207 protein-coding genes, 1 tRNA gene and 1 riboswitch (2 of these 209 cut by a window edge) are annotated in these 230686 nt (G+C 67.3%); of the genes, 80 read left to right on the top strand and 128 right to left on the bottom strand.

Annotated features, from left to right (window positions below; genetic code table 11):
* A protein-coding gene (locus OG976_RS26715) for an MFS transporter (RefSeq protein ID WP_328356091.1) crosses the window boundary here: on the top strand, positions 1 to 430 show its 3' portion. It extends 1040 nt beyond the left edge of the window; the window shows 430 of its 1470 coding nt (coding positions 1041-1470); its start codon lies off the left edge, out of view; it ends in the stop codon at positions 428 to 430.
* Here OG976_RS26715 and OG976_RS26710 read toward each other — a convergent pair.
* Positions 427 to 1296, bottom strand: a complete 870-nt coding sequence (locus tag OG976_RS26710) for an EamA family transporter (protein WP_328356088.1) — start codon at positions 1294 to 1296, stop codon at positions 427 to 429. The genes OG976_RS26715 and OG976_RS26710 overlap by 4 nt on opposite strands.
* Before the next feature lie 54 nt (positions 1297 to 1350).
* On the opposite strand from OG976_RS26710, the gene OG976_RS26705 reads away from it, so the two are divergent.
* Positions 1351 to 1818, top strand: coding sequence for a MarR family winged helix-turn-helix transcriptional regulator (locus tag OG976_RS26705; RefSeq protein WP_328356085.1), 468 nt, complete (start codon positions 1351 to 1353; stop codon positions 1816 to 1818).
* 4 nt (positions 1819 to 1822) lie between these two features.
* Here the strand turns inward: OG976_RS26705 and OG976_RS26700 are convergent, their stop codons facing one another.
* On the bottom strand, positions 1823 to 2845 hold the full coding sequence (locus OG976_RS26700) for a TIGR03617 family F420-dependent LLM class oxidoreductase (RefSeq protein WP_328356082.1): 1023 nt from the start codon (positions 2843 to 2845) through the stop codon (positions 1823 to 1825).
* A gap of 58 nt (positions 2846 to 2903) precedes the next feature.
* Here OG976_RS26700 and OG976_RS26695 point away from each other — a divergent pair, with 58 nt between their 5' ends.
* Positions 2904 to 4058, top strand: coding sequence for a sulfotransferase family protein (locus tag OG976_RS26695; RefSeq protein WP_328356079.1), 1155 nt, complete (start codon positions 2904 to 2906; stop codon positions 4056 to 4058).
* The gene (locus tag OG976_RS26690) at positions 4048 to 5358 is read left to right on the top strand and encodes a DUF1214 domain-containing protein (RefSeq protein ID WP_328356076.1); all 1311 of its coding nucleotides are present in this window, start codon (positions 4048 to 4050) and stop codon (positions 5356 to 5358) included. The genes OG976_RS26695 and OG976_RS26690 overlap by 11 nt, the downstream gene beginning before the upstream one ends.
* A 1-nt stretch (position 5359) precedes the next feature.
* Here OG976_RS26690 and lhgO read toward each other — a convergent pair whose 3' ends face one another.
* From lhgO to OG976_RS26675, 3 genes are read right to left on the bottom strand one after another with little or no spacing between them, the layout of a single operon-like run.
* Entirely contained in the window at positions 5360 to 6562 is a 1203-nt protein-coding gene (lhgO, locus tag OG976_RS26685) for an L-2-hydroxyglutarate oxidase (RefSeq protein WP_328356073.1), read from the bottom strand.
* A gap of 8 nt (positions 6563 to 6570) precedes the next feature.
* Complete coding sequence (locus OG976_RS26680) at positions 6571 to 7986, bottom strand: mechanosensitive ion channel family protein (RefSeq protein WP_328356070.1); 1416 nt, start codon at positions 7984 to 7986, stop codon at positions 6571 to 6573.
* Positions 7986 to 10193: an adenylate/guanylate cyclase domain-containing protein gene (locus tag OG976_RS26675; protein ID WP_328356068.1), complete on the bottom strand. Its 2208-nt coding sequence runs from the start codon at positions 10191 to 10193 to the stop codon at positions 7986 to 7988. The genes OG976_RS26680 and OG976_RS26675 overlap by 1 nt, the downstream gene beginning before the upstream one ends.
* 171 nt (positions 10194 to 10364) lie before the next feature.
* Here OG976_RS26675 and OG976_RS26670 point away from each other — a divergent pair, with 171 nt between their 5' ends.
* A complete protein-coding gene (locus OG976_RS26670; RefSeq protein WP_442930398.1) occupies positions 10365 to 11219 on the top strand; it encodes an alpha/beta fold hydrolase in 855 nt (284 codons plus the stop codon).
* On the opposite strand, the gene OG976_RS26665 is transcribed toward OG976_RS26670, so the two are convergent.
* On the bottom strand, positions 11216 to 12832 hold the full coding sequence (locus OG976_RS26665; protein ID WP_328356066.1) for a flavin-containing monooxygenase: 1617 nt from the start codon (positions 12830 to 12832) through the stop codon (positions 11216 to 11218). The genes OG976_RS26670 and OG976_RS26665 overlap by 4 nt on opposite strands.
* A gap of 139 nt (positions 12833 to 12971) precedes the next feature.
* Here OG976_RS26665 and OG976_RS26660 point away from each other — a divergent pair, with 139 nt between their 5' ends.
* From OG976_RS26660 to OG976_RS26650, 3 genes are read left to right on the top strand one after another with little or no spacing between them, the layout of a single operon-like run.
* Positions 12972 to 14153 carry an acyl-CoA dehydrogenase family protein gene (locus tag OG976_RS26660; RefSeq protein ID WP_328356064.1) on the top strand — a complete coding sequence of 394 codons (1182 nt, stop codon included), beginning with the start codon at positions 12972 to 12974 and terminating at the stop codon, positions 14151 to 14153.
* Between the two features lie 11 nt (positions 14154 to 14164).
* A complete protein-coding gene (gene bphC / locus OG976_RS26655; protein ID WP_328356061.1) occupies positions 14165 to 15073 on the top strand; it encodes a biphenyl-2,3-diol 1,2-dioxygenase in 909 nt (302 codons plus the stop codon).
* A 6-nt stretch (positions 15074 to 15079) separates the two neighbouring features.
* A complete protein-coding gene (locus OG976_RS26650) occupies positions 15080 to 16630 on the top strand; it encodes an FAD-binding protein (RefSeq protein ID WP_328356058.1) in 1551 nt (516 codons plus the stop codon).
* On the opposite strand, the gene OG976_RS26645 is transcribed toward OG976_RS26650, so the two are convergent.
* The 9 genes from OG976_RS26645 to OG976_RS26605 are packed head-to-tail and all read right to left on the bottom strand — an operon-like array spanning position 16617 to position 26458.
* The gene (locus tag OG976_RS26645; protein WP_328356055.1) at positions 16617 to 17132 is read right to left on the bottom strand and encodes a hypothetical protein; all 516 of its coding nucleotides are present in this window, start codon (positions 17130 to 17132) and stop codon (positions 16617 to 16619) included. The genes OG976_RS26650 and OG976_RS26645 overlap by 14 nt on opposite strands.
* 14 nt (positions 17133 to 17146) lie before the next feature.
* Positions 17147 to 18727: an MlaD family protein gene (locus OG976_RS26640; RefSeq protein ID WP_328356052.1), complete on the bottom strand. Its 1581-nt coding sequence runs from the start codon at positions 18725 to 18727 to the stop codon at positions 17147 to 17149.
* Positions 18728 to 18729: 2 nt separating this feature from the next.
* Complete coding sequence (locus tag OG976_RS26635) at positions 18730 to 19998, bottom strand: MCE family protein (protein WP_328356049.1); 1269 nt, start codon at positions 19996 to 19998, stop codon at positions 18730 to 18732.
* A complete protein-coding gene (locus tag OG976_RS26630) occupies positions 19995 to 21473 on the bottom strand; it encodes an MCE family protein (RefSeq protein WP_328356047.1) in 1479 nt (492 codons plus the stop codon). The genes OG976_RS26635 and OG976_RS26630 overlap by 4 nt, the downstream gene beginning before the upstream one ends.
* Entirely contained in the window at positions 21470 to 22567 is a 1098-nt protein-coding gene (locus OG976_RS26625) for an MCE family protein (RefSeq protein ID WP_328356044.1), read from the bottom strand. The genes OG976_RS26630 and OG976_RS26625 overlap by 4 nt, the downstream gene beginning before the upstream one ends.
* A complete protein-coding gene (locus OG976_RS26620) occupies positions 22567 to 23592 on the bottom strand; it encodes an MCE family protein (protein ID WP_328356041.1) in 1026 nt (341 codons plus the stop codon). The genes OG976_RS26625 and OG976_RS26620 overlap by 1 nt, the downstream gene beginning before the upstream one ends.
* Positions 23589 to 24776, bottom strand: a complete 1188-nt coding sequence (locus OG976_RS26615) for an MCE family protein (protein ID WP_328356038.1) — start codon at positions 24774 to 24776, stop codon at positions 23589 to 23591. Before OG976_RS26615 ends, OG976_RS26620 begins: the two co-directional genes overlap by 4 nt.
* A 12-nt stretch (positions 24777 to 24788) precedes the next feature.
* Positions 24789 to 25634, bottom strand: a complete 846-nt coding sequence (locus tag OG976_RS26610; protein WP_328356035.1) for an MlaE family ABC transporter permease — start codon at positions 25632 to 25634, stop codon at positions 24789 to 24791.
* A 14-nt stretch (positions 25635 to 25648) separates the two neighbouring features.
* Positions 25649 to 26458, bottom strand: a complete 810-nt coding sequence (locus tag OG976_RS26605) for an MlaE family ABC transporter permease (protein ID WP_328356032.1) — start codon at positions 26456 to 26458, stop codon at positions 25649 to 25651.
* Between the two features lie 318 nt (positions 26459 to 26776).
* Between OG976_RS26605 and OG976_RS26600 the strand changes: the two genes are divergently transcribed.
* The gene (locus OG976_RS26600) at positions 26777 to 27583 is read left to right on the top strand and encodes an SDR family NAD(P)-dependent oxidoreductase (RefSeq protein ID WP_328356029.1); all 807 of its coding nucleotides are present in this window, start codon (positions 26777 to 26779) and stop codon (positions 27581 to 27583) included.
* 1 nt (position 27584) lies between these two features.
* On the opposite strand, the gene OG976_RS26595 is transcribed toward OG976_RS26600, so the two are convergent.
* Complete coding sequence (locus OG976_RS26595) at positions 27585 to 28166, bottom strand: TetR/AcrR family transcriptional regulator (protein WP_328356026.1); 582 nt, start codon at positions 28164 to 28166, stop codon at positions 27585 to 27587.
* Between the two features lie 62 nt (positions 28167 to 28228).
* On the opposite strand from OG976_RS26595, the gene OG976_RS26590 reads away from it, so the two are divergent.
* From OG976_RS26590 to OG976_RS26560, 7 genes are all read left to right on the top strand, one after another.
* On the top strand, positions 28229 to 29383 hold the full coding sequence (locus OG976_RS26590; RefSeq protein WP_328356023.1) for an acyl-CoA dehydrogenase family protein: 1155 nt from the start codon (positions 28229 to 28231) through the stop codon (positions 29381 to 29383).
* Positions 29384 to 29670: 287 nt separating this feature from the next.
* Positions 29671 to 30792 (top strand): ABC transporter ATP-binding protein, encoded by a 1122-nt coding sequence (locus OG976_RS26585; RefSeq protein WP_328356020.1) that lies wholly within the window; start codon positions 29671 to 29673, stop codon positions 30790 to 30792.
* Between the two features lie 70 nt (positions 30793 to 30862).
* On the top strand, positions 30863 to 32050 hold the full coding sequence (locus OG976_RS26580) for a polyamine ABC transporter substrate-binding protein (RefSeq protein WP_328356017.1): 1188 nt from the start codon (positions 30863 to 30865) through the stop codon (positions 32048 to 32050).
* A gap of 4 nt (positions 32051 to 32054) precedes the next feature.
* Positions 32055 to 32930, top strand: coding sequence for an ABC transporter permease (locus tag OG976_RS26575; RefSeq protein WP_328356014.1), 876 nt, complete (start codon positions 32055 to 32057; stop codon positions 32928 to 32930).
* The gene (locus OG976_RS26570) at positions 32927 to 33787 is read left to right on the top strand and encodes an ABC transporter permease (RefSeq protein ID WP_328356011.1); all 861 of its coding nucleotides are present in this window, start codon (positions 32927 to 32929) and stop codon (positions 33785 to 33787) included. The genes OG976_RS26575 and OG976_RS26570 overlap by 4 nt, the downstream gene beginning before the upstream one ends.
* Before the next feature lie 25 nt (positions 33788 to 33812).
* Positions 33813 to 34469 (top strand): DedA family protein, encoded by a 657-nt coding sequence (locus tag OG976_RS26565; protein ID WP_328356010.1) that lies wholly within the window; start codon positions 33813 to 33815, stop codon positions 34467 to 34469.
* A 59-nt stretch (positions 34470 to 34528) separates the two neighbouring features.
* Positions 34529 to 35347, top strand: a complete 819-nt coding sequence (locus OG976_RS26560; RefSeq protein WP_328356008.1) for a DUF1206 domain-containing protein — start codon at positions 34529 to 34531, stop codon at positions 35345 to 35347.
* Positions 35348 to 35358: 11 nt separating this feature from the next.
* Here OG976_RS26560 and OG976_RS26555 read toward each other — a convergent pair whose 3' ends face one another.
* Together OG976_RS26555 and OG976_RS26550 are read right to left on the bottom strand one after the other, a co-directional pair.
* Positions 35359 to 36147, bottom strand: a complete 789-nt coding sequence (locus tag OG976_RS26555) for a ketosteroid isomerase family protein (RefSeq protein WP_328356006.1) — start codon at positions 36145 to 36147, stop codon at positions 35359 to 35361.
* The gene (locus OG976_RS26550; RefSeq protein WP_328356004.1) at positions 36147 to 36704 is read right to left on the bottom strand and encodes an isochorismatase family protein; all 558 of its coding nucleotides are present in this window, start codon (positions 36702 to 36704) and stop codon (positions 36147 to 36149) included. The genes OG976_RS26555 and OG976_RS26550 overlap by 1 nt, the downstream gene beginning before the upstream one ends.
* Before the next feature lie 85 nt (positions 36705 to 36789).
* Between OG976_RS26550 and OG976_RS26545 the strand changes: the two genes are divergently transcribed.
* Positions 36790 to 39720, top strand: coding sequence for an aminotransferase (locus OG976_RS26545; protein ID WP_328356001.1), 2931 nt, complete (start codon positions 36790 to 36792; stop codon positions 39718 to 39720).
* A gap of 3 nt (positions 39721 to 39723) precedes the next feature.
* Here OG976_RS26545 and OG976_RS26540 read toward each other — a convergent pair whose 3' ends face one another.
* Positions 39724 to 41013, bottom strand: coding sequence for an Ig-like domain-containing protein (locus OG976_RS26540; RefSeq protein WP_328355998.1), 1290 nt, complete (start codon positions 41011 to 41013; stop codon positions 39724 to 39726).
* Between the two features lie 146 nt (positions 41014 to 41159).
* Between OG976_RS26540 and OG976_RS26535 the strand changes: the two genes are divergently transcribed.
* Positions 41160 to 41873 carry a FadR/GntR family transcriptional regulator gene (locus OG976_RS26535; protein ID WP_328355996.1) on the top strand — a complete coding sequence of 238 codons (714 nt, stop codon included), beginning with the start codon at positions 41160 to 41162 and terminating at the stop codon, positions 41871 to 41873.
* Here the strand turns inward: OG976_RS26535 and OG976_RS26530 are convergent.
* The gene (locus tag OG976_RS26530) at positions 41842 to 42573 is read right to left on the bottom strand and encodes an MBL fold metallo-hydrolase (protein ID WP_328355994.1); all 732 of its coding nucleotides are present in this window, start codon (positions 42571 to 42573) and stop codon (positions 41842 to 41844) included. The genes OG976_RS26535 and OG976_RS26530 overlap by 32 nt on opposite strands.
* Before the next feature lie 189 nt (positions 42574 to 42762).
* On the opposite strand from OG976_RS26530, the gene OG976_RS26525 reads away from it, so the two are divergent.
* The 3 genes from OG976_RS26525 to OG976_RS26515 are packed head-to-tail and all read left to right on the top strand — an operon-like array spanning position 42763 to position 45822.
* A complete protein-coding gene (locus OG976_RS26525) occupies positions 42763 to 44037 on the top strand; it encodes a glycosyltransferase family 4 protein (protein ID WP_328364042.1) in 1275 nt (424 codons plus the stop codon).
* Complete coding sequence (locus OG976_RS26520; RefSeq protein WP_328355991.1) at positions 44031 to 44762, top strand: class I SAM-dependent methyltransferase; 732 nt, start codon at positions 44031 to 44033, stop codon at positions 44760 to 44762. The genes OG976_RS26525 and OG976_RS26520 overlap by 7 nt, the downstream gene beginning before the upstream one ends.
* Positions 44746 to 45822 (top strand): prenyltransferase, encoded by a 1077-nt coding sequence (locus tag OG976_RS26515; protein ID WP_328355988.1) that lies wholly within the window; start codon positions 44746 to 44748, stop codon positions 45820 to 45822. The genes OG976_RS26520 and OG976_RS26515 overlap by 17 nt, the downstream gene beginning before the upstream one ends.
* Here OG976_RS26515 and OG976_RS26510 read toward each other — a convergent pair.
* The gene (locus OG976_RS26510) at positions 45812 to 46492 is read right to left on the bottom strand and encodes a class I SAM-dependent methyltransferase (protein ID WP_328355985.1); all 681 of its coding nucleotides are present in this window, start codon (positions 46490 to 46492) and stop codon (positions 45812 to 45814) included. The genes OG976_RS26515 and OG976_RS26510 overlap by 11 nt on opposite strands.
* Before the next feature lie 82 nt (positions 46493 to 46574).
* Here OG976_RS26510 and OG976_RS26505 point away from each other — a divergent pair, with 82 nt between their 5' ends.
* The 3 genes from OG976_RS26505 (at position 46575) to OG976_RS26495 (ending at position 48676) form a co-directional block, all read left to right on the top strand.
* Positions 46575 to 47147, top strand: coding sequence for a TetR/AcrR family transcriptional regulator (locus tag OG976_RS26505; RefSeq protein ID WP_328355982.1), 573 nt, complete (start codon positions 46575 to 46577; stop codon positions 47145 to 47147).
* A gap of 101 nt (positions 47148 to 47248) precedes the next feature.
* Complete coding sequence (locus OG976_RS26500; RefSeq protein ID WP_328355979.1) at positions 47249 to 48055, top strand: DoxX family protein; 807 nt, start codon at positions 47249 to 47251, stop codon at positions 48053 to 48055.
* 90 nt (positions 48056 to 48145) lie between these two features.
* A complete protein-coding gene (locus tag OG976_RS26495) occupies positions 48146 to 48676 on the top strand; it encodes an RDD family protein (protein ID WP_328355976.1) in 531 nt (176 codons plus the stop codon).
* A 21-nt stretch (positions 48677 to 48697) separates the two neighbouring features.
* Here OG976_RS26495 and OG976_RS26490 read toward each other — a convergent pair whose 3' ends face one another.
* Positions 48698 to 50029 (bottom strand): NAD(P)/FAD-dependent oxidoreductase, encoded by a 1332-nt coding sequence (locus OG976_RS26490; protein WP_328355973.1) that lies wholly within the window; start codon positions 50027 to 50029, stop codon positions 48698 to 48700.
* 190 nt (positions 50030 to 50219) lie between these two features.
* On the opposite strand from OG976_RS26490, the gene OG976_RS26485 reads away from it, so the two are divergent.
* The gene (locus OG976_RS26485; RefSeq protein ID WP_328355971.1) at positions 50220 to 50729 is read left to right on the top strand and encodes a hypothetical protein; all 510 of its coding nucleotides are present in this window, start codon (positions 50220 to 50222) and stop codon (positions 50727 to 50729) included.
* Between the two features lie 13 nt (positions 50730 to 50742).
* Here the strand turns inward: OG976_RS26485 and OG976_RS26480 are convergent, their stop codons facing one another.
* Genes OG976_RS26480 through OG976_RS26470 form a run of 3 tightly spaced genes read right to left on the bottom strand, consistent with a single transcriptional unit; the run spans position 50743 to position 53838 of the window.
* Positions 50743 to 51861, bottom strand: a complete 1119-nt coding sequence (locus tag OG976_RS26480) for a LuxR C-terminal-related transcriptional regulator (protein ID WP_328355968.1) — start codon at positions 51859 to 51861, stop codon at positions 50743 to 50745.
* 43 nt (positions 51862 to 51904) lie between these two features.
* Complete coding sequence (locus OG976_RS26475) at positions 51905 to 53341, bottom strand: GntP family permease (protein WP_328355966.1); 1437 nt, start codon at positions 53339 to 53341, stop codon at positions 51905 to 51907.
* Positions 53338 to 53838, bottom strand: coding sequence for a gluconokinase (locus OG976_RS26470; protein WP_328355963.1), 501 nt, complete (start codon positions 53836 to 53838; stop codon positions 53338 to 53340). The genes OG976_RS26475 and OG976_RS26470 overlap by 4 nt, the downstream gene beginning before the upstream one ends.
* Before the next feature lie 125 nt (positions 53839 to 53963).
* Here OG976_RS26470 and OG976_RS26465 point away from each other — a divergent pair, with 125 nt between their 5' ends.
* Positions 53964 to 54683 (top strand): FadR/GntR family transcriptional regulator, encoded by a 720-nt coding sequence (locus OG976_RS26465; protein WP_328355961.1) that lies wholly within the window; start codon positions 53964 to 53966, stop codon positions 54681 to 54683.
* An 11-nt stretch (positions 54684 to 54694) separates the two neighbouring features.
* Here OG976_RS26465 and OG976_RS26460 read toward each other — a convergent pair whose 3' ends face one another.
* On the bottom strand, positions 54695 to 55435 hold the full coding sequence (locus tag OG976_RS26460; RefSeq protein ID WP_328355959.1) for a DUF4333 domain-containing protein: 741 nt from the start codon (positions 55433 to 55435) through the stop codon (positions 54695 to 54697).
* A 135-nt stretch (positions 55436 to 55570) separates the two neighbouring features.
* On the opposite strand from OG976_RS26460, the gene OG976_RS26455 reads away from it, so the two are divergent.
* Positions 55571 to 56458 (top strand): SCO6745 family protein, encoded by an 888-nt coding sequence (locus OG976_RS26455; RefSeq protein ID WP_328355957.1) that lies wholly within the window; start codon positions 55571 to 55573, stop codon positions 56456 to 56458.
* A gap of 1 nt (position 56459) precedes the next feature.
* Here the strand turns inward: OG976_RS26455 and OG976_RS26450 are convergent, their stop codons facing one another.
* Entirely contained in the window at positions 56460 to 58445 is a 1986-nt protein-coding gene (locus tag OG976_RS26450; protein WP_328355955.1) for a DUF7064 domain-containing protein, read from the bottom strand.
* A 70-nt stretch (positions 58446 to 58515) separates the two neighbouring features.
* The gene (locus tag OG976_RS26445) at positions 58516 to 60036 is read right to left on the bottom strand and encodes a carboxylesterase/lipase family protein (protein WP_328355952.1); all 1521 of its coding nucleotides are present in this window, start codon (positions 60034 to 60036) and stop codon (positions 58516 to 58518) included.
* A gap of 74 nt (positions 60037 to 60110) precedes the next feature.
* On the opposite strand from OG976_RS26445, the gene OG976_RS26440 reads away from it, so the two are divergent.
* A complete protein-coding gene (locus OG976_RS26440; protein WP_328355949.1) occupies positions 60111 to 60788 on the top strand; it encodes a hypothetical protein in 678 nt (225 codons plus the stop codon).
* 14 nt (positions 60789 to 60802) lie between these two features.
* Here the strand turns inward: OG976_RS26440 and OG976_RS26435 are convergent, their stop codons facing one another.
* Positions 60803 to 61138 carry a hypothetical protein gene (locus tag OG976_RS26435; protein ID WP_328355946.1) on the bottom strand — a complete coding sequence of 112 codons (336 nt, stop codon included), beginning with the start codon at positions 61136 to 61138 and terminating at the stop codon, positions 60803 to 60805.
* 157 nt (positions 61139 to 61295) lie between these two features.
* Here OG976_RS26435 and OG976_RS26430 point away from each other — a divergent pair, with 157 nt between their 5' ends.
* Genes OG976_RS26430 through OG976_RS26415 form a run of 4 tightly spaced genes read left to right on the top strand, consistent with a single transcriptional unit; the run spans position 61296 to position 63737 of the window.
* Positions 61296 to 61748, top strand: coding sequence for a Zn-ribbon domain-containing OB-fold protein (locus OG976_RS26430; protein WP_328355943.1), 453 nt, complete (start codon positions 61296 to 61298; stop codon positions 61746 to 61748).
* Complete coding sequence (locus OG976_RS26425) at positions 61745 to 62944, top strand: lipid-transfer protein (RefSeq protein ID WP_328355940.1); 1200 nt, start codon at positions 61745 to 61747, stop codon at positions 62942 to 62944. The genes OG976_RS26430 and OG976_RS26425 overlap by 4 nt, the downstream gene beginning before the upstream one ends.
* A 9-nt stretch (positions 62945 to 62953) precedes the next feature.
* Positions 62954 to 63181: a DUF167 domain-containing protein gene (locus OG976_RS26420; RefSeq protein WP_328355937.1), complete on the top strand. Its 228-nt coding sequence runs from the start codon at positions 62954 to 62956 to the stop codon at positions 63179 to 63181.
* Positions 63182 to 63194: 13 nt separating this feature from the next.
* Entirely contained in the window at positions 63195 to 63737 is a 543-nt protein-coding gene (locus tag OG976_RS26415; RefSeq protein WP_328355934.1) for a nuclear transport factor 2 family protein, read from the top strand.
* Here the strand turns inward: OG976_RS26415 and OG976_RS26410 are convergent.
* The 6 genes from OG976_RS26410 to OG976_RS26385 all read right to left on the bottom strand — a co-directional run bounded on the left by OG976_RS26410 (position 63734) and on the right by OG976_RS26385 (position 69687).
* Positions 63734 to 64474 carry an ABC transporter ATP-binding protein gene (locus tag OG976_RS26410; RefSeq protein ID WP_328355931.1) on the bottom strand — a complete coding sequence of 247 codons (741 nt, stop codon included), beginning with the start codon at positions 64472 to 64474 and terminating at the stop codon, positions 63734 to 63736. The genes OG976_RS26415 and OG976_RS26410 overlap by 4 nt on opposite strands.
* Complete coding sequence (locus tag OG976_RS26405; RefSeq protein WP_328355928.1) at positions 64461 to 65297, bottom strand: ABC transporter ATP-binding protein; 837 nt, start codon at positions 65295 to 65297, stop codon at positions 64461 to 64463. Before OG976_RS26405 ends, OG976_RS26410 begins: the two co-directional genes overlap by 14 nt.
* On the bottom strand, positions 65294 to 66499 hold the full coding sequence (locus tag OG976_RS26400; protein ID WP_328355925.1) for a branched-chain amino acid ABC transporter permease: 1206 nt from the start codon (positions 66497 to 66499) through the stop codon (positions 65294 to 65296). Before OG976_RS26400 ends, OG976_RS26405 begins: the two co-directional genes overlap by 4 nt.
* Complete coding sequence (locus OG976_RS26395; RefSeq protein WP_328355922.1) at positions 66496 to 67533, bottom strand: branched-chain amino acid ABC transporter permease; 1038 nt, start codon at positions 67531 to 67533, stop codon at positions 66496 to 66498. Before OG976_RS26395 ends, OG976_RS26400 begins: the two co-directional genes overlap by 4 nt.
* A gap of 80 nt (positions 67534 to 67613) precedes the next feature.
* Positions 67614 to 68825: a branched-chain amino acid ABC transporter substrate-binding protein gene (locus tag OG976_RS26390; RefSeq protein ID WP_328355919.1), complete on the bottom strand. Its 1212-nt coding sequence runs from the start codon at positions 68823 to 68825 to the stop codon at positions 67614 to 67616.
* A gap of 232 nt (positions 68826 to 69057) precedes the next feature.
* Positions 69058 to 69687, bottom strand: a complete 630-nt coding sequence (locus tag OG976_RS26385; protein WP_328355916.1) for an ANTAR domain-containing response regulator — start codon at positions 69685 to 69687, stop codon at positions 69058 to 69060.
* Between the two features lie 114 nt (positions 69688 to 69801).
* Between OG976_RS26385 and OG976_RS26380 the strand changes: the two genes are divergently transcribed.
* Both OG976_RS26380 and OG976_RS26375 read left to right on the top strand, forming a co-directional pair.
* A tRNA-Leu gene (locus OG976_RS26380) sits at positions 69802 to 69878 on the top strand.
* A gap of 136 nt (positions 69879 to 70014) precedes the next feature.
* Positions 70015 to 70143 (top strand): hypothetical protein, encoded by a 129-nt coding sequence (locus tag OG976_RS26375; protein ID WP_328355913.1) that lies wholly within the window; start codon positions 70015 to 70017, stop codon positions 70141 to 70143.
* A gap of 163 nt (positions 70144 to 70306) precedes the next feature.
* Here the strand turns inward: OG976_RS26375 and OG976_RS26370 are convergent, their stop codons facing one another.
* Positions 70307 to 71104, bottom strand: coding sequence for a nitrilase-related carbon-nitrogen hydrolase (locus tag OG976_RS26370; RefSeq protein ID WP_328355910.1), 798 nt, complete (start codon positions 71102 to 71104; stop codon positions 70307 to 70309).
* 45 nt (positions 71105 to 71149) lie between these two features.
* Between OG976_RS26370 and speB the strand changes: the two genes are divergently transcribed.
* Both speB and OG976_RS26360 read left to right on the top strand, forming a co-directional pair.
* Positions 71150 to 72091: an agmatinase gene (gene speB / locus OG976_RS26365; RefSeq protein WP_328355907.1), complete on the top strand. Its 942-nt coding sequence runs from the start codon at positions 71150 to 71152 to the stop codon at positions 72089 to 72091.
* Positions 72092 to 72100: 9 nt separating this feature from the next.
* Entirely contained in the window at positions 72101 to 73450 is a 1350-nt protein-coding gene (locus tag OG976_RS26360; protein WP_442930397.1) for an adenylate/guanylate cyclase domain-containing protein, read from the top strand.
* Here OG976_RS26360 and OG976_RS26355 read toward each other — a convergent pair.
* From OG976_RS26355 to OG976_RS26330, 6 genes are read right to left on the bottom strand one after another with little or no spacing between them, the layout of a single operon-like run.
* Entirely contained in the window at positions 73447 to 75273 is a 1827-nt protein-coding gene (locus OG976_RS26355; protein WP_328355901.1) for a DUF2339 domain-containing protein, read from the bottom strand. The genes OG976_RS26360 and OG976_RS26355 overlap by 4 nt on opposite strands.
* 51 nt (positions 75274 to 75324) lie before the next feature.
* Positions 75325 to 76023 (bottom strand): response regulator transcription factor, encoded by a 699-nt coding sequence (locus OG976_RS26350; protein ID WP_328355898.1) that lies wholly within the window; start codon positions 76021 to 76023, stop codon positions 75325 to 75327.
* Positions 75974 to 77104, bottom strand: a complete 1131-nt coding sequence (gene macS / locus OG976_RS26345) for a MacS family sensor histidine kinase (protein ID WP_328355895.1) — start codon at positions 77102 to 77104, stop codon at positions 75974 to 75976. The genes OG976_RS26350 and macS overlap by 50 nt, the downstream gene beginning before the upstream one ends.
* 8 nt (positions 77105 to 77112) lie before the next feature.
* Entirely contained in the window at positions 77113 to 77877 is a 765-nt protein-coding gene (locus tag OG976_RS26340; RefSeq protein ID WP_328355892.1) for an amino acid ABC transporter ATP-binding protein, read from the bottom strand.
* Complete coding sequence (locus tag OG976_RS26335; RefSeq protein ID WP_328355889.1) at positions 77874 to 78797, bottom strand: amino acid ABC transporter permease; 924 nt, start codon at positions 78795 to 78797, stop codon at positions 77874 to 77876. Before OG976_RS26335 ends, OG976_RS26340 begins: the two co-directional genes overlap by 4 nt.
* 5 nt (positions 78798 to 78802) lie before the next feature.
* On the bottom strand, positions 78803 to 79672 hold the full coding sequence (locus OG976_RS26330; protein WP_442930396.1) for an ABC transporter substrate-binding protein: 870 nt from the start codon (positions 79670 to 79672) through the stop codon (positions 78803 to 78805).
* 308 nt (positions 79673 to 79980) lie between these two features.
* On the opposite strand from OG976_RS26330, the gene OG976_RS26325 reads away from it, so the two are divergent.
* The 6 genes from OG976_RS26325 to OG976_RS26300 all read left to right on the top strand — a co-directional run bounded on the left by OG976_RS26325 (position 79981) and on the right by OG976_RS26300 (position 87042).
* A complete protein-coding gene (locus OG976_RS26325) occupies positions 79981 to 80589 on the top strand; it encodes an HdeD family acid-resistance protein (protein ID WP_328364039.1) in 609 nt (202 codons plus the stop codon).
* Between the two features lie 124 nt (positions 80590 to 80713).
* Positions 80714 to 82162 carry a cytochrome ubiquinol oxidase subunit I gene (locus OG976_RS26320; RefSeq protein WP_328355884.1) on the top strand — a complete coding sequence of 483 codons (1449 nt, stop codon included), beginning with the start codon at positions 80714 to 80716 and terminating at the stop codon, positions 82160 to 82162.
* Between the two features lie 10 nt (positions 82163 to 82172).
* A complete protein-coding gene (gene cydB, locus OG976_RS26315) occupies positions 82173 to 83216 on the top strand; it encodes a cytochrome d ubiquinol oxidase subunit II (protein WP_328355881.1) in 1044 nt (347 codons plus the stop codon).
* Positions 83217 to 83278: 62 nt separating this feature from the next.
* Positions 83279 to 84883 (top strand): thiol reductant ABC exporter subunit CydD, encoded by a 1605-nt coding sequence (cydD, locus tag OG976_RS26310; protein ID WP_328355877.1) that lies wholly within the window; start codon positions 83279 to 83281, stop codon positions 84881 to 84883.
* Positions 84870 to 86513, top strand: a complete 1644-nt coding sequence (gene cydC, locus OG976_RS26305; RefSeq protein ID WP_328355874.1) for a thiol reductant ABC exporter subunit CydC — start codon at positions 84870 to 84872, stop codon at positions 86511 to 86513. Before cydD ends, cydC begins: the two co-directional genes overlap by 14 nt.
* A 10-nt stretch (positions 86514 to 86523) precedes the next feature.
* Positions 86524 to 87042 (top strand): DUF4190 domain-containing protein, encoded by a 519-nt coding sequence (locus OG976_RS26300; protein WP_328355871.1) that lies wholly within the window; start codon positions 86524 to 86526, stop codon positions 87040 to 87042.
* Here OG976_RS26300 and OG976_RS26295 read toward each other — a convergent pair.
* The 14 genes from OG976_RS26295 to OG976_RS26230 form a co-directional block, all read right to left on the bottom strand.
* Entirely contained in the window at positions 87014 to 88444 is a 1431-nt protein-coding gene (locus tag OG976_RS26295; RefSeq protein ID WP_328355869.1) for a bifunctional lysylphosphatidylglycerol flippase/synthetase MprF, read from the bottom strand. The two genes, OG976_RS26300 and OG976_RS26295, sit on opposite strands and share 29 nt — an antisense overlap.
* 57 nt (positions 88445 to 88501) lie before the next feature.
* Entirely contained in the window at positions 88502 to 89371 is an 870-nt protein-coding gene (locus OG976_RS26290; RefSeq protein WP_328355866.1) for an acyl-CoA thioesterase II, read from the bottom strand.
* Between the two features lie 14 nt (positions 89372 to 89385).
* Positions 89386 to 90804: a pyruvate kinase gene (pyk, locus tag OG976_RS26285; RefSeq protein WP_328355863.1), complete on the bottom strand. Its 1419-nt coding sequence runs from the start codon at positions 90802 to 90804 to the stop codon at positions 89386 to 89388.
* A 68-nt stretch (positions 90805 to 90872) separates the two neighbouring features.
* Positions 90873 to 92372, bottom strand: coding sequence for a glutamate synthase subunit beta (locus OG976_RS26280; RefSeq protein WP_328355860.1), 1500 nt, complete (start codon positions 92370 to 92372; stop codon positions 90873 to 90875).
* Positions 92365 to 96921 (bottom strand): glutamate synthase large subunit, encoded by a 4557-nt coding sequence (gene gltB / locus OG976_RS26275; protein ID WP_328355857.1) that lies wholly within the window; start codon positions 96919 to 96921, stop codon positions 92365 to 92367. Before gltB ends, OG976_RS26280 begins: the two co-directional genes overlap by 8 nt.
* 176 nt (positions 96922 to 97097) lie before the next feature.
* Positions 97098 to 97511: a DUF2752 domain-containing protein gene (locus OG976_RS26270; RefSeq protein ID WP_328364036.1), complete on the bottom strand. Its 414-nt coding sequence runs from the start codon at positions 97509 to 97511 to the stop codon at positions 97098 to 97100.
* Complete coding sequence (locus OG976_RS26265) at positions 97501 to 97890, bottom strand: NINE protein (protein ID WP_328355854.1); 390 nt, start codon at positions 97888 to 97890, stop codon at positions 97501 to 97503. The genes OG976_RS26270 and OG976_RS26265 overlap by 11 nt, the downstream gene beginning before the upstream one ends.
* 44 nt (positions 97891 to 97934) lie before the next feature.
* Positions 97935 to 99398 (bottom strand): HNH endonuclease signature motif containing protein, encoded by a 1464-nt coding sequence (locus OG976_RS26260; protein WP_328355851.1) that lies wholly within the window; start codon positions 99396 to 99398, stop codon positions 97935 to 97937.
* Positions 99399 to 99462: 64 nt separating this feature from the next.
* On the bottom strand, positions 99463 to 101034 hold the full coding sequence (gene lgt / locus OG976_RS26255; RefSeq protein ID WP_328355848.1) for a prolipoprotein diacylglyceryl transferase: 1572 nt from the start codon (positions 101032 to 101034) through the stop codon (positions 99463 to 99465).
* Positions 101031 to 101843, bottom strand: a complete 813-nt coding sequence (gene trpA, locus OG976_RS26250; protein WP_328355845.1) for a tryptophan synthase subunit alpha — start codon at positions 101841 to 101843, stop codon at positions 101031 to 101033. The genes lgt and trpA overlap by 4 nt, the downstream gene beginning before the upstream one ends.
* On the bottom strand, positions 101840 to 103111 hold the full coding sequence (gene trpB, locus OG976_RS26245; protein WP_328355842.1) for a tryptophan synthase subunit beta: 1272 nt from the start codon (positions 103109 to 103111) through the stop codon (positions 101840 to 101842). Before trpB ends, trpA begins: the two co-directional genes overlap by 4 nt.
* A 3-nt stretch (positions 103112 to 103114) precedes the next feature.
* The gene (gene trpC, locus OG976_RS26240) at positions 103115 to 103933 is read right to left on the bottom strand and encodes an indole-3-glycerol phosphate synthase TrpC (RefSeq protein WP_328355839.1); all 819 of its coding nucleotides are present in this window, start codon (positions 103931 to 103933) and stop codon (positions 103115 to 103117) included.
* Between the two features lie 80 nt (positions 103934 to 104013).
* The gene (locus tag OG976_RS26235; protein WP_328355836.1) at positions 104014 to 104607 is read right to left on the bottom strand and encodes a TIGR02234 family membrane protein; all 594 of its coding nucleotides are present in this window, start codon (positions 104605 to 104607) and stop codon (positions 104014 to 104016) included.
* Entirely contained in the window at positions 104604 to 106124 is a 1521-nt protein-coding gene (locus tag OG976_RS26230; protein ID WP_328355833.1) for an anthranilate synthase component I, read from the bottom strand. Before OG976_RS26230 ends, OG976_RS26235 begins: the two co-directional genes overlap by 4 nt.
* Before the next feature lie 55 nt (positions 106125 to 106179).
* Between OG976_RS26230 and OG976_RS26225 the strand changes: the two genes are divergently transcribed.
* Positions 106180 to 106650 (top strand): peroxiredoxin, encoded by a 471-nt coding sequence (locus tag OG976_RS26225; RefSeq protein WP_328355830.1) that lies wholly within the window; start codon positions 106180 to 106182, stop codon positions 106648 to 106650.
* On the opposite strand, the gene hisI is transcribed toward OG976_RS26225, so the two are convergent.
* From hisI to hisD, 8 genes are read right to left on the bottom strand one after another with little or no spacing between them, the layout of a single operon-like run.
* Complete coding sequence (gene hisI, locus OG976_RS26220) at positions 106651 to 106995, bottom strand: phosphoribosyl-AMP cyclohydrolase (protein WP_328355825.1); 345 nt, start codon at positions 106993 to 106995, stop codon at positions 106651 to 106653.
* On the bottom strand, positions 106992 to 107765 hold the full coding sequence (gene hisF, locus OG976_RS26215; RefSeq protein ID WP_328355822.1) for an imidazole glycerol phosphate synthase subunit HisF: 774 nt from the start codon (positions 107763 to 107765) through the stop codon (positions 106992 to 106994). Before hisF ends, hisI begins: the two co-directional genes overlap by 4 nt.
* Positions 107765 to 108583 (bottom strand): inositol monophosphatase family protein, encoded by an 819-nt coding sequence (locus tag OG976_RS26210; protein WP_328355819.1) that lies wholly within the window; start codon positions 108581 to 108583, stop codon positions 107765 to 107767. The genes hisF and OG976_RS26210 overlap by 1 nt, the downstream gene beginning before the upstream one ends.
* 5 nt (positions 108584 to 108588) lie before the next feature.
* Positions 108589 to 109323 carry a bifunctional 1-(5-phosphoribosyl)-5-((5-phosphoribosylamino)methylideneamino)imidazole-4-carboxamide isomerase/phosphoribosylanthranilate isomerase PriA gene (gene priA, locus OG976_RS26205; protein ID WP_328355816.1) on the bottom strand — a complete coding sequence of 245 codons (735 nt, stop codon included), beginning with the start codon at positions 109321 to 109323 and terminating at the stop codon, positions 108589 to 108591.
* A 2-nt stretch (positions 109324 to 109325) separates the two neighbouring features.
* Positions 109326 to 109946 (bottom strand): imidazole glycerol phosphate synthase subunit HisH, encoded by a 621-nt coding sequence (hisH, locus tag OG976_RS26200; protein ID WP_328355813.1) that lies wholly within the window; start codon positions 109944 to 109946, stop codon positions 109326 to 109328.
* Positions 109943 to 110581: an imidazoleglycerol-phosphate dehydratase HisB gene (gene hisB / locus OG976_RS26195; RefSeq protein ID WP_328355810.1), complete on the bottom strand. Its 639-nt coding sequence runs from the start codon at positions 110579 to 110581 to the stop codon at positions 109943 to 109945. The genes hisH and hisB overlap by 4 nt, the downstream gene beginning before the upstream one ends.
* Entirely contained in the window at positions 110578 to 111708 is a 1131-nt protein-coding gene (locus OG976_RS26190; RefSeq protein WP_328355807.1) for a histidinol-phosphate transaminase, read from the bottom strand. Before OG976_RS26190 ends, hisB begins: the two co-directional genes overlap by 4 nt.
* On the bottom strand, positions 111705 to 113033 hold the full coding sequence (gene hisD, locus OG976_RS26185; RefSeq protein WP_328355804.1) for a histidinol dehydrogenase: 1329 nt from the start codon (positions 113031 to 113033) through the stop codon (positions 111705 to 111707). The genes OG976_RS26190 and hisD overlap by 4 nt, the downstream gene beginning before the upstream one ends.
* A 78-nt stretch (positions 113034 to 113111) precedes the next feature.
* On the opposite strand from hisD, the gene OG976_RS26180 reads away from it, so the two are divergent.
* Both OG976_RS26180 and OG976_RS26175 read left to right on the top strand, forming a co-directional pair.
* The gene (locus OG976_RS26180) at positions 113112 to 113747 is read left to right on the top strand and encodes a LysE family transporter (RefSeq protein WP_328355801.1); all 636 of its coding nucleotides are present in this window, start codon (positions 113112 to 113114) and stop codon (positions 113745 to 113747) included.
* Between the two features lie 25 nt (positions 113748 to 113772).
* Entirely contained in the window at positions 113773 to 114189 is a 417-nt protein-coding gene (locus OG976_RS26175) for a nitroreductase family deazaflavin-dependent oxidoreductase (RefSeq protein ID WP_328355798.1), read from the top strand.
* Position 114190: 1 nt separating this feature from the next.
* On the opposite strand, the gene nadC is transcribed toward OG976_RS26175, so the two are convergent.
* Genes nadC through nadA form a run of 3 tightly spaced genes read right to left on the bottom strand, consistent with a single transcriptional unit; the run spans position 114191 to position 117656 of the window.
* Positions 114191 to 115048 (bottom strand): carboxylating nicotinate-nucleotide diphosphorylase, encoded by an 858-nt coding sequence (nadC, locus tag OG976_RS26170; protein WP_328355795.1) that lies wholly within the window; start codon positions 115046 to 115048, stop codon positions 114191 to 114193.
* On the bottom strand, positions 115045 to 116610 hold the full coding sequence (locus tag OG976_RS26165; protein WP_328355792.1) for an L-aspartate oxidase: 1566 nt from the start codon (positions 116608 to 116610) through the stop codon (positions 115045 to 115047). Before OG976_RS26165 ends, nadC begins: the two co-directional genes overlap by 4 nt.
* On the bottom strand, positions 116607 to 117656 hold the full coding sequence (nadA, locus tag OG976_RS26160) for a quinolinate synthase NadA (RefSeq protein ID WP_328355789.1): 1050 nt from the start codon (positions 117654 to 117656) through the stop codon (positions 116607 to 116609). The genes OG976_RS26165 and nadA overlap by 4 nt, the downstream gene beginning before the upstream one ends.
* A gap of 48 nt (positions 117657 to 117704) precedes the next feature.
* Between nadA and OG976_RS26155 the strand changes: the two genes are divergently transcribed.
* Positions 117705 to 118397 (top strand): NUDIX hydrolase, encoded by a 693-nt coding sequence (locus tag OG976_RS26155; RefSeq protein WP_328355786.1) that lies wholly within the window; start codon positions 117705 to 117707, stop codon positions 118395 to 118397.
* Between the two features lie 44 nt (positions 118398 to 118441).
* Positions 118442 to 119773, top strand: a complete 1332-nt coding sequence (locus OG976_RS26150; protein ID WP_328355783.1) for a lipase family protein — start codon at positions 118442 to 118444, stop codon at positions 119771 to 119773.
* A 15-nt stretch (positions 119774 to 119788) separates the two neighbouring features.
* Here OG976_RS26150 and OG976_RS26145 read toward each other — a convergent pair whose 3' ends face one another.
* Genes OG976_RS26145 through bioB form a run of 3 tightly spaced genes read right to left on the bottom strand, consistent with a single transcriptional unit; the run spans position 119789 to position 121646 of the window.
* Entirely contained in the window at positions 119789 to 120409 is a 621-nt protein-coding gene (locus tag OG976_RS26145) for a DUF2567 domain-containing protein (protein WP_328355780.1), read from the bottom strand.
* Complete coding sequence (gene bsaP, locus OG976_RS26140; RefSeq protein WP_328355777.1) at positions 120406 to 120633, bottom strand: biotin synthase auxiliary protein BsaP; 228 nt, start codon at positions 120631 to 120633, stop codon at positions 120406 to 120408. The genes OG976_RS26145 and bsaP overlap by 4 nt, the downstream gene beginning before the upstream one ends.
* A 5-nt stretch (positions 120634 to 120638) precedes the next feature.
* Positions 120639 to 121646, bottom strand: coding sequence for a biotin synthase BioB (bioB, locus tag OG976_RS26135; RefSeq protein WP_328355774.1), 1008 nt, complete (start codon positions 121644 to 121646; stop codon positions 120639 to 120641).
* Positions 121647 to 121705: 59 nt separating this feature from the next.
* Here bioB and OG976_RS26130 point away from each other — a divergent pair, with 59 nt between their 5' ends.
* Positions 121706 to 122296 carry a TetR/AcrR family transcriptional regulator C-terminal domain-containing protein gene (locus OG976_RS26130; protein WP_328355771.1) on the top strand — a complete coding sequence of 197 codons (591 nt, stop codon included), beginning with the start codon at positions 121706 to 121708 and terminating at the stop codon, positions 122294 to 122296.
* Here the strand turns inward: OG976_RS26130 and OG976_RS26125 are convergent.
* Genes OG976_RS26125 through OG976_RS26110 form a run of 4 tightly spaced genes read right to left on the bottom strand, consistent with a single transcriptional unit; the run spans position 122293 to position 125968 of the window.
* Positions 122293 to 122817 (bottom strand): 2'-5' RNA ligase family protein, encoded by a 525-nt coding sequence (locus tag OG976_RS26125; protein WP_328355768.1) that lies wholly within the window; start codon positions 122815 to 122817, stop codon positions 122293 to 122295. The two genes, OG976_RS26130 and OG976_RS26125, sit on opposite strands and share 4 nt — an antisense overlap.
* Positions 122818 to 122823: 6 nt before the next feature.
* Positions 122824 to 123498: a dethiobiotin synthase gene (bioD, locus tag OG976_RS26120; RefSeq protein ID WP_328355765.1), complete on the bottom strand. Its 675-nt coding sequence runs from the start codon at positions 123496 to 123498 to the stop codon at positions 122824 to 122826.
* A complete protein-coding gene (locus tag OG976_RS26115; protein WP_328355762.1) occupies positions 123495 to 124643 on the bottom strand; it encodes an 8-amino-7-oxononanoate synthase in 1149 nt (382 codons plus the stop codon). The genes bioD and OG976_RS26115 overlap by 4 nt, the downstream gene beginning before the upstream one ends.
* Before the next feature lie 32 nt (positions 124644 to 124675).
* Complete coding sequence (locus tag OG976_RS26110; RefSeq protein WP_328355759.1) at positions 124676 to 125968, bottom strand: adenosylmethionine--8-amino-7-oxononanoate transaminase; 1293 nt, start codon at positions 125966 to 125968, stop codon at positions 124676 to 124678.
* A 138-nt stretch (positions 125969 to 126106) separates the two neighbouring features.
* Here OG976_RS26110 and OG976_RS26105 point away from each other — a divergent pair, with 138 nt between their 5' ends.
* The 7 genes from OG976_RS26105 to OG976_RS26075 are packed head-to-tail and all read left to right on the top strand — an operon-like array spanning position 126107 to position 135653.
* Entirely contained in the window at positions 126107 to 128251 is a 2145-nt protein-coding gene (locus tag OG976_RS26105) for an acyltransferase family protein (protein ID WP_328355756.1), read from the top strand.
* A gap of 41 nt (positions 128252 to 128292) precedes the next feature.
* On the top strand, positions 128293 to 130461 hold the full coding sequence (glgX, locus tag OG976_RS26100) for a glycogen debranching protein GlgX (protein WP_328355753.1): 2169 nt from the start codon (positions 128293 to 128295) through the stop codon (positions 130459 to 130461).
* A 17-nt stretch (positions 130462 to 130478) separates the two neighbouring features.
* Positions 130479 to 132764 carry a malto-oligosyltrehalose synthase gene (gene treY / locus OG976_RS26095; RefSeq protein WP_328355750.1) on the top strand — a complete coding sequence of 762 codons (2286 nt, stop codon included), beginning with the start codon at positions 130479 to 130481 and terminating at the stop codon, positions 132762 to 132764.
* Entirely contained in the window at positions 132757 to 134481 is a 1725-nt protein-coding gene (treZ, locus tag OG976_RS26090) for a malto-oligosyltrehalose trehalohydrolase (RefSeq protein ID WP_328355747.1), read from the top strand. The genes treY and treZ overlap by 8 nt, the downstream gene beginning before the upstream one ends.
* Positions 134482 to 134538: 57 nt before the next feature.
* Entirely contained in the window at positions 134539 to 134955 is a 417-nt protein-coding gene (locus tag OG976_RS26085; RefSeq protein ID WP_328355745.1) for a hypothetical protein, read from the top strand.
* Between the two features lie 33 nt (positions 134956 to 134988).
* The gene (locus OG976_RS26080; RefSeq protein WP_328355742.1) at positions 134989 to 135255 is read left to right on the top strand and encodes a type II toxin-antitoxin system Phd/YefM family antitoxin; all 267 of its coding nucleotides are present in this window, start codon (positions 134989 to 134991) and stop codon (positions 135253 to 135255) included.
* Complete coding sequence (locus OG976_RS26075; protein ID WP_328355739.1) at positions 135255 to 135653, top strand: type II toxin-antitoxin system VapC family toxin; 399 nt, start codon at positions 135255 to 135257, stop codon at positions 135651 to 135653. The genes OG976_RS26080 and OG976_RS26075 overlap by 1 nt, the downstream gene beginning before the upstream one ends.
* Positions 135654 to 135656: 3 nt before the next feature.
* Here the strand turns inward: OG976_RS26075 and ilvA are convergent, their stop codons facing one another.
* The 9 genes from ilvA to OG976_RS26030 form a co-directional block, all read right to left on the bottom strand.
* Positions 135657 to 136949, bottom strand: a complete 1293-nt coding sequence (ilvA, locus tag OG976_RS26070; protein WP_328355736.1) for a threonine ammonia-lyase IlvA — start codon at positions 136947 to 136949, stop codon at positions 135657 to 135659.
* 29 nt (positions 136950 to 136978) lie between these two features.
* Positions 136979 to 137416, bottom strand: coding sequence for a nitroreductase family deazaflavin-dependent oxidoreductase (locus OG976_RS26065; protein ID WP_328355733.1), 438 nt, complete (start codon positions 137414 to 137416; stop codon positions 136979 to 136981).
* Positions 137407 to 138084 (bottom strand): sirohydrochlorin chelatase, encoded by a 678-nt coding sequence (locus tag OG976_RS26060; protein WP_328355731.1) that lies wholly within the window; start codon positions 138082 to 138084, stop codon positions 137407 to 137409. The genes OG976_RS26065 and OG976_RS26060 overlap by 10 nt, the downstream gene beginning before the upstream one ends.
* Positions 138081 to 139226, bottom strand: a complete 1146-nt coding sequence (locus OG976_RS26055) for a uroporphyrinogen-III synthase (protein ID WP_328355729.1) — start codon at positions 139224 to 139226, stop codon at positions 138081 to 138083. The genes OG976_RS26060 and OG976_RS26055 overlap by 4 nt, the downstream gene beginning before the upstream one ends.
* Positions 139198 to 139563: a nitrite reductase small subunit NirD gene (nirD, locus tag OG976_RS26050; protein WP_328355726.1), complete on the bottom strand. Its 366-nt coding sequence runs from the start codon at positions 139561 to 139563 to the stop codon at positions 139198 to 139200. Before nirD ends, OG976_RS26055 begins: the two co-directional genes overlap by 29 nt.
* A 48-nt stretch (positions 139564 to 139611) precedes the next feature.
* Positions 139612 to 142134, bottom strand: coding sequence for a nitrite reductase large subunit NirB (gene nirB / locus OG976_RS26045; RefSeq protein WP_328355724.1), 2523 nt, complete (start codon positions 142132 to 142134; stop codon positions 139612 to 139614).
* The gene (locus tag OG976_RS26040) at positions 142131 to 143585 is read right to left on the bottom strand and encodes a nitrate/nitrite transporter (RefSeq protein WP_328355721.1); all 1455 of its coding nucleotides are present in this window, start codon (positions 143583 to 143585) and stop codon (positions 142131 to 142133) included. Before OG976_RS26040 ends, nirB begins: the two co-directional genes overlap by 4 nt.
* A gap of 94 nt (positions 143586 to 143679) precedes the next feature.
* Positions 143680 to 147609, bottom strand: a complete 3930-nt coding sequence (locus OG976_RS26035) for a bifunctional nitrate reductase/sulfite reductase flavoprotein subunit alpha (protein ID WP_328355719.1) — start codon at positions 147607 to 147609, stop codon at positions 143680 to 143682.
* Between the two features lie 95 nt (positions 147610 to 147704).
* Complete coding sequence (locus OG976_RS26030) at positions 147705 to 148382, bottom strand: energy-coupling factor ABC transporter permease (protein WP_328355717.1); 678 nt, start codon at positions 148380 to 148382, stop codon at positions 147705 to 147707.
* Positions 148383 to 148449: 67 nt separating this feature from the next.
* A riboswitch (cobalamin riboswitch) is annotated at positions 148450 to 148647 on the bottom strand.
* An 86-nt stretch (positions 148648 to 148733) separates the two neighbouring features.
* Here OG976_RS26030 and OG976_RS26025 point away from each other — a divergent pair.
* From OG976_RS26025 to OG976_RS26010, 4 genes are all read left to right on the top strand, one after another.
* Positions 148734 to 149345: a TetR/AcrR family transcriptional regulator gene (locus tag OG976_RS26025; RefSeq protein WP_328355715.1), complete on the top strand. Its 612-nt coding sequence runs from the start codon at positions 148734 to 148736 to the stop codon at positions 149343 to 149345.
* 77 nt (positions 149346 to 149422) lie between these two features.
* Positions 149423 to 150988, top strand: coding sequence for an MFS transporter (locus OG976_RS26020; protein ID WP_328355712.1), 1566 nt, complete (start codon positions 149423 to 149425; stop codon positions 150986 to 150988).
* Positions 150985 to 151785, top strand: coding sequence for an SDR family NAD(P)-dependent oxidoreductase (locus tag OG976_RS26015; protein WP_328355709.1), 801 nt, complete (start codon positions 150985 to 150987; stop codon positions 151783 to 151785). The genes OG976_RS26020 and OG976_RS26015 overlap by 4 nt, the downstream gene beginning before the upstream one ends.
* A 23-nt stretch (positions 151786 to 151808) precedes the next feature.
* Positions 151809 to 152039: a hypothetical protein gene (locus OG976_RS26010; protein ID WP_328355706.1), complete on the top strand. Its 231-nt coding sequence runs from the start codon at positions 151809 to 151811 to the stop codon at positions 152037 to 152039.
* Here the strand turns inward: OG976_RS26010 and OG976_RS26005 are convergent.
* Positions 152024 to 152449 carry an SRPBCC family protein gene (locus OG976_RS26005; RefSeq protein ID WP_328355703.1) on the bottom strand — a complete coding sequence of 142 codons (426 nt, stop codon included), beginning with the start codon at positions 152447 to 152449 and terminating at the stop codon, positions 152024 to 152026. The two genes, OG976_RS26010 and OG976_RS26005, sit on opposite strands and share 16 nt — an antisense overlap.
* Before the next feature lie 56 nt (positions 152450 to 152505).
* Between OG976_RS26005 and OG976_RS26000 the strand changes: the two genes are divergently transcribed.
* Complete coding sequence (locus OG976_RS26000) at positions 152506 to 153783, top strand: MFS transporter (RefSeq protein WP_442930395.1); 1278 nt, start codon at positions 152506 to 152508, stop codon at positions 153781 to 153783.
* Between the two features lie 6 nt (positions 153784 to 153789).
* Here OG976_RS26000 and dnaE read toward each other — a convergent pair whose 3' ends face one another.
* The 5 genes from dnaE to lspA all read right to left on the bottom strand — a co-directional run bounded on the left by dnaE (position 153790) and on the right by lspA (position 160417).
* A complete protein-coding gene (gene dnaE, locus OG976_RS25995; RefSeq protein ID WP_328355697.1) occupies positions 153790 to 157338 on the bottom strand; it encodes a DNA polymerase III subunit alpha in 3549 nt (1182 codons plus the stop codon).
* Positions 157339 to 157421: 83 nt separating this feature from the next.
* Complete coding sequence (locus OG976_RS25990) at positions 157422 to 158009, bottom strand: SecDF P1 head subdomain-containing protein (protein WP_328355694.1); 588 nt, start codon at positions 158007 to 158009, stop codon at positions 157422 to 157424.
* The gene (rarD, locus tag OG976_RS25985) at positions 158002 to 158910 is read right to left on the bottom strand and encodes an EamA family transporter RarD (protein ID WP_328355692.1); all 909 of its coding nucleotides are present in this window, start codon (positions 158908 to 158910) and stop codon (positions 158002 to 158004) included. The genes OG976_RS25990 and rarD overlap by 8 nt, the downstream gene beginning before the upstream one ends.
* Entirely contained in the window at positions 158907 to 159833 is a 927-nt protein-coding gene (locus OG976_RS25980; protein ID WP_328355690.1) for an RluA family pseudouridine synthase, read from the bottom strand. The genes rarD and OG976_RS25980 overlap by 4 nt, the downstream gene beginning before the upstream one ends.
* Positions 159830 to 160417 (bottom strand): signal peptidase II, encoded by a 588-nt coding sequence (lspA, locus tag OG976_RS25975; RefSeq protein WP_328355688.1) that lies wholly within the window; start codon positions 160415 to 160417, stop codon positions 159830 to 159832. The genes OG976_RS25980 and lspA overlap by 4 nt, the downstream gene beginning before the upstream one ends.
* A 64-nt stretch (positions 160418 to 160481) precedes the next feature.
* Here lspA and OG976_RS25970 point away from each other — a divergent pair, with 64 nt between their 5' ends.
* Positions 160482 to 161399, top strand: a complete 918-nt coding sequence (locus OG976_RS25970) for an asparaginase (RefSeq protein ID WP_328355685.1) — start codon at positions 160482 to 160484, stop codon at positions 161397 to 161399.
* Here OG976_RS25970 and OG976_RS25965 read toward each other — a convergent pair.
* The 3 genes from OG976_RS25965 to OG976_RS25955 form a co-directional block, all read right to left on the bottom strand.
* Positions 161364 to 162710 (bottom strand): DNA polymerase IV, encoded by a 1347-nt coding sequence (locus tag OG976_RS25965; RefSeq protein WP_442930571.1) that lies wholly within the window; start codon positions 162708 to 162710, stop codon positions 161364 to 161366. The genes OG976_RS25970 and OG976_RS25965 overlap by 36 nt on opposite strands.
* Positions 162711 to 162767: 57 nt before the next feature.
* Entirely contained in the window at positions 162768 to 165884 is a 3117-nt protein-coding gene (gene ileS / locus OG976_RS25960) for an isoleucine--tRNA ligase (RefSeq protein WP_328364034.1), read from the bottom strand.
* 224 nt (positions 165885 to 166108) lie between these two features.
* Positions 166109 to 166702 carry a hypothetical protein gene (locus OG976_RS25955; RefSeq protein ID WP_328355681.1) on the bottom strand — a complete coding sequence of 198 codons (594 nt, stop codon included), beginning with the start codon at positions 166700 to 166702 and terminating at the stop codon, positions 166109 to 166111.
* Between the two features lie 134 nt (positions 166703 to 166836).
* On the opposite strand from OG976_RS25955, the gene OG976_RS25950 reads away from it, so the two are divergent.
* The 4 genes from OG976_RS25950 (at position 166837) to OG976_RS25935 (ending at position 170055) form a co-directional block, all read left to right on the top strand.
* Entirely contained in the window at positions 166837 to 167193 is a 357-nt protein-coding gene (locus OG976_RS25950; protein WP_328355678.1) for an XRE family transcriptional regulator, read from the top strand.
* 38 nt (positions 167194 to 167231) lie between these two features.
* A complete protein-coding gene (locus OG976_RS25945) occupies positions 167232 to 167966 on the top strand; it encodes a hypothetical protein (protein WP_328355675.1) in 735 nt (244 codons plus the stop codon).
* Between the two features lie 85 nt (positions 167967 to 168051).
* Positions 168052 to 169293 (top strand): glycosyltransferase, encoded by a 1242-nt coding sequence (locus OG976_RS25940; protein ID WP_328355672.1) that lies wholly within the window; start codon positions 168052 to 168054, stop codon positions 169291 to 169293.
* A gap of 45 nt (positions 169294 to 169338) precedes the next feature.
* On the top strand, positions 169339 to 170055 hold the full coding sequence (locus OG976_RS25935) for a GAP family protein (RefSeq protein ID WP_328355669.1): 717 nt from the start codon (positions 169339 to 169341) through the stop codon (positions 170053 to 170055).
* A gap of 1 nt (position 170056) precedes the next feature.
* Here OG976_RS25935 and OG976_RS25930 read toward each other — a convergent pair whose 3' ends face one another.
* The 8 genes from OG976_RS25930 to mutA all read right to left on the bottom strand — a co-directional run bounded on the left by OG976_RS25930 (position 170057) and on the right by mutA (position 188048).
* Entirely contained in the window at positions 170057 to 171466 is a 1410-nt protein-coding gene (locus tag OG976_RS25930; RefSeq protein WP_328355666.1) for a wax ester/triacylglycerol synthase domain-containing protein, read from the bottom strand.
* A 9-nt stretch (positions 171467 to 171475) separates the two neighbouring features.
* The gene (locus OG976_RS25925; protein WP_328355663.1) at positions 171476 to 172828 is read right to left on the bottom strand and encodes a hypothetical protein; all 1353 of its coding nucleotides are present in this window, start codon (positions 172826 to 172828) and stop codon (positions 171476 to 171478) included.
* A 5-nt stretch (positions 172829 to 172833) separates the two neighbouring features.
* Positions 172834 to 174270 carry a condensation domain-containing protein gene (locus tag OG976_RS25920; RefSeq protein WP_328355660.1) on the bottom strand — a complete coding sequence of 479 codons (1437 nt, stop codon included), beginning with the start codon at positions 174268 to 174270 and terminating at the stop codon, positions 172834 to 172836.
* Between the two features lie 25 nt (positions 174271 to 174295).
* Positions 174296 to 180577, bottom strand: a complete 6282-nt coding sequence (gene pks2, locus OG976_RS25915; protein ID WP_328355657.1) for a sulfolipid-1 biosynthesis phthioceranic/hydroxyphthioceranic acid synthase — start codon at positions 180575 to 180577, stop codon at positions 174296 to 174298.
* 1005 nt (positions 180578 to 181582) lie between these two features.
* Positions 181583 to 182851, bottom strand: a complete 1269-nt coding sequence (locus tag OG976_RS25910) for a serine hydrolase domain-containing protein (RefSeq protein ID WP_328355654.1) — start codon at positions 182849 to 182851, stop codon at positions 181583 to 181585.
* 72 nt (positions 182852 to 182923) lie between these two features.
* Positions 182924 to 183907 carry a methylmalonyl Co-A mutase-associated GTPase MeaB gene (gene meaB / locus OG976_RS25905; protein ID WP_328355651.1) on the bottom strand — a complete coding sequence of 328 codons (984 nt, stop codon included), beginning with the start codon at positions 183905 to 183907 and terminating at the stop codon, positions 182924 to 182926.
* Complete coding sequence (scpA, locus tag OG976_RS25900; protein ID WP_442930394.1) at positions 183907 to 186183, bottom strand: methylmalonyl-CoA mutase; 2277 nt, start codon at positions 186181 to 186183, stop codon at positions 183907 to 183909. Before scpA ends, meaB begins: the two co-directional genes overlap by 1 nt.
* Before the next feature lie 5 nt (positions 186184 to 186188).
* Positions 186189 to 188048 (bottom strand): methylmalonyl-CoA mutase small subunit, encoded by a 1860-nt coding sequence (mutA, locus tag OG976_RS25895; protein WP_328364032.1) that lies wholly within the window; start codon positions 188046 to 188048, stop codon positions 186189 to 186191.
* A gap of 143 nt (positions 188049 to 188191) precedes the next feature.
* On the opposite strand from mutA, the gene OG976_RS25890 reads away from it, so the two are divergent.
* The gene (locus tag OG976_RS25890) at positions 188192 to 188947 is read left to right on the top strand and encodes a TVP38/TMEM64 family protein (protein ID WP_328355645.1); all 756 of its coding nucleotides are present in this window, start codon (positions 188192 to 188194) and stop codon (positions 188945 to 188947) included.
* Here OG976_RS25890 and OG976_RS25885 read toward each other — a convergent pair.
* Both OG976_RS25885 and OG976_RS25880 read right to left on the bottom strand, forming a co-directional pair.
* Positions 188944 to 190161: an SPFH domain-containing protein gene (locus OG976_RS25885; RefSeq protein WP_328355642.1), complete on the bottom strand. Its 1218-nt coding sequence runs from the start codon at positions 190159 to 190161 to the stop codon at positions 188944 to 188946. The genes OG976_RS25890 and OG976_RS25885 overlap by 4 nt on opposite strands.
* Before the next feature lie 35 nt (positions 190162 to 190196).
* A complete protein-coding gene (locus OG976_RS25880) occupies positions 190197 to 190631 on the bottom strand; it encodes an NfeD family protein (protein WP_328355639.1) in 435 nt (144 codons plus the stop codon).
* 78 nt (positions 190632 to 190709) lie between these two features.
* Here OG976_RS25880 and OG976_RS25875 point away from each other — a divergent pair, with 78 nt between their 5' ends.
* Positions 190710 to 191579: a hypothetical protein gene (locus tag OG976_RS25875; RefSeq protein WP_328355636.1), complete on the top strand. Its 870-nt coding sequence runs from the start codon at positions 190710 to 190712 to the stop codon at positions 191577 to 191579.
* On the opposite strand, the gene OG976_RS25870 is transcribed toward OG976_RS25875, so the two are convergent.
* From OG976_RS25870 to OG976_RS25830, 9 genes are all read right to left on the bottom strand, one after another.
* A complete protein-coding gene (locus OG976_RS25870; protein ID WP_328355633.1) occupies positions 191548 to 192639 on the bottom strand; it encodes a ferrochelatase in 1092 nt (363 codons plus the stop codon). The two genes, OG976_RS25875 and OG976_RS25870, sit on opposite strands and share 32 nt — an antisense overlap.
* Positions 192640 to 192642: 3 nt before the next feature.
* The gene (gene inhA, locus OG976_RS25865) at positions 192643 to 193452 is read right to left on the bottom strand and encodes an NADH-dependent enoyl-ACP reductase InhA (RefSeq protein WP_328355630.1); all 810 of its coding nucleotides are present in this window, start codon (positions 193450 to 193452) and stop codon (positions 192643 to 192645) included.
* Positions 193453 to 193499: 47 nt separating this feature from the next.
* Positions 193500 to 194240 carry a 3-oxoacyl-ACP reductase FabG1 gene (fabG1, locus tag OG976_RS25860; RefSeq protein ID WP_328355627.1) on the bottom strand — a complete coding sequence of 247 codons (741 nt, stop codon included), beginning with the start codon at positions 194238 to 194240 and terminating at the stop codon, positions 193500 to 193502.
* 100 nt (positions 194241 to 194340) lie between these two features.
* On the bottom strand, positions 194341 to 195348 hold the full coding sequence (locus OG976_RS25855; RefSeq protein ID WP_328355624.1) for a VWA domain-containing protein: 1008 nt from the start codon (positions 195346 to 195348) through the stop codon (positions 194341 to 194343).
* A complete protein-coding gene (locus OG976_RS25850) occupies positions 195345 to 196289 on the bottom strand; it encodes a DUF58 domain-containing protein (protein WP_328355621.1) in 945 nt (314 codons plus the stop codon). Before OG976_RS25850 ends, OG976_RS25855 begins: the two co-directional genes overlap by 4 nt.
* Positions 196286 to 197410, bottom strand: coding sequence for a chaperone MoxR1 (gene moxR1, locus OG976_RS25845; protein ID WP_328355618.1), 1125 nt, complete (start codon positions 197408 to 197410; stop codon positions 196286 to 196288). The genes OG976_RS25850 and moxR1 overlap by 4 nt, the downstream gene beginning before the upstream one ends.
* A gap of 139 nt (positions 197411 to 197549) precedes the next feature.
* Positions 197550 to 198245, bottom strand: coding sequence for an NlpC/P60 family peptidoglycan endopeptidase RipB (gene ripB / locus OG976_RS25840; RefSeq protein WP_328355615.1), 696 nt, complete (start codon positions 198243 to 198245; stop codon positions 197550 to 197552).
* 15 nt (positions 198246 to 198260) lie between these two features.
* Entirely contained in the window at positions 198261 to 199724 is a 1464-nt protein-coding gene (gene ripA, locus OG976_RS25835) for an NlpC/P60 family peptidoglycan endopeptidase RipA (protein WP_328355612.1), read from the bottom strand.
* Between the two features lie 192 nt (positions 199725 to 199916).
* Positions 199917 to 200480: an Rv1476 family membrane protein gene (locus OG976_RS25830; RefSeq protein ID WP_328355610.1), complete on the bottom strand. Its 564-nt coding sequence runs from the start codon at positions 200478 to 200480 to the stop codon at positions 199917 to 199919.
* Positions 200481 to 200667: 187 nt separating this feature from the next.
* Between OG976_RS25830 and OG976_RS25825 the strand changes: the two genes are divergently transcribed.
* Complete coding sequence (locus tag OG976_RS25825; protein ID WP_328355608.1) at positions 200668 to 203514, top strand: aconitate hydratase; 2847 nt, start codon at positions 200668 to 200670, stop codon at positions 203512 to 203514.
* Between the two features lie 24 nt (positions 203515 to 203538).
* On the top strand, positions 203539 to 204108 hold the full coding sequence (locus OG976_RS25820) for a TetR/AcrR family transcriptional regulator (RefSeq protein WP_328355606.1): 570 nt from the start codon (positions 203539 to 203541) through the stop codon (positions 204106 to 204108).
* Here OG976_RS25820 and OG976_RS25815 read toward each other — a convergent pair.
* From OG976_RS25815 to OG976_RS25745, 15 genes are all read right to left on the bottom strand, one after another.
* Positions 204105 to 204296: a helix-turn-helix domain-containing protein gene (locus OG976_RS25815; protein ID WP_328355604.1), complete on the bottom strand. Its 192-nt coding sequence runs from the start codon at positions 204294 to 204296 to the stop codon at positions 204105 to 204107. The two genes, OG976_RS25820 and OG976_RS25815, sit on opposite strands and share 4 nt — an antisense overlap.
* A 96-nt stretch (positions 204297 to 204392) precedes the next feature.
* Positions 204393 to 206021 carry an ABC-F family ATP-binding cassette domain-containing protein gene (locus OG976_RS25810; RefSeq protein ID WP_328355601.1) on the bottom strand — a complete coding sequence of 543 codons (1629 nt, stop codon included), beginning with the start codon at positions 206019 to 206021 and terminating at the stop codon, positions 204393 to 204395.
* 54 nt (positions 206022 to 206075) lie between these two features.
* On the bottom strand, positions 206076 to 206897 hold the full coding sequence (locus OG976_RS25805) for an enoyl-CoA hydratase (protein ID WP_328355598.1): 822 nt from the start codon (positions 206895 to 206897) through the stop codon (positions 206076 to 206078).
* A 33-nt stretch (positions 206898 to 206930) separates the two neighbouring features.
* Complete coding sequence (gene trxA / locus OG976_RS25800) at positions 206931 to 207293, bottom strand: thioredoxin (RefSeq protein WP_328355595.1); 363 nt, start codon at positions 207291 to 207293, stop codon at positions 206931 to 206933.
* A gap of 44 nt (positions 207294 to 207337) precedes the next feature.
* The gene (locus tag OG976_RS25795; RefSeq protein ID WP_328355592.1) at positions 207338 to 208456 is read right to left on the bottom strand and encodes an NADH:flavin oxidoreductase; all 1119 of its coding nucleotides are present in this window, start codon (positions 208454 to 208456) and stop codon (positions 207338 to 207340) included.
* Positions 208457 to 208504: 48 nt separating this feature from the next.
* Positions 208505 to 208741, bottom strand: coding sequence for an anti-sigma factor family protein (locus tag OG976_RS25790; RefSeq protein WP_328355589.1), 237 nt, complete (start codon positions 208739 to 208741; stop codon positions 208505 to 208507).
* Positions 208738 to 209370, bottom strand: a complete 633-nt coding sequence (locus OG976_RS25785; RefSeq protein ID WP_328355586.1) for an RNA polymerase sigma factor — start codon at positions 209368 to 209370, stop codon at positions 208738 to 208740. Before OG976_RS25785 ends, OG976_RS25790 begins: the two co-directional genes overlap by 4 nt.
* 20 nt (positions 209371 to 209390) lie before the next feature.
* The gene (locus tag OG976_RS25780; protein ID WP_328355583.1) at positions 209391 to 210038 is read right to left on the bottom strand and encodes a hypothetical protein; all 648 of its coding nucleotides are present in this window, start codon (positions 210036 to 210038) and stop codon (positions 209391 to 209393) included.
* Between the two features lie 8 nt (positions 210039 to 210046).
* A complete protein-coding gene (locus OG976_RS25775; protein ID WP_328355580.1) occupies positions 210047 to 210400 on the bottom strand; it encodes a metal-sulfur cluster assembly factor in 354 nt (117 codons plus the stop codon).
* Positions 210397 to 210861, bottom strand: coding sequence for a Fe-S cluster assembly sulfur transfer protein SufU (sufU, locus tag OG976_RS25770; protein ID WP_328355577.1), 465 nt, complete (start codon positions 210859 to 210861; stop codon positions 210397 to 210399). The genes OG976_RS25775 and sufU overlap by 4 nt, the downstream gene beginning before the upstream one ends.
* A gap of 2 nt (positions 210862 to 210863) precedes the next feature.
* Positions 210864 to 212120, bottom strand: a complete 1257-nt coding sequence (locus tag OG976_RS25765; RefSeq protein WP_328355574.1) for a cysteine desulfurase — start codon at positions 212118 to 212120, stop codon at positions 210864 to 210866.
* Position 212121: 1 nt separating this feature from the next.
* A complete protein-coding gene (gene sufC / locus OG976_RS25760) occupies positions 212122 to 212895 on the bottom strand; it encodes a Fe-S cluster assembly ATPase SufC (RefSeq protein WP_328355571.1) in 774 nt (257 codons plus the stop codon).
* The gene (gene sufD, locus OG976_RS25755) at positions 212892 to 214103 is read right to left on the bottom strand and encodes a Fe-S cluster assembly protein SufD (RefSeq protein ID WP_328355568.1); all 1212 of its coding nucleotides are present in this window, start codon (positions 214101 to 214103) and stop codon (positions 212892 to 212894) included. Before sufD ends, sufC begins: the two co-directional genes overlap by 4 nt.
* On the bottom strand, positions 214103 to 215545 hold the full coding sequence (gene sufB, locus OG976_RS25750; protein ID WP_328355565.1) for a Fe-S cluster assembly protein SufB: 1443 nt from the start codon (positions 215543 to 215545) through the stop codon (positions 214103 to 214105). The genes sufD and sufB overlap by 1 nt, the downstream gene beginning before the upstream one ends.
* A 61-nt stretch (positions 215546 to 215606) precedes the next feature.
* The gene (locus tag OG976_RS25745) at positions 215607 to 216317 is read right to left on the bottom strand and encodes a helix-turn-helix transcriptional regulator (RefSeq protein ID WP_328355562.1); all 711 of its coding nucleotides are present in this window, start codon (positions 216315 to 216317) and stop codon (positions 215607 to 215609) included.
* A gap of 75 nt (positions 216318 to 216392) precedes the next feature.
* Between OG976_RS25745 and mptB the strand changes: the two genes are divergently transcribed.
* From mptB to OG976_RS25725, 4 genes are read left to right on the top strand one after another with little or no spacing between them, the layout of a single operon-like run.
* Positions 216393 to 218102: a polyprenol phosphomannose-dependent alpha 1,6 mannosyltransferase MptB gene (gene mptB, locus OG976_RS25740; RefSeq protein WP_328355559.1), complete on the top strand. Its 1710-nt coding sequence runs from the start codon at positions 216393 to 216395 to the stop codon at positions 218100 to 218102.
* Complete coding sequence (locus tag OG976_RS25735; protein WP_328355557.1) at positions 218099 to 219031, top strand: ABC transporter ATP-binding protein; 933 nt, start codon at positions 218099 to 218101, stop codon at positions 219029 to 219031. The genes mptB and OG976_RS25735 overlap by 4 nt, the downstream gene beginning before the upstream one ends.
* On the top strand, positions 219028 to 219801 hold the full coding sequence (locus OG976_RS25730; protein ID WP_328355555.1) for an ABC transporter permease: 774 nt from the start codon (positions 219028 to 219030) through the stop codon (positions 219799 to 219801). Before OG976_RS25735 ends, OG976_RS25730 begins: the two co-directional genes overlap by 4 nt.
* 60 nt (positions 219802 to 219861) lie before the next feature.
* Positions 219862 to 220809, top strand: coding sequence for a COX15/CtaA family protein (locus tag OG976_RS25725; RefSeq protein WP_442930393.1), 948 nt, complete (start codon positions 219862 to 219864; stop codon positions 220807 to 220809).
* Here OG976_RS25725 and OG976_RS25720 read toward each other — a convergent pair.
* Positions 220759 to 221697 carry an ATP-grasp domain-containing protein gene (locus tag OG976_RS25720; protein ID WP_328364026.1) on the bottom strand — a complete coding sequence of 313 codons (939 nt, stop codon included), beginning with the start codon at positions 221695 to 221697 and terminating at the stop codon, positions 220759 to 220761. The two genes, OG976_RS25725 and OG976_RS25720, sit on opposite strands and share 51 nt — an antisense overlap.
* Before the next feature lie 30 nt (positions 221698 to 221727).
* On the opposite strand from OG976_RS25720, the gene OG976_RS25715 reads away from it, so the two are divergent.
* The gene (locus OG976_RS25715) at positions 221728 to 222702 is read left to right on the top strand and encodes a quinone oxidoreductase family protein (protein WP_328355552.1); all 975 of its coding nucleotides are present in this window, start codon (positions 221728 to 221730) and stop codon (positions 222700 to 222702) included.
* 71 nt (positions 222703 to 222773) lie between these two features.
* On the opposite strand, the gene OG976_RS25710 is transcribed toward OG976_RS25715, so the two are convergent.
* Complete coding sequence (locus OG976_RS25710) at positions 222774 to 223703, bottom strand: heme o synthase (protein WP_328355549.1); 930 nt, start codon at positions 223701 to 223703, stop codon at positions 222774 to 222776.
* A 249-nt stretch (positions 223704 to 223952) separates the two neighbouring features.
* On the opposite strand from OG976_RS25710, the gene tkt reads away from it, so the two are divergent.
* The 6 genes from tkt to OG976_RS25680 form a co-directional block, all read left to right on the top strand.
* Positions 223953 to 226046, top strand: a complete 2094-nt coding sequence (gene tkt / locus OG976_RS25705) for a transketolase (RefSeq protein ID WP_328355547.1) — start codon at positions 223953 to 223955, stop codon at positions 226044 to 226046.
* Positions 226047 to 226073: 27 nt separating this feature from the next.
* Positions 226074 to 227189, top strand: coding sequence for a transaldolase (gene tal, locus OG976_RS25700; protein WP_328355545.1), 1116 nt, complete (start codon positions 226074 to 226076; stop codon positions 227187 to 227189).
* Positions 227186 to 228757, top strand: coding sequence for a glucose-6-phosphate dehydrogenase (gene zwf, locus OG976_RS25695; protein WP_328355543.1), 1572 nt, complete (start codon positions 227186 to 227188; stop codon positions 228755 to 228757). The genes tal and zwf overlap by 4 nt, the downstream gene beginning before the upstream one ends.
* Before the next feature lie 136 nt (positions 228758 to 228893).
* Positions 228894 to 229805 (top strand): glucose-6-phosphate dehydrogenase assembly protein OpcA, encoded by a 912-nt coding sequence (gene opcA / locus OG976_RS25690; RefSeq protein WP_328355540.1) that lies wholly within the window; start codon positions 228894 to 228896, stop codon positions 229803 to 229805.
* A gap of 16 nt (positions 229806 to 229821) precedes the next feature.
* Positions 229822 to 230565: a 6-phosphogluconolactonase gene (gene pgl / locus OG976_RS25685; RefSeq protein ID WP_328355537.1), complete on the top strand. Its 744-nt coding sequence runs from the start codon at positions 229822 to 229824 to the stop codon at positions 230563 to 230565.
* A 5-nt stretch (positions 230566 to 230570) separates the two neighbouring features.
* On the top strand, positions 230571 to 230686 hold the start of the coding sequence (locus tag OG976_RS25680; protein ID WP_328355534.1) for an ATPase. The gene runs 271 nt beyond the window's last position; 116 of the gene's 387 nt are visible here — the first part of the coding sequence; the start codon lies at positions 230571 to 230573; the stop codon falls past the right edge of the window.

The following is a 230686-nucleotide window of genomic DNA, read 5'->3' as shown; positions in this document are numbered from 1 at the left end:
CATCGTCCTGGTGGTCGGCGCGATGGCCGGGGTGGTCGGCTTCACCCTGCTGGCGGTGCTGCACGACCAGCCGTGGCAGGTCATCGCCGCCACCGTGCTGGCCAACGCCTACATCAGCCTGGCGTACGGGGCGCTGCCCGCGTTGGTCGTACAAGAGGTCGACGCCGGGGAAACCGGCGTCGCGACGAGCATGAACGCGATCGCGCGCACCATCGGCAGTTCGGTGGCCGCTGCGATCGTGGCCGTCCTGCTGAGCCGCTCGCAGCACGGCTTTCCCGCGGAGAGCAGCTTCATCGCCATCTTCGTGCTGGGCGCGGTCACCGCACTCGGGGCGCTCGTGCTCATCGCCACGACGCGGCCGCGGCTGCGGCGTCTGGAATCCCTCGACGACATCACCGATTCGCGCGCGATGAACCACGAGTGGGGCTAGCGCGCCGCGGTCTCCTGGCCGGGCTGCGGCCTAGTGCCACCGCGGGCCGCGCCGATCCCGGCGGCCACCACGAAGCCGATGCCGACGATCGCCAGCACCGTCGGAACCTGTTGCAGCACAAGGAATCCGATCACCAGCGCCAGCGCCGGCTCCAGGCTCATCAGGGTGCCGAACGCTGCGGTGTTCAGGCGGCGCAACGCCAGCAACTCCAGCACGAACGGAGCCATCGGGAGTAGCAGTGCCAACCCGAACCCGACGAGGATCAACTCCGGCGTCAATCTGGGCAGCACGGCGTGACCGACCGCTGCGGTGGCGACCAGCGCCGCCACCGGCATCGACACCCCCAGGCCGGCCAGCCCGTCGACGCTGTCGCCGACGCGCTGGGTGAGCAGGATGTAGGCCGCCCAGCACAGCGCCGCACCCAAGGCGAGCCAGACGCCGGTCGTGTCGATGGTGCCGCGCCACGGCTCGGTGAGCAGCAGGACGCCGCCGCCGGCCAGTGCCGGCCACACCAGCCGGCCCCGCCCGCGGCCGCTGACCACCGCCACACCCAGCGGTCCGAGAAACTCCAGGGCGCTGGCCGTCGCCAACGGAATCCGCGCGAGCGCGGCCATGAACACCAGCGTGGTCAGCGCCGTCACGGCACCCAGTGCGACGCACGTCGCGAAGGTGGTCCTGGTGAACGACGACGGACGGGGACGCACCAACACCAAGAACAGCAGCCCGGCCCACGTCAGCCGCAGCCAGACCGCACCGTCGGTCCCGATTCGGCCGATCAGCCCGACGGCGACCGCCAGACCGAGTTGGACGCACACCATGGCCCCGACCGCGAGGGCCGCGCCGGTCCTCGCAGAGTGAGCGGGCATGGTTGGCATGATTGCAGAGGACACTCAGGCCACCCACGCCGGAACGGACGCTCAGTGAGTTCTTCACCGAAGGACGAGTCGCTCGACTCGATCAGCCACACGCTGGCCCAGGTGATGCGGCTCAGCGGCAGCCGGTCAATGTTCGCCCGTCAGGCTGCGGCGGCGGGCGTCGCCCTGACCCAGCCGTCCTACGTGTTGCTGCGCGTCCTGATCGACGAGGGCCCGCAGTCGATGGGTGCGCTGGCCCGCGCCGCGCACATGGACGTCGGCATGGCGACCCGGCAGGTGGGCAGCCTCGTCGACGCGAAATTGGCGACGCGGCAGCCGGATTCGGCCGATGCCCGGGTGACGCTGATCGCGGTCACCAGGACCGGGCGGCGCGTCGCCGGTTCCCTGCAGGAGGTCCGGCGCCGTCATCTGCAGCGCGCGTTGTCGGGCTGGACGGGAGCCGAACTCGACGAGTTCGACCGGCTGCTGACCCGGTTCTTCGACGATTCGGTGGGCACCCCGATCGACGACTGAGTGCTCAGCCGTCCTGCAGGGCGGCGACGCACGCCCGCAGGGCGTCGTCCTCGCCGGGATCGGCGATCTGCGGCAGCTGGACGCCGTCGGCCAACCCGCCGTAGCGCGCCCGCAGGATCGCCGGAAGTTCGTCGTAGCGCCCCGATACCAGCAGGGTGTCGAGCACCTCGTCGGTGAGCACGGTGGGCAGGTCGTCCCAGCGGTTGTCCTTGACCACCGCGCGTAGCCGGTCGGCGAGATCGGTCAGGCCCAGGCGCTGAAGTGCGGGCGTATAAGCCGGTGTGGAGTACAGGAAGGCGAGCAGTTCGCGTTGCCGCTCCCGCGCACGGGCCACCGCCGCCTCGTCCGTGCCGGTCGCCATCGCACAAGAGGCGATGATCGCCGGTGCCGCAGCGCGATGTGCACCGGCCGCACCCCGGTCGAGGGCCGGCCGGACGACGTCGCGCAGGTAGGCCGGGTCGGAATTGGTGGAGTGGGTCACCACGCCGTGGGCCAATTCGCCGGCCAGCTCACACATTCCGGCATTGACCGCGCCCAGCCACACCGGTGGCGCGGCGACATCGTCGTCGGGGCCGGGGTTGAAGTACGGCTGCAGGCGGGTCAGCTGGTAGTTCTGCCCCCGGAAGTCCACCGGACCGCCGGTGCGAAACGCCGTGAACAACGCCTCCAGCGCACCGAGGTAGTCACGCATCCGGGATCGCGGCTCACTCCACGGCATGCCGTAGCGGTCACGGATGTTCTGCTTGATCTGGCTGCCCAGCCCGAGTTCGAAACGGCCGCCGGAGAGGACCGCCAGATCCCACGCGGTGTAGGCCACCAGTGTGGGGCTGCGCACGAAGGCCAGGGTGATCGAGGTGCGGACCGTGATGGTGGTGGTGTGCTCCAGCGCGAGCAACGCCACCGCCAGCGAATCGTGAATGGTTTCGGCCACGTGCAGGCCGTCGAATCCCAGCTGTTCGACACGGCGCGCATAACCGGCGACGTCGCGCAGCGGCAGCCGGGGATCCATTCCCGCGTAGACCTTCATCGCGCCCCACCTTAACATTTGCTTGACATTGTCAATTTTATGGTCTTAGCCTTCGGCGATGACCGCAGCACGGTTCTACTTCGACTGGGGCAATTACGTCACCATGCTCAAGCTGCTGCGGGCCGAACCGGACGCGGCGCGCCGGCGCAGGCTGCAGGCGTTGTTCGTGGTGGGCATTCCGCTGATGGCTGCCATCCACACCGTGTGTTTCGCCCTGGACCCGATCCTGTTCCCCGCGTTGCGCCGCACCGACGTTCGCGAGCCCGTCTTCTGCGTGGGCCACGCCCGCAGTGGGACGACCTACCTGCACCGGCTGATGGCCAGAGACGACCGGTTCAGCGTGGTGATGCTCTACGAGATGCTGTTCCCGTCGCTGCTCGAGAAGCGCCTGCTCCGTTTGCTGTTCCGGGCTGACGAGGTGTTGTTCGCACGGCGTCTGCGGCGCAGGATCGAGGACGCTGAGGACCGCGCCTTCGCCGAGACCAACGACATGCACCGCACCGGGTTCTTCTCACCGGAGGAGGACGACTTCCTGCTGACCTGCTCGATGGCCTCCGGTGCCTGGATCGCCCTGTTCCCCTATATGGGCCGGTTCGACTTCTACCACCTCGACCGGTGGAGCCCCGCGCGGCGCCGCAGGGTGATGGAGTTCTACAAGCAGTGTGTGCGCCGCCAACTGGTGCTCAACAAACGCAGCGTCCACTTGAGTAAGAACCCGACCTTCTGCGGTCGCATCGATACCCTCATCGAGGTGTTCCCCGACGCGAAATTCGTTGTGCTGATGCGTAATCCCTACGAGACCATCCCCAGCCTGCTCAAGATGCTGCAAACCAGCTGGCGGCTGCGCGGCCACGACGAGCAGCTGATCACCGAGTCGCTGACGCTGCTGGCCGACCAGTCCTATCACTCCTACCGTCATCCGAACGACGTGCTGGCCCGGCACCCCGAAATCCGGTCCTGCGTGGTGGACTACCGCGCGCTGGTCGCCGAGCCGGGTGAGACGATGCGTCACGTCTACGACTCGCTGGATCTCGACCTGCCCGCCGCCCTGGCCGCCTCCTTCGACGCGTCCCGGGGCAAGGGCCACGAAACCCTGCACCGCTACAGCCTCGAGGAGTTCGGGCTCGACCCCCGCGACATCCACACCGAGCTTGCCGACCTGTTCGAGCAGTACAGCTGGGACACCGAAGGAGAACACGCAGATGCCACCTGACCACGGCTCGGCCGAACTCCGGGCGGCCTTCGACGACCTGATCGCGAGCCTGCAGCGGGCCCGCGGCGCCATCGAGTCCCCCGATCTGCACGCACCCCCGCCGAACGAGCGGGGCCTGGCCGAGGGCTATCGCTACCTGCTCGGCTACACCTTCTCGGCGATCGAACGCGCCTTCTTCGAGGATCCGGGGTTCCCGTACTTCCGCCGGGCCATCCAGCCCGCGGACAAGGCGACCATCGACAACGCCGACGCGCTGTACCTGTCGGCGGCGATCGACGGCGAGCAGACCTACCGGATCACCGGCCGGTTCCCCGGCACGGCGCCGCAGTACGTGATCTTCGAGACCCACGCGTCCTACGCGGGCGACTCGGGCAGCCTGGCCGAACTGAGCCCCGTCACCCGGATGATCACCGGCTCGCTGGACAGCACCGAGCTTCAGGTCGACGCCGACGGCGGCTTCGAGATCCTGGTGGCCCCCGACCGGCCCGCGGGCTACACCGGAAACCACCTGCCCAGTCGCAAGGTCACCGATGCCGCCGCCGGTGTCGCGCGCTACATCATCGTGCGAACGCTGTTCCACGACTGGGCGGTTGAGGTCGCACCCGAACTGCACATCAGCCAGGCGGGCAACGAGGGTGCGCATCCCGCACCCCTCGACACCGCAGCGGCGGCAGCCGGCATGCGGCGGGCGGGCTCGATCGTCGAAGGCCAGATGACGTTCTGGAACGATTTCTACGACATCGTGCTGGAGACCCACGGCGACCGTAACGGCGACGGTAAACAGTTCATGCCGACCAACGACCTCAACGCGCCGGCCCGGGCCAACATCGCCGCCGGCGGCGGCCAGAACACCAACGTCTACGCCGGCGGCGTGTTCGACCTGGGTCCCGACGACGCACTGCTCATCGAGATCACCGTGCCCGTCGAGCCCGCCTACAGTGGCTTCCATCTGGCCAATCTGTGGGGCGAGTCGCTGGATTACGCCAACCACCAGTCCAGCCTCAATGGATTCCAGGCTGAACCGGACGCCGACGGCGTGATCCGCTACGTCGTCGCCCACCGCGACCCGGGCGTACCGAATTGGCTTGACACGACCGGTGTTCCGCGCGGCTTCCTGAGCCTGCGCTGGACGTATTCCGAGGATCCGGCGACCCTGCCCGAGCACACCGTCCGCATGGTGTCCCTCGTCGAACTGCGCGCGCAGCTGCCGGCCGACACCCGGACCGTCTCCCCCGACGAGCGCGCTGCCCAGATTGCCATCAGGCAGGCGCACGTGCAGCGCCGCTACCGGCAGTACTGACCTATCCGGCGGTAACCCGGTCGACGAGTTCGCGGGCCAGCGCGAAGGCAGAGGTGGCCGCCGGCGACGGGGCGTTGCGCACGTGGGACACCGCGCCGACGCGGGAGATCACGAAGTCGTCGACCAGGGTGCCGTCGCGGCCGACAGCCTGGGCCCGGACCCCGGCGTGCGAGCTCCCGTCGAGGTCGGCCACCGACAGCCCCGGCATATAGCGCGCTGCGGCGCGCACGAACGCGCGCCGGCTCGCTGCCATCCGGATCTCGTCTGCCCCGACCCGCCAATATCGTTGCGCCACATGCCAGGTGCCCGGCCAGCTCACCGTCTCCCAGGAGTCGCGCCAGTTCCAGCGGCGCAGCGAGTAGCCGTCGCGGGCGGGCACCATAATGGCGGTCGGACCCAGCGTCACCGCACCGCCGATGTGCTTGGTGATGTGCACCCCCAGGAACGGCAGTTCGGGGTTGGGCACCGGATAGATCATCCCGTTCAGGCGCGGTTGCGCGGTGGGTGTGAGCCCCAGATAGGCACCGCGGAACGGGACGATCTGCGGGTCACGCGGAGCGCCCGCACGCCGGGCCAGCCGGTCCGACCACAATCCCGCACAGGCAATCACCGTCGTGGCCCGGATCGGGCCGTCGCCGGTGTGCACCACCGGCGACTGCGCACCGTCGATGCGGTGGACCTCGGTGCCGAACCGGATCGCCGCACCGGCCGCCGTCAGTTGCTCGACCAACGCCCGCGCCACCGCGGGATAGTCCACGATGCCGGTGTTGGGCGCGTGAAGTGCTTGCACACCAACGGCATTGGGTTCGATCTCGGCGATCTCGGCTGAGCCGACCCGGCGCAGACCCGGTACGGCGTTGGCCCGGCCCCTGGCCTCCAGGTCGTCCAGCCGCGGCAGTTCGTCGGCGGAGGTCGCCACGATCAGCTTGCCGCAGCGCTCATGTGCGATGTCGTGCTGCTCGCAGAACTCATACATCTGCCGCGCACCCTCGACGCACAGCCGGGCCTTGAGCGAACCGGGCTGATAGTAGATGCCGCCGTGGATGACTCCCGAGTTGTGCCCGGTCTGGTGCTGCGCCGGGCCGGCCTCACGTTCGAGCACCACCACCGAGTCGGCCGGGCGCCGGACCAGCCATTCCCGCGCGACAGCCAACCCCACAATGCCTGCGCCGACCACGACTAGGTCGAAATCGTTGCCGGCCATGCTGCAGCTCAGTCGATATCGACGTCTGCGGGCTGTTCCATCGCCCGCCGGACGTGCGCGCGGCGCTCCTCGATGGTCCGCCCCAGCTCCTGCAGCAGGTTGGGATTCTGATGCACGAGGTCTGCCATCTTGTCCCGCGGCACGTGCAGCGTGGTCACCTCACCGACCGCGTACGCCGACCCCAGTACCTCCTGCCGGGTCAGCGCCGACTGTCCGAGGAAGCTGCCTTCGGCCTGCGACCAGATGACGGTCTCCGAGCCGTCTTCGAGCCGGGCTGTCATCTGCACCTCGCCGTCGAGTACGAAGGCCATTCCGTCGGGTACTTCACCGGCACGCTGGATCAGTTCACCGCCGGCGAAGCGTTCGAGGCGGGCATGGTCGATCAGCATCTGCTGCTCGTCACGACTGAGCCGGAACATCGGCCCCACCACCGTGGCGACGGCCTCCGCGATGCGCTCCTCGGTCGAGAAGTCGTCTTCGACCCCGTCGAGATGCAGCCCCTCGCGCCGCGAGGCGTACCAGATCCACCGCAGGAACGTCGCTTTGGCCTTCCCATCCTCGGCCGGGGACTTCAACGGGATCTTGGTGCGGTACTCCGTGGCGCCGCCCGTGACCGCCGACGGTTTGCGGTCGGGATCGCACTGCGGCAGTTCGGAGGCGACCCGCCTGAGCATCGCGCAGACCTTGTCGGGTGGATCGGTGAGCGAGAACACGCTGGTGACCGTCAAGGAATGCTGCCCGGCCGGCCGGCTGAGGTTAGCGAAGGACGCCGCGGCCAGAACCGAGTTCGGCGTGATCTGCAGGCCTGTTCCAGTCTCGAGATGAATTGCCCGCCAATTGACTTCGACGACCTTGCCCTTGGCTTGCGCCGTCTCGATCCAATCCCCCAACCGGAAGGGCTGCTCGAAGAGCATCAGCAAGCCGGAGATGATCTGGCCTACCGAGTTCTGCAGGGTCAGGCCGACCACGATCGACGTGACGCCGAGTGCGGTGAACAAACCCTTGACGTTGGCGCCCCAGATGTAGGCGAAGATCATCGCGACGCCGACCGCGATCAGCACGAACCTCAGAACGTCGAGGAAGATCGACGGGATTCGCTTGCGCCAGGAGCCGTCCGGGGCGCTCTGGAACAGAGCGGCCTTGATGCCCGAGAGCAACAGCACCAGTACGACGAAGGCGACCAGTGTGCCGACGACGCGCACCGACGTCGCCTCCGGCGGAAGCTGGCGAGCCTCCAGCATCAGCAACAGCAGTGCGCCCAGTGGCAGCAGGTAGTTGCGCATGATCGACACCGGCCGCAGCAGGAAGCTCTGCTTGCGTTGCAGCGCGTGCTGCCATTCGGTGAGGCCCACCAGCCCCAGCGGCAATCCGATGGCGATACCGATCGCCCAGTAGAACCAGGCTGACGAGAAGAGGTCGGTCATCACTGACGCTCCACGAGCCGCCATACCGGTTCGGTTTCACCGTCGACGGTCACCGATCCGGCCGAGGCGAACCGCATGATCTCGTTCAGCGAGTCGTACACCCTCGATGTGACGTAGATGCCGGGCTGCGGCGAGCCGTTCTTGATCTGGCGGGCCAAGTTGACCGCGGAGCCCCACATGTCGTAGACGACCGACGGCTTACCGAACAGTCCGCTGCTGACCGCACCGGTGTCGATACCGACGCGCAGACTGAGGTTGTTGTCGGTCTCGGCGTTGAACCGTGCCAGGATCTGCTGACATTCCAGCGCGAAGTCGACGGATCGACGGACGTTGTCCAGCCGCGGAATCGTCAGCCCACAACTTGCGAGATAGCCATTTCGCACCGTGTGGACCCGCTCGACGCCGAGACTCTCTGCGGCGGCGTCGATCTGACGGATCAGCTCGTTGACAAGTGCCAGCGATTCTTCGGGAAGCAGATCTAGCTGCAGCTGGTCGAGGCCGATGAAGTCGGCGAAGATCACCGAGACGTTCTGGTGCTCGACGGCGATGGTCTCCTCGCCCTGGCGGAAGCGTTCGGCGATCGACTCCGGCATCAGCGAGCGCAGCAGTTCGTCAGTCTCCTTGCGCTGCTGGTTGATCAGGTCTTCCTTGACCGTCAGACTTCGGCCCATCTCGTTGAACGCCTGGGTCAGGTCACCGATCTCGTCGCGGGTGTCCACCGGGATCGACACGTCGTAGTCGCCGGCGCTGATGCGCTGCGCCCCGGCCTCCAGCCTTCTGATGGGGCGCACGAAAATCTGAGCCAGCGCGATCGCCAGCAGGCAGACTACGAAGATCATTCCCACGGTGGCCTGGACCATCGTCCTGGTGAATGTCGCTTCACGCCGGAACGCTTCGGCGGTGTCGACCTTGGCGACGATCGTCCAGTGCAGTTCGGAATCTTTGATCACCAGTGGCGCATAGGCCTGCAACGTTTCCTGGCCGAGGTAATCGGTGGCGACGAGGGTTCCTGACTCACCCCGTTGCGCGTTCTTCGTCGCCTCGGAGCCCACGGGTTGCACCAGGGTCGTTCCGCCCTGCCGAATGGACATGTCGGCGACATCGGGCGGTGTACCGGCCTGCACCACGTCCTGTTTGAACTGCTGCGGATTCTCCAGGAACAGCCGTGAATCCGATCGCATCAGGTCGTCGGGCCCGGCCAGATACGTCTCGCCGGTCTCGCCGAGGCCGGCCTGGCGCCACTGCTTGTCGAAGGTCATCAGCCGATTGATCTTCTCAATCGGGAACTGAAGCGCCAGAACGCCTTCGGTGCGACCATCACGCCGGATGGGGGCGACCATCCATGCGGTCGGCGACATCTCAGCCGGCTGGTAGAACTCGAAGTCGGTGAATCCGACATAGTCCACCGCGTTGGACGCCATCGCCTTGACGTAGGCCTCCTGGAGTTTAGAACCCGCGTAGGGACCGTTGACGATGTTGGTGCCCAGGTCGACGTCTTTGTAAGCGCTGTAGACCACGTTTCCGCGGGCGTCGAGGAGCAGGGCGTCCTCGAACTCGAAACGGGTGACGATCTGGCGGAAGAAGTCCTGGTACCTGTTGTTGGCCGCGGACCACGCGCTGCCGTCGCGGGCGTCCCGCATGGTGATGGCGTTGTCATCGTCGCGCCGCAGCGCGGTGTAGTTGGCCTGCAGATAGCGTTCGGCCGGTGAGCTCGGCAGCAGGGCCGCCGGGTCGAGTTTGGTCCCGCTGTACTGCTCGGTCTGCTTGACGAAGGTGTTGTTGTAATAGTCGACGACGCTCTGCCACTGTGCGCCGTTGATCGGGGCATTGGCCAGTTGGTCGAATCCGGCGGTGAAGTCCTCCAGCGCCCCTACGGTCACCGACCCGTGGGTATAGATGATGAGCGAGTTCTTCAGATCGGAGACCTCGGTCTCCAGAGAACGCGTCTGCGACTGGCGCTGCTCGGTCAGCCTGTTGAACACCGCCTCCCGCAACGACGACCGCCCCGCGTGATAGGCGATGCCACCCACGACGGCGGCTGCCAGAACGGTGCACAGCACCATCATCAGGATGAGCTTGGACTGAATGCTGACATGGCTCAGCGGGCGCCTGCGGCGTAGCCGGTCCAGCCGGGTAGGTGCATGTGACTCCGCGACGGCCGGTTCAGCTGGTACTTCGGCAGCGTCTGGGTCAGACACTTGGGTCATCGCCACCCCTTCGCCCCGGCACGACCCGACATGGCACGGATCACCCAGCAGGGTACCAGCACAAATGGGGCTAATGAGGCTGATGTGACGTCGGGCAGGAGGCGATGTCACCTGCTCACTGACCGGAACCCGCCGTTGAGCAACACGGCTGCGAATGATCGGATATCAGACGTGGACACCAGTTACGAAGGCACGCTGCGGGAAGTCGGCACCGAAAAGGGCGTTCTGCGCTATCACGAGGCGGGCGAGGGCCCCACGCTGCTACTCCTGCACGGCTCCGGCCCCGGCGTCACCGGCTGGCGCAACTACCGCGGCAACCTGGCGTTCTTCGCCGAACATTTCCGGTGCCTGGTCCTGGAGTTCCCGGGCTTCGGGGTCAGCGACGATTTCGGCGGTCACCCGATGCTCGACGCCCAGGCGGCCGTGCCGGTGTTCATCGACGCGCTGGGACTCGACCGCGTCGACGTGATCGGCAACTCGATGGGCGGTGGCGTCGGCATCAACTTCGCGATCAATCACCCCGACCGGATCGGCAAGTTGATCACCATCGGCGGGATCGGCACCAACATCTACAGCCCCGGCCCCAGTGAGGGAATCCGGCTGCTGCAGGAGTTCACCGAGGATCCCACCCGGCAGCGCCTCGTCGACTGGCTCAACTCGATGGTCTACGACCAGGACCTGGTCACCGAGACGCTGATCAACGAGCGCTGGGAGCTGGCCACCGATCCCGAGACGTTGGCCAGTGCGCGCCGGATGTACGGCAAGGCCGCATTCGCGGCGATGACGAAGATGATGCGCAACGCCGATTTCCCGCTGCCCTGGGCGATCATGCACAAGGTCAAGGCACCCACCCTGTTGACCTGGGGACGCGATGACCGGGTCAGCCCGCTGGACATGTCACTGATCCCGATGCGGACCATCCCCAATGCCGAAATGCATGTGTTCCCCAACTGCGGGCACTGGGTGATGATCGAGCAGAAGCAGGCGTTCGAAGCCACCGCGCTGAGCTTCCTGCAGCGCGCCTAGCGTTTCGGCGCTAGCAGGTCGAACCCCTGATAGCCGCCGGCGGCCACGTCGGCGCAGATGTCGTTGTAGACGCCGAACCCGCCGCAGAACAGCATGAACACCCGCGGCTTGCCCGGCACGTTAGCGCCCAGGTACCAGGAGTCGGCCTTGGTGAACAGCGTGGTCTCCGCGCGCCGGGACAGTTCTGACAGCCAGCTCTGCACCGCCTCAGGCGTGGCTTCCAGTGCGGCGTAGCCGTTGTCGTCGAGATAGCCGATGGCCTCGGCGATCCAGTTAACGTGCGCCTCCGCGCCGAGCACCATGTTGGCTAACACCGCCGGGCTGCCCGGGCCGGTGATCAGGAACAGATTCGGGAACCCGTCGCAGCCCAGCCCCAGATAGGTCCGCGGCCCGTCGGCCCAATCGTCGGATAACGCCTGTCCCCCACGGCCGATGATGCTGATCTTGCCCAGCGCGCCGGTCAGCGCGTCAAAGCCGGTGGCGAACACGATCGCGTCGACGTCGTAATGGGCTGCCGCGGTGTTGATCCCGGTGGCGTCGACGGACTCGATCGGGGTTCGGCGCACGCTGACCAGCTCGACGTTGGGCCGGTTGAATGTCTGGAAGTACTGCGAATCGGTGCAGATGCGTTTGGCCCCGATCGGATGGTCGTCGGGGATCAGCAGTTCGGCGACGGCTGGGTTGTCGATGACCGCGCGGACCTTCTCCTCCCAGAACGTCCTGGCCTCGTCGTTGGCGGCGAGGTCGAGCATCTGGTCGGGGAACGTTTTGGAGAACAGCACACCACCGAGCTGCCAACGCTTTTCGAATGCCGCGCGGCGCTGCGGGGCCGGCACCTGCAAGGTGGGCGTGGTCGTCCCCACGTAGGGCGAGCCACCGCCGCTGCGAAACGACATCTGCCGACGCTGCGCATAGTTCGCCTTGACGTCGGCCAGTTCCTCGGCGGTCAGCGGCCGGTTGCCGGCCGGGACGCTGTAGTTGGGTGTGCGCTGGAAGACATAGAGCTGGGCGGCCTGCTCGGCGATGAGCGGAATCGACTGAATGCCCGAGGATCCCGTGCCGATGACCGCGACCCGCCTGCCGGTGAAGTCGACGCCCTCATGTGGCCAGTGCGCGGTGTGGAAGACATCGCCGGTGAAGGTGTCCAGCCCGGCGAAGTCGGGAGTGATCGCCGCCGACAGAGCACCAGTGGCCATGATGACGAACCGTGCGTTGACCACCTCACCGGAGTCGGTGCTCACCGTCCACCGCAGGGTGTCCTCGTCGAGGACCGTCGACGTCACCCGGGTACCGAAGGTGATGTCACGACGCAGGTCGAGTCTGTCGGTCACCCAGTTCAGGTACTCGAGGATCTCTGACTGGGTGGCGTAGCGCTCAGTCCAGTTCCACTCCTGCTGCACGTCCTCGGAGAACGAGTAGCTGTAGTCGACGCTCTCCACATCGCAGCGCGCGCCCGGGTAGCGGTTGAAATACCAGGTGCCGCCCACCCCAGGGGCCGCCTCGAACACCCGGACGCTCAGCCCCTGTGAACGCAATCGGTGCAGGGCGTACAGCCCGGCGAATCCGGCGCCGACGACGACGGCGTCGACGTGGGCGGGCCGGCTGTGCTGCATGCTCGTCAGATTGACAAATCAGAGAAGATTTGTAAACACCGGCGATACGTGTGGTCCGCTCATCGGGACAACGCGTCGCGCCAGTTGCCGGCGCGGGTCCACTATGGAGACACCAGACCCGACGAATGAGGGAAAACGCATGACAACCCGGGTTATCGACAAAGTCATGGACGCCGCGGATCAGTTGCGGGATCACGCCGTCGAGGCCGAGAAGATCGGCCAACTCACCGAGCAGACGGTGAAGATCATGAAGTCGGCGGGCAATATCCGCCTACTGCAACCCAAAGAGCACGGCGGCCTCGAGGTGCATCCGCGCGAGTTCGCCGAGACCGTCATGGCCACCGCGGCACTCGATCCGGCGGCCGGCTGGATCAACGGGGTCGTGGGCGTCCACCCCTATCAGTTGGCCTACGCCGATCCGCGGGTGGCCGCCGAGATCTGGGCCGACGACGTCGACACCTGGGTGGCCTCGCCCTACGCACCGCAGGGTGTGGCGGTGCCCGTCGACGGCGGTTACATCTTCAACGGACGCTGGCAGTTCAGCTCCGGCACCGACCACTGCGACTGGATCTTCCTCGGCGCGCTGCTCGGCAACGCCGAGGGCAGGCCCGTCATGCCGCCGCAGATGCTGCACATGATCCTGCCCCGCAAGGACTACGAGATCGTCGAGGACTCGTGGGATGTCGTCGGGTTGCGCGGCACCGGGTCCAAGGACGTGATCGTGCGCAACGCGTTCGTCCCCGACTACCGCACCATGGACGCGTTCAAGGTGATGGACGGCACCGCCCAGCGGGAAGCCGGCATGACCGACACCCTCTACCTGATGCCCTGGTCGACGATGTTCCCGCTCGGCATCTCCTCGGCCACCATCGGCATCTGCGAAGGTGCACTGGCCGCTCACCTCGACTATCAACGCGAGCGGGTCAGTGCCGCAGGGACTGCCATCAAGGACGACCCGTACGTGATGTACGCGATCGGTGAGGCCGCCGCCGACATCAACGCCGCGCGCCAGGAGATCCTGGCCAACGTGGACCGGATCTACGACATGGTCGACTCCGGCAAGGAGGTCTCGTTCGCCGACCGGGCCGCCGGCCGCCGAACCCAGGTTCGTGCGGTGTGGCGCGCGGTGATGGCCGTCGACCAGATCTTCTCCCGCTCCGGTGGCAACGGCATGCGCATGGACAAGCCGCTGCAGCGGTACTGGCGCGACGCGCACACCGGCATGGCACACGCCATCCACGTTCCGGGCACTGTCTTCCATGCGTCAGCTCTCAGCTCCTTCGGCGTCGAACCCGAGGGACCGCTGCGGGCGATGATCTGACGGGAGCCGCGATGAGTGTGTTCTCCAGCCTCGGCTACGTCACGATCCAGACCGCCGATATCGAGCGGTGGCGCCAATTCGCTTTCGGGCTGCTCGGTTTCGCCGAGGGTAAGGGTCCCGACCCCGATTCGCTGTATCTGCGGATGGACGAGCGGGCAGCGCGGATCATCGTCACTCCCGGTGACGGCGACCGAATCGTGGCCGCCGGCTGGGAAGTTCGCGACCGGATCGGACTCGAACGGGTCAGGCAGACCCTCGACGCGGCAGGCGTGCCGTACAAGCAGCTCTCCCAGGCCGAGGCCGACGACCGCCGGGTGGAGGAGGTCATCACCTTCGATGATCCGGCGGGCAACACGCTGGAGGTGTTCCACGGCGCAGTCCTCGACCACAGCCCGGTCGTGACACCTTTCGGCGCCCGGTTCGTCACCGGTGACCAGGGCCTGGGCCACGTGGTACTGCCCGCCCTTGATGCCCCCGCCCTGTTCGAGTTCTACACCGAGACATTGGGTTTCCTGTCCCGCGGCGCGTTCCGGGTGCCGCTGCCGAAGGAGTTCGGACCGATCCGGATCCGCTTCCTCGGGGTCAACGAACGCCACCACAGCCTGGCGATCGCACCGGCGACGACATTGCGCGACCCGGGCCTGATCCACATGATGGTCGAAGTCGACAGCCTCGACGCCGTCGGTGCGGCCCTCGACCGGGTCAGCAAGGAGGGGTTCCAGCTGTCCTCGACCCTGGGCAGGCACACCAACGACAAGATGGTGTCGTTCTATGTGCGCGCGCCCGGCGACTGGGACCTCGAATTCGGCACCGGTGGTCTGCGCGTCGACGAAAGTCACTACACCGCAGAGGAGATCACCGCCGACAGCTACTGGGGACATCAGTGGGTAAGCGATCTACCCGCTGCCATGCGGCCCTGAACTGACATGCCCGATTTCGATGAAACAGTCGATGTCGTCGTCGCCGGATCCGGTGGCGGCATCACTGGGGCCTATACCGCCGCCCGAGAGGGCCTTTCGGTCGTTCTCGTGGAAGCGACCGACAAGTTCGGCGGAACGACGGCGTACTCGGGTGGCGGTGGTATGTGGTTTCCGTGCAATCCGGTGCTCCGGCGCGCGGGAAGCGATGACACGATCGAACGGGCGCTGAACTACTTCCATGCCGTTGTCGGGGACCGCACTCCGCAGGACCTGCAGGACGCCTATGTCCGCGGTGGTAGCGCACTCATCGAATACCTGGAGGCCGACGAGAACTTCTCGTTCACCGTGCTTCCCTGGCCGGACTACTTCGGCAACGCCCCCGACGCCCGCACCGACGGGTTGCGCCACATCGTCGCCGTCCCGGTCCGCGACGAGAAGCTCGGGCCGTACGCAGGTTCGGTTGGCGGCCCCCTGGACACCGAACGCCTCGGCGCCCCGGCACCGGGCAAACTGTTCGGTGGCCGGGCCCTCATCGGCCGATTCCTGGCCGCGCTCAGCGGTTTTCAGAACGCCACACTGCACCGCAACACCGAACTGGTGGACCTGATCACCGACGAAGGCCGGGTGGTCGGCGCGGTGGTCCGTCGCGATGGCGAGCGGGTGCGGATCGGCGCACGCCGCGGCGTACTGCTGGCGGCCGGCGGATTCGAGCACAACCCCGAGCTGCGTCAGGCCTACGGGGTGCCCGGTGACCCGATGGACTCGATGGGCTGCCCGGGCAACACCGGCGCGGCCCTGCAGGCGGCGATTCGGGCCGGCGCGAGCCTCGACCTGATGGACCAGGCGTGGTGGTCCCCCGGCCTCACGCATCCCGACGGACGGTCCGCATTCGCGTTGTGGTTCACCGGCGGGATCTTCGTCAACGACGCCGGGCAGCGCTTCGTCAACGAATCGGCCGCCTATGACCGCATCGGCCGGGAGATCATCGGCGAGATGCAGGCGGGCGGGCTGAGTATGCCGCTGTGGATGATCTACGACGGCCGCGAGGGTGAGGTTCCCCCGGTCAAGGCCACCAATGTCTCGATGGTGGAGACCGAACGCTACAAGGACGCCGGATTGTGGCGCACCGCAGCGACTCTGGCTGAGCTGGCCGACGTGATCGGCGTACCCGCCGAGGCACTCGAGCAGACGGTCGCACGCTTCAACGAGATGGTCGCCAACGGCGCCGACACCGACTTCGGACGCGGTGACGAGGCCTACGACAGGGCATTCTCGGAGGGACGCTCACCGCTGGTGCCCATCGTGGAGCCACCGTTTCATGCGGCGGCCTTCGGGCTGTCCGACCTGGGCACCAAGGGCGGTTTGCGGACAGATGCCCATGCCCGGGTGCTCGACCACGACGGCGTGCCGATCGCCGGGCTCTATGCCGCCGGCAACACCATGGCAGCGGTCAGCGGCACCACCTATCCCGGCGGCGGGAACCCGATCGGAGCATCGATGTTGTTCAGCCACGTGGCCGCGCTGGACATGGCCGGCGTGCCGGTCAGCTCTGCTTGACTAACTTGAACGGCATGCTGATGTAGAGGTTGCCGCCACGCCCGCAAGCGCCGGCGACACCGGTAGTGCCGTCCTCCCCCGCCCAGATGCCCGAGCTGGCATCGGAGGTCGTGCCGTCCGCGGAGATCCCGTGGAACCGGTAGATCTGCTGGCCCGGCGCGGTCGAGCCGTCGTAGCAGGGCATCCAGTCCGGGATGATCCGCTTGACGTACCACTCGCCGCCGGTCTGGTAGATCGGCGCCGTCCAGCCCCAGTCGCTGGACACCGTCCCGGTGCACTCGGTCGGATAGCTGCACTGCGACGAGATGGTCCAGATACTGCGGACGCTCTTCTCGTTGTGGAACACGTCGTTGTTGGTGGCCCATTCACCATTGGACGTCGCGACGAACGTCCCGTTGAGCGCCCAGCGGTCCGAGGCGGAGGCCGAGGCCGGGTTCAGCACACTGCCCACCACCGCGGCGGTCAGCACCGCTGCGGCTATCAGCGTCGGTGACGTACGCATGCTCACGTCTCCTCTCATGTGGTGGGCAACAGGTCTTTCCACGACCGCTCCGCGCCCGGCGTGACCAGATCCGACTGCCGGAAGACGTTGCCGTCCGGGGTGGCGTACTGGCCGGTGGCCGGGTCGTAGGTGGCGATCGCGACGGACGGGCCGGAGGCCCCGCCGGTGTACGCACTCGGCGCCACCCCACCACCGGTGTCGATCGGCGCCGGATCGGGAATCCCCGGCGCGGGAGCCGGAGCCTGTGCCGGAGCGGGCGGTGGTGGAGCCGCCGGAGCAGCTCCTGCCGGGCGCGGGGTGCCCTGCAGCGGACCGTAGATGTTGTCGTTCAACGTCACCCGGTCGTCCGGCGGAATACCCTGCGACACCAGGTTCGGGTCGAAGGGGTACGGACCGGTCGCATGCTGACGCATGGCCAGCGGCTCGAACGGCTTGTCGCTCTCGCACAACTCGGCTGTCGGTGCCCGCTTACCCGGCTCCGCCTGGCACGGGTAGTTGCGCGCACCGCGGACGGCGATCGGCGAATCCTGCGGCAGCTTGCAGTACAGCCCGTCCGGGGTGTCGATATCGGACAGGTCGGCCGGGGAGCGCCACGAGGACGGCGGCAGGAAGCCGACGGTGCACGCCGGCGGGTCGCTGATGCCGACGGTGAAGTCGCCCTTGGCCATTCCCGTCGGGTTGTTCAACGGGCCGATGGACTGCAGGGAGGCGATATAGGGCGGCAGCAGCACGAGCAGCTGCTCGAGTGACGAATGGTAGGTCACGGCCACCTGCCCCACGGTGGTCAGATTGGCCAGCAACACCGGCAGAGTGGGCTTGACCTGATTCAGCAGCGCTGAGGCCTCATCGAACGCAGGAGGTCCGTTCTGCAGGATGGCACGCCATTGCGGATCGTCGGTCACCAACTGACCGCTGATCCCGGCCAGGCTGCGGGCCCAGGTCCGGATCGAGTCCGTGGAGGCCAGCTGGCCGTCGAGCAGCGGACGGCTGTCCTCGATCAGAGTCCGGGTCTGATCGCCGGATGTGTTGAAGTCGGCGGCGAGCCGGGAGGCCGAATCGGCCAAGGTACTCAGGTTGTCCGCGGTGCCGTTGAGGGCCTTGAACGACTCCTGCAGCAGGGCCGGAATCCGGTCCTTGGGAATGCTGTTGAGCAGTGAGCTCACCTGATCGAGCATCGGCCCGACCGCTTGCGGGACGGTGGTGTTCTTGACGGCGATCACCGAGCCGTTCTCCAGATACGGCCCGGAGTCGGTACGCGGCACCAGGTCGACGTACTGCTCGCCGACCGCCGAGACGCTAAGCACCCTGGCCTGCAGATCGGCAGGCACCTTCGGGGAGGTGTCCAGCGACAGAGTGGCCTCCGCACCGGTCTTGGTGGGCCGCACTTCGGTGACCTTGCCGAGCTGAACGCCACGATAGGTGACATTCGAGAACTGGTAGAGCCCGCCGGTTGTGGGCAGCTCGAGCTTGACGGTCATCCTGCCGATACCGAGCAGTGTCGGTGCCTGCATGTAGGTCATCACCATGACCCCGATCCCCACGATCGAGGCGATCGTGAAGATGATCAGCTGGTTGCGAACGAAGCGCGTCAGCATGGTTAGTTGCCACCTCCGTCCTGCGGCACCGGATCCGGAGCCGGTCCGGGCAGCGGGCCGGCTACCGTGCCGTGCGCCGCAGGCACGTCGACGCTCAGCGCCGACTGCGACACCGGTGCCGGGTCGACCAATGGCGGGATGTCGGCAACCTGCGCAGGTGTCGGCGTCAGCGGCGCCTGCAGGGGGTCGTAGGTGTAGGTCGCGTACCACGGGTCACCAGGGGCGGGAACCAGTTTCGCGTTCTCGTCACCCCATCGCGTGCCCAGGAACAGGCCGCGCTTGAGCCGGGGCACGGTGAAGTCGAAGATGATGAACTGGTTCATGTAGTCGCCGCGGATCGCGCGGTCCACGAAGCTCTGCGTGTACGGGAACGTCGGGAAGTAGGCCAGGGCGGTATCGAGCTTGGGCCCCACATCGGCAAGCGCCTTCAACGTCGGCTCCAGGTTCTGCAGGTTTCGCACCAGATCTGCACCGGCGTCGTTGACCAAACCCGTTGCCAGGTTGGAGAAGTCGCGCAACTTCTCGAGCGCGGTGGTGATCCGCGGCCGCTCGTTGACCAGAACGTCGAGCGCAGGCGGAATCCTGTTCAGCGCGTTGGTGAGCACCTCACGCTGACCCGCGAACGTACCGGCCAGGTTGTTCAACGAGGTGACAGCCGCATTGATGTTGTCGCGCTGTTCGGAGAGCAGGCCGACGAAATCGTTCAGCTGGGTCAGCAGATCCCTGATCTTGTCCTCGCGGCCGCCGAGCGCAGCGCTGAACTCCCGGACGATGTCACCGATCTGGCCGAGGCCGCCGCCGTTGACCACCACGGACAGCGCCGACAACGTCTGCTCGGTCGACGGGTATGTCGAGGACTGGTTCAGACCCAGGGTGGCACCGGGCGCCAGCACCCCGCTGGGTGCCTGACCCAGCGGCGGATTGAGGGCCAGATGCATCGAGCCCAGCAGGCTGGTCTGACCCACCGTCGCCACGGCGTTCGCCGGGATCACGATCCCCGGCTTCACCGAGACCTCGACATCGGCGTGCCAGTCGGACACCGTCATCTTTCCGACGCTGCCCACCACCACGTCACCGACCAGGACAGGCGAATTCGACTCGAGCTGGCCGATATTGGCGAGCTCGACGTGGTAGGTCTTGGACCCGTCACTGTGGCCGACCGTTCCGGGCAGTGGCAGTGAATTGAGGCCGCCGAACGCGCAGCCGCTGGTGCTGATCGCGATACAGGAGGCGATCACCGCCACCCGGCGCACCGAGTCACGACGGGTCATGATGGCGGTGTCCCTTCGACGGGCTGCGCTGCCGGGGGTGCAGATTCGGCAGGCAGCAGCATGCCTTCGACGCTCGACGGCGGCGGCGCGGCAGGGCCGGTGACCGCGGCCGGGACCCCCGGCGGAACCGGAGCACCCGGGTACAGCGCCGGCGACGGGTCGGCGGGCAGACCATTGGGGGCATAGGCGCCGCTGAAGTTGGGATCCGCGGGGGGAACGCCCCAGCCGGCCGGGCCGGGCACGTCGCCGTTGTAGCCGGTGTATGCCGACACCGTCGGCGGGATCTCCGCCGGTGGGGCATACCGCGACCCACCCGGTGCGATCGCCGGATCCGTGTAGATCAGGTTCTCCGGGCTCGGCGACTTGCCGAGGTAGCTGTTGAACGGCAGTGGCAGGTAGTTGAAGTTGAGCAACCGAAGCGCCGGGCCCAGGTACTGGGCACACACCTTCGAGGTCTCGGCCGCCGTGGCGTTCTGAATCGCCGCGATCGCCGTGCAGACCACGCTGACCGGGTTGGAGAAGTTCGCCAACGCGAAACCGCCCAGCGCGCTCTGGGTGTCGGGGTTGTAGATGTTGTAGGCGTTGCCGATCGCGTTCGGCGCCACGTGCAGCAGGTTCTTCAGCACCAACTGGTTGTCGGCGAGGTTCTGCGTCACGCTGGACAGCCGCTGGATCTGCTCGGTGGTCTGGTTGCGGCTGCCCGCGATGAAGCGCCGGACGTCGACCACGGCGCTGGACAGATTGGTCAGCGCGGCATCCAGGTCGGACCTGCTGCCGTCGACGACGCTGGTCAGACTTGCCAGCCGGTCCTGGAACTGGACGATCTGGACATTGCTGTCGCGCAGGGCGGTCACGAAGGTCTGCAGGTTCTTGATGGTGTCGACGATGTTGCCGCTGCCGTCGGCGAGCACCCGGCTGACACCGGACAACTCGGCGATGGTGTCGTGCAGCTTCTGGCCATTGCCGTCGAGCGCATTGGCCGCGCTGTCGATGAAGCGGCTGACCGCGGTGGTCGACTCGGCATCCTTCGGGCCCAAATCGGTTGCCAGGCGCGTCAACTGGGCTTTGACCTCATCCCACTCGACCGGCACCGCAGTGCGGTCGAGACCGATCACCGCACCGTTGGACAGCTTCGGACCGCTGTCCTCATACGGCGGTGTGAGCTGTACGTAGCGCGCCCCGACCAGGTTCTGCGAGACGATGACGGCCTCGGCGTTGGCCGGGATCGGCACGTTGCGGTCGACGGCCAGCGTCATCTTGGCCTTGGTGCCCTGGGCCTGGATGTCCTTGATGGTGCCGACCTTCACGCCGGCCACCCGGACCTCGTCGCCGGGGTAGATCGCGGTGGCACTGGTGAAGTACGCCGTGATGGTCGTCGGCTTGAAGAACGCCTGCCGAACCAGCAGGCCGACGCCGCCGGCCACCAGCAGGGCCAGGATCACGGCGGCGATGGCGGTGAGCCGCTTGCGGGTCATGGCTGCCCCCATCGCTCATTGGGCTGCGGAATCCCGTTGTACGGGAACGGAATCTCGGCGCGCGGGCCGGCGTTGTCCGGCGGCTGGCCGGCGTCGATGCCGCGGCGGAACCCGAGCGCATAGTCGAAGAACGGCTGCAACGTCTGCGCTGGGCTGAGGTTGGCGACGAACGCGTTGTAGAGGAACCCGCTGTTGACCGCCTCGGCCTGAGTGATCTGGTATTTGGCCAGACCCTTCATCGCGGCGGTGATGTTGTCGTTGTTCTTCTCCAACATCGCGGTCACCGAGTTCAGCTTCTCCAAGGCGGGCGCCAGCTCCTTCTCGTTGTCGGCGACGATGCCGGTGAGTTGCTTCGACAGAGCCGAGGTGTTGGCCAGCAGATTCACGACCGCGTAGCGGCGTTCCTGCAGAACGCCGACGAGGTCATTGGCGTTGAGCAGCAACGTGTTCACCTGCTGGCTGCGCTCCCCCAGGATGCCGGTGACGTTCGCCGCGCTCTTGAGCAGGTTGGCGAGGGATTCGTCGCGCTCGTTGATCATTCGGGACAACCTGCTCAGCCCGTCGAACGTCGGCCCGATCTGGGGCGACACCCGGTCAAGGGTGTCCGACAGTGTGTTCAGCGACTGGTTGAGCGCGGCGGTGTCGGTGTCGGCGGTGTTCGCGGTGAATTCCGACAGCGAATCGGACAGCGAGTACGGCGCCCCGGTGCGCGATACCGGGATCACGTCCGAGGACTTCAACGCGCCCTTGCCGTCGGACTCCAGCGTCAGGATCCGCTGGCCGAGCAGAGTGCCGGTGCGGATGTGGGCGGTGGTGTCCGAACCCAGCCGGACGCTGCCCTTCACCATGAAGGTCACCAGCGCCTTGCCGCGCTGGAGCGCGACGTCGGAGACGGTGCCCACCTTGACACCGGACACCTTGACGTCGTTGCCGGACTGCAGGCCGCCGGCTTCGGTGAACACGGCTTGATGCTTGACCGATGTCGCCCACGTCAGGATGCGTTCGGGTGCCAGACCGACGCTGATGACGAGCACGATCAGCATCAGGCCGATGAAGCCCGATCTGATGAGAGAGGAACCGCGGTATTTGAGCATCAGGGCTCCCCACACCTTCCGCTGTGTTGCATGATCCAGGGGAAGTACGCGGTGCGGCCCTGCAGGTCACTGACCCGGAACGACAGCCCGCACAGGTACTGGTTGAGGAAGCTGCCGTAGGCGCCGAGCCGCACCAGTTTGCGGTAGTTCTTGGGCGCCTTCTGGATTGAGATGTCCAGCAGCTCCTTGTCCTGGTCCAGCAGCGGCGCGAGCCGGCCGAGCTGGTCGATGGTCCCGGCGAGCGGTGCGCGCGACTGTCCGAGTAGGTCGGTCAGCGACGCGGTGCCGTTGTCCAGTGCGGTGACCGCCTCACCGATCGGGTCCTTGTCGGCGGCCAGCCCGGTGACCAGCTTCTCCAGTTTGTCGACAGCACCGGAGAACTTGTCGCCGTCCTTGGAGATCGTGGCGACCACGGTGTTCAGGTTGTCGATCAGCTGCTGCACCGTCTGGCCGTTGTCGGCCAGCGCGGTGGAGAACGACGAGGTCTTGGAGAACAGCGACTCGATGTTGCCCTCCTGGCCCTGCAGGACCTGGATCAACGAATTCGTCAACGCATTGACGTCCTGCGGGTTGAGGCCCTGGACAACGGGTTTGAGCCCACCGAGCAACAGGTCGAGATCCAGGGCGGGCTCGGTGCGGTCCATCGGGATCCGCGAGCCGGCGGGCTGGATCTTGCCCGAGCCGGGGCTGTCGACCAATTCCAGATAGCGGTCACCGACCAGGTTCAGATACCGCACGACGGCTTTGGTTCCCGCGGTCAGCACGATCTTCTGGTCGGCGTCGAAATCGACGATGACGTTGTTGTCCGGCTGCAGGGCGACGTCTGTGACAGTGCCGACGCGAACGCCTGCGACGCGCACCGAATCCCCGGACTTGAGGCTGGACGCATCGGCGAACTCCGCCGAGTAGCTGTTGTCCGAGCCCGACCGGTACTGGCCGAAGATCGCGAACAGGGCTCCGGTCAGCAGCAACATCACCACCCCGAAGATGCCGACCTTGACGACGGTCTTCCACAGCGCGGTCATCCGGGCTGTCCAATCTGTGCGGTGTTGCGGGGCGGCCCGTCGATCGGTCCGAACAGAGCCTGCTTGAGCGCGTCCGAGTTCAGCAGGATGCCCTGGTTGCCGTACTGCGCCTGGTTGGTTCCGATGTCGGCGACCACGAACGGGGCGCTCGTCTCATACGGAACCTTGGGCAGGTCGGTGCACTGCGGCCCGCCCTTGGCGGCGACCTTCGGCAGGTCCTGCGGATAGCGGTAGCGCTCACGGCCGAGGAAGAACGACTGCAGCAGCGTGACGCCGGGCAGGGGCGTGCCCGGGCCGGTGGCCAGCGGAACCAAACCGGCGATGCCGCAGTTGAGCGCCGCGTGGTACTGGTTGAGCAGGTCGGTGGTCGGTACCAGCAGGTGCAGCACGTCGGTGAGCGGCTGCCGGTTCGTCGACAGCACCTCGGTGCCGACGTCAGCCAGGCCGATGGCGCTGACCAGCAGGGCGTCGAGGTTGTCGGCCTGGTCGACGATGGTGTCGCTGATCTTGCTGGCGTTGTCCACTGTCGTGACCAGATCAGACGATGCCGCGGCGTAGGCGTCGAACACCGGTGGCGCGATCGCGATCTCGTGGTTGAGGGTGTCCAGGCTCGGGTTCAGCTTGGCCAGCGCGGAGTCGAGGTCGACGAGGGACTGACCGAACTTCTGTCCGCGGCCGTTGAAGCCCTTGGCCAGTGCGCCGAGGGTCTGGTTGAGCTTGGCCGGCTCGATCTCGGAGAGCACCGAGACCAGTTGCTGGAACACGGTGTTGATCTCGACGGTGACGTGATTGCCCTGGATCACCTGATCGGCGCGCAGGGAGTGCGCCGAGGGATCGGCCGGCGCGACCAGTTCGACGAACTTCGACCCGAACACCGTCGAGGAGGTGATGTCGGCGCCGACGTTGGCCGGGATGACGTCGACCATCTTGGGGTCGATCGCCAGGTGCAGGGCGGCCCGACCGTCCGGCAGAGAGTCGATGGAGGCGACCTTGCCGACCTGGGCGCCGTTGATCTTAACCTTGGCCTCGGGATTCATCACCAGCCCGGCACGATCCGAGATCACCGTCACCGGAACGGTTTTGGTGAAGCTGTCGTTGAACAGCCCGACCGCGACGGCGACGATCACGGCGAGGGCGATCACCGTCGCCAAGCCCGCCAGCGGGCGCGCGATACCTGATTTCATCGGGTTCCTCGCCTATCCGGACAGGTTGAAGTTGCCGTTGGATCCGTAGATGGCCAGCGAGACCAGCAGGGTCACCGAGACCACGACGATCAGCGAGGTCCGCACCGCATCACCGACGGCCACTCCCACCCCGGACGGTCCGCCGGTGGCGAAATAGCCGAAATAGGTGTGGATCAACAGGATTGTGATCGCCATCAACACCGCCTGCAGGAACGACCACAACAAGTCGATCGGATTGAGGAACGTGGTGAAGTAGTGCTCATAGAGTCCACTGGACTGACCGAACAACACCACTGTGGTGAACTGCGAGGCCAGAAAGCTCAAGATCACCGCGATCGAGTACAGCGGCGTGATCGCGATCATCCCGGCCACGATGCGTGTGGAGACCAGATACTCCACCGGCCGAATGCCCATCGACTCCAGCGCGTCGATCTCCTCGTTGATCCGCATCGCCCCGAGCTGAGCCGTGACGCCCGCGCCGAAGGTGGCCGCCAAGCCGATCCCGGCCACCACCGGCGCCGAGATCCGGACATTGATGAACGCCGCCAAAAAGCCGGTCAGCGCCTCGATCCCGATGTTGCCCAACGACGAATAGCCCTGCACCGCCAGCGTCCCGCCGGCCGCCAACGTCAAGAACCCGACGATGACCACTGTGCCGCCGATCATCGCCAGCGTCCCGGCACCCATCGAGATCTCGGCGATCAACCGAATGATCTCCTTGCGGAAGTGCACTGTGGCGAACGGCATGCCCGCCAATGCCCTTGCGTAGAACAAAGTTTGGTCGCCGATACGGCCCAGAACGCCGATGGGGCGCTTGAGTTGACGGGTCACGCGCGGATAGACCGCCGGGAATGCCATGGTTGCGCGTTCCTCTACCGGCTGGTCATTCGGATACCGATGGCCGTGACGACCACGTTGACCACGAACAACGCCATGAACGCGTACACCACCGTCTCATTGACCGCATTACCCACCGCCTTGGCACCCCCACCGGAAATCGTCAACCCCCGATAACAAGCCACCAACCCCGCGATCAACCCGAACAACGCCGCCTTGACACACGAGATGATCACCTCCGGCACCCCGGTCAACAACGTGATCCCCGCCGCGAACGCCCCCGGATTCACATCCTGAACGAACACCGAAAACACATAGCCACCCAAGATCCCGATGATCACCACCAACGAGTTGAGCAACAACGCCACCAACCCCGACGCCAACATCCGCGGCGTGACCAGACGCTGCACCGGGTTGATCCCCAGCACCTCCATCGCGTCGATCTCCTCACGAATCGTGCGCGACCCCAAATCCGCACACATCGCCGTCGCGCCAGCACCGGCCACGATCAACACCGTCACCAACGGACCCACCTGCGTCACCGCACCAAAGGCCGCACCAGCCCCCGACAGATCCGCCGCGCCCAACTCCCGCAACAAGATATTGAGCGTGAAACTCACCAACACCGTGAACGGAATCGCCACCAACAACGTCGGCGCCAACGACACCCGCGCCACAAACCACGCCTGCTCCAAAAACTCCCGCCACTGAAACGGCTTCCGGAAAATAAACCGCACCGCATCAGCCGACATCGCAAACAACCCACCAATAGCCTGCATCGGCCCAGACACACCACTACGAATAGCGATCCCCGGCGACCACCGATCTGCTGTGCGGTTAGTCATTGCGTGTTCAGAGCCTCCATCGTCATGCCGGAAGAACTACGGCAATGCTCGTGTGCGTCAATAAAACTGGAACGTGTTGCAGTGGCGTGTTGGCAGAGTAGTGCACTTATCGCTCGTCTGGAAGCAGTTCCCGCGAATCGAGATCATGGGCGGGTCGCGATGCCGGATGGGTTGCCACGGTGGGCCAGTGGACCCCAGAAACAGGGTCCGATGACAGTGCGCTCCCACCCAGTGGGATCGCCCTCACCTGGGCCCGAAGCTGTCCCACAATGATCGAGCGCCTTCGCCTATCGACCCGGAAAATAGGAGCAGTTCGCCATGGCCAGCAGTCAGCGTTACACCGACCGCCGTGTTCTCGTCACCGGTGGCGGGTCGGGCATCGGCCAGGCGGTCGTCCTGCGCATCCTCGACGAGGGCGGCCGGGTGATGGCCGCCGATATCAGCGAGTCCGGCCTCAAGGACACCACCGCCAAGGCCGGCGACCTCGCCGCCCGGCTGTCCACAGTCGTGATCGATGTGGGCAGTGAGGACTCGGTCCGATCCGGCGTCGGCGACGCGATCGCCACACTCGGCGGCCTGGACACCCTGGTCAACGTGGCCGGCATCCTGCGATCGGCCCACTTCGAGCAGACCTCGCTGGCCGATTTCGAGCAGGTGCTGCGGGTCAATCTGGTCGGCACTTTCCTGGTCACCCGGGAGGCGCTGCCGGCACTGCGGGCCGGCGTCGCACCGGCGGTGGTCAACTTCAGCTCGACCTCGGCAGCCTTCGCCCACCCCTATATGTCGGCCTATGCCGCGTCGAAGGGTGGCGTCCAGGCGATGACCCATGCGCTCGCCGCCGAATTCGCCAAAGACGGCATCCGGTTCAACTCGGTGCAGCCGGGCTCGATCTCGTCCGGGATGACCGACGGCACCGGCGAGTCCAAGCAGAGCGTCGGCCCGGGCCTGCCGGACGACGTCAACTACAAGTTGTTCGCCAGGGTGGCCCCGCTGCTTCCGTTGCCGGACGGCGCGATCTTCGCCAATCCTGATGCGGTGGCCGCGGTGGTCGCGATGCTCGGCAGCCCGGACGCCTTCTTCGTCTCGGGCACCGAGGTGCGCGTCGACGGCGGCGCCCATATGTGAGTCAGGCGCTGATGATGCCTGCAGTCAGGATGGCGGCTAATTCCCGGTAGGCCGCCGCGTCGTCCAGACCGGTTGCCGCACGCACCGTCCCCTGCTGAATCCGCACCATCGCAGCTGTGGCCAGATCGGCGGCAAAGGCGGCGTGCACGTCCCGGAAGTCCCCCGCGGCGACGCCGTCGCCGATGAGCTCGCCCACCCGGCGAGCGGCGATCGCGGTGTTCTGCTCGTACACCGCACGGGCCGGTCCGAACGCGTCCAGGTCGGCCATGAACCGATCCGAGGCCTCCGCCAGGGCTGCCCCCACCGCGGTCAGATAGGCGGTGATCCGGTCGCGTGCACCCGCCACCCCGGCAACCCGCTTCTCCACATCATCGGTGGCCCGGCGGAAGAAGTGCACGGTCACCGCATGCACCAGTTGTTCCTTACTCCCGGCGAGGGTGTACAGCGTGCCCTTCGAGCAGTGCAGGCGTGCAGCGATGTCGTCGAGGGTCAGGTGGGCGAACCCCTCGGTGAGAAACAGCCCCAACAGAGCGTCGAACAGCTCGCTGCGGCGCTTGGTGCCGAAGTCCGGGCGGGTGGCCATCACCGTATAGTACTGAAAGTCATAACAAAGTACTATTTCTGGTACTAACAGAGAGGCCGCACATGCCCGTCGACCGACTCCTGCCGACTCAGGACGCCGCCGATCTCATCGCGCTCACCCGCGACATTGCCGACAAAGTCCTCAGCCCGATCGTCGACGAGCACGAGCGCTCGGAGACCTATCCGGACGGCGTGTTCGCCCAACTCGGGGCCGCTGGCCTGTTGAGCCTCACCCAGCCCGAGGAGTGGGGCGGCGGCGGGCAGCCCTACGAGGTGTATCTGCAGGTGCTCGAGGAACTCGCGGCGCGCTGGGCGGCCGTGGCCGTCGCGGTCAGCGTGCACAGCCTGTCCTGCAATCCGCTGCTGGCATTCGGTACCGAGGAGCAGAAACAACGCTGGCTGCCCGCAATGCTGTCCGGCGATCAGATCGGTGCGTACAGCCTGTCCGAACCGCAGGCCGGTTCCGACGCGGCCGCACTGCGGTGTGCGGCGGTGCCCGTCGGCGCCGAGCCGACGACCGGCTACGTCATCAACGGATCGAAGGCGTGGATCACCCACGGCGGACGCGCCGACTTCTACAACCTGTTCGCCCGCACCGGAGAGGGCTCGAAAGGGATCTCCTGCTTCCTGGTCCCCGCCGACCAGCAGGGTCTGAGCTTCGGCAAGCCCGAGGAGAAGATGGGGCTGGCCGCGGTGCCCACCACCTCGGCGTTCTATGACAACGCCGAGATCGGGGCGGACCGCAGGATCGGCGCCGAGGGCCAGGGTCTGCAGATCGCGTTCAGCGCGCTGGATGCCGGCCGGCTCGGTATCGCCGCCGTCGCGGTCGGTATAGCGCAGGCCGCCCTCGACGAAGCCTGCGCCTACGCCAACGACCGAACGACGTTCGGCCGCAAGATCATCGACCATCAGGGCCTCGGCTTCCTGCTGGCCGACATGGCCGCCGCCGTGGCCAGTGCCCGGGCCACCTATCTCGACGCCGCCCGGCGCCGCGACGCCGGCCAGCCCTACTCGCAAGCGGCGAGCATCGCCAAGCTGGTCGCCACCGACGCCGCCATGAAGGTCACCACCGATGCGGTCCAGGTCCTCGGGGGCGTCGGCTACACCCGCGACTACCGGGTGGAGCGCTATATGCGGGAAGCCAAGATCACCCAGATCTTCGAGGGGACCAACCAGATCCAGCGACTGGTTATCGCACGCGGGCTCGCAGCGGTCTGAACCGGGCTAGGATCCGTCCATCGACACCGTCGGATAGGTGCCGTTCCGCGGAAAGCCGCGCCGACACCGGGGTGCTGACGAGGGATTCCATCGAGAAAATCGAACTTCGTTGCGGAATCGGTTGCGCGCAGCCCGTAAATCCGCGATCGTTTAGCCCGGGAGCCGACGCATCATGATGTCTGTCGGCCGACGGGATTGAAGGAGGACGGGCCCTGACCGATACCGGCGCCACCGCCACCGAACAGACCACCGGAGCACCCGGATCCAAGCGAGCCGACGGCAGACCCGTGATCGAGATCGATCACGTCGTCAAACGGTTCGACGACTATGTCGCCGTGGACGACGCTGATTTCTCCATCGGGGCTGGCGAGTTCTTCTCGATGCTGGGCCCGTCGGGCTGTGGCAAGACCACCACGTTGCGGATGATCGCGGGCTTTGAGACCCCGACCGAGGGCGCGATCCGCCTGGAAGGCGTCGACGTCTCGCGGACGCCACCGAACAAGCGCAACGTCAACACCGTTTTCCAGCACTATGCGTTGTTCCCGCACATGAGCGTGTGGGACAACGTCGCCTACGGGCCGCGCAGCCAGAAGAAGGACAAGGCCACCGTCAAGAAGAGCGTCGATGAGTTGCTCGAGGTGGTGCGGCTGACCGACTTCGCCCAGCGCAAACCGTCGCAGCTCTCCGGTGGCCAGCAGCAGCGGGTCGCACTGGCCAGGGCGCTGGTGAACTATCCGAGCGCGTTGCTGCTCGACGAGCCCCTCGGCGCGCTGGACCTCAAACTGCGCCACGTCATGCAGTTCGAACTCAAGCGCATCCAGCGCGAGGTCGGCATCACGTTCGTCTACGTGACGCACGACCAAGAGGAAGCGCTCACCATGAGCGACCGCATCGCGGTCATGAACCAGGGCAAGGTCGAACAGATCGGCACCCCCACCGAGATCTACGACCGGCCCGCCACGGTGTTCGTCGCCGGATTCATCGGTCAGGCCAACCTGTGGCACGGCCGCCAGACCGGCCGCGCCAACCGCGACTACGTCGAGATCGATGTGCTGGGCAGCACGCTTCGCGCCAGGCCCGGCGACACCCACATCGAGCCGGGTGGCCAGGCCACCCTGATGGTTCGCCCCGAACGCGTGCGGGTGGCCATGGAACAGCTGACCGGTGATGTCGCCGCGGTGCCCGCCAAGGTGGTCGACCTGACCTTCCAGGGGCCGGTCCTGCGCCTGTCACTTGCTGCCGACGACGGCTCCCCCATCGTCGCCCACGTCGGGCCCGAGCAGAACCTGCCGATGTTGCGGCCCGGGGACGACGTCTACGTCTGCTGGTCACCCGATGCCTCGCTGGTGCTACCGGCGGCCGACATCCCGACCACCGAAGACCTCGAAGAGATGCTCGACAACACGTAAACCCTTTCAACAGACCCGATCCCGCGCGCTTCGTCCCTCGACCAGCTCCCCACGAAAGGCATTACGGCACATGGCCACAGAGATTGACCCCCGGCTCATCGCCCAGCTCGCATCTCGCCGCCGGTTCATCGGCGGTGGCGCCGCCGCGGCGGCAGCTCTGGTCTTGGGCCCGTCCTTCCTCGCCGCGTGTAGCAAGTCGGACAACTCCTCGGGTGCGGCCAGCGGTCCCGCGGCGCCGTCGGACGACGGCTCGCCCGCCACCGGCAAGCTGCGGATTTCGAACTGGCCGCTGTATATGGCCGACGGGTTTGTCGCCGCGTTCCAGACCGCAACCGGTCTGACCGTCGACTACAAAGAGGACTTCAACGACAACGAGGAGTGGTTCGCCAAGAACAAGGAGCCGCTGTCGCGCAAGCAGGACATCGGCGCCGACCTGGTGGTGCCGACGCAGTTCATGGCCTCCCGGCTCAACGGCCTTGGCTGGCTCAACCCGATCAGCGAGAGCCGCTGGACCAACAAGAAGAACCTGCGCCCCGACCTCCTGGACGCCAAGGCCGACCCAGGCCGCAAGTTCAGTGCGCCGTACATGTCCGGTATGACGGCGCTGGCCTACAACCGCGCCGCCACCGGTCGCGACATCACCAAGATCGACGACCTGTGGGATCCGGCGTTCAAGGGCAAGATCAGCCTGCTGTCGGACATGCAGGACGGCCTCGGCATGATCATCATCTCCCAAGGCGGATCGCTCGAAGATCCCACGATGGAAGGCGTGCAGAAAGCCGTCGACCTGATCAAGGAACAGAAAGACAAGGGCCAGATCCGCCGGTTCACCGGCAACGATTACGCCGACGACCTCGCCGCGGGCAATGTCGTGATCGCCCAAGCCTATTCGGGTGACGTGGTCCAGCTGCAGAAGGACAACCCGGACCTGAAGTTCATCGTTCCGGAGTCGGGCGGCACCACGTTCGTCGACACACAGGTGATCCCCTATACGACGCAGAACCAGAAGGCCGCCGAGGAGTGGATCAACTACGTCTACGACCGGGCGAACTACGCCAAGCTGATCGCCCACACGCAGTACGTGCCGGTGCTCTCGGACATGACCGATGAATTGAACAAGATCGATCCGGGCCTGGCCAGCAACCCGTTGATCAACCCGCCGAAGGACGTTTTGGACAGGCTCAAGTCGTGGACGGCGCTCACCGACGAGCAGACCGCGGAGTTCAACAAGGCTTACGCCGAAGTCACCGGCGGCTGACGGCATGGCCGGTGTAGCCAGCAGCAACCGGCAGCGGAGCAAGCTCGCTCCGTACTTGATGATCCTGCCCGCGCTCGTGTATCTCGGGATCTTCTATGTGGTGCCGTTCATCTCGTTGTTCCGCACCTCGCTGTCCACCATGGGCGGCTCGGTGTACATGCCGAAGCTCACCTTCGGCTGGAACTTCAGCAACTATGGCCACGCGCTGAGCACCTACCAGGAGCAGATCCTGCGCTCCTTCGGTTACGCGCTGGCCGCCACGGTGCTGTGCATTCTGCTGGCCTTCCCGCTGGCCTACGTGATCGCCTTCAAGGCGGGCCGCTACAAGAACCTGCTGCTGGGCCTGGTGATCCTGCCGTTCTTCGTGACGTTCCTGATCCGCACCCTGGCCTGGAAAACCATCCTGGCCGACGACGGCTGGGTGGTCAGCGGGCTCAACGCGATCGGGCTGCTGCCGCCCGATGGCCGACTGCTCTCGACGAGTTGGGCGGTGATCGGCGGCCTGACCTACAACTGGGTCATCTTCATGATCCTGCCGCTCTACGTCAGCCTGGAAAAGATCGACCCCCGGTTGCTGGAGGCCTCCCGCGACCTGTACGGCACCAACCGCCGGATGTTCGGCAAAGTGATACTGCCGCTGGCGATGCCGGGCGTGCTGGCGGGCAGCATGCTGGTGTTCATCCCGTCGGTCGGTGACTTCATCAACGCCGACTACCTGGGCAGCACCCAGACGAAGATGATCGGCAACGTCATCCAACGCCAGTTCCTGGTGGTCAAGGACTATCCAGCCGCGGCCGCGCTGAGCTTCGTGCTGATGGCGCTGATCCTGGTCGGCGTGCTGCTCTACACGCGGGCCCTGGGTACGGAGGATCTCGTATGACCGAGGCTGGGGTGGCCATCGCCCAGACGATCGACCACGGTGGCCTGGCCAAGCCGGGCCGCAACTTCCGCGGCACGTTCAAGCTGGGCGATCTGGCGCTGCGCATCGTCGCCGGGCTGGTGTTGCTCTACCTGTTCCTGCCGATCCTGGTGATCATCGTCTTCTCGTTCAACAAGCCGGCAGGCAAGTTCAACTACACCTGGCAGGGCTTCACCTGGGACAACTGGGCCAATCCCTTCAAGTACCCGGCACTGACCGAGGCCCTCAAACTCAGCATCAACGTGGCCGCGGTGTCGACCCTGATCGCCTTGGTGTTCGGCACGCTGGTCGCCGTTGCCCTTGTGCGCCAACGGTTCCGGGGCAGCAAGGCGGTGGACACCTTCCTGGTGCTGCCGCTGACCTCACCCGAGGTGGTGATGGGCGCCTCGCTGCTGACGCTATTCCTCGACATCGGCTGGGCCACCGGTTACACCACGATCGTCATCGCCCACATCGCCTTTCAGATCAGCTTCATCGCGATGACGGTGCGGGCCCGTATCCGCGGGTTCGACTGGACGCTCGAGGACGCATCGCTGGACCTGGGCGCCAACGCGACGCGGACGTTCTTCAAGATCACCTTGCCGCTGATCGTGCCCGGCATCGTCGCGGCCGCGATGTTGTCGTTCGCGCTGTCGCTCGACGACTTCATCATCACCTACTTCGTCAGCGGCTCCACGGTGACCTACCCGCTGTACGTCAACGCGGCGGTGAAAGCGGCTGTGCCGCCTCAGATCAACGTCCTGGCCACCGCCATCCTGGTGATCAGCCTGTTCCTGCTGGGCATCGGCACGCTGTACCGGCGTAAACGCGGAGCCTGAGCCCCGGCACCCTTATCCTTGGCGGGTGAACGTCGAGTCGATTCTGGAGTCCATCCCGCCGCTCGCGGTGTACCTGGTGGTGGGTCTCATCATCGGCATCGAGAGCCTGGGCATCCCGCTGCCCGGTGAGATCGCACTGGTCAGCGCGGCTCTGCTGGCCTCACGGCACACACTGGATATCTCGCCGGTGTGGGTGGCGGCGGCCGCCACGATCGGCGCCATCATCGGTGACACGATCGGCTACACCATCGGCCGGCGCTTCGGCATGCCGTTGTTCGAGCGGCTCGCCAAGCGATTCCCGAAACACTTCGGGCCCGGCCACGTCGCACTGGCCAAACAACTCTTCAGCCGCTGGGGTGTGTGGGCGGTGTTCTTCGGCCGCTTCATCGCACTGCTGCGGATCCTGGCCGGCCCGCTGGCCGGGGCGCTTCGGATGCGCTACCCACACTTTTTGGCCGCCAACGCCACCGGCGCGATCTGCTGGGCGGGCGGTACCACCGCAGTGGTGTACTTCCTCGGGCTAGCCGCCGAGAAGTGGTTGTCCCGCTTCTCCTGGGTGGCGCTGGTGATCGCGATCATCATCGGCGTCGGGATGACCATGCTGCTCAAGGAGCGCACCCGAGCGCTGATCGACCAACTCGAGTCCGAGCACGACTGGGAGACACTGCGCCACGCGAAGTGAGGTGACGCGTGGGCGTCGGCACGGTTTGCGGGCCGGGCTTGCGGGGAAGCCCAATTGCCATGGCCGACAATACGGTGCAGGGCACTGTGGACCGGGTGACCGACAATAGTGCGTTCGAGACCACCGCCCGGGTCGGTTACGCCGTCAGCGGAGTGCTCCACCTGCTCATCGCCTACATCGTGGTGCGACTGGCGTTCGGTTCGGCGGGCAACGCCGACCAGTCCGGTGCGCTGGCCACCCTGGCCGCCCAGCGCGGCGGCGCAGTGGCGTTGTGGGTGGTGGCCGTCGGGCTGGTGGGCTTGGCGTGCTGGCGCCTCGCCGAGAGCGTGGTGGGATCGCATCCCAACGAACCCGGTGACCGCGATGAGGGCGCCAAGAAGCTCGTCAAACGTGGGAAGTCGATCGCGCTGGCGGTCGTCTACGCCGGAATCGCGCTCACCGCAGTGCGTTTCGCGACCGGCGGCGGCAAGTCCAACAGCGCCGACAATGCGAGCTTGACGGCCCGGCTGCTCCAGTCCGGCTGGGGCAAGGCCGTGCTGCTGGTCGCGGCGATCGCGATCATCGCCGTCGGCGGCTACCACGTCTACAAAGGGGTGTCGCAGAAGTTCGAGGACGACCTCAAGGTGTCCGGGCGAACTGCGGTGACGGTTCTCGGCACCGCAGGGTATGCCGCCAAGGGTCTGGTTCTCGGCGGTGCCGGCGTTCTGCTCGTCGTGGCGACCCTGACCTCGGATCCCGCCAAGGGCGCCGGCCTGGATGCCGCAGTCAAGAGCCTGGGCCAGGCTCCGTTTGGCAGGGTTCTGCTTGTCGCGGCAGCGCTGGGGTTGGCCGCCTACGGCGGTTACTGTTTCGTGTTGGCGCGCTTCGCGCGGATGTAGGCCCGGGTGAGTCACTCGGTGAAATAGCTGAGCCGGCTGATCGCGCGGCCACTGCGGTCCAGTTCCGCGACCACCACCGCGGGCGACGGCCCCGACATCGACACGGCCACCGACGACCCGGCAACGAGGATCTTCGTCGGCCGGCGGTGCTGGAGTTCGTCGCGAAACGCGCCGAACTTCAACGCGGTGTCACTGCGGGTGATGGTCGCACCGGAGGTCAGCGCCCGCCTGGCCCGCAACTCGTCACCCACGGCGATGGCGTCGAGGAAGGCGCGCACCGTCTTCTTACCCCGCAACCGGGGTCCGCGAAATCCCGTCGCGAAGCCCACCGCACCCCGCAGCCCCTGATTGGCCAGCAGGGCGCGGCCCAGTGCCACACTCTGCGGACCGGCGGCCAGACCGTTGCCGATGAACTGCAGCACCATCGCAGGCAGCTCCCAATAGGCCCGCAGCCTTTCGAACTTCCACTCGCCGGCGACCGGCCGCATGTCGTAGCGCAAGACCGCCGGGATGCGCATCGTCACCGCCGGCCCCATCCCGACTTCGAGCACCACGTCCCTGATCACGGCCGAACCGCAGACGATGTCGGCGTCGTGCTCGAAGACGATGGTGCGAGGCGCGATGAACGTGTCGTAGAACCGCCCGATCTGCAGCGGCCCGATGTGCGGCTTGGACCCGACCGGATCCTCGACGCGGCCGTCGTCGGTGAACAGCCCCACCCATCCGGCGCGGTCGTGCGCAGCAGCCGCCTGCGGCGAACGATTAACCGCGGCAACAAGTTCCGAGCGAGACTCTGACATCAGGCAGTGTGCACCAGTTCGACTCCGTGGCTGCGCATCACGTCGAGTGCTGCATCCGTGGTAGCCGGGGCGACTCCGGCGGTCAGGTCGAGCAGAACCCGGGTGGTGAAGCCGGCATCGGCGGCATCGTCAGCGGTGTCGCGGACGCAGTAGTCGGTGGCGATGCCGACGATGTCGACCTCGTCCACACCGCGGCGGCGCAACCAGTCCTCGAGAGCGGTGTCGTCGGCCGCACCCTCGAACCCGCTGTAGGCGGCGGTGTAGGTGCCCTTGTGGAACACCGCCTCGATCTGGCTGGTGTCGAGTTCCGGGTGGAATTCGGCGCCCGAAGTTCCGGCGACGCAGTGCGGCGGCCACGTGTCGACGTAATCGGGTTCGTCGGCGAAATGACCGCCTGGGTCGACGTGGAAGTCCTTGGTCGCCACCACGTGGGCGTAGCCGTGGTCGCCGGCCAGCAGGGCGTTGATCGCCCGCACCACGGTCGCACTTCCGGCCACCGCCAGTGACCCACCCTCGCAAAAGTCGTTCTGTACATCGACGACGATCAGCGCCCGCATGCTGCCACCGTATCGGCGAATCGACCGCGGGTCACCGCAGTACAGTGAGACCGCCGAACCGCCAGACGAGGATGCCCGAGTAGCGATGACACTTTTCGACTTCTTCCAAGCCGAGGAACTGCCGGTACCGGCCATCACCGACGCGCAGGCCCGCGACATCGCCAAGCAGCATTTCGGCGTCGACGCCGAGGTCACCGCGCTGGGCAGCCAGCAGGATGCCAACTTCCTGCTCACCGGCGCCGGCGGTGAGCAGATCGGCGTGCTCAAGATCGCCAACCCGGCCTTCTCCCGCATCGAGCTGGAGGCGCAGGACGCGGCCGCGGCCTACATCAGCGACACCGAACCCGGTGTGCGGGCCGCCACCAACATCGAGCTGCCCGGCCACCCGCCGATCGCCGAGCTGCGCTCCGGGGACGGCTCAGCGCTCTTCGGCCGGATCATCGCCCACCTGTCCGGCGGCACCTTGAGCGGCGACGGCTACGTCAGGCCGGAACAAGCCGCCGCGTTGGGCACGCTGGCCGGCCGCACGTGCCGCGCCCTGGCGGGCTTCGAGCATCCCGGCGTCGACCGCATCCTGCAGTGGGATCTGCGCTACGCCCAGCGCACCGTCGAGTTCCTGGCCGGCCACGTCACCGACAGCCACCGCCGCGAGACGATCGAGGCCGCCGCCGCGGCGGCCTGGCACGTGGTCGCCGATCTCGCCGAGGACCTCCCGGTCCAGGTGATCCACGGCGACGTCACCGACGACAACGTCGTGTGCACCCCGCACGGGGGCGCCCGGATGCCCGACGGCATCATCGATCTCGGCGACCTCACCCGGTCATGGACGGTGGCCGAACTGGCCATCGCGGTGTCCTCGCTGCTGCGCCACGAGGGCGGCGAACCGGTGGCCACGCTGCCCGCCGTCGCGGCGTTCCACGCGGTGCGCCCCCTGTCGGCAGCCGAGATCGAGGCGCTGTGGCCGCTGGTCGTGCTGCGCGCTGCCGTGCTGGTGGTCAGCGGCATCCACCAGGCGAGCATCGACACCGACAACGAGTACGCCACAAGCGCACTGGACTTCGAGTGGCGGATCTTCGAACGCGCCACCGAGGTGCCGATCGAGGTGATGACGGCCCTGATCCGCGATCGCCTCGGCGCTGCGCACCCGGCCGATCCGGTGACCCCGGAAACGGCGTTGGTGGGCGGTCTCGACTCCGACTCGGTGGTTCGGCTGGACCTGTCGCTCGAGTCCGATGCCGTGGACGCCGGCGCCTGGCTGGATCCGGAGTGTGAGGCCACTGTCGCGGCCGAGGCACTGGCCGGCGGCGCCCAGGCGGTGGTTACCTCCTTCGGCGAGCCTCGGGTGAGCCGGTCGGTGACGTTGAGTGCGGAGTCGCCGTCGACCGTGGCCACCGGGGTGGACCTGTGGCCGGGCACGCCGCTGACGCTGACCGCGCCGTGGTCCGGCGTAGTCGAGACCGCGACCGCCGATACCGTCGTCGTGACCGGGACGGCTGGCTCTGTCGAAGTGCGTGGTGCGGTGCGTGTTGACGGCGGACTGCGGGCCGGCCAGACCATTGCCGCCGGGGCGCCGCTGGGCGTCATCGAGGGACGCGTCTGGATTCAGGGCCGCCGCCAGCCCGACGCCGTGGTGCCCGACTTCGTCCGCCCGGAGTACTCGGCGGGCTGGCTGAGCCTGGTGTTCGATCCTTCTCCCCTGCTCGGGTTGACGCCGTCGGCGGCGTCAGCCGGCGACAGCGAGGCCCTGTGGCGCCGGCGGGCCGATTCGTTCGCCAGCGTGCAGGAGCACTACTACCTCAACCCGCCCCAGATCGAGCGGGGCTGGCGCGAGCACATGCTGGCCACCGACGGTCGCAGCTATCTGGACATGGTCAACAACGTGGCGATCCTGGGCCACGGGCATCCGGTGCTGGCCGACGCGGTGTCGCGCCAATGGCGCCGCCTCAACACCAACTCGCGGTTCAACTACGGCGCCGTGGTCGAACTCTCCGAGCGGCTGGCCGCCACCCTTCCCGACCCGCTGGACACGGTGTTCCTGGTGAACTCCGGTTCCGAGGCCGGTGATCTGGCGCTGCGGCTGGCGATGGCCACCACCGGCCGCCACGACATCGTCGCGGTGGCCGAGGCCTACCACGGTTGGACCTACGCCACCGATGCGGTGTCGACGTCGGTGGCCGACAACCCGAACGCGCTGGAGACCCGCCCGTCGTGGGTGCACACCGTGCCGTCGCCGAACGCCTACCGCGGCGATTACCGCGGCCGGGACGCCGCCAAGTACGCGCCCGAGGCCGTCGCGATCATCGAAAGCCTTGCAGCTCAAGGACATCCACCGGCAGCGTTCATCTGCGAGCCGTTCTACGGCAATGCCGGCGGGATGGCGCTGCCAGACGGGTACCTGCGCGCGGTGTACGCGGCGGTCCGCGCCGCCGGTGGTCTGGCGATCGCCGACGAGGTGCAGGTCGGCTACGGCCGCACCGGCCGCTGGTTCTGGGCCTTCCAGCAGCAGGACGTGATTCCCGACGTCGTCACCGTCGCCAAGGCGATGGGCAACGGCCAGCCGCTGGGGGCGGTGATCACCACCCGTGAGATCGCCGAGAAGTACCGCACCCAGGGCTACTTCTTCTCCTCGGCGGGCGGCAGCCCGGTGTCCTGCGTGGTCGGGTTGACCGTCCTCGACATGATCGAGAAGGAGGGTCTGCAGGAGAACGCGCTGACCATCGGCGACCACCTGCGCTCCCGCATCGACGCCCTGGCCACCCGGCATGAGCTGATCGGCACCGTGCACGGTAGCGGGCTCTATATGGGCATCGAACTGGTGCGGGATCGCACCACGCTGGAGCCCGCCGCCGAGGAGACCTCCGCGATCTGCGAGCGGATGCGCGAACTCGGGGTCATCGTGCAACCCACCGGCGACCGGCAGAACGTGCTGAAGGTCAAGCCGCCGATGTGCATCACCCGCGAGTCGGCGGACTTCTTCGTCGACACCCTGGATCGGGTGCTGTCGACCGGCTGGTGACCGCTAGACGGTCACCGGCGGGAGCAGGTAGGCGTTCGGAGCATCCCGCCCGACATTGCAGGGCTGTGAACTCAGGGAGCAAGACATGAAGTTGGCGGTGCCGGTGCCTTCGTACTGGTAGTCCACGGTCCATAGGTACTGGCTATTGCTGGTGGCGCGCCACGACATCACCACGTCGTAGGCGTCGCCGGAGAAGATGTTCCACTCCGTCTCGTACACGGCGTAGTCACCGGGCTGCAGGACGAAGTTGTCCGGCGGGCCGGACACGATGCCGTTGTAGGTGCCCTGATAGCGGGGACCGTAGTAGGCGTTGATCAGCGCGAGGCCCGTGTCGTTCCTGATGTACTTGGTGATCGTCCCGATTCCCTGGACGGGCGCATTCGGGTCGGTGCCGACTCGCACGGTGACCTCTCGGCGACCCGCGGTGGGGTCGAAGATGTTGAACCCGCCGTCATCGACAGTGACCTTGAAGGAGTCGTAGACGAAATCCGTTCCCGGGGTGTAGGTCCAGGTTCCGTCGGAGTTGACTGTGGCGACGCCGTTCGTGGGTTCCCCGGTCAGCTTGTAGGTCACCGTGGCGCCCTCGGGATCGACCACATTGAAGGCGCCCACCAAGCCACCGTCGGACCGGAGCGCGTATTCGTACGATTTCGCGGTCGGGGTCTGATCGAAGAGGTTCCGGCGCACCAGCAGCAAAGCTCCCTGCAACAGATCGGTGATCGGGTTCTTGCCCAGTCCTGTGAGGAATCCCTGAACCGAATCCAGCCAGCCGTTGACGGCGACGTTAGCCGCCTGCGGCGAGAACAACGATCCCCACGACGAGGCCGTGACGGCGGCCGTTGCCGAATGAGATTGGGTCACAACGACTGCGTTGTTGTCGACAGAAGCAGACTGGCCGGTGGTGGCCTCAGCGGAGTTCGCCGTTGCCGCACTGGTGACAATCGACCTGGCCGAACGACCGTGGGTGGAACTCGTGACCTGCAGCGCGTCGGCGGACTCATCGGCAGCACCGGACGTGGTCGCTGCAGCGGCGGCGGCATGCCTGCTTCCGGCAGATGTAACTCCCGAGGCCGGCCGCACCCCTGCGGCGCTCAGCGCCGACGAAGCCTTGTGGCGCGGCCGCGCCGACCCGGCCGACGACCGCTGTGATCCCGCGGTGGCATGGCTGACAGCCGAGGAATCCGAGTCCCCCGTGTCGGCCGCGGCCACTCCCATTGCCTGCGGACCGACGATCGACAAGCCGAGCACGAAGGCTGCGCTCCCGACTCCAGCACCAATCCGCGACATCGACATGTGTTCCCCCGTGGGCAGTAGGACCGCGCAGGACCGCGCAGCAAATTACGCCGGAGAAAATAACACGAAATTCGCAACTGGTTCAACCAGTGCGGAAAATGGTCGGCCGGGGTTCTGCCACGCCCGCGAGGTGAGAAGGTGAATGGGTGGAACTGCCCCCCATTCCTGCCCGTGCGACCGTGTCCGGCAACGTGTTCACCCGTCTGGTCGAGGAGATCCTCAGCGGCCGGTGGCCCGCTGACCAGCCCGCCCCCTCCGAACGCGAACTCGCCCTGACCCTGCAGGTGAACCGGCATTCGGTGCGCGAAGCACTCAAGCGGCTGCAGCAAGCGGGACTGGTGCGGATCGGCCAAGGCGGAAAGACCATCGTCTTGGACTGGCGCAGCCACGCCGGGCTGGACATGTTGGCCGCCCTGACTGCGGCCGGAGTGGTACCGCTGGGCTCAGCCGTACTCGACACAGCAATCATGCGCCGTACGGTCGGAACACATGCGGCCCGGCTGTGCGCACTGCGGGCCGACGAACAGCAACTGGCTGCGGTGTCCGCCGCCGCGGCGGACTATCCGACCTCAGGGGATATGAACATCTTCCGTGACGCGGACCTGATCTTGTGGACCGCGATCATCGTCGGCTCCGGCAACATCACTTATCGGCTTGCCCTCAACACCCTCGTCCGATCGATCGACGAATTGGGGCGCGAGTTCTACGTCAATCTCGACGCCGCAGCGTTCATGGACCGGCAAATACATCTGGACCTTGCCGCGGCAATCACCGAGCGCGACGCCGAATTGTCCGCCGCTATCGCCTACAGGTCGCTGTCACCGCTGATCAATCTGTTGGCCCCGGACGGGCAGGAATAGCGCGGGCTGCCAGCCAGTCTCGCTGGCGCTGCACGAACGTGGCGTCGACGGCCGCGCCATGTCCAGGGATGTACACCGCGTCCGGACCGCCGAGTGCGAGAACACGATCCAGGGTGCCCAGCCAGGCCCGCGCGTCGGACTCCGCGTTGATCGCCGGGTCGGCGGATTCCTCGACCAGGTCACCGCAGAAGACCACGGTGGGCTCCTGGGCACCGACCGGGGCGACGACCACGACCAGGTCGTGGTCGGTGTGGCCGCGGCCGGGGTGTTCGACGTGGATGGTTCGGTCACCGAGATCGAGGTCGGCCTCGGTGATGATGTGGTCGGGCGGCCGAGCCGCGGCGATCGCCCGGTCGAGCTCACCCACGTCCGCCCCGTACTGCAGGGCATGGGCGCGAACCTCACCGATCCCGGTGGTCAGGGCCCGCGCGACGGCCGGTGGCGCGTAGCTGAGGGCCGCTGGGAAACCCGGCGCTCCCAGTATGTGGTCAAAGTGATGATGGGTCATCACGATGTGGGTGACCGCCGCACCGGTGATGTCGGCGATGTCGCTGCTGAGCTGAGCTGCTTCTAAAAGCGTTGTCCCGCAGTCGATCAGGACAACCTTGTCGCGGCCTTGAACCAGACCGACGGTGACGTCGAGGAACGGCAACCGACATCGGTACACACCCTGGGCCGGCCATTCCCACTCGTAGTACATAGGGCTGAAAATAGTCGCTGGCCGAGCTGTTCGCCCAGTACTTACGTTGCAACATGTAGCTAATCGAATTATAGTCCAGACACATGTCCAGACAGCTCGCCGCCGATGTCCGGATACCTCAACCATGACACATGCGAGCCTGACGGGTAACCCGGCCGCGTCGATCACGGACAGTTCAGGAGCATGACCATGCGAATTGCGTTGCTGTCCTATCGCAGCAAGACACACTGCGGTGGGCAGGGCGTTTACGTCCGTCACCTGAGCCGGGGACTGGTCGAATTGGGCCACCAGGTGGAGGTCTTCTCCGGTCAGCCCTACCCCGAGATCCTCGATCCACGAGTCCGGCTGACCGAAGTTCCGAGCCTGGACCTCTACCGCGAGCCGGATCCCTTCCGGGTTCCCCGGCCCAGCGAGATCCGCGACGGGATCGACCTGCTGGAACTGGCCACCATGTGGACATCGGGCTTCCCCGAGCCGCGCACCTTCAGCCTGCGCGCCGCCCGGCTGCTGGCGCAGCGCCGCGGCGAGTTCGACATCGTGCACGACAACCAGTGCCTGGGCACCGGGCTGCTCAAGATCGCCGCGAGCGGACTGCCTGTGGTGGCCACCGTGCACCATCCGATAACCCGCGACCGGGTACTGGACCTCGCCGCCGCGAAGTGGTGGCGAAAGCCCTTGGTGCACAGGTGGTATGGCTTCGCCCAGATGCAGAAGAGGGTTGCCCGCAACATTCCCGATCTGTTGACCGTCTCGTCGTCGTCGGCCACCGACATCGCCGACGACTTCGGCGTGAGCCCGCAGCAGCTGCGGGTTGTCCCCCTGGGTGTGGACACCGAACTGTTCAAACCGCACGACCTGCCGCGGGTACCGGGGCGCATCATCGCGATCTCGAGCGCTGACCGGCCACTGAAGGGCATCGGTCACCTGTTGCAGGCAGTCGCCCGGCTGCGCGCTGAGCACGACAACCTACAGCTGCAGCTGGTCGCCAAGCTGGAGCCCAACGGTCCCACCGAGAAGCTGATCGCCGAGCTCGGCATCTCCGACATCGTGCACATCTCCAGCGCACTGAGCGACGCCGAGCTCGCCGAGCTGTTCGCCTCCGCGGAGATCGCCTGCATCCCGTCGCTCTACGAGGGCTTCTCGCTTCCGGCGGTGGAGGCGATGGCCAGCGGGACGCCGATCGTGGCCAGCCGGGCCGGGGCGCTGCCCGAGGTGCTCGGAGCCGACGGCGAGTGCGCCGACCTGGTCAAGCCCGGCGACGTCGGTGAACTCACCTTCGCCCTGGACCGCCTGCTCAGCTCTCCGGAGCGCAGGCAATGGCTCGGCACCGCCGGCCGGCGCCGCGCGCTCGACGTGTTCAGCTGGGAGTCGGTAGCCGCGCAGACAGTACGGGTATACGAACACGCGATCGCCCGCACCGGGCGGGTCCACTCCGACATCGAGGTGGTCGACGAACCATGCTGACGGTGAACTACGACCGGCTGCACGTGGGGCCGGGAAGCAACGTCATCGACGTCGGATGCGGCGCCGGGCGGCACAGCTTCGAGGCCTACCGCCGCGGCGCCAACGTGATCGCCTTCGACCAGGACGCCGAGGAACTGGCCAATGTTGACACCATGCTGCAGGCGATGGGAGAGGCCGGCGAGGCACCCGAGTCCGCCAAGGCCCAGGTCGTCGTCGGCGACGCGCTGGCCCTGCCCTACCCCGACGGCAGCTTCGACTGCGTGATCGCCTCGGAGATCCTAGAGCACATCCCCGATGACGACGCCGCGATCACCGAACTGATCCGCGTGCTCAAACCAGGCGGTTCCCTGGCGGTGACCGTGCCCCGGTGGCTTCCGGAGAAGGTCTGCTGGCTGCTCTCCGACGAGTATCACGCCAACGAGGGCGGTCACATCCGCATCTACAAGGCCGACGAACTGCGCGCCAAACTGACCAGGGGCGGCCTGACGTTCACCCACTCCCATCATGCCCACGCGTTGCATTCACCGTTCTGGTGGCTCAAATGTGCTGTCGGCGTGGAGAAGCCGGAACATCCGGCGGTCAAGGCGTATCACAAGCTGCTGGTCTGGGACATGATGTCGAGGCCCGCGCTGACCAGGGTGGCCGAGTCCGCACTCAACCCCGTGGTGGGCAAGAGTGTCGCGCTCTACTTCGAGAAGCCGGTGACCGATGGCACGGCAACCTGATCTCGACGGCGTGCCCGGCATCGCCGGGATCCTCACTCCGCAACAGTGCCGCCAGACCGCGGAATCCATTGCCGCGGTGCAGCAATCGTCGGGTGAGATCCCGTGGTCGGAGACCGGGCATACCGATGTCTGGGACCACGTCGAGTGCGCCATGGCCTTGAGCGCGGCCGGGTTGACCGAGCCCGCACGCGCCGCCTATGACTGGTGCCGGCGCGAGCAGCGTGCCGACGGATCATGGCCCATCCAGTACCGCCGCGGGGTCATCGAGGACGCCAACAGCGACAGCAACTTCTGCGCCTACATCGCCACCGGGATTTGGCACCACGTGCTGGTGACCGGTGACCGCCAGTTCGGCGAGCAGATGTGGCCGACTGTCCGCGCGGCCATCGACTTCGTCTTGGAACTCCAAGCCGGCACAGGCGAAATCTATTGGGCCCAAGGCCCTTCCGGGCCGCTGCCCGAGGCGCTACTCACCGGATGCGCCAGCGTCTACCACAGCATCCGGTGCGCACTCGCACTGGCCGACTTCGTCGACGACCCGCAGCCCGAGTGGGAGGTGGCGCTCGGCCGGCTGGGCCACGCGATCAGCGAGCACCCGGATTCCTTCACCGAGAAACCGCACCACTCGATGGACTGGTACTACCCCATTCTCGGTGGCGCCGTTCGCGGCTCACACGCCAGTTCGCGCATCGCCGACCGCTGGGACGAGTTCGTCGTCGACGGTCTGGGTATCCGGTGCGTCGACGACCGGCCCTGGGTCACCGGTGCGGAGACCTGCGAATTCGTCATGGCGCTGGACGCCATGGGTGAACGCCGCCGCGCACTGACTCAGTTCGGTGCCATGCAGCACCTCCGGGAAGCCGACGGCTCGTACTGGACCGGGCTGGTCTTCTCCGACGGCAAACGCTGGCCGGTGGAGCGGACCACCTGGACCGGCGCGGCGGTGATCCTGGCCGCCGACGCGCTGTCGGTCACCACCGGCGGCAGTGGGATCTTCCGTGCAGCCGAGCTGCCCCGCGGACTCGAGGGCGACTACGACTGTGAGTGCGTCAGGCGCTGACGGGTTCCTCGCCAGCCGATCCGGAGGTGCGCTCGAGGACCCGCAACGAACCGAACGCGCTCACCTCGGTGAAATGACCGGATTCCAGTGCGCGGCAATAGATGTTGTAGGGCGGCCGGCCACCGTCACGCGGGTCGGGGAAGACGTCGTGGATGACCAGCGTGCCGCCGGGCGAGACCCACTTGGCCCAACCGTCGAAGTCCTGCTGGGCGGCGGTCTCGCTGTGACCGCCGTCGATGAACAACATCTGCAGCGGAGTACGCCACCCGCGCGCGACCACCGGCGACTTACCGACCACGGCCACGATGGTGTCGTCGAGCCCGGCGGCATCCAGCGTGCGACGGAAGGTGGGCAGCGTGTCGAAGCGGCCACTGACCGGGTCGACCATCGAGGTGTCGTGGAACTCCCACCCGGGCTGGTGCTCTTCGGACCCGTGGTGGTGGTCGATCGTGTAGAGCACGCTGCCGCTCGCGGCGGCTGCCGCGCCGAGCAGGACAGTGGACTTGCCGCAGTAGGTACCGATCTCCACCGCAACCCCGTGATCGAGGTAGCGCGTCGCCGCGTCGAACAGCGCGCGGCCTTCGTCGGCGGGCATGAACCCGATCACTTCGTCGGCCAGATCAAACAGTCGGGAAGTTTGCGCGGCAAGCGCAGTCTCGGTACGGCTCATGCTCTGAACCTATCGTGTCGCCATGCCGGATGGCCAGCGCGCATCTTGTCGACCGGTATGCGTTGTAGTAGCGTCCGGACATGTGTCTGAACCGGTAGCTCGCGAAGCGACACGGCGCCGGTTGACAGCCAAGCAGGCGGCCACCGTGGAACGCCTCGGCCGTGCTGCGGTGGAGGTGTTGAGCCGAGAAGGTTTCGCCGGACTGACAATTCGGATGGTCGCCGCCGAGGCCGGTGTGGGCGCGGCCACGGCATACACCTATTTCTCGTCCAAAGAGCATTTGGTCGCCGAGGTGTTCTGGCGCCGGATGGCGTCGACGCCCGCTCCCCCGTTCGACTCCGCCGATCCGGTGGATCGTGTGGTGGTGGTGTTGCGCAACATCGCCCTGCTGGTCGCCGACGAACCTGAACTGGCCGGTGCGGTGACCACCGCGCTGCTGGGCAAGGATCCCGACGTCGAGCACCTGCGCTTTCGCATCGGCAGGGAGATTCACCACCGGTTGTGCACAGCCCTTGGCGCACAGCCAGATTCAGAGATCGTCGAATCTCTCGAGCAGCTGTACGCGGGCGCCCTGGTGCGCGCCGGAATGGGCTATGCCTCCTATACCGAGATCTCCTCGAAGCTCGAACGTTCCGCGCGAATGCTGCTGAGCTGAGAAGCCGTCGAACTCGTCTCGGCAGGGCCCGGCACCGGACCCAACACTGAAGCTGGGCCTCGACGGGTTTGGCCAGCGGCGCGGCCGGGAACACCGGCGCCATGTTGATTCGCAGAGTGGCCCGTCCCATGCTGGCGGCCGTGTTCATCGGCCAGGGTATCGATGCGTTGCGCAGTCCGAAGCTGGCAGCCGACGCCGCCCGTCCGACGCTGGAGGGACTGCAGAGACTTCCCGACCCGATCGGCGGTGGCGTTCCCGATGATGCGGAGACGTTCGCGAAGGTGACGGCCGCGGTGCAGATCGGCGGCGGGCTGCTGCTGGCCACCGGCCGGCTCCCGCGGCTGGCCTCGGCGGCCCTGGCGGCCACGGTGATTCCGGCCAACCTCGGCGCGCACATGTTCTGGAACGAGAACGACCAGCAGCGCAAGGCGCAGAAGCGCCGGGAGTTCATGACCGACATCAGCCTGCTCGGTGGTCTGATCATCGCCTCCGCCGATACCGCGGGTAAGCCGTCGCTGGGCTGGCGTGGCCGCCGGGCGGCACACAAGGTCAGCGAGGCGGTCGCTGCGACGCTGCCCGGCTCGAACACGGCACTGCTGGACGGCGAATTCGCCGACAAGGTCGGCCACGGGCTGCAGGCCGGCGCCGAACGCGGCCGCGAGCTCGCCCTGGTCGCGGGTGAACGGACCGCCCCCTTCCTGGAGGCGGCACGCAAGCGCGGTGTCGAGCTGGCCGAGGTCGCCCGCGAACGCGGCGCCGAATTCGCCGAGGTGGCGCGCGACCGCGGTGCTGACCTGGCCGACGTGGCGCGCGAACGCAGCGCGGAGATCGCCGATGCGGCGCGTGAGCAGGGCGGCGAGCTGGCCGGTACCACCCGGTCGCGAGCCAGGCGGCTGGCCAAGCGCTGAGGTTGTGATCGCGGCGCGGCGAAGGCTCAGATCTCGGCCGGTCTGCGGGGTAGATTGGGTGCCCCATGACATCGGCACCGAGGAGATCTGATGACGACGGGTGACTACGACCCCAACGCCTACGGGCAGCCGCAGGGCTTTCCGCCTCCTCCGCCGGGTCAGTACGGCCAGCCGGGCGGTTATCCGCCGCCTAGCCCCTACGGCCAGCCGGGCGGCCTCGGTGTGCGGTTCGCGGCCCGCCTGATCGACGGAATCTTCGTCAACATCGTCGCCTTCGTATTGGCGCTGATCTTCCACGCGACGAGCAATATCCTTGTCACCGGCCTGTTTTCGGGCCTGCTGACGTTCGCCTACTTCGTGATCTTCGAGGTCACGCAGGGCTGGACGCCGGCCAAGAAGCTTCTCGGGCTGTCGGTCCACGGCCCCGGTGGGGCACCCAAACCGAACGTTCAGCAGTCGGCGATCCGCAACTCGTTCACCCTGCTGTCGGTGATCCCCTACATCGGCGGCCTTTTCGCGTTCATCGCCTACATCGTCATCGCGGTGACGATCAACAACAGCCCGACCAAGCAGGGCAAGCACGATGAACTCGCCGGCGGCACCCAGGTGGTCAAGGGCTGACGTCGCCCTGACCTCGGCGGCTCACGAGCCGACCCGATTCATGGCGGCGACGGCTCGGCGCTGCAGCAGGAGGATCTTGGCCGAGCCGGTCAGGTAGCGCGACGGCGTGCAGTGGTGCCCCAGATACAGTCGGCTGCGCCGCAGCCAGACCGGTATGTGGCGGTTGCAGTTGATCATGTTCTGCGCAGTGGTGACCAGCTGAGCGGATATGTCCTCCTTGAGCTGCGGGTGCGGGACAGGGGTGCAGATCCGGTTGCGGCGCTCGTCACTGCCCTTGAGTAACTCCAGGTGAGCGATCAACGCCGCGCTGAAGGTCTGCTGGCACATGAAGATCGGCTGCAATGTGACGCGGCCGGGCGAAAATAGCGGCTGCGGAGCAACTTTGGCCAACCCGTCGGCCGAACAGTCGACGAAGAGGCTGTCGGCGAGGACGTCGACGCTTCCTCGGTCGAGCAGGATCTCACCGCTGCCGACGCGTTGCACACGGCCCATCCGCACGATGGTGTCGATGCGGCGCAACTTGCCCAATTCCGGTGCGTCCACCGTTGCGCAGCGCCACTTGGTCGGCAGTGTGTGGGTATCGAGCCGAAAGATCAGGCCTTGGCGCTCCAGCCGCAGGAAGATGTCATCGGCACTCGCCGCGTCGACCAAGCTCTGCATCATCGACACGACCGTGTCGAGCACGATTCCCGGTTGCATCGCCGCACGGTTGAGAAGCCACGCGTCCTGCGACATGATCCATTGGATCCGCTCCGGGGCAACCCCGTTGTCCAGCAGGAACAAGATCGAATCCATCCCGGTCTTTCCGGCCCCGATGACCACGTAGCGTTGCGGCGGTCGACCGATCCGGGCCAGGCCATTGGGCGGTATGAGGTTCACGCCGGGGTCGACGGAGTAGCGCGGCGGGCACACCGAGGGCACGGTCACATTCATGAACGTGGCGTCGACGATGCGTCGCCTGGCCGTGACGGTGGTGACCCGATCACCATCGACCGTGGACACGACCCTGCCGTCGCCCTGATGCTCGCTCATCGGCAGGAACGTGACCCGGCCGGTCGCCAGGAATGCGTCCATGGCCCTACGGAAGTAGGCGACGATCTCCGGGCCTGAGCTCAGGTCGGCTCCGCCCTGGCCCAGAGCCGTGGAATTCAGGCCGTAGAACTCCGCGGGCTGATGCAGCCGTACGAACGGGTAGGCATCGTTCCAATGGCCTCCCGGGTTGGCGCGCCGGTCGACGATGACGATGCGCGCCGCGGGATCCTCGTTGAGGATCACGTCGGCGAACGCCATGCCCATGGCGCCGGCACCCAGGATCAGGTAATCGGTATCGAGATGCTGCGCTACTGAATTCATCGAATCGGCCTCTCGCTCACGAGCTTGCCCCACAACGTAGATCGGGCCGCAGACCGGTTTCTTCGCCATAAGTGGTACACGTTGTAGCCATTCGGAGTGAAAGGGCTTTGTTCAGCGTGCATACGAAGATCGGATCGGCACCATGGAGCCCGGCACGCAGCGCCCCGGTCCCGACAAGCCAAGGACAGCGATGACACAACAACCCTCCGCCATCCGAAATACTCAGCGCCTGTTGATCGGTCATGGTGCCTTGCTGATCTTCCTGGGCGGGGTCGCCGGGTTCGGTTTTCTGTTCGTTCTCCTGGGCCGCATCGATGTGTGGCCGTTCCCGGTGTTCGACGTCAAACTGCCGGGAAGCGAGAAGGCCTGGCGGATGTCGCATTTGGAAGCCATCATCAACGGTCTGATCCTGTGGATCCTGGCACTGCTGTTGCCACTGCTGCCCTTCGGCGGCAAGGGTCTACGGCGGGTCTCGATCGGGATGATCGGCGTGGGGTGGATGTTCTCTGTCGCCTCGTTGTTCGACGCGTTGTTCCCCAACAGCCGCGGACTCTACTTCGGCGGTCCACTGACGAACCGCATCCCGTTCTTTCTCTTCTACGTCGGCATCGTCATTGTGATGGTCGTGTTGGCCATGATCGCGTGGCGCTCCCTGGTCAGGAAAGCTCCCGCGGCCGTCGATGCGCAACTTGGCGATTAGAGGAGGCAGCCGGTCACGGTTGCTGCGCTTTGAGCCAGATGGTCGCTGCCTCGACACGGTTGGCAGCGCCGAGTTTTCGCAGAATCCGCTTCACGTGTGACTTCGCGGTGTCCTCGGCAATCACCAGCCGCGCGGCGATGTGAGCGTTGGATGCCCCGGTGCCCAACAGGGCGAGAACTTCGAGCTCGCGTTTGGACAGTTGCCCGGTGATCGCAGTGTCGATCGGCGGCAGGATCGCGGTGGTCGCGCTCGAGGCGCTCGCGCCCGCTGAATCGCCGCGCACGAGTTCTACTTCCGCATCCAGGTACTCGGCCACGACGGCATCCGTGCGTTGCAGCAACCGCCGGAGTTCGTCGCCCTGGGCGCGCAGGCGATCGGCGAGTTGGGCCCGCTCGACCACGTGCCCGAAGCCCTCGGCGAATGCCCACAGACTGTCACGATCGAAGTCGTCGACCCGGCGCGGCTTGAGTCGATGATCGGCGTGCAGGAAGCCGATGACCCTGCCCTCCGGCATGATCGGCGCCGCGACATAGGAATGGGTGTCGTAGGCTTCGACCAACTCGGTCACCGCCCGCGGATTGCCGAGGGCATCCTGGATCGCCATCGGCTTGCGACCCCGGATCATCTCGGATTCGAGGACCCTGGCGGTGAGTTCGGCGGGATGCTCGCGGCTGAACGCGAGCAACCGCGCGGCTGCGGTCGGATCACCGGCGATCCAGAATGATTCGGCCAGCAGCTCTTTGCCGCGCAACCGATAGAGCACGGCACGATCGAAGCCGCATGCTTCGCAGGCCTGCCGCGGGGCGGCGGCGATGATCGCCTCGGCGCTGGGCATTCGGCGCAGGTACGACAGTGCCTTCTGCACCCGGTCCAAGACGTCGAGCCGGTCCCGGAGCTGGGCGTCTGCCACCTGGTCACGACGTTCGTGCACGTCGGCCAGTGCGCGCACCGCCGCCGTCAACTCGGGTGCGGCAGTTGCGGTGAGACGGCCGAGAAGCTCCTCCAGGTCCGCCAGCTCGTCGTCGAGGGCGGCACGTTGTTGCGCCCGTGGACTGGCCGGTGGATTGTCCGGCCACACCGGTAGTGAACCCGCCAGCGCATCGATCTGCGGTTCGCTGCCTACGCGGTTCACATTGGGACGCTAACAGCTGCCCGGGACCGCGATCAGAGAAGCGCTAGATCACCAGACCGAGCAGCAGTACCACCACCAGGCCGCTCACGGACAGCACCGTTTCCATGATCGACCAGGTCTTGATGGTCTGACCGACGCTGAGCCGGAAGTACTGGTTGACCAACCAGAAGCCGGCGTCGTTGACGTGGGAGAAGAACAGCGACCCAGCGCCGACGGCGAGCACGACCAGCGACACCTGCGGGCTACTGAGACCCTCGACGAGTCCGAGCATCAGCGACGACGCGGTGATGGTCGCCACCGTCGCCGAGCCGGTCGCCAGCCTGATCAGCACCGCCAGCAGCCAGGCCAGCAGGATCACCGAGATGTTGACGTCCTTGGCCCAGTCGGCGAGCAGCGTGCCGATCCCACTGTCGACCAGCACCTGCTTGAAGCCGCCGCCGGCCGCCACGATCAGGATGATGCCGGCCACCGGAGGCAGACCGGACTCGATGCAGGTCGTCAACTGACTACGCGTCATCCCGGCCCCGACTCCGAGGGTGAACATGCCGACGATCACCGCGATCAGCAAGGCCACCAACGGCGTGCCCAGGACATCGAAAGTCACTCGGAACCATTGGCTTTCGTCGTCGATGAAGATGTCCACCAACGCCTTGCCCAGCATCAGGACGACGGGCAGCAGAACACTGAACATGGTCATGGCGAACGACGGGCGGCGCAGCTGCCGGTCTTCGTCGGTGGCGAGCGCGGCGCCGGGACCCTCACGCCGCGCGGCGAACTCGTCGGGCGCGAAGGTGTCGGGAGCATCGACGACGACCCAGCGTCCGGCGAGCTTTCCGAACAGCGGCCCGGCCACGATGATCGTCGGGATCGCCACTGCGACACCGAGTGCGAGGGTCAGCCCGAGGTCGGCACCGAGCAGGTTGATGGCCGTGAGCGGGCCGGGGTGCGGCGGCACGAAACCGTGCATCGCCGAAAGCCCTGCCAGGGCGGGTATTCCGACGGTGATCAGGGACAACTGGGAACGCCGCGAGACGAGGTAGATCACCGGCATCAACAGCACCAGACCGATTTCGAAGAACATCGGCAACCCGATGATGGCCCCCACCAACGCCATCGCCCAGGGCAGCGCCCGCGGCGATGCATGCCCGACGATGGTGTCGACGATCTGGTCGGCTCCGCCGGAATCCGCCAGGAGTTTGGCGAACATCGCGCCGAGCGCGATCAGGATGCCGACCCCGGCCGCGGTCGTGCCGAAGCCGTCGGCGAACGACTTGAGGACCTTCTCGAGGTTTTCCCCGGCGACGATTCCGACGGTCAGGGCACCGAAGATCAGGGCCAGGAAGGGATGCAGCTTGGCGACGGTGATGAGCACGACGATGACTGCGATTCCGGCCAGGAAGGCCAGGATGAGCTGCCATCCGGAGGCCACCGGCTGCGCGAGCTTCGGCGCTTCGGCCAGAAGAATGCCGGACTGATTCATGCGTTCTCTCCTGTCGTGCGGGACATGTAGCTCTCGACGATCGAGTCGATGCTCTGGTCGACGTCGACGGCGATGCCGCGTTCGTCGTCGTCAAGGGGTTCGAGGGTGGCGAATTGGGATGCCAGCAGAGAGGCGGGCATGAAGTGGCCCGGTCTGCTCGCCTGGCGACGGGCGATGACGTCGGGTGATCCGCTCAGATGCAGAAACCTGACGTCTGAGCAGTGCTGGCGCAACTGGTCGCGGTAGGTGCGCTTGAGTGCCGAACAACTCATCACGCCGCCGTCGGGATGATCGGCCAACCACTGGCCGATGGCTTCCAGCCACGGGTAGCGGTCCTCGTCGTCGAGGGCCTGACCTGCCGTCATCTTGGCGATATTGGCCGGCGGGTGGAAGTCATCGGCATCTGCGAAGGGCACGCGCAGCCGCTGGGCCAGGGCGGCGCCGACGGTGGACTTCCCCGAACCGGACACCCCCATGACCACGATCGGTGAGGTCATGCCTGCGTTTACCCTGCTGTGCGGCATGTCACACAGCATGCCATCAATAATCATACTTAATCAAGACAAAATCGTTATGAGTCTGTTTTAAAGGTCTGATGTACCCCGTATGACAACATGTATCGGTGACCTCGGAGCCAATAGTCGGAGAGCTGCACGGCAGTGTCCTGACGGCGTTGGGCCGGGACATCGTCTCCGGGCACTATCAGCCGGGCCAGGTGCTCAACCTCGAGGGTGTCAGCGCCACGCACGGAGTGTCCCGGTCGGTCGCCCGGGAGGCCATCCGGGTCCTCGAGTCGATGGGAATGGTCGCACCCCGCCGCCGGGTCGGTATCACGATTCAGCCCTCGACCAAGTGGAATGTCTTCGACCCCAGGGTCATCCGCTGGCGACTCGACGTGGGAGATCGTGCGGCCCAGCTGCTTTCGCTGGCCGAACTGCGACGCGGCTTCGAACCGGCCGCCGCGGCGCTGGCCGCCCGGCGGGCCGACCCGCATCAGTGCCGCATCATGGCAGCCGCCGTGTCCGACATGGTGGTACACGGCCGGTCGGGTGATCTGGACGCATACCTGTTGGCCGACAAGGTTTTCCACCGCGCCTTGCTGGAAGCCAGCGGCAACGAGATGTTCCGCGCGCTCTACGACGTGGTGGCCGAGGTGCTGGCCGGGCGAACCCACCACGGGATGATGCCCCCGACGCCCAACCCCGCGGCCATCGAGTTACACGACCAGGTGGCCCGAGCGATAAGGCTGCGCGACGAGCACGCCGCCGAGCACGCGATGCGCGCCATCATCGACGAGTCGGCGGCTGCGGTCGCCGCCAATGCCGGCGAGCAGCCCCGCTAGCCGCCGCGCGCTCAGGCCTTGGGCGCGAAGCTGTAGTTGACGGTGTCGCCCTCGACGGTCGTTACGGTCAGGGTGAAGTCCTGGTTCTCCTCACCGGCCACCACCGCGCAATCGACCGTGGTTCCCGGCTTGCCCTCGAGGTCGTCACTGCAGTCCGCCGAATCCGGTCGCTGGCCGAGCTGGGCCGCGAGCTGATCCAGCAGGGAGTTCTCCACCTGCACCTTGGGCAGAACCGGGATGACCGTGAAGTTCATCAGCAGACCGTCGACCTTGGTGACGTCGACGGTGCGCCTCACGGTGACACCGTCCGCCGTCACGTCGCAGTGCGCCTCGGCCCCCTTCTTGCCTTCCAGGCCCGACTCGCAACTCACCGAGTCGACCTTCGCACCCGAGGACTCCGACAGCAGGTTGGAGACCACCTTCTGCAGCTGCTCCTTGTTGACCGCGGGCGTCATGTCATAGCTGACGGTCGAGCCCTCCACCTTGGTGACAGTGACGATGGGCTCGAAACTATTGGTGGCGCTGAGCACTACCTCGCAGCGGGTCGACTTGCCGACCTCGCCGTCCAGGTTGTCCTTGCACGTCACCGACTCCGGCTTCTGGCCGGCCTTATCCAGCCGGTCGGCGATGTCCTTCTGCAGATCAGCTTTGTCCACCACCGGCTTTCCGGTCGAGGCGCTGAACGAACAGCCCGACAGCGCAGTCCCACCGAGCACCAGCGCCGCCAACACAGCACCTGTCCGTCGCATCATGGTCTCCCAGCGTTTGCCGATGCCACGCCCGGCGCGCGCATCCGCGAGCAAGATACCAAGCGCACGGCCAGCCCAGGGCTTAACCACCCGAAGGTCCGCGCTCGGCTCGGCGGCGCGGATGGTTGACTGCTGAGGGTGAGCAGAACCCCACAGCTGGCCAGGCGCTTCTTCGACCGCTTCGAACCCGTCCACGCCGTCACCTACTTCGCCCCCGAAGTCCAAACCGGATTGGGCGACATGGGATTCACCGGATTCTGGCGCGGGTATTTCGCCGCGCGCTCAGCACCGCTGGGACCGGTCGCACCCGAGGTGCTCACGGCCATCTTCTACAACTTCTCCGCCGATCGGGTGCGCCGGACGGTGCCCGCGGTCTGGGACGTCGCGGCACCGGCCGAGGTATTGCGGGTGCGTCAGGACACCGCGGTTGCGGCGCTGCGCCGATACGGCCTCACCGACGACACCCCGGGCATCGCCGAAACAGCCGAGCTGGCGGCCGGCGCCGCCCGCGGAGCGCCACTGGACGGCAGGCCGCTGTTCGCGGCGAATCTGGCCCTGCCGTGGCCACACACCCCGGTGGCGACGCTGTGGCACGCGGCCACGCTGTTGCGGGAGCAACGCGGCGACGGCCACGTGGCCGCGCTGGTGGCAGAAGGCGTGAGCGGACGCGAGGCCAACGTGCTGCACGCCGCCGGTGGTGCGGTGCCGCCGGCCTTCCTCAAACGCAGCCGTGACTACACCGACGAGGAGTGGCAGTCCTGCCTGGAGAGCCTGTCCGCACGCGGGTTGGTCACTGCCACAGGCGAACTCACCGACGCGGGCCGTGCGCTCAAACGGCGGGTGGAGGATCGTACCGACACCCTGGCGCTGACCGGGCTCGCGGCTCTCACCGACTCCGAGGTGGAGCGCTTGTTCGCCGGGCTGACCCCGGTGACCAGGCAGGTGATCGCGGGCGGCGACATCCCCGCCGCCACCCCGATGGGCCTGAACCGCGACGAACTCGACGACGGCTCGGCACACCTGTGACTCAGAGGTTGCGGTTCCACTCCGCCCAGCCGACGCCGCTACGGCCGTCGCTGGTTTCGACTTCCACCCAGGCCCGCGGGAACTGGCTGATCCGGCCGTCGGGACCGACCAGTCGGACCGGCGCGTGGCCCAGTACCCGGATGGTCGTGTCCACCGGACCGGGTTCGTAGACGATCCTGGTCTGCGCCGGTAGGTCGTTGTCCTCGAACGTCGCATCGGCGGTGACCGCCGTCGTCTCGACGACGGCCTCCCCTTGCCGCTGGATGTAGCCGACGCTCACCGGATCAAGTCCGGGTATCCGCAGATCGACACCATGCAGATGGGTTCCGTCGTCGAGGTGCAGCGCGCTCCAGACCCAGTCCATGCTCCACCAGTCGCGCACGCCGTAGGAATGGTCGCGCTGACCCGCCACCGCCTCAATGTGATGGGTGTGCCCGTCGATGGTGACGGTTCCCGTTATGGTGCAAGGGATTTCGTAGCGGCTCGTGATCCGGTATGCATACGGCGTGCCCACCGACGTCCACGTCAGATCCATCGCGAGTTCGGCAGGGCGGCCCGCCTCGCCGCGCAGAATCGCCGACGGATCGTCGTATGCCTGTGCCGCACCACGCACCTCGACGCGGTAGGACTGCAGCGGAACCGTCGCACCGTGGCGCAGCTCGACTCCGTCGCCGACGACGGTTGCCGGATCCGAGGGCACCGGCGCCTCGAAATCGAGAAGCGCGACAGTAGGCATGCCGGGCCCGCACACCAGTGCGTTGATCCAGGCCACCTTCTGGTTGGGCACCAGTCCCAGCCGGATCCAACCGCCGATCCCCTGCTGCGGGTCGGCGAAGTCCCAGTACCAGCTCTCGTTCCACAGCGGCTCGTCGCCCGGCTCGTGGCGACCCTCGTCGACGGCGTCGGGCACCAGCGCCGGCTCCGAACCGGCGGGCAGAATGTCGAGGGCGTCGGTGTCCAGAACGTGCTGGCTGTGGCGCTCCAGCATGGTCAGGAACATCTCGTCGCCCCGATCGGTGCGCTCGACGAGCATCGAGGACACCACGGTCATCATCACCCCCGCGAAGCTCTGGTGGCGCACCCCGTCGCGGACCTGGTCCAAGGTCACCGGCGTGTCCGGTCCCAGACCGTCGCGATACGCCCGCAGCAGGTCCTCGTAGTGCGCCCGCCGCTCCTCGACAGTGAGCGCACAACCGATGAAGTACGCCGCATCGGTCATGGCCGGCCCCCAGCCGACGGTCTGCCAGTCCACGACCGTCAGGTCCCGCCGCGACCCGGGGCGGCCGAACAGCATGTTGTCCAGCCGGTAGTCGCCGTGCACAAGGCCCTTGATGCGCTCCGGCGCTGCCTCGCCGGCGAGATAGGCGTCGAAGGTGTCGACCAGACGCTGACAGACCAGACGCTGCTCGGGTGTGATGGCATCGCCGTAGCGCTCGACGAATCCGGCCCACAACTGGGCGATGAGCGCCTGATTCAGCGGGGCCTCACGGTTGAGCCAGTCCGCGTGGGCAAACGTCTCGCTACCGATCGCCGGAGCGTGCAGCCTGCCGAGTTCGGTCAGTGCCAGGACTGCGTCCTGCTGTGTGGCGCCACGAATTTCGTCGCCGACGACCGCCGGCGCCGCATCGTCGATCAGGAGGGTGAAGATGCCGCTCTGCGGGTCGTAGTAGGAATGGAAGCACTCCGCGATCGGGCCGCCGAGCCGCGGCGCCACCTCGGTGTAGAACCTGACTTCGCGTTCGTAGAGGCCCAGCGCGAGTCCGGTCTGGCGACTCACCGGGTCGGTGGCGGCAACCTTGAGGATGACCGTCGACGGACCGTCGTGGCCCCCGGCATAGGTCAGGCCGATGCGGTAGCACTCGCTCATCTGGCCCGTGCCGATGCGATCGACGGTGAAATCGGTGACAGTCCCGGCGCCGACGGCCGCCGTCAGCCAGTCGGCAGTGAGGTCACTGGGGCGTTCGACGACGATGTCATTGGTCTGCACCCGACCAACCTAGGACACCCGGGGCGCCCGGCGAAAGCTTTTCCGACAACTTTTTGACGCGTGTCAAAACCTACCGGCCGGCCAGCGAGAAACCCGCCCAGGCCTCGCGACGATGGGCGTGCGGGTCGTTCTCGATATGGGTCTTCCGGTCGAAGACGAGGACCGGGCGCTCCGGGTGGGAGTAGGCCGGCCAGCCGTCACCGGGCACGCCGGAGCGGCTGAAACTGCGCCACCGGCCCTGCACCTCGCGGCTCACCTTGATCGCCGATGGCCGATCGATTCCCACCGTCAGCGCCCCGCCCAGGCGGGTTCGGTAGATGTCGAACACAGCCAGAAGCTCCATCGCGTGCGTGGCGCCCAGCCCGGACCAGTGCAGTGTGCGCGGCGCGTAGTCGTAGCGATACACATAGGTCGGGGCGTGGGCACCGTGCGCCTCGGCGATCTGCCAGGCGGCGGTGCCGAAGGCGAAGTCGCCGCCGAGTTGGACGCACGCCTCCGGTCGCGGGTAGCCGGGATAGGCCGCGGTGATGCGATCGCGGGTCTCGGGTTCGGCGAAGGCGAGCAGCTTCTCGATGGCGTGCTCGGTGGTGGGCAACAGCTTCATGAATCGGGTGAACAGCTTGCCTTCGTCGGCATTGGTTCCCACGATCAGCGGAACCTTATGCGCTACACCGGTTCTCATCGCCTCGATCGGGTCGAGCGGCAGAATGTCGTCACCGTGCGTAGGGCCGACGGCGAACGCACCGTCCATCTCGTGCAGGCTGCGCTCGAGCAGCAGGTCGAGGGTGGTGACCAGATCGGCGGGCCGGGCCCGCATCAACGCCGCGGCGGCGTCGGGCCCGTGGGCGCCGAGTGCGTCGGCGAACTTGGCGGCGATGGCCGCAGCGGTCTCCCCCGTGCTGACCAGACCCGAGGCCGGGCTCTCCGAAATCGCCTGCCGGAAAAGGCCTTCGGCTTCAGGAACCGCGATCAGCGTCGCGACGGCATGTGCGCCCGCACTCTCACCGAAGATGGTGACGTTGTCCGCGTCACCGCCGAAGGCGCCGATGTTGTCGCGCACCCAGCGCAGCGCCAGGACCAGATCGCGCAGAAACAGATTGCTGTCGATCGGAACGTCGGCGGTCGACAACGAGGACAGATCGACACAGCCCAACGCCCCGAGACGGTAGTTCACCGAGACGTAGACGCAGCCGCGGCGGGCCAGCGCGGCACCGTCGTAGAGCGGGGTGGCCGAGCTACCCATGATGTAGCCGCCGCCGTGAATGAAGAACATCACCGGCAGCGGCTCGCCGTCGGGTGCCGGTCCCGGCCACTGCGGGGTGACCACGTTCAGCGTCAGGCAGTCCTCGCTCATCGGCTGGTATCTGCCTACCCCGAGCATGGTGTAGCGCCGCTGCTGCGGCGCGCAGCTGGCATAGCTGTGGCAGTACCGGACACCGCGCCACGGCTGTGGCGGCTGGGGCGCACGAAAGCGCAGGGCGCCCACCGGCGGGCGGGCGTAAGGAATTGACCGCCAGCGGTTGACCCCGTCACGGGCGAATCCTTCGACGACGCCCGCGGTGGTCGTCGACCGGACGGTGTGTTCGTGCATCACTCGACGGTATCGAACAACCGGCCCCGACGCGCCTGACGTCCCGGTCGGGCCGAGGCGGCTAGCCTGGCGTGATGCGAATCGCCGTGTTGCTCGCCGCATCGCTGCTGGTCGCCGGATGTTCCGGGTCGACGGGCGGTGATGCGCGCCCGACGGCACTCACGCCGATCACACCGTCCCCCAAGACGGCGTCGACGTCACCCACGACGACCACGACGTCCTCTGCAGCACCGCAGGCCGGAGTGCCGATCGCCGGGGTCATCACCTGGATCGAGGGGGGCGCCCCGGTCGACGCGGCCGAGTACCGCATCGCGTTGCGCGGCGGGGTCAGCACCGATCTGGGCGACGACGTCGCGTTCACCACGCCGGCCGGGACAACCTGTATGACCGATGGCCGCCACGGCGCACCGGGATTGGCGTGCTTGGTGAACCTGACCGACCCGCCCCCGCAGCCGCCGGATGCGTACGGCCAGTGGAAGGGCGGCTGGGTCGACTTCGACGGCGCGACCGTGCTGGTCGGCTCGGCGCACGGCGACCCGGGCCGGTTCGCCAGCGGCCAGGGACCTTCGTTGCCGGTCGACATGTCGCTGTCGTTCGGCGACTTCCGTTGCCGCACTGACGCAACCGCCCTGTACTGCGTGAACTATGCGCACCAGTCCGCGATTCGGATGGCAGACAGTGGGGTGGACTCCTACGCCTGCGCACAACAGGTGACACCGCCACCCGGAATCGGCATCAAGTACGTCTGCTAGCCGGACACATCCAGTCAGTAGCCGAGCAGCTTGCGGAACTGCTGCCCCACCGCCATCGACTGACCCATCCGCTGGACCCAGCCGTCGAGCGCGGCCGTGACGTCCGTGGGGTCCCAGCCACGCTCCTGGCCCAGGGCGATCATGCCGGCCTCGTCGGTGACACCGCGGCTCTGGGCCGTACGGGCGAGGTCGGCGTAGTCCTGCAACGAGATGCCGTTGATCGGCTCCCAGATCGGGTCGGTCTCGGCGACCGAGCGGGTCGACGGGCCGCCGAGGACCGCGGGGTCGACGAGGCTTGCGCCGCGTACGTGGACTGTCCCGGCTTCTTTGGCCTTCTTGAAAAATCCCATCGCGCTGGTCTCCGATCCTGTGTGCGCCGGCCGGGACATCCGGGGCGCTACTGCGGCACAAGTGCAGTCGACGCGGATCGCTACCGATCCCAAGGTTCGGCTCCCGCGCACTGGAACATGTTTCAGTTCACCGCCGCGAATCGCTTACGATGACCTCGTGCCAGCCTCTCCAGACGCGCCCACCCAACTACCGGCCATCGACGGATGGTGGGACCACGACGACGCCGGTGTCCCCCATCTCGTCGGCGCGAAATGCCCGCAATGCGGGACCTATGTCTTCCCGCCGCGGGCCAACAACTGCCCCAATCCGGCATGCGCCAGTGACGTCCTCGAGTCGGTCGCCCTGTCCCGTCGGGGCACGGTGTGGAGCTACACCGAGAACCACTACGCACCGCCGCCGCCGTACCCGGCGTCCGATCCGTTCGAACCGTTCGCGGTGGCCGCTGTCGAGCTCGCCGACGAAGGACTCATCGTGCTGGGCAAGGTCGTCGAGGGCACGCTGGCCGCCGACCTGAAGGTCGGCATGGAGGTCGAACTGACCACCATGGCCCTCTACACCGACGACGACGGCAACGAGCGCAGCACCTACGCCTGGAGGATCGCGAAATGAGCCCGGACCCCGTCTACATCCTCGGCGCCGGCATGCACCCCTGGGGCAAGTGGGGCCGCGACTTCACCGAGTACGGCGTCGTGGCCGCCCGCGCTGCTCTCGCTGACGCCGGACTGGACTGGCGCCAGATCCAACTGGTCGCCGGAGCCGACACCATCCGCAACGGCTACCCCGGCTTCGTGGCCGGCGCGACGTTCGCCCAGAAGCTCGGCTGGAACGGCATCCCCGTCACCTCGAGCTACGCCGCATGCGCCAGCGGCTCGCAGGCACTGCAGAGTGCGCGGGCGCAAATCCTCGCCGGACTCATCGATGTCGCACTGGTCATCGGTGCCGACACCACTCCCAAGGGTTTCTTCGCCCCCGTCGGCGGTGAGCGCCGCAACGACCCCGACTGGCAGCGTTTCCACCTCATCGGCGCTACCAACACCGTGTACTTCGCACTGCTGGCGCGCCGGCGGATGGATCTCTACGGCGCCACCTTGGAAGACTTCGCCAAGGTGAAGGTCAAGAACGCCAAGCACGGGCTTAACAACCCGTATGCCCGCTACCGCAAGGAAGCCAGCGTCGACGACGTGCTCGCCAGCCCGGTGGTCTCCGATCCGCTGCGGCTGCTGGACATCTGCGCGACCTCTGACGGCGCGGCCGCGGTGATTGTGGCCAGCAAGGCCTTCGCTGAGAAGCACCTCGGCTCGGTCAAGGGCGTTCCGTCTGTTCGCGCGGTCAGCCTGCAGAGTCCGCAGTATCCGCAGCACCTGCCCGAATTGCCGGACATCGCAACCGATTCCACCGCGGTGGTACCCGGTCCGGACCGCGTGTTCAAAGACCAGATCCTCGACGCCGCCTACGCCGAGGCTGGGATCGGCCCTGAGGATCTGTCGCTGGCCGAGGTTTACGACCTCTCGACCGCCCTGGAACTCGACTGGTACGAGCATCTCGGGCTGTGCGCCAGGGGCGAAGCCGAACAGTTGTTGCGCAGCGGCGCGACCACGATCGGTGGCCGGGTCCCGGTCAATGCCTCCGGTGGGCTGGCCAGCTTCGGCGAAGCGATTCCGGCACAGGCCATCGCCCAGGTTTGCGAACTCACCTGGCAACTCAAGGGCCAGGCCACCGGGCGCCAGGTCGAGGGCGCCACGGTCGGCGTCACCGCCAACCAGGGTCTGTTCGGCCACGGCTCCTCGGTGGTCGTCGCCAAGTAGGCTCCGTGGGTGGCCGAGACCGTCGTCGTCACCGTGAAACCCGGTAGCCGCAAGGGCCCGTTGGTCGAACCCGGCGCCGACGGCACGCTGACGATCTATGTGCGCGAGCGGGCGATCGAGGGCAAGGCGACCGAGGCGGCGGCACGTCTGCTCGCCGAGCATCTCGGCGTCCCGCGCAGCCATGTGCGGTTGGTGTCGGGTGCCACCTCGCGAATCAAGCGCTTCACTGTCGACTGAGCGAGGAGAAACCATGAGCGAGCCCATCTCCGATGCCGAGCTGGCCCGGCTGTGGGAACGTCACACCGAGCTCGAATTCGAAACACGCGACGCCGTCGCCACCGTCGCCACCATGACGCCGGACAACTACGTCAACCATGTCCCCGTGCTGACCGGCGGCCGCGGAACAGCGGAGATGGTCGAGTTCTACAGCAAGCACTTCATCCCGAAGATGCCCGCCGACACCACTCTTCGGCTGTTGTCCCGAACGATCGGCAACGAGCGGGTGGTCGACGAGTTCGTCTTCGCCTTCACCCACGATGTCGAGATGGACTGGATGCTGCCGGGCGTCGCGCCCACTCACCGCCCCGTCGAGGTCCCGATGGTGGTCGTCGTGCAATTTCAGGGCGACAAGATCGCCTGCGAACGCATCTACTGGGACCAGGCTTCGGTGCTGGTGCAGGTCGGCCTGCTCAGCGCCGAGGGCCTGCCGGTCACCGGAGCGCAGCAGGCCCGAAAGTTCGAGGATCCCGGCCTGCCCGCCAACGAACTGATGGGTGAGGCCTGGCGCGGTTAGGCCACACCCAGATAGGCCGCGCGAATACTGTCGTCGGCCAACAGGTCTCGTGCGGGACCGCTGCGCGTGACCGTACCGGTCTCCAGGATGTAGGCACGGTCGGAGCGGCTCAGCGCCTGCTGGGCGTTCTGCTCGACCAGCAGCACCGTGGTGCCCTGGGCGTTGATCTCGGAGATGATCTTGAAGATCTGCGAGATGATCATCGGCGCCAAACCCATCGACGGCTCGTCGAGCAGCAGCACCCGCGGGCGGGCCATCAGAGCCCGGCCGATGGCCAGCATCTGCTGCTCCCCGCCGGACAGCGTGCCGCCGACCTGGGTGCGCCGCTCGGCCAGCCGCGGGAACGTCTCCAGAATCCAGTCCAGCCGCTCGTCATGTTCGCTCTTGCTGCCGAATTTGCGCCCATAGCAACCCATTTCGAGGTTCTCCAGCACCGTCATGCCGGGAAACACACCGCGACCCTCGGGTGCCTGCACCAGGCCGTCGACGGCCCGCTCATGTGCCTTGACCTTCGAGATGTCCTTGCCCTCGAACCACACCGACCCCGACGACAGCGGACGAAGGCCGGAGATGGCGCGCATCATCGTGGTCTTGCCTGCCCCGTTGGAACCGAGCAGCGTGACCAACTCCCCCTGCCGCACTTGCAGTGAAACACCGTGCAGCGCTTCGATTCTGCCGTAGTGCACGACGACGTCACGGACTTCGAGCAGAACGGGCCGGTCATCAGAGCTGGTCATCGGGGACCCCCAGGTAGGCGGCGATCACGGCCGGGTTCTCGCGGATCTCGGCGGGCAGGCCGTCGGCGATCTTGCGGCCGAACTCCAGCACCACGATCCGGTCGGTGACTCCCATGACCAGTCGCATGTCGTGCTCGATGAGCAGCACGGTGTAGCCGTCGTCGCGGATGGCGCGAATCAGGTCGATCAGGGCGGCCTTCTCGCTGGGGTTGAAGCCGGCGGCCGGTTCGTCGAGGCACAACAGCTTGGGTTCGGTGGCCAGCGCGCGGGCGATCTCCAGGCGGCGCTGGTCACCGTAGGGCAGGTTCTTGGCCTTCTCCTCGCCGCGGTGGGCGATACCGACGAATTGCAGCAGCGCGGCGGCCTTCTCGATGGCCGAGCGCTCCTCGCTGCGGTGCCGGGGGCTGCGGATCAGGGCGCCCGGCACCGAGGTCTTGTGCCGCGCATCGGTACCCACGATGACGTTCTCCAGCGCGGTCATCTCGCCCCAGAGCCGGATGTTCTGGAAGGTTCGGGCGATGCCGCGACGGGTGATCTGATGGCGCTTGATGCGACCAAGCGGCTCGCCGTCGAAGATGACCGACCCCGAACTCGGCCGGTACACGCCGGTGATCGCGTTGAAGCAGGTGGTCTTGCCCGCGCCGTTGGGCCCGATCAGGCCGAGGATCTCGCCCCGCTTGATCGAGAAGCTCACCGCGTCCAAGGCGGTCAGTCCACCGAACTTGACGGTGAGATCGTGGGTTTCCAGCAGCGCTTCACCCTCGGCAACGCTGACCTCCCGGCTCAGGGCCGCCAGGTCTTCCTCGATCACGGGTTCGCTCATGCGGCGGCCTTCGTGTCGTCGGCCGCACCGAGCAGCTTGCGGGCCGACTTGCCGTAGGCGAGCAACTGCTGGCGCACCGGGAACAGGCCCTGCGGGCGGAAGATCATCAGCACCACCAGGGCCAGGCCGAAGAACAGGTACTTCAGGTCACCGAGGTTGATGCCGAGGAACTCCACCCCGAGTAGCCGGTTGGGCAGATAGACGATGATGAACGCGCCGAAGACCACGCCCAGCTTGTTGCCCTGCCCGCCGAGGACCACCGCGCACAGGAACAGCATCGAGTTGATGATGTTGAACGTCGGCGGCGCGACGTACTGCACCTGCCCGGCATACAGCGCGCCGGACAGCCCGCCGATCGCGGCGCCGATGACGAACGCCCACAGTTTGAAGCGGAAGGTGTTGACGCCCATCACTTCCGCGGCGTCCTCGTCCTCGCGGATGGCCACCCAGGCTCGGCCGACCCGGCTGCGTTCGAGGTTGCCGACCAACAGCAGGATGCCGATCATGAGGATCAGCCCCAGCCAGAACCACCACGTTCCGTAATTGGCGGTGCCTGAGGAGTTTCCGCTGGAGAACACCCCGTCGGGATACTTCGCGGTCTCCACGACGTGTGGATAGGCGATCTGATTGAGTCCGCGCGAGCCGTTGGTGACCTCGGAGAGGTTGTCGGCAAGCAGCCGGATGATCTCGCCGAAGCCGAGGGTGACGATGGCCAGGTAGTCACCGCGCAGGCGCAGCGTGGGGATGCCCAGGATCAGCCCGGCCAGCGCGGTGGCCGCCATCGCGATCGGCACACAGGTCAGCCAGGCCCACTTCTCACTGAACAACCAGTTGGAACCCAATCGGTTCCACGGGGAGTCCGGGCTGGTGAGCAATGCCACCGTGTAGGCGCCCACCGCGTAGAAGCCGACGTAGCCTAGGTCCAGCAGGCCGGCCTGGCCGACCACGACGTTGAGCCCGATCGCGATGATCGCCACCATCGAGAACTGGGCCATGGTTCCGCCGAAGCTGATGCCGGTGGTGTTGAAGAACGGCGGCGGGAACAGCGGCATCAGTGCCAGCAGGCCGAAGCCCAGCACGCCGAAGATCCACTTCTGGACCCGGCTCAGCCCCGCCCACCACCCGCGCAAACCGTCGCCGGGCGCCAGTAGCCGTCTGCTCCAGCGGCCCGGTGTCTCGTTCACGCTCTCCCGGTGACTCATGCCCTCGCCTTTCCGAGGCTCTCCCCGAGTATTCCGGTGGGCCGGACCAGCAGCACCAGAACCAGCAGGACGAACGCGACGACGTCGCGCCACTGGGTGCCGAACACCGCTTGGCCGTAGTTCTCCATGATGCCCAGGATCAGGCCACCGAGCAGCGCGCCGCGCAGATTGCCGATGCCGCCGAGCACCGCCGCCGAGAACGCCTTGATGCCCAGCAGGAAGCCGCCGGAGTAGATGATGCCCTGCGGCACCTTGAGGGTGTAGAGCAGCGCGGCTGCTCCGGCGAGCATGCCGCCGATGAGGAACGTCGTCATGATGATGCGCTCGCGCGACACGCCCATCAGCGTCGCGGTCGTCGGGTCCTGGGCGACCGCGCGGATGCCGCGGCCGAACTTCGTGCGGTTGATGGCCACATCGGTGAGCAACGCCAGGACGAGGGCCGCCGCGACGATCACCAGGGTGACATTGGTGACCGAGGCACCGAAGACGTGGAACTGGGCCTTAGGCTGCACCAGGGTGATTGGCTGCTGGGCATTGCTGCCGCCGTAGCCCTTAATGATCTTGGGCAGCACGAAGTGGACGAACTCCTGAAGAACGAACGACATGCCGATGGCGGTGATCAGGAACGTCAGCGGTCGCGCGTTGCGCCGCCGCAGCGGCCGGTAGGCCACGAACTCCAAACCTATTGCCGCCGAGCCTGATACGAGCATCGCGAACAGCATGGCGATGCCGAGGTAGAGGACGGTCAGCAGTACACCCTTGTTGTAGGCATTGCCGCTGGGCGTGAACCCCAGGATGATGTCCAGGCAGAAGTAGGCGCCGAACATGCCGAGCATGAAGATCTCGGAGTGGGCGAAGTTGATCAGCCGCAGCACACCGAAGACCAAGGTGTAGCCGACGGCGACCAGGGCATAGATCGCCCCCCAGGACAACCCGTCGATGGTCAACTGCCAGAAGCCGTTTCGCAGGTTCTCGATGTTGAAACCGATGTCACCGGCGAGGCAGGCGTACTGACCGAGGCACTCGTGGATCATCCTGGGGACGACTCCTTGCGATCTGTGTTCAACGAGAACGCGCCCGAGCCTTGCGGTCTCGGACGCGTCTCGCGAATCACTTACTGAACCTTGTAGATCCAGATCAGGGTCGTGGTGAGCTCACCCTTGTCGGTCCACTGGTACTTACGGGCGACACCCTGGCCGTCGTAGGTCTTGACCCACTCGAGCAGGTCCGGACGGGTGATCTTGCCCGCGTCGATGCCCTTCAGCAGCACGGTGCCGAGGTCGTAGCCCTCGGTGCTGTACGTCCCGGGAGCCTGACCGAACTTCTTGGTGTATTCGTCGGCGAACGCGCCGGTGGCCGGGCCGCAGGGGCAGGACAGGATGGCGTCCTTGGACGACGAGCCGGCCTGTTTGACGAACTCCGGATCCTTGGTGCCGTCGGCAGAGACGAACTTGCCGGTGAAGCCACCGTCACGCAGCTGCTGAACGAACGGTGCCGCCTCGGCGTAGTAGCCGCTGTAGAACACCGAGTCCGGCGACTGGCCCTTGACCTGCGTCACCGCGGCCGAGAAGTCCTTGTCGCCCTTCTTGACCGAGATGTTGCAGGCCTCGACGGCCACCGGGCCGAGGGTCTCGCGGACCGCCTGTGCCAGGCCGGTGCCGTAGTCGGTGCTGTCGTCGACGACACACACCTTCTTCTCGCCGAGTGTGTTCTTCAGGTAGTTGGCGACCGAGGGGCCCTGCACACCGTCGTTGGCCAGGCCGCGGAAGAATGTCTTCCAGCCCTGCTCGGAGAGCGTGACGTTGGTGGCCGACGCCGTGGTCGACACCAGGCCCGCCTGGTCGAACACCGAACCGGTGGCCTTGGTCTCACCGGAGAACGCGGGACCGACCAGGCCGATGGTGAACGCGTCGTCGACGATCTGCGGCGCGATGGCCGTCGCCTTCTGCGGGTCACCCTCGGTGTCGAAGGGCTTCAGCTGCACCTGGCAGCCGGGGTTGGCGGCGTTGTGCTTGTCGATGGCCAGCTGAACGCCGTTCTTGATGTTGATGCCCAGTGCCGCGTCGGGGCCGTTGAGGGCACCGGCCATGGCGATGGACACCGGCGGGCAGGTGGCCTTTCCGTCACCGGCGGGGTCGGCAGGGACCGCACCGGCCTCGGGCTTGACCTCGGCGCCGTTCTGGTCGATCTGGACCTGCTCGACGATCTTGAGATCGCTTTGCGACGAGTTCTCGCTCGGCGTGGACTGGTTGCAGCCGGCAATGCCAAACACCACCAGCAGCGCCGAACTCGCGGCGATTGCATTCCGTGTCGTGCGAGAGCGCACGTTTCACCTCCGGGTCTGTAGTTTCGTCGGCGTCGACACCGCAGACCGCCGTACCGTCCGGATCGTCGACACTTCGGGTAGAACATAGCCAACGCTGGGCCGCAGCGCGTGGTCTTGGCCAACGGCTGGCTGCGAGCATATTGCGGTTACAGCCAAACGGCGCGGTCAGGACGGTGACGTGCCGACGACCAACCGGTCAGGAAACGCAGAGTTAACGGGGCGAGTCGCCGACTCAGTTCGGCGACGCGGTGTCCTCCGGGGCGTCCAGCGTCTCGAGCACCACCTCGGCCACCCGCTTCATCGTCGTGCGGCGGTCCATCGCGGCACGCTGAATCCACTTGAAGGCTTCCGGCTCGGTCATACCCTGCTTGCTCTGCAGCAGGCCCTTGGCCCGCTCGACGAGCTTGCGGGTTTCCAGCCGGTCGGAGAGGTTGGCCACCTCGCGCTCGAGCTCGGCGAACTCGGCGAAGCGGCTGACGGCCACCTCGATGGCCGGGATCAGATCGGTGATGGAGAACGGCTTGACCAGATATGCCATCGCACCGGCGTCGCGGGCCTTCTCCACCAGGTCGCGCTGGCTGAATGCGGTCAGCACGACGATCGGGGCGATGCGTTTGGCCGCGATCTCCGAGGCGGCGTCGATGCCGTCCCGCCGCGGCATCTTGACGTCCATGATCACCAGGTCGGGGCGTAGCTGTTCGGCCAGTTCGACGGCTTCCTGCCCGTCGCCGGCCTCGCCGACGACTTCGTAGCCCTCTTCGCGCAGCATCTCGGCCAAATCCAGCCGGATCAGCGCCTCGTCCTCAGCGATCAGAACGCGGTGGGGCGTACGGCCCTCGGCGTCGTTGGTAGACCCGGTCATGAGGCTATTGTCGCGTGGCCGGTGCCAAACAGCGACCGCGGGGCGCTCGGCGCACCGCTTGGCCGGCTTCCCGCCGCCATCCACTATGGTGGGAAACCGCCGCGACGCGGCCACGCCCTCGTATCCCAACTGGCAGAGGAAACGGATTCAAAACCCGTGCAGTGTGAGTTCGAATCTCACCGAGGGCACCAGAAAGGCCAGCTCATTTACCCGGTTGACTACCGGACGCACTCGTTGCCGACGATTTCCTTGCAGACCGGTCCGGGCGGAGCCGGGTTCACGGTCGGCGAGAACGAGTTGCCGCCACCGGGAGATACAGCCTTTTCAGTGGGCGACACCGACGGGGCCGAGGTGGGCGTGGTGCTCGTCGGCGGAGCCTCCTTCTCGTTCGGGCTGCAGGCGGTCAGCGCCCCCATCCCGACGATCGCGGCCCCACCGGCGAGCAATGCAATGTGACGAGTCAAACGACCAGATGTCATAGCGCTCCCTTTTCTGCGTGCGCCGTGGCCGAATTGTCCGCACCGCCGGCCCGGCTATTTCCCGGAACGTATCGCAGTAATACGTTGCACAGGCGAAGTTCAGCGATAAGGCCGTGCGCGGCCCGCTTAACCCACGCTCGTCAGTAAAGATCGGTGCGCCGGTCGGCGAGCAGATCGACGTGTTCGGTCAGCTTCTTGTCGTGGGTGCGGCTCAAGTCGACGTCGGCGACCGCCAACCCCGGCCCCGCACCGGCGACGGCCACCACCCACCCGTCGGGATCGACGATCGCCGTGCCCTCGGTCCAGGGCTGCCCACGCTCCACCCCGGCCCGGTCGCACACGGCCACAGCGACTTTGTTGCATCTGGCCGTCGACATGGCGGTGATCACCTCACCGGGCCGCTCCCCCTGCGGCCGGGGAAACAGCGGCCAATTGACAGGCGCCACAATCAGTTCGGTGCCGTCGAGCACTGCCCGCCGAGTCAGTTCACCGAATTCCACGTCATAGCAGACCATTACAGCGATCACGCCATGCCGTGTTGTCAGCACCGGTGGCAGCTGGTCACCGCGGGTGAAGATCAGCTTCTCCCGGTCCCACAGGTGTGTCTTGCGATAGCTCGCCAGCACACCGTCACGCTCGAGCACCAGCGCGCTGTTGTACAGCAAGCCGTCATCGCCGAGTTCGCAGAAACCCCCGATCACCACCGCATCACCGGCCACCGACCGCCACGCGTCGAAGGCGGCAGCGTCGGGGCGCAGCGCAACCGACCGGGCCTCGTCGGCGTCGGTGAACATGTATCCCGAGGTGGCCAGTTCCGGCAACACCACGATGTCCGCTCCGGCGGCGACAGCCTGCGCAACCGCTGCCGTCGACAACTCCAGATTGGCTTCGAGTTGGCCTACCTCGGGGGCGATCTGGGCGCAGGCGATGCGGGTCACCCATGCAGGCTAACCTCACCGCAACACACTTGCCGAGGAGGAGCGATGCCCGACATCGTCGGACAGACGGACGCCACGAAGTTTCCCCGCTACGCCGAGCCCAGTACCTTCGCGCGGCTGCCCCGGGGCTCCGAGGTGCCCGGCGCCGCCGTCGGGATCGTCGGCGTGCCATTCGACAGCGGAGTGTCCTACCGGCCGGGTGCCCGATTCGGTCCATCACACGTCCGCGCAGGCTCAAAGTTGTTGCGGCCCTTCAATCCTGCATTGGGCGTGGAACCGTTCGCGGCTCACCAGGTGGCCGACTTCGGCGACATCGCGGTCAACCCGTTCGACATCAACGAGGCGATCACCACCATCGACACCGAGATCACCGATCTACGCAAGGACGGCACGACGCTGCTGACCATCGGCGGCGACCACACCATCGCGCTACCGATCCTGCGCTCACTGGCCCGCGACCACGGCCCGATCGCCGTGCTGCACTTCGACGCCCACCTCGACACCTGGGACACCTATTTCGGGGCGGCCTACACCCACGGCACCCCGTTCCGGCGCGCCAGCGAGGAAGGGCTGATCGACATGGAGCGCTCGCTGCACATGGGCATCCGCGGACCGCTCTACAGCAAGACCGACCTCGAGGACGACGCGGCGCTCGGCTTCCAGGTGATCCGTTCCGACGACTACGAATTCGACGGTGTCGCCAGCATCGTCGAACGCATGCGCAGCCGCCTCGACGGCGGCCCGGTGTACGTCTCGGTCGACATCGACGTACTGGACCCCGCGCATGCCCCGGGCACCGGAACTCCCGAAGCGGGCGGCCTGACCTCCCGGGAGTTGCTCAATACCTTGCGCGGCCTGGTGGGCCTCAACGTCGTCGGAGCCGACATCGTCGAGGTCGCCCCAGCCTATGACCATGCCGAGATCACCGGGATCGCCGCGGCGACCGTCGGCTACGAGTTGCTGTCGGTGCTGGCCGCCAACGGTTAGTCTCTGAGGGTGGGCACCAAGCGGAACTGCGCTGGTCCGGTGCCGTCGGACGACTCAGCCCGGCAGGCGGACTGTGAGCGCATGCAGCGCCGCCCATCGGCCCGCAACCAGCACTGGGCCGAGGCGGTGTCGCGGCAGATGCGGGTGCTCAACATCGCGACCTACATCGCCGGCTTCGTCACGGCGTGCTTCGGGGTGATGCAGATCGTCACCGGCCCCGGGGTGTTCAACATCGGCCTGATCAACCTGGGCACCGCGCTGGTCTTCTTCGCAATCCCGCTGCTGCAACCCTTCGGCGAGGTGATCGCCTCATTGGTGTTCGTCTTCTTCGCATTCGCATCGCTGACCGTGGTGGGCTGGCAGGTGGGCACCGACTCGGGCCTGCAGTTCTACTACCTGGTGTCCGCGTCGCTGGCGGTGCTGGTGCTCGGTGTCGAGCACGCTGTGCTGGCCTCCGTGGTGGTATCCATCGGAGTCGGACTCACCATCGCCTCGCAATTCCTGGTGCCCGGCGACACCCATCTGCAACCCCGGTGGGCCGTCAACGCGGGGTTCGTCATCACCACGGTGTCCGCGTCGGTGCTGATTTTCGCGACCGTCTGGTACGCGATGCGTGAGGTCTCGCGCGCCGAGGGCGCCATGGAAGTCGAGTACAAGCGCTCCGAGGCGCTGCTGGCCAACATCCTGCCCGGCAGTGTGGCCGAACGCCTCAAGGATCCGGCCCACGGCACCATCGCCGATCGCTACGACGACGCGTCGATCCTGTTCGCTGACATCGCCGGGTTCACCGAACGCGCGAGCCAGATTCCCGCCGCTGACCTGGTGCGCTTTCTCGACCGGCTGTACACCACCTTCGACCGTCTGGTGGACAAGCACGGCCTGGAGAAGATCAAGACCACCGGCGACTCCTACATGGTGGTCAGCGGGGTACCCGAGCCGCGCCCTGACCACGTCGAAGCACTGGCCCGGCTGGCGCTGGACATGTCCCGTGCGGTGGCCGATCTTCGCGATCCCAACGGCCAGCGAGTACCGCTGCGCATCGGGATGGCCTCGGGCCCCGTGGTGGCCGGTGTCGTCGGTGCCCGCCGGTTCTTCTACGACGTGTGGGGTGACGCGGTCAACGTCGCATCCCGGATGGAATCCACCGATCCCGAAGGCCGCATTCAAGTCCCCGAGAACGTCTACCTGCGGCTCAAGGACCAGTTTGTCCTGGAGAAGCGCGGGGAGGTCGACGTCAAGGGCAAAGGCATCATGTGCACCTGGTATCTGGTTGCCCAACGACCACCGGAAACTGTTGCACCGCAAAGCATTCGACCCGCCCAAGACGAAACTGGGCGGGTCGAGAGTCCAGCTGTCTAGCCCGGCCGCACCTCGGCATCGCCGCCGCCTCGGGTGGCCGCCAGGCTTCTGGCATAGCCGGTGCCCATCGCCAGCAGCACCAGTCCCACGACGATGAACACCACCACCCGGAACATTCCGTCGAGCGTGCCAAGGTCGAACAGGAGCAGTTTGGCCATCGCCGCCGCCGTCAGTACCAGGCCGGCCGCGACCGCCGACGCGCGCCGGGCAGGCTCCCCGGTGCGCAGGGCGGCGCTGAACAATGCCGCCGCCAATCCGATCCAGCAGATCGTCGCGGCCATCTGGCCCGCCAGGAAGCCGGTTTCCGGACCACCCACCAACACCCCCGCGGTGACGGTGAACGACGTGACGCAGTAGACGGCCACCGCGCCCGCACCGGCCCACATCGCTCGCCTTTCGGGAGAATCTGCGCGACGACGACTCCACGCCCCGGCCAGCGCAATAGCCCATACCGCCAGCAGCACACTGCAGGCCAGAGCAGACATGGCCGCCGGGACGGGAAGCGTCGTCGCGTACGTCAAGGTGTCAGGCGGCGCCTGGTCGAGGTACATGAGACCACCGACGGCTCCCAAACCGGTTGCCGCCCAACGTGCCACGACATCGTGGCGGCCGGCGACGGCCACCACGACAGCAAGTGCCAGCAGCGCAGGCGCCGCCACGTCGCCGCGCAGACCGACCGTGATCGCCAACAACGCGGCGACCGCCGACAGGGCCGACCACACCCGAGCGAGCACCCCGTCGACACCGAGGCGGTCGCCGAGCAGCACCATCGACAGCAGGCCGGCCGACAGCGCCGCAGCCAGCAGGGCCGCCAGCAGACGGTCGACGGCGATGCCGGCACACAGCAGTGGGACCACTCCGAGCACCGTCACCAGCGCCGTGGCGAGGTGATGTGTGGTCGACCGCACAAGCAGCAGTGCACCGCCCACCGCCAATAACGCCGCCAGGCCGCAGGCCGCGCCGAGGAGCCAGGTGTTCTCCGATGCGCCGAAGTGTGCCGCCATCAACGCGATCAACAACGGCAAAGTCACCGCCGCCGTGCGGGCGGCGTGCATCCAGGGCCAGTCCCGTCCGATGTGGACCGGCAATGCAGACGCCGAGAGCACGAGCATGAACCCGATCAGCAGCAGCGTCGCCCCATCGGTGATCACCGGCGCCAGCACCGCCAAGGGCACCAGAACCAGCAGGGCCAAATTCTGGGAGTCCCAGCGGCGGGCCAGGGCGAGTCCGCCGCCCCCGACCACGGCACCCAACGCCAGCGCGGCCACCGGCGGTACCCAGTGGTAGATCGTGGTGACCGCGATGATGTCCAGATAGGCCGCGGCAATCCCCGTGGCGCTCAGGGCGATCGCGCCGACCCGCCCACCCGGCCGGGCCTGCAGGCGACTTCCCACGGCGACCAGGGCCGCGGCCAGCGCCACACCGGCACCGACCCGCAGTTCCGGTCGCAGAAGTCCGGCCTGCGCGGCGAGCACGAGAAAGAGCACCACCCCGATCAGGGTGACCGCGACGCCGGCGACCGCCAGCGCCTTGCCGATCCACCCACGGTCCGGATCGCGCGGCGCGACAACGGGAGCCGGTGGCGGCGTGGGTCGATGTGCGGGCGGTGAAGGTGGCGGCCAGTACGGCATCGGCGGTGCGGGCGGCGGCCAATGAGGCATCGGCGGCGCGGGCCAATTCGGGGCCTGCGGTGCGGGTGCCGCAGGCGCCACGGGGACGGCCTCTAGTTCGGCGAAAGCTGATGAGATTCGGGCCATTTGGGCCGACATGCTGGCGAACTCCTGGGCCAACCTGGCCAGAGCCGCGCGCTGTGGATCGCTCACCCCTCCATCGTGGCCGCCGAACAGCGGTCGCGAATGAGTAGTACTACCTGACTAGGGCTGCTGATCCAAGCCATGCTCGATCGCGTAGCGGACCAGCTCGACCCGGTTGCTCACCTGCAGTTTGCGGAAGGTCGCCTGCACATGGTTCTCCACGGTGCGATGACTCAGATCGAGCTTGGCTGCGATCTGTTTGGCCGTCAGGCCCTTTGCCACATAGCGGAGTACCTCGGTCTCACGTTCGGTCAACCGCGGTGTGACGCCCTGAGAGCCCGCATTCTTCGCGATGCGCCGGTACTCACCGAGCACCAGACCGGCCAGCCCTGGAGTGAACACCGCTCGGCCCGCCGCCGTGGCACGCACCGCCTCGGCGAGATCGGACCTCGACGCACTCTTGACCAGGTATCCCGTGGCGCCCGCCTTGACCGCCTCCAGAACATCGTCGCGTTCGTCGGAGGCCGACAGGACCAGCACCCGCGAGGACGGGGACACCTGCAGCACCGCGGCGGTGCCCTGGGCGCCGTCGCCGTCACCGAGGCGCATGTCCATCAGCACCACGGCGGGCCGCACCACCGCTGCACGCCGGCGTGCCGACTCCACCCCGTCCGCGGTTGCGACGACATCGAAGCCGTCATCGGACAGGTCGCGGGCCACTGCGTCGCGCCAGATCGGGTGGTCGTCGACCACCATCACGGTGATCGGCTCAGCCACTGGGTTCACATTTCGGCACCGACAGTTCCCATTCCGTTCCATCCTCACCGGAGGCCAGCACTGCGGTCCCGCCCAACGAATGAAGCCGCCCCACAATAGATTTCGAGATACCCATCCGGCCCTCCGCGACGGCCCGTTCCAGGCGGCCCGGCACGATGCCGACACCGTCATCGCGAACTGTCACCAGAACATTGTCGGCGAGGTCCTCGAGCAGCAGGAATGCCCTGGCATCCGGGCCTGCGTGAGCGGCCACATTGTCCAGCGCGTTGCCGACCGCGGCGTCCAGCTCGGTGGCCACGGCCGAGGGCAACAGCACCGTGGTGGGCGGCAGGCTCACCGACACTCGGTCGGACTCCCGGCGCGAGAGCAGTCCCCGAAGGTCGATCTCGCCGAGATCCACATCCGGGCCGGTGTGCGAGATCATCCGCCGCAGGGAGCGTTCCTGCTCGCCGGCCAACGTCGCCAGGACCGCGGCCTCGCCGCCCAACTCGCGTCCGCGCTTGGCGACGAGGGCGAGCACCTGAACGACACCGTCGTGCACCTGCCTCGACAACCTCTCGCGCTCCTCCACCGCGGCCGCGAGTCGCATTGCACTCTGCAGCTCGGCGTGGGCACGTCGCGCCGTCTGGGCAGCCATGCCGACCGCCAGCCCGACCGCCAGCTCGATCACAATCGAGGCGTTCTGCCCGAAGTCGAGGTTGACGTGTTCTTTGATCACCGCCGCGGTGGCCATGACCGCCATACCCGCTGCCATTCCCGCCACCGGACCGACCTGAATCGCCGCGGAGATCGTGGCGTTGGTCGCCCACAAGGTCGTCGGGAGTGTCTGGTTGTCGGCGATCCACTGATCACCGGCTACCAGTTCGGTGGACAACATCAGCACCACCACGACCACGACCTCGGCGACCACCCATCCCGTGCGCCGGCCGAAGCCCCGCAGGTAGGCCACAGCGCACGCCAGCGTCCACGCGCTGAGTACCCCGAGAATCACCCATCCCAGCACCGGCCGGTCCAACTCGGGGTTGCGGCTGAACTGAAAGTAGACCGCGTAGGCGTAGCTGAGCAGCCGGAACACTTGCGCCGCCCGCCAGAGCGGCGTCGTCGGGTCCGCGCTACCCCGCACCTTCGGGGCTACATCACCTTGGACAGGAACGCCTTGGTGCGATCGTGCTGTGGGTTGCTCAGCACCTCACGGGGAGCGCCACTTTCGACAATGACCCCGCCGTCCATGAACACCAGCTGGTCGGCGACCTCGCGGGCGAAACCCATCTCGTGGGTGACGACCACCATCGTCATACCTTCGCTGGCGAGCTTCTTCATGACGCTCAGCACCTCACCGACAAGCTCGGGATCCAGCGCCGAGGTGGGCTCATCGAACAACATCAGCTTGGGATCCATCGCCAGCGCCCGGGCAATGGCGACGCGCTGCTGCTGACCACCGGACAACTGGGCCGGGTAGGCATCGGCCTTGTCCCCCAGGCCAACCTGGGCCAGCAGGTCGCGGGCCCGCTGAATTGCCACCGACTTCTTGACCTTCTTGACGTGGATCGGTGCCTCGATGATGTTGTCCAGCGCCGTGCGATGCGGGAACAGGTTGAAATGCTGGAACACCATGCCGATGTCACGGCGTTGCTTGGCGGCGTCTCGCGGAGACATCTCGAGGAGCTTGTCCTGACGCTCCCGGTAGCCCACCAGATCGCCGTCGACGTACAGCCGGCCGGCGGTGACTGTCTCCAGGTGGTTGATACACCGCAGGAACGTCGACTTGCCCGAGCCCGACGGCCCGACGAGTACCAGCACCTGGCCGCGGTCGACCGTCAGGGTGACACCTTTCAAGACCGACAACGCACCGAAGTCCTTGCAGACGCGCTCGGCACGCACCATGGGCTCTGTCATACGTGTCCTGCCTCCGTGCCGGTCTGCGCCTTGGCCAGCGCCTCCAGCTGCTTCGAGGTCAACCGTCGGGAGATGCCACGGGAGAAGTACCTCTCCAGGTAGAACTGCCCGACCATCAGAATGCTGGTGACGATCAGGTACCAGGAAGCCGCCACCAGGAGCAGAGGAACGGGCTCGAAAGTGCGGGCGGCGATTTCGCGGGAGGCGATGCTGTACAGGTCATAGGAATACGGCACCGCAGTGACCAGCGACGTCGTCTTCAACATACTGATGAGCTCGTTGCCCGTCGGCGGGATGATCACCCGCATCGCTTGCGGAAGCACGGTGCGGCGCATGGTCATTCCCCACGACATGCCCAGCGCTGTCGAGGCCTCCGACTGACCTTCCGGCACTGACGTGATGCCCGCCCGGATGATCTCGGCCATGTAGGCCGCTTCGTTGAGGCCCAGGCCGATGACCGCCAGCAGGAACGGGATCGACAGGCTTTGCACGTTGAGGTGGAAGAACGTCGGCCCGAACGGGATGCCCAGCTGGATGTTCTGGTAGATCGTCGGGATCAGGCCCCAGAACACCAACTGCACATACACCGGTGTGCCCCGGAAGATCCAGAGGAACACCCACGACACCGTCCGGAACACCGGATTGGGCGACAGCCGCATCACCGACATGATCACGCCCAGCACGACGCCCAGCGCCATTGCGTAGACGGTCAGCTGCAGCGTATTGAAAACACCCAGCAGGATCCGGTCGTTGAACAGGTATTCCCCGTACGTCGTCCACCCGTAGGCCGGGTTGGTGGCGGCGCCGTAGAGGAACAGCCCGACGAGCACGATGATGGCGGTCGCCCCCACCCACCGCCATGGGTGCCGCAGCGGAACTGCGTTGATGGCAGGTGGGGCCGACGCGTCAACATTCGTCATGTTGCTCAGCTGGTCGCCCCGTTGATGACCGGCTTCTCGATCATGCCCTGCTCGACGCCCCAGTTGCTGGCGATGGCCTTGTAGTCGCCGGTCTCGATCAGGTGCTCGAGAGCCTTCTGCAGCGACTGCGCCAGCGGCGAGCCCTTCGCGACGGGCCAGCCGTACGGCGCGGCTTCGAAGATCTCACCGGCGGCCTCGAGCTTGCCCTTGCTCTGCTTGATGGCGTAGGCCGTCACCGGAGAGTCCGCCGACATCGCATCGGCCTGCCCGAGGACAACCGCGTTGGTGGCGGCGTCCTGGCCGTCGAACTTGAGGATCTCGATCGCCGGCTTACCTTCGTCGGTGCACTTCTTGCTCTTGGCGGGGAGTTCGTCGGTCTCCTCGGTGGTGGTGGCCTGCACCGCCACCTTCTTGCCGCAGGCGTTGTTGGGGTCGATCGGAGCTCCGGGACGCTGCGCCCACAGGATGCCGGCGTTGAAGTAGTCGACGAAGTCGACCGAAGCCTGGCGCTCCTTGGTGTCGGTGAACGACGACATGCCGACGTTGTAGGTGCCGCCCTGGATCGACGGGATGATCTTGGCGAAGTCGGACTCGCGGTAGTCGACGGTCAGGCCCAGGGTGGACGCGACGGCGTTCATCAGATCGACGTCGAAGCCGACGATCTTGCCGCTGGAATCCTTGAACTCGTTGGGCGCGTAGGGAATGTTCACGCCGACGATCAGCTTGCCCGACTTCTTGATGTCCTCGGGCAGCGTCGCCGCGATGTCGTCGACCTTGGCGGCCTTGACCGCGGCCGTGGACTCCGACGGGCCCGCGCTGGGCTCAGACTTGCTGCTGCAGCCGGACAGAGCCAGGGAACCCGCGACCGCGACCACCCCGACAACACGCCACCAACGGCCGATCCCCCGACGGTCTTGACATCCAGTAAGCACGTTGACTCTTCTTTCTGCTTCGGGCCGCCCAGCGCCCCACGCTCAGGACGCCGAGGACCGTGGACCCAGCTCGCACTGCCGGTACCGGAACAGTAAGCCATGGTGAACGGCCTACGGGGAAACTTAACCCTGTTGATACCCACGCGCTGTCCGAGCGGCAAATGAAGTTGTGACGTCCCCGAGAAAACGCGCCGGGACTTAAGGCCCCAATCGATTCACCGGGCGCTCAAATACACCAAGCCGACGCGGCCCTGTGTCACACTGCGGCCATGACAACTACCACTGCGCCTACCGGCGCGCCGCCGTTGCTGCCACACCTGTGGAAGTCTGTGCTGCTGTCCGGAATCCTGTCGCTGGTTCTGGGCATCCTGGTTCTGGTCTGGCCGGGTATCTCGATCCTCGTCGCCGCGATCTTCTTCGGCGCCTACCTGTTGGTCACCGGTATCACCCAGGTGTTCCACGCATTCACCCTGCATGTGTCGGCCGGCGGCCGGGCGCTGCTGTTCATCAGTGGCGCAGCCTCACTGGTGCTGGCGGTCCTGTGCTTCCGCAGCATCGCGAACTCGATCCTGCTGCTGGCCATCTGGATCGGCGTGGGCTTCATCTTCCGCGGTGTCGCCACGGCCGCCTCGGCGATCAGCGACCCGGACACCCCGGGGCGCGGCTGGGAGATCTTCGTCGGCGTCATCAGCCTGATCGCGGGCATCGTCGTGCTGGCCTCGCCGTTCCCGTCGCTGGCCACCCTGACGCTGGTCGTCGGCATCTGGCTGGTGGTGATCGGTGTGTTCGAGATCGTGTCGTCCTTCGGGATCCGCAAGGCCTCCAACAACCTGAGGGAACGCATCACCGGAGCAGCCTGAGCCGGCTATGACGCTGCTCACCTAGGACGAAAGACCCTAGCGCCGAAGGCGCGGATCGCTACTACACTGTGTCGTAGACAGGCGATCCGCGTCTTCGGTCTTTCATTTTGGGGAGACTCTCGTTATGGGTGCTCTTGACGTTTCACGGTGGCAGTTCGGCATTACGACCGTCTACCACTTCATCTTCGTACCGCTGACAATCGGGCTGGCTCCCCTGATCGCGGTCATGCAGACCCTCTGGGCGGTCACCGACAACCCGGCGTGGTACCGGATGACCCGATTCTTCGGCAAGATCTTCCTGATCAACTTCGCCATCGGCGTCGCCACCGGAATCGTGCAGGAATTCCAGTTCGGTATGAACTGGAGCGAGTATTCGCGCTTTGTCGGTGACATCTTCGGCGCGCCACTGGCATTGGAGGCTCTGGTCGCCTTCTTCCTGGAGTCGACCTTCATCGGCCTGTGGATCTTCGGCTGGAATCGGATTCCCAAATGGCTCCACCTGACGTCGATCTGGCTGGTGGCATTCGCCGTCAACCTGTCGGCCTTCTTCATCATCACGGCCAATTCGTTCATGCAGCATCCGGTCGGCGCCCGTTACAACCCGGCGACCGGACGGGCGGAACTGCAGAGCATCACCGAACTGTTCACCAACAACACCGGTGTCGCAGCGTTCTGGCATGCGGTGGCGGCGTCGTTCCTGACGGCGGCGACATTCGTCGCGGCGGTGTGCGCATGGTGGATGGTGCGCGCCAAGGGAACTGCCGATGCGGCGGCGCTCTATCGGCCCGGCGCGATCCTGGGTGCCGGGGTGGCGATCGTCGCCTCCTTCGGCCTGTTCTTCACCGGCGACGTCCAGGGCAAGCTGATGTTCCATCAGCAGCCGATGAAGATGGCCGCCGCGGAATCGCTGTGCCACACCGAACTCGACCCCAAGTTCTCGATTCTGACCGTCGGGACACACAACAACTGCGACAGCATCACCCGGGTGCTCGAGGTGCCCTACGTGCTGCCATTCCTGGCCGAGGGCAAGTTCAGCGGCGTGACGCTGGAAGGCACCAACGACCTTCAGCAGCAATACGTTCAGCGATTCGGCCCGGACTGGTACGTGCCCAACCTGTTCGTCACCTACTGGTCGTTCCGGGCGATGATCGGCCTGATGGCGATTCCGTTCCTGTTCGCCGTGAGCGTGCTCTGGCTCACCCGCCGCGGCCGCGTGCCCGAGCAGCGCTGGTTGTCCCGCTTTGCGCTGTGGACCATCCCGACACCGTTCCTGGCATCGATCTCGGGCTGGGTGTTCACCGAGATGGGCAGGCAGCCCTGGGTGGTGGCGCCCAATCCTGATGGCGATCAACTGGTTCGGCTCACCGTGCGCCAGGGGGTGTCGCTACACGGGCCCGGCCTGGTGTGGGTGTCGCTGATCTCGTTCACCTTGATCTACGCCGTGCTCGCGGTGATCTGGTTCTACCTAATCCGCCGCTACGTGGTGGCCGGTCCGCAGGACCACGACTCCGAGCCCGCGCCGCCATCCCCGCCTGGCGAGGACGAGGTCGCCCCCCTGTCGTTCGCCTACTGAGGAGGTGATCATGAGCCTGCAACAATTCTGGTTCGGCATCGTGGCGGTGCTGTTCCTGGGCTTCTTCGTCCTGGAGGGTTTCGACTTCGGTGTCGGGATGCTCATGGAATGGCTCGGCCGAGCCAGCAAGGGAGACATCGAGTCTCACCGCCGGGCGGTGCTGAACACGATCGGGCCGGTATGGGACGGCAACGAGGTCTGGCTGATCACCGCGGGCGGTGCCATGTTCGCGGCATTCCCGAACTGGTATGCCACCGTCTTCTCCAGCCTGTACCTGCCGCTGCTGGTCATCCTGCTGTCGATGATCGCCCGGATCGTCGCGATCGAATGGCGCGGCAAGATCAACGATCCCCGCTGGCGGACCTGGTGTGACATCGGCATCGCGGTGGGCTCCTGGCTGCCCGCCATCCTGTGGGGCGTGGCGTTCGCCGTCCTGGTCAGCGGACTGCCCGTCGGCCCCGACAAGAACGTCACCGGACTGACGTTCACCGACGTCGTCAACCCCTACACGCTGTCGGGCGGGCTGGCCACGTGTGCGCTGTTCCTGTTCCACGGCGCAGTGTTCCTGGCACTCAAGACCGGTGGCGAAGTCCGTCACGATGCCGTGCGGCTGGCGCGCAGGCTCAGCGTTCCGGCCACGATCCTGGTCGCCGGGTTCGGGCTGTGGACGCAGTTGGCGCATGGGAAGTCGTGGACATGGGCGTTGGTCGCGCTCGCCGTCGTCGCCCAGTTGGCGGCCGTGGCCGCCGTCGGCGCCGGTCGTGAAGGGTGGGCGTTCCTGTCGACCACCGTGGTGGTGGCCGCCGTGGTGGTCCTGCTGTTCGGCTGCCTCTACCCCAACTTGGTGCCGTCGACGATCGACCCGGCCTACAGCATCACCATCTTCAACGGCTCATCGAGTCCCTACACCTTGAAGGTGATGACTTGGGCTGCAGTGATTTTCACCCCGCTCGTGCTCGTGTACCAGGGCTGGACCTACTGGATATTCCGTAAGCGGATCTTCGCCGAGGCGATTCCGCCGTCGATCGGCCTGCCGCTGAGGCGGGTGCCCTGACCCAGGACGGTCGACGACGATCGGGCCCGCTTGATCCACGGCTGTGGCGGGTCTCCCCCGCGGTGCGCCCGTTCCTGGTCGCAAGCGTCGCGTGCGGGATCGTCATCGCCGGCTGCGCGATCGGCGCCGCCGTGGTCCTGGGCCACCTGGTGGCCACTGTCATCACCGATCCGTCCACCCGCAGCGTCGGGCACTGGCGTACCGAACTGGCGTTGCTGGTCGGGCTGTGGGCACTGCGCACCACCGCACACTGGTTGCAGGGCAGGCTCGGGCAGCGCGGCGCCAGTGCGGTGATCGGCGACCTGGGCGGACAGGTGCTCGACGCGGTGACCGCTCTGCCGCCGGCCGATCAACAGGCCCGGCGCGACGAGGCCGCAACCCTGGTGACCACCGGCCTGGACAAGCTGCGGCCCTATTTCACCGCCTATCTGCCCGCCCTGTTCCTCGGTGTCGTGCTGACCCCGGCCAGTATCGCGGTGATCGCTCTCTACGATCTGCAGTCGGCCGTGATCGTCGTGATCGCCCTGCCGCTGATCCCGGTCTTCATGGTCCTCATCGGCCTGGCCACCGCCGAGCGCTCCGCGGCGGCGCTGACCGCGATGAGCACACTGCAGGCCAGGATGATGGACCTCATCGCCGGCATCCCCACCCTGCGGGCTCTCGGCCGGGCCGACGGACCGGCCGACCGCATCGCGAAACTGGGCGCCGCCCATCGGCGTTCGGCATTGGCGACACTGCGGATCGCCTTCCTGTCGTCGTTGGTTCTCGAACTGATCGCGACGTTGGGGGTCGCCCTGGTCGCCGTGAGCATCGGGTTGCGGTTGGTGTTCGGTGAGATGTCGTTGGCCGCCGGGCTGACGGTTCTGTTGCTGGCACCCGACGTGTTCTGGCCGCTGCGGCGGGTCGGAGTGGAATTCCATGCCGCGCAGGACGGAAAGACCGCCGCCGACAAAGCCTTCGCTCTCATCGAGCAGAGTCCGGCCGTGATCGGAGGCAGCCGGACGATACCCGGGGGCGCTGTCACCATCGCACTCGAGGACGTCTCGGTGGCCGGACGCGACGGGCTGGCACCGGCACGACTGTCCGGGCTCTGCCAGCCGGGGCAAGTAACCGTGTTGACCGGACCCAACGGCACCGGCAAGAGCACCACGTTGCAGGTCATCGCCGGTCTGGTCGCACCCACATCCGGTCGCGTCACCGTCGAGGGCGTCGACGTCGCCGACCTGGACCTCCCATCGTGGTGGCGGCAGCTCGTGTGGCTGGCCCAGCGGCCGGTCGTCATACCCGGCACCGCGGCGGAGAACCTGGCCCTATTCGGCGAGCTTATGGACATCGAATTCGCCTGCCGCGCATCCGGTTTCGACGAGGTCCTGGCCGGGCTGCCGAACGGCCTGGACACCAGGCTGGGACGCGCCGGAGCCGGCCTGTCCCTGGGACAACGTCAGCGCCTCGGCCTGGCACGGGCGCTCGGGTCACCGGCGCGGGTGCTGTTGCTCGATGAACCTACCGCCCACCTCGACCCGGTCACCGAGGCGGCGGTGCTGGAGTCGATCGCCGCCCGGGCCGCCGACGGAGCCACGGTGGTGATGGTCGCTCACCACGACACGGCGATCGCCATCGCCGATCGGGTGATCAGGGTGGAGGCGGACAGCCATGCCCAGATCTGACCTGTTGCGCACAGCGCTGCCCCTGCTACGTCCGCGGCTGCCACGACTGCTGCTGGCGATCACCCTCGGCGCGTTGTCCCTGGGCAGTGCGCTGGCATTGGCCGGCGTCTCGGCGTGGCTGATCACCAGGGCGTGGCAGATGCCGCCGGTGCTCGACCTGTCGATTGCGGTCGTGGCGGTGCGCACATTCGGCATCTCGCGCGGCGTGCTCGGCTACTGCGAACGGCTGGCGTCGCACGACACCGCGCTGCGTGCCGCGGAGAACGCCCGCAGCGAGATCTACCGACGGCTGGCCTACGGGCCGCCGGAGGTCACCGCACGGCTGCCCGGCGGCGAACTGCTCACCAGGGTCGGCGCCGATGTCGACACATTGGCCGATGTCCTGGTGCGCGCTCTGGTTCCGATCGGCGTGGCCGTAGTTCTGGGCATCGCGGCGACTGCGGTCATCGCCCTGATCTCCCCGGCTGCGGCACTGGTCCTGGCGGCCTGCCTGCTGCTCGCCGGGGTACTGGCACCGTGGCTGGCGGGCCGCGCGGTGCGTGCTTCCGAACAGGCCGCCCGCCGACACCATTCCGGGCGCGATACCGCGGCGATCACCGCACTCGAGCATGCCTGCGAACTCCGGGTCGCCGGACGCCTGCCCGCAGTGATCACCGAAGCCGCGGCGCGGCAACGCGATTGGGGTGCCGCGCTTGATCGCGCCGCCGCACCGGCGGCTCTGGCCGCGGCGGTGCCGACCGCGGCGGTCGGTATCAGCGTGATCGGCGCGGTCGTGATCGGCATTTCGCTCGCCGCGACCACGGCGCCCACCACGTTGGCGGTGCTGATGCTGCTGCCGCTGTCGGCCTTCGAGGCCACCGGGGCATTGCCGGGCGCCGCGGTGGCACTGGCGCGGGCGCGGATCGCCGCGGCACACATCGCCGACCTCGTTCCCGCTAGCACCGTCACCACAACCATCGTCACCCCGGCGAACACCCCGCACCTTCAGGCCGTGGAAGTCCGGGCCGGATACCCCGACGGGCCCCAACCGCCCAGTCTCACAATCGATCTCCAGCCAGGCGCGAGGCTGGCGGTCACGGGCCGAAGCGGTGCCGGCAAGACGGCGCTGCTGATGACACTGGCAGGAATACTGCCACCCCGCAGCGGCACGGTGACAGTGGACGGTGCCGCCACCGGCACTCTGACCGAGTCCCAATTGCGCAGCGCGGTATGCTTTTTCGCCGAGGACGCGCACCTGTTCGCGACCACGGTGCGAGACAATCTACTTGTCGCCCGGGGCGACTGCACCGATGCGGAACTGACGCACACCCTAGGGGTCGTCGGCCTCGGCGATTGGCTGACCAGGCTCAGCGACGGGCTGAACACCGTGCTGACCGGCGGTGCCGCTTCGGTGTCGGCCGGACAACGGCGCCGCCTGCTGCTGGCGCGGGTGCTGTTGTGTCCCGCGCCGGTGGTGCTACTCGACGAACCGACCGAACATCTCGACGCGGCCGATGCGCGCCGGGTGCTGGCCGCATTGCTCGATGCGCGCAACGGCCTGATATCGCCATCACGCACCGTTGTCGTCGCAACCCACCAGCTAGGCGACGACATCACCTGTCCGCGACTATCGGTCAGCAACGACGGGTAACGTGCTCACCATGACTGAGCCCTCCAACACGCCTCAGCAACCGGCTCCGCCGCCCTACCCCTACCCGTACCCCTACCCGACCGGGCCTTACCAGGGCTATCCACCGCCGCCGCCGCAGCCGTACGCGGGCTACGGGCCGCCTCCGGTCGCTCCGCGTAACGGGCTGGGCGTCGCGGCGCTGGTGACCGCGATCGTCGCGCTGGTGTCGTCGTTCACCGTCGCCGGTGGTGTCGTCCTGGGCATCGTGGCCGTCATCATCGGGTTCGCCGCGCGGGGCCGCGTCAAGCGTGGTGAAGCGAACAATGGCGGTATCGCACTGGCCGGCGTGGTCCTCGGATTCGTCGCCATCATCGTCGGCCTGGTCTTCATCGTCATCTATGTCAACGCGTTGAAGGACACCGGTGTCGGCGACTATTTCGACTGCCTGAGCAAGGCCGGCCCGGACAAGACCGCTCAGCGGCTCTGCGAGAACGAGTTCCGCCAGTCGGTGGAGAACCAGTTCAGCGTGACGCTGACGCCGACGCCATAGCGGCGGTGAACTGCCGCCGGCGTGGCATGAACTCCAGCGACAGCAACACCACCAGCAGCGGCAGTACCTGCCCGAAGGACAGCAGCACATAGCGGCGATCACCCAGCGCGTGGAACTTGCGCAGGTAGCGGTACAAGGACTCCAGCGCGATCAGCGAGTCGCCAAGATGGATCGCGGTGTAGAAGAAGCTGCTCAGCGACCCACGTTCCTTGTCGTTGAAGATCTCCGGGAATGCCGCAAACGCCAGTGAAAGCCGTTGCGCACCAGCTTCTTTCATTGCCGCGATCATGTCGACCGACAGTCGCTCGTCGATCCCGTTGGGTGCGCCGCGCCGGCGCCATGGCACGTCGAGCGTGACGTCGCTGCCACCACCGGCCAGCGCGTAGCGGTGAAAGCCCTGCACCCGCCCGGACGCATCCCGCGCGACGATGAGAAGGATGCCCGGATAGCGGCCGGTGAGGGCGCCGTCGAGGATCATCGAGAAGCCGCGCTCGGTTCGGGAGCCCTTGGCCGACGACAGCAGGATGTCGCTCAGTTCGGCGATCTGGCCGTCGTCGAGTTCCTGTTCGGCGACGATCTCGGTGGTGATCCCGAAGTTGCGGGTGCGCTGCACGGCCTGGCGCAGATTGCGGAATCGGCGCCCGACCATGTCGAACGTGGCGACGTCGATCACCACGTCACGGCCGATCGGCACCGGGCGCAGCGTCTGGCCGACCGTCGCCGGATCGGTCCACAGTCCGAGACGGCGTTGACTGCAGCCCAGAATCACGACCCGCCAGCCGTGCGCGTGGCACATCGTCACGAAGTCGGCGACGAGTTCCTCGAAGCGGGTGTCGTCACCGATCGGGTCCCCGCTGACCACCGCATAGCCCAGCCGGGTTCGGTAGGCGATGGCAGCCGTGCCGTCCACGGTGAAGTGGTAACTCTTGCTCGCCAGCATCGCGAAGGGTGCCACCGGATCACCGCAGGTCTGCGAGACCAGCGCCCAGATCCGCGACAACTCCTCGGGCTGGGGCCGCACTGTGGTGGGCCACATCAACACCAGCCCGGACGAAGCGATCACGACGTTGCCCAGCACGTCAGAGGCCACGATGTGGGCGCCGAAGCCCGCCAGCACCGCTACCGCAGCGGCGGCGGCGTGCGCGGCAGTCACCGGCCGGCCCAGGAAGATGCCCCGCGCGATGAAGGTGACCGCGGCCAGGATCGTCAGGGACCAGGCCAGCCGGCCGTCGGCGTGCCAATTCGCGGGGTGGTGCGAACGGGCCAGCAGCATGACCAGCCAGCCGGCCGCGATCAGGAGCCCGAGTGCCCCGATCCAGCGGGCTGCCGGCGAATCGACGTGGACGACCACCCGCTCACGAGCACGCAGGCGCGGCGCGACCTGCAGCGGCGGTTCGGTCATTGCACCTTCCCCCAGGCTCAACAACGTCGTTCAACCAGGTAAACAGTACGCCTGTACTCAGGGATTACTGGGGAAGTGTTTGACGATTCCCTCCTGGACAACCGTCGCCACCACCTGGCCGGCGCGGTTGAAGAAGTGTCCGGCGCCGAGCCCGCGGGACTCTGCGGCCACCGGCGAACCCGTCGAGTACAACACCCATTCGGAGAAGTCGACCTGCCGGTGGAACCAGATCGAATGATTGATGGTGACGGCGAAGATCCGGTCCCATCCCCAGGACAGGCCATGTGTGGTGATGATCGAGTCGAGCACCGTGGTGTCCGAGGAGTACACCATCGCGGCGGTATGCAGCGTCGGGTCCTCGGGCATCACCCCGTCGGCCTTGAGCCAGACCCGGTTGTGGGCCAGCTGACCGCCCTTGTCGCGCATCACCCAGGCGGGATCGTTGGTGTAGCGCCACTCGATCGGCCGCAGCGCGGTGACGAAATGGGGCACAACCTCCTCGTAGCCGACCAGCAGCTCGTCGATCGTCGGCAGGGTTGCCGGGTCGGGCAGATCGGCAGGCATCTCGGTGTTGTGCTCCAGCCCGCGCCCGCCGGCGAGATAGGACACCAGGGCGGTGGCCAGCAGCTTGCCGTCCTGGATGGCGTCGACGCGCCGGTTGGCGAAGCGACGCTCGTCGCGCAGCCGGACGACGTGGAACTCGATGTCGGCGGCCGGGTCGCCGCCGGCGATGAAATGCACCGACAGCGCGCTGGGCGGCAGGTCATGTACCAGGGTCCTGGTCGCGGCGACGAAGGCCTGCGCCATCAGTTGACCGCCGAAGGTCCGCACCGGGTTCTTGCGCGGATGAGCCCCGGAGAACACGTCGTCACCGAGGGCAGAGAGGTCGAGAATGGCCAGCAGGTCGTCAAGGTCCGCGTTGGCCAAGTGTCGCTCCCGGTCTAGTGGTCGTCCTCACCGATGCGGTGGACGTGGATCAGGTTCGTCGAGCCTACTGTGCCCGGCGGAGCACCAGCGACGATGACAACCAGATCACCGCGCTTGTAGCGGCCCAGCTGCAGCAGGGAATGGTCGACCTGACGGATCATGTCGTCGGTCTGCTTCATGTGCGGAACGATGAACGTCTCGGTTCCCCAGGTCATCGCCAGCTGGCTGCGGACCTCCGGCAGCGCCGTGAACGCCAGCAACGGCAGCGGGGTGTGCAGCCGGGCCAGCCTGCGCACGGTGTCGCCGGACTGGGTGAAGGCCACCAGCGCCTTGGCGTCGAGGCGTTCGCCGATGTCGCGGGCGGCATAGGAGATGACGCCACGTTTGGTGCGGGGCACGTGGGTCAACGGCGGGGCCGCGGTGGAATTGTCCTCGACGGCCGAGATGATCCTGGCCATCGTGCGCACCGCCTCGAGCGGGAACTTGCCCACCGAGGTCTCGCCGGACAGCATCACCGCGTCGGCGCCGTCCATTACCGCGTTGGCGACGTCGGAGGCCTCGGCGCGGGTCGGGCGGGAGTTCTCGATCATCGACTCGAGCATCTGGGTGGCCACGATCACCGGCTTGGCGTTCTCCCGGGCCATCTGGATGGCCCGCTTCTGCACCAGCGGCACCTCTTCGAGAGGCAACTCGACGCCCAGGTCACCGCGGGCGACCATCACCGCATCGAAGGCCAGCACGATCGCTTCGAGATTGTCGACTGCCTCGGGCTTCTCCAGCTTCGCGATCACCGGGACACGCCGGCCCACCCGGTCCATCACCTCGTGCACCAGTTCGGCGTCGGCGGGCGACCGGACGAACGACAGCGCCACCAGGTCCACCCCGAGGCGCAGCGCGAACTCGAGATCGTCGATGTCCTTCTCCGACAAGGCGGGCACCGACACGTTCATCCCGGGCAGCGACAGACCCTTGTTGTTGCTCACCGGGCCGCCCTCGGTGACGGTGCAGACCACGTCGTCGCCGTCGATGTGCTCGACCACCAGGGCGACCTTGCCGTCGTCGATGAGCAACCGGTCCCCCGGCTGGGCATCCTTGGACAACTGCTTGTAGGTGGTCGACACCCGATCGTGGGTGCCTTCGCAGTCTTCGACCGTGATGCGGACAGTCTCGCCGTTCGCCCAATAAGTCGGGCCCTCGGCGAACCGGCCGAGCCGAATTTTGGGGCCCTGAAGATCGGCGAGGATACCGACCGCGCGGCCCGTGGAATTCGACGCTTTGCGAACCCGGTTATAGGCGGCCTCATGGTCGACATAGTCGCCGTGGCTGAAGTTCAGGCGGGCGACGTCCATGCCCACCTCGACGAGAGCCTTCACCGACTCATCGGTGCTCGTGGCCGGGCCGAGAGTACAGACAATCTTGCCGCGTCTAGTCACGACGCCTCAGCATAGTCGCGGATCACGGGCATCTCGACCGATACAGATCGCGGTGGCGGGGTGTTCACTCAGACGACCGCCAGTGGCAACTGATTCGGCCGTACCGGTTCAGGCAGGTCCGAATCCCCCATCAGGTAGGTGTCAACGGCATGCGCCGCAGCGCGACCCTCGGCGATCGCCCACACCACCAACGAGGCACCGCGATGGGCGTCACCGCAGACGAAGACGCCGGGAGCCGAAGTCTGCCAATCAGATCCGCACGAGATGGCACCGCGTTTACTCAGCTCGATTCCGAGATCGGTGAGCAGTGGCATGTGCTCGACGCCCTCGAACCCGATGGCCAACAACGCCAGATCGCAAGGGATTTGGAATGGCTGGCCCACCGGGGAGATGATCCGGCGGCCGTCGACCCGCTCGACCTTCACCTCGGCGATCTCCATGGCCCGGACGTGGCCTTCCTCGTCGCCGACGAAGCGCTGGACCGCAACCTCGTAGTGCACTGCGCCGCCTTCGGCGTGGGCGGGTGAGGTTCGCAGCACCAGCGGCCAGGTGGGCCACGGCGACTGGGCGTCGTCGCGGACATCCGGCGGCTGTGGGTTGTAGTCGAGTTGGGTCACCGAGACCGCCCCCTGGCGGTGCGCGGTGCCCAGGCAGTCGGCACCGGTGTCACCACCGCCGATGATCACCACGTGCTTGCCCTTGGCCGTAATGCGGGACGGGCCGTCGCCCTCGCATTCCCGGTTGGCGGGCACCAGGTGCTCCATCGCCAGATGGACACCCCGCAGCTGGCGCCCTTCGACGGTGTTGTCGCGACCGCGCAGCGCACCGACCGCGAGTACGACGGCGTCGAACCGGTGCCGCAGTTCCTCGACCGAGACGTCCACGCCAACCTCGCAGTCAGTGACGAAACGTGTTCCCTCCGCACGCATCTGGGACAGTCTCTGGTTGAGCGTCGCCTTCTCCAACTTGTACTCGGGGATGCCATAGCGCAGCAGCCCGCCGAGTCGGTCGTCGCGCTCGTAGACCGTGACGTGATGACCGGCCCTAGTCAGCTGCTGGGCGGCGGCCAGGCCGGCGGGACCCGAGCCGACCACGGCTACGTTCTTGCCGGTGCCGATCGCGGCCGACTGGGCTTCGACGATGCCCAGCCGCCAGGCGGTGTCGACGATGGTGTTCTCGATGCGCTTGATGGTGACGCTGCCACCGGTCTGGTCCTCGGCGATCGAGAGCACGCAGGCCGCCTCGCACGGCGCCGGACACAGCCGACCGGTGAACTCCGGGAAATTGTTGGTGGCGTGCAGACGTTCACTGGCCGCATCCCAGCGACCGCGCCGGACCAGGTCGTTCCATTCCGGGATGAGATTGCCCAGCGGGCACCCCGCAGTGCCGGAGTGACAGAAGGGAATACCGCAGTCCATGCAACGGCGGGCCTGTTGAGCCACCTCACCGGCCCGCTGCTGCGGGTCCTGCGACTCGTAGACCTCGTTCCAGTCGCCGACGCGTTCGTCGACGGGCCGCTTGGCGGCCTCGATCTTCGGGACTCTCAGGAAGCCGGTCGGGTCAGCCACGGGTCGCCTCCATGATCGCGGTGTCCACGTCGCGCCCTTCTGCCTTGGCCATCCTGGTCGCTTCCAGCACCTTCTGATAGTCCGTCGGCATGATCTTGGTGAACTGCGAACTGCGCCTTGGCCAGTCGGACAGCACCGAGCGTGCCAGTGTGCTGCCGGTGTAGCGGGCGTGGTGCGTCACCGCGTCGCGCAGCCAGACCAGATCGTCTGGTTCGGGCCGCTGCAGTTCGACCATGGCGGTGTTGACCTTCGACGGATCCAGCCCGAGCACGAAGGCGATGCCTCCGGACATTCCAGCGGCGAAGTTGCGGCCGGTGAGTCCCAGCACCACCACCCGTCCGCCGGTCATGTACTCGCAGGCGTGGTCACCCACTCCCTCGGTCACCGCGAGAGCACCGGAGTTGCGGGCGGCAAAGCGCTCTCCGACCCGGCCCCGCAGATACAGCTCACCGGAGGTGGCTCCGTAGAGCAGGGTGTTGCCGGCGATGACGTTGTCCTCCGGCAGGAACAACACGTCGTCGGGCGGTCGCACGATCACCCGGCCGCCGGACAGTCCCTTGCCCACGTAGTCATTGGCGTCACCGATGAGTTCGAGCGTGATGCCCGGGGGCAGGAAGGCTCCGATCGACTGGCCCGCCGACCCGGTGAGGGTGACGTGGATGGTGTCGTCGGGCAGGCCCTGAGAGCCGTAGCGCCGGGTGACCTCCGAGCCCAGCAGGGTTCCCACCGTCCGGTTGACGTTGCGCACCGGCAGTTCGAGCCGTACCGGATGGGCATCCTCGAGGGCGCCCTCGGCCAGTGCGATCAGGGTGCGATCCAGCGCCTGGTCCAGACCGTGATCCTGATCGCGGGTGCGGCGGCGCTGGGTCAGCGGTTCGCCGTGCGCGTCGGACGGGACGGCGAAGATCGGGCTCAGATCCAGACCTTCACTCTTCCAATGCGCGACCGCGGTGTCGGTGTCGAGTACCTCGGCATGGCCGACCGCCTCGTCGATGCTGCGGAATCCCAACTCGGCGAGCATCTTTCGGACGTCCTCGGCGATGAAGCGGAAGAAGTTCTCAACGAATTCCGGTTTGCCGTTGAATCGTTCCCGCAGTTCGGGGTTCTGGGTGGCAACGCCGACCGGGCAGGTGTCGAGGTGGCAGACCCGCATCATGATGCACCCCGCCACCACCAGCGGAGCGGTGGAGAAGCCGAACTCCTCGGCCCCGAGCAGTGCGGCGATCACCACGTCGCGGGCGGTACGCAGGCCGCCGTCGCACTGCACGGTGATGCGGTCGCGAAGTCCGTTGAGCATCAAGGTCTGCTGAGTGTCGGCCAGGCCGATCTCCCACGGTGCGCCGGCGTGCTTGAGGCTGGTCAGCGGAGCCGCGCCGGTGCCGCCGTCGTACCCGGAGATCAGCACGACGTCGGCATGGGCCTTGGAGACCCCGGCGGCGACCGTGCCGACACCGACCGAGCTCACCAGTTTGACGTGAATGCGGGCCTGCGAGTTCGCGTTCTTGAGGTCGTGGATCAGCTGCGCCAGATCCTCGATGGAGTAGATGTCATGGTGCGGTGGCGGGGAGATCAGACCGACACCGGGGGTGGAATGGCGCGTCTTGGCGATGCTCGGATAGACCTTGAACCCGGGCAGCTGACCGCCCTCACCAGGCTTGGCGCCCTGGGCCATCTTGATCTGGATGTCGCTGGCGTTCACCAGGTAGTCGCTGGTGACACCGAACCGCCCGGAGGCGACCTGCTTGACGGCGCTGCGCCGCCGCGGGTCGTAGAGCCGGTCGGCATCCTCGCCGCCCTCGCCGCTGTTGGAGCGCCCGCCGAGGTTGTTCATGGCGATGGCCATGGTCTCGTGGGCTTCCTTGGAGATCGAGCCGTAGCTCATCGCCCCGGTGTTGAACCGGGCGCAGATCGAGTCGACGGACTCCACCTCGTCCAGCGGAACGGGCGGGCGTAGATCGGCTTTGAAGCTGAACAGCCCGCGCAAGGTGCCGCCTTCACGGGAGAGCCGGTTGACCTCCTCGGAGTACTTGGCGAACACCTCGTGGCGTCCCGTGCGGGTCGAATGCTGAAGCAGGAAAACAGTTTCCGGGGTGAACAGGTGCAGCTCGCCCTCGCGCCGGAACTGGTATTCGCCGCCGACCTCGAGGCGGCGATGCACCCGCTCGGTGGGGTTCTCCGGGTAGGCCCGCCGATGGCGCAGCTTGACCTCCTCGGCAATCACCTCGAGCCCGATACCGCCGATCTGGCTGACCGTACCGGTCAGGTACTCGTCGACGACTTCCTTGCTCAGCCCAATGGCCTCGAAAGCCTGTGCGCCGGTGTAGGACCCGACGGTGGAGATACCCATCTTGCTCATCACCTTCATGACACCCTTGCCGAGCGCCTTGAGGTAGTTGCGGACTGCGGTGGGTGCCTCGATGCCGGTGAGTTCGCCCTCACGGATGAGGTCCTCGATGGACTCGAACGCCAGATACGGGTTGACCGCCGCGGCGCCGTAGCCGATGAGCAGGGCGATGTGGTGAACCTCGCGGGCGTCACCGCTTTCGACCACCAGGGCCACCGTGGTGCGCTGCTTGGTGCGCACCAGGTGATGGTGTACGGCCGAGACCGCCAGCAGCGATGGAATCGGCGCGCGGGTGTGATCCGAGTCGCGATCTGAGATGACCAGGGTGCGAGCACCTTTGGCGATCGCCTTGGACGCGCGGCGGCGCAGGTCCTCGATGGCCTCGGCCAACCCCTCGCCGCCACGCTCGACGTCGTAGAGCGCGCGCAGCACGGCGGTTTTCAGGCCGGGCTGCTCACCGTCGTCGTTGATGTGGACGATCCGGCTCAGCTCGTCGTTGTCGAGGACGGGCCAGTGCAGCAGGATCTGGCGGCAGGATGCCGCGGTGGGGGCCAGCAGGTTCTGCTCGGGCCCCATCACGCGGGCCATGGAGGTGACGATCTCTTCGCGGATCGCGTCCAGAGGCGGATTGGTCACCTGCGCGAACAGTTCCACGAAGTAGTCGTAGATCAGTTTGGAACGCTGCGACAGAACAGCGGGCGGGGTGTCGGTGCCCATCGAGCCGAGCGGCTCCTGACCGGAGGCCGCCATCGGGGTGAGCAGGATTCGCAGGTCCTCTTCGGTGTAGCCGAAGGCGATCTGGCGGCGAACCACCGACTCGTGGTTGGGCTGCACACGGCAGCGGGCGGGCAGCGTCTTCAGATCGAGCAGGCCCGCGTGCAGCCACTCCGCGTACGGTTCCGCGGCGGCCAGTTGGCCCTTGATCTCGTCGTCGGACACGATGCGCCCGGCGGCGGTGTCGATGAGGAACATCTTGCCGGGCTCCAGCCGGCCCTTGGCGACGACCTCGCCCGACGGGATGTCCAGCACACCACTCTCGCTGGCCAGGATCACCCGGTCGTCAATGGTGCGCCACCACCGGCCGGGCCGTAAACCGTTGCGGTCCAACACCGCGCCGACCACCGTGCCGTCGGTGAACGTCACGCAGGCCGGCCCGTCCCACGGCTCCATCAGCGAGGCGTGGTACTGACAGAACGCCCGGCGGGCCGGATCCATGGTGGTGTTGTTCTCCCAGGCCTCCGGGATCATCATCATCACCGCATGCGGCAGGCTGCGCCCGCCGAGGTGCAGCAGTTCCAGAACCTGGTCGAAGGAGGCCGAGTCTGAGGCTTCAGGGGTGCAGATCGGCGAGAGCCGGGCCATATCGCCCTTGATGGTGGAGCTGGCCAGCATCGCCTCGCGGGCGTGCATGCGGTTGCGGTTGCCGCGCACGGTGTTGATCTCGCCGTTGTGGGCCACGAAGCGGAACGGGTGGGCCAGCGGCCAGGACGGGAAGGTATTCGTGGAGAAGCGGCTGTGCACAATCGCGATCGCGCTCGCACAGCGCTCGTCACGCAGATCCGGAAAGTACTTGGGCAGCTGCATCGTGGTGAGCATGCCTTTGTAGGCCATGGTGCGACTGGACAGCGACGGGAAGTACACGTCTTGCTGCTCGGCACGCTTGCGAGCTGGGTAGACCAGCCGATCGAGATCGATACCCGCTGGGCGCAGGCCACCGCGGTCGGGGGCAGCGACGAAGAGCATCGACATATAGGGCATGCAGCCCACCGCGGTCGCACCGACTTCGGCGCCGTCGGGATCGACTGGGACGGCCCGCCAGCCCAGGACCTCCAGGCCCTCGTCGCGCACGATCTCTTCGACCCGCTCGGAGGCGGCCCGCCTGGCCTCGGGGTCTTGCGGCAGGAAGCAGATGCCGGCGGCAAAGGTATTGGCGCCGTCCGCGGAGGGCTCGGGCAGCGCGAAGCCCACCACGTCGCGCAGTAGTTCGACGGGCAGTTGCAGCAGGATGCCGGCACCGTCGCCGCTGTTGGGTTCGGCTCCGGCCGCGCCGCGATGTTCGAGGTGCTCCAGCGCGACCAGACCGTCGTTGACGATGGCGTGCGAGCGTCGGCCCTGGATGTCGGCGACCATCGCAACACCGCACGAGTCGGACTCGTTCTGGGGGTCGTAGAGACCCTGCGCTTCCGGAAGTGCCGAATACAGCATCTTCACACTCCTCCGCAGTCGATCATGCGGAGCGTGAAAGCTGTTGTGCACAAAGGGCACTGGGACTTTCGGCCTCGCCGCAGTCTGACGTGTGATGTCCGGGACTGCGCCGGCCCGATGATTCGGCGCGGCGAACCGCCGCACCGGTTACTGAGTGTATCAGCGAGGCAGGTTGGCTACTGGCCGAGAATTGTGGGGACCAGCGGGAAGCCGGGCATATTGCGGGTGATCGTCCAGGCGATCGCGGCGACCGCGAAGACGATGATCACGGGCACGGTGAATGCCCGTCGGCCCTGCCGGATCCGCCAGATCACCCAGAGGACCAGCACGGGCAGCCCGACCAGCAGAAAGACGTTGTCGACGACGGCGGCGGCGAAGTTGCCGTTCAGGAGGTCGTGGGTCATGCGCAGGCCACCGCAGGCCGGGCAGTTCCAGCCGGTAAGCAGCTTGAACGGGCAGGGCGGAAACAGAAAGCCGGGGCGGTGCGGGTCGGCCAGGCCGATGTAGGTCAGCGCACCCGCGGCGAGCAGGCCCGTACCGAGCGCTGCGTAGCGGCGGGTGCCGTGGGTGTGCGGCGCGCTAGGTTCCATCACGCAGCGGACGGCCCTGTGGGTCGCGGACCTTGTCGGTGAGGATCAGCACGGCGTCGACAATGCCCCAGATGACCGCACCGATGCCGCAGGTGACCAGGCCGACGAGCAACTGGGCGACCCCTAGGCCGGTGTAGCCGAGGTAGATCCGGCCGATACCGACGAGACCGACTAACCCCAGGAGCTGCAGCAGTCCCGCGACGACCTTCGACTTGTCCGACAGCGGCTCGCCCGTGATCGGATGACGACCATAGGGTGCCGACGGATCCTGGTAGCCGAACTGGGTCGGAAACTGGGTGGGCGGTGGGTAGTTGGGAGGCGGTGGGTAGTTAGGCGGCGGTGTGCTGCCCTCGGTGCCCCCGAACTGCGGCTCGGTCATGCGCTCAGCATGCCAGAGTGCGTCATCGGATGAAGCTTTGCCGCCTAGAAGGGCGGTGGGTCGGCGTCGTTGTCCGGTGGTGGTGTTCCGAGGATCGCGGCGTGGCGGGTTCTGCGGTCGTTGTGGTTGCGGGTCCGTTCGGTGGTGATCGCGTGTGCCCGGTTCTGGGCGCGGGTGCGGGTCCGGCGGGGCATCATCACCCCACGTTGCTCACCGGGCTCGCAAGCCTCGCGGTGGCCTCCCTGATGGCGCGACGGTGTCGGTGCCACCAGCGTCGGGAACAGGAAGACGCTGCCGGGGGTGGTGATGTAGGTCGACCCACCCGGGATCCGCCAGATCACCGTGCCATCCGGGAGTTGTTCATCGCGCCACCCCCAGAACGTTTTCAGCAAATGATGCACCCGGCACAGACATTTGAGGTTTCCGGCATGGGTGGGACCCAACGGATACGGAATCGTATGGTCCAGATCGCAATCGGTCGCGGGGCGATCACACCCAGGCGCGCGACACGTCAGATCCCGAGCCCGCACAAAATCGGCCAACCCCTGCGAGGGCCGATACCCCGCCTCCGCCGGGCTACCGGTGAAGTCAAACAACGGCCGCTGCTTAGCCGTGCGGGCCAACTCGGCCACCAACTCCGCCGAGATCAGCGCATTGGTGCCCATCAGATACCCCGGCGCCTGCGAGCGGCCCTCCACCGTGGCCTGCTCCGCCACGACATGGATCACCACACCCTGGTTCGCGGGCCGCTCCCCAGCGGGGCAGTCGGGGTTGCCGCAGCGGCACGCCAGCCGATCCATCCCCACCGCCAACGCCCCCAACGCATCCGCACGACGCTGCTCCACGGTGCGCGGATCATCACCGCACACCGTGCCCGCCAACCCGTCCAGACGCGTATCGAGAGCCGCGGCATCGCTCGACACCAACACTCCGTCGAGCTCGGCCGTGCCATCACCCTTGTCCCACACCGACACATGGCGCTCCTGGGCACGCTCGCGCACCCGACGCACCGCATCGCGATCATGGCGGACCACGACCCGATCAATCTCGGAGTTCAACCGGCCCCGCGTCATCGACGGCCACCGGCCCACCCGCGCCGCCAACTCCGCATCGACCGCCGCCATCGCCGACTCATCGGTGATCAACTCCGTGCGGAACACGATCGCCGCGAACACCCCGACATCGATATCGCCGGCCTCAAACACCGCCGCCACCGCCGGCAGGCGCAGCATCGCCAGCCCGTAATTCATCAGGCTGCCCGCCTTGGCCAAACTGACCCGCAACGCCGCAGCCACCTCCGCACCCACAGCCGCCCACGTATCCACCGCCCAGTCAGCACGCTCCCCACGCTGCACACGGCGCATCTCAAAGAGCTCACACACCGCACGCAACCGCGACGCCCCCGCCCGGTTCTCCGCCCGCGACGCCCCACACAACCGCGCAATCAGATCCTCAGAAGCCGCCGATACCGGCGGCTCCCAATAATCATGAAACGGGCTATCGAACATACGTTCGAGTATACCCGCGTGGCCGACAAGTTTCAGTCGTGCAGGATTCCAGCAGCGGGAGGATTCAGTCCCGACGAATCTCGACACCCCAGAGGACGCGGCGGACCGTGCCCGTGAAGCCGCGACGTTGCGCCGTGGGTGTGGGGGCGGGCTCTGGTTCTGCCACGGGCTCAGACTCTGCTTCCGCCTCGGGCTGAGGCTCGGGCTCGGGCTGAGGCTCTGCCTCTGCCGCAGGCTCTGCTTCTGCTTCGGGCACAGGCTCGGGCTCGGGCTCTGCTACGGGCTCAGCTTCAGCCGCAGGCTCAGGCTCCGCCTCGGCTTCCGGCTCGGGCTCTGCTACGGGCTCAGCTTCAGCCGCAGGTTCGGGCTCGGCTTCGGGCTCGGGCTCGGGCTCAGCTTCAGGCTCGGGCCCGGGCTCGGGCTCGGGCTCTGTTACGGGCTCAGCTTCAGCCGCAGGCTCACGCTCTGCCTCGGCTTCCGGCTCGGGCACTGCCGCGGGCTCAGGCTCAGCCTCTGCCGCAGGCTCGGGCTCTGTTACGGGCTCAGCTTCAGCCGCAGGCTCAGGCTCAGCTTCGGCCGCAGGTTCGGCCTCAGGCTCCTGCTCCGGCCCTGGCTCTGCCTCGGCTTCCTCCACATCGCCGACGGCCTGGGCATCCTCAGCCTCGTGCTCGCCCGCAACTGTCGCGGCGGCAACGATTCCACTGCCCTTGGCCGCTGCCACCAACTCCTCGGCGAGCTCCTCGACAGGGCTCTCCTCGAGATCCGGGTGCGTACCACCGAGGGTGGACGGATCCTCCCGACCCTTAGGCGCCAGCATGATGTAGACCACCGCGCCGATGAACACGAACACCGACGTGAACGAATTCACCCGAATCCCGGCGATGTGCGTCGCGGTGTCATCGCGCAGCAGCTCGACCCAGAACCGGCCGACGCAGTAGCCGGCGACATACAGCGCGAACAACCGTCCGTGGCCCAACTTGAATCGCCGGTCGGCCCACAGCAGGAGCACGAAAACCAGAAGGTTCCAGAGCAATTCGTACAGGAACGTCGGCTGCACGACCGCAGCCACCTGGCCCGTGGACACGCCGTCGAGGGAGTGCACGTCGACCATGCCCGACGAGTCACGCCGGTAGAAGATCTCCAGGCCCCACGGCAACGTCGTCTCGCGGCCGTACAGCTCCTGGTTGAAGTAATTGCCGAGCCGGCCGATCGCCTGGGCGAGCACGATGCCGGGAGCGACCGCGTCGCCGAACGCCGGCAGCGGTATCCCTCTGCGCCGGCAGGCAATCCACGCGCCGACACCACCGAGGGCGACAGCACCCCAGATGCCCAACCCGCCGTCCCAGATTCGCAGCGCCGCGCCGATTCCGGCGCCACCCTCGCCGAAGTAGGTTCGCCAGTCGGTCATCAGGTGATATAGCCGGCCACCGATCAGGCCGAACGGCACCGCCCACAAGGCGATGTCGTAGATGACGCCGCGTTCACCGCCACGCGCCTCCCACCGGCGGTCCCCGATCATCAGCGCGGCGATGATGCCGGCGATGATGCACAGCGCATAGGCGCGGATCGGTACCGGGCCCAGATGCCAGACACCTTGTGACGGGCTCGGGAAATAGGCCAGGACAGTCGTCGTCACGAAGCGGGCACCTTCTGTCGCACACCAACGGCCAATTCTTCGGTCAACGCTCGCACGGCCGGAACCCCGTCGGTGAGCGCAGACACCAAGGCGGACCCGACGATCACCCCGTCGGCGAACGACGCGATCTCGGCGGCCTGCTCACGTGAGCGCACACCGAGACCAACCCCGACTGGAATGTCGGAGACATCCTTGACCCGGTGCACCAGTTCAGGTGCGGCGTGCGACACGACGTCGCGCGCCCCGGTGACACCCATCGTGGAAGCGGCATAGACGAAACCGCGGCACGACTGCACAGTCTTAGCGAGCCGCTCCGGCGTCGAGGACGGCGCCACCAGGAAGATGCGGTCCAGATTGTGGGCGTCAGAGGCGGCGAACCACTTGTCGGCCTCGTCGGGAATCAGGTCGGGCGTGATCATGCCCAAGCCGCCGGCAGCCGCCAGATCGCGAGCCCACGCGTCAACGCCGTAGTGCAACACCAGGTTCCAGTACGTCATCACAACCGGGTTGCCACCGGCAGCGCTGATGGCCTCAACGGCCCGCAGCGAGTCAGTCACCCGGACTCCGCCTTGCAGTGCGGTCTCGGTCGCAGTCGCGATTACCGGCCCGTCCATCCCGGGATCGGAGTAGGGCACACCGACTTCGATGATGTCGCAACCGGATTCGGTCATCGCCACCATGGCCTCGATCGAGGACTCGACGTCGGGATAGCCGGTGGGCAGGTACCCGATGAGGGCGGCGCGACCCTCGGCACGACACGAGTCGAAGACCTTCGCCAGCCGGCCCGGCTGGCTGTGCTGAACGGTCACAGGTCCCCCTTGGCCGGGTTGTCCATCAACCCGAACCACTTGGCTGCGGTCTCGACATCCTTGTCGCCACGGCCCGACAGGTTGACCACCACGATCGCACCGGTCCCCAACTCGGCCGCCAGTTTCACCGTGCCCGCCACCGCGTGCGCCGACTCGATGGCCGGGATGATGCCCTCCATCCGGCACAGCAGACCGAACGCATCCATCGCTTCGACGTCGGTGATCGGCTGGTACTCGGTACGGCCGATGTCCTTGAGGAAAGCGTGCTCGGGGCCGACTCCCGGATAGTCCAATCCGGCTGAGATCGAATGGGATTCGATGGTCTGGCCGTCGCGGTTCTGCAGCAGGTACGAGTACGAGCCCTGGAAAGCACCCTTCGTCCCACCGGTGAACGTGGCGGCATGGCGTCCGGTTTCGACACCGTCACCGGCGGCCTCGTAGCCGACGAGACGCACGGAGGGGTCGTCGATGAACGCGTGGAAGATCCCGATGGCATTGGATCCACCGCCTACACAGGCGGTCACCGCGTCCGGCAACCGGCCGGCCTGGGCGAGGATCTGGGTGCGGGTTTCCAACCCGATCACGCGCTGGAAATCACGCACCATCAACGGGAACGGGTGCGGGCCGGCCGCGGTACCGAAGCAGTAATACGTCTCGTCGGCATTGGTGACCCAGTCGCGGAAGGCTTCGTTGATGGCATCCTTCAACGTCTTCGAGCCCGACTCCACCGCGACGACCTCGGCGCCCAGCAGCCGCATCCGTGCCACGTTGAGCGCCTGGCGCGCGGTATCCACCGCCCCCATGTAGATCACGCACTCCAGCCCGAGCAGCGCGCAGGCCGTCGCGGTGGCCACGCCGTGCTGGCCCGCGCCGGTCTCGGCGATCACCCGGGTCTTGCCCATCTGCTTGGCCAGCAGTGCCTGCCCGAGGACGTTGTTGATCTTGTGCGAGCCGGTGTGGTTGAGGTCTTCGCGCTTGAGGAAGATCCGGGCTCCGCCGACGTGCTCGCTGAGCCTGACCGCCTCGTACAGCGGCGAGGGCCGGCCGGCGTAATGCGTCTGCAGGTTGTCGAGCCGATCGAGGAATTCCTGATCGGTGCGGGCTTTTTCGTAGGCGGCGGTCACCTCTTCGATGACGGCCATCAGCGCCTCGGGCACATAGCGGCCGCCGAACTCCCCGAAATGTCCGCGGGCGTCCGGATCGTGTGTGGTCGGCTCGGCAACGGCCGCACTGGTGCGCGGCACGTTCGGCGTCGAGATGTCAGCCACGACTCAGCGGGCGGGTTTCGGGCACGACGGATGGGCTCCCGCGGTCACCAGGTCAGCCACCGCGCTGCGGGGATCCCCACTGGTGACCAGACCCTCGCCGACCAGTACCGCGTCGGCGCCCGCACCGGCGTAGGCCAGCAGATCGGCGGTGCCGCGTACACCGGACTCGGCCACCCGGATGATGTCCGACGGCAGGCCCGGCGCAATGCGGGCGAAGCAATCCCGGTCCACTTCCAGCGTCTTGAGGTCGCGGGCGTTGACGCCGATGACCTTGGCCCCGGCCTGCAGCGCCCGGTCGGCCTCCTCCTCGGTGTGGACCTCGACCAGAGCGGTCATCCCCAACGATTCGGTGCGTTCGAGCATCGACTCCAGGGCCGGCTGCTCGAGTGCGGCAACGATCAGCAGCAGCATGTCTGCGCCGTGTGCCCTGGCCTCGTGAATCTGATACGGCCGGACGACGAAGTCCTTGCGCAGCACCGGAATTCTGACCGCGGCGCGCACGGCGTCGAGGTCGGCGAGCGAACCGTGGAATCGGCGCTCCTCGGTGAGCACGCTGATCACCCGGGCACCGCCGCTCTGGTAGGCGAGGGCCAACTCGGCGGGGTCTGCGATGTTAGCCAGTTGGCCGCGTGACGGGCTGGCGCGCTTGACTTCGGCGATGACCGCGATACCCGGAGCACGCAGCGCGGCAAGCACGTCAAGCGGGGCGGGTGCGGACTCGGCGGCTGCCTTGACCTCGGCGAGGCTCACGATCGCCTCGCGGGCGGCAACGTCAGCGCGGACTCCCTCGATGATGGAGTCGAGCACGGTTGCCGAACTCATGCCAGTCGGGTCCCTTCTTGCTGGTTCTGACCGTGACATTGATGTCCGTGAAAGGGTAGCCGCTCGATGGCCATCCCCCGTCACCGACCCTCGGTGTTCGACTCGGTCGGATCTTGGCCCTCGTCGAGCGCGTCCCACATGCTCCGTTCCGAGAGCCCTGCCTCGGGTTCCTCACCCCGGGTGGCCGCCCTCCGCGCTCCGGGAGCGGCGTACTTGGCTGCACCCTGCCGGGCGGTGCCTGCCGAACGCAGCAGCAGGACGGCAGCGACCAGGGTGCACAGCGCCGCCGCCAACGTCAGTGCCGCACCCGGGAGGTGCCGTTCACTGGCCACCAGCGAGGCCACCGGCACCTGGGCCAGTTCAGCGGCGCGGGGCCCGATGTCGGGCATCACGACCAGGCTGAGGCCCAGATAGCCCAGCACCAGGCTCACCGCGGCGACCAGGACCGCCACCGCGCGCAGCCCCCAACCGTGCACAGCCAGGCCGGCCACCGCCGCGGCCAGCAGCAGCACCGCCATCGGCAGCAGGGCATTGGACCAGGCGGCGCCGTTGAGCGTGGCCGTCTTGGGTTGTCCGAGTCCGTCGAACGAGGTGATCGCCGCCCAGGGCAGTCGCGAGGCCACCCACAGCCCCACGGCCGCGACGACCAACAGCAATTGCCCGAGACGGATCACGGCGCGCCCAGGGTCTCGGCAGCCGCAATAGCGTTGAGCACGGCCTTGGCCTTGTTGGCGGCCTCGTTGTACTCGTAGGGGCCGTTGGAGTCCGCGACCACGCCGCCACCGGCCTGCACATAGGCGGTTCCGTTACGCATCAGCGCGGTTCGGATCGCGATGGCGAAATCGGCATTGCCCGCGAAGTCCAGGTAGCCGACCACGCCGCCGTAGAGCCCGCGGCGGGTCTTCTCCACCTCTTCGATGAGTTCCATGGCGCGTACCTTCGGCGCCCCGGACAGGGTGCCGGCCGGGAAACAGGCCGTCACCGCGTCCAGCGCGGAGCGATGCTCGGCGAGCAGTCCGGTCACGGTGGACACCAGGTGCATGACGTGGCTGTACCGCTCGATGTGGCTGTAGTCCTCCACCCGCACGGTGCCCGGCACACACACCCGACCGAGGTCGTTGCGGCCGAGGTCGACCAGCATCAGGTGCTCGGCGCGTTCCTTCTCGTCGGACAGCAGTTCCTTCTCGAGAAGCTGGTCTTCCTCTTCGGTCTGACCCCGCCAGCGTGTTCCGGCGATGGGATGTGTTGTGGCCCAACCATCCTGGACCGTCACCAACGCCTCGGGACTGGACCCGACGATCGAAAACGCCGTTCCCCCAGCCTCATCGGGAACCTGCAGCAGATACATGTACGGGCTCGGGTTGGACACCCGCAGCATCCGGTAGACGTCGATCGGGTCGGCGTCGGTGTCCATCTCGAAGCGTTGCGAGGGAACCACCTGGAAGGCCTCGCCGGCCTCGATCTCGCCGACCAAACGTTCCACGACGGCGCTGTACTCCTGCATCGTGCGCTGGGAGCGGTGCCGAGGTTCGGGCCGGGAGAACGTGGCCACCGTCGACGGAAGCGGTTGCCCGAGCGCCGTGGTCATGACATCCAACCGGGCGACGGCGTCGTCGTAGGCCTCGTCGACGCGGTCGGCGGTGCCGTCCCAGTTCACCGCGTTGGCGATCAGGGTGATGGTGCCTTCGTGGTGGTCGACGGCGGCTAGATCGGTGGCCAGCAGCAGCAGCATGTCGGGCAGGCCGAGATCGTCGACGGCCAACTCCGGCAGGCGCTCGAGGCGGCGGACGAAGTCGTAGGCGAAGAACCCGACCATGCCCCCCGACAACGGAGGTACCCCCGCGAGCGGGCCGGTGGACAGCAGTTCGATGGTCTGGCGCAGCGCCTCCAGTGGGTCACCGCCGGTGGGCGCCCCCTGCGGGGTGGTGCCCAGCCAGACCGCCTCCCCGTCGCGCACGGTCAGCGCCGAGGGCGCACCGGCGCCGATGAACGACCATCGCGACCATGACCGGCCGTTCTCGGCGGACTCGAGCAGGAAGGTTCCCGGGCGGCTGGCGGCCAGCTTGCGGTACGCCGACAGCGGCGTCTCGCTGTCGGCGAGCACCTTGCGGGTCACCGGGACGACGCGGTGTTCAGCGGCCAGAATGCGGAACTCGTCGCGCGTGGTGGTGACGGCGAGGGTGGAGTGCACGGCTACATCTTCCCAGACTCACGGTGGCCGATTGACGGGCGTAGCCTGGTCACCCATGAAACGTGGTGACCGTGTAGCCGACTTCGAACTGCCCGACCAGACCGGCACAGTGCGCTCGCTGACCAGCCTGCTCGCCGACGGACCGATCGTGCTGTTCTTCTATCCCGCTGCGATGACGCCCGGGTGCACCAAGGAGGCCTGTCACTTCCGTGACCTGGCCGGCGAGTTCGCCGCCGTCGGTGCCTCGCGGGTCGGCATCAGCACCGACGCGGTCGACAAGCAGGCCAAGTTCGCCGAGTCCCAGCGTTTCGACTACCCGCTGCTGTCGGACGCCGACGGTGCGGTGGCCACCGCATTCGGGGTCAAGCGCGGACTGCTGGGCAAGTTCCTGCCCGTCAAGCGCACGACCTTCGTCATCGACACCGATCGCACGGTGCTCGAGGTGATCTCCAGCGAGGTCAACATGGACACCCACGCCGACAAGGCGCTCGAGGTTCTCAAGTCGCGCAAGTCGACGACGGGCTAGTTACTCCTCGCCCAACAGCAGATCGGCGTCGAAGCAGCTGTGATCGCCGGTGTGGCACGCCCCGCCGACCTGGTCGACCTCCAGCAACACGGCGTCGCCATCGCAGTCCAGCCGCACCGAGTGCACGTGCTGGGTGTGACCCGAGGTGGCGCCCTTGACCCAGTACTCGCCGCGCGAGCGCGAGTAGTAGGTCGCTTCGCGGGTTTCCAGCGTGCGGGCCAGGGCCTCGTCGTCCATCCAGGCGACCATCAGGACGTCGCCGGTGCCGCGCTCCTGGGCGATCGCGGCGAACAGCCCGTTGGCGTCGCGCTTGAGCCGCTTGGCGATCTGCGGGTCCAGGCTCATCGGACGATCACGCCCTGGGCGGCCATCGCGGACTTGACCTCACCGATGGTCAGCTCACGGAAGTGAAACACGCTGGCCGCCAACACTGCATCGGCACCGGCCTGCACGGCCGGAGTGAAATGCTCGACGGCCCCTGCCCCACCGCTGGCGATCACCGGCACCGTCACCGCCTTGCGGACGGCCTTGAGCATCGTGAGATCGAAACCGGCCTTGGTGCCGTCGGCATCCATCGAGTTCAGCAGGATCTCACCGACACCCAATTCGGCTCCGCGGGTTGCCCATTCGACCGCATCGATCCCGGTGCCCTGACGTCCGCCGTGGGTGGTGACCTCCCAGCCCGACGGCGTGGCCGGCGAACCCTCCGGCACCGTTCGGGCATCCACCGACAACACGATGCACTGCGATCCGAACTGGCGGGACAGCTCCGCGAGCAACTCCGGGCGTGCGATCGCCGCGGTATTCACCGACACCTTGTCCGCCCCGGCACGCAACAGCGAGTCCACGTCGGCCACCGAGCGCACACCGCCGCCGACGGTCAGCGGGATGAACACCTGCTCGGCGGTGCGGCGCACCACGTCGAGCATGGTGGCCCGGCCCGACGACGATGCCGTCACATCGAGGAAGCACAGCTCGTCGGCGCCCTCGGCGTCGTAGGCCGCGGCAAGTTCGACGGGATCGCCTGCGTCACGCAGGTTTTCGAAGTTCACTCCCTTGACCACCCGGCCGGCGTCGACGTCCAGGCAGGGAATCACACGTACCGCAACATCCATTACCGGTAGTCCTCCGGGGAGCCGACTCGATCCAGAATCTCCATGATGTGTTCGTGCACCCCGGGGGCGGCCGCCAGCGCCGAGCGCGACGACGCCGTCCACTGCTCGCCGGACAGGTCGGTGACGACTCCCCCCGCGGCGCGCACCAGTGCCACCCCGGCCGCGTGATCCCAGATGTGATCACCGAAACTGATTGCCCCACCGAGAACTCCGGCACCGACGTAGGCCAGGTCGATTCCCGTCGCGCCGTGCATCCGTAGTTTCGAGCACACCCGGCTGAGGTTCTCGAACACCGCCAGCCGGTAGCGCCCGGGGAACCGGCCGCCCCAGTCGACGTTGAAGGTGCCGATCCCGATGACGCACTGCGCAATCTCGCCGCGGTCGATCGGCGGCTGGGCCACCCCGTTGAAGTACACCGGGCCGCCGCGCACCGCGGTGTAGCGCTGGTCGGAGAACGGCAGCCAGGTCAGCCCGGCCACCGGCTCGCCCTCGCGCAGCAGACCGAGCAGGATCGCAGCCATCGGTGAGCCTGCCGCGTAGTTGAACGTCCCGTCGATCGGGTCGAGCACCCACACCAGGGGTGACTCGATATCCGCGCCGCCGAACTCCTCGCCGTGCACGCCGATTCCGGTGGCCGATTCCAGCGCCTGCACCACCTGCCGCTCGATGGCCAGGTCGACCTCGGTTGCGAAGTCGTTGCCCTTCTTCTGCACGGCCGATTCGGCCCGGTGACCGGCGACGAACGGTACGGACGCGTCATCCAGAATCGCCGCCGCCTGCGCCACGAGGGCCTCGAGATCCACCGACCGCGCTGCCATCGGGGTTACTGACTCACCGCGGCCAGCGCCTCCGGCAGCGTGAATCGGCCTGCGTAGAGCGCCTTTCCGACGATCGCGCCTTCCACACCGCTGTCGGTCAAGGTCGCGATGGCGCGCAGATCGTCCAGGCTCGACACCCCACCCGAGGCGATCACCGGGGAGTTGGTGCATTCGGCGACTCCCTCGAGCAGGTCGAGGTTGGGGCCGGTCAGCGTGCCGTCCTTGGTGACGTCGGTGACGACGAACCGCGAACACCCTTCACTGTCGAGACGCTCCAGCACGTGCCACAAGTCGCCGCCGTCGGTCTCCCAGCCGCGGCCGCGCAGCCGGTGCTCCCCGTCGACGATCTGCACGTCGAGGCCGACCGCGACCTTGTCGCCGTACTCGGCGATGGCAGCGGCGCACCACAGCGGATTCTCCAGCGCGGCGGTGCCGATGTTGACCCGCGCGCAGCCGGTGGCCAGCGCGGCCTTCAGCGACTCGTCGTCGCGGATTCCGCCCGACAGTTCGACTTTCACGTCGAGCTGGCCGACGAGCTCGGCCAGCAGCTCACGGTTGGAACCACGACCGAACGCCGCATCGAGGTCGACCAGATGTATCCATTCGGCACCGTCGCGCTGCCAGGTCAGGGCGGCGTCGAGCGCCGAACCATACTCGGTCTCGCTTCCGGCCTTGCCCTGTACCAGGCGGACCGCCTTGCCCTCGACCACGTCGACGGCAGGAAGAAGAATCAGTGGCACTCTTATAGCCCCTCAACCCAATTGGCGAGCAGCGCCGCACCGGCGTCGCCGCTCTTCTCCGGATGAAACTGTGTGGCCGACAACGGACCGTCTTCGACCGCGGCCAGGAAGCGCACATGGTGGCTCGCCCACGTCAGCAGCGCGCCGGGCGCACCCTCCCACTTCTGCGCCGCGTAGGAGTGCACGAAGTAGAACCGGGTGTCGGTGTCGATGCCCTTGAACAGCGCGCTGCCCGGCGCCGCCTCGACCACGTTCCAGCCCATGTGCGGGATCACCGGCGCATCCAGACGGGTGACCGAACCCGGCCACTGCCCACAGCCGACCGACTCCACACCGAACTCCACGCCGCGGGCGAACAGGATCTGCATGCCCACGCACACCCCGAGCACCGGCCGCCCCGCGGCCACCCGGTCGGCGATGATGCGTTCACCGCCGATGCCGCGCAGACCGGTCATGCAGGCTTCGTAAGCCCCGACGCCGGGAACCACCAGACCGTCGGCCTCCTGCGCACGGCGCGCATCGGAAGTGACCTCGACGTCGGCGCCGACGCGCTCCAGCGCGCGCTGCGCTGAACGCAGATTGCCCGAGCCGTAGTCGAGCACCACCACGGATTTTGCTGTCACAGGGCGCCTTTGGTGGACGGCACGCCGGCCACCCGGGGATCGGGCTCGACGGCCTGGCGCAGAGCACGCGCCACCGCCTTGTACTGCGCCTCGGTGATGTGGTGCGGGTCCCGGCCGTAGAGCGTGCGCACGTGCAGCGCGATGCGGGCATTGAAGGCGATCGACTCGAACACGTGCCGGTTGACCACGGTGTGATACGGCACGCTGGAGCCGGCAATGGTGAACTCGACCATGAACTCCGGCTCGCCGGTGTGCACGAAATACGGCCGGCCCGAGAGATCTACGGCGGCATGGGCCAGGGTTTCGTCCATCGGGATGAATGCGTCACCGAAGCGGCGGATGCCCTTCTTGTCACCGAGGGCCTGCCCCAGCGCGGTGCCCAGCACGATCGCGGTGTCCTCGATGGTGTGGTGCCCCTCGATATCGACATCACCGCGGGCGGTCACGGTCAGGTCGAAGCTGGCGTGGGTACCCAGCGAGGTCAGCATGTGGTCGAAGAACGGCACACCGGTGTCGATGCGGACGTCGCCGGTGCCGTCCAGGTCGAGTTCGACGACGATGTCGGACTCCTTGGTCTTGCGTTCGACCTTGGCCCGGCGCGTGGGCGTGGCCGTCGAGTTGGACACCGTGGTCATCTCGCTCCTAAGTGAGCCGGTTGGGAGGCGGCCAGCCGGGCACTGGCGGCCAGGAAGGCGTCGTTCTCGTCGGCCAATCCGATTGTGGTGCGCAGATATCCGGGTATCCGGACGTCGCGGATGAGGACGCCGTCTTCCAGGTACTGCTGCCAGGCGACCGCCGCGTCCGCGAACTCGCCGAACAGCACGAAGTTGGCATCGCTGGGGATGACACGAAAGCCCAGCTGCTCGAGTGCGGCACTGACCCGTTCCCGCTCGGCGATGAGTTCGGCGACGCTGCCCAGGGTGTCGTCGGCGTGGCGCAGGGCCGCGCGAGCGGCGACCTGGGTGAGCACCGACAGATGGTAGGGCAGGCGCACCAGCAGCACCGCGTCGATGATCGCCGGCGCCGCAACCAGATACCCGAGCCGGCCCCCGGCGAAGGCGAACGCCTTGCTCATGGTGCGCGACACGATCAGGCGGGCGGGGTACTCGTCGATCAACTCGATCGCGCTCGGCTGGCTGGAAAACTCACCGTAGGCCTCATCGACGATCAGAATGCCGTTCGTCATGACGTCCAGCAGTCGCCGAAGATCCTCGAGCGGGATGCTCTGCCCGGACGGGTTGTTCGGGCTGGCGACGAACACCACGTCGGGCCGACGCTCGGTTATGGCGGCAACCGCGGCGGCGACGTCGAGGCTGAAGTCGGCGGCCCGCACCGACTCGATCCACTCGGTCTGGGTGCCGCCCGAGATGATCGGGTGCATCGAGTAGGACGGCACGAACCCGATCGCGCTGCGGCCCGGCCCGCCGAAGGCCTGCAGCAGTTGCAGCAGTATTTCGTTGGATCCGTTTGCCGCCCAGACATTTTCGGTGCCGACAGTGACGCCGGTCTGCTTGCGCAGATAGGCGGCCAGATCGTTGCGCAGTTCGACGGCGTCGCGGTCTGGATAGCGGTGCAGGTCGGCAGCCGCCGCCTCGACCGAACGCGCGACGTCGTCGATGAGCGCCCGGCTCGGCGGGTGCGGATTCTCGTTGGTGTTCAGCCGCACCGGAACGTCGAGTTGCGGTGCACCGTAGGGCGACTTGCCACGCAGGTCGTCGCGCAGCGGCAGGTCGGCCAGCGTCACCTTGCTGCCCGGGGTCATGCTTCGAACCTCCGGCGCACGGCTTCGCCGTGCGCGGGCAGGTCCTCGGCCTTGGCCAGGGTGATGACGTGGCCGGCGACGTCCTTGAGTGCGGCCTCGGTGTAGTCGACGACGTGGATCCCGCGCAGGAACGTCTGCACCGACAGACCGCTGGAATGCCGTGCGCAGCCCGCGGTGGGCAGCACATGGTTGGAGCCCGCGCAGTAGTCACCCAGGCTGACCGGCGACCACGGCCCGACGAAGATCGCACCCGCCGCCCGGATCCGGCCCGCCACCTCGGCGGCGTCGACGGTCTGAATCTCGAGATGTTCTGCGGCATAGGCATTCACGACCCGCACACCGGTGTCGACGTCGTCGACCAGCACGATGGCCGACTGCTTGCCGGACAGCGCCTCGGTGACCCGCTCGCGGTGCACCGTCGTCTCCAGCTGGGTGGCCAGTTGGGCATCGGTGGCATCAGCCAGTTCGACGCTGTCGGTCACCAGCACGCTGGCTGCCATCACGTCGTGCTCGGCCTGGCTGATCAGGTCGGCGGCGACGTGCACCGGGTCGGCGGTGTGGTCGGCCAGGATCGCGATCTCGGTAGGGCCCGCCTCGGCGTCGATACCGACCTGGGAGCGGCAGATCCGCTTGGCCGCGGTGACGTAGATGTTGCCCGGGCCGGTGATCATGTCCACCGGGGCCAGCTCAGCGCCGTCGGTGTCGGTGCCGCCGAACGCGAGCAGCGCCACCGACTGTGCCCCGCCCACGGCCCACACCTCGTCGACGCCGAGCAGGGCTGCGGCGGCCAGGATCGTCGGGTGCGGCAATCCGCCGAACTGAGCCTGCGGCGGGCTGGCCACCACGAGCGACTCGACGCCGGCCGCCTGCGCGGGGACCACGTTCATCACGACGCTCGACGGATACACGGCGTTGCCGCCGGGCACGTAGAGACCGACCCGCTCGACTGGGACCCAGCGCTCGGTCACGGCGGCACCGGAGTCGAACAACGTCGTGATGTCGGTCCGGCGTTGGTCGGCGTGGACGGCGCGGGTGCGCTCGATCGCCACCTCCAGCGCGGCGCGCACCGCGGGGTCCAGCTCGGCGAGCGCCCCGGCCAGCGCGGAGGCGGGCACGCGCACGGTATCGGGTCGCACACCGTCGAACTTCTCGCCGTATTCAAGGGCCGCGACAGCACCGCGGGCAACCACGTCATCGACGATGGGACGCACCGTGGGCACCACGGAGTCGACGTCCACGCCGCCGCGCGGCAGCGCGGTGCGCAACTGGGCGGCGGTGAGATTTCGGCCGCGCAGGTCGATCCGGGACATCTCGAAGCTGGTCATTACTGCAATTGTCCCGTATCGGTGCACCCGATTAAAAATCGATTGGGCGCGGGCGGGGCCGAGCCGGATACTGCGGTAATGCAATGGGACCTGTGGCTGGCGTTCGTGGGCGCCTCGATCGCGATCAGCGTCTCCCCCGGCGCCGGTGCGATCCAGTCCATGTCCACCGGTCTGAGCCACGGGCTGCGCCGCGGTTACTGGAGCATCACCGGCCTCGAAATCGGGCTGATGCTGCAGCTCGCGGCGGTTGCCGTCGGCCTGGGCGCGGCCGTGGCCAAGTCGGTGGTCGCGTTCACCGTCATCAAGTGGATCGGCGTGCTGTACCTGATCTACCTGGCTGTTCGGCAATGGCGTACCCGCCCCGGTGACCTCGGCGAGCAACTCACCGCCAGCGTCGACAGCAGCCGATTCGCCCTGCTCATGCGCGGATTTCTGGTGAATGTGACCAACCCGAAGGGCCTGGTGTTCCTGCTCGCGGTGCTGCCGCAGTTCGTGGTGCCGACCGCACCGCTGCTGCCTCAGTATCTGACGATCGCAGCGACGATGGTCGTCGTCGACCTGGTAGTGATGGGCGCCTACACCGGACTTTCGGTCCGGCTGCTGGCCTGGCTGCGCACGCCGCGCCAGCAGACGATCATGAACCGCACCTTCTCCGGCTTGTTCGCCACCGCCGCCGTGGTGCTCTCGCTGGTGCGCCGCGGTGCGACGGCCTGAGACGGCAGGGGGCAAGATGGGGCGCATGTCGACCAAGGATCATCCGAACAATGCCCCCGGTGTGCCGATGAAGTTCCCGGTCTGGTTCGAGAACTTCCAGATCAAGTACTTCAACCCGGCGGTCCGTCCGATCGCGAAGTATCTGCCGGGGATGGCTGTCATCTCCCATCGCGGGCGCACGTCCGGGACCGTCTACGAGACGGTCGTCACGCCCTACCGCAAGGGCGCCACGCTGGCGGTACTGCTGGCCCACGGCAAGACCAACTGGGTGAAGAACATCCTGGCGGCCGGCGAGGCCGACATCCACTTCAAGGGCAAAGACCTGCACCTGGTCAATCCGCGGGTGCTGCCCGCGGGCACCGACGACCCGAACCTGCCGCGGGTGGCGCAGTCGGGTCTGCGGCGCGGTGTGGGTGCCTTCGTCGCCGACATCGCCGGATAGCTCAGAGGTCGAGGCCGACGTCGAGCACCCGCACCGAGTGGGTCAGCGCGCCCACCGCCAGGTAGTCGACACCTGTCCCGGCGTACTCGGCGGCCGAGTCCAGACTCAGCCCGCCTGAGGACTCGAGCAGCACGCCGGGTGCTCGCGCGTCGCGGCGCTGGACCGCGATCTGGGTCTGCCACACCGGGAAGTTATCCAGCAGGATCAACTGAACGTCCTCGGCGAGGACCTCGTCGAGCTGTTCGAGGGTGTCGACCTCGACCTCGCACGGTAGATCCGGGGCGGCTGCCCGGACCGCGCGCAGTGCCGCGACCACCGAGCCGGCGGCGGCCACGTGGTTGTCCTTGATCAGGGCGGCATCGCCGAGCCCCATGCGGTGGTTCACCCCGCCGCCCACGCGCACCGCGTACTTCTGCAGGGCGCGCAGACCCGGCAGCGTCTTGCGGGTGTCCCGGATCTTGGCTGCGGTGCCCTCGACGGCATCCACCCACGCCGCGGTGGCCGTGGCGATCCCGGACAGGTGACAGACCAGGTTGAGCAGGGTGCGTTCGGCGGTCAGCAGGCCGCGCGTCGGCGCCTGGACCCGCAGCAGTGCCGCTCCGGCCTCCAGTCGGGTGCCGTCGGCGACCCGGTCCACCACGCGGTAACCGTCTGGGCCGAGGACCTCGTCGAGCACCAGCAGTGCCACGTCGACGCCTGCGGCGACGCCCGGCTCCCTGGTGACCAGTGCGGCCAGCGTTTCGGCGTCTTCGGGCACGGTGGCAAGGGTGGTGACGTCGGGGCCGTAGCGCAGGTCTTCGTCGAGGCCGCGGCGGATCGTGACCAGCGCTTCGGCTAGTTCGTCTGCAGTGAGGGTCATGGCAGGCAGGCGGCGGCCGGTTCGGCATGCAGGATGCGGCTGTAGGCCTGCGCCGGGTCGGTCTGTGGGTAGTCACCGCGGTGGTGGCAGCCGCGGGTTTCGGTGCGCGCCAGCGCGGCGGCGGCCACGATCCGGGCGGTGGCCGTCAGTGCGACGTCCTCGAAATCGGCGCGACTGCTGAGCGGCCGCGGTGTCGCCCGGGCCAGCGTGTCGGCGAGTTCGCCGAGACCGTGGGCGTCGCGGTCGACCGAGGCGTAGCGCGTCATCGCCGACTGGAGCAGCCTTCGATCCAGCGAATCCCGTTGCATCGGTTCATATTTAGCCAGTGAGACGGCGGCGGTTGCCGCGTGTCCGGCGGCCGCCCGACCGGCGCGGCCGCCCACGACCAGACCCTCGAGCAGGCTGTTGGACGCCAACCGGTTCGCCCCGTGCATTCCGGTGCGGGCCACCTCGCCGGCGGCGAAGAGCCCGGGCAACTCGGTGCGGCCGTACACGTCGGTGCTGACCCCGCCGCAGCTGTAGTGGGCACCGGGCACAACCGGAATCGGTTGTGTCGTCGGGTCGATACCCGCTGCGTGGCAGGCCGCGGTCACCGTCGGGAAGCGCCGCTCGAAATGGTCGATGGACCGTGCGTCGAGGAACACGCACTCGTCGCCGGTGTCCCGCAGCCGCGCCTCGATGGCGGCTGCCACCACGTCGCGCGGGGCCAGGTCGCCCATCGGGTGTACGCCGGCGGTCACCGATTCACCCCTGGCGTCCCGCAGCACCGCACCCTCGCCCCGCAACGCCTCGGTGATCAGCGGCCTGCGGCCGCCGGCGTCACGGGCAAAGAGCATCGTGGGATGGAACTGGATGAACTCGACGTCACTGACCCCGACACCGGCCCACAACGCCAGCGCGATTCCGTCGCCGGTGGATCCTTCGGGATTGGTTGTGGCGCTGTAGAGATGCCCCGCGCCGCCGGTGGCCAAGATGACCGACGGGGCATGGACCACACCGAGCCCATCGGGGTTGCGCACCAGCACACCGGTGACGGCCGTGCCGTCGTGGAGGATCTCCAGCGCCACATGGTTACGCCGGATGTCCAAGGTGGCGGCCGCGTGGTTGAGCGCGCGCTGCACCTCGGCGCCGGTTGCGTCGCCGCCGGCATGGATGATCCGGCGGACCGAGTGCCCGCCCTCCCGGGTGAGCGCCCACTGGCCCGGTGCACTCTCGTCGAACCGGGCACCGTCGTCGACCAGGTCGGCGACTGCCGCGTAGCCGTCGGCGACGATGGAGCGCACCGCATCCGGATCGCACAGGCCGGCACCGGCTGACAGGGTATCCCGCACGTGGGCGTCGACGGAGTCGTCGGTGTGCGGCAACACGACCGCGATGCCGCCCTGGGCATGGAACGTCGCCGTGTCGTCAGCCTTGCTCAAAATGACGGTGCGACTGCCTCTTCGGTGCGCGGCCAGGGCCGCTGCCAATCCTGCGACGCCGGTGCCGATCACCACCACATCGGCACGCTGCTGCCAGTCCACGCCCGCAGTGCTTGCGCCGCAGCCGAACTGGCGTGTCATTCTCCGCCGCCAGGCTGGCCGATCTCGATCATCCGCTGCACGCTGGCGCGGGCCAGTCGGGCGGTTTCGGGATCGACATCGACCTCGTCGGCGACCTCGACCAGGCAGCGCAGCACGGCGGCGGGCGTGATCATCTTCATGTACTTGCACGATGCGCGGTCGTTGACCGCTTGGAAGTCGATACCCGGTGCGGCACGGCGCAACTGGTGCAACATGCCGACCTCGGTGGCCACCAGAACCTGCTTGGCATCCGAGGACTTCGCAGCATCCAGCATGCCGCCGGTGGACAGGATCTTGACCCGGTCGGCCGGGAAGGCGCCCTCGCCGGCGAGGTACAGCGCCGAGGTGGCGCAGCCGCACTCCGGATGCACGTAGAGCTCGGCGTCGGGATGACTACGGGCCTGCGCGGCCAGTTCATCGCCGTTGATGCCGGCATGGACGTGGCACTCGCCGGCCCAGATCTGCAGGTTCTCCCGGCCGGTCATCCGGCGGACATGCGCGCCGAGGAACTGATCCGGGCAGAACAGCACCTCGCGGTCGGCCGGGATGGAGTTCACCACCTCGACGGCGTTGGACGAGGTGCAGCAGATGTCCGTCAGCGCCTTCACCGCCGCCGTGGTGTTGACGTAGGACACCACCACGGCGTCAGGGTATTCGTTCTTCCACGCCCGCAGATCGTCGGCGGTGATCGAGTCCGCCAGCGAGCAGCCTGCCCGCTGATCGGGGATCAGCACCGTCTTGTCCGGGCTGAGGATCTTCGCCGTCTCGGCCATGAAGTGCACGCCGCAGAAGACGATGGTGTCCTCGGGGGCGGCGGCCGCGATCCGGGACAACGCCAGCGAGTCGCCGACGTGATCGGCAACGTCCTGGATGGCAGGCAGCTGGTAATTGTGCGCCAGGATGGTCGCGCCCCGCAGGGTGGCAAGGCGGCGGACCTCGGCCGCCCACTCCTCGTCACCGATCACGCCGGAGTATCCGCCGGGTCCGTCGGTGATGTGTGCGGCCAGTCCACCGGGGGCCGAATCCGCACGATCCAGGACGGTCATAGCCGCCTCCTGTCTGGTGTCCGGGGTTTTCGACTTATAATCGAAAACATGGGTCATACTAGCACTGAACACGAGGTGCTCGCCGTTGTATTCCAGGTTGGCGATGTCGCCTCCCGGAAACCCACTCTCAACGTGCTGTTATGGCAGCGCGCCCTACAGCCTGAGCGCGGCAAATGGGCTTTGCCGGGCGGACGGTTGCGAGCGGACGAAGACCTGACCGCCTCGGTCCGCCGACAGCTTGCCGAGAAGGTCGACGTGCGTGAGATCGCCCACTTGGAACAGCTGGCGGTTTTCTCCGACCCGAGCCGAGTCCCCGGTGTACGCACGATCGCCTCCACATTCCTCGGGCTGGTGCCCTCCCCCGCGACCCCCGAACTCCCGTCGGACACCCGCTGGCATCCGGTGAACGCACTGCCGCCCATGGCGTTCGACCACGGGCCGATGGTGGCCTACGCCCAGGCCCGGCTGGTTGCCAAGCTGTCCTACACCAACATCGGATTCGCCCTTGCACCAAGGGAATTCGCCCTATCGACGCTGCGCGACATCTACGGGGCCGCACTCGGGTACCAGGTCGACGCAACCAACCTGCAGCGGGTGCTGGCTAGGCGCGGGGTGATCACCCCGACCGGTACCACCGCCCACCCGGGTCGCAGTGGCGGGCGGCCGGCGGCGCTCTATCGCTTCACCGACTCCCGGTTGCGGGTCACCGACGAGTTCGCTGCGTTGCGTCCGCCCGGGTGAGTCGACTGGATTCTTAGACCCTTCTTAAGGTAAGAAGGTTTGCGATGACTGTTGCCGCCGGGGCCGTGAGCCCCGAATGGATCGGCCGCGCACCGCACGAGGAGCTCGTGCGTGGTGGCCGCCCTGCGCTGCCCGGCGACGACCCGTTCTACGCCCCGCCCGCCGGATTCGAACACGCCGCGCCAGGAACGGTGCTGCGCTCCCGCGATATCGAACTCGGGTTCCTCGGGGTGATCCCGCAGCGCGTGAAGGCCACCCAGCTGCTCTATCGCTCCAGCGACATGTACGACACACCCCAGGCGGCGGTCACGACCGTGCTGGTGCCCGCCGGGCATTCGCCCGCGCAACCCCGCCATGTGGTGTCCTACCAGTGCGCTATCGACGCGGTCTCCGCACGGTGCTTCCCGTCGTACGCGATGCGGCGGCGCGCCAAGGCCGTCGGCTCCCTGGCCCAGCTGGAATACCTGTTGGTAGCGGCCGCGCTGGCCGAGGGCTGGGTGGTCTCGGTCCCCGACCATGAGGGCCCTGACGGCATGTGGGGAGCTCCGCACGAGCCCGGCTACCGGGTGCTCGACGGATTGCGCGCCACCCTGAACTTCGAGCGCTTCGGACTGGCCAAGGACAGCCGGGTCGGCCTGTGGGGGTATTCCGGCGGTGGGCTTGCCACCGCATGGGCTGCCGAGGTGCACGCCGAGTACGCCCCCGAACTCAACGTGGTCGGTGCGGTGCTGGGCTCACCGGTCGGCGACCTGGGCAACACCTTCCGCAGACTCAACGGCTCCTACCTGGCGGCGTTGCCCGCCCTCGTTGTCGCCGCCCTGGCCAAGACGTTCCCCGACCTCAACCGAGTGATCGAGGAGCACGCCACCGAGGACGGCCGCGCACAGCTGGCCAGCCTGGATCACATGACCACACTGGAGGCCGTCATCCGGTTCTTCAGGAAAGACATGGACGACATGGTGCACCCGCCGCTGGCCGAGGTGCTGGAGATGCCTGAGGTCCAGGACGTGTTCGAGAGCATCAGGCTGGGCGGGACCGCGCCGAGTCTGCCGGTGCTCATAGTGCAGGCGGTGCACGATTCGGTGATCGCCGTCGAGGACATCGACGATCTCGCGCAGACCTACTACGCGGGTGGCGCGCAGGTGACCTACCACCGCGACATGTTCAGCGAGCACATGCTGCTGCACCCGATGTCCGCGCCGATGACGTTGCGCTGGCTCACCGATCGCTTCGCCGAGCGCCCACTGGATGCCCACATCATCCGCACGCACTGGCCGACATTGCTGAACCCGATGACCTACGCCGGGATGTGGCGCCTCGGCGGCATCGTGGCCCGGGTGATGTCGGGTGGCCGAGTGCCGTTCCGTCCGCTGTAAGTTGCGGGCCGGCGGCTACGGCGCAGCGGCGACCGGCAGCGGCGGGAATTCCTCTTCGGGCCATGCCCCGAGATCGTCACGCGGAGTGGCCACCGCCATCAACGCGTAGGCCAGGGCGGCGATCGCAGCCGGGAACAACAGCGTGGTCGCAATCTGAAGCGGCCCGTGCGCGAAGAACACCGGCGGAGCTTCGGTGAAGTAGTAGATGCGGTTCTCCGGAGTCACCGGGGCGGTCTCGAATGGAACGGCGCCGTAACGCCAATGCACCAGTGCCGCACCGACTCCCGCGGCCGCAGCCGCACCGGCGACCGAACCGATCCACAACGCCGACACCAGCACCGGGCCACGATGTGCGCGCCACTGCCAGACCAGGACGGCGCCGATGATGGCCAGCGGCGTGAGCATCCCGACGAGCATCGCGGCCGCGACGAACAGATGGTCGGACTCGCTGCCGATATAAGTCTGGATGCGCTGGCCCGAGCGGGTGAGCGCCACCACGCCGTGGGCAGGCGGAGCCAGCCAGGCCCAGAACGCACCGACCAGCGCGCCGGACAGTGCCAGACCGACGACGACGATGAGCGCCGCCGACCGGCGCGAGTAGCGCGGGCCCATCGGGGCCTGATGCTCTTCGCTCATCGCTGCCCCTCGAGATCCTTGGAATCCACCTGGCCGTGCCGCGAGCACTTGGCCCACCAGCCGTCGGGGCGGACCTGCACCACCATGCGGCGTCCACACTCGGCGCAGAAGCGGGGCGGCTCGAGTCCCAGCTGGGCCGCCGTGGGCACCGCGCTGCCCGCCGGTGCCCCGGTATAGACGTTGTAGACGCCGGCACCGACCGGTACGGGCAGCTCTTCGACCATGACCACTACAGGCTGGCGTTCAGTGCCTTGATCGGCATCTGCAGATCGTTGAGCAACTCCAGGTCGGCCTCGGCGGGCCGGCCCAGCGTGGTCAGGTAGTTGCCGACGATCACGGCGTTGACGCCGCCCAGGATGCCCTGCTTGGCCCCCAGGTCACCGAGGGTGATCTCGCGGCCTCCGGCGAAGCGCAGCATCGTGCGCGGCAATGCCAGCCGGAAGGCGGCGACCGCCTTGAGTGCCTCGGCGGCGGGCAGCACCTCCAGGTCCCCGAACGGGGTGCCCGGACGCGGGTTGAGGAAGTTCAGCGGCACCTCGTGCGGATCGAGTTCGGCGAGATTGGCGGCGAACTCGGCGCGCTGCTCCAGCGTCTCCCCCATGCCCAGGATGCCGCCGCAGCAGACCTCCATGCCGGCGTCACGCACCATCTCCAGCGTCTGCCAGCGCTCCTCCCAGGTGTGGGTGGTCACCACGTTGGGGAAGAACGACTTCGCGGTCTCCAGGTTGTGGTTGTAGCGGTGCACGCCCATCTCGGCGAGGCGGTCCACCTGCTCCTGGTTGAGCATGCCCAGCGAGCACGCGACCTGGATCTCGACCTCGTTGCGGATCGCCTCGATGCCGGCGGCCACCTGAGCCATCAGCCGCTCGTCGGGCCCGCGGACGGCCGCGACGATGCAGAACTCGGTGGCGCCGGTCTTCGCGGTCTGCTTGGCCGCCTCGACCAGGCTGGGGATGTCCAGCCAGGCGCTGCGCACCGGCGAGGCGAACAGACCCGACTGCGAACAGAAGTGGCAATCCTCTGGGCAGCCACCGGTTTTCAGGCTGATGATGCCCTCGACCTCGACCTCCGGGCCGCACCAGCGCATCCGGACCTCGTGGGCCAGCGCGAGCAGTTCCTCGAGGTGGTCGTCGGGCAGTTGCAGGACTTCGAGGATCTGCTCCTGGGTCAGGCCCTCACCGCGCTCGAGCACCTGTTCACGGGCCGATGCCAATACGTCCACAGCTGCCTGGGTCACCGGCGCTCCTTTTGCCTACGTCTGTCGAACTTGAACAGTGTTCAGGCTAGGCTAGACGCGTGCAGCTGCACAAACGCGACGTGGTGGCCAAGGCCGCCACCATCCTCGACAACTACGGGATCGCCGACCTCACGATGCGCCGGCTGGCCCGCGAGCTCGACGTGACACCCGGCGCGCTGTACTGGCATTTCGCCAACAAGCAGGAACTTCTCGGCGCGGTGGCCGACCAGGTGCTCACACCGGCGTGCGCAGACCTTGCCGCCGCCGACTGGCGCGAGCGCATCGAAGTGGTGTGCCGCGCACTGCGCGATGCCCTGCTGTCGCACACCGACGGCGCCGAGCTGGTGTCGGCCAGTTTCGCGGCCGGCCAGTCCCGGGCCGTGGACCACATCCTGGGCGTGCTGGCCGAGGCCGCCGGCGAAGCCGGGGTCGACGGCGGCCACCGGGTGCAGGCCGCGCGCACCGTGCTGCACTACGTGCTGGGCGCCACAGCCGACGAGCAGTCCCGGTTGCAATGGGATGCGGCAGGCGCACTCCCGGAAGGGCAGTCGGTCCTGACCGCCGATCCGTCCGGGGGGTTCGCGTTCGGCCTCCGGCTGCTCACCGACGGCCTGGCCGCCCAGCGGATGAGCACTACCGACGTCAGCTAGATCAGCACGCGCTCGACACGCTGGTCGCCGTCCCATCGGCGCAACCCGACTGCGCTCGCCGCGATGTCGCCGGACAAACCCTCGATCACCTCGAACGCACTGCCGAGCTGCGCCGCGGTCAGCCGGCGTCCCAGGGTGGCGTGCGGGGTCCACTGCCCCGGTGCGGTGTGACCGTACGGGTCGCCCGGCAGATGCGGCAGGCAGATGTCGTAGACCTCGCGGTGCAGTTCCAGCAGCTCCGCCGAGGCGACGATCAACCGGGCCAGCACGAGTCGTCCGCCGCCGAAGACCAGCGGCGCACCCACCAGGACGGGTAGTGGGATACGCGGCGCCAGTTGCACCAACGCGGAGTCGACATCCGGGGAGATCCGGTCGGCCGCCAGCACGGTGATGTGCGGCCGGTTGGTGGCCGACTTCACCCGCACCTGGCTAGGCAGTGCCGCGTCGTCGAGCGCCTGCCACAGCTTCCTGATCGCCGCATCGCTGCGATCATCGAGCAGCAACTCGATCGAGTGCGCCACCGGGTTCTACAGACCGGCGAACCAGTTCGGGTCGAACGCCCTGGCGCTCAACAATTCGAAGTCCTTGGGCGACAAGGTCGACGCGCCGGCGGGCAGCGCCGCGCGCACGGGCGCCATCTGGGCCAGCGCGTCGCGATTGGACTTCTCGGCAGCGCCCGGCTGCGCCGGCCACGCGCCGATCACCAGCCCGGCAGTCGAAAGGCCTTTGCTGCCAAGCGCTTCCAGGTTCAGGGCGGTGTTGTTGAGCGTGCCCAGCCCGGCCTCGGTGACGATGAGGACCGGCGCGCCGAGCTCAACCGCCAGATCGCGCAGCGTCACGCCACCGTGCGCCAGTTCGACCAGCAACCCGCCGGCGCCCTCGACGAGCGTCAGCCGGCCGGGGCGATCCAGAGCGCGGATGGCGGTCAGCAGATCGGCACTCGACGGAAGCGGCAGGCCGGCGCGTTCAGCAGCAGCCACCGGAGCCAGCGGCTCGGGGTACCGGGCCACTCCGACCAGTTCGGTGACTCCGGCCAGCCGGTGGATCTCGGCCAGGTCGTCGTCACCGCCGGCCGTCCCGGTCTGAACCGGTTTGCACACCGCCACGTCGCGGCCGGTGACCCTGGCATGACAGGCCAGGGCGGCGGTGGCGACGGTCTTGCCGACGCCGGTACCGGTTCCGGTGATGACGACGATGCTCATGACCGCTGCGCCCCCAACACCGTGGTGAAAACCTGGCGGGCCAACTCCATGTCCTCGTCGGTCAGCGAGGCCCGCGCGGTCAGCCGCAGCCGTGACGTCCCCGCCGGAACGGTGGGCGGCCGGAAGCAGCCGACGCGAACACCGGCGTCCAGGCACGCGGCGGCGGTGGCGACCGCAACCTCCGGGTCGCCAAGGATGACCGAGACCACCGCCGATTCCGGCGCCTCGGGGACGTCACACATGTCGGCCAGTTCGCGCGCCCGGGTGACGACGGCCTCGGCTCGCCACGGCTCGTCGACGAGGACGTCGAGAGCGGCCGCGGCAGCGCCGACCGCTGCCGGAGTCAGCCCGGTGTCGAAGATGAACGTGCGGGCCGCGTCAATCAGATGGTCACGTACCGCCAGTGGGCCGAGCACCACACCGCCTTGGCTGCCAAGCGATTTCGACATCGTCGTCGTCATCACGATGTCGGGCTCACCGGCCAGGCCGGCCTCGTGGAGCAGCCCGCGACCACCGGCACCGCGCACACCCAGCCCGTGCGCCTCGTCGACGAGCAGCAGGGCGCGGTGGGTGCGGCACACCTCATGCAGCCGGCGCAGAGGCGCCAGCGCGCCGTCGGTGCTGAACACCGAGTCGGTGATCACCAGCGCGCGTTCTTCGTCGCGGCCAGCCAGAGCGGCCTCGACGGCCTCGACGTCGTTGTGGGCTGTGACGGCCACCCGCGCACGGGACAGGCGGCACGCGTCGACCAGCGAGGCGTGCGCGAGCGCATCGGAGACGACGAGCGAGCCCGGCCCCGACAGCGCGGTCACCGCACCGAGATTGGCGGCGTAACCGGAGGAGAACACCAGCGCAGCCTCGGCGCCGACGAAACCGGCCAGCGCGGTCTCGAACTGCTCGTGCAGCTCGGTGTTACCGGTGACCAGCCGGGAGCCGGTCGAGCCCGCACCCCAGGTGCGCAGCGCGGCCACGCCGCCGTCGATGACGGCAGGGTGCTGGGACAAGCCCAGGTAGTCGTTGGAGGCCAGGTCGAGTTCGCATGCCACCGCGGGCCGCCGACGCAGTGACCGACGCAGCCCTGCCTGCCGACGCTGCTGCTCGACGGTGTCGAGCCAGGCCAGCGGTGAAAGACCGACGCGGGTCACGGGCACTCCTCGGGGCAGGAATTGAACACCGTTCAGGTTAGTGCACGGGCCGCCGCGACCATCGCCGAGGTGATCTGGGCGACCTCGCCGGGGGTGCAGACGAACGGCGGCATCGCGTAGATGAGGTTGCGGAACGGCCGCAGCCACACGCCGTTGTCCAGGGCGACCCGGGTGACGGTCGTGACGTCGACGGGTTCGCGGGTCTCGATGACACCGATGGCACCGAGAACCCGCACGTCAGCCACTGCGGGCAGGGCACGCGCCGGCTCCAGGCCCGTAGCCAGGCCGGCGCTGATCTCGGCCACCGTGGCCCGCCAGTCCTGGGCGAGCAGCAACTCCACCGAGGCCACCGACACCGCACAGGCCAGGGCGTTGGCCATGAACGTCGGGCCGTGCATGAGCGCCCCGGCTTCGCTGCCGCTGATGGTGCGGGCGATCTCGAGCGTGCACAGCGTGGCGGCCAGCGTGACGTAACCGCCCGTCAGCGCCTTGCCCACGCACATGATGTCCGGGCTGACACCGGCATGGTCGGCGGCGAACAACTCCCCCGTGCGCCCGAAACCGGTGGCGATCTCATCGAAGATCAGCAGGACGTTGTGCCGTTCGCAGATGGCCCGTAGGTCGGTGAGGTAGCGCGGGTCGTGGAAACGCATACCGCCCGCCCCCTGCACCACCGGCTCGACGATGACCGCGGCGACCTCGTCGGCATGCTCGCCAAGCTGTGCCTCGAAGGCTGCGACGTAGCCCGGGTCGTAGTCGGCGGGCACCGGCGGGGCGAACAGTTGCGGGAACAACACGTCCGTCCACAGTGAATGCATGCCGCCGTCGGGGTCACACACACTCATCGGGGTAAACGTGTCGCCGTGGTAGCCGCCGCGCCACGTCATCATTCGGTTCTTGCCGAATCGGCCCAGGCTGCGCCAGTACTGCAGCGCCATCTTGGCCGCGACCTCCACCGCCACCGAGCCCGAGTCGGAGAAGAACACCGTGTCCAGGCCCTGCGGGGTGATGTCGACGAGCAGTTGCGCCAGCCGAGCGGCCGGTTCATGGGTGAGACCGCCGAACATGACGTGGTTCATCACCGCCAGCTGGCGGCGCATCGCCTCGTCGAGAACCGGGTGACCATGTCCGTGCACGGCGGTCCACCAGGACGCCATCGCGTCGAGCACACGGATCTCGGTGCCGTCGCGCACCAGAGTGAGCCAGGCGCCATGGGCTGCCACCGCAACCACCGGCGGCATCGCCTCGGCCCCGATGGTGCTGTAGGGGTGCCAGATGTGCGCGGCATCGATCGCGCTGATCTGCTCTGGGGTCAACGCCGACACGCTGTGGAAGCCTAGTGCAGGGCGACGGTGCCGCCGCCCGCCTTCCCGGCGGCCTTTGCTCCTCGCCGGCCGGCGCCCACTGGGGCGGTTCGCTGGAGGTGAGCTGTTCAGCGAGGTTCGGTAGATTATCCCTCGATCATGATGACCCTCACTCCGGCTTCGCCGACTGCCGCCATGGGGACCCGGCAGTCCGGCTTCTACCGGCACGACCTCGACGGCCTCCGTGGCGTCGCGATCGCGCTCGTGGCCGTGTTCCACGTGTGGTTCGGGCGGGTTTCCGGTGGGGTCGACGTGTTCCTGGTGCTGTCCGGATTCTTCTTCGGCGGTTCGCTGTTACGGACCGCACTCAAACCGGAGGCGTCGCTGTCGCCGTGGCCGGAGATCAAACGACTGGTGCGCCGACTACTCCCCGCGCTCGTGGTCGTGCTTGCCGCGGCTGCGGTGCTCACCATCCTCGTGCAACCGGAGACGCGCTGGGAGACATTTGCTGATCAGAGCTTGGCCAGCCTGGGCTACTACCAGAACTGGGAGCTGTCGGCGACGGCGTCGAACTACTTGCGCGCCGGTGAGGCGGTCAGCCCGCTGCAGCACATCTGGTCGATGTCTGTTCAGGGGCAGTTCTACATCGCGTTCCTGATCCTTGTCTTCCTGTTTGCCTACGCTCTGCGCCGCCGGCTGGGCAAACGGCTGCGCCCCACGTTCATCGTGTTGCTGAGCGTCCTGACCGTCGCGTCGTTCGTCTTTGCCATCTTCGCCCATCAGGCCAACCAGACCACCGCTTACTACAACAGCTTCGCCCGGGCCTGGGAGTTGCTGGTGGGCGCGCTCGTCGGCGCCCTGGTCCCCTACGTCAGATGGCCGATGTGGCTGCGGACCGTGGCCGCCTGCATCGGGCTGGCCGTCATCGCATCGTGCGGCGCGCTGATCGACGGCGTCAAGGAGTTCCCCGGACCGTGGGCGCTGGTACCCGTCGGCGCGGCGCTGCTGATGATTCTGGCGGCGGCCAACAGACAATCCCGGCCGTCGACCGCCGACCGGATGCCGCTCCCCAGCCGGCTGCTCGCCACCGCACCGCTGGTGACGCTCGGCTCCATGGCGTACTCGCTGTATCTGTGGCATTGGCCGCTGCTGATCTTCTGGCTGGCCTATACCGGCGACGGCCACGCCGGCCTGCTCGACGGCGCCGCGATCCTCGCCATCTCCGGCGTGCTGGCCTACCTGACGATGCGTTTCGTCGAAGAGCCGCTGCGCTACCGTCGCCCGGCAGCCGCCACCGCGCCCCAGGCCATCGTGATCCCCTGGCGAACCCGGCTGCGCCGCCCCACGATCGCGCTGGGCACCACCGTGGCGCTGCTCGGGGTGGCGCTCACGGCGACGTCGTTCACCTGGCGTGAGCACGTCACCGTGCAGCGGGCGAGCGGCAAGGAGCTCGCCGCACTGTCGTCGGACAGCTACCCGGGCGCCCGGGCGCTCACCGAGCATGCCCGGGTACCCAAGCTGCCGATGCGGCCCACGGTCCTGGAAGCACAGAACGACCTGCCTGAGTCGACCAACGACGGATGTATCAGCGATTTCGACAACGTCGGGATCATCAACTGCACCTATGGCGACGAGTCGGCCACCCGCACCATCGCGCTGGCCGGTGGCTCGCACGCCGAGCACTGGATCACCGCGCTCGACGTCCTGGGCAAGATGCACCACTTCAAGATCGTGACCTATCTCAAGATGGGCTGTCCGCTGACCACCGAGCAGACGCCGCTGGTGATGGGCGACAATCGGCCCTACCCGCAGTGCCACACCTGGAACGAGCGGGTGATGGCCAAGCTGATCCAAGACCACCCCGACTACGTGTTCACCACCTCGACGCGGCCATGGAACATCAAGCCGGGTGACGTGATGCCGGCCACCTACATCGGGATCTGGCAGACGTTGTCGGACAACAACATTCCGATCCTCGCCATGCGCGACACCCCGTGGATGGTGCGCAACGGAAAGCCATTCTTCCCGTCGGATTGCCTGGCCAACGGCGGCGACGCGGTGTCGTGCGGCATCAAGCGCTCCGAGGTTCTCTCCGACCGCAACCAGACACTGGACTTCCTCGGCCAGTTCCCGCTGATGAGGGTCCTCGATCTCAGCGATGCGGTGTGCCGGCCGGACTGGTGTCGAGCGGTGGAGGGAAATGTGCTGCTCTACCACGATTCTCATCACCTGTCAGCGACGTATATGCGCACCCTCATTCCGGAACTGGGGCGTCAATTGCGTGCGGCGACGGGCTGGTGGTGACTGCCCGAGCGTCGCGGCGCCGGCGCCGATAAGGTCAGAAGATGTCGTCGAGCGAACCAGCAGGCTCAGCTCTCCCCACACCGAGCGTGACCACGGTGTGGCCAGGTACTGCCTACCCGTTGGGCGCCACCTACGACGGTGCGGGCACAAACTTCTCGTTGTTCTCCGAGGTGGCCGAGAAGGTCGAGCTGTGCCTGATCGATAAGGACGGCACCGAAAACCGCATCAATCTCGACGAAGTCGACGGATTCGTCTGGCACGCCTACCTGCCCACCATCACGCCCGGGCAGCGCTACGGCTTCCGGGTGTACGGCCCCTGGGACCCCGCGGCCGGGCACCGATGCGACCCCAGCAAGCTGCTGCTGGACCCGTACGGCAAATCGTTTCACGGCGATTTCGAGTTCACCCAGGCGCTGTATTCCTACGACATGACGGCCGACGACCTCGCCACGGGCGGCACCCCGCCGATGGTGGATTCGCTGGGCCACACGATGACCAGCGTCGTGATCAACCCGTTCTTCCACTGGGGATCCGACCATCCGCCGCGTACCCCGTACCACGAGACGATCATCTACGAAGCGCATGTGAAGGGGATGACCCAAACCCATCCGGGCGTTCCGGAGGAATTGCGCGGAACCTATGCCGGGCTGGGGCATCCCTCGGTGATCGATCACCTCAAGTCACTCAACGTCACCGCAATCGAGCTGATGCCGGTACACCAGTTCCTGCACGACCACCGATTGCTCGACCTCGGACTGCGAAATTACTGGGGCTACAACACCTTCGGGTTCTTCGCGCCGCACTACCAGTACGCCGCGACCCAACACGCGGGCGCGGCGGTCGCGGAATTCAAGACCATGGTGCGCTCGTTCCACGAAGCCGGTATCGAGGTGATCCTCGACGTCGTCTACAACCACACCGCCGAAGGCAATCACCTCGGCCCGACCCTCAACTTCCGCGGCATCGACAACGCCGCCTACTACCGCCTGCTCGACGACGACAAACGCTTCTACAAGGACTTCACCGGCACCGGGAACAGTCTCAATGCACGCCATCCGCACACCCTGCAGCTGATCATGGACTCGCTGCGGTACTGGGTGCTCGAGATGCACGTCGACGGCTTCCGGTTCGACCTGGCATCCACCCTGGCCCGGGAGTTCTACGACGTCGACCGGCTCTCGGCCTTCTTCGACCTGGTCCAGCAGGACCCGGTGATCAGCCAGGTCAAACTCATCGCCGAGCCGTGGGACGTCGGCGAGGGTGGCTACCAGGTCGGCAACTTCCCCGGCTTGTGGACCGAGTGGAACGGCAAGTACCGCGACACCGTTCGCGACTACTGGCGCGGGGAGCCGGCCACCCTGGGGGAGTTCGCCTCCCGGCTGACCGGGTCATCGGATCTCTACGAGGCCACCGGCCGGCGGCCCAGCGCCAGCATCAACTTCGTCACCTGCCACGACGGCTTCACCCTGGCCGACCTGGTGTCCTACAACGATAAGCACAACGAAGCCAACGGCGAGGACAACCGCGACGGCGAGAGTCACAACCGGTCATGGAACTGCGGTGTGGAGGGCCCCACGGATGAGCCGGCGATCCTGGCGCTGCGCCATCAGCAGATGCGCAACATCCTGGTCACCCTGATGCTCTCGCAGGGCACGCCGATGATCTCCCACGGCGACGAGATCGGCCGAACTCAGTTGGGCAACAACAACGTCTACTGCCAGGACTCGCCGGTGTCCTGGATCGACTGGAGCCTGCGCGATACCAACGGTGATCTGCTCGAGTTCACCCGCAAAGTCACCGCCCTGCGCAAGAACCATCCGGTGTTCCGGCGCAGGCGGTTCTTCGAGGGTGAGCTGATCCGTGTCGGTGATCAGGTTCGCGACATCGCGTGGCTTACCCCGGCCAGCAGCGAGATGACCCATGACGACTGGGGCTCGGGTTTCAAGTGCGTCGCGGTGTTCCTCAACGGTGAAGCCATCACGGCCCCGAACGCTCGCGGCGAACGGGTGGTCGACGATTCCTTCCTGCTGTCGTTCAACGCCCACAGCAAGCCGGTCGACTTCGTCACTCCGGACGGCGACTACGCCGCTCAGTGGACAGCTGTGCTGGACACCTCTGATGCCACCGGCAGCACCGACGTCGTGGTGAAGGCAGGTGAGACGATCACCGTCGCGCCCCGTTCGGTTCTCGTGCTTCAAAAGACGGCCTAGCGGGAACAGGGACAGCTATGGCCTCCCCGGTGCTGTCCACCTACCGCCTCCAACTCCGCGACGGTTTCACCCTCACGGATGCGGAGAAGATTGTCGACTACCTCGACGACCTCGGCGTCACGCACGTCTACCTCTCACCCATCCTGACTGCCGCACCCGGATCCGAACACGGCTACGACGTCACCGACCCGACCACGGTGTCCGAGGAACTCGGCGGCGCCGACGGGCTGGCACGCCTGGCCGCCGCCGCCAAGAGCCGCGGGCTCGGCCTGGTGGTCGACATCGTCCCCAACCACCTCGGCGTCGAGCGCCCCGCGGACAACCCGTGGTGGTGGGACGTGCTGCGTAACGGCCCCGAGTCGGACTATGCGAGCTTCTTCGACATCGACTGGACCGTCGATCCGGACGGCCGAATTGTGTTGCCGGTCTTAGGTTCCGACGATGACGCCGAGCGACTTACCGTCGATGGTGACACGTTGCGACTCGGCGATCTGATGTTCCCCATCGCCCCGGGCACAGCGGGCGGCAGCGGCGCCGAGGTACACCAACGCCAGCATTACCGGCTGACCGGCTGGCGCAACGGGGTGTGCGGCTACCGGCGGTTCTTCTCCATCACCTCGCTGGCCGGTCTTCGCCAGGAGGACCCCGAGGTGTTCGACACCAGTCACGCCGAGGTAGCCCGCTGGTTCGCCGAAGGCCTGGTCGACGGTGTGCGCATCGACCATCCCGACGGGCTGACCGACCCGTCGGGATATCTGGTGCGGCTTCGGGAACTGCTCGGGCCGCACGCGTGGATCGTCATCGAGAAGATCCTGGCCGTCGGAGAGCCACTGGACCCGTCGCTGCCGATCGACGGCACCACGGGCTACGACGTGCTGCGCGATGTGGGCGGGGTGTTCGTCGACCCCGGCGGCGCACAGGCACTCACCGAGCTCGTCGAATCTGCCGGCTTCGACTACGCACGTGTGCCGGAGTTGTTGCGCGAGCTGAAGATCGGTGCGGCGACCCAGACCCTGGCCAGCGAACTCGCCCGGGTGTGCCGCACGATGTCGGCGGCCGCAGGTGCCGACGATCCCCGGCTGGCTGACGCGGCGACGGCGCTGCTGACCAACATCGGGGTGTACCGGTGCGACTATCAGAACCTCGCGCAACTGTTGGCGGCGGCGATCGCCCGCACGGTCACCGAACAGCCCGACCTGGCCGACGCCTTGGCACTGGTAACGACGGCGCTGGCCAATGGCACCGAAGCAGGCGCACGCTTGCAGCAGCTGTGCGGGGCGATGACGGCAAAGGCGGTCGAAGACTGCTACTTCTACCGGGATGCACGGCTGGTGTCGCTGAACGAAGTGGGCGGTGAGCCACAGCACTTCGGGGTGAGCGCCGCAGAGTTCCACCGCAGTGCGACGGTGCGGTCCCGGCTCTGGCCCAACACCATGACCACGTTGTCCACCCACGACACCAAGCGCGGTGAGGATGTCCGGGCCAGGATCGGGGTGCTCTCGCAGGTCCCGTCGTTATGGGCACAGTTCCTCGAGCGTTGGGAGGAGACAGCCCCCTCCCCCGATCCGGCGACCGGATTATTCCTGTGGCAGAACATCTTCGGGGTGTGGCCGGTCGACGGCAACGTCACCCCCGAGCTGCGTGACCGACTTCACCGCTACACCGAGAAGGCAATCCGGGAAGCCGCCTGGCGCACCACGTGGACCGATCCGGACACCGACTTCGAAGATGCCGTCCACGCCTGGCTGGATGCCGTCCTCGACGGCCCGGTGGCCGGTCAACTCACCGAGTTGGTGGCACAGCTGCTTCCGCATGCGCACAGCGACGCTCTGGGACAGAAGCTGCTGGCGCTGACGGTGCCCGGCGTGCCGGACGTCTACCAGGGCACCGAAGTGTGGGAGGACAGCCTCGTTGACCCCGACAACCGTCGACTCGTCGACTACAGTGCACGGCGCGCCGACCTTGATGCGGCGAGCCACCCCAAGATCCGGGTGGTCAGCGCCGCCCTGCAGGCCCGCCGCGAGCGGCCCAGCACGTTCCTGCACGGCCGCTACCTTCCGGTGCTGCCGCACGGCGAGGCCGCCGAGCACATCATCGCCTTCCTGCGGGGCGAGGACGTTCTGGTTGCGGTCGCCCGTTGGACGGTACGACTGGACGAAAAGGGCTGGGGCGACACGGCTCTGGTCCTGCCGGACGGGACGTGGCGGGACCGGATCACCGGTGCGTCGTGGACGGGCACCGCGGCCGCGGCCGACCTGTTCACCGAGCTGCCCGTGATCCTGCTGGAGAAATCAGATGGCTGAGTTCGCGGTGTGGGCGCCGCTGCCCACAACGGTACGACTCGATGTCGAGGGCACCCTGCACGAGATGACACGGGGTGTCGACGACTGGTGGCGCACCGACGTGGAGTGCGCGCCTGATGCCCGGTACGGCTTCGTCCTCGACGACGATTCGACCGTGCTGCCCGACCCACGCTCGGCCCGCCAGCCCGACGGGGTCCACGAACGGTCCCAGCTGTGGGACCCGCACGCGGCCCGGTGGACCGACCAGCAGTGGGCGGGCCGGTCGATCGAAGGCGCGGTGATCTACGAGCTGCACACCGGAACATTCACCGACGCAGGAACTTTCGATGCAGCGATCGACAAGCTGGACTACCTGGTGGAGCTGGGTGTCGACTTCGTCCAGCTGATGCCGGTGAACGCGTTCAACGGTTCACACGGCTGGGGCTACGACGGTGTGCTGTGGTACGCGGTGCACGAACCCTACGGCGGTCCGGATGCTCTGGTGCGACTGGTCGACGCCTGCCACACCCGCGGGCTGGGCGTGCTGATCGACGCGGTGTTCAACCACTTCGGGCCGTCGGGCAACTACCTGCCCAGGTTCGGGCCGTACCTGTCGTCGGTGAGCAATCCGTGGGGCGAGGGCGTCAATCTGGCCGGGCCGGACGCCGACGAGGTGCGCGGCTACATCATCGAATGTGCGTTGCGCTGGATGCGCGACTTCCACGCCGACGGACTGCGTCTGGACGCGGTGCACGCCCTCGTCGACAACACCGCCTTCCACATCCTCGAGGAGCTGGCCGCCGAGACCGACGCCCTGTCGGCACAGCTGGGCAGGCCACTGTCGCTGATCGCCGAAAGTGACCTCAACGACCCGAGGCTGATCACACCACGCGACCGGGGCGGTTACGGGCTGACAGCGCAGTGGGACGACGACATCCACCACGCGATCCACACCGCCGTCAGCGGCGAACGTCAGGGCTACTACGCCGATTTCGGCACGATTGAGGCCTTGGCCACCACACTGCTCAACGGGTACTTCCACGCCGGCACCTACTCGTCGTTCCGGCGTCGACGGCACGGCAGGCCGCTGGACACCGCGGCCATCCCGGCGACCCGGCTGATGGCCTACACCTGCACCCACGACCAGGTGGGCAATCGGGCGGTGGGCGATCGCCCGTCGCAGAACCTGGACTACGGCCGACTGGCCATCAAGGCCGCCCTTGCTCTCGGGTCACCTTATACAGCAATGCTTTTCATGGGTGAGGAGTGGGCATCGTCGCATCCGTTCCAGTTCTTCAGCTCACACACCGAGCCCGAACTGGCGATCGCGACGGCCGAGGGCCGCAAGGCCGAGTTCGCCGACCACGGCTGGGACGCCGACGACATCCCTGACCCCCAGGACATCGCGACCTTCCTGCGCTCGAAACTCGACTGGGCCGAGGTGGGCCAACCCGAGCACGCCGATCTACTGGCCTTCTACCGGGGGCTGATCGCATTGCGCCGCACCCAACCCGACTTCGCCGATCCGTGGTTGACGCACTTGGTGGTGGACTTCGACGAGAACCAGCGGTGGATCGTGATGCGCCGCGGGCGCTTCGCAGTCGCCTGCAACCTCGGCGAGCAGGCCGTCACGGTGCCGGCCACCGGCGAGGTTCTACTCAAGTGGGGCGACGTCGCGGTCGATGCCGAGCGAACCGGGCTCCCCGGCCATTCGGTGGCGGTGCTTCGCGCTCCCTGAGGCGGTGTTGTGGATAACTGAAATCGTGGGACGCCGATTACGTCGACCATAAGCCCCATGACCGATCTTCTGCCGATCCCACCGATCGAGACCGCCACCGACCCGATCCGATCTCCCGCCGATATGCGCGCCCGCTGGCGAGCCCTCATGGGTCCGTTGGGATTCGGTGAGCGACTGCTCTGGGTTGGGTTCGTCGGACCCGACCGGTGCATGCGCAAGACGCTTACACAGCTGCCCATCGGTCGCTGGCCCAACCGGACCATTGTCGAGAATCTGCTTCAGGGGTTGGCGAGGGCACTTGAGGAGTCCGCCCCCGGTAGCTCACTGGCGCTGCTGCTGACCCGGCCTGGCTACGACCACATCAGTTCCGAGGACCTGCGATGGTCGGAGGTCCTCACCGAGACGGCGCGCGAGATCGCGGTACCCCTAGAGGCCATCTTCCGCGCCAACCACGCCGACCTGCTTCGCATCTAAGCCCCACATACCCTAAGTGCTACCGTGTGCTACATGGATCGCATCGGGCTACGCGAGTTGCGCCAGCACGCCAGCCGATATGTCGGCCGGGTCGCGGGAGGCGAGTCGATCGAGATCGCTGTGCGAGGCCGCCTGGTGGCCAGGCTGGTCCCTGTCACCGATAACGGCTGGGACGAGATGATCGGGCGCGGTGATGTGCTTGCTGCCCCGTCGCCCCACGGCCTGCTCGATGAGCCGGCGCGCGACTACGGTGTCGATACCGCGACCGCACTTGAAGAGTTGCGCCGAGACCAGCGTTGATGCAGGTGTATCTCGATACCTCAGCGCTGGTCAAGCTAGTGGTATCCGAGCCCGAAAGCGCTTCGCTACGAGATTATTTGGCGAGCCACCCTCAGGATGTTCGGTTCACCGCCGCGTTGAGTAGGGCCGAGCTGCTGCGGGCGGTCGGCCGCAGCGGTTCGTTCGACGCAGTCGCCCACGCCCGCCGCGTACTGAGCAGGCTCGACATGGTTGCGCTGAACCACCGATTGCTCGACGAGGCAGGATCGCTCGGGCCAGCTTGGCTGCGGACACTGGATGCCATTCACCTCGCGGCTGCACTCACGGCACCAGCGTTGCGCGCGTTCGTGTGCTACGACACCCGCCTCGCCGAGGCCGCAGACATGATGGGGATCAACGTCGCAATGCCCCGCACCTAGTCACTACGTCAGATAGCGGTAGGCCGGTGACCCCGGCTCCAGCGCCTCGACATGAAGCCCGGACACGCTCATCCGTTCGCGCAGGCCCTCAAGCCCGGCCGCCGAGCCCAGCTCGATCCCGACCAGCGCCTCGCCGGTATCGCGGTTATTGCGCTTGACGTACTCAAACAAGGTGATGTCGTCGTTCGGTCCGAGGACCTCGTCGAGGAAGCGGCGCAGCGCACCGGGCTCCTGCGGGAAGTCCACCAGGAAGTAGTGCTTGAGGCCCAGGTGCACCAGCGAGCGTTCGAGCACTTCGCCGTAGCGGGACACGTCGTTGTTGCCACCGGAAATCAGGCACACCACCGTGGATCCGGGCGTCACCCCGCCTTCTGGGCCGGCCTCCAGCAGACCGGCCACCGACAGGGCACCGGCGGGCTCGGCGATGATGCCTTCGTTCTGGTACAGCTCGAGCATCGCCGTGCACACCGCACCCTCGTCGACCGCAGCGACCGAGACCATGTCGCCGGCCGCCGCCAGCGCCTGGTAGGTCAACGCACCGGCCCGCTGGACCGCCGCGCCGTCGACGAACTGGTCGACGTGATCGAGGTCCACCGGCTCGCCTGCGGCCAGCGCCGCCATCATCGACGGCGCACCCGCCGGCTCGATGCCGAGCACCGCGGTGTTGGTGGTGCGCTCGGCCAGGTAGGTGGTGATCCCGGCAATGCAGCCACCGCCGCCGACCGGAACCACGACGAGGTCGGGCTCGGAGTCCAGCTGGTCGAGAATCTCGACGGCGATGGTGCCCTGGCCGGCCATGGTGCGGGGGTCGTCATAGGGCGGCACCAGCGTGGCTCCGGTGCGGGCGACGTCCTCGAACGCGGCGGCAGCGGCCAGGTCGTAGGTGCTGCCGCCGACGATCAGTTCGATGAACTCGCCGCCGTGATAGCGGATCCGGTCCCGCTTCTGCTTGGGCGTCTTGCCCGGCACGTAGACCCGGCCGTGCACGCCCATCGAGCGGCAGGCCAACGCGAAACCCTGAGCATGGTTACCTGCCGAGGCACACACCACGCCGGCCGACAGCTCGTCGTCGGAGAGCTGCATGAGCAGGTTGTAGGCGCCGCGCAGCTTGTAGGAGCGCACCACCTGCAGGTCCTCGCGCTTGAGATACACCTCGGCGCCGGTGGCCGCCGACAGGCGGTCACTGTGCTGCAGCGGACTGGTGGAGACCACGCCCGAAATTCGCCGGGCAGCCTCGTCGATGTCAGCCGCGGTCAGCGGTCCCGACAATCGGCTCTGGCTCACTTCGGCGGTCACCGGACAATGGTCCCACCAACCGCGCGAAATCAGTGAATCGGGGTGAGCACGAACACCGGGATCTGACGGTCGGTTTTCTGCTGGTAGTCGGCGTAGTCGGGCCAGGCCTGCACGGCCCGCTCCCACCACAGCGCCTTCTCCTCGCCGAACACTTCCCGGGCCTCGTAATCGCCGGTCCGGGTGCCGTCCTGCAGCTCGACGAGCGGGTTGGCCGTGATGTTGAAGTACCAGACCGGGTGCTTGGGCGCCCCGCCGAGCGAGGCGACCACCGCATACTCGCCGTCGTGCTCGACCCGCATCAGTGGCGTCTTGCGGATCTTGCCGGTCCTGGCCCCGATGGTGGTCAGCAGCACGACGGGTTTGCCGTTGTGCTCGGCACCGTCCTTACCGCCCGAGGCCATGTACAGCTCGGCGTTCTCTCTGGCCCAGTCGAACGGGCTCGGTTCGTATTCTCCGGTCAGCGGCATGACATCGAGGCTACGTCGGCGAACCGGCCGGCCAACAGGTCTACGAGGCGCCGATCAGCCCCCAGCGGCGCGGTGACCGCGTGTGCGCCGCAGTCCAGGAGCCTGGTGTGGAAAACGCCCGGGGCCAGCAGGTACGAGGCGACGAACACCCGTCGACCCGACCGTGCCAGGGAGCCGACGACGTCGTTGACCTTGGGCTCACCGGTGGCGACGAAGGCCAGGTGAACCTCACCGACGAGGTCGGCCAACAGTGTCGCGGCGGCACTGAGGTCACGGTGGGCGACGGGGTCGGAGGATCCGGCAGCGGCCATCACCACCGGATCGCCGGGAACCCATCCCATTCCGAGAAGTCGCGCGAGCATCACCTCGGCGATGACGGGGTCCGGTCCCAGCGCCGGGGTGATCCTCGCGGCCGGGTGCCCGCTCTCGCGGACCCGCGCCGGCAGGTCGGTGTTGACGTGGTAGCCGGAGGCCAGGAACGCAGGCACCACGGTGACCGGGCCCGCCACTGTGGCCAGCAGTTCGCGGGGGTTGGGCCCGAGCACGTCGACGAAGGCCGTGAGTACCGGCCCGACACGTCCGGCGAGGTCTGCGGCGATCTCGCTGATCACCTGCACGCCCTCCGGGCGGCGGGTGCCGTGCGCGACGAGAACCAGGGTCGGGTTCATGACGCCTCCTGGTCGAGCGCGAGCCGATAGCCCCGCTTGACGACGGTCTGCACGACACCCGGTGCGGCCAGGGCTGATCGGAGCCTGGTCATCGCGGTGTCGACGGCATGGGTGTCGTCACCACCGCCGGGCAGTTCGGCCAGCAGATCGGCACGGGACACCACCCGGCCGGGGTCGACGAGCAGGCGCCGAAGCAGCGCCATTGCGGCACGCGGCAGCACCCGGACCGTGCCGTCGACGTCGACACTGGTGCAGCGCACCTCGATGCGATGGCCGCCGGCAGTGAATTTCCTTGCCCTCGTGGGTAACTCATCGGCAATGAGCCTGGCCAGCGCGCCAAGGCGGTAGCGCTGCGGGTAGCAGGTGCCGATATCGAGTCGCAGCAGCGGCGCGGAGGTCACCGGGCCCACCGCGAACACGGCGACCTGCGTTCGCAGCGCGCCGACGAGCGCATCCAGCACGCCCAGCGCCTTGGCCCGCTCGAGCATGGATGCCACTGCGGGTGCGCTGGTGAAACTGACGGCGTCGAGTTCGCCGTTGACCATCATGTCGATCAGAGCGTCCATCGGCTTGGGATCGGCAGGCGGTTCCCACCGGTACACCGGCACCTTGACCACCTGCGCGCCCGCCCGGGCCAGGGCGTCACAGATGTCGGTATCGGGCTCCCATTCGCTTGCCGCACCGTGCAACTGGACCGCGACGCGCAGCCCGTCCACACCGTCGGCGAGCAGGCGCTGCAACACTTCGGCCGAGGACTCCGAATCCGGGCTCCACTCCTCGCACATGCCCGCCTGGCGGACCGCGCCGCGCGCCTTGGGGCCGCGGGCCAGGATCCGGGTGGACGCCAGCGCGGCGGCCAGATCGTCGGCCACGTCCCAGCCGTGCGCGGCTTCGATCCAGCCGCGGAACCCGATACCGGTGGTCACCACGACGATATCCGGCGGCGCCTCGACGAGTTGCTCTGTGACATGGCGCAATTCGACGTCATCGACGAGCGGGACGATCCGGATCGCCGGCGCATGGGCGACGTTTGCTCCGCGCCGTTGCAGCAGGGCGACGAATTCCTCGGCACGCCGAGCCGCGGTCACACCGACGGTGAAGCCGGTAAGTGGTTCATTGACTTCGGATTTCGATGAATCCATCGACCACCCTGACTTCGTAGACCGGCAGTGCGTATGACTCGTCGTCGAGGCACCGACCGTCGACAAGGGAGAACACCTGCTTGAGCAAAGGCGACGCCACGGTGGGCTCGCCACGCCGATCCCCGACGATGCCACGCGACATCACCGCGGCGCGGCCGAAGGGATCGATATTGCCGACGGCAGCCAGCGTGCCATCGGCCAACAGGAACAGCGCGACCTGCTCACCGCCTGGCAGCAGCACCGCCACGCCGCGGCCGGCGAGCAGCGCGCTGCGGGCGCAGGCGGGCGTCCAGATATCAAGGTCGAGCCCTGCACTGTTGTCCGCGAGAACTGTCATGGTTTCAAGCCTCCAAGCTCTTGATAGAGGGGTCGTGTTTCGCGACTGTTACGGGCGGCTTTCCGCCGCGTTGACGCTGCTCGGCATTCCCAACAGCAGCGGCACCTTCCGCGGCCCGGTCTCGTCGAACACGACCGTCGGATCCGCCTTCTCCGGGGCGTTGACGAACGAGACGAAGCGGCTCAGTTTTTCCTCGTCACTGAGCACACCGGCCCACTCGTCGGAGTAGCCCTCGACGTGCCGGCCGATTGCGGCGTCGAGATCGGCGGCAATGCCCAACGAGTCCGCACACACCACATCACGGATGTGATCAAGCCCACCCTCGATGGTCTCCTGCCACACCGCGGTGCGCTGCAAGCGGTCTGCGGTTCGGATGTAGAACATCAGGTAGCGATCGATATACCGGACCAGGGTGTCCGAATCCAGGTCGCCCGCGAGGAGCTGGGCGTGCTTGGGGGTGGCGCCGCCGTTGCCGCCGACGTAGAGGTTCCAGCCCTTCTCGGTGGCGATCACGCCGACATCCTTACCCCGCGCTTCTGCACATTCACGTTGGCAGCCCGAGACGCCCATCTTGATCTTGTGCGGCGAACGCAGCCCGCGATAACGCAATTCGAGATCGACGGCCATCGCGACCGAGTCCTGCACTCCATAGCGGCACCAGGTGGATCCGACGCAGCTCTTCACCGTCCGCAGCGACTTACCGTAGGCGTGCCCCGATTCCATGCCGGCGTCGACGAGTCGGCGCCAGATCAGCGGAAGCTGTTCGACGCGGGCACCGAACAGGTCGATGCGCTGACCGCCGGTGATCTTGGTGTAGAGACCGAAATCCCTGGCCACCTCCGCGATCACCATCAGCTTCTCCGGTGTGACCTCACCACCGGGTAGCCGCGGCACCACCGAGTATGTGCCGTTGCGTTGAATGTTGGCCAGGAAATGGTCGTTGGTGTCCTGCAGTCCGGCAGTCGCGTCATCCAGGATGTGATCAGATGATGTGGACGCCAGGATCGAGGCCACCACGGGCTTGCAGATATCGCATCCGGCGCCGGTGCCGTACTCGGCGATCAGTGCGGAGAAGGTGCGGATGCCGGTGGTCGCGACGACCTGGAACAGCTCGGCGCGGGTCTGCTCGAAGTGTTCACACAGGGCTTTGGACATCGCCACGCCCTGTGCCTCGAGCAGCCGCTTGAGCATCGGAATGCAACTGCCGCAGGAGGTTCCGGCCGCCGTGGCACATTTAATGGCCGGAACGTCTTGGGCGCCTGCCGAAATTGCGCCGCAGATGCTACGCTTCGTCACCGCATTGCACGAGCAGATCTGTGCGTCGTCGGGCAGCGCACCCACCCCAACTTCGGCCCCTGCGGGTGAGATCAGCGTCGCCGGATCTGCGGGAAGCGGCCGGCCGACCAGAGGGCGCAGGGTGGCGTATGCGGTGGCGTCGCCGACCAGGATCCCGCCCAGCAGTGTCGACACATCATCGGAGACAACAAGTTTGGCGTAGGTCTGGTTGACGGCGTCATTGAGTACGACTTCCAGCGCACCGGGTGTGCTGGCGTGGGCGTCACCGAAGCTGGCCACGTCGACGCCGAGCAGCTTGAGTTTGGTGGACAGGTCGGCACCCGGGAATTCGGCGGCGCCACCGAGCAGCCGGTCGGCCACCACCTCGGCCATCGTGTAGCCCGGCGCAACGAGGCCGTAGCAGCGGCCTTCGACGGCGGCGACCTCGCCGATGGCGAACACGTGGGGATCGGCTGTGGCACAGCTGATATCGGTCAGCACGCCGCCCCGCTCGGCAATCGGCAGACCACAGGCGGCGGCCAGATCATCCCGCGGGCGCACACCCGCCGAGAACACCAGCAGTGCGCCGTAGATCGTTTCGCCGTTGGATAGCGACACCATGATGCCGTCACCGGTGTCGACGACCTCGGTGGACGCCACGTCGGTGTGGACGGTGATACCGAGTTCGGTGATGAGCCGGTTCAGCAGCGCACCGCCACCGTCGTCGACCTGAATGGGCATCAGCCGCGGGGAGCGTTCGAGCACATGCGGTGTGAGGCCGAGCATGCGCAGCGCGTTGGCCGCCTCCAGGCCCAGAAGACCGCCACCGACGACGATGCCGACCGCCCCGGGTCCGGCTGCCGACGCCGTCGCCCGGATGGCGTCGAGGTCTTCCAACGTCCGGTAGACGAAGCAGCGGTCCAGATCGCTACCGGGGATCGGTGGCACGAATGGGTACGAGCCGGTGGCCAACACCACCGCGTCGTAACCGATGCGCTCGCCCGTCGGGGTGACGACCTCACGGGTCGTGCGGTCGATCGCGGTGGCGGGTTCGCCGACCCGCAGGTCGACCAGATCGTCTCCAGCGTAATCGTTTCCGGACAATGCCAGCGTCGCGCGGTCCCAGCCGTCGATGTAAGACGACAACCCGACCCGGTCGTAGGCCGGGGTCGGTTCCTCACAGAGCACGATCACCCGCCAGGCGCCGTCACAATCCCGGTCCCGCAGTGCCTCGACGAACCGGTGCCCGACCATGCCGTGGCCGACGACAACGACGGTCCGTGCCGGGGCGGTCATGCGACCGCCGCGGCGTTGTCGACGGCGTGGGTCTCGGTGCTGATGACTCCTGCCTTCTTGGGAGTGCGCACGTAAGCCACCCAGGTGATCACCGCGCACAGCACGTAGAAGCCGAGGAACACCCAAAATGCCATGGTGGCCGATTTGGCCGGTGACAGATAGGACGCCCGCAGCGCGATGTTGACGCCGACCCCGCCGAGCGCGCCTACCGCCCCGGCGATCCCGATCAATGCGCCCGACATCCGCTGCGACCATGCCCGCTTCTCCGGTGCGCTGAGGGTGTCCAGGCCCTGCGACCTGGCCTCGAAGATCGACGGAATCATCTTGTAGGTCGAGCCGTTTCCGATGCCGGACAGTACGAACAGGGCGATGAATCCGACGATGAAGGCAGCCATCGTGGCACCCGAGGCCGGTCCCGCTGTGGCGTCGTCGATCTCACCGGCCGCCACCAACCAGGCGGCGGCGGCGATCATCGCACCGAATGTGTAAAGAGTGACCTTTCCGCCGCCGAGGCGGTCGGACAGCCAGCCGCCGAGCGGGCGGGACAACGAACCAAGCACCGGGCCGATGAAGGCGATCTGGGCGGCGTGCAGCGATGCCTGTGCTGTCATCGCCGGTGTGATGGGGCCGCCGTGGGACAGGCCGGCCAGGAAGTTGATCTGCAGCACTTGACCGAAGGCGAAGCCGAACCCGATGAACGACCCGAATGTGCCGATGTAGAGCAATGAGATCAGCCACGAATCCCGGTGCGCCAGCACTTCGATCATCGAACGCGCATCGGTGCGCTGATTGGTGAGGTTGTTCATGAACATCGCGGCACCCAGTGCGGCCAGCGCGAGCAATACCAGGTAGACGGCACATACGAGGTGAGGCGACCGGTTGCCGACGGTCGCGATGACCAGCAGTCCGATGATCTGGATCACCGCTACGCCGATATTGCCGCCACCGGCATTCAGACCCAGCGCCCAACCCTTGTAGCGCTGCGGGTAGAAGGCGTTGATGTTGGCCATCGACGAGGCGAAGTTGCCGCCGCCGAGCCCGGCGAAGGCCGCCACGATGATGAAGGTTGTGTACGAAGTGTCCGGGTGCGCCATGAAATAGAGCGTCAGGATCGTCGGAACGATCAACGCCAGGGCGGAGAAAATGGTCCAGTTGCGTCCACCGAACTTGGCCACCGCGAACGTGTACGGAATGCGCATCACGGCGCCCACCAGAGTCGGCACGGCGACCAGGAAGAACTTGCCCGCGGCGTCGATGTGGTAGAGGTTCTGCGGCATGAACAACACCATGACCGACCAGATGGACCACACCGAGAATCCAACGTGTTCGGCGAAGATCGACCAGATCAGGTTTCGTCGCGCGATTTTCGCGCCCCCGTTGTTCCAGGCCTTGACATCCTCAGGGTCCCAGTCGTCGATGTAGTAGCCACTGCGAGTCGTTGAAGTCGTCATGCGTTCACGGTAGGAATTCTTTGTTGCGCATTCGCTGCCCGCGGTGTTCGCAGTGTCACAACCTTCTCACTTTTGCTTACCCGGCCCGGTGAGGTCAGTACACGTCGCGCAGATAGCGCTTGGCGGCGACCAGTTCACGCTTGTAGTGGCGGGCTGCTTCGGCGCTCAGCTGGCCATGGGTGCTGATGATCGTATCCAGCGCGGCGTCGACATCTCGCGCCATCGCGGCGGCGTCGCCGCAGACGTAGAGGTAGGCGCCATCCTGTAGCCAGGTCCACAGCTGCGCGCCCTTCTCGATCATTCTGTCCTGCACATAGATTCGCTTGCGCTGGTCGCGGGAGAACGCGAGGTCGAGTCGGTTCAGGAAGCCGTCGGTGACCATGTCGGTCAGATCATCGCCGTAGTAGAAGTTCTCGTCGCGGTGCCGATCGCCGAAGAACAACCAATTGCGGCCGGTGTGTCCCAACGCGCGGCGCTCCTGGAGGAACCCACGGAACGGTGCGATCCCGGTGCCCGCACCGATCATGACGATCGGTGCCGTTGTGTCCTCCGGCGGGCGGAAGTGTGGCGACTTCTGCAGGAACACCGGAACGTCGAGGGCGCGGTCGGCCAGGAACCTCGAGCACACTCCCCCACGTTCGGCACCGTCCGGCGCCTGGTGGCGGACGATCGACACGGTCAGTTGCACTTCGTGGGGGCTGACCAATGGGCTTGAGGAGATCGAATACAGTCGCGGTGTCAGGCGCACGAGTACTTCCTGCCATTGCTCGGCAGTGGCGTGGACTCCGAAATCACAAACGACATCGATCCCGTTGCGCCCCAACCGCCAGGTGTCCAATTGTGTGCGAGCGGCCCGCAGGTGTCTAGCCGCAGCTTTGTCCGCCGTCGTCTCGGCAAGGAAGGCCAGCAGGTTCGGGGTGATGCGGCAGATGTCGTAGTTCTCGGTGAGTGCTTGGCGCAGTGCGCATTCCGTACCATCGACCTCGACCACGTCATCCCCGCACAGGCCGGTCGCGGCCAACCACGCGGCGACGTCCTCGCCGCTGTTGGTGGGGAACACCCCCAACGAGTCGCCGACGGCATAGCTGACGTCGTGTTCGGAGATGTCAAAACCCAGCTGCCGCACCTCTTTGGCGGCCGAGGCCGGGGTCAACCTGGTGTTGCGACTCAACCGGGCGGCGACGGGACTGGCCCGGGTGAACGGCTCGGCAGGCCGAGTCACGGTAGGCGCGTCGAAGCCGACTCGTGCCGACTCGCCGGCGTTGACAACCTCGATCACCCGCTGAGCCCATGTCGTCAAAGATTCTTCGTCGTGGACCTCGCAGTCACCGCGGTCGAGCAGCCGAGTGCCGCCGAGTTCGGCCAGCCGGGTGTCCAGCGATCGGGCGTGGCCGCAGAACTGACCGTAGGACCGGTCGCCGATACCGAGCACCGCGAACCGCAGCCCGTGCAGGTCGGGGGCATCCGGTGCCCGCAGCCGGTCCCAGAAGTCGGCCCCGTTGTCGGGCGGTTCGCCGTCGCCGAATGTGCTGGTCACCACCAGCACGTCGCGTGCGGCGAGATCGCTGACCGCACAGTCGTCCATGCTGATCAGCCTGGCCGTCAGCCCGGCCGCTCCAAGCCGATCGACGAGTCGGGCCGCGAGCTCCTCGGCGTTGCCGGTCTGCGACGCCCACAGCACCCACGGGCCGGGCACCGAGGCGGGTTCGACGGAAACTCGCGAATATGTTCCGGCCAGGAGACCGTCAACCCACAGCCGTACCGGCCTGCTGATCGGCGCGGATTCCGGGAGCACCGGAACGCCGACGACGTCGCCGCCCAGTGCCGCGAAAAATCCTGCCAGGTATTGCCTTTCGTCACCGGAGGGTTCCGCACCGGTGATGGTCTTGGCGGGGCGCAGGCTCACCGCGCACACCTTCAGTTCGGGTTGCAGGGAATCCGCGTCCACGGCATCACTGGTCAAGGCGTTGATCGCCAGGTATTCGCCGTGTTCGTCGTTCCAGTGGAACGGCGCGAAACAATTACCCGGCCGGACCCGGTCTGTGACGACGGCGGGCAGCACAGCCCGGCCCCGCCGGGATTGCAGTTCGACGGCTTGCCCGTCGGCGATACCGAGGGCGGTGGCGTCGTCGGGGTTGATCTCGACGAAGGGGTTGCCGTTGAGTTTGTTGAGCTTGGTGACCCGGCCGGTCTTGGTCATGGTGTGCCACTGGTGCGGCAGCCGGCCGGTGTTCAACACGAACGGATAGTCGTCGTCGGGCAATTCACGAGCATCCAGGTGCGGACGGGCGTGGAACACCGCACGGCCGGAGGGCGTGGGGAATGTCAGGACGCCGTCATTGAGATAGCGAATGGGGTGACGATCCTGCTCATCGCCGGGCGGGCACGGCCATTGCACCGGCGTTTCGCGCAGCCGCTGATAGCTCGCGCCGCGAATGTCGTATCCGGTCTTGGGATTGGCGAATCGCCGGATCTCATCGAAGATCTGCTCGCTGGACTCAAAGGCGAAGTGCGCACCGAATCCCATGGCGTCGGCCACCTGACAGATCAGCTGCCAGTCCGGGCGGGAATGCCCGGCGGGTGAAACACATTCGCGCACCATGGTCAGTGTGCGCTCGGAGTTCACCATCACCGCATCGGCTTCGGCCCACAGGGCTGCGGGCAGGACGATGTCGGCGTAGCGGTTGGTGGCGGTGTCACTGTAGGCATCCTGCGTGACCACCAGTTCGGCGGTCTCCAGGCCGGTGATCACGGTCGTGCGGTTGGGCACGCTGGCCACCGGGTTGGTGCAGATGATCCAGCAGGCCTTGATGTCTCCGGCGGCCATCTGCTCGAACATATCGATGGTCCCGCGGTTCGTGTGGGGGCGGATCGTCCCGGGCTCCACGCCCCATACCGACTCCACAAACGACCGGTCCTCAGCGCTGACCACAGAACGTTGCCCTGGTAATCCCGGTCCCATGTAACCCATTTCGCGGCCACCCATCGCGTTGGGCTGACCGGTCAGCGACATCGGGCCACTACCGGGCCGGCAGATCGCCCCGGTGGCCAGGTGCAGGTTGCAGATGGCGTTGGTGTTCCAGGTGCCGTGGGTGCTCTGGTTGAGGCCCATCGTCCACAACGACATCCATTCGCCCGCGTCGGCGATCATTGTCGCGGCGGTGCGGATGTCGGCCTCGGGCAGGCCGGTGAGTTCGGCCACCCGCGCGGGCGGATAGTCGGCGAGGAACTCTCCCATCGCCTCCCAGCCTTCGGTGTGCTCGGCGATGAAGCCGGTGTCGATATCGCCGGATGCCACCAGCAGGTGCAGCAAGCCGTTCAACAGCGCCAGGTCGGTGCCCGGCCGGATCTGCAGAAACAGGTCGGCCTTGTCGGCGGTGGCGGTGCGGCGCGGGTCGACGACGATCAGCTTGGCCCCGGCCCGCAGCCGATCGGCCATCCGAAGGAACAGGATCGGATGACAGTCGGCCATGTTGGCGCCGATGACGAAGAACAGATCCGCACAGTCGAAATCGGCATAGGAACCGGGTGGTCCGTCGGCGCCGAGCGATTGCTTGTAACCCGTCGCCGCGCTGGCCATGCACAGCCGCGAGTTGGACTCGATGTTGACGGTGCGGATGAAACCCTTGGCCAGTTTGGTGGCCAGGTACTGCGCTTCCAGTGACATCTGGCCCGAGACGTACAGGGCGATCGAGTCCGGTCCGTGCCGGTCCTGGATCTCGCGCAGCCGGGCGCCAACCGTCGCGACGGCGTCGCCGACGTCGGCAACAACGAATTCCTCACCGCGCGCCGGTCGCATCAAGGCGTCGACCGCACGGCCCTCACCATTGCCCATCAACTCGGCATGGGTGGCGCCCTTGATGCACAGTCGGCCGAGGTTGGTGGGGTGGAGCCGGTCACCGACGACATTGGCGATGACCGGACCCGCCGGGCCGAGCTTGGTGCGCACGTCGATGCCACACCCGACGCCGCAGTACGAACATGCGGTACGGATGGCCTGTGCGCACTGAACCTCGGCAGCCACGGACCTACCGTGCCCGGCGAACATTACGGGAGCTGCCGAGGCGCGTTAGCGCGAAGATAAGCCCCGCTCACATTGCCCGCGGCGCCGCTGTGAGGTCAGGCCGGGTTGAGCAGCCTCGGGGTGAACAGCATCGAGTCCTTCATCCGGTGCAGACCCTTGGCCGCGGCCAGCACACCGAGATCGGCCAGCGGCTCGACGATGATCACCGTCATATAGGCCGCGCCGAAGGTGGCGACACTGGCGACGGTCTGACCGCTGAAACCTTCGCCGTAGAAGGCCCAGAACGCCACCCACGACACGATGCCCGCCTGATAGGTCGTCGACAGGGCCAGCGCCTGGCGGTACTTCAGCTGCACGTACGGCGTCTGCGGCGCGATCACGCGGTTGGCCACCAGTTGCAGGGCGAACAGCGGCACCAGCAGCGTGGTGACGTTCATGCCGTACTGCGGCAGGTCGAACGGAGCGAAGAACAACCCCTGGAGCAGCAGGCCCGCGGCCAGACCGAACGCGGCCGGCGCCATACCGAACAGCAGGAACAGTGTCGAACCCAGGATCAGGTGCACCTCGGAGATCCCCACCGGATAGTGCGGGAACACCTGGAAGAACGTGAACACCAGCGCCGTGGTGGCCGCACTGCGCAGCAGCAGAGCGCCGATACCGCGCTCCTTGATCAGCTGCCAGGCGGTGTAGGCGCCGTATGCACCGGCACCGCCGGCGCTGACGTAACTGAGAATGATCTTCGGGCCTTCGACAATCCCGGGCTCAATATGCACGGAAGTTCCCTTCGGGACGCAGCAATGGCCATCGCCCGATTCCACGAGGCGATGCCCGCCGGGTGCGGCGCACCCGGCACAGCTGGCAGGTCTTCGGACTCGCGGGCGCGCATCGTAAGGATGCACCTACTGGCCGTCGCTTCCCGGCCGCACGAATTCTGCGGCCAGTGCCGATGACGGCGGTCGTTCCTGCATACCGCTGCGGGACAGTCCCGGATTCACACCGGGTTCCCTCTCGCGATGCGCCACCTGCTCACATCGCTCGATTCCGGGACCGTGAGCCCCGGTAAACCATCTGCGCGGTGGACATTACCTCCCGGGCCGCCGCCGGACGATGTAAGACTTGTCAACATGGCGACCGCGTCGTACCACCATGGCAACCTGCGCCAAGCGCTGCTGGAGCACGGCGTCGAACTGGCCCGCACCGGCGGCCCTGACGCGGTGGTGTTGCGTGACGTGCAGCGGTTGGCCGGAGTCAGCAACTCCGCCGCCTACCGGCATTACGCCGATCGCCAGGCGCTGCTGGGCGCGGTGCAGGTCTACGGGATGGGCCAACTGGGCGATGCGATGCTGGAATCGCTTGCCGCCGTACCCAACCGGGGGCGGCGCGAGCACCGCGCCCTGGCCCGCTTCCGCGCCACCGGACAGGCCTATATCGATTTCGCGCTGACCGAGCCCGGCTTGTTCCGTACCGCGTTCGCGCCGGGCGGGCCGAACCCGAGCGACGAGACCGTCGAGCCGGGGCGACATCCGTTCCAGATTCTCACCGGCTGCATTGACGATCTGGTGGCTGCCGGCGTGCTCACCGCCAGTCGCCGAGACGGCGTGGATGAAGCGGCCTGGGCCGCGGTGCACGGCCTTGCCACATTGTTTCTGGACGGCCCGCTCAACTACGCAGAGGCCCCGCGCAAGCAGCTGATCGCCGATCGCCTCCTCGATCTGTTGGCCGAAGGCGTCCGCTAGATCTCACATGTTGACAGTGTCAACAAGTACTGCCATGCTTGCCGATGTTAACGCTGTCAACATGAAAGTCGCCGCCCATGACCGCTGGCACCCTCCCCCATACCCACGGGACCGCGGCGCACGCCGCACCACCGCGCATCCGGCCGATCGCGATCCTCGCTGTCGTCCTCGTCGCGGCCCTGGCCATCAATGTGGAAACCACGATCGTCAATGTCGCTCTGCCAACTCTGAATTCGGCGCTGGGAGCCTCCACCCGGGGCCTGCAATGGATCGTCGACGCCTACAACCTGGCCTTCGCCGCGCTGGTGCTGGCCGGTGGCACCGTCGGTGACAAGTTCGGCAGACGCGGGACGTTGATCGCCGGACTGATCCTGTTCGCGATCAGCAGTGTCGGTGCCGCGCTGTGCACCACCACCGGTGAACTGATCGCCATGCGCCTGGTGATGGGTATCGCCTCCGCGCTCATCTACCCGACCACGCTGGCCATCATCACCGACACGTTCCGCGATCCCCGCCAGCGGGCGGCCGCCATCGGTGTCTGGGGTGCCGTCACCGGGCTGGGCGTGGCCATCGGGCCGATCATGGGCGGCGCACTGCTGGAGGGGTTCTGGTGGGGCAGCCTGTTTCTCGCACTGGCGCCCATCGCACTGCTGGCCGCCCTGGCCGCGCCGTTCGTCATCCCCGCGTCCGCACGAGACCGGCAATCGCGGGTCGACCGCGGCGGTCTGGTGCTCTCGGTGGTGATGCTCGGCGCCCTGGTCTACACGATCATCGAGGCCCCGTCGCACGGGTGGTCGAGCGCACCGACACTGATCGGGTTCGCCGTCGCACTGGCCGCCGCGGTGAGCTTCGCGTGGTGGGAGCGCAGACACCCCGACCCGCTGATCGACGTCACGCTGTTCACCAACCTGCGCTTCAGCGCAGCCAGTGGCGCGGTCACCGTCGCCTTCTTCGCACTGTTCGGGTTCATCTTCATCATCACCCAGTTCATGCAGTTGCTCCAGGGCAACAGCCCGCTGGAAACCGGTGTCCGGATCCTGCCGGTGGCGCTGTCGATCGCCATCGGCTCGGTGCTCGGCACCCAGCTCGCGGTGCGCGCAGTCGGCACCAAAGCCGTTGTCTTCGTTGGTCTTCTGATGATGTCGGGATCCTTTGCCTGGATAGCGGCAAGCGACCTCGGGGTGACCTACCCGGTGATGGCCGCGCAGATGGTGCTGCTCGGTGGCGGCCTCGGGCTCACCAGCGCACCGGCCACCGACTCGATCATGGGGGTGGTGCGACCCGAGCAGGCCGGTGCGGGCTCGGCCGTCAATGACGCCACCCGCCAGGTGGGCGGCACCCTCGGTGTCGCCGTGATCGGCAGCGTCTTCTCCACGATCTACATCCGGCACCTGGCCGACAACCAGCTGTTGCAGGCCATGCCGGCGTCGGCACAGTCCATCGCCAAGGAAGGTCTGGCCCAGGGGCTGGCGGTGGCCGCCCAGGCACCCCCACCGATCACCGGCGCGGTGCGCAGCGCGGTGGAGAACGCCTTCCTGTCCGGGATGCAGGCCGGCTGCCTGACCGCCGCCGCGGTCTGTGCCGTCGGGGCGCTGTTCGCGCTGGCCGTGCTTCCCGCCCACCCGAAGGTGGCGCAGCTGTGAGTGCTCTCGAACGATACGGACCCTGGGCGCTGGTCACCGGTGCCAGCGACGGAATCGGACGGGCAATGGCAGTCCGGATCGCCGCCGCCGGACTCCACGTCGTGCTGGCCGCCCGCCGGGAGCCCGAACTGCGGGCGCTGGCCGACGAACTCGAACGCACCCACGGCGTCCACACCCGGGTGGTCGCGGTCGACCTGTCCGATCCGGACGGCGTCGCGGCGCTCGCCGCCCACACCGCCGGCCTCGACATCGGCCTGGCCGTCCTGGCCGCCGGATTCGGCGGCGCGGGGCCGTTCGTCGAGTCCGCCATCGGCGACGAGTTGGCGATGATCGCGGTGAACATCACCGCGGTGACCCAGCTGACCCACGCGCTGTCGGGGCGGATGGTCAACCGGGGCAGGGGCGGGATCGTCCTCTTCGGGTCGATCCTGGGCTGGCAGGGTGTGGCGGGCCAGGCCAACTACGCCGCCACCAAGGCCTATGTGCAGAGTCTGGCCGAGGGGTTGCACCCCGAGCTCGCCCCGTTGGGCGTCGACGTTCTTGCGGTCGCCCCCGGACCGGTGAACAGCGGCTTCGGCGACCGGGCGGGCCTGACGATGACGTCGGCGGACTCACCTGAGGTGGTTGCCGCGGCCGCCCTGCGGGCCCTCGGCCACCGCGCCACAGTGGTACCCGGGGCGCGCGGCAAGTTCCTGACCGCCTCGCTGAGGATGCTGCCGCGGCGGCTGCGGACCGTCATCTTGACCAAGGTGATGGCCGGCATGCGGCGCGATGAGATTTCGGGTGCCCGAAACTAAAGATGCGGGGTACCCTCGAGGGCATGACGAGTGTTGAACAGGTGCGTTCGGCCCTCACCTCGCCCGAATCGCACGTGCGCATCGCCGGAGTGCCGTGGCCGCTCTACAAGCTGGTCGCCGTCGGTGCCGGACTTCTCGTGCTCGCCGTCGTCGGCGCTGTCACCGCCAGCGCCGCACCGGCGGTCCTGACTGCCGCCGGCGTGGCCACCGTGATCTGGATGGCCTTCGGCGCGCGTCGTCACCCGCGCGTCTGACGCTCCAGGATTCGCTTCAGCGTCGCCAGGTCGGCCGTGATGGCCGCCGCGTCCTTCAGGAAATCGTCGTCGGACATCTCCGCCCTGCGCCGAAGGGTGAACACGACCTCGCTCCACTGCTCGCCGGCCGGTACCACTCGCAGCGGATTGAACACCGGCTCCCCCGACGGCATCGTGACCACGTGGTCGAGCACCCCGAGGTCGTTGGCCGGGGTGAACTCGATGGTGATCTCCCCCATCGGTGACTGGGCCACCCAGGTGTCGCCGACCTTCGTCAGCGCGCCCTGGGACAGCCCGGCCGCCCATTCGGGGAGATGCGCCGGATCGGCGGCATAGCGGTAGACGTCGGCCGCCGATCGATTGATCCATGCGCTGATATGCCGGGATTCGCTTGAAGTGTCATCGCCCATCACCCCATCCTGCGCCACGATCTCCACTGGACAAACAGCTCCTGCGTCATGAGAATTTGCCAGTGCATACGGGGGCGCCGGGGACACTGCGACGGGTCGCGCTGGCGAGTTACGTCGGCTCGGCCATCGAGTTCTACGACTTCTTCATCTACGGCACGGCCGCAGCACTGGTGTTCCCCACCGTCTTCTTTCCCCACCTGGGCCACGTGATGGGGACGGTCGCCTCGTTGGGAACGTTTGCTTCGGCGTTCGTGTCCCGCCCGATCGGTGCGGTCGTATTCGGTCACTTCGGAGACCGCATCGGCCGCCAGCGAACCCTGGTCGTCACCCTGCTCCTGATGGGCGTCTCCACCGTCGGCGTGGGACTCATTCCGAGCACGGCCGCGATCGGTCTCGCGGCACCGCTACTGCTGACCTTGCTGCGGGTTCTGCAGGGGTTCGCTGTCGGTGGCGAGTGGGCCGGCTCGGCGCTGCTCAGCGCCGAGTACGCACCCCCGCGCCAGCGGGGCCGCTACGGGATGTTCACCCAGATGGGATTCGGCACGGCGCTGGTTCTGGCGAATCTGGTCTTCCTGATCGTCTACGTGACCTGGGGCCAGAGCAGCTCGGCGTTCATGGAATGGGCGTGGCGGCTTCCATTCCTGCTCAGCGCCGTGCTGATCGGCACGGCCCTGGTGGTGCGGATGAGCGTCAAGGAGACGCCGGTATTCGCCGAGGCGTCAGCCGCCACCCATAACGAGACGCCCGTCGCCGCCCTGGTCCGCGACCAGGGCCGCCAACTCCTGCTCGCGGCGGGCGCCATGGTCGGCGTTCTCGGACTGGTCTACGAGACCGGTACCTTCTTCACTCACTACGCCACCGCACACCTGGGTTTCTCGACGGACTTCGTGCTCCTCGTCGGCGTGATCGGGGGCGTCTGCACGGTGGCGTTCGTCGCCGCCTCGGCCATCCTGAGCGACACCTACGGCCGGCGGCTTCCGATGACGGTCGGCTACGCGCTGTCCGTGCCCTGGTCGCTGATCGTCTTCCCGCTGATCGAAACCCGCAACCACGTTCTCTTCGCCGTCGCCATCATCGTGACCTACGCGATCATCGGAATCGCGATGGGGCCGCTGGCGTCCTTCATCCCGGAGACCTTCGCCATCGCCTACCGCTATACCGGCGCGGGCCTGGCGCACAACATCGGCGGGATCATCGGCGGCGGTGTGCCCCCGGTGATCTCGGAGTACCTTCTCGACTCCTACGGCAGCTGGAGCATCGCGGCGATGCTGTCCGGTCTGGGACTGGTCAGCCTGGTGTGCGTGCGTCTGCTCAAGGAGACGGCCGACATCTGACCGTGCTCAGCCGCCCAGGCAGCCCGGCCCCAGCAGGGCCTTGAGGTCGCCCATCAGCGCTGAGGATGGCGTGACCCGCAGCGACTGGTCGAGTTCCAGCGTGGTGATCCGGTCGCCGCTGATCAGCCGCAGATGGACCTGCGAGGTGCCGGGGTGACGCGCCAGCACCTGCTTGAGCGCGGTGACCTTGTCGATGGTGCACTGCCGGGTGGGCAGGCTCACCGCCAGCGGCCGGTCGATCTGGGCCGTCGAAAAGTCCGGCACCACAAGCTCGTTGGCGATCAGCGAGATGCGGTCGTCCTGAATGCGGACCTTGGCGCCGACCAGGACCACCGCGTCGTCGGCGATCTCGGCACCGAACATCGAGTACGTCTGCGGGAAGAACATCACTTCGATACCACCGGTGAGGTCTTCCAACTGGGCTGACGCCCAAGGCATTCCGTTCTTGTTCACCCGCCTGTTCACCCCGGCGAGGATGCCGCCGACCCGCACCTGCGTGTCGTTGGGGATGTCGCCGTCGAGAATGGCCGGGATCTGGGTGTCGACCTGCATGGCCAACAGGTGGGCCACCCCGTTGAGCGGATGGCCGGATACGTACAAGCCGAGCATCTCCCGTTCGAGGGCGAGCTTGTGCTTGTCGTCCCACTCCTCGTCAGGCACCCGGATGGTGAACGCCGACTCGCCGGCTCCGCCGCCGCTGTCGTCACCTCCGCCGAACAGGTCGAACTGGCCAATCGCCTCGGCCTTCTTGGTGCCCAGCACCGAGTCGACGGCGTCGGTGTGCACCAGGAACAGACCCTTGCGTGGATGACCCAGCGAGTCGAAAGCCCCTGCCTTGATGAGGGATTCGGTGACCTTCTTGTTGCATGCCGCGATGTCGATCTTGCCCAGGTAGTCGGAGAAGTCGGTGTACTTGCCCTTGTCCGAGCGGGTGGCCACCAGCGAGCTGACGACATTGGCACCCACGTTGCGGATCGCCCCAAGGCCGAACCTGATGTCGTGGCCGACCGAGGCGAAGTTCTGCACCGATTCGTTGACATCGGGCGGCAGCACGGTGATGCCGAGCCGACGGCAGTCGGCCAGGTAGACGGCGGCCTTGTCCTTGTCGTCGCCTACCGAGGTGAGCAGCCCGGCCATGTATTCAGCCGGGAAGTTCGCCTTGAGGTACGCCGTCCAGTAGGACACCAGCCCGTAGCCGGCGGCGTGTGATTTGTTGAACGCGTAGCCGGCGAACGGCAGGATGGTGTCCCACAGCGCCTTGACCGCACGCTCGGAGAAACCGTTGGCGGTCATCCCCTCCTTGAAGCCCTGGTACTCGGCTTCCAGGACCTCAAGCTTCTTCTTGCCCATGGCTTTTCGCAGCGCGTCGGCTTTACCCATCGAGTAGCCGGCGACCTTCTGCGCGATGAACATGATCTGCTCTTGGTAGACGATCAGACCGTAGGTCTCCGAGAGGATCTCCTTGAGCGGCTCCTCGAGCTCCGGGTGGATCGGCTTGATCGCCTGCCGGTTGTTCTTGCGATCGGCGTAGTCGTTGTGGGCGTTCATGCCCATCGGGCCGGGCCGGTACAGCGCGAGCACGGCGACGATGTCGTTGAACTCGGTGGGCTGCATGCGCCGCAGCAGGTCGCGCATCGGGCCGCCGTCGAGCTGGAAGACGCCAAGGGTGTCACCGCGGCCCAGCAGTTCGTAGGCCTTGGGATCGTCGAGCGACAGGGCTTCCAGGTCGAGGTCGATACCGCGGTTTGCCTTGATGTTCTCGATGCAGTCGCCGATGATCGTCAGGTTCCGCAGGCCCAGGAAGTCCATCTTCAGCAGGCCGATGGCCTCGCACGACGGGTAGTCCCACCCGGTGATGACGGCGCCGTCCTGGGGTCGCTTCCACAGCGGGATGGCCTCGATGAGCGGCTCGGAACTCATGATGACCGCGCAGGCATGGACGCCGGCGTTGCGGACCAGGCCCTCCAGGCCACGGGCGGTCTCGTAGATCGTGCGGACGTCGGGGTCGGTGTCGATCAGGCCGCGGACTTCGGCGGCCTCCTTGTAGCGCTCGTGGTTGGGGTCGGTGATCCCCGACAGCGGGATGTCCTTGGCCATGATCGGCGGCGGCAACGCCTTGGTGATCCGGTCGGCGATCGCGAACCCGGGCTGGCCGTAGTGGACCCGTGCCGAATCCTTCAGTGCGGCCTTGGTTTTGATGGTGCCGAAGGTGATGACCTGGGCGACCCGGTCACTGCCCCACTTCTCGGCGGCGTAGCGCACCATTTCACCGCGGCGACGGTCGTCGAAGTCGATGTCGATATCGGGGGCGGACGGGCGTTCCGGGTTCAGAAAGCGCTCGAAGAGCAGCCCGTGCGGGATCGGGTCGATATTGGTGATACCCAGCGCGTAGGCCACCAGCGATCCGGCGGCCGATCCACGGCCCGGACCCACCCGGATGTCGATGGAGCGGGCGTAGTTGATCAGGTCGGCGACGATCAGGAAGTAGGCCGGGAAGCCCTTGCCGCAGATGACGTCGATTTCGAAGCTGGCCCGTTCGGTGTACTCCGGCGGCGGGCCGGCGGGAAAGCGTCGCCGCAGGCCGGCCTCGACCTCGTGGCGCAGCCAGGACCCCTGATCGTGGCCCTCGGGCACCGGGAAGACCGGCATGCGGTCGACCGGCGTCCACACGTCGGCATAGGACTGAACGCGTTCGGCGATCAGCAGCGTCGAGTCGCAGGCCTCGGGAACCTCGGCGTCCCACAGCGCGCGCATCTCGGCGGCCGACTTCAGGAAGTAGCCGTCACCGTCGAACTTGAACCGGTTGGGGTCCGACAGCGTCTTGCCGGTCTGGATGCACAGCAGTGCTTCGTGATTGTGTGACGCATCACGGGTGACGTAGTGGCAGTCGTTGGTGGCCAGAGCCGGGATGCCGAGCTTGCGGCCGACCTCCAGCAGGCCTTCGCGGACCCGGCGCTCGATCGACAGCCCGTGGTCCATCAGTTCCAGGAAGTAGTTCTCCGGGCCGAAGATCTCCCGCCACTTCGCCGCCGCCTCCAACGCCTCTTTCTCGTGGCCGAGCCGCAACCGGGTCTGCACCTCACCGGATGGGCAGCCGGTGGTGGCGATGATGCCCGAGGCGTTCTCGGCGATGATCTCGGCGTCCATCCGCGACCACTTGCCGAGCTGACCCTCGAATGAGGCCAAGGTCGACAGCTTGAACAGGTTGCGCAGGCCGGTGGCGTTCTCGGCGACCATCGTCATGTGGGTGTAGGAGCCGCTGCCGGAGACGTCGTCGCTCTTCTGGCCGGGATCGCCCCACAGGATGCGGCGGGTGTCGAATCGGGAACCGGGAGCGATGTAGGCCTCGACGCCGATGATCGGCTTGATGCCGACCTTGGTGGCGGCGTTGTAGAACTCGCTGGCCCCGAACATGTTTCCGTGGTCGGTCATGCCGATGGCGGACATCCCGAGGCGCTGCGCCTCGGCGAACATGGGCGTGATCTTCGCGGCACCGTCGAGCATCGAGTACTCGGTGTGGTTGTGCAGATGTACGAAGGAGTCGTTCGTGCCCATAGGCCCGTCAGTCTAGGGCCGCGGACCGACACGTTTCGGCGTGTCGTGAGTCGTGTCCCGTGGCGAGTTCGGCAGCCCCCGGATCAGGCCTCGTCACGCAGCATCCGGGCGATCTCCTGGGCCTGTTCGGCGGTCACCTCGCCGGACAACTGCAGCACCTGGCCGTCGATCGGCTCGGTGATCTTCGGTCCCCACACGACGATCCCGGACCGGACGAACGCGACCTGCTGATTGATGTGCGCAGCGGTGTAGCGGGCGAAATCCGCGGTGGACTCGGTGGTCATCGTGATCTGTACGAGCTGCTTGCCGGTCAGCGGATTCAGGAATGCGTCGACGTCGGTCAGCTGTATCCGCAGGTCTTCCGGGGCCAGATCGTAGACCGCGGTCTTGGTGATGTCGCAGGTGCGCAGCGGCTGGTCCGGTGGTGTCGGCGGCGGCGGCACGCAGTCCTCGGGTTTGATCACGAACGCACCGTTTACCGGTCGCAGCGCCAGCGGCTTGATGGTGAGCACCGGCTTGGTGGTGGTCGTCGTCGTGATCGGGGCGTCGGCCTGGTTCTTCATCGCAGGCGCCAGCAACACCCCCAGGACTGGAACCACGATCGCCACAGCCGCCAGAGCCGCGGTGATGGCGATCAGGATCCGCCGATTACGGCGACCGGTGTCAGTCATGTGTCGTGAAGCTACCCGAGCGCCGCAGCGCGTCTCCGCTGAACACCGCCAGCGCCACCCAGATGAGCGCGAAACCGACCCAGCGCGCCGTCGGCATCGGCTCGTGACCGACCACCACACCCCAGGTCATCTGCATCGCCGGGGTCAGATACATCAACAGCCCGAGCGTGACCAGCGGCAGCCGCTGAGCCGCGGCCGCGAAGAACAGCAGCGGGATCGCGGTCAACGGTCCCGACAGCATGGTCAGCACGACGTGTCCGGCACCGTGGTCGGTGAACTGGCCCCGGCCGGTCAGCTCGGTCACCGCGATGTAGACGATCGCGAACGGGGCGGCGATCGCCGCCTCGAGACCCACGCTGACCCGCGGGTCGACGGGCACCACCTTCTTCACCGCACCGTAGAGGCCGAAGGTCAGCGCCAGGCCGAGCGCGACCAGCGGCGGACCACCCACCTCGACGCTGAGCAGCACGACGGCGGCCAGCGCGATGACCACCGCCACCGCCTGGGCCCGAGTGAGGCGCTCGGCGAACATGACGACGCCGAGCAGGACGCTGACCAACGGGTTGATGAAGTAACCCAGTGCGGCATCGACGACATGGCCGTTGTTGACCGCATAGACGTAGATCACCCAGTTCCCCGACACCAGCGCCGAGGCGGCGATCAGCAGCAGCCAGGTACGCCGGTTGATCGCACGAATGTCCGACAGCCGACGCATCACCACCAGCACCGCGATCATCAGCACCAGGGTCCAGACGATGCGGTGTGACAGAACCTCAAATGCCCCAGCAGGTTTCAGCAACGGGAAGAACGCCGGGAACAGTCCCCACGAGGCGTAGGCACCGATGCCGAACAGCAGCCCGCTGCCCTGGGACTTCTTGTCGTTGCGCGCCGGCGAGGTCACGAGTCGGCGCGCAGCACATCCAGTGCGTGCTGCAGATCAGCCGGGTACGGGCTGGTGATCTCGATCCGCCTGCCGTCGGCCGGATGGGCAAAGGCCAGCGAGCGGGCGTGCAGCCACTGCCGTTCCAGTCCGAGCCGCTTGGCGAGCACCGGGTCGCCGCCGTAGGTCGGGTCGCCTACGCAGGGATGGTGCAGTGCGGCGAAATGGACCCGGATCTGATGGGTTCGGCCGGTCTCCAGATGAACATCGAGAAGGCTTGCCGCCCGGAACATTTCGACGGTGTCATAGTGGGTGATGCTGTGCCGGCCAGCCTCGGTGACCGCGAACTTCCAGTCGTGCCCGCGGTGCCGGCCGATCGGCGCGTCGATGGTGCCGCTGGACGGGTCCGGATGTCCTTGCACCACAGCGTGATAGCGCTTGTCGACCGTCCGCTCCTTGAACGCCCGCTTGAGCACGGTGTAGGCGTGTTCGGACAGCGCGACGACCATCACCCCGGATGTTCCGGCGTCGAGGCGTTGCACGATGCCCTGCCGCTCATGGATACCGGAGGTGCTGATCCGGAACCCCGCCGCGGCCAGGCCGCCGAGCACCGTCGGCCCGTGCCAGCCGACGGTGGCATGCGCGGCGACCCCGGGCGGCTTGTCGACCGCGACGATGTCGTCATCGGAGTACAGGATCGTCATGCCCTCGATCTCGACGGGAGTATTCTCCGGCGGCGCAGGCGCTTCGGGCAGCGTGATGCTCAACCAGGCACCCGCTTCGAGGCGGTCGGACTTGCCGGCCGCGACGCCGTCGAGCTCGACCCCGCCGTCCTCCGCGATGGCAGCGGCCGCGGTGCGGGACAGTCCGAGCAGCCGGGCGATACCGGCGTCGACGCGCATGCCGGCCAGACCCTCGGGTACCGGCATCGACCGTTCGGTCATCCGGGCGTCGGCTCGTCGTCGGGGCGGCTGGTGCGCCTGCCAGAGGTGTCGAAGTCGAAGCCGAACAGCGACAGCACGACCAGCAGGATGGCACCACCGACGACCGCGGGATCGGCGACGTTGAACACCGGCCACCAGCCGATGGACAGGAAGTCGACGACGTGGCCGCGCAGCGGTCCCGGCGAACGGAAGAAACGGTCCATCAGGTTGCCCAGCGCGCCACCGAGGATCATGCCCAGCCCGACGGCCCACCACGGCGACACCAGCCGGCGGCCCATCCAGAAGATGCCGACCACCACACCGGTGGCAACCAGCGTCAGCACCCAGGTGTAACCGGTCGCCATCGAGAACGCCGCGCCGGAGTTACGCACCAGCGTCCACGTCACGGTGTCGCCGATTATCGATACCGGCTGGCCAGGGGTGAGCAGCTTGACGGCGAGCACCTTGGTGATCACGTCGAGAGCCAGCACCACGCCCGCGACCGACAGCAGCAGCCGCAACCGGCGGCGCACCGGCGGCTGGCCGGGGTGGTCCTCGCCGGTCTCGGTCGCCGGCTCGGCGCCTCCCGTGGTTTCGTCGCTCACGCCCCCATCATTCCCTAGCCCGCTCAGCGGGCTGCCCCCCGGCCGATGCTGCGATGATGTCGGCATGCCCCGACTCGTCGTCGTGACCACCGGCGGGACGATCGCCACCAGCGCCGATGCCCACGGCGTGCTGCGCCCGGTGCACGGCGGTGCCGAACTGGCCGCGGGGCTGGACGCCGAGACCCTGGACGTCCTCAATGTCGACAGTTCGCGGCTGACCCCGCAGGACTGGCGTCGCATCAGCGCGGCGGTCACCGCGGCGGCCGAAGGCGGCGCCGACGGGATCGTCGTCACCCACGGCACCGACTCGATGGAGGAAACGGCACTGTGGCTGGCGCTGACCTATGACGGTTCGGTGCCGGTGGTGCTGACCGGCGCGGCCCGGTCCGCCGACGCTCTCGACGCCGACGGTCCCGGCAATCTGCGCGACGCGCTGGCAGTCGCGGCCAGCGCGCCGGCCCGCGGGCCCGGCGTGCTGATCAGCTTCGCCGGATCGGTGTTCGCCCCACTGGGCACCACGAAGGTGGGCGGTCCGGGATTGTTCGGCGGGTCCCTGCTGGGCACCGTTCACGACGGCACGGTCACCCTCGACGAGTCCGCGTCTCGGCCCTTCCTTGGCCCGGTCACCGACGTGGCGCGGGTGGACATCGTCGCGGCGTACCCGGGAGCCGACGGGGTGGCCGTCGACGCGTTCGTCGACGCCGGTGCGCGCGGCCTGGTGCTGGAGGCGATGGGTGCGGGCAACGCCGGAGTCCCGGTGGTCGACGCGGTGGGCCGGGCGTGCGCACGGGGCGTGGCCGTGGTGGTGACCACGAGGGTGCCGGCCGGGCGCGCCTATGCGGCCTACGGCCCCGGCCATGACCTGGTGAGCGCCGGTGCGCTGATGATGCCGCGGCTACGGGCCAGCCAGGCGCGGGTGCTGCTGATCGCGGCGCTGGGGGCAGGCCTATCCGTGAGTGAGGTCGTCGCCCGCTGGGGCTGAGCGGTTCAGGTCACTGACGAAGTCCGGCCAGTCGAGGCTGTCGACCGGGTTGGCCCGCGTCAGGTCGGCCTCATCGATACCGAACGTGCGCATCACCCCCGGCCCGCTGCTTCGGGATTCGAACCGGACGCTGACGACGCCGTGGCCGGCACCCTGCACCCAGCCGTGACCGAAGCCGGGGTGGGCGACGTCGTCGCCGACGCGCCAGCCGCCGGCGTCGGGCTCCGGCTCGGACACCGGCACATGGGTATCGGACAACTCGGCTTCCTGCTGCTCGAGATCCGGGAACAACGACTCCTGACGCACATCGGAGAGGCCCGAAAAGCCAACGCCCAGAAGGCGGATGGGGCCGATCTCGCGCGGGTCGAGCAACAGCCGCCGTGCGGTCGCGGTCAGTGTGCCCATATCGGCGGTCGCGTACGGCAGCGTGGCCGAGCGGGTCAGCGTGCTCATATCGGTCTTCTTCAGCTTCACGGTCACCGTGCGGGCGCCGCGGCCGTCACGTTCCAGGCGGGTGTGCGCGTGTTCGGCGATGGGCCCGGCGGCCTCGCGGAGTTGTTCGAGGGTGGTGAGGTCGACGGCGAAGGTGGACTCGGCGCTGATCTGCTTGGCCTCGGCGCGTTCGCTCACCGGGCGGTCGTCGATGCCGCGGGCCAGCCGGTGCAGCGCGGGTCCGATGGTGGCGCCCAGGATGCTGGCCGCCTCGGTGTCGCTGAGGGCGGCGAGCTGACCGACGGTCTCGATGCCGAGGCGATGCAGCTTGTCCTCGGCGACCGGTCCGATCCCCCACAGCCGCCGCACCGGGAGGCCGTCGAGAAGGGTCCGTTCCTCGTCGCGGCGGATCACCCGCAACCCGTCGGGCTTGGCCAATTCTGAGGCGATCTTGGCGATCTGCTTACCCGAACCGGCGCCGACCGATGCCACCAGCCCGGTCTCCTCGCGCACCCGCTGGCGCAGCCGGGTGCAGAACTGCTCGACGTCCGGTGCGCTGGCACCGACCAATTCGGCGGGCTCGCCGAAGGCCTCGTCGAACGACAACTGCTCGAGCACCGGCACCAGGGCGCGCACCGTCTCCAGCACCCGCCTGCTGGCCACGCCGTAGACGACGCCGCGCGGGGGCAGCACCACCGCACCCATCCCGACCATGCGGCGGGCCTGGTGCATCGGCATCGCGGAGCGGGCGCCGAAAACTCTGGCCTCGTAGCTTGCGCCGGCCACCACACCCCGGCCGCCGAGTCCGCCGACCAGCACCGGGCGACCGCGCAACGTGGGCCGGGTCAGCTGTTCGACGGATGCGAAGAATGCATCCATGTCGAAGTGCAGGACCCAGCGTTCCACGCCTTGATGCTATTGCCCGCCGGCCCCGGCTCAGGCCTTGGCGATCGCCACCCGCACGCCGTCGCCGATCTCGGTGCCGTCGACCGGCTCGGCGAACTCGAAGCTGGTGGCCAGGATCTCCCCGGCGATGAGGTCGCTGTGCGCGCGGGCCCACTCTTCGTGGTCAGCGGGCACCGAGATCACCACGCGAATACGGTCGCTGACCTCGAGGCCGGTCGACTTGCGCAGATCCTGCAGCTCCCGGATGCGGTCCTTGGCCCAGCCTTCGGCCTCCAGCTCCGGGGTGACGGTGCCGTCGAGCACCACCAGGCCCGCGCCGTTGGGCAGTGCCGCAGTCCATTCCGCATCGGCGGCGACCAGCTTCGAGCTGTACTCCTGCGCGGTGAGCACCACGTCACCCGCGGTCAGCGTCCCGTCGCTGTTGAGCACACCCTGGCCGGCCTTGACCGCCTTGATGGCGTCCTGCACCGCCTTGCCCAGTCGCGGGCCCGCGGCGCGGGCGTTGACGGCGAGCTCGAAGCGGCCGAAGGCGGCGATATCGTCGGTGAGCTCGACCGCCTTGACGTTGAGCTCATCGGCGATGAGATCGGCGAACGGCTCCAGACTCTTCGGATCGTCAACGGCGACAGTCAGTTTCGGCAACGGCAAGCGGACCCGCAGCTTCTTGGCCTTACGCAGCGAGGACCCCGTGGAGCACACCTCACGCACCTTGTCCATCGCGGCCACCAGATCCGGGTCGCGCGGCAGTACCCCGGCTTCGGGCCAGTCGGTCAGGTGAATCGAGCGCTCGCCGGTGATGCCCCGCCAGATCACCTCGGTGGCCATCGGCAGCAACGGCGCAGCCAGCCGCGCGGTCACCTCCAGCACGGTGTGCAAGGTGTCGATGGCGTCGGCGTCCTCCTCCCAGAACCGGGGCCGAGACCGCCGGACATACCAGTTGGTGAGCGCCTCGGTGAACTGACGCAACTGCTCACACGCACCGGAGATATCGCAGACGTCCATCGCCGCGGTCAGCTCGTCGCGCAACTCGGCCAGCTTGGCCAGGATGTAGCGATCCAGCACGTGAGGCGAATCCGTGCGCCAGGTGCCGACTTTCGGCGCGTAGAGCGCCAGGAAGCTGTAGGCGTTCCACAGCGGCAGCAACACCTGGCGGACACCTTCGCGGATGCCCTGCTCGGTGACGACCAGGTTGCCGCCGCGCAGGATCGGCGAGGCCATCAGGAACCAGCGCATCGCGTCCGAGCCGTCGCGGTCAAAGACCTCGTTGACGTCGGGATAGTTGCGCAGCGACTTGCTCATCTTCTGGCCGTCGTTACCGAGGACGATCCCGTGTGAGACACAGCTTTTGAACGCCGGGCGGTCGAACAGCGCGGTGGCCAGCACGTGCAGGGTGTAGAACCAGCCGCGGGTCTGGCCGATGTACTCGACGATGAAGTCGCCGGGATTGTGGGTACCGAACCAGTCCTCGTTCTCGAACGGGTAGTGCACCTGCGCATAGGGCATCGAACCGGAGTCGAACCAGACGTCGAAGACATCCTCGATGCGGCGCATGGTCGACCGGCCGCTCGGGTCGTCGGGATTGGGCCGGGTCAGCTCGTCGATATAGGGCCGGTGCAGGTTGTCCGGGCGAACACCGAAGTCGCGTTCCAACTCGTCGAGGCTGCCGTAGACATCGATCCGGGGGTAGGCCGGATCGTCGGAGACCCACACCGGAATCGGGGTGCCCCAGTAGCGGTTTCGCGAGATCGACCAGTCCCGGGCGCCGGAGAGCCACTTACCGAACTGGCCGTCCTTGACGTGTTCGGGATACCAGGTGATCTCCTGGTTGAGCTCCACCATCCGGTCGCGGAACTCGGTGACCTTGACGAACCACGACGACACGGCCCGGTAGATCAGCGGATTGCGGCATCGCCAGCAGTGCGGATAGGAGTGCTCGTAGGTCTCGTGCCGGATCAGCACCGGGGTATTGACCGCGGCACCCGCGGTGCTGTTCTTGAGATCCCGGATGATCTGCGGGTTGGCGTCGAACACGTGCTGACCCTGATAGTCCGGGACCGTCACGTCGAAGCGACCCTTGGAGTCCACCGGCGTGACGGGCACGATCCCCACAGTGTCCGTGGTGGCCTTGTCGTCCTCGCCGTAGGCCGGGGCCATGTGGACGATCCCGGTGCCGTCCTCGGTGGTGACGAAGTCGCCGCGCAGGACCTGAAAAGCGTTGGGCGAGTCCATGAAATACTGGAACGGCGGCAAATAGCGCAAACCCAGGAGCTGATCGCCCGGCACGGTCGCGATGACCTCGGGCTCCTCCCCCAGCTCCCGGGCATAGGCGGCCAGCCGGGCCTGCGCCAGCACGTAGCGCTGGCCGTCGACGCACACCACGACATAGGCGACATCCGGGTTGACCGCCACCGCCTGATTGGACGGCAGGGTCCACGGCGTCGTGGTCCAGATCAGCAGATGGGCGCCATCCAGATCGGACCCTGGCGCCGCCACCCGGAAACCGACCGTGATGGCCGGGTCCTGGCGGCTCTGGTAGACGTCGTCGTCCATCCGTAGCTCATGGCTGGACAGCGGGGTCTCGTCGTTCCAGCAATACGGCAGCACCCGCACGCCCTCGTAGGCCAGACCCTTGTCCCACAGCTGCTTGAACGCCCAGATGACCGACTCCATGAAGGACAGGTCGAGCGTCTTGTAGTCATTGTCGAAGTCCACCCAGCGCGCCTGGCGGGTGACGTAGTCGCGCCACTCGGCGGTGTACTTGAGCACCGACGCGCGGCAGGCGTCGTTGAACTTCTCGATACCCATCTCTTCGATCTGGGCCTTGTCGGTGATGCCGAGCTGACGCTGCACCTCGAGTTCGGCGGGCAGACCGTGGGTGTCCCAGCCGAACCGGCGCTCCACCTTGTACCCGCGCATCGTGCGGTACCGCGGCACGATGTCCTTGACGTAGCCGGTCAGCAGATGGCCGTAGTGCGGCAGTCCGTTGGCGAACGGCGGACCGTCATAGAAGACGTACTCCGGCGCATCGTCGCGGTTGGCGATGCTGGCGCGGAAGGTGTCGTCTGCGGCCCAGTAGGCCAGAACCTCGCGTTCGAGGGCTGGGAAGCTGGGCGAGCCACCGACCTTCGGGTAGCCGTTATCGGTCACGATTGCGCTCGTCTCCTGTGCCGGATCCTCAGGCACGGGGACGACGACGCGCAGGTGCGCGAGCGCCGCGGTACCACCCCGCTTACGCACGTCGCCGTGCGTCGCTCATTGCAGGCTGTGACGGGCCCACCCGTTCGGGTCTACTTGGCCCCCGACCTCGGATCGTCGGACCGTTCTTCCGAAGGCTCCCCGGTGATGGCCGGATCGGTGCCGTTGGACAGATTCTAGCGGCAGACCGGGGTGACCTCGGACGTCAGCCCGATCAACCCGAGCCGGAACTGGCCGGCCAGCTCCTCGATGGTGCACGCGTCCAGCCTGCGGCCGTCGTACCACCAGTCCATCGCCAGCACGCCGTCACGGCGGTACGCCAGCACGGCCAGCGCCGGGCCGTCGACGAGCTGCAACGGCCCCAGCGCCGGTTCCGGTGACAGACCCAGGAAGGAGAACATCACGTCGGCCGGACCGTGCGTTCCGTGCGGCGGGTCGGCCAGCGCCCGCCGGACGTCGGCGAGCAGGCCGTCGGCATCGAGGCCGCGTTCCAGCGCGCAGGTCAACCTGATCGGGGCGACCGTGGTCAGCCCACCGACCGTCACCACACCGACACCGATGGTCCGCGCGATGGCGCGGCCCAGCGCGGCCAGCAGGAATTCCTCGAACCCGACGGCGGCGACAGCCACCGCACCGTCGAGTTCCGCGGTCAGGTCATGGCTCAGTGGCACAGCCATGTGCACCATGTCTTCCGCTCGCGGAAGACCTGCAATTTCGTCATCGACTACCCGCACGTTGCTCGACGGGTTGGTCACGGGAGGAGCAACCATGCCCCCACCGTAGCGGCCGATTCCCAGAAATGGGAGACCATTCCCATAACTGTGACGGCAGTGTCAATAAATTGAATTCTTTGTCCCCGAAGGTTGCCAATACCCATTACCGGGAGTTCGGGTATCGTGATTGGGTGCCTCGGACCGACGAAAACGGCAGACAGCTCAAAACGCTTCTCGAGTACCTTCTCGACGGTGACGTGGAGGCCAAGGACATCTACGACGCACTCGGGATCTCCAGCTCCACGTATTACCGGCGGATCAAGGACGGCGACTACCCGAACGCCGAGGAGCTGCGTTTACTGGCAGGAAGATTCGGCTTGAGCTCGCCCGACCTGCAGATTCGGTTCGGCCTCATGAGCCGGGAAGAGGTATGGAATTACGTCGAATCCGTGCCATTTACGGTGACGACAATTAATTCGCCCAGGACTTTACGCATTGTGCGCAAACTCTCGGAATCGGAACCTCGACAGGATGCGCCTCCCCTGTAGTATTTGCTGAAGTTATTCGGGGGTAAAGGTTGTCGGCTATGGCTCTTGGTGTTCTCATCACCATCACCCTGGCGTGTATCGCGTGGAGCCTGTGGATCAGGCGGGTGACGTGGTCGTGCCGCTGGGAAGTCGCCGCGACCCTCAATATCGCGCTCCAGGGCGCCGCGGTCCTGTTGATGTCGCCGCTGGCGTCGGAGACCGTCGGGCAACTGCTGTACAACCTCACCGGCAAGTGGAACCTCGAGGACTACCTCGGGCACGACTGCTACATCGTGGCCGCCTCCGCGATCGTCTACAACGCCCTGGGCAGACTGCAGGAGGACCACACCCTGCAACTGACGTTCAAGCAGTACGTGGAGCGCCCGGCGACACTGTGCATACCGCTGCTGCTGGCCACGTTCTCCATCGGCAACGGCGCCAAGATCTACCGGCCGGACTTCTTCCAGGTGCCCACGGATTTCTGGCTCAGCGCCTACTGGCTGCTGCTCTGCGGCACCCTGATCTATCTGTTGGTCTACGGTTCGCGAGCGCTGCTGATCCTGCGCAAGGACCCCCGCTCGCGGCTGATCGCCAACGTCTATCTGCTGGCCTCGGGCGCCGGCGTCGTCGCCTGCTCGATCCGGATCATCACCGCCTACGTGACACCGTTCCAGTCGGTGGAGGGCGGGAAGATGGTCTGGTTCTTCGCCTGCCTGTGCGGGGCCGGCTTCGCGCTGGCCTCCGCGCATTCCTGGCGGATCAAGATGAAGTGGTTCTCCAAGACCTCGCATTGAGGGCGTGCCACGACAGTTGTGATCTAATCGCAGGAACGCTGGCCTCGGGCCGCGCTGCACTGTCGTCGAACGCAGGTACCGGTCAATGAAATTCGCCGTGGCGGTCCACGGGACGCGGGGGGATGTCGAACCCTGCGCCGCAGTCGGCCTCGAACTCGTCCGCCGCGGCCACGAGGTGCGGATGGCGGTACCACCCAACCTCGTTGACTTCGTCGAGGACGCCGGCCTGGGTCCGGCGCTGCCCTATGGCGTCGACTCGCAGAAGCAGATCGAAGCCGACGTCTTCACCGAGTGGTGGAAGCCCCGCAATCCGCTCGCCGTCGTCCGCCAGGCCCGCGAGTACATCAGCGACGGCTGGGCCGAGATGAACGAGACGCTGACCGCCATGTCCGAGGGCGCCGACCTGATCCTGACCGGCACCACCTATCAGGAAGTCGCGGCCAACGTCGCCGAGTACCGACACGTCCCGCTGGCCGCCCTGCACTACTTTCCGTGCCGACCCAACAGCCAGACCCTGTCGATCCCCAAACCGGTGCTCGGGCCGGCATGGGCGGTGGTCGAATGGGGCCACTGGCGCCTCTACAAGAGCGCCGAGGACGACCAGCGGCGCGCCCTGGGCCTGCCCAGGGCGACCACCCGCGGGGTGCGACGTGTCGTCGAGGGCGGCACGCTGGAGATCCAGGCCTACGACGACGTGTTCTTTCCCGGGCTGGAGCAGGAATGGGAGGGCAAGCGCCCGCTCATCGGCTCGTTGACGATGGCACTGTCCACCTCGGTCGACGATGCGGTCAGCTCCTGGATTGGGGCGGGCGCGCCGCCGATCTACTTCGGCTGGGGCAGCATGCCGGTCGGCTCCCCCGCCGAGGCCATCGCGCTGATCACCGACGTGTGCGCCGAGCTCGGTGAGCGTGCGCTGATCTGCACCGGTATCTGGGACGTCGCCGACATCCCCGACGCCGAGCACGTCAAGGTGGTGCGCTCGGTCAATCACTCAGCGGTGTTCCCGCTGTGCCGCGCCATCGTCCATCACGGCGGAGCGGGGACCACTGCGGCCAGCGTCCGCTCCGGGGTGCCCACCCTCATCCTGTGGGTCGGAGCCGATCAGCCGGTCTGGGCAAACCAAGTCACCCGGCTGAAGGTCGGAACGGCACGCCGGTTCACCGCCACCACCAGGGACACCCTGCTTGCTGACCTGAGGACAGTTCTCACACCGGAATACGCCGCACGGGCGCGCGCGGTGGCCGCCCGGATGACCGCACCCACGGCCAGCATCACCGCCGCCGCAGACCTGCTCGAAGCGGCGGCCCGCAAACACCCCGGCCGCTGATCGGCGAATCGGCCGCTACGCGCCGACAAGGTAAAGTCAGCAGCCATGTGGACGACCGTGCTGGTGCTCGCCATCGCGGTCAATTTCGAACCCACCCGCATCGGTCTGATCGCCCTGATGCTGACTCGCAAGCACCCGATCCGCCAGCTGCTGATCTTCCTGCTGAGCGGCGTCACCCTGAGCGCCAGCGTCGGCCTGCTCGTGCTGTTCGTGTTCCACCGTGGCCTGTTCGGACCCACCAACTTCGACGGCTCCAAGATCCAGATCGGCATCGGCGCGGCCGTGCTGCTGATCGCCGCCATCATCGGCAGCAACGTGCCGCTGGGCCGCTTCGCGCGAAACCCCTTGGCCCCGCCCGAATTGACCGCCGAGGACGGCTCGCCGGCCGACGAACCGGTGACCACCACGGGCCGGGTGGCCATCCGGGCCAAGAACATCATCCACGGCGAATCGCATTGGTTCTCCAGCTTCGCCGGCCTCGGCCTGGCCATGCCGGGTGTCGAGTACATGGCCCTGCTCGCGCTGATCATCGCCTCCAACGAACCGCCGGCGATTCAGGCGCTCGCGCTGTTCGCCTTCCTGATTCTGGCCAACGCCATCTCGTCGATTCCCCTCGTCAGCTATCTGATCGCACCGCAGAAAACGGCCGTTCGGGTGCAGGCGTTCAACGAGTGGATCCGGCGCCGCACCCGGCGGCAGGTCGCCGCCGTGCTCGGCTTGGTGGGCACCATCCTGTTCATCGCCGGGATCGCCAGCCTCTGAGCTACTCGATGCTGCCGGTCAGTTCGAACTCGGCCAGCGTCTGGGCCGCCAACGCCCGCAACCGCGGCTTGCTGTTCTCCGCGCCGATCTCGTACGCCTCTACCGAGATCACCACCTTGCCGTTGATCCGCCCGGACACCACGACGAGCTGACCGTGCGAGCGCTGGATCTCCCGCATCGTCACGTGCTGGTCCAGTGCCCGGATCAAGACGTACTCCGCATCGGTTCCGTCGAGTTGGGCGAGCTGGGGCGGCAGGTCCCCCAGGTTCGAACACGACACCGGGAGGTCGTCGGAGTAGGCGAACAGCAACTCCGCCACCCCCTTGACCGCGGGCTTGGGCAGCCACGGCATCAGCGGAAGTAGCTCCAGGGTTGGGTCCGGCTGTGCCTTGGCGGTCTCCCGGGCGGTCCGAACCATCGCACGGGCCTCGGAAAGATCGGTGGTCACCTGGGTTGGGTCGACGGTGGCATTGGCGAACGCCATGGCCAGGGCACGGTCGTCGTCGAGGTTCTCCCGCAGATTGATCGCGATCACCAGGGTGACCGCTCCGTCGGAGGTCCGGCGACGGCCCAGATGCTCGGCCATCTTCGCAGCGAACCCGGCCACCAGCGAATAACTGTTTCCGCCGAGGGCGTGCGCGCGGGCGTCCCACTCGTTGGCATCGACGAAGACCGCGACCGACGGCACCACCACCGTGCTGTCGAGATCGACCCCGGGCTCGGCGGCCGGCTGCAGCGCCCGGGACTTGGCCAGTTCTTTGCGCTGTGCGGCGACGAGTTTGGCGGCCTTGACCGCCGTGCGGGCAGTCAGAGGCAGATCACGCACCGCCTGACGCAGATCGGCGGCCAGCGCTGCGCGGGCCGGGCGTGCCTTCGGCGGCGGGTATCCGATGTCGCGGATGTTGCCGGTGACGGCTTCGAAGATCGCCAGCAGTGCGCCGACCCCGTCGCCGATGCAATGCGAGCCGAGCATCGATATCGCGGTCGAGCCGTCGGTCAATGGCTGTACCACCAGATACCACGCCGGACCGTGCTCGGGATCCATCGGCAGCTCGCCGAGTTCGTCGGCCCAGTCCATCAGCTCACTGCGCGGCCGCGGATGCTCGGCGAAGCGGATCGGTGCGGGCGGACCGACCGGATCGACCCAGCGAGGCCGGCCGAACGGAAGCGGGGACGGCTCGATCAGCCGGCTGCCCAGCGATGCGGTGAAGTTGTCGTGGAATCGCTTGAGCGCCTCGACGTCCACCGGATGTTCGTAGACCCAGATGCATTGCATCAGCTGGCTGCGGCCGGTGGCACGCATCAGCTCGAACGCGGTTTGGTCGAGGAACTCGAGCCGGTGCTCGGAGCTCTCCGCATCTGCTGCGCGGCGGGCGAAAAGCCGTCGTTTGGGCCGTATTTCAGTTGTCAACGATGAACCTCATTCGATCACACCGGTCAGCTCGAACTCGGCGAGTACCTGGGCGACAACCTCGCGCAGACGGTCCCGGGTGTTGTCCAGACCCGGCTGGTAAGCGACCACCGCGATGGTGATCTGTTCGCCGACACGTCCCGAGACCAGGGTGAGAATGCCGTGCCGGCGCTCGAGCGCTTCCCTGGTCGTGTACCTGTCGACGCCACGCAGATTGATGTATTCGGCCGGGGTGCCGTCGATGCGCAGCAGATCGGCGGTCAGATCCCCCATGTTGGAGCACGACACCGGCAGGTCCTCGGAGAACCCGAACGTCATGTCCACGGTCTTGGCGAAGGCGCGCTTGGGCAGAAACGGGATGAGCGGAAGCAGCGCCACCATCTCGTCGGGCACGTCGCGGGCAGTCTTGAGGCCCTGCCGGATCGCCGCGCGGGCACCGGCGAGATCCTTGGTCACCGGGATGGGGTCGAAGCTGACGTTGGCGATCGACACCACGTTGCCGCCGGTGTCGTCGGCATCCTGGCGTTCGTTGACCGGAATCATCAGGGTGACCACACCATCGGAGGCGCGCACCCGGCCCTGATGCTCGGCCAGCTTCGCGCAGAATCCGGCCAGCAGCGAATATGAGTTCCCGCCAAGGCTTTCCGCGCGGGCATCCCAATCCTTGCCGTCGATGTAGACGGCCACGTTCGGCACGTGTACCTGCTGAGCACCGCCGGAGACGACGGCGGGCCGGGACGGCTTGGGCCGCACCAGTTCATGCCGGCGTGCCAGCGCCACCTTCGCCGCGCGGCCCAGAGTTCGGGCGGTCTCGGGAAAGTCCCTGACGGTCTGGCGCAGGTCGGCGGCCACCGCCCGCCCCCTGGTGCGCGAACCCGCGGGCGGGTAGCCGAGGGTGCGGTCCTTGCCGTTGATCGTGTCGATGGCCCTGCCGATGAAGCCGCCACCGTCGGCCACGCAGTGCGTCACCACCACGCTGATCGCCGTCGAACCGTCGGTGAAACGCTGCACGCCCATCCGCCAGCCAGGACCGCGTTCGGGGTCGATGGGCAGTTGGAGGTGTTCGTTGACCCACTCGAACAGCTCGGCGCGCGGGCGCGTCGAGTCGTCCATGTCGATGTCGCACTGCGGGCCCGGTGCCGCTACCCAGCGATGCCGGCCGAACGGGACGGGCGAACGCTCGATGTGCCGCGCGACCAGACCCTGCCCGAACTCGGCGTGAAAGCGCCGCAGACCGTGCATGTCGACGGGATGTTCGTAGGTCCAGACGATCTGCATGACGGCTTCTTCGCCGGATCCGCGCAACGCCAGGAGCAACGCCTGGTCGGTGTAGGGCACCACATTGTCCGAAACCCCGGCCACTGGGATCAGACCGTCGCCTTGGGTATCCGCGGAGACGACAGCGATTCGGCGCGACCGTCGGCGACCCGCAGGTAGGTGCACTTCATCTGCTCGACGAACTCCGCGATCGACTCGCGGGCGATCGGGTTGTCTGGGTAGGCCACCGTGATGATGGTGCCGTTGGCGCGACGGTTGACCCACATGCCGACCTGATTGGCCGCCCCGAGGTCGGTGTACAGCCGGCCGTTGAGACCATGCCACTGCGACATGATCATCGGATTCAGCGGCGGCAGACCCACGTCGAGGTACGACAACATCGGCACGCCGGCGCCCGGCTTGCGAATCTGTGGCAGCGATTCGGCCAGCTCGAAAACCCGCTCGATGGGCACGTTGGCGATGGGCATTCCGGAGTCGAAGGACTCCTGAGCCGCCTTGGCCACCTCGGCGAAGGACCGCGCCGCAACCGGTACCGACAGCGGCACCAGCCCGGTGAACCAGCCCGTCGTGACGAACTCCTCGGGAGTGCTGCGGGTGGTGGTCGGAGTGATCACGAAATAGGTGTCATCACCGGTGAGCTCGCGATGCGCGATCGCCGCGCAGGCGAACACGCCGCCGATGAAGCGAACCCCGGCCGAGGTGCAGGCCGACTCGAACCGATCGGTCTCGTGATCGTCCATCAACTGGACGGTGAGCAGATCGCCCGTGCAGGGTTCCGTCGAATCACCAAGTGGCAGAGGGAAAGTCGGCAACGAGCCGCCCGCGTCCTCCAGGAACTCGATCCACTTGCGGACGTCGGGTGACTCCAGCGTCAACCCGGAGGTGAACTCGTGCTGACGCAGGCAGTAGTCGTGGTAGCTGCCGGCGTCGGGCAGCTTGATGGGCGCACCGCCACCAGCGAGCGCCTCGTAGTTCATGTGCAGCTCGACGAACAACGCCACCATGAACATGGCGTCGGCGTGCAGGTGGTCGATGCTGACGTAGAACGTGAAGTGGTCGGCACGCTGAATCACGCCGAAGCGGAAGCAATCCCACTGCAGCGGGCTGGGCGTACCCAGCACATGCTCGCGCCACTGCGACGCCGTCATCTCGCCCTGTTTGGTGGCCACGAACTGGATGTCGGCCGGGTTGCTCACGGTGTGCCGGACGACATTGTCGTCATCGTCGAAGTCGAACCAGCTGTGGTAGGTGTCGTGCCGGCGCAGGTAGGAGTTGATGACGTAGGTCATCGCGCGGATGTCGCACCGTCCGGGCATGTTCCAGGCAGGGATGAGCAGCCGGGCCATCTCCAGACCGTTCGCCGAATGCTGGCGATACGTGCGGATGTGCTGCTCCTGCTGATAGCTGGCAGGCACATCGCTGACCGGAGCCTCCTGAAGCTTCTTCAGGCACGCCGGTGACGGACTCCACGAAGTGACCGTCCCCGGCGCGTCGACCCAGTCATGGATTGCAGTGAGTGCAACCACTCTGTTGTTCCCCTATTCGCGCCTGTCAGCGGGATGGAGCTGACGAAATCACACCGGCCAACGTCTCGCACAGGCCCTCGGCCAGCGCCCGGACGGTGGTGATGTCCATCGACCGCACTCGGATGCCCGTCTCGGTTTCGATTCGGGTACGCAGTTCGAGATTGCCCAGCGAGTCCAGACCATACTCGGAAATCGGCCGGTCCGGGTCGATCGAGCGGCGCAAGATCAGGCTGAGTTGCTCCGAGACCAGTCGCCGCACCCGGGTGGGCCACTCGTCGCGCGGCAACGTGTGCAGCTCGGCACGGAACGTGCTGGTGTCAGTCGGCCGGTCCCCGGTGGACGCGAACGCCTCGGCGAACGGGCTGCGCTGCGCGAGATCGGTCAGCCACGGCGTGCCGATCAGCGGCGCGTAACCGCTGTAGGCCCGGTCGTGGCGCAACAGCGCCTCGAAGGCGTGCGCACCTTCCTCGGGGCTGATCATCGCGGTGTCGCCGCCGGCAGCCAGGTGCTTACCTGCACCGATCTCGTCCCACGCCGCCCACGCGATCGCGGTGGCCGGCAGACCCTGCGAACGGCGCCACTGGGTGAAGCCGTCCAGCCAGCTGTTGGCCGCGGCGTACGCGCCCTGACCCGGCGAGCCCATCAGAGCCGCCGCCGAGGAGAACGAGCAGAACCAGTCCAGCGGCTGAGCCGTGGTGGCCCGGTGCAGGTGCCAGGCGCCGTAAACCTTCGGGGCCCAGTCCCGGTCCACCAGTTCGTCGGTGATGTTGGTCAGGATGGCGTCCTCGACCACGGCCGCCGCGTGCAGCACGCCGCGGACCGGAAGACCGGTCGCGGTGGCGGCTGCCACCAGGCGGTCCACCGTCTCCGACTGCGCGATGTCACCGGTGACGACCTCGACCTGGGCGCCGGAGGCGCGCATCCGCGCGATCTCCTCCAGTGCCTCGGGCTTCGGCTGTGAACGGGAGTTCAGCACGATGCGGCCGCAACCACCCGCGGCCATCTTGGCACCCAGGAACAAGCCCAGACCGCCGAGACCGCCGGTGATGATGTAGGAGCCGTCCCGGCGGAAGACCTTGGCCTGCTCCGGCGGAACCACGACACTGCTGTGGCCGACCTTGGGCACCGACAGCAGCAGCTTGCCGGTGTGCTCGGCGGCACCCATCACACGGATGGCGGTGGCCGCGTCGGCCAGCGGGTAGTGGGTGGTCTCCGGCTGCGGCAGGACACCGTCGGCGGTCAACCGGTAGACGGTGTCGAGCAGTTCGCGGATCTGCTCCGGGTGGGTGCTGGCCATCAGGGCCAGGTCGACACCGTAGAAGGACAGGTTGCGACGGAACGGGAACAGGCCCATCCGGGTGTCGCCGTAGATGTCCTTCTTGCCGATCTCGACGAACCGGCCGCCGAAGGCGAGCAGTTCCACGCCGGCCCGCTGCGAGGCACCGGTCAGCGAGTTCAGCACGATGTCGACGCCGTAGCCGTCGGTGTCCCGGCGGATCTGCTCGCCGAACGCGGCGGTACGCGAGTCGTAGACATGCGTGATGCCCATGGTGCGCAGCATGTCGCGGCGTTCCTCGGTGCCCGCCGTCGCGTAAATCTCGGCGCCGGCAGCCCGGGCGATGGCGATTGCGGCCTGGCCGACACCGCCGGTGGCGGAGTGGATCAGCACCTTGTCGCCGGCCTTGATGTGGGCCAGGTCGTGCAGGCCGTACCAAGCCGTGGCCGAGGCGGTGGTCACCGCGGCCGCCTGATCATCACGTAGGCCGGCGGGCAGGGTCACTGCCACATCGGCGTCACAGGTGACGAACGAGCCCCAGCAGCCGTTGGTCGACATGCCGCCGACATGGTCGCCGACCCGGTGAGAGGTGACCTGCGGGCCGACCGCGGTCACCACGCCGGCGAAGTCCAGACCCAGCTGGGGCTGCAGACCCTCGAAGCTCGGGTAGCGGCCGAAGGCCAGCAGAACGTCAGCGAAGTTGAGGCTGGACGCCGTCACGGCGACCTCGATCTGACCCGGGCCGGGCGGGATGCGGTCGAACGCAGCCAGTTCCAGGGTCTCGATGTCACCCGGGGTGCGGATCTCCAGGCGCATTCCGTCGCGGGCGTGGTCGACCACGGTGGTGTAGCGCTCGTCGGGCCGCAGTGGGCTCGGGTAGAGGTGCGCGGTGTACCACTGTCCCTTGCGGAACGCGGTCTCGTCTTCCTCGCTGCCGGTGAGCAGCTGGGCTGCCATCAACTTGGCCTCGGTGGCGTCGTCGACGTCGATCTGGGTGGGCCGCAACTGCGGGTGCTCGGCACCGATCACACGCAGTAGACCACGCAGGCCGGCCTGCTCCAGGTTCGGCCGCTCATCGGCGAGCACCGTCTGGGCGTTGCGGGTTACGACGTAGAGCCGGGGCGCTTCGCCTGCCGTCTCGGACAGCTCGCGGGCGATGCGCACCAGGTGGCGCACCTGCTCGCCGCCGCGGTGCGGCAGCTGCTCTTCGGGGCAGCCGTTGCGTGCCGGGGTGACCACCACGACGTTGTCGAAGCCACCTTCGGAGAAGTGCGAGCCCAGAAGCTGGGAGTTGTAGGCGTGGTCGGCGTGCTGAGGCCACGACATCGTGGTCACGTCGGCGTCGTTGAGCTTGAGCGCGTCGGTCAGCGCCGAGGCCAGCATGTCAGCGGCATCGGAGGTGCTGACGACCAGCCAGGTCGCCGAGTTCGCGTGGGTGACCTCGTTGAGCTGCTGCTGACGCCACTCGATGGCCAGCAGACGCTCGTTGAGCACCCGGTCGCCCTCGTTGGCCTCGGACATACCGCTGCCCATGCGCAGACCCTGGACACCGAACAGCACGGTGCCGTAGTCGTCGAGCAGCTCGATATCGGCCTCAACCGAGGAGCCGTCGAGCGAAGCGAGCTTCGTCAGGCAGTACCGCGCATTGCGGGTCGGGCCGTGCACCTTCAGCCGACGCACACCGAGCGGCAACAGCAGCCCGCCGGTGCCGGAGGACTGCACACCCGGATGGGCGGCGACCGACTGGAAGCAGGCATCCAGCAGTGCGGGATGCACACCGTAGGCGGTCTGCTGGTTGCGGATCGACGACGGCAGGCCGATCTCGGCCAGCACGGTGCCGGCGGACTCATCGCCGGCGTTGACGGCCACCAGGCCGGTGAACGCCGGGCCGAACTGCACGCCGCGGCCGTCGAACCAGGTACGGACCTCGCTGCCGTCGGCGCGGTTGGGGTGCGCCGCCAGCAGTTCGTCCATGTCGTAGGAGTGCGGCTGCTCGTCGGCATCGGCGGCATGCAGCACCGCGCTGGCGCGACGTTCCCGCTCACCGTCGGTGTCGGTCTCGACCACGAACTCCAGCACACCGGGCGTCTTGGCCGAGGCTACGGCACTGACCGGGGTCTCGTCCTCGAGCAGCAGCATCGCGTCGAACGTCACGTCGCGGACTTCGGCAGCCTCACCAAGGGCGGTGCGTGCCGCGGCCAGAGCCATCTCGCAGTAGGCGGCGCCGGGCAGCGCCGGCACGTTGTTGATCTGGTGATCGACCAGCCACGGCAGCGCCGCGGTGCCGACCTCGGCCTGCCAGGCATGCCGTTCCGGGTCCTCGAGCAGGCGCACGTGGGCACCGAGCAGCGGGTGGGCCGCCACCAGGTGAGCACCACGGGCCTGCTGATCGCCACCCTCGGAAGCCAGCATCATGCTGCGATGGGTCCAGGTCGGCAGCGGCGCGTCGACCAGGTGACCGGCCGGGTAGAGCACCGAGAAGTCCACCTCGGCGCCGGCGGAGTACAGGCTGCCGAGGAACTCACCGAGTCCGTGCGGCACTTCCTGACCACGACGCATACCGGCCACAGCGGCCACCGAGATATCCAGTGTCGCGGCGGTCTGGTCGATCGGGCGGGTCAGCAGCGGATGCGGGGCCAGCTCGCCGAACACCCGGAAGCCGTCCTCGAGCGCGGTCTGCACGGCCGCCGAGAAACGCACGGTGTGGCGCAGGTTGTCGACCCAGTAGTCGGCATCGCAGTAGGGCTGCTCGCGCGGGTCGAACGAAGTGGCCGAGTAGTACGGGATCTCCGGGGCCATCGGGGTGATGTCGGCCAGCATCTCCGACAGCTCGTCGAGGATCGGCTCCACCTGAGGCGAGTGCGACGCGACGTCGACGTTGACCTCGCGGGCCATGATCTCGCGCTGCTCCCACGCCGCGACGATGTCGCGGACGGTCTGGGTGGCACCGCCGATCACCGTCGAGTTCGGGGACGCCACAACGGCGACCACGACATCTTCGATGCCCTGCTTCTCGAGTTCCTCGCGCACCTGCTGTGCGGGCAGCTCGACCGAGGCCATCGCACCGCCGCCGGCCAGCCGCAGGCACAGCAGTGAACGACGGCAGATGACCTTGACGCCGTCCTCCAGTGACAGTGCACCGGAGACGACGGCAGCGGCAACCTCGCCGAGCGAATGGCCGATGACGGCGCCCGGCGCGACGCCGTAGGCCTTCATCGTCGCGGCCATGGCCACCTGCATCGCGAAGATGGCCGGCTGGACCTTATGGATACCCTCGACGGTTTCGGGGGCGGTGATGGCCTCGGTGATCGAGAAACCGGACTCCGCGGCGATCAGCGGTTCGATCTCGGCGATCGTGGCGGCGAAGACGGGCTCGGTGGCCAGCAGCCCCACACCCATCGAGGCCCACTGCGAGCCCTGGCCGGAGAAGATCCACACCGGTCCGCGGTCGTCGTGTCCGACGGCGGCCTGGTAGGGATCGTCGCCCTTGGCGACCTCACGGAGCCGCTCGACCAGTTCGGCGCGGTCGGCGGCGATGACGGCGGTGCGCACCGGGCGGTGCCCGCGGCGACGCGCCAGCGTGTAGGCCAGGTCGCGCAGCGACAGGTCGGCGGAGCTGTTCTCGACCCAGTCGGCAAGCCGCTCGGCGGTGTGCCGCAGCTCGTCGGCGGAGGTGGAGCACACCGGGAAGACCAGCAGGCCGGCGTCGGCAGCAGCAATCGCGGCAGCATCGGCGACGTCCGTGGTGGGCGCCTGCTCGAGCACGGCGTGGACGTTGGTGCCCGACATGCCGTACGACGACACCGCAGCGCGGCGGGGACCGTCGGTCGGCCAGTCGGTGGCCTCGGCCGGGACGAACAGTCCGGTATCGACCTTGGCGAGGTGTTCGGGCAGACGGTTGAAGTGCAGGTTCTGCGGCACGACACCGTGGTGCACGGACAGCACGGCCTTCATCAGGCCCAGCACACCCGCAGCGGACTCGGCGTGGCCGAAGTTGCTCTTGACCGAGGTCAGAGCGCACGGGCCGGCGATGCCGTAGACGCTGGAGATGCTGTTGAACTCCTTGGTGTCACCCACCGGCGTGCCGGTGCCGTGACCCTCGACCATGCCGACGGTGGCGGGGTCGACATCGGCGGCGGCAAGCGCGGCCTTGAAGACCGAGATCTGCGCCTCGGTCGACGGGGTGAGGATGTTCTCGGTGCGCCCGTCCTGGTTGGAGGCGGTGCCCTTGATGACGGCCAGAATCCGGTCACCGTCGCGCTCGGCGTCGTCGAGACGCTTGAGCATGACGATGCCGCAGCCCTCCGAACGGACGAAGCCGTCGGCGTTCACGTCGAAAGCGTGGCAATGGCCGGTCGGCGACAGCATGCCCTGGCCGGAGGCCGAGGCATACAGACGCTGATCGAGCATGAGCATCACACCGCCGGCGAGGGCCATGTCGCTTTCACCCTCATGCAGGCTGCGGCACGCGCTGTGCACCGCCACCATGCTCGACGAGCAGGCGGTGTCCATGGTCAGGGCCGGTCCCAGCAGTCCCAGCGCATGGGAGATGCGCCCGGAGGCCATGCTGAACGGTGTCCCGGTGAAGGCATAGGCCTGGTCGTAGGCGCCGGCGGCGCTGGTGAGCATGGCGTAGTCGTCGTGCGACATACCGATGAAGACACCAGTCGACGTTCCGGACATCTGGGCAGGAGTGTGCCCGGAATGCTCCACGGCTTCCCACGCGGTCTCCAGCAGCATGCGGTGCTGCGGGTCCATCGCGGTGGCCTCGCGCTCGTTGATGCCGAAGAAGTCCGGATCGAAGCCTGTGACGTCGTCGACGAAGGCGCCCCAGCGCGACACCGACCGTCCCGGCACGCCGGGTTCCGGGTCGTAGTACTCGTCGGCGTCCCACCGCTCGGCGGGAATCTCGGTGACGAGGTCAGCGCCCTCCAGTAACGCCTCCCACAGCTTGTGTGGCGAGTCGATCCCTCCGGGCAGCCGGCAAGCCATACCAACGACTGCAATCGGGGTGACAGATGTCTCTCGCACGTCCGCTCACACCTCACTCTTCGTCAACACGGGGCAAGGCAACCTGCCTGATTCTGATTAGGAATCGTCAAGCGAAGTTGCCAACGTGATCGGTAGCTTAGCGGCTTTTTCTAACCACGGCGACAAATGTTTTGTGATTTTGATTGGAGATTGGCCAATGTTACCGTGCTCGACAAGCCCGCCACCTGCAGCAACGGAGATCCGGTAGCTGAACATTCCGCAACTCGGGGCGAAAAGTTCCTCAAAATGCCCGAGCCGGTTGTCGGAAAATCAGTCTTGAGCAGGGCTTTTACCGAAGAGTCGAGCAACGTCCCGCGGCGCTGTCGCGCCCGGGGCTGCCGCTAGCCGGGCCCCGGCCACCGTTGCAGCAGGTTGGTTGTCGCAAGTCAGGCGAAATTCGGCCAATATGGCGATACAGCAAATTTCCGGACCGAGTTGCACCACCCGTTCGGACGCTGCGGCAAGAACACCCCCGGCGATGCCATCGAATAACGAGGTTGCGGCACCGATCCGGCCAACCTGTGAGGCCGGCCACACGGGTATTCCTGAGAGTTTCCGCTATTGCGCCTCAGCTTTCTAGACGCCGATGAGCTGGGCTTTCTGATCACAGCCTGCGCAGATGGCAACTGACCTGAGAGTAGCCTGAGAATTGCGTCTCAGCTGTTCATTATGCGTGATTCAGGCCACATTCAGGACCATCAAAGCAAAGCCGTTATCAGACAATTCCGGCATATTTTGACGAGTCAGCAAATGCGTTTTGCTAAGCGACAGGCTATTTGGCATTAATTGGTAAAACACCTCGTTGAATTCGACATGAGGGGCCCGGAAAGGGCCCCCGAGTGACGATTGTCACTCGCGGTCAAAGGCGGTAGGAAGGGGTTGCCGAAGTTAGCTGTGAGCCAGATATGAGAAGTCTCGGGGCCCTCTGAACACGGCGAGTCGCCCGCGACACGCCGGTGCTGCGACACGACACGACACCGCTGAAAGCGACGCGGACGGCGGGCGCTAGCCCGCAACCACCCCTGCGGCGCGGGGTGCGAACGTCGCACCGAACTCCTGGACGGGTGTGAAACCGTGCTTGCGCGCCGCCGCGGCACCATGGCGGATCAAGGCGGCCGTGGCCACGAAACCCGCCTGGTCGGTGACGACGAAGGGAGTCAGAAGCCGGTTGTGCACGTACCCGAACGACAAACCCTTGTCGGGCATCGCCCAGCCGAGGGAACCGCCCAGCCCGACGTGTCCGAAGCCGGGCAGAACGCCGGGGAACGGCAGCGAGTGATATCCCAGATGGAAGGCCATCGGCAGGATCAGATTGCGGTCCGGGGCCAGGCTCGGCCGCCCGGTCAGGCCGGCGACCAGGTCAGCGGACAGATAACGCCGACCGTCGATCTCGCCGCCATTGGCGATCGCGCCGTACATGCGGGCCAGACTCCGCGCGGTGGCCACGCCGTTGGCCGAGGGCAGCTCGCTGTCGAGCAGCGGCATGTCGCCCTGAACGACGGCTTTCATCCCCGGGAAGTACATCGAGCCGAAGATGGCCGACACCTCGAGGGCGGCAATCCTGGGCGCTATCGCGTTGAACAGCGGGTTGGGGATGTTGAGCTGTGGCCCGACGATGTGCGCGGCCCGGGTGGGCGCGCCCAGTGGCGGTCGGCCCAGGTGGATGCCGTCGGTGTTGAGCGGCTCGGCCACCTCGATGCGCATCAGCTCGCGCATCCCCTTGCCGGTGACGGCGCGGGCCAGGCCGGACAGCAGCCAGCCGTAGGTGATCGCGTGATATGCGGGCTTGCCGAAGTGCCTGCCCACCGGCGCTGCGGCAATCCGCTCCTCCATGTGCAGGTGATCGAGCAGTTCGCGGGTGCGCACGCCGCGCAGGTTGGCCAGCCCGGCCCGGTGCCGCATGACGTCGCGCACGGTGATCTGGCCCTTGCCGTTGGCGCCGAACTCCGGCCAGTACTCGGCGACGGGCGCGTCGTAGTCGATCAGGCCGCGGTCGACGAGGCGGTGGATGACCGTCGAGGCGACACCCTTGGTCGCCGAGAACACCGTGGCGCCGGTGTCGGCGGACCAGTGCTCTCGTCCGCGCCGGTCCGACCAGCCTGTCCAGACGTCGACCACCGGCTGACCGTCGAGGTACACCGCCAACGCCCCGCCACCGAAGCGGGGATGCGGAAAGAGGCTCGCGAAGCTGCGAACCGCATAGGCGAAGTTCGGGTCAGCCGCGCCTTGCACCCCGCGCGGCAACACCGAAGACTCACCAGTCACATGTGTCACACACAGGAATTTAACCGGCCTAAGCAGCAGTGCGCCGAATCGTTGCCAATTCGTTAACTTGGCGGCGGCCGGTCAGCTTGACTCGTCGGCGGCATCGAGTATCTGCTGCGCAGCAAGCGCCGGCGTCAGTTCGCCCTCGCGAACCTGCCGTTCGATCTCGGTACGCCGACTCTTCACGGCCGGATGCCGCAACACCCGGTCGAGCACCGCATCGCGCACCATCGACCACGTCCAGTCCACCTGCTGTGCACGGCGGCGAGCGTCGAACTGACCGGCCGCGGTCAGCACGTCGCGATGCTTGAGCACCGTGTCCCACAGCTCGTGCAAGCCTGTGCCCTGCAGCGCGCTCATCGTCAAAACCGGTGGACGCCAGAGCGTTTCGCGAGGATAGATCAGCCGAATCGCGGCCGAGAGCTCCCGCGCGGCCGCGTTGGCCTCGATGGCGTGTTCACCGTCGGCCTTGTTCACCACGACGATGTCGGCCAGTTCGAGGACACCCTTCTTGATGCCCTGCAGCTGGTCGCCGGTGCGGGCCAGAGTCAGGAACACAAAGGTGTCCACCATGTCGGCCACCGTCACCTCGGACTGACCAACCCCGACGGTCTCGACCAGGATCACATCGAAGCCGGCGGCCTCGAGGAGCACGATCGTTTCCCTCGTCGCCTTGGCCACCCCGCCGAGGGTCCCCGAGGTCGGCGACGGTCGGATGTAGGCCTCGGGTTGCACCGCCAGCCGCGCCATCCGGGTCTTGTCCCCCAGGATGGAACCGCCGGTGCGGGTCGACGACGGGTCGACCGCGAGCACCGCCACCCGGTGGCCCTGCTCGATCAGGTACATGCCGAGGGCCTCGATGGTGGTCGACTTGCCCACCCCCGGCACGCCGGTGATGCCGACGTGCAGGGCCTTGCCGGCATCCGGCATCAACTCCAGCAGCAGACGCTGCGCCTGCTCGCGGTGATCTGCCCGGGTCGACTCCACCAGCGTGATGGCCCGGGGCAGCGCCGCACGGTCACCGCTGCGGATGGCCCCGGCCAGGGCGGCGACGTCGGAGGGCATCAGGAGAGGGTGTAGCCCAGCCGGTCGGCCAACTTGTGCAGCAGGTCGACCGCGGCGTCGGAGATCACCGTGCCGGGCGGGAAGATCGCGGTGGCTCCGGCGGCGTACAGCTCGTCGAAGTCGCCGGGCGGGATGACACCGCCCACCACGACCATGATGTCGGGCCTGCCCACCTCAGCCAGCGCGTCGCGCAGCGCGGGCACCAGCGTCAGGTGACCCGCCGCCAGGGACGACACCCCGACCACGTGGACGTCGTTGTCGGCGGCCTGCCGCGCGACCTCGTCCGGCGTGGAGAACAGCGAACCCACGTCCACGTCGAAGCCGATGTCGGCGAAGGCGGTTGCGATGACCTTCTGGCCGCGGTCGTGACCGTCCTGGCCCATCTTGGCGACCAGGATGCGCGGCCGGCGGCCGTCTGCCTCGGCGAACTTCTCCACCAGTCGGGTGGCTTCGGATAGTCCGGAGATGGTTCCTCCCGCCCCTACTTCGTCACGGTAAACCCCGGAGATGGTGCGGATCTCGGCCTGGTGCCTGCCGTATACCTTCTCCAGCGCGTCGGAGATCTCGCCGAGAGTGGCCTTGGCACGCGCGGCGTCGATCGCCAGCGCCAGCAGGTTGTTGCCCAGACCATCGTCGCCGGCGCTTCCGGAAGCACCCGCTGCCCTGGTCAATTCGTCCAGCGCCGCCTGGCAGGCCGCCTCATCGCGCTCACTGCGCAGCTGGGCCAGCTTGGCGAGCTGCTCGGTCCGCACCCGGCTGTTCTCGACCTTGAGGACCTCGATCTCCTGATCCTCGGCCACCTGGTACTTGTTCACACCGATCAGCGGCTGCGCGCCGGAGTCGATGCGCGCCTGGGTGCGTGCGGCGGCCTCCTCGATACGCAGCTTCGGAATACCCTCGCTGATGGCCTGCGCCATGCCACCGTGCGCGGCGACCTCGGCGATGTGGGCCCGGGCCTTCTCGGCCAGCTGGTGGGTCAGCCACTCCACGTAATAGGAGCCGGCCCAGGGATCGATCGGCCGGGTGGTGCCGGACTCCTGCTGCAACAGGAGCTGGGTGTTGCGGGCGATACGGGCCGAGAAGTCGGTCGGCAGCGCCAGCGCCTCGTCGAGGGCGTTGGTGTGCAACGACTGGGTGTGGCCCTGGGTGGCGGCCATCGCCTCGATGCAGGTGCGTGCGACATTGTTGAACACGTCCTGGGCGGTCAGCGACCAGCCCGAGGTCTGCGAGTGGGTGCGCAGCGACAACGACTTCGAGCTCTTGGCACCGAACTCGGCGACCAGTTCGCTCCACAGCAGCCGGCCCGCACGCAGCTTGGCGACCTCCATGAAGAAGTTCATCCCGATGCCCCAGAAGAAGGACAGCCGCGGGGCGAACTTGTCGATGTCCAGACCCGCGTCGACGCCGGCCTTGAGGTAGTCGACACCGTCGGCCAGCGTGTAGGCGAGCTCGAGATCGGCTGTGGCACCGGCCTCTTGGATGTGGTAACCCGAGATCGAGATGGAGTTGAACTTCGGCATCTTCGCGCTGGTGTAGGCGAAGATGTCGGAGATGATCCGCATCGAGGGCGTGGGCGGATAGATGTAGGTGTTGCGGACCATGAACTCTTTGAGGATGTCGTTCTGGATGGTCCCGGCCAGCTTCTCCGGTGGCACACCCTGTTCCTCGGCGGCCACCACGTACAGCGCCAGGATCGGCAGCACCGCGCCGTTCATGGTCATCGACACCGACACCGCCGACAGGTCGATACCGTCGAAGAGTTGCCGCATGTCCAGGATCGAGTCGATGGCCACCCCGGCCATACCGACATCGCCCTGCACCCGTGGGTGGTCGGAGTCGTAGCCGCGGTGGGTGGCCAGGTCGAAGGCCACCGACAGGCCCTTCTGGCCGGCGGCCAGATTGCGGCGGTAGAAGGCGTTGGAATCGGCGGCCGTCGAGAACCCGGCGTACTGGCGGATGGTCCACGGCTGGTTGACGTACATCGTCGGGTACGGCCCACGGATGAACGGCGCCTCACCGGGGAAGCTGTCGAGCGGATACCCCTGCGCCACCACCGCGCCACGGTCGGCCCCGACGTACACCGGCTTGACCGCGATACCCTCCGGCGTCTGCCAGTCGAGCTGCTCGGCGACATAACCGTGAGCTACCGCTGCTGCCGAAATATGCTGCGCCACATCGCTTTCGGTCGGCGGCGTGACGGTGCCGCCACCGTGCAGCGGGACGTCGGCGAAGCTGGGTACGTGAGCCGTGGCGCTAGCCACCTCGGACTGAGTCATAGGAGTCAGGCCCCCAATCGGGTGAGCAGTGACGAAAGCGCTTCGACCGCATCGATCTTCGCGGTCAGATACCCGTCGGGTCTGGCATCGCCCGAGTTGTCGGCGACCGCCTTCTCCGGACCTGCCAGCAGGATGTGCTCGAGGCCGGCCGACCGTGCGGCCTGGACCACTGCGGCGCTGTCGGTGCCGTACCGGGCGTCGGTGCCGCAGATGACCGCGACGGTTGCGCCGGCATCGGCGACCGCACCGGCCACCCCGGCGGCGTCGACGGTTCCCGGGTTGACGGTGTCGATGCCGCCCGATGCGAGCAGATTGGCGGCGAAGGTGGCCCTGATGTTGTGCTCGGCGAGCGGTCCCAGCGGCAGCAGCACCACTGCCGGACGTGACCCGGTGCGCTCCAGGTGCGCGTCGGAGCGGTCGCGCAGTGCTTCAAACCCGGCGGCGTAGCGCTGCACAGCCGCTGACGAGTCACTGCGCGGCAGAACAGGTTCGGTGAGGTTCGGGAATTCGTTGACGCCGGTGATCGCGGTACGCCGGTGGGCGATGTCGTCGGCGCGCCGCGCGCGGACCTGCTCGACCTGCTCGGCGATGTGATCACGGGCAGCGACGAACCCGCCGCGGGCCTCGATGTCCTGGAAGTGCGACCACGCCTGAGCGGCAAGGCTTTCGGTGAGGTCCTCGACGTACCAGGAACCGCCGGCAGGGTCGAGCACGCGGCCGATGTGGGACTCCTCGAGCAGCAGCAGCTGGGTATTGCGCGCGATACGCCGGGCAAAACCGGACCCGACACCCGGGAATCCGCCGGGGATCGCCACGTCGAAGGTGAGCACCTGCACGGTGTCGGCTCCCCCGACGCCCGCGCCGAAGGCGGCCAGCGTGGTCCGCAGCATGTTCACCCACGGGTCGCGCTGGGTCATCATCGGCAACGAGGTCACAGCGTGCAGCACCGTCGCCCCGCTCTGCGGCGCGCCGAGCACCTCGGCGACCCTGGCCCACAGCTGGCGGGCCGCGCGGAACTTCGCGATCGTCATGAACTGGTCGTCGTCGGCCACCAACCGGAAGCTGACCTGCCGCAACGCGGCGGCGAGATCGATACCGGCGTCGGTCAGCAACCGCACGTAGTCCACCGCCGCGCCCAACGCACCGGCGAGTTCCCAGGCCGCGTTCGCGCCGCGGTTATGCAGGGCCGCGCCGTCCACGGTGATCGCGCGCACACCCGGCTTGCCCGCCAGCCCCGAGGCAACGCTCACGACGTCCTCGGCGGACGCGGCCTGGCGTCCGCTCAGCGGCGCGGTCAGCGGGTCGGCGCCCAGGTCGATCGACATCGCGGCCCGTTTGGCGTCATCGGCGCCCGCCACCAGAGCTAGCACGGCATCCGCCGCAGCCGTGAAGTCCGCGCCCGCGTCCAGGACGACCGGCGCCAGGTCCAGGTAGACACCCTCCAGCAGCCGATCGAGGTCAGCGGGGCTCACCCCATGTTCGCCGACCTGCAGGACCAGCGCGCTGACCCCGTCGGCGAGGGCGTCGAGCACCGCCGCGTTGCCGTCGGCGACCGGAGCCTCCGAGGCCGGAAACGCCTCGGCCACTTTCCATCCCGCGTTCACGTCGCGGTGCGCGTCACCACCGCGGATGAATGGCCAGGTCCCCGGCAGCGGCGGCTCAGGCAGCTCGTCGAGCGAGGTGTACAGCGGGCGGATCGGAAACCCCTCGTACGTCGGCGAGTCGAGCAGGCGTTCCGGTTCGGCCGGCAGATCAGCGGGATCTCGACGGCTGCTCTTGGCGAGCACACCCGCCACCGCAGTGCGCCAGCGGGCGCGCTCCTCGTCCACCTTCACCGACACCGGCAACTCCTGTTGTCGCAGCATGTGGCGGCCCGCGGCGGGACGCACCATCAGCTACTCAGGCTAAATGATGGCGTGAGCGGGGGCGTCGGCGCGTCGGGACCCACGGCACGGAATTGGGTTCTCGTCCGCGAGCCCATCACAAACTGCCCGTAATCTTGGTAAACGTGACGTCGAACGCCCGCACCACCCTGCGCAACGTCACCTCCGCGCTGGTAGCCGCCGCGCGTCAGGTGTCTGCCACCCGGCTCGTCGTCACCCTCACCGCCATTGTGATTCTCGTCGCAATCGCGCTTCTGGTCCCGCTGCCGACCGCCGTCCAGCTTCGCGACTGGGCCACCTCGGTCGGCCCGTGGTTCCCGCTGGCGTTCCTCGGTGCACACATCGTCGTCACCGTGTTCCCGTTTCCCCGCACCGCCTTCACCCTGGCTGCCGGCCTGTTGTTCGGCCCGGCGCTCGGGGTCGGTATCGCGGTGACGGCCAGCACGTGCAGCGCGGTGATCGCGCTGCTGCTGGTGCGCGCGCTGGGCTGGCAGCTCAGCAGCGTGGTCAGCCATTCGGCGGTGGCAACGGTGGACGCGCGGCTACGCGCCAGGGGCTGGCCGGCGATCCTGTCGTTGCGGATGATTCCGGCCGTTCCCTTCTCGGTGCTCAACTACGCGGCGGGCGCGTCGGCGGTGCGGCTGGGGCCCTACCTTCTGGCCACGCTCATCGGCCTCCTGCCGGGGACCGCCGCGGTGGTGATCCTCGGTGACGCCCTGACCGGAAACGTCAGTCCGCTGCTCGTGCTGGTCTCCCTGTGTACGGCCTGCGTCGGAATGGCCGGGCTGATCTACGAGACCCGGCACTACCGGCGCCAGCACCGCCCGGCGCAGCCGGCAGCGGACCTGGAGCCCGATGCCGAGCCGGCACCGACCAGTTAGCTCTCCGTCGACCCGTGCCGCGGGCCCGAGGAATCGATCTGCTGCTGGGACAGCGGCGGATACTGCATCGCCGGCAGCGGATCCACGGGTGCCGCCGTCAGCGCGCTGATATCGCTGGAGCGGGCATCGGCGACCGCAGCCGCCACCGCCTGGGCGATCTCGGGATCGGTCTGGGTGTTGAACCAGTCCTTGACCTCGTCGCTGTCGTCCTCGGGCTTCGGCAGGTCGGTATCCACCGGTGACGGCGTATAGCGGAACACCCCGTCCTCGCCCGGCGCACCGAGCAGTTTGGTGAAGCCCTGCAGCGCCGAGCCGAAGTCGCTGGGCACCACCCACACCTTGTTCGCCTCGCCCTTGGCCATCAGCGGCAGCGTCTGCAGGTACTGGTAGGCCAGCAGCTCCGGGGTGGGCCGGCCGGCCTTGATCGCCGCGAAGGTCTTCTCGATGGCCTTGGCCTGGCCCTGAGCCTGCAAGTACTGGGCGGCCCGCTCACCCTGGGCACGCAGCATGCGGGACTGCCGGTCGGCCTCGGCGGCCAGGATCGCCGCTTGCTTGGCGCCCTCGGCCGCCAGAATCTGCGCCTGCTTCTGACCCTCGGCCTGCTTGATCGAGGCCTCCCGGGTGCCCTCGGCCGTCAGGATCATCGCGCGTTTCTCACGGTCGGCCCGCATCTGCTTTTCCATCGAGTCCTGGATCGACGGCGGCGGGTCGATACTGCGCAACTCCACCCGGGCAACCCGCAGACCCCAGCGGCCGGTGGCCTCGTCGAGAACGCCGCGCAGCTGGCCGTTGATCTGGTCGCGTGAGGTCAGGGTCTGTTCCAGCGTCATGCCGCCAACCACGTTGCGCAGGGTGGTGGTGGTCAGCTGCTCGACACCGACGATGTAGTTGCTGATCTGGTAGACCGCGGCCTGCGGATTGGTCACCTGGAAGTAGACGACGGTATCGATGTTGACCGTCAGGTTGTCCTCGGTGATCACCGGCTGCGGCGGGAACGAGACCACCCGTTCGCGCAGGTCGACGCGGGCGCGGATCCGGTCGATGAAGGGCACCAGCAGCGTCAGCTGGCCCGACACCGTCTTGCTGTATCGGCCCAGTCGCTCGATGACCGCGGCTTCGGCCTGCGGGATCAGGGCGACGGATTTCGCGACGATGATGACGGCGAAGATCACCAACACCGCCAGCAGTACGAGACCGGCTATGGCACCGTCCATTGAAGCTTCTCCTTACAGGGTTTGGTCCTGATGTCTCACGCGTTCTTCCAGACGACGGCGGTGGCGCCGTCGATGTGCATGACGGTGACGTGGTCGCCGGCTTCGTACACATCGTTGTCGTTGTAGGGGCGGGCCGTCCAGACCTCGCCATCGAGCTTGACCTGGCCTTCATGCTGCGTTATCCGGTCGAGCACCAGCGCATTCTTGCCTTCCAGCGCCTTGACCGGGTCCTGCATGCCCTCCCCCGACGTCAGTTTGCGCCGCAGGGCGGGGCGTACCAGTGCGAGCAGCAGGATCGACACGACCAGGAACACCGCGCCGTCGGCCCACACCGGCAAGTCGAGAAGCCAACTCGACACGGCGGCGGCCAGCGCACCACCGGAGAGCATCACCAAGAACATGTCGCCGGTGAGCGCTTCGGCCCCGGCAAGACCCAGCGCGCAAATGAGCCAGATCAGCGCCGCGGGCATACCACAACGATACGCGGGAATCCGAAGGGATGGTTGAAGAAGGCCAGTTCAAGGTCCAGCCACTACACTTCCAACATCATGTGGTGTCCCAGTGTTTCGCTATCGATGTGGGCCAACGCCTGGCTTGCGGGCCAGGCTGCGCCCGACGATGTCTTGGACGCGTTATCTTCCTGGGCGCCAACACATTCCGTGACCGCATACGACTCGGTGGCCGCCGGCCGCACCGGCCTGCCATGGCCTGATATCGACGATGCGGGCGCGGTGTCGCTGCTGCAGACGGTGCGCAGCATCGCCGGCCGGCGACCCGATGTTGCCTGGCCTTCGCGGCCCTCGATCACCGTGGCGCTACCGGTACCCGGCGATGTGCGGGGTCTGGCACCCGGTACGCAGTTCCAGCGTGACGCGCTGGCCTCCGGCGAGGCGATCATCATCTCCGGACCAGACGGCGAGGCCGTCGGCCTGGTACCCGATTTCGAGTACGACGACGCCGATGACGAGCTTCCCGACGGCGACCGGTTTCCCGAACTGTGCGCGCTGTCCTGGACGGTGTACTCGCTGCCGGCCGGTCCCATGCCCGAACACCTCGACCTCGGTGAGAGCGAGTATGCGCTGCGCTCGGCGGTGCGCTCGGCCGCTGAGGCACTGGGTGCCCTGGAGCTGGGTTCGGCAGGCGGAGTGGACGACCCGCGCGGACTTGTCGAGCAGGTGCTCGAAACCAGCCAGCATCACCGCGCCCCCGACCATGCCCCGACCCGGGCGCTGCGGGTCCTGGAGAACGCGGCCCGCGTTGACGCCATCATCACGGTGAGCTCCGGGCTCATGCCGATCGGCATCCAAAGCGCGTCGGAAGCTCAGATCGCCAACGAGGCGCTGCGGCCGCTGGCCGCGGTGGTGCGCTCGGCCCGGATCGCCGCGGTCACCGCGATTCTGGAGTCGGCCTGGCAGTAGCGGGGCGACCCGCGGCGGCTGCGGCGGCGGCGCTGGCCACACAGTCCGCCGTGCAGAACTGGCCGTTGACACTCGAGCCGTAGCCCGCAACCGGCTGGGCGCCAGCGACTCTGCTGGGCGCGCGGCCCTCGCGTACCTCGTCGAGCAGGTCGAGCACCAGGCGCGCGAAGCGACGTTGCGCGTTGGGAGTCGACGCCCTGGCGAGCGTGACGCCGAGTTCAGCTGCCTGGTCGCGCAATTCGTTGTCCAGATCCCAGATCACCTCGATGTGATCGGAGACGAAGCCGACCGGGCACACGATGACTGCCTTGGTACCGGATGCCGCCAGGGCCGAAAGGTGATCGCCGACATCGGGTTCCAGCCACGGCACCTGCGGCGGCCCGGACCGCGACTGCCACACCTGGTCGTAGTCATCGTATCCGGCGGCCGCCGCAACCAGTCCCGCGCAGTAGGCGACCTGGCGCGCGTAGAGATCCGGCCCGCACCGGTCGGCGGCACGCAGCGGGATGGAGTGCGCGGTGAACACCAATCGTGCGTCTGCGCGCAATGACTCGGGCAGGGTCGCGGCCGCGTCGGCGATCGCCTCGGCGAACATCTCGACCAGCAGCGGGTGATCGAAGAACTGGCGGAGCTTGACCAATTCCGGTGCACCGTCGCCGACGGCACTACGGGCGCGGCTGAGGTCCTCCTGGTACTGCGCGCAACCCGAGTAGCCGCCCCAGGCGGACGTGCTGAACACCGCCGCCCGGCGCACGCCGTCAGATGCCATGGTGGCGAGGGTGTCTTCGACGAACGGATGCCAGTTCCGGTTACCGAAGTACACCGGAATGTTCTCGCCCCGGTCGGCGAGTTCGGCGACGATCTCGTCGATGAGGGCGCGGTTGATGGCGTTGATCGGCGAGACACCACCAAAGTGCAGATAGTGCTCGGCCACACCGGCGAGCCGCTCGGGAGGTATCCCCCGGCCGCGGGTGACGTTCTCCAGGAAGGGCATCACCTGATCGGGACCTTCGGGACCGCCGAAAGACATGACCAGCAGCGCGTCGACGTTCTCGGCCATTCGCTAGAGCAACTGCGTGCTGGCGCCGCCGTCGGCGTAGACGATCGTCCCGGTGGTGGCGGGCAGCCAGTCGGACATGAGTGCGCACACGGTCTTGGCCACCGGGGTGGGATCCTTCATGTCCCAGCCGAGCGGGGCACGCTGATCCCAGCCCTCCTCGAGCAGCTGCATCTGCGCGCCGGCCGCTTCGCCGAGCGCACCGCCCACGATCGCGCTCATGGCCAGGGTCCGAATGGGGCCTGCGGCAACGAGATTGGACCGCACGCCGTACTGGCCGGCCTCGCGGGCCACGAAGCGGTTGACCGACTCCAGTGCGCTCTTGGCCACCGTCATCCAGTTGTAGGCCGGCATCGCCCTGGTCGGGTCGAAGTCCATGCCGACGATGCCGCCGCCGGCATTCATCACCGGCAGCGTGGCCTTGGCCAGCGAGGCATACGAGTAGGCCGAGATGTGGATGCCCTTGGCGACATCCTCGTAGGGGGCGTCGAAGAACGGGTTGATGCCCATCCCGGTCTGCGGCATGAACCCGATCGAGTGCACCACGCCGTCGAGCTTGTTGCCCTCGCCGATCACCTCGGTGATCCGGCCGGCCAGCGAGTCGAGGTGCTCTTGGTTCTGCACGTCGAGTTCCAGAAGCGGCGCCGGGTTGGGCAGCCGGTCGATGATGCGCTGGATCAGGCGCAGCCGGTCGAAACCGGTGCACACGATCTCGGCGCCCTGCTCCTGGGCGACGCGTGCGATGTGGAATGCGATCGACGAGTCGGTGATGATCCCGGTGACCAGGATGCGCTTACCTTCGAGAAGCCCTGCCATGTCCGTCCTTATCCTCTAGTGAAGCTGTGACGTGTGACGCCGATGTCTTAGTGGCCCATCCCCATGCCGCCGTCGACCGGGATCACCGCACCGGCGATGTAGCTGGCATCCTCGGACGCCAGGAAGCTGACCGCTCCGGCGACCTCCTCGGCGGTGCCCACCCGCTTGGCGGGGATGAAGTCCAGTGCCCCAGCCTGGATCCGCTCGTCGAGGGCCCGCGTCATCTCGGTGTCGATGTACCCGGGGGCCACCACGTTGGCGGTGACGCCGGCTTTGGACAGCTCACGCGAGATCGAGCGGGCCATACCGATCAGGCCGGCCTTGGCCGCGGCGTAGTTGGCCTGGTTGCCGATGCCCCACATGCCCGACACCGAACCGATGAAGATGATGCGGCCGAACCGGCTGCGCTGCATGCTGCGCGAAGCGCGCTGGGCCACCCGGAACGCACCGGTGAGGTTGGCGTCGATGACGTCGGTGAACCGCTCTTCGGTCATTCGCATGAGGAAGGCGTCCTTGGAGATGCCGGCATTGGACACCAGCACCTCGACCGCACCCTGGTGCTCCTCGACCTCTGTGAAGGCGCGGTCGACGGACTCGTTGTCGGTGACGTCACACACCACACCGAATAGCCCCTCGGGCGCCCCGGATCCGCGGTGGGTGACGGCCACCTTGTGCCCGTCGGCGGCCAGCCGCTGCGCGATCGCCAGACCGATGCCCCGGTTACCGCCGGTGACCAGCACCGAGCGCGAGACGAACGGGGGTCTACCTCCGACAGCCTTATCGCTCATGCCCGTCAACTTAATGCCTCGGCTCTCATTCCTTAAAATTGGCGATTTCGGCGCGCGCGTCGTCGCACACCGAACAAAAGCGCGCCGAAATCGCCGGAACTCAGCCGGGCAGGCGCCGGTTGATCAGCAGTGCTGCCAAGGCCGCCAGCGCCAGGACCAGCGAACCCAGTCGCAGCCAGCCGGTGCTGGCCTCACCCTTGATGGTCTCGTAGCCGATCTGGTCCTGCAGCGAGGTGAACACCTCTTTGAGCTGCTGCAGGCTGGACGCGGTGTAGGCGTTGCCGCCGGAGAGTTCGGCGATCTTCTTGAGCATCTCGTCGTCGACGGGCACCGGCTGGCGCTGGTCGTTGATCTCGACGTAGCCGTACGGGGTGCCGAAGGACACCGTGGAGATGGGCACGCCCTGATCCTTGGCGGTACGCGCCGCGGTGAACGCACCCTTGGGATTGTCGGGGTTCGACGGCACGGTCTCCTTGCCGTCGGACATCAGCACGATGCGGGCCGGCGGCGGGCTGTCGCCGCCGCCGATCACGGCGCCGACGGTGGCGATCGCCTGCAGGGAGGTGAAGATCGCCTCGCCCGTGGCGGTGCGGTCGGCCAGCTGCAGCTTGTCGATCGCGGCCTTGGTGGCCTCGCGGTTGGTCGTCGGCGACACCAGCACGGTGGCGGTACCGGCGTAGGCGATCAAGCCGAGGTTGATACCGGGTGTCAGCTGGTCGGCGAACTGCTTGGCGGCTTCCTGCGCGGCCGCCAGCCGGCTCGGCTCGACGTCGGTGGCGCGCATGGACTGCGAGACGTCGATGGTCAGCATCACCACCGCGCGGTTACGCGGGATCCGCACATCGTGGGTCGGGCCGGCCATCGCCACGGTCAGCAGCACCAGCGAGGCCACCAGCAGGATGGCCGGCAGGTGACGCCACTTGTTCGGCCGTTTGGGCGCAACGCTTTCCAGTAGTTCCATGTTGGCGAAGCGCAGAATTCGGCGCTGCCGGGCGTACTGGACCACGACGTAGAGCCCGACCAGGCCCGCCACCAGCAGCAGGAAAAGGAAGAACCACGGGTGTTCGAAGCCGGACAGCGTCATCGGCCCGAGCAACGGCAATGTCATTGGCGGCCCGCCATGGCGCCGCGGCGACGGGATGCGACGAACCGCACGATGTCGGCGATCCAGTCGCGGTCGGTGCGCAGGGTCATCATCGGCGCGCCGCAGCGGCGGAAGGTGCGCGCCACCTCATCACGGTGCGCCGTGGCAGCGCGGGCGAAGTCGTCGCGCAGCTGCTCGTCGATGGTGAATTCGCGGGTGACCCCGGACTCGGTGTCCTGCAGGATGACGTCGCCCACGTCGGGCAGCTCCACGTCGCGGGGGTCGAGCACCTCGATGCCGAGGACTTCGTGGCGGGCGGCGATCGCGCGCAGCGGACGCATCCAGGTGATCGGGCCAAGGAAGTCACTGATCACGACGGCCATGCCGCGGCGGCGCTCGGGCCGGCGCAGCGCATCGATGGCGGCGGACAAATCTCCGCGCACTCCGGGCGGCGCCTTCGGCATGGTGGCGATGGTCCGCAGCATCGTCTGCTCGTGGTTGCGGCCGGACAGGGCCGGGACGCGGGTGATCTGGTCGCCGTTGGCGATGATCGCGCCGAGTCGGTTGCCGCCGCCGCTGTTGAGGTAGGTGATCGCCGCCGCGGCGGCCACCGCCAGATCGCGCTTCTCGCAGCCGGCGGTGCCGAAGTCGAGGCTGGCCGACATGTCGACCACCAGCCACGTCTCCAGCTCACGGTCGGCGATCATCTGCCGGACGTGCGGCACCTGCGTGCGCGCGGTGACCGACCAGTCCATCCGGCGCACGTCGTCGCCCGGTTGGTACATGCGCGAATCCCCGGGTTCGGACCCGGGCCCGGGAATCAGGCCCAGATGGTCACCGTGAAGGACCCCGTCGAGTTTGCGCTTGATAGTCAGCTCGAGGGTGCGCAGTGCGGCCGACAGCTTGGCGTCACCGATCTCACCGCGCTGGAACGACGGCGGGTGGACGGTCTCGGACTCGCTCACCGACCGTTGGAACCTGCCGCGGCGGGAACCACCGGGGCCACCGAATGTCCTTGCGCCGGAACGGCATTGACTTGGGGCAGAGCGACGGTCTGCAGGATCCGGCTGATCACCGTCTCCGCCTTGATATCGTCGGCAAGCGCGTCGTAGGTCAGCACCAGGCGGTGGCGCAGCACGTCGGGGATGACGTCGATGACGTCCTGCGGGACGACGTAGTCGCGGCCCCGCACCAGGGCCAGGGCCCGGGCGGCGGCGATGATTCCCAGCGAGGCACGCGGGGAGGCGCCGAACGCGATCCACGCCTTGACGTCGGGCAGCCCGAACTGCTCGGGGCGCCGTGTCGCGGTGACCACGCGCACCACGTAGTCCACCAGTGCGTGGTGCACGAAGTTGTTGGCGGCCACGTCCTGCAGGCGCAGCAGGTCACCGGTCTCGAGGATCTGCTTGGGCTCCGGCGGGGTGACACCCATCCGGTAGATGATCTCGCGCTCTTCCTCCGGCGACGGGTAGTCGACGTTGATCTTGAACAGGAAGCGGTCGCGCTGAGCTTCGGGCAGCGGGTAGACGCCCTCGTTCTCGATCGGGTTCTGCGTCGCCATCACCAGGAAGGGTTTGGGCAGCGGGTAGGTCTTGCCACCGATGGAGATCTTGCGCTCGGCCATCACTTCGAGCAGGGCCGACTGGACCTTTGCCGGCGCACGGTTGATCTCGTCGGCGAGCAGGAAGTTGACCACCACCGGGCCGAGTTCGATGTCGAACTCCTCGCGGCCCTGACGGTAGATGCGGGTACCGATGATGTCGGTGGGCACCAGGTCGGGAGTGAACTGGATGCGGGCGAAGGTGCCGCCGACGACCTTGGCGAAGGTCTCCACAGCCAGCGTCTTGGCCACGCCGGGCACACCCTCGAGCAGGACGTGCCCCTTGGCGAGCAGCCCGACCAGGATGCGTTCGACCAGCTGGTCCTGGCCGACGATGATCCGCTTGACCTCGAAGATCGCCCGTTCCAGGGTGTGCACCTCACTGGCCAGCCCATTACCGCCGGGCGGCGGCGCGGCCGGAGATCCACTCGGGCCGGCAAAACCCCCGGGGGCAGAACCCGGGACCGACCCACCTGGTGACGTCATCAACTTCCTCCACAGCTGTTGGATTACTCGGGCACCACCGGTACTGGCGGGCGCGCCCTGACACAACTATTCCAGGCGTTCCTGAATCCGTCGATGTGCCCGCTTGCTGGCGCGTCGAGCGCCGGGTGCGCAGCGGGCGCTAGGTCTCGATGATCCGCGTCAGATACGGCGACATGCCCGCGGTGCGGACCGGGCTGACGGTGACCTGGCCGGCGGCGGAGGACGCCTCCAGCATCTGGCCGTTGCCGAGGTAGATCGTGACGTGCTGGGTTCCGCCCGGGCCGTAGAAGATCAAGTCGCCGCGCTTGGCCTGCGAGGGTGCGACGTGCCGGCCGGCGGTGTACTGATCGCCGGAGTATTTGGGCAGCAGTACGCCCACGCCCGCGTAGGCGTAGCGGACGAAGCCCGAGCAGTCATAGCCGATCTTTCCGGCGTCTTGTTCCACGCCGGCACTGGGCCCGTTGACCGCACCGCCGCCCCACGAGTAGGGCACCCCGCGCTGGGAGCCGCCGCGGGCGATGACGTACTCGATCGCCTGGGGCCCGCTGACCCGCCCGCCCGCCAGCGCGGTGGGCGACCCGCCGCCGAATCCGAGACCGGACAGGAACTTGCGGCCCAGGTCCATCGTGGCCTGGGCGGCCTGCTGGGTGGCCTGCAGTGAGGCATTGGCGATGGCAACCGGATCACCGGGCGCCCCCGCGCTGAGAATCTTGGGCAGCGTCGGGTCCCACTCGCCCGGGTCCGCCTGGGCGGGACTGGCGAAACCGAGTACCAGAGCCAGTGCGGTCAGGATCGTCCCGACGACGCGGAGGCGTCGAGAGGCATTGCGAGACATGGGATTACTCCGTCACTAATTGATGTAGCGAATGACGTAGGGCGTCATGCCGCTGGTACGCACGGGCGAGACCTTCACCGTCGAGCCGGTGTAGGGCGCCTCCAGCATCTGGCCGTTGCCGAGGTAGAGCGTGACGTGCTGGCTGCCGCCGGGGCCGTAGAAGATCACGTCACCGCGACGCATCTGGGCCGTCGGGATCTTGGTGCCCATGTTGTACTGCGAGCCGGAGTAGTGCGGCAGCTTGATGCCCACGCCGGCGAATGCGTACAGAATCAGACCGGAGCAATCGAAGCCCACCGTGCCTGCGCCGGAGTCGATGCCACGACCCGGGCCTGCGGCGGTGCCGCCGCCCCACGAGTAGGGCACACCGATCTGCGACATGCCGCGCTTGATGACGTACTCGACGGCCTGTGAGCCGTAGACGTACGGGATCGCGCCGTTGGTGATGCCGGTGTCGGTGGGCTTGAGGATGCCCAGCTTCTCCAGGAAGCTGCGGCCGAGCTGCTGCGTGGTCTGCAGCGAACTCTGCGCGATCTGCAGCACGGCGTTGATGATCTGGATGGGGTCACCGGACATGAAGGCGCTGGGCACCGCAGGCAGGGTGAGATCCCATTCCGAGGCCTTGCCGTAGGGCACCTTCACGTCGCCGGGAGCGGCGGACGAACCCGCCGCTGCCGGATCCCACCGGTCCCCCGAGCCACCCGCGCCCGGTGCCGCCGCCTGCGGTACCGCGGCGGGGGCGGCCGCCGGCGAGGCGGCGGACGCCGACCATTGACGGGCGGCGTCGAGTTTCTGCTGCGCGGTCCTGCGCTCGGCAGCCAGCTGGTCGATCTGGGCCTGCTGGGCCCGGAATGTCTTCTGCGCCTCGGTCAGCGCCGTGACCGCCGCGGTCTGGCTGGCCTCGGCGTCCACCACGGCCTGGTCGGCCTTCTGCTTGGCCAGTCGCGCCGCGGATTCCTTATTGATCACTTCGGTGCGGGCCCGCTCCAGGTCGGTCATGACCTGCTGGGCGCTGACCGCCAGGGTTTGGCTGGCCGCCGCGCTGGAGATGATCTGGTCGGGGTCGGTAGCCATGACCAACGAGGCCGAGGGCCCGTTGATATAGCTGGCCGCGGCGAAGGTGTCGAACCGCTTCTGGGCGTCGCCGATCGCGGCATCGGCGGCCTTGACCGCATCCTGGCTGGCAGTGACCTGCTGCTGAGCGGTGGTGGCGGCGTCCCGTGCGTCTTGGACGTCGACGATCGCCTTGTTGACGCTCTCCTGCTGGAGCTGCACCTGGGCGCCGATGTCGTCGAGGCGCTGGTTGGCCTGTGCGACGTCGGCGATGAGCGCCGCCAGGGAGTTAGGCCCCGGGCTCGGCTCGGCCTGTGCCACGCCCGGCATGCTGAGCATCAGCCCGACGCTGAGCACCAGCGGGCAGATCGGTTTCGCGATACGAAACGCCGGCTGGACGCGAGAGCCGCGATCGGAACTTCTCATTCGACTCTGGTCCCCTTTACTCCACACATGCAGTCCCGCCAGTAACAGATGTCACTTGAGCCTCATCAATAACAATGGCGACAGTTGCACCGTACGTCACATTTGTCGCAAGGGAAACTTCACACAAGAATTACATCTTTGTCATTTACGGGATGTTGCCGAAAAGTAATCTTATTGATTTGCCAGAGTTGGCTATTTTCGCAGCTCAGGAGCGCTTTCGCTATTTCGCGTATGCGCCGCTCGACGCTGCAGAACTCGGGTCAATACCGCCGCTGCGGCGACCCCGACGACCAATGCGACCGTTAATCCCATCCAGGAGAAATCGGGCGTTTCCAACTGGTCGACGAATGCCTGCGTCCCGACCACCGGGTTCGGCGCCACCTTGGCCACATCCTGGCCGGCCTCGAGGATCACCCGGTCGAAACCGGAGCTGTACGTGCCGGCCCAGCCGGGGCTCAGGACGAGCACCGTGGAGTCGGGGTTGGCCTGACCGATCTCAGTGGCGATATCGCGCAACGGGGTGTCGATGGGCGGGCTCTTCTCCATCACGACGACCTTGAGGTCGATGCCCTTCTGCTTGGCCGCCGCGACGATCTTCTGCAGTTCCCCGGCATCCGCGGCAGGCGCGGCCACCCCGTCCTTGGCCACATCGGCTTGCACGGTGGCCATGCATTGGTCCAGCGGCGTTGCCGGGTCGAGCCCGACACTGCTGCACACTTCCACCGGTATATATGTCGGCGCGTGCGGAATCGTCACGATCCCAGACCGTACCTCGCGAGGACGTTCGGGGTGGCACCACGCGCCGAGTGCGACAAGACTGGTACCAGGCTCCACCGGCGTGCGCCGACAGGAGCCCACCAGCTTTGCAGGACAAACGTACTGTTAGTATCGAGACCGGTGTCGACACAGCCCGTCGGCATCGAAGACAACGCCGGGAGTTGATGTGAGCAGCAATGATTCACTGAATTCGTTTGGAGCGCGCGACACCCTGAAGGTCGGCGACAACAGCTACGAGATCTACCGTCTCGACGCGGTACCCGGCACCGAGAAGCTTCCCTACAGCCTCAAGGTGCTCGCGGAGAACCTGCTTCGCACCGAAGACGGCGCCAACATCACCAAAGACCACATCCAGGCGATCGCCAATTGGGATCCCTCGGCCGAGCCGAGCATCGAGATCCAGTTCACCCCCGCCCGCGTGCTGATGCAGGACTTCACCGGTGTGCCCTGCATCGTCGACCTGGCCACCATGCGTGAGGCCGTCACCGCACTCGGCGGCGACCCGGACAAGGTCAACCCGCTCTCCCCCGCCGAGATGGTCATCGACCACTCGGTGATCCTCGACTTCTTCGGCGGCGCAGACTCGTTCGAGCGCAATGTCGAACTCGAATATCAGCGCAACGGCGAGCGCTACCAGTTCCTGCGCTGGGGCCAGGGCGCGTTCGACGACTTCAAGGTGGTTCCCCCGGGCACCGGCATCGTGCACCAGGTCAACATCGAATACCTGGCCCGCGTCGTGATGACGCGCGGTCGGGCGGGCGGAGCTGGGCGGGATGAGATCCAGGTCGCCTACCCGGACACCTGCGTCGGCACCGACAGCCACACCACGATGGAGAACGGCCTGGGCGTGCTCGGCTGGGGCGTCGGCGGTATCGAGGCCGAGGCCGCCATGCTGGGCCAGCCGGTGTCGATGCTCATCCCCCGCGTCGTCGGCTTCAAGCTGACCGGTGAGATCAAGCCGGGCGTCACCGCCACCGACGTCGTGCTCACCGTCACCGACATGCTGCGCAAGCACGGTGTGGTCGGCAAGTTCGTCGAGTTCTACGGCAAGGGCGTCGCGGAGGTGCCGCTGGCCAACCGCGCCACGCTGGGCAACATGAGCCCCGAATTCGGTTCGACCGCAGCGATGTTCCCGATCGACGAGGAGACCATCAACTACCTGAGGCTGACCGGGCGCACCGAGGAGCAGCTGGCCCTGGTCGAGGCCTACGCCAAGGAACAGGGCATGTGGCACGACGCCGACAAGGAGCCGGCCTTCTCCGAGTACCTGGAGCTGGACCTGTCCACCGTGGTGCCGTCGATCGCCGGGCCCAAGCGTCCGCAAGACCGCATCGAGCTCACCGACGCCAAGACCGCGTTCCGCAAGGACATCCACAACTACGTCGAGGAGAACCACCCGGCGCCGGAGACCAAGCTGGACGAGGCCGTCGAGGAGTCGTTCCCGGCCAGCGACCCGGTGTCGCTGTCCTTCGCCGACGACGGCGCGGTCGATGCGCGGCCTTCGGCCGCCAACGGCTCCTCGGGCCGGCCGTCCAAGCCGGTCTTCGTGAAGACGGCCGAGCACGGCGAGTTCGTGCTCGACCACGGCGCGGTCGTGGTCGCCGGTATCACCTCGTGCACCAACACCTCCAACCCGTCGGTGATGCTCGGCGCGGCACTGCTGGCCAAGAAGGCCGTCGAGAAGGGGCTGACCTCCAAGCCGTGGGTCAAGACCAACATGGCACCCGGCTCGCAGGTGGTCACCGACTACTACACCAAGGCCGGCCTGTGGCCGTACCTGGAGAAGCTCGGCTACTACCTGGGCGGCTACGGCTGTACGACGTGCATCGGCAACACCGGTCCGCTGCCCGAGGAGATCTCGAAGGCCATCAACGACAACGACCTCTCGGTGACCGCGGTGCTCTCGGGCAACCGGAACTTCGAGGGCCGCATCTCCCCCGACGTCAAGATGAACTACCTGGCGTCCCCGCCGCTGGTCATCGCCTACGGCATCGCGGGCACTATGGACTTCGACTTCGAGTCCGATCCCCTGGGCAAAGACACCGACGGCAACGACGTGTTCCTCAAGGACATCTGGCCCACCCAGAAGGAGATCGCGGACACCATCGCCTCCTCGATCAACCGCGACATGTTCACCAGCAGCTACGCCGACGTCTTCAAGGGCGACGAGCGCTGGCGCAACCTGCCGACGCCGGCGGGCAACACCTTCGAGTGGGATGACGCCTCGACCTACGTGCGCAAGGCGCCGTACTTCGACGGGATGCCGGCCGATCCGCAACCGGTCAACGACATCACCGGCGCGAGAGTTCTTGCTCTGCTTGGTGATTCGGTCACCACAGACCACATCTCGCCGGCCGGCAGCATCAAGAAGGGCACCCCGGCCGCCCAGTACCTCGAAGCCAATGGCGTCAAGCCCGAGGACTTCAACTCGCTGGGCTCCCGGCGCGGTAACCACGAGGTGATGATCCGCGGCACGTTCGCGAACATCCGGTTGAAGAACCAACTGCTCGACGATGTCTCCGGCGGCTACACCCGCGACTTCACCCAGCCCGACGGCCCGCAGGCGTTCATCTACGACGCCTCGCAGAACTACCAGAAGGCGGGAATCCCTCTGGTGGTGTTGGGCGGCAAGGAGTATGGCTCCGGCTCGTCGCGCGACTGGGCGGCCAAGGGCACGAGCCTTCTCGGGGTGCGGGCGGTGATCACGGAGTCCTTCGAGCGCATCCACCGCTCCAATCTGATCGGCATGGGTGTGATCCCGCTGCAGTTCCCCGCCGGGGAGTCGGCGGCCTCCCTCAAGCTCGACGGCACCGAGGTCTTCGACATCACCGGGATCGAGGAACTCAACACGGGCAAGACGCCGAAGACGGTGCACGTCAAGGCGACTAAGGCCGATGGGAGTGCGGTGGAGTTCGACGCGGTGGTGCGCATCGACACCCCCGGCGAGGCGGACTACTACCGCAACGGCGGGATCCTGCAGTACGTACTGCGCAACATGTTGCGGGCCGGCTAGACCGGACATCGATCGGACCAGGAGATGCCCCGGGTCAGCGAGGATCATCTGGCGGCCCGCCGCCGCCAGATCCTCGCCGGCGCACGACGCTGCTTCGCCCAGTACGGGTATGACAAGGCGACCGTGCGCCGGCTCGAACAGACCATCGGTCTGTCGCGTGGTGCGATCTTTCACCACTTCCGCGACAAGGACACGTTGTTCTTCGAGCTGGCCCGCGAGGACGCCGAGCGGATGGCCGAGGTGGCCTCGCGCGAGGGCCTGATCCAGGTGATGCGGGACATGCTCGCTGCGCCAGACCAATTCGATTGGCTGGCAACGCGTTTGGAGATCGCCCGCAAGCTGCGCAACGACCCGGTGTTCAACCGGGGCTGGGCAGAGCGTTCCGCGGAGTTGTCGGCGGCCACCAGCGACCGGCTGCACCGGCAGGAGCAGGCCGGCCGGCTACGCGACGACGTGCCCAGGGATGTGTTGCAGTGCTACCTGGATCTGGTGCTCGACGGGCTGGTGGCCCGGTTGGCTGCGGGTGAGGATCCGGCCCGTCTGTCGGCGGTTCTCGACGTGGTCGAGGCCTCCGTGCGGGCCGACACCGACTAGCGCGCGCGGGTCCGGTGGTTGGGGCCGCCGCGGCTGCGCATCGCGGCGCCCGACTCGCGCAGCATCGCGTGGATGGAGCCGTACGACCGGCCGGTGGACGCGACCAGGGTTCGAATACTGGCACCACCCTCATACGCATGGCGCAAGTCGTTGACCATCTGGTCACGAGCTTGGTTCGGCTTTCTCATCGACACCCTCCCCGGTTCAGCTGCCCCCACGCTCCACAGCGTAGAAGTGCTCATCGGGGATGTGGCCGAAACGGCCGAAACGGTTTGCGCCCGTTGTCAGGCGAGCTCGATGAGGTCCCGGTAGTCGTCCGACCAGTAGTCCTCGGTGCCATCGGGCAGCAGGACCACCCGCTGCGGGTCCAGCGCCTCGGCGGCGCCGGGGTCGTGTGTGACCAGGACAACCGCGCCGACGTAGCTGCGCAGGGCATCGAGCACCTGCTCGCGGGATGCCGGGTCCAGGTTGTTGGTCGGTTCGTCGAGCAGCAGCACGTTGGCGGTGGAAGCGACGAGGCCGGACAGCGCGAGCCGGGTCTTCTCGCCGCCGGACAGCGTGCCCGCCGGTTGGTCGAGTTGCGGACCGCTGAACATGAACGCGCCGAGCAGTGAACGCAGCTCCTGCTCGCCGGTGTCGGGCGCCGCGTGGCGGATGTTCTCCCAGACCGTCGCGCCGCCGTCGATGGTGTCGTGTTCCTGCGCGAAGTAGCCGAGCTTGAGCCCGTGACCCGGTTCGATGGCACCGGCATCGGCTTTCTCCACGCCTGCCAGGATCCGGAGCAGCGTGGTCTTGCCCGCACCGTTGAGACCGAGCACGACGACGCGCGAACCCTTGTCGATCGCCAGGTCGACGCCGGTGAAAATCTCCAACGAGCCGTACGTCTTGGTCAACCCCTTGGCCACCAACGGCGTCCGCCCGCAGACCGCCGGCGTGGGGAACCTGATCTTGGCGACCTTGTCGGCCACCCGCTCGGCGTCGAGTTCGGAGATCATGCGCTCGGCACGGCGCAGCATGTTCTGTGCGGCAACGGCTTTGGTGGCTTTGGCGCCCATCTTGGCGGCCTGGGTGCGCAGCGCGGAGGCCTTCTTCTCGGCGTTGGCACGTTCGCGGCGGCGGCGCTGCTCGTCGGTGCTGCGGGCGTCGAGGTACTTCTGCCAACCCATGTTGTAGACGTCGGCCTCGCCGCGCACCGCATCGAGGAACCACACCCGGTTGACCACATCGGCGAGGAGTTCGACGTTGTGGCTGATGACCACGAGCCCACCGGTGTGGTTGTGCAGGAAGGTACGTAGCCAGCCGATGGAGTCGGCATCGAGGTGGTTGGTCGGCTCGTCGAGCAACAGCGTGGTCGCTGATCCGGAACCGGTATCAGAGGCGGCGAACAGGATGCGGGACAGCTCGACGCGGCGGCGCTGCCCACCGGACAACGTCCGCAACGGCTGGGTCAGGACGCGTTCCGGCAGACCCAGGCTCGCACAGATGCGGCCGGCCTCGCTCTCGGCGGCATATCCGCCGAGCGAGGCGAATCGCTCCTCGAGGACGCCGTAGCGCCGCACCGCCTTGTCGCGCGCGGCGTCGTCGACCACCTCGGCCATCAACGCCTGCTGCTTCTCCAGATCGGCCACCAGCGTGTCGAGGCCGCGCGCCGAGAGCACCCGGTCGCGCGCCAGCATGTCGAGGTCACCTTCGCGGGGATCCTGTGGCAGGTAGCCGATCTCCCCCGACCGCACCACCGTCCCGGCGTAGGGCTCGCCCTCACCGGCAAGGATCCGCATCGTCGTCGTCTTGCCGGCGCCGTTGCGCCCGACCAGACCGATGCGATCACCGGGCTGCACCCGCAGCGCCGGGCCCTCGGCGAGCAGCAGCGTGCGCGCGCCGGCGCGGACCTCGAGGTCCGTTGCGGTAATCACGCTGCCTATCTCCTCTACGTTCCCCCGGGCCGCGTCGCTGCTGCCACTGAGGCTCTATTTCTCGTCGGTGAAGACCGGGGCCCGCTTCTCGGCGCGCGCGGCGACCGCCTCTTCGAAGTTGGCGGTAAGCAGGCGCACGTAGAGCTGCCCGAGGCCCTCGGCCTGCATGTGCCCCTCCAGGGTACTGGCGTCCAGTCCCGTCCACAGCGTGCGCTTGGTCAGTTCGGTGCCGGGCCGGGAGAACCCCGCGATCCGCGCGGCCATCTCATAGCAGGTCGGCAGCAGGTCCTCGGAGGGCACCTGCGTGGACACCAGACCGATCCGCTCGGCCTCCTGGGCGTCGACGTCACGACCGGTCAGCATGATCTCGAAGGCCCGCGATGAGCCGATCGCCCGTGGTAGCAGGTAGCTCAGCCCCAGTTCGCTGGCGGTCAGGCCGTTGTTGATGCCGGCGGCGCGGAAGTAGGCGTCGTTGGCGGCGACCCGGATGTCGGCGGCCAATGCCAGGCACAGCCCGCCGCCGATCGCCGCGCCGTTGACCGCGGCGATGATCGGCTGATGCAGCCGGCGCATGGCGAGAATCACATCGTCGAGCAGTTCCATCGAGCGCAGACCGTAAGAGGGGCGGGTGAGACCCGCCACATGCGGCACCGCACCCGCCGACTTGTGGTCGGCACCCGAGGAGAAGCCGCGCCCGGCCCCGGTCAGGACGACGACGCGTACCGACGTGTCGTAGGTCAGCTCGTTAAGCACCTCTTTGAGAGGAACCATCACGTCGAACGCCATGGAGTTCATCCGCTCCGGGCGGTTCAGGGTGACGAGCGCGATGTGCGGTTGCGGTTGTTCGACGAGGACGAAGCCAGTGTCACGAATCACGGTTGCACGCTATCGCGTGCCCGGCCGGGTTAGTTAGACGTCCTCGGCTTCGGCTTGCGCGGCGGCGGCGTCGATGTCGAACTCCTTGACCTGCCGGATGAGATCTTCGAGGGCGGCGGGCGGCAGTGCGCCGGCCTGGTTGAACACCAACTTGCCCTTCTTGAACGCCATCAACGTCGGGATCGAGCGGATCTCGGCGGCCGCGGCCAGCTGCTGCTCGGCCTCGGTGTCGACCTTGGCGAACACCACGTCGGGGTGCTTCTCGGACGAGGCGGAGAACGTCGGCGCGAAGGCACGGCACGGTCCACACCAGGTCGCCCAGAAGTCGACAAGCACGATGTCGTTTCCGGTGATGGTGTCGTTGAATTCGTCTGCGGTGAGGTCTCGAGTAGCCACGAAAATCCTAACGTCAGGTAGGTCCGGTGTGTTCCCTGCGGGAATCAGTACAAACGGGACAGCGCGGTCGCCGCATCGAATCCGGCGAACTCGTCGAGGGCACCCTCACGCAGGTGGTTCACCCAGGCTGGGTCGGCCAGCAGCGCGCGCCCGACGGCGATGATGTCGAACTCGCCGGCGTCGAACTGGTCGAGCAGCCGGTCCACCGGCGCCGGCGGGATCGTCCCGCCGGGCTCGCCGGGTTTGAACTCGGTTTCCAGGCCGACCGACCCGACCGCGATGACCGGCAGCCCGGTCAGCTTCTTGGTCCAGCCGGCCAGGCTCAGTTGGGGGTCCTCGTCCGGGAAGCCGGGCAGGTAATGGCGCCGGGTCGACGGGTGCAGGATGTCGACCCCGGCGTCGACGAGCGGGCCGAGCACCCGCTCGAGTTCGGCGCCGGTCTGGGCGATCGCGGCGTCGTAGCGGTTCATCTTCCACTGCGAGAAGCGGTAGATGATCGGGAACTCCGGGCCTACCGCGGCCCGCACGGCGGCGACGACCTCGGCCGGGAACCGGGTGCGCGCTTCCAGGGAGCCGCCGTAGCCGTCGGTGCGGTGATTCGTTTCCGCCCAGAGGAATTGGTCGAGCAGGTAACCGTGTGCACCGTGGATTTCGACTGCGTCGAACCCGGCGTCGCGGGCGTTGCGGGCGCCGAGTGCAAAAGCCTGGGCCACCGCGGGCAGTTCCTCGGTCGCCAATGCGCGGCCGACCGGATTGCCGAGCACATCGAGACCCGACGGGCTGACCGGCAGTTGCTCAGGGGTGTCACCGTCGTGCTCGCCGCGAGCCACACCCTGATGCCACAGCTGCGCCGCGATAGCACCGCCTTCGCTGTGCACGGCATCGGTGACCGCACGCCAACCCCGCAGCACCTCTGCTCCGTCGAGTTCGGGGATGGCGTCGGGCCAGCCGGCGGCCGGGTGCGGCATCCGCACCCCTTCGGTGATGACGAGCGCGGTTCCGCCGGCCGCGCGGCGCGCGTAGTACTCGGCCACGTCGGGTCCGGGGATGCCGCCCGGCGAGGCCGCCCGCGTCATCGGGGCCATCGCGAACCGGTTGCGGAGGGTCAGCGAGCCGATTGTCAGCGGCGCGAACAGTTCCTGCACTCGAACGTCTTCGGTCATGACGCTAGTCAACACCGATAGCAGCGGGTGCCATTCCCGGGGCAGCCGTCAGTCCGTGAAATCCCGGAAAGCCTGCATCAGCCGGTTCCGAAAATCGGGGTCGAGGTCGTCGCGCTCGATGCGGCCCAGGGTGCTCACCGTGCCGCGGAACTGCTGCAGGTAGTTCTCGCAGCCGTCGCACTCGGCAAGGTGCAGGTCGAACCGGGCCCGGGTGTCGGAGTCCAGCGCGCCGTCGAGGTACGCGGTGACCAGCTCGACGAGTTCGTCACATATCAACGGTGTCATGGGCGCTCCGACAGATAGACCTCGAGTGCCTGCCGGACGGCGGCCCGGCCGCGATGCAGCAGTACCCGCTGGTTGGCGACACTGATGTCAAGGAGGTCACAGACCTCGGCGGAATCGAAGCCCAGCATGTCGCGCATCGTCACCACCTGCCGTTGCCGCTCGGGCAGTGTGTCCAGCACCGCCCGCGCGACATCGGCGAGTTCGCGGCCCAGAACCGACCCCTCGGGCGTGTCAGGGAACGGCGACGGCTCTTCTCCGCTCTTCCAGTGGCCTGCCCAGCGCTGCCCCGGCGGCCGGAAACGGGCGGCCTCGACGGTCGAGCCGGTGAACGCGGCGATCTCGGCGTCGTCACTGCGGCGTTCCCGAATGCCACGCGCCTTGGCGATATTGATGAGCACAGCGAAGAGCCAGGTGCGCAGCGAGGATCGGCCTTCGAATTTGTCGATCCCCTTCACCAGCGCGATCCACGTCTCCTGGACCACCTCTTCGGCGATCTCGCGACTGGGCACATAACCGCGGGCGACCCGCAGCAGCGCCGGGGTGTGCTCGTCGACCAGCCGGGCGAACACCGCCTCATCGCGGGCGCGTAGCGCCGCGATCACAGCAGACTCATCCCCGGCACCGGTCATCGACTGCAGATGCTAGCGACCTAGAGATGCGACTGTGCGGCACGGAAGAAATCGGCGATCCGGACCGCCAGTGCATCGACGTCAGCGCCGAGATCCAGCGAATGGACGGCGCCGAAGGACGCGTTCCACAACGCACCGGTGCGCGGGCTGGTCGCGAAATCCCACGGGCCGACATAGGCATAGGGCAACGGATGGTCGTCGTCGCCGGCGGAGACGCCGTAATTGACCTCGTCGTGGGTCGCGGCTACGTCGAGGTGTTCCGGCCACAGAACCGGATGCGCTTCGGGCAGAACGGTTTTGATGGCGAATCCTCCGGCGTAGAGGCTGCGGTAAAGCACATCGGCGGCACCGGCGTCGAGATCGAGAACGGTGTCGAGCTCCAGCGGCGCGACCGGGTGGTACACCTCGTCGGGCGGCGGACCGAAATCCAGCCCGGCGCTCGCCACCAGCGTGGCGACCGGGCCGGCCAGCGGTGCCGAACCGTCGGACCACGACAAGGTGGTGCCGTGCACCGCGAGCGATACCGCCGTCGCGGTGAAGCCGTCGGGGCGCACGGCAAGGCGGATGGTGCCGGCGGTGCGGTACTGCGGCCCGGCGATGAGACTTTCGGCGACGCCGTGCAGCTGACGCCGGGTCGCGACGATGGAGGCCGACCCACTCACCGCCACGCCCCCGCCTAGACCGTGAACCCGAGTGCGCGCAGTTGCTCGCGGCCGTCCTCGGTGATCTTGTCCGGTCCCCACGGCGGGTTCCATACCCAGTTGATCTTGGCCTCGTTGACCAGTCCGGCGCCGACCAGCGCGTTGAGCGTCTGGTCCTCGATGACGTCGGTGAGCGGGCACGCCGCCGAGGTCAACGTCATGTCGATCAGGGCCACCGTGCCGGTGTCGCCCTTCTCGACGTTCATGCCGTACACCAGGCCCAGGTCGACGACGTTGATCCCGAGTTCAGGGTCGACGACGTCGCGCATGGCCTCCTCGATGTCGGCCAGGAGCTCCTCGGAGACGGTCGCGCTGGTTTCTTCGCTCACTTCTTGTCCTCCAGGTCTTGTCGATGCGAGGCCTGCGCCACCGCATCTTTGAACGCCATCCAGCCCAGCAGCGCGCATTTCACTCGCGCGGGATATTTCGACACACCGGCGAAGGCCACACCGTCGCCGAGCACGTCCTCATCGCCCTCGATGGTGCCGCGCGACGAGACCATCTCGGCGAACGCGGCGACCGTCTTGAGCGCATCACCGACGCTCTGGCCGATCACCTGGTCGGTGAGCACCGAGGTGGCAGCCTGGCTAATCGAACAGCCCTGGCCGTCATAGGACACGTCTTCGACGAGTTCACCGTCCGGCGACAACGCCACCCGCAGCGTCACCTCGTCACCGCAGGTGGGGTTGACGTGGTAGACCTCGGCGCCGTAAGGGTCGCGCAGCCCGCGGTGGTGCGGGCGTTTGTAGTGGTCCAGGATCACTTCCTGGTACATCTGCTCGAGTCGCATTCCTACCCACCAAAGAAGTCGATCGCCCGACGTACACCGGCGACCAGCCGGTCCACCTCGTCGAGGGTGTTGTACACCGCAAACGATGCGCGCACGGTGGCGGCGACGCCAAACCGGCGGTGCAGCGGCCACGCGCAGTGATGCCCCACCCGCACCGCGACACCGTCGTCGTCGAGCACCTGACCCACGTCGTGGGCGTGCACGCCGTCGACCACGAACGCCACCGGTGAGTGGCGCTGCGAGGCGGTGGTGGGCCCAATGATCCGCACGCCGGGGATGTCGGCGAGGCCCTCGAGCGCAGCGGCCACCAGCCGATGCTCGTGGGCGGCCACCGCCGGCATGCCGATGGCGTCGAGATACCGTGCGGCGGCGGCCAATCCGACCACCTGCGAGATCATCTGGGTGCCGGCCTCGAAACGCTGCGGCGCGGGCGCGTAGGTGGCGCCCTCCATCGTCACGGTCTCGATCATCGATCCGCCGGTCAGGAACGGCGGCAGACTGTTGAGCAGCTCCGCGCGGCCGTACAGGGCACCGATTCCGGTGGGGCCCAGCATCTTGTGGCCGGAGAACGCGGCGAAGTCGACGCCGAGGGCACCGAAGTCCACGGGCTGGTGCGGCACCGACTGGCAGGCGTCGAGGACCGTCAGTGCCCCGACCGCCCTGGCGCGCCCGACCATCTCGGCAACCGAGGGTGCCGCGCCGGTGACATTGGAATGATGGGTGAAGGCAACGACTTTCACCCGCTCATCGAGCTCCAGCGAGTCCAGGTCGACGTTGCCGTCATCAGTGACGCCGTACCACTTGAGCGTGGCGCCGGTGCGCCGCGCCAGTTCCTGCCAGGGGATCAGATTCGCGTGATGCTCCAGCTCGGTGGTGACGATGACGTTGCCGGGCCCGACAGCGCCCTCGAAGCGGCTGTCGCCCAACACATACGACACCAGGTTGAGCGCCTCGGTGGCGTTCTTGGTGAAGGTCAGCTCATCAGGGGCGGCGCCGACGAACGATGCGATGTCTGCGCGACCCTGCTCGTAGGCGTCGGTGGACTCCTCCATCAGCTGATGGGCGCCGCGGTGCACGGCGCCGTAGTGCTGGGTCAGGAAGTCGCGCTCGGCGTCAAGAACCTGCAGTGGTTTCTGCGAGGTCGCCCCGGAGTCCAGATACGCCAACTGGTGTCCGCCCCGCATTACCCGGCTCAGAATCGGGAAGTCGGCGCGGATCTTGACCAGATCCGTGACGTCAAGATCTACCGAGGCGGTCACGTCATGCTCCCGCTGGTGCAGCCTGCTGGGTGAAGCGCTCGTAGCCGTTCTCTTCGAGTTCGTCGGCGAGCTCTGCCCCACCGGAGGCGACGATGCGGCCGTCGACGAAGACGTGCACGAACTGCGGCTGGATGTAGCGCAGGATGCGGGTGTAGTGGGTGATCAGCAGGACGCCGGCGTGCTCGGCTTCGGCGTACCGGTTGACACCTTCGCTGACCACCCGAAGCGCATCGACGTCCAGACCGGAGTCAGTTTCGTCGAGGATGGCGATCTTGGGCTTGAGCAGGCCCAGTTGCAGGATCTCGTGGCGCTTCTTCTCGCCGCCCGAGAATCCCTCGTTGACGCTGCGTTCGGCGAACTGCGGATCGATGCCGAGGTCGGTCATCGCGGCCTTGACCTCTTTGACCCACAGCCGCAGCTTGGGGGCCTCACCGCGCACAGCGGTGGCGGCGGTGCGCAGGAAGTTCGACATCGACACCCCCGGCACCTCCACCGGGTACTGCATGGCCAGGAACAGGCCGGCGCGGGCGCGCTCGTCGACGCTCATCGTCAGGACGTCCTCGCCGTCGAGCGTGATGGACCCCGACGTCACGTCGTACTTGGGGTGTCCGGCGATGGCGTAGGACAGCGTCGACTTGCCGGATCCGTTGGGGCCCATGACGGCATGGGTCTCCCCCGAGTTCACGGTCAGGTTGACGCCTTTGAGGATCTCCTTGGCGGTGCCGTCCTCGTTCGCGACGCTGACGTGAAGGTCCTTGATTTCCAGAGTGCTCACTGTGTTCTCTCTTCGCTGATGGCGAGTTCGCGTTCGATGGCGTCGGTCAGGCGGTCACGGATGTCGGGCACGGCGATCTTGGCGATGATCTCGCCGAAGAACCCCCGGACCACGAGCCGGCGGGCCTGGTCCTCGGGGATGCCGCGAGCCCGCAGATAAAACAGCTGTTCGTCGTCGAAACGGCCGGTGGCACTGGCGTGCCCGGCCCCGACGATCTCGCCGGTCTCGATCTCGAGGTTGGGCACCGAGTCGGCGCGGGCACCGTCGGTCAGCACCAGGTTGCGGTTGACCTCGAAGGTGTCGGTTCCGGTGGCCTCGGCGCGGATCAGGACGTCGCCGACCCACACCGTGTGGGCGTCGGGCTTCTTGGAGTCCGGATCGCCTTGCAGCGCACCCTTGTAGAGCACATTGGACTTGCAGTTCGGCCGTGCGTGGTCGACCAGAAGCCGCGACTCCAGGTGCTGACCCTCGTCGGCGAAGTACAGCCCGAGCAACTCGGCGTCGCCGCCGGGCCCGTCGTAACGCACGGTGGCCGCCATGCGGACCACCTCGCCGCCGAGGGTGACGGCGACATGCCGCAGCACCGCGTCCTTGCCGAGTCGGACGTGCTGGGCATTGACATGCACCACGTCGTCGGCCCAGTCGGCGATCCACACGACGGTCAGCCGGGCGGCGTCGGCGACGACGAACTCGACGTTGTCGGCGTAGGTGCCGCTGCCGCGATGGTCGATCACCACGACGGCCTCGGCGAGCTCCTCGGCGCGGATCTGCAGGTGGCCGTAAGCGGTGGCACCCTCGCCGGGACCCGTGACAGCGATCTCGACCGGAGCTGCGAGCTGTGTTCCGCGCGCGACAGTGACAACGGTCGCCTCGTTGAATGACGAGAAAGCCTGCGCGGCAACACGATCGGAAGGCACGCCACCCTGGCCGAGCCGCTCGTCGCCGCGGCGCACGGTCTGGACCGTCACGCCAGGCTGCTCGGAGACGCTGATCTGTGCGTTACCCGTAGCAGGCGCAGACCCGTTGTGCAATCCACGAAGACGCTTGAGCGGGGTGAACCGCCAGAGTTCGTCGCGGCCGCCGGGAACCTCGAAGGCGTCGACGTCGAAGGAGGCGAACTGCTCGCCTTTGTTGGCGGCAGCCAACGTTGAGCCGGGGTTGGCGGCGGTGAGGCGCGAGCCCTCGACCGCCTCGCTGAGGTTGTTCATCAGCCGACAGCGCCTTCCATCTGCAGTTCGATCAGCCGGTTGAGTTCCAGGGCGTACTCCATCGGCAGCTCCTTGGCGATCGGCTCGACGAAGCCGCGCACCACCATGGCCATGGCCTCGTCCTCGGTCATGCCGCGGCTCATCAGGTAGAACAGCTGATCGGCGCTGACCTTGGACACAGTGGCCTCATGCCCCATGGTGACGTCGTCCTCGCGGATGTCGACATAGGGATAGGTATCGCTGCGGCTGATCGTGTCGACAAGCAGCGCATCGCATTTCACGCTCGAGCGTGATCCGTGCGCTCCCTTGTTGACCTGGACCAGACCACGGTAGGAGGCGCGGCCACCGCCGCGGGCCACCGACTTGGAGACGATGTTGCTGCTCGTATTCGGGGCCAGGTGGACCATCTTGGCGCCGGTGTCCTGATGCTGGCCTTCGCCGGCGAACGCCACCGAGAGGACCTCACCCTTGGCGTGCTCGCCGGTCATCCAGACCGCCGGGTACTTCATGGTGACCTTCGAGCCGATGTTGCCGTCGACCCACTCCATGGTGGCGCCGGCCTCGGCGCGGGCCCGCTTGGTGACCAAGTTGTAAACATTGTTCGACCAGTTCTGGATCGTCGTGTACCGCACCCGTGCACCGGGTTTGACGATGATCTCGACGACCGCGGAGTGCAGCGAGTCGCTCTTGTAGATCGGCGCGGTGCAGCCTTCCACATAGTGGATGTAGGAGCCCTCGTCAGCGATGATCAGCGTGCGCTCGAACTGGCCCATGTTCTCGGTGTTGATCCGGAAGTAGGCCTGGAGCGGGATGTCGACGTGGACACCCTTGGGCACGTAGATGAACGACCCGCCGGACCACACCGCGGTGTTGAGCGCCGAGAACTTGTTGTCCCCGGCCGGGATCACGGTGCCGAAGTACTTCTTAAAGAGTTCCGGGTGTTCCTTCAGCGCGGTGTCGGTGTCCAGGAAGATGACGCCCTGGGCCTCGAGGTCCTCGCGGATGGAGTGGTAGACGACCTCGGACTCGTACTGCGCGGCCACACCGGAGACCAGGCGCTGCTTCTCCGCCTCCGGGATACCGAGCCGGTCGTAAGTGTTCTTGATGTCGGCGGGCAGGTCATCCCACGTCGCGGCCTGCTTTTCGCTGGAGCGCACGAAGTACTTGATGTTGTCGAAGAAGATGCCTTCGAGGTTCGATCCCCAGTTCGGCATCGGCTTCTTCTCGAACGTGCGCAGTGCCTTGAGCCGCATGTCGAGCATCCATTCGGGCTCGCTCTTCTTCGCCGAGATGTCGCGCACCACCGCCTCGGACAGGCCGCGCTGGGCGCTGGCACCGGCGACGTCGGAGTCCGACCAGCCGTAGCCGTAGGTGCCCAGCGAGGCGATGGCCTCGTCCTGAGTCAGCGGCTCGGCCGGCTTGGTGTCCGGTGTGAGTGTCATGGCGACGCTCCTTCGGCGTTGTGGTGGCTTCGGCGCGGGGCTGTGCGCCGAAGGTGAAGCTCTACGGTTGTGCCGGGTTCAGCGGTACGTGAGTGGTGCAGGCACAGTCACCGTTGGCGATCGTCGCCAGCCGTTGGACATGGGTGCCGAGGATCTCCGACATGGCCTGCTGCTCGGCCTCGCACAATTCCGGAAACTCTTCTGCCACATGCGATACCGGGCAGTGATGCTGGCAGATCTGGATGCCCTGGATCGGTCCGCGCACCTTGGTCGTGGTGGTGACGTAGCCGGCCTTACTCAGCGCACCGGCCACCCGCTCGGCCGTCGACTCGACGTCGTCGGGGCCGCCGGTGACTCCGGCCAGGATGCTGTCGATGCGACGGCGCGCGAACGTCTGCACCGCCTCCTCGCCACCAATCTCCCGAAGCTGCCGCATCGCCGCCGACGCCAGGTCGTCGTAGGTGTGCTCCAGTTTGGCGCGGCCGGCCGGGGTCAGCCGGTAGCGCTTGGCGGGCCTGCCGCGACCGACCTGCTGCCAGGACGCCGCCGCCTGCGCCTCGGCGTCACCGCCCTCGATGAGCGCGTCGAGGTGACGGCGCACCCCGGCGGCGGAGATTCCCAGCTGCTGCCCGATCTCGGCGGCGGTGATCGATCCCGACTCCAGCAGCAGCTGCACGATGGCGCGTCGCGTCTGGCCGTCGTGTGCCGCCGGGGCCGCAGCGGGCACCGGAGAGACGTCGGACGGGATTTCCACAACACCAGTGTGACGCAATTCGGCGCGCCATGTCCAGCAAGGGCACCCTCAGCGGCCTCGGGCGGTAAACCCCCTGGCGGTTAGAGTGCTGTGGTGGCAGCCCGCCAACACTCCCTGAGCGTTTCGATCGCCCGCCTGCACGGCGACGAACGGACTGTGGCGCCACCCCTGAACCCCGCCGAAATGCGCGCCATGCGCCGCACCCGGCTCTTCGGCGCCACCGGCACCGTGTTGATGGGTATCGGGGCGCTGGGCGCCGGTGCCCGGCCGGTCGTGCAGGACCCCACCTTCGGCGTCCGGCTGCTCAACCTGCCCTCACGCATCCAGACCGTCTCGCTGACGATGACCACCACCGGTGCGGTCATGATGGCGCTGGCCTGGCTGATGCTGGGCCGCTTCACCCTCGGGCCGCGGCGGATGTCGCGCAGCCAGCTCGACCACACCCTGATGCTGTGGATGGTGCCGCTGCTGATCGCCCCGCCGATGTACTCCAAGGACGTCTATTCCTACCTGGCCCAGAGCCAGATCTCCCGGATCGGGCTCAACCCGTACAAGGTCGGCCCGGCGCCGGGGCTTGGCCTGGACCACGTCTTCACCCTGTCGGTGCCCAGCCTCTGGCGTGAGACGCCGGCGCCCTACGGGCCGCTGTTCTTGTGGATCGGCCGCGGCATCTCCGCGCTCACCGGAGAGAACATCGTCGCAGCCGTGCTCAGTCACCGCCTGATGGTGCTGATCGGGGTCAGCCTGATCGTCTGGGCCGTGCCGAGGCTGGCCCGCCGGTGCGGTGTCGCCGAAGTCAGTGCGCTGTGGCTGGGCGCGGCCAATCCGCTGCTGCTGATGCACCTGGTCGCGGGAATCCACAACGAGGCGCTCATGCTGGGCCTGATGTTGACCGGCACCGAATTCGCGCTGCGCGGGATCGACTCAGCCAAGACGCTGCTACCCCGCCCGCTGCGCTGGCCGCACGGCCGGGACGGCTGGGCGGCGTGGACGCCGCTGGCCATGCTCATCACCGGCGCCGTGCTGATCACGATGTCGTCGCAGGTCAAGCTGCCGGGCCTGCTGGCGCTGGGATTCGTGGCGATGGCCCTGGCGCACCGGTGGGGCGGCACCGTCAAGCCCTTCCTGCTCGCCAGCACCTTCATGCTGAGCATCTCGCTGGTGGTGATGGCCGTCATCGGCTGGGCCAGCGGGCTGGGATTCGGTTGGATCTTCACACTCGGCACCGCCAACGTGGTCCGCAGCTGGATGTCCCCGCCGACGCTGCTGGCGCTGGGCACCGGCCAGGTCGGGATTCTGCTCGGCCTGGGCGACCACACCACCGCCGTGCTCTCACTGACCCGCGCCATTGGTGTGCTGATCATCACCATCACCGTTACCTGGCTGCTGCTGGCCGTCCTGCGCGGTCGGCTGCACCCGGTCGGCGGGCTCGGCGTCGCGCTCGGTGCGACGGTCCTGCTGTTCCCTGTCGTGCAGCCCTGGTACCTGCTGTGGGCGATCATCCCGCTGGCCGCCTGGGCCACCCGCCCGGGTTTCCGCATCGCCACCATCGCGGTGACCTTGATCGTTGGCATCTTCGGACCCACCGCCAACGGCGACCGCTTCGCCCTGTTCCAGATCGTCGATGCCACGGTGGCCAGCACCGTGATCGTGGTGCTGCTGATCGCCCTGACGCTCAACCAGCTGCCCTGGCGCAAGGTGCCCGGCACCACCGAAACGTTCAGCGGTCAGGAGCCCGACCCGCCGCCGACGCAACCGGCCACGCCACGTCCGGCGCCGGACGCCTACGCTGAGTCCCCGTGAGTTCCGGCTCCGAAATCCCCGTGCGGCTGCGCGGGGTCACCAAACGCTACGGGTCGACGACAGCCGTCTCGAACCTCGACCTTGACGTGCACGCGGCCGAAGTGCTGGCACTGCTCGGCCCCAACGGCGCGGGTAAGACCACCACGGTCGAGATGTGCGAGGGCTTCGTGCGCCCTGACGCGGGCACCATCTCGGTGCTCGGCCTGGACCCGGTCGCCGACAACGCGCGGGTGCGCGAACGCGTCGGGGTGATGCTCCAGGGCGGCGGCGGCTACCCGGCGGCCAAGGCCGGCGAGATGCTGAAGCTCGTCGCCTCCTACGCCGCTGATCCCCTCGACCCCGACTGGCTGCTGGACACCCTCGGGCTCACCGACGCCGCCCGCACGACCTACCGCCGGCTCTCGGGCGGTCAGCAGCAGCGACTCGCGCTGGCCTGCGCGCTGGTCGGCAGGCCCGAATTGGTGTTCCTCGACGAGCCCACCGCGGGGATGGACGCCCACGCCCGACTGGTGGTGTGGGAGCTGATCGACGCCCTGCGCCGCGACGGCGTGACGGTGGTGCTGACGACGCATCAGCTCAAGGAGGCCGAGGAGCTGGCCGACCGGATCGTCATCATCGACCACGGCTCGTCGGTGGCCTCCGGGACGCCTGCCGACCTGATGCACAACGGCGCAGAGGGGCAGCTGCGGTTCACCGCGCCGCGGCGCCTCGACCTGACGCTGCTGATGTCCGCGCTGCCGGAGAACTACACAGCCAAGGAGATCTCCGCCGGCGAGTACCTCGTCGAGGGTGACATCGACCCGCAGGTTCTGGCGACGGTGACCGCATGGTGCGCCCGGCTCAATGTGCTGGCCACAGATGTCCGCGTCGAGCAGCGCAGCCTCGAGGACGTGTTCCTCGAGCTGACCGGTAAGGAGCTGCGCTCATGACCGACCTCTTCCCCGCCGGTACCTTCCGTCCTGATCCCCGGCCGAACACCGTCCCGAAGATGCTGGCCGCCCAGTACGGCCTGGAGCTGAAGTTATTGCTGCGCAACGGCGAACAGCTGCTCCTGACGATGTTCATCCCCATCACCTTGCTGATCGGCCTCACGCTGCTGCCGCTGGGCTCCTTCGGCGAACACCGGGTGGACGTCTTCGTGCCGATGATCATGGCGCTGGCGGTGATCTCGACGGCGTTCACCGGCCAGGCGATCGCGGTGGCCTTCGACCGCCGCTACGGCGCGCTCAAACGTCTCGGCGCCACCGCACTGCCGGTGTGGGGCATCATCGCGGGCAAGTCGCTGGCCGTCGTGTCGGTGGTGTTCCTGCAGGCCCTGCTGCTCGGCGGGATCGGCCTGGCGCTGGGCTGGCGACCGCACCCGGTTGGCCTGCTGCTCGGGGCGGTCATCATCGCGCTGGGCACCGCGGGCTTCGCGGCGATGGGTCTGCTGCTCGGCGGGACGCTGCGGGCCGAGATCGTCCTGGCCGTGGCCAACCTGCTGTGGTTCGTCTTCGCCGGACTCGGGGCGCTCACCCTGGAGACCGGCGCCGTGCCGCGCGCGGTCTCCTGGGTGGCCCGGCTGACGCCGTCGGGGGCGCTGACCGAAGCGCTGACCCGGGCGATGTCGCTGTCAGTCGACTGGTTCGGGATCGCGGTGCTCGCGGTGTGGGGCGGGGTGTCGGCGCTCGCGGCGCTGCGCTGGTTCCGCTTCACCTGAGCCTGCACCTCAGCCCGGCCCTACTACGGGCGGTAGTTCGCAGTCCTCTACGATCGGGCCGTGCGGTTATTCCTGCGGTTGGTGGACTTACTTCCACTACCCAGCCTGCGCACCCAGCGCATCATCGCCGCCGCGGTGCTGCTGACCCAGGCCGGTATCGCGGTCACCGGCGCGATCGTGCGGGTGACGGCATCGGGGCTCGGCTGCCCCACCTGGCCGCAGTGCTTCCCCGGCAGCTTCACCCCCCAACCCCACCCCGAGGTGCCCGGCATCCACCAGGCGGTGGAGTTCGGCAACCGGATGATCACGTTCCTGGTGGTGATCACCGCGATCCTGGCGGTGCTGGCCGTCACCCGGGCGCGGCGCCGGCGCGAGGTGCTCGTCTACGCCTGGCTGATGCCGGCATCCACCGTCCTGCAGGCGGTGATCGGCGGGATCACCGTGCTGACCGGCCTGCTGTGGTGGACCGTGGCCATCCACATGCTGACCTCGATGCTGATGGTCTGGCTGGCCACCCTGCTCTACGTCAAGATCGGCGAGCCCGACGAGGGGATCCCCACCGCGTTGGTTCCGAAACCGTTGCGGCACTTGACTTTACTGAGCGCGCTCGCGTTGTCAGCGACGCTGGTCACCGGCACCACCGTGACCGCCGCCGGGCCGCACGCCGGCGACAAGAGCCCGCAGCGAGTCGTTCCCCGACTCGAGGTGGAGATCACCACACTGGTCCACGCGCACTCGACGTTCCTATTCATCTATCTGTCGCTGCTGATCGGCCTTGGCGCCGGCCTGTTCGCCGTCTACGCCCCGCGCCTGATCATGAAACGACTCGCCGTGCTGATCGCCCTGGTGATCGCTCAGGGCTTGCTCGGGGCCATCCAGTTCTTTACCGGCGTTCCTGCCGCACTGGTGGCCCTGCACGTCGCGGGAGCGGCCGCCTGCACGGCGGCCACCGCCGCGTTATGGGCGTCGATGCGACAGCGGACCGAGCCCAAGACGCTCGCACGCTGATTCCACGCACAGCGCGAACCTGCGCTGCTGCGCGCTTCTGACCTCCTCGCCGAGCTGACGCCAGCCCAGCGACGGCTCGATCAGCTCGAGTTCGAGCAGGACCGGCGCATCGGGACCACCGATCAGATCGACCCGCGCATACAACAGCTCGCCAGGCGTGATGCCCAGGTGTCCGGTGGCCGCCTCGAGTGCGGCATAACCCACATCCCACATCGCGAAGTCCGGGTCGGCACCCGTCAGCGACTCCGCGGCGAAGGTGCCCGACTCGTCGAGTTCAGGCAGCGTGCCTTCCGGCGGCAGCATCGGCCCCTTGGTGAACGCGTGCGACTGCTCACCGCCGAGGAACACCAGAGCGGTCTCACCGGCCTCCACGCGGACGTCGTACGGCTGCACCAGCACCGAGCGTCCGCTGTCCTGCAGGGCGCCCGCGTGGGCGCGCGCCGCCGACCGGTCGGTGAACCGGCGGGTGTCGATCGACCCGGCCCCGATCGCCGGCTTGACGACGACCTCACCCTTGGGCAGCCGCACCTTGTCACCGGGTGCGAAGAAGTACGACGGCAGGGTGGGCACACCGGCGGCGGCCAGGTCGTCGAGGTAGCGCTTGTCGCTGTTCCAGGCGACCACCGCGGGCGCATTCAACAGGTTGCGCACCCGGGTGGTCCAGGCCAGGAACTCGTCGCGCCGCTCGGCGTAGTCCCAGGTGGCGCGCGGGATGACCAGGTCAGCAGCCTCGGTCTCGGGGTCGTCCCAGGACAGCCAGCGGGCGTGCAGGCCGCGGGCGCGCAACGCGTCGACCAACCCGTCGTCGTCGCCGTCGCCGGCCACCAGTTGGGGGCACCCGGCGAGCACGATCTTGGGATGGAACAGATCTGGACGTGCCAGCGTCACGGGCGGCTTCACACCGGGGATGATAGTGACATGCACGCAATCGAAGTCCCCGAGACAGGCGGTCCCGAGGTCCTGCGCTATGTCGAGAAGGACAAGCCCTCCCCCGGCCCGAGTGAGGTTCTGATCCAGGCTGACGCGATCGGCGTCAACTACATCGACACCTACTTCCGGTCCGGGCAGTACCCCCGGGAGGTGCCGTTCGTCCTCGGCAGCGAGGTGTGCGGGACGGTTGCCGCGGTGGGTGCCGATGTCGCAGCGATCACGCCGGGCGACCGAGTCGTCACGGCGAACGCCGCCGGTGCTTATGCCGAATTCTGCACCGCACCAGCCGATTTCGTTGCCTATGTACCGGATTCGGTGCAGTCGGATGCGGTGGCTTCGGCACTGCTGAAGGGCATGACGGCGCACTATCTGATCAAGTCGGTGTACCAGGTGCAACCGCGCGACACGGTGCTGGTGCATGCCGGCGCCGGCGGCGTCGGGCTGATCCTTACCCAGTGGGCGACCAGCCTGGGCGCCCGCGTGATCACCACCGCCTCGACACCCGACAAGGCCGAGTTGTCGCGGCAGGCCGGTGCGATCGAGGTGCTCGACTATCCGGAGGATCCCGCCGAGTTCGGCGCGCGGATCCGGGAGCTGACCGGGGGTCACGGAGTGGCCGCCGTCTACGACGGGGTCGGCAAGTCGACATTCGACGCCAGCCTGGCCAGTCTGGCGGTCCGCGGGACGCTGGCGCTGTTCGGCGCCTCCAGTGGCCCGGTGCCGCCGGTGGACCCGCAGCGGCTCAATGCTGCCGGTTCGGTCTACCTGACCCGGCCGAACCTCGGACACTTCACCCGCACGCCGGATGAGTTCGCCTGGCGGGCGGGCGAACTACTCGATGCGATTGCCGATGGGTCGATCACCATCACCGTGGGCGGGCGCTATCCCCTCGCCGAGGCCGAGCAGGCCCATCGCGACCTACAGGGCCGCAAGACCACGGGGTCGATCGTGTTGTTGCCCTAGGACGGTTGCGCGAGCGTGCGCGAACTGTACGCGTAGGCGGCGTGTCGGCGAGCCGACACGCACGCTCGCGGTCAGGAGAACAGCGTCGGCAGGGCCAGCGCGGAGTCGACGGCCAGCGCGACGAACACCAGCGCCAGGTAGTTGTTCGACTGCAGGAACAGCTTCAGCGGCTTGACCGGGTTACCGCGGCGCACGCCGGCGTGCAGCCGGTGTGCCATCACCAGGAACCATGTTCCGGCCAGGGCGGCCACCGAGGCGTACAGCCAGCCGGTGGCGGGCACCAGGGCCAGCGTGGCCAGCACGGTCAACCAGGTGTAGATGACGATCTGCTTGGTCACCTGCTCTTCGGTGGCCACCACGGGCAGCATCGGCACACCGGCGGCGCGGTAGTCGTCCTTGTACTTCATCGCCAGCGCCCAGGTGTGCGGCGGCGTCCAGAAGAAGATGATGGCGAACATGACCAGCGCCTGCCAGCCGATCGTGCCGGTCACCGCCGACCAGCCGATCATCACCGGCATGCAGCCCGCCGCGCCGCCCCACACCACGTTCTGCGAGGTGCGGCGCTTGAGCAGCAGCGTGTAGACCAGCACGTAGAACGCGATGGTCGCGGCGGCGAGATGGGCCGACAGCATGTTGGTGGTCCACCACAGCCAGAAGAACGAGGCCACCGACAGCGCCAGGCCGAACACCAGCGCGTGGCTGCGCGGCACGGTGGCCCGGGCCAACGGCCGGCGCTCGGTGCGCTTCATCAGCTTGTCGATGTCGGCGTCGGCCACACAGTTCAGCGAATTGGCACCCGCTGCGGCCAGCATGCCGCCGAACAGGGTGTTGAGGATCAGCAGCGGGTCAACGGTGCCCCGGCCCGCCAGCAGCATGGCCGGGATCGTGGTGACCAGGAGTAGTTCGATCACCCGCGGCTTGGTCAGGGCGAGGTAGCCCAGGAGTCTGTCGCGGAACCGGACCGGCGCCCCTTCGACGAGGTGCACTTCGCGAACTCTCACGCAATTGACTCCTGACAACCGGCGGCAACGCCAACGATCTACTACAGGCGATGGTAGACCGCGGCACCCCTGCGCCGGAACTCAAGGGGCGATTCACGGCGATTTCACCTCTGTGTGGCACTCGGACGAGTAAATCTTCGTCTGCCGGTAACGCTGCTGGCAGCAGCACTGTGCGGGGATCCATCATCCGGCACTAGGCTGAAAGCAGGCCCAGCTTGCCAGCCAACCTGAATACGCAGGAGTGAGTTTGTGACCACGCTCGAACAGATTTCCGCTTTGACCCAACCGCACCATCCCGATGACTGGACCGAGGTCGACTCACGTGCCGTCGACACGGTCCGGGTCCTGGCCGCCGATGCGGTGCAGAAGGTCGGCAACGGCCACCCCGGGACGGCGATGAGCCTGGCCCCGTTGGCCTACACGCTGTTCCAGCGGGTGATGCGCCACGATCCCAGCGACACCCACTGGCTGGGCCGCGACCGGTTCATCCTGTCGTGCGGGCACAGCAGCCTGACGCTGTATCTGCAGCTGTACCTGGGCGGGTTCGGCCTGGAACTGTCCGACATCGAGTCGCTGCGCACCTGGGGCTCCAAGACCCCGGGGCACCCGGAGTTTCGCCATACCCTCGGCGTGGAGATCACCACCGGACCGCTCGGGCAGGGTCTCGCGTCGGCGGTCGGCATGGCGATGGCCGCGCGCTACGAACGCGGATTGTTCGACCCGGACGCCGCGGCCGGCACCAGCCCGTTCGATCACTACATCTATTGCATCGCCTCCGACGGTGACATCGAGGAGGGCGTCACCAGCGAGGCGTCCTCGCTGGCGGGCACCCAGCAGCTCGGGAATCTGATCGTCTTCTACGACCGCAACCAGATCTCGATCGAGCACGACACGAACATCGCGCTGTCCGAGGACACCCTGGAGCGTTACCGGGCCTACGGCTGGCACGTCCAGGAAGTCGAGGGCGGCGAGAACGTCGTCGGGATCGAGGACGCCATCGAGGCCGCCAAGGCCGTCACCGACAAGCCTTCCTTCATCGCGGTGCGCACCATCATCGGCTACCCGGCACCGACCAAGATGAACACCGGCGGTGTGCACGGTTCGGCGCTCGGCGACGAAGAGGTCGCCGCCACCAAGAAGGTGCTGGGTTTCGACCCGGACAAGACCTTCGAGGTGAGCGACGAGGTCATCACCCACACCCGCAAGCTGGTCGACCGCGGCCGCGAGGCGCACGAGAAGTGGCAGGGCGACTTCGACGCCTGGGCCGCGCGCGAACCGGAACGCAAGGCGCTGCTGGACCGGCTCACCGCGGAGGAGCTGCCCGAGGGCTGGGACGCCGACATCACTTACTGGGAGCCGGGTTCCAAACCGCTGGCCACCCGCGCGGCGTTCGGCCAGGTGCTCAACGACGTCGCACCCAAGCTGCCCGAATTGTGGGGCGGCTCCGCAGACCTCGCGGGCAGCAACAACACCACGATCAACGGGGTCAAGTCGTTCGGCCCGCCGTCGATCTCGACCAAGGACTACACCGCCGACTGGTACGGCCGGGTGCTGCATTTCGGCATCCGTGAACACGCCATGGGCTCGATCCTGTCCGGCATCGTGCTGCACGGGCCGACGCGTGCGTTCGGCGGCACGTTCCTGCAGTTCTCCGACTACATGCGCCCGGCGGTGCGACTGGCCTCGCTGATGGACATCGACACCATCTACATCTGGACGCACGACTCGATCGGTCTCGGCGAGGACGGGCCGACACACCAGCCGATCGAACACCTGGCCGCGTTGCGGGCGATCCCGAAGCTGTCGGTGGTGCGCCCCGGCGATCCGAACGAGACCGCCTATGCGTGGCGCTCGATCATCGCCCGCGGCAACGGCAGCGGCCCGGTTGGTTTCATCCTGACGCGCCAGGGCATCCCTGTCCTGGAAGGCACCAGCTCAGAGGGTGTCGCCCGCGGCGGGTACGTGCTGGGCGGCGGCAAGCCCGCCGATGACGCCGATGTCATCATCATCGCCACCGGATCGGAGCTCCAGCTGGCAGTCGAGGCGCAGAAGATACTGGCGGAGAAGGATATTCGGGCCTACGTGGTGTCGATGCCGTGCGTGGAGTGGTTCGAGGCGCAGCCGAAGGAGTACCGCGACAGCGTGCTGCCGCCGGATGTGTCGGCCCGCGTCGCAGTGGAAGCCGGCATCGCCCAGAGTTGGTACAAGTACGTCGGCGACACCGGCGAGATCATCTCCATCGAGCACTACGGCGAATCCGCCGACGACAAAACGCTGTTCCGCGAGTTCGGCTTCACCTCGGAAGCCGTGGCGGCAGCTGCGGAACGCGCAATCGACAACTGACCGACGACTACACACAAGGAACCCGTCATGGCACAGAATCCCCATCTCGCGGCCCTGGCCGCCGCGGGCGTCTCCGTCTGGCTCGACGACCTGTCCCGGGACCGGTTGCGGACAGGCAATCTGAAGGAACTCGTCGACACCCGCAGTGTCGTCGGTGTCACCACCAACCCGTCGATCTTCCAGGCCGCCCTGTCCAAGGGCACCGCCTATGACGCGCAGGTCGCCGAACTCGCCGAGCGTGGCGCCGACGTCGACGCCACGATCCGCACCGTCACCACCGACGACGTGCGGGAGGCCTGCGACGTACTGCGTCCGCAGTGGGAGGCCTCCGACGGTGTCGACGGCCGGGTGTCCATCGAGGTGGATCCGCGCCTGGCCCGCGATGCCGACAAGACCATCGCGCAGGCTATCGAGCTGTGGAAGATCGTCGACCGGCCCAACCTGCTGATCAAGATCCCGGCGATGGAAGAGGGCCTGCCCGCCATCACCGCCGTTCTGGCCGAAGGCATTTCGGTGAACGTGACGCTGATCTTCTCGGTGGAGCGGCACCGCGCCGTCATGGACGCCTACCTCGCCGGCCTCGAGGCCGCCAGGGAAGCCGGACACGACCTGAACACCATCCATTCGGTGGCATCGTTCTTCGTCTCACGGGTCGACACCGAGATCGACGCGCGCCTGGAGAAGATCGGTTCGCCGGAGGCATTGGCACTGCGCGGCAAGGCCGGTGTCGCCAACGCCCGGCTCGCGTACGCGGCCTATGAGGAGGTGTTCGTCGGCGGCAAGCGGTTCGAACCGCTCGCCGAGGCCGGCGCGTGGGTGCAGCGACCGCTGTGGGCGTCGACCGGGGTGAAGAACCCGGACTACTCCGACACCCTGTACGTGACCGAACTGGTCGCGCCCAACACCGTGAACACGATGCCGGAGAAGACCATCGACGCCGTCGCCGATCACGGCGTGGTCACCGGTGACACGATCACCGGCACCGCGCAGGCGGCGCAGAAGGTGTTCGACGACCTCGACGCCATCGGCATCGACATCCGGGACGTCTTCCTGACACTCGAGAACGAGGGCGTGGAGAAGTTCGAGAAGTCGTGGCAGGAACTGCTCGACGCGACCCAGGGCCAGCTCGACGCCGCCAAATGAGCGACGCCCAGCAGCCGGTACCCGGAGTAGTCGCACCCGCCCCGGCGGGCTGGCATAACCCGCTGCGCGACAAGCGCGACAAGCGGATGCCACGCATCGCCGGGCCGTGCGGCCTGGTGATCTTCGGCGTGACCGGTGACCTGGCACGCAAGAAGCTGATGCCGGCGATCTACGACCTGGCCAATCGCGGGTTGCTGCCGCCGTCGTTCTCCCTGGTGGGTTTCGCCCGGCGGGACTGGGCCGACGAGGATTTCGGCAAGATCGTCTACGACGCGGTCAAGGAACACGCACGCACGCCGTTTCGCCAGGAGGTGTGGGACCGGCTCGCCGAGGGGATTCGGTTCGTCTGCGGGACGTTCGACGACGACGCCTCCTTCACCCGGCTCTCCGAGACCCTGGCGAAGCTCGACGTGGAACGCGGCACAGGCGGCAATCACGCCTTCTACCTGTCGATTCCACCCAAGGCCTTTCCCGAGGTGTGCGAACAGCTCAAGAAGTCCGGGCTGGCCCGCCAGCAGAAGGGTCGCTGGAGCCGGGTCGTCATCGAGAAGCCGTTCGGCCACGACCTGCAGAGCGCGATCGCACTGAATACGTTGGTCAACAGCGTCTTTCCCGAGGAGTCGGTGTTCCGCATCGACCACTACCTCGGGAAGGAGACGGTGCAGAACATCCTGGCCCTCCGGTTCGCCAACGAGCTCTTCGAACCGATCTGGAACAGCCACTACGTCGACAGTGTCCAGATCACCATGGCCGAGGACATCGGGCTCGGCGGACGCGGCGGCTACTACGACGGCATCGGTGCGGCCCGCGACGTGATCCAGAACCATCTGCTGCAGCTGCTGGCGCTGACGGCGATGGAAGAACCGGTCAGCTTCCACCCCAGCGAGGTTCGGGCCGAGAAGATCAAGGTCCTCTCGGCCACGTCGCTGGCCCAGCCGCTGGATCAGACCACCTCGCGCGGGCAGTACACCGCCGGGTGGCAGGGCGGCCAGAAGGTGGTCGGGCTGCTCGACGAGGAGGGCTTCTCCAAGGACTCCACCACCGAGACCTTCGCGGCGATCGCCCTCGACGTGGACACCCGACGGTGGGCCGGGGTGCCGTTCTATCTGCGGACCGGAAAACGTCTGGGGCGCAGGGTCACCGAGATCGCGCTGGTGTTCAAGCGGGCACCGCACCTGCCGTTCGACGCAACCATGACCGAGGAGCTCGGGCAGAACGCCCTGGTGATCCGCGTCCAGCCCGACGAGGGAATCACGCTGCGTTTCGGCTCGAAGGTGCCCGGCAGTGCGATGGAAGTGCGTGACGTCAACATGGACTTCTCATACGGATCGGCCTTTGCCGAAGACTCCCCGGAGGCTTACGAGCGGCTGATCCTCGACGTGCTGCTGGGCGAACCATCACTGTTCCCCGGCAATGCCGAGGTCGAATTATCCTGGGAGATACTGGATCCGGTGCTCGACTATTGGGCGTCACACGGTAAGCCGGATCCCTACGAGTCAGGCACCTGGGGCCCGGAGTCGGCATTCGAGATGCTGCAGCGTTCCGGCCGGGAATGGCGGCGCCCGTGATGAGCGTCAGCGAAGAGCGGAGACGGCGCCCGTGATGAGCGCCAACGAAGAGCGGAGACGGCGCCCGTGATGAGCGCCAGCGAAGAGCGGAGACGGCGCCCGTGATGAGCGCCAGCGAAGAGCGGAGACGGCAGAAGTGATTGTCGACTTGCCGAATACGACCACCAATGACCTCAACAAGCGGATCACCTCGCTGCGCGAGGAGGGCGGCGCGATCACGCTCAGCCGCGTCCTGACCCTGGTGATCGCCCCGGACAGCCTCGATCAGGTCGAGGACGCCATCGACGCCGCGACATGGGCGAGCCGTGAGCATCCCTGCCGCGTCATCGTGGTGGTGCCCGACGACCGGCTGGCCGCCGAGCCACGACTGGATGGCCAGCTGCGAGTGGGCGGCGACGCAGGCGCCGGCGAGGTTGTGGTGCTGAAGATCTCCGGACCGTTGTCGGCGCATGCCAGCAGCGTGGTGCTGCCGTTCCTGCTCCCCGACACACCGGTGGTCGCCTGGTGGCCCGGGGCTGCACCTGCGGTTCCTGCCCAGGATCCCCTGGGCTGCTTGGCAATTCGGCGGATCACCGACGCCACGGGGGCCGCTGACCCACTGGCCTCGATCAAGAGCAGGCTCGCGGGCTACACCGATGGCGACACCGACCTGGCCTGGAGCCGGATCACCTACTGGCGGGCACTGCTGGCCTCTGCCATCGACCAACCTCCCTATGAGCCGGTGACCTCGGCGGTGGTGTCCGGCCTGGAAGACGAACCGGCACTGGACATCCTGGCGGGCTGGCTGGCCAGCCGGATAGACGGCACCGTCACGCGCACCATCGGCGAACTGAAGGTGGAACTGGTCCGGCCGTCGGAGACGGTGACGCTGAGCCGTCCGCAAGACGGTGTCACCGCCACGCTGAGCCGCACCGCCCGCCCCGAGGCGCTACTGCCGTTGCCACGCCGGGAGACCCGCGAATGCCTGGCCGAGGATATGCGTCGTCTTGATGCGGATGAGATCTACCACGAGGCGCTGGCCGGCATCGACAACGTGGACTACTCCTGAGGGGCTCGGCACTGACATGACCCGAATCGTCGAAACCTATCCCGACACCGACGCACTGGTAGCTGCCGCCGGGGACCGGCTGGTCGGGGCGATCACCGGCGCCATCGCCGCGCGGGGGCGGGCACTGATCGTCCTCACCGGCGGCGGTACCGGTATCGGGTTGCTCAAGCACGTCGGCGCACACGACGACGACGTCGATTGGTCCAAGGTTCACCTGTTCTGGGGTGACGAACGGTACGTGCCCGCGGCCGACGACGAGCGCAACGACAAGCAGGCCCGGGAAGCCCTCCTCGACCACATCGCTATCCCGGAGGCCAACATCCATCCGATGGCGTCCAGTGACGGCGAGTTCGGTGACGACCTCGATGCGGCGGCGGCTGACTATGCGACAGTCCTGGCCGAGATTGCCGAACCAGGCGAGCCGGCACCGGTTTTCGACGTCCACCTGCTCGGTATGGGCGGCGAGGGACACGTCAACTCGTTGTTCCCGCACTCAGCTGCCACCCTGGAGACGACCCGACTGGTGGTCGGCGTGGAGGACTCCCCCAAGCCGCCGCCGCGGCGCATCACGCTGACATTGCCTGCGGTGCAGCGCTCGCGGGAGGTGTGGCTGGTGGTCTCCGGCGAGGCCAAGGCCGACGCGGTAGCCGAGGCGATCTGCGGTGCGCAGCCGGCGGACATCCCGGCCGCGGGTGCCGTCGGGCGCGACGCGACGGTCTGGCTACTCGACACCACGGCGGCGAGCAAGCTGCCACACTGAGCCTCATGGTTGACAAGACGCCGCCCCGCAGCGGCCGCGACCGGATCAAGACGCTCGCACAGGCGGCGCTGAACGCCGATGTGACCGTCGATCAGCTCGACACGATCCTGGTCGGCATGAG

The organism is Mycobacterium sp. NBC_00419 (genome assembly GCF_036023875.1).
GTDB lineage: Bacteria > Actinomycetota > Actinomycetes > Mycobacteriales > Mycobacteriaceae > Mycobacterium.
Note: the sequence above shows the minus strand (reverse complement) of the source record. Positions and strands in the feature narration are given on the sequence as shown.

Coding starts and splice junctions, on each gene's coding strand:
- OG976_RS26440 (WP_328355949.1), top strand. CDS start 60,111: ATGCGAATCGCCGTGTTGCTCGCCGCATCGCTGCTGGTCGCCGGATGT.
- OG976_RS26605 (WP_328356032.1), bottom strand. CDS start 26,458: ATGACTAACCGCACAGCAGATCGGTGGTCGCCGGGGATCGCTATTCGT.
- OG976_RS26300 (WP_328355871.1), top strand. CDS start 86,524: ATGACTGAGCCCTCCAACACGCCTCAGCAACCGGCTCCGCCGCCCTAC.
- cydB (WP_328355881.1), top strand. CDS start 82,173: ATGAGCCTGCAACAATTCTGGTTCGGCATCGTGGCGGTGCTGTTCCTG.
- OG976_RS26270 (WP_328364036.1), bottom strand. CDS start 97,511: ATGGAACCTAGCGCGCCGCACACCCACGGCACCCGCCGCTACGCAGCG.
- OG976_RS26470 (WP_328355963.1), bottom strand. CDS start 53,838: ATGACCTCACCGATCGTGGTCATGGGGGTGTCCGGTTCGGGGAAGTCC.
- OG976_RS26545 (WP_328356001.1), top strand. CDS start 36,790: ATGACACTTTTCGACTTCTTCCAAGCCGAGGAACTGCCGGTACCGGCC.
- OG976_RS26080 (WP_328355742.1), top strand. CDS start 134,989: ATGGATCGCATCGGGCTACGCGAGTTGCGCCAGCACGCCAGCCGATAT.
- hisI (WP_328355825.1), bottom strand. CDS start 106,995: ATGAGCCTGGACCCGCAGATCGCCAAGCGGCTCAAGCGCGACGCCAAC.
- OG976_RS26395 (WP_328355922.1), bottom strand. CDS start 67,533: ATGATCCACGAGTGCCTCGGTCAGTACGCCTGCCTCGCCGGTGACATC.
- OG976_RS26600 (WP_328356029.1), top strand. CDS start 26,777: ATGGCCAGCAGTCAGCGTTACACCGACCGCCGTGTTCTCGTCACCGGT.
- OG976_RS25970 (WP_328355685.1), top strand. CDS start 160,482: ATGCCCCGACTCGTCGTCGTGACCACCGGCGGGACGATCGCCACCAGC.
- OG976_RS26635 (WP_328356049.1), bottom strand. CDS start 19,998: ATGACCCGTCGTGACTCGGTGCGCCGGGTGGCGGTGATCGCCTCCTGT.
- OG976_RS25965 (WP_442930571.1), bottom strand. CDS start 162,710: ATGGATGCATTCTTCGCATCCGTCGAACAGCTGACCCGGCCCACGTTG.
- OG976_RS26400 (WP_328355925.1), bottom strand. CDS start 66,499: ATGAGTCACCGGGAGAGCGTGAACGAGACACCGGGCCGCTGGAGCAGA.
- OG976_RS25790 (WP_328355589.1), bottom strand. CDS start 208,741: ATGACACCGTTGATATGTGACGAACTCGTCGAGCTGGTCACCGCGTAC.
- pgl (WP_328355537.1), top strand. CDS start 229,822: ATGACCCGAATCGTCGAAACCTATCCCGACACCGACGCACTGGTAGCT.
- dnaE (WP_328355697.1), bottom strand. CDS start 157,338: ATGGGCACGAACGACTCCTTCGTACATCTGCACAACCACACCGAGTAC.
- OG976_RS26210 (WP_328355819.1), bottom strand. CDS start 108,583: ATGGCAGCGCGGTCGGTGGATCTCGAGGCCCTCGTGGCGCAGGCGGCG.
- OG976_RS26610 (WP_328356035.1), bottom strand. CDS start 25,634: ATGGCATTCCCGGCGGTCTATCCGCGCGTGACCCGTCAACTCAAGCGC.
- cydC (WP_328355874.1), top strand. CDS start 84,870: ATGCCCAGATCTGACCTGTTGCGCACAGCGCTGCCCCTGCTACGTCCG.
- OG976_RS26690 (WP_328356076.1), top strand. CDS start 4,048: ATGCCACCTGACCACGGCTCGGCCGAACTCCGGGCGGCCTTCGACGAC.
- OG976_RS25855 (WP_328355624.1), bottom strand. CDS start 195,348: ATGACATTGCCGTTGCTCGGGCCGATGACGCTGTCCGGCTTCGAACAC.
- treZ (WP_328355747.1), top strand. CDS start 132,757: ATGGCTGAGTTCGCGGTGTGGGCGCCGCTGCCCACAACGGTACGACTC.
- OG976_RS25945 (WP_328355675.1), top strand. CDS start 167,232: ATGGCTCTTGGTGTTCTCATCACCATCACCCTGGCGTGTATCGCGTGG.
- treY (WP_328355750.1), top strand. CDS start 130,479: ATGGCCTCCCCGGTGCTGTCCACCTACCGCCTCCAACTCCGCGACGGT.
- OG976_RS26340 (WP_328355892.1), bottom strand. CDS start 77,877: ATGACAGAGCCCATGGTGCGTGCCGAGCGCGTCTGCAAGGACTTCGGT.
- moxR1 (WP_328355618.1), bottom strand. CDS start 197,410: ATGACGTCACCAGGTGGGTCGGTCCCGGGTTCTGCCCCCGGGGGTTTT.
- OG976_RS25875 (WP_328355636.1), top strand. CDS start 190,710: ATGTGGTGTCCCAGTGTTTCGCTATCGATGTGGGCCAACGCCTGGCTT.
- OG976_RS25795 (WP_328355592.1), bottom strand. CDS start 208,456: ATGACCGAAGACGTTCGAGTGCAGGAACTGTTCGCGCCGCTGACAATC.
- OG976_RS26650 (WP_328356058.1), top strand. CDS start 15,080: ATGCCCGATTTCGATGAAACAGTCGATGTCGTCGTCGCCGGATCCGGT.
- OG976_RS26575 (WP_328356014.1), top strand. CDS start 32,055: ATGGCCGGTGTAGCCAGCAGCAACCGGCAGCGGAGCAAGCTCGCTCCG.
- OG976_RS26675 (WP_328356068.1), bottom strand. CDS start 10,193: ATGACCCAAGTGTCTGACCCAGACGCTGCCGAAGTACCAGCTGAACCG.
- ripA (WP_328355612.1), bottom strand. CDS start 199,724: ATGAGAAGTTCCGATCGCGGCTCTCGCGTCCAGCCGGCGTTTCGTATC.
- OG976_RS26500 (WP_328355979.1), top strand. CDS start 47,249: ATGTTGATTCGCAGAGTGGCCCGTCCCATGCTGGCGGCCGTGTTCATC.
- nirD (WP_328355726.1), bottom strand. CDS start 139,563: ATGACAGTTCTCGCGGACAACAGTGCAGGGCTCGACCTTGATATCTGG.
- sufU (WP_328355577.1), bottom strand. CDS start 210,861: ATGCGACTCGAGCAGATGTACCAGGAAGTGATCCTGGACCACTACAAA.
- sufB (WP_328355565.1), bottom strand. CDS start 215,545: ATGACACTCACACCGGACACCAAGCCGGCCGAGCCGCTGACTCAGGAC.
- fabG1 (WP_328355627.1), bottom strand. CDS start 194,240: ATGAGCGATAAGGCTGTCGGAGGTAGACCCCCGTTCGTCTCGCGCTCG.
- OG976_RS26525 (WP_328364042.1), top strand. CDS start 42,763: ATGCGAATTGCGTTGCTGTCCTATCGCAGCAAGACACACTGCGGTGGG.
- OG976_RS25980 (WP_328355690.1), bottom strand. CDS start 159,833: ATGACCGAACGGTCGATGCCGGTACCCGAGGGTCTGGCCGGCATGCGC.
- OG976_RS26645 (WP_328356055.1), bottom strand. CDS start 17,132: ATGCGTACGTCACCGACGCTGATAGCCGCAGCGGTGCTGACCGCCGCG.
- OG976_RS26175 (WP_328355798.1), top strand. CDS start 113,773: ATGTCGACCAAGGATCATCCGAACAATGCCCCCGGTGTGCCGATGAAG.
- nadC (WP_328355795.1), bottom strand. CDS start 115,048: ATGACCCTCACTGCAGACGAACTAGCCGAAGCGCTGGTCACGATCCGC.
- OG976_RS26295 (WP_328355869.1), bottom strand. CDS start 88,444: ATGACCGAACCGCCGCTGCAGGTCGCGCCGCGCCTGCGTGCTCGTGAG.
- OG976_RS26625 (WP_328356044.1), bottom strand. CDS start 22,567: ATGCTCAAATACCGCGGTTCCTCTCTCATCAGATCGGGCTTCATCGGC.
- OG976_RS26415 (WP_328355934.1), top strand. CDS start 63,195: ATGAGCGAGCCCATCTCCGATGCCGAGCTGGCCCGGCTGTGGGAACGT.
- OG976_RS26640 (WP_328356052.1), bottom strand. CDS start 18,727: ATGCTGACGCGCTTCGTTCGCAACCAGCTGATCATCTTCACGATCGCC.
- OG976_RS26560 (WP_328356008.1), top strand. CDS start 34,529: ATGGCCGACAATACGGTGCAGGGCACTGTGGACCGGGTGACCGACAAT.
- OG976_RS26180 (WP_328355801.1), top strand. CDS start 113,112: ATGCAATGGGACCTGTGGCTGGCGTTCGTGGGCGCCTCGATCGCGATC.
- OG976_RS26710 (WP_328356088.1), bottom strand. CDS start 1,296: ATGCCCGCTCACTCTGCGAGGACCGGCGCGGCCCTCGCGGTCGGGGCC.
- meaB (WP_328355651.1), bottom strand. CDS start 183,907: ATGCCCTCCGACGTCGCCGCCCTGGCCGGGGCCATCCGCAGCGGTGAC.
- OG976_RS26490 (WP_328355973.1), bottom strand. CDS start 50,029: ATGAATTCAGTAGCGCAGCATCTCGATACCGATTACCTGATCCTGGGT.
- OG976_RS26510 (WP_328355985.1), bottom strand. CDS start 46,492: ATGAGCCGTACCGAGACTGCGCTTGCCGCGCAAACTTCCCGACTGTTT.
- OG976_RS26105 (WP_328355756.1), top strand. CDS start 126,107: ATGATGACCCTCACTCCGGCTTCGCCGACTGCCGCCATGGGGACCCGG.
- OG976_RS26615 (WP_328356038.1), bottom strand. CDS start 24,776: ATGAAATCAGGTATCGCGCGCCCGCTGGCGGGCTTGGCGACGGTGATC.
- hisD (WP_328355804.1), bottom strand. CDS start 113,033: ATGACCAGCTTCGAGATGTCCCGGATCGACCTGCGCGGCCGAAATCTC.
- glgX (WP_328355753.1), top strand. CDS start 128,293: ATGTCGTCGAGCGAACCAGCAGGCTCAGCTCTCCCCACACCGAGCGTG.
- OG976_RS25880 (WP_328355639.1), bottom strand. CDS start 190,631: ATGCCCGCGGCGCTGATCTGGCTCATTTGCGCGCTGGGTCTTGCCGGG.
- OG976_RS26475 (WP_328355966.1), bottom strand. CDS start 53,341: ATGAATCAGTCCGGCATTCTTCTGGCCGAAGCGCCGAAGCTCGCGCAG.
- OG976_RS25955 (WP_328355681.1), bottom strand. CDS start 166,702: ATGGTTGCTCCTCCCGTGACCAACCCGTCGAGCAACGTGCGGGTAGTC.
- OG976_RS25815 (WP_328355604.1), bottom strand. CDS start 204,296: ATGAGAAAGCCGAACCAAGCTCGTGACCAGATGGTCAACGACTTGCGC.
- OG976_RS25870 (WP_328355633.1), bottom strand. CDS start 192,639: ATGGCCGAGAACGTCGACGCGCTGCTGGTCATGTCTTTCGGCGGTCCC.
- OG976_RS26660 (WP_328356064.1), top strand. CDS start 12,972: ATGACAACCCGGGTTATCGACAAAGTCATGGACGCCGCGGATCAGTTG.
- bphC (WP_328356061.1), top strand. CDS start 14,165: ATGAGTGTGTTCTCCAGCCTCGGCTACGTCACGATCCAGACCGCCGAT.
- bsaP (WP_328355777.1), bottom strand. CDS start 120,633: ATGGTCGAAGAGCTGCCCGTACCGGTCGGTGCCGGCGTCTACAACGTC.
- bioD (WP_328355765.1), bottom strand. CDS start 123,498: ATGAGCATCGTCGTCATCACCGGAACCGGTACCGGCGTCGGCAAGACC.
- OG976_RS25940 (WP_328355672.1), top strand. CDS start 168,052: ATGAAATTCGCCGTGGCGGTCCACGGGACGCGGGGGGATGTCGAACCC.
- zwf (WP_328355543.1), top strand. CDS start 227,186: ATGAGCGACGCCCAGCAGCCGGTACCCGGAGTAGTCGCACCCGCCCCG.
- OG976_RS26695 (WP_328356079.1), top strand. CDS start 2,904: ATGACCGCAGCACGGTTCTACTTCGACTGGGGCAATTACGTCACCATG.
- mutA (WP_328364032.1), bottom strand. CDS start 188,048: ATGCTGCGACAACAGGAGTTGCCGGTGTCGGTGAAGGTGGACGAGGAG.
- nirB (WP_328355724.1), bottom strand. CDS start 142,134: ATGACCGCCCCGGCACGGACCGTCGTTGTCGTCGGCCACGGCATGGTC.
- OG976_RS26665 (WP_328356066.1), bottom strand. CDS start 12,832: ATGCAGCACAGCCGGCCCGCCCACGTCGACGCCGTCGTCGTCGGCGCC.
- OG976_RS26040 (WP_328355721.1), bottom strand. CDS start 143,585: ATGACGACTTCAACGACTCGCAGTGGCTACTACATCGACGACTGGGAC.
- OG976_RS26700 (WP_328356082.1), bottom strand. CDS start 2,845: ATGAAGGTCTACGCGGGAATGGATCCCCGGCTGCCGCTGCGCGACGTC.
- hisF (WP_328355822.1), bottom strand. CDS start 107,765: ATGGATGTTGCGGTACGTGTGATTCCCTGCCTGGACGTCGACGCCGGC.
- OG976_RS26005 (WP_328355703.1), bottom strand. CDS start 152,449: ATGGGCGATGACACTTCAAGCGAATCCCGGCATATCAGCGCATGGATC.
- OG976_RS25785 (WP_328355586.1), bottom strand. CDS start 209,370: ATGACCGGTGCCGGGGATGAGTCTGCTGTGATCGCGGCGCTACGCGCC.
- OG976_RS26435 (WP_328355946.1), bottom strand. CDS start 61,138: ATGGGATTTTTCAAGAAGGCCAAAGAAGCCGGGACAGTCCACGTACGC.
- gltB (WP_328355857.1), bottom strand. CDS start 96,921: ATGCTGTATTCGGCACTTCCGGAAGCGCAGGGTCTCTACGACCCCCAG.
- OG976_RS26320 (WP_328355884.1), top strand. CDS start 80,714: ATGGGTGCTCTTGACGTTTCACGGTGGCAGTTCGGCATTACGACCGTC.
- OG976_RS26595 (WP_328356026.1), bottom strand. CDS start 28,166: ATGGCCACCCGCCCGGACTTCGGCACCAAGCGCCGCAGCGAGCTGTTC.
- OG976_RS26225 (WP_328355830.1), top strand. CDS start 106,180: ATGAAACGTGGTGACCGTGTAGCCGACTTCGAACTGCCCGACCAGACC.
- OG976_RS26570 (WP_328356011.1), top strand. CDS start 32,927: ATGACCGAGGCTGGGGTGGCCATCGCCCAGACGATCGACCACGGTGGC.
- OG976_RS26425 (WP_328355940.1), top strand. CDS start 61,745: ATGAGCCCGGACCCCGTCTACATCCTCGGCGCCGGCATGCACCCCTGG.
- trpC (WP_328355839.1), bottom strand. CDS start 103,933: ATGAGTTCGGCAACCGTGCTCGACTCCATCATCGAGGGAGTCCGCGCT.
- OG976_RS26555 (WP_328356006.1), bottom strand. CDS start 36,147: ATGTCAGAGTCTCGCTCGGAACTTGTTGCCGCGGTTAATCGTTCGCCG.
- OG976_RS26165 (WP_328355792.1), bottom strand. CDS start 116,610: ATGACACGCCAGTTCGGCTGCGGCGCAAGCACTGCGGGCGTGGACTGG.
- tal (WP_328355545.1), top strand. CDS start 226,074: ATGGCACAGAATCCCCATCTCGCGGCCCTGGCCGCCGCGGGCGTCTCC.
- OG976_RS25990 (WP_328355694.1), bottom strand. CDS start 158,009: ATGACTGACACCGGTCGCCGTAATCGGCGGATCCTGATCGCCATCACC.
- OG976_RS26495 (WP_328355976.1), top strand. CDS start 48,146: ATGACGACGGGTGACTACGACCCCAACGCCTACGGGCAGCCGCAGGGC.
- OG976_RS26085 (WP_328355745.1), top strand. CDS start 134,539: ATGACCGATCTTCTGCCGATCCCACCGATCGAGACCGCCACCGACCCG.
- OG976_RS26335 (WP_328355889.1), bottom strand. CDS start 78,797: ATGACGAATGTTGACGCGTCGGCCCCACCTGCCATCAACGCAGTTCCG.
- OG976_RS26680 (WP_328356070.1), bottom strand. CDS start 7,986: ATGACCGACCTCTTCTCGTCAGCCTGGTTCTACTGGGCGATCGGTATC.
- OG976_RS26260 (WP_328355851.1), bottom strand. CDS start 99,398: ATGTTCGATAGCCCGTTTCATGATTATTGGGAGCCGCCGGTATCGGCG.
- OG976_RS26520 (WP_328355991.1), top strand. CDS start 44,031: ATGCTGACGGTGAACTACGACCGGCTGCACGTGGGGCCGGGAAGCAAC.
- OG976_RS26485 (WP_328355971.1), top strand. CDS start 50,220: ATGACACAACAACCCTCCGCCATCCGAAATACTCAGCGCCTGTTGATC.
- OG976_RS26145 (WP_328355780.1), bottom strand. CDS start 120,409: ATGAGCGAAGAGCATCAGGCCCCGATGGGCCCGCGCTACTCGCGCCGG.
- OG976_RS26350 (WP_328355898.1), bottom strand. CDS start 76,023: ATGGAACGGAATGGGAACTGTCGGTGCCGAAATGTGAACCCAGTGGCT.
- sufD (WP_328355568.1), bottom strand. CDS start 214,103: ATGAACAACCTCAGCGAGGCGGTCGAGGGCTCGCGCCTCACCGCCGCC.
- nadA (WP_328355789.1), bottom strand. CDS start 117,656: ATGACCGTCCTGGATCGTGCGGATTCGGCCCCCGGTGGACTGGCCGCA.
- hisB (WP_328355810.1), bottom strand. CDS start 110,581: ATGACCACGGTGTCCAACTCGACGGCCACGCCCACGCGCCGGGCCAAG.
- OG976_RS26550 (WP_328356004.1), bottom strand. CDS start 36,704: ATGCGGGCGCTGATCGTCGTCGATGTACAGAACGACTTTTGCGAGGGT.
- OG976_RS26010 (WP_328355706.1), top strand. CDS start 151,809: ATGACGAGTGTTGAACAGGTGCGTTCGGCCCTCACCTCGCCCGAATCG.
- inhA (WP_328355630.1), bottom strand. CDS start 193,452: ATGGCAGGGCTTCTCGAAGGTAAGCGCATCCTGGTCACCGGGATCATC.
- OG976_RS26155 (WP_328355786.1), top strand. CDS start 117,705: ATGGGTCATACTAGCACTGAACACGAGGTGCTCGCCGTTGTATTCCAG.
- OG976_RS26630 (WP_328356047.1), bottom strand. CDS start 21,473: ATGACCCGCAAGCGGCTCACCGCCATCGCCGCCGTGATCCTGGCCCTG.
- OG976_RS26530 (WP_328355994.1), bottom strand. CDS start 42,573: ATGTACTACGAGTGGGAATGGCCGGCCCAGGGTGTGTACCGATGTCGG.
- OG976_RS26020 (WP_328355712.1), top strand. CDS start 149,423: ATGACCGCTGGCACCCTCCCCCATACCCACGGGACCGCGGCGCACGCC.
- OG976_RS26065 (WP_328355733.1), bottom strand. CDS start 137,416: ATGCCGCTGACCGGAGAATACGAACCGAGCCCGTTCGACTGGGCCAGA.
- OG976_RS25715 (WP_328355552.1), top strand. CDS start 221,728: ATGCACGCAATCGAAGTCCCCGAGACAGGCGGTCCCGAGGTCCTGCGC.
- OG976_RS25885 (WP_328355642.1), bottom strand. CDS start 190,161: ATGGACGGTGCCATAGCCGGTCTCGTACTGCTGGCGGTGTTGGTGATC.
- OG976_RS26460 (WP_328355959.1), bottom strand. CDS start 55,435: ATGATGCGACGGACAGGTGCTGTGTTGGCGGCGCTGGTGCTCGGTGGG.
- OG976_RS26385 (WP_328355916.1), bottom strand. CDS start 69,687: ATGACCGGGTCTACCAACGACGCCGAGGGCCGTACGCCCCACCGCGTT.
- OG976_RS26515 (WP_328355988.1), top strand. CDS start 44,746: ATGGCACGGCAACCTGATCTCGACGGCGTGCCCGGCATCGCCGGGATC.
- ripB (WP_328355615.1), bottom strand. CDS start 198,245: ATGTCTCGCAATGCCTCTCGACGCCTCCGCGTCGTCGGGACGATCCTG.
- OG976_RS26025 (WP_328355715.1), top strand. CDS start 148,734: ATGGCGACCGCGTCGTACCACCATGGCAACCTGCGCCAAGCGCTGCTG.
- OG976_RS25935 (WP_328355669.1), top strand. CDS start 169,339: ATGTGGACGACCGTGCTGGTGCTCGCCATCGCGGTCAATTTCGAACCC.
- OG976_RS26055 (WP_328355729.1), bottom strand. CDS start 139,226: ATGGATTCATCGAAATCCGAAGTCAATGAACCACTTACCGGCTTCACC.
- OG976_RS26580 (WP_328356017.1), top strand. CDS start 30,863: ATGGCCACAGAGATTGACCCCCGGCTCATCGCCCAGCTCGCATCTCGC.
- OG976_RS26190 (WP_328355807.1), bottom strand. CDS start 111,708: ATGACCCCGGGCAGCAAGGTGACGCTGGCCGACCTGCCGCTGCGCGAC.
- OG976_RS26590 (WP_328356023.1), top strand. CDS start 28,229: ATGCCCGTCGACCGACTCCTGCCGACTCAGGACGCCGCCGATCTCATC.
- lhgO (WP_328356073.1), bottom strand. CDS start 6,562: ATGGCCGGCAACGATTTCGACCTAGTCGTGGTCGGCGCAGGCATTGTG.
- OG976_RS26150 (WP_328355783.1), top strand. CDS start 118,442: ATGACTGTTGCCGCCGGGGCCGTGAGCCCCGAATGGATCGGCCGCGCA.
- OG976_RS26075 (WP_328355739.1), top strand. CDS start 135,255: ATGCAGGTGTATCTCGATACCTCAGCGCTGGTCAAGCTAGTGGTATCC.
- OG976_RS25820 (WP_328355606.1), top strand. CDS start 203,539: ATGCCCCGGGTCAGCGAGGATCATCTGGCGGCCCGCCGCCGCCAGATC.
- OG976_RS26540 (WP_328355998.1), bottom strand. CDS start 41,013: ATGTCGATGTCGCGGATTGGTGCTGGAGTCGGGAGCGCAGCCTTCGTG.
- OG976_RS26445 (WP_328355952.1), bottom strand. CDS start 60,036: ATGCACGAACACACCGTCCGGTCGACGACCACCGCGGGCGTCGTCGAA.
- OG976_RS26265 (WP_328355854.1), bottom strand. CDS start 97,890: ATGACCGAGCCGCAGTTCGGGGGCACCGAGGGCAGCACACCGCCGCCT.
- OG976_RS26410 (WP_328355931.1), bottom strand. CDS start 64,474: ATGACCAGCTCTGATGACCGGCCCGTTCTGCTCGAAGTCCGTGACGTC.
- OG976_RS25730 (WP_328355555.1), top strand. CDS start 219,028: ATGACCGACCTCTTCCCCGCCGGTACCTTCCGTCCTGATCCCCGGCCG.
- OG976_RS26060 (WP_328355731.1), bottom strand. CDS start 138,084: ATGAACCCGACCCTGGTTCTCGTCGCGCACGGCACCCGCCGCCCGGAG.
- speB (WP_328355907.1), top strand. CDS start 71,150: ATGCCCGACATCGTCGGACAGACGGACGCCACGAAGTTTCCCCGCTAC.
- OG976_RS26405 (WP_328355928.1), bottom strand. CDS start 65,297: ATGAGCGAACCCGTGATCGAGGAAGACCTGGCGGCCCTGAGCCGGGAG.
- scpA (WP_442930394.1), bottom strand. CDS start 186,183: ATGACTCAGTCCGAGGTGGCTAGCGCCACGGCTCACGTACCCAGCTTC.
- OG976_RS26620 (WP_328356041.1), bottom strand. CDS start 23,592: ATGACCGCGCTGTGGAAGACCGTCGTCAAGGTCGGCATCTTCGGGGTG.